206 protein-coding genes, 16 tRNA genes, 3 rRNA genes, 1 other RNA gene, 1 pseudogene and 1 other annotated feature (2 of these 228 cut by a window edge) are annotated in these 230,686 nt (G+C 47.3%); of the genes and pseudogenes, 145 read left to right on the top strand and 82 right to left on the bottom strand.

What is annotated here, in order from left to right:
• The 9 genes from rluD to rrf form a co-directional block, all read left to right on the top strand.
• Positions 1-127, top strand: the 3' end of a protein-coding gene (gene rluD / locus UM402_RS09395; protein ID WP_058577409.1) for a 23S rRNA pseudouridine(1911/1915/1917) synthase RluD. The gene continues 839 nt to the left of window position 1, outside the view; the window shows 127 of its 966 coding nt (coding positions 840-966); the start codon falls outside the window, past its left edge; its stop codon occupies positions 125-127.
• Positions 102-800: a peptidoglycan editing factor PgeF gene (gene pgeF, locus UM402_RS09390; RefSeq protein WP_058577410.1), complete on the top strand. Its 699-nt coding sequence runs from the start codon at positions 102-104 to the stop codon at positions 798-800. The genes rluD and pgeF overlap by 26 nt, the downstream gene beginning before the upstream one ends.
• Before the next feature lie 72 nt (positions 801-872).
• Complete coding sequence (gene clpB, locus UM402_RS09385) at positions 873-3,446, top strand: ATP-dependent chaperone ClpB (RefSeq protein WP_058577411.1); 2,574 nt, start codon at positions 873-875, stop codon at positions 3,444-3,446.
• 88 nt (positions 3,447-3,534) lie between these two features.
• Positions 3,535-4,365 (top strand): CDP-diacylglycerol--serine O-phosphatidyltransferase, encoded by an 831-nt coding sequence (pssA, locus tag UM402_RS09380; protein WP_058577412.1) that lies wholly within the window; start codon positions 3,535-3,537, stop codon positions 4,363-4,365.
• 382 nt (positions 4,366-4,747) lie between these two features.
• A 16S ribosomal RNA gene (locus UM402_RS09375) occupies positions 4,748-6,290 on the top strand.
• Between the two features lie 66 nt (positions 6,291-6,356).
• Positions 6,357-6,433 (top strand) — tRNA-Ile (locus UM402_RS09370).
• Between the two features lie 114 nt (positions 6,434-6,547).
• Positions 6,548-6,623 (top strand) — tRNA-Ala (locus tag UM402_RS09365).
• Positions 6,624-6,841: 218 nt separating this feature from the next.
• Positions 6,842-9,725 (top strand): 23S ribosomal RNA (locus UM402_RS09360).
• 108 nt (positions 9,726-9,833) lie between these two features.
• A 5S ribosomal RNA gene (rrf, locus tag UM402_RS09355) occupies positions 9,834-9,949 on the top strand.
• The 16S, 23S and 5S rRNA genes sit together here with 2 tRNA genes alongside, the layout of an rRNA operon.
• 391 nt (positions 9,950-10,340) lie before the next feature.
• On the opposite strand, the gene UM402_RS09350 is transcribed toward rrf, so the two are convergent.
• Together UM402_RS09350 and UM402_RS09345 are read right to left on the bottom strand one after the other, a co-directional pair.
• Positions 10,341-13,715, bottom strand: a complete 3,375-nt coding sequence (locus UM402_RS09350) for a translocation/assembly module TamB domain-containing protein (protein ID WP_058578704.1) — start codon at positions 13,713-13,715, stop codon at positions 10,341-10,343.
• Entirely contained in the window at positions 13,712-15,439 is a 1,728-nt protein-coding gene (locus UM402_RS09345; protein WP_058578705.1) for an autotransporter assembly complex protein TamA, read from the bottom strand. Before UM402_RS09345 ends, UM402_RS09350 begins: the two co-directional genes overlap by 4 nt.
• A gap of 86 nt (positions 15,440-15,525) precedes the next feature.
• On the opposite strand from UM402_RS09345, the gene UM402_RS09340 reads away from it, so the two are divergent.
• The 7 genes from UM402_RS09340 to UM402_RS09310 all read left to right on the top strand — a co-directional run bounded on the left by UM402_RS09340 (position 15,526) and on the right by UM402_RS09310 (position 20,679).
• Positions 15,526-16,386 (top strand): HDOD domain-containing protein, encoded by an 861-nt coding sequence (locus UM402_RS09340; RefSeq protein ID WP_058578706.1) that lies wholly within the window; start codon positions 15,526-15,528, stop codon positions 16,384-16,386.
• 94 nt (positions 16,387-16,480) lie between these two features.
• Positions 16,481-16,557, top strand: a tRNA-Trp gene (locus UM402_RS09335).
• Between the two features lie 80 nt (positions 16,558-16,637).
• Positions 16,638-16,949 carry a hypothetical protein gene (locus UM402_RS09330; RefSeq protein ID WP_058578707.1) on the top strand — a complete coding sequence of 104 codons (312 nt, stop codon included), beginning with the start codon at positions 16,638-16,640 and terminating at the stop codon, positions 16,947-16,949.
• The gene (gene rimI, locus UM402_RS09325) at positions 16,942-17,388 is read left to right on the top strand and encodes a ribosomal protein S18-alanine N-acetyltransferase (RefSeq protein ID WP_289118271.1); all 447 of its coding nucleotides are present in this window, start codon (positions 16,942-16,944) and stop codon (positions 17,386-17,388) included. The genes UM402_RS09330 and rimI overlap by 8 nt, the downstream gene beginning before the upstream one ends.
• A gap of 9 nt (positions 17,389-17,397) precedes the next feature.
• Entirely contained in the window at positions 17,398-18,144 is a 747-nt protein-coding gene (gene deoC / locus UM402_RS09320; protein WP_322295293.1) for a deoxyribose-phosphate aldolase, read from the top strand.
• Positions 18,145-18,146: 2 nt separating this feature from the next.
• The gene (gene deoA, locus UM402_RS09315) at positions 18,147-19,478 is read left to right on the top strand and encodes a thymidine phosphorylase (protein WP_322295292.1); all 1,332 of its coding nucleotides are present in this window, start codon (positions 18,147-18,149) and stop codon (positions 19,476-19,478) included.
• A 4-nt stretch (positions 19,479-19,482) separates the two neighbouring features.
• The gene (locus UM402_RS09310) at positions 19,483-20,679 is read left to right on the top strand and encodes a phosphopentomutase (protein WP_322295291.1); all 1,197 of its coding nucleotides are present in this window, start codon (positions 19,483-19,485) and stop codon (positions 20,677-20,679) included.
• On the opposite strand, the gene UM402_RS09305 is transcribed toward UM402_RS09310, so the two are convergent.
• On the bottom strand, positions 20,676-22,367 hold the full coding sequence (locus UM402_RS09305; RefSeq protein WP_322295290.1) for a methyl-accepting chemotaxis protein: 1,692 nt from the start codon (positions 22,365-22,367) through the stop codon (positions 20,676-20,678). The two genes, UM402_RS09310 and UM402_RS09305, sit on opposite strands and share 4 nt — an antisense overlap.
• 178 nt (positions 22,368-22,545) lie before the next feature.
• On the opposite strand from UM402_RS09305, the gene prfC reads away from it, so the two are divergent.
• Together prfC and UM402_RS09295 are read left to right on the top strand one after the other, a co-directional pair.
• On the top strand, positions 22,546-24,135 hold the full coding sequence (prfC, locus tag UM402_RS09300) for a peptide chain release factor 3 (RefSeq protein WP_322295289.1): 1,590 nt from the start codon (positions 22,546-22,548) through the stop codon (positions 24,133-24,135).
• 6 nt (positions 24,136-24,141) lie between these two features.
• A complete protein-coding gene (locus UM402_RS09295; protein WP_058578713.1) occupies positions 24,142-24,900 on the top strand; it encodes a TatD family hydrolase in 759 nt (252 codons plus the stop codon).
• A gap of 21 nt (positions 24,901-24,921) precedes the next feature.
• On the opposite strand, the gene UM402_RS09290 is transcribed toward UM402_RS09295, so the two are convergent.
• Positions 24,922-25,545: a YtjB family periplasmic protein gene (locus UM402_RS09290; protein WP_322295288.1), complete on the bottom strand. Its 624-nt coding sequence runs from the start codon at positions 25,543-25,545 to the stop codon at positions 24,922-24,924.
• 26 nt (positions 25,546-25,571) lie between these two features.
• Here UM402_RS09290 and serB point away from each other — a divergent pair, with 26 nt between their 5' ends.
• The gene (serB, locus tag UM402_RS09285) at positions 25,572-26,222 is read left to right on the top strand and encodes a phosphoserine phosphatase SerB (RefSeq protein ID WP_058578714.1); all 651 of its coding nucleotides are present in this window, start codon (positions 25,572-25,574) and stop codon (positions 26,220-26,222) included.
• On the opposite strand, the gene UM402_RS09280 is transcribed toward serB, so the two are convergent.
• Positions 26,208-28,712 carry a PilZ domain-containing protein gene (locus UM402_RS09280; RefSeq protein ID WP_058578715.1) on the bottom strand — a complete coding sequence of 835 codons (2,505 nt, stop codon included), beginning with the start codon at positions 28,710-28,712 and terminating at the stop codon, positions 26,208-26,210. The two genes, serB and UM402_RS09280, sit on opposite strands and share 15 nt — an antisense overlap.
• Positions 28,713-28,774: 62 nt before the next feature.
• Here UM402_RS09280 and radA point away from each other — a divergent pair, with 62 nt between their 5' ends.
• From radA to UM402_RS09260, 4 genes are read left to right on the top strand one after another with little or no spacing between them, the layout of a single operon-like run.
• Positions 28,775-30,139 (top strand): DNA repair protein RadA, encoded by a 1,365-nt coding sequence (radA, locus tag UM402_RS09275; RefSeq protein ID WP_053952619.1) that lies wholly within the window; start codon positions 28,775-28,777, stop codon positions 30,137-30,139.
• Entirely contained in the window at positions 30,129-30,947 is an 819-nt protein-coding gene (locus UM402_RS09270) for an ABC transporter substrate-binding protein (protein ID WP_058578716.1), read from the top strand. The genes radA and UM402_RS09270 overlap by 11 nt, the downstream gene beginning before the upstream one ends.
• Positions 30,940-31,932, top strand: a complete 993-nt coding sequence (locus tag UM402_RS09265) for a FecCD family ABC transporter permease (protein ID WP_053952617.1) — start codon at positions 30,940-30,942, stop codon at positions 31,930-31,932. Before UM402_RS09270 ends, UM402_RS09265 begins: the two co-directional genes overlap by 8 nt.
• A gap of 5 nt (positions 31,933-31,937) precedes the next feature.
• Entirely contained in the window at positions 31,938-32,687 is a 750-nt protein-coding gene (locus UM402_RS09260) for an ABC transporter ATP-binding protein (RefSeq protein WP_058578717.1), read from the top strand.
• Between the two features lie 6 nt (positions 32,688-32,693).
• Here the strand turns inward: UM402_RS09260 and ettA are convergent, their stop codons facing one another.
• Entirely contained in the window at positions 32,694-34,358 is a 1,665-nt protein-coding gene (ettA, locus tag UM402_RS09255) for an energy-dependent translational throttle protein EttA (RefSeq protein WP_053952615.1), read from the bottom strand.
• Positions 34,359-34,517: 159 nt separating this feature from the next.
• Between ettA and glyA the strand changes: the two genes are divergently transcribed.
• Genes glyA through ribBA form a run of 4 tightly spaced genes read left to right on the top strand, consistent with a single transcriptional unit; the run spans position 34,518 to position 38,525 of the window.
• Positions 34,518-35,774 carry a serine hydroxymethyltransferase gene (gene glyA / locus UM402_RS09250; protein WP_053952614.1) on the top strand — a complete coding sequence of 419 codons (1,257 nt, stop codon included), beginning with the start codon at positions 34,518-34,520 and terminating at the stop codon, positions 35,772-35,774.
• 51 nt (positions 35,775-35,825) lie between these two features.
• A complete protein-coding gene (gene nrdR / locus UM402_RS09245; RefSeq protein ID WP_053952613.1) occupies positions 35,826-36,275 on the top strand; it encodes a transcriptional regulator NrdR in 450 nt (149 codons plus the stop codon).
• Complete coding sequence (ribD, locus tag UM402_RS09240) at positions 36,268-37,398, top strand: bifunctional diaminohydroxyphosphoribosylaminopyrimidine deaminase/5-amino-6-(5-phosphoribosylamino)uracil reductase RibD (protein WP_058578718.1); 1,131 nt, start codon at positions 36,268-36,270, stop codon at positions 37,396-37,398. Before nrdR ends, ribD begins: the two co-directional genes overlap by 8 nt.
• A gap of 11 nt (positions 37,399-37,409) precedes the next feature.
• Positions 37,410-38,525 (top strand): bifunctional 3,4-dihydroxy-2-butanone-4-phosphate synthase/GTP cyclohydrolase II, encoded by a 1,116-nt coding sequence (gene ribBA / locus UM402_RS09235; RefSeq protein ID WP_053952611.1) that lies wholly within the window; start codon positions 37,410-37,412, stop codon positions 38,523-38,525.
• Here the strand turns inward: ribBA and UM402_RS09230 are convergent.
• Genes UM402_RS09230 through UM402_RS09215 form a run of 4 tightly spaced genes read right to left on the bottom strand, consistent with a single transcriptional unit; the run spans position 38,506 to position 41,879 of the window.
• Positions 38,506-39,411, bottom strand: coding sequence for a ketopantoate reductase family protein (locus UM402_RS09230; protein ID WP_058578719.1), 906 nt, complete (start codon positions 39,409-39,411; stop codon positions 38,506-38,508). The two genes, ribBA and UM402_RS09230, sit on opposite strands and share 20 nt — an antisense overlap.
• Positions 39,401-40,741 carry an AmpG family muropeptide MFS transporter gene (locus UM402_RS09225; RefSeq protein ID WP_058578720.1) on the bottom strand — a complete coding sequence of 447 codons (1,341 nt, stop codon included), beginning with the start codon at positions 40,739-40,741 and terminating at the stop codon, positions 39,401-39,403. Before UM402_RS09225 ends, UM402_RS09230 begins: the two co-directional genes overlap by 11 nt.
• Complete coding sequence (locus UM402_RS09220; protein ID WP_058578721.1) at positions 40,741-41,331, bottom strand: peptidylprolyl isomerase; 591 nt, start codon at positions 41,329-41,331, stop codon at positions 40,741-40,743. The genes UM402_RS09225 and UM402_RS09220 overlap by 1 nt, the downstream gene beginning before the upstream one ends.
• The gene (locus UM402_RS09215; protein WP_058578722.1) at positions 41,331-41,879 is read right to left on the bottom strand and encodes a YajG family lipoprotein; all 549 of its coding nucleotides are present in this window, start codon (positions 41,877-41,879) and stop codon (positions 41,331-41,333) included. The genes UM402_RS09220 and UM402_RS09215 overlap by 1 nt, the downstream gene beginning before the upstream one ends.
• Before the next feature lie 129 nt (positions 41,880-42,008).
• On the opposite strand from UM402_RS09215, the gene UM402_RS09210 reads away from it, so the two are divergent.
• From UM402_RS09210 to ffs, 3 genes are all read left to right on the top strand, one after another.
• On the top strand, positions 42,009-43,097 hold the full coding sequence (locus UM402_RS09210) for a ketoacyl-ACP synthase III (protein ID WP_058578723.1): 1,089 nt from the start codon (positions 42,009-42,011) through the stop codon (positions 43,095-43,097).
• Positions 43,098-43,110: 13 nt separating this feature from the next.
• On the top strand, positions 43,111-43,857 hold the full coding sequence (locus UM402_RS09205) for an enoyl-CoA hydratase (protein ID WP_286875135.1): 747 nt from the start codon (positions 43,111-43,113) through the stop codon (positions 43,855-43,857).
• Positions 43,858-43,939: 82 nt separating this feature from the next.
• Positions 43,940-44,036, top strand: an RNA gene (ffs, locus tag UM402_RS09200) — signal recognition particle sRNA small type.
• Between the two features lie 21 nt (positions 44,037-44,057).
• Here the strand turns inward: ffs and UM402_RS09195 are convergent.
• From UM402_RS09195 to priC, 3 genes are read right to left on the bottom strand one after another with little or no spacing between them, the layout of a single operon-like run.
• Positions 44,058-44,333, bottom strand: coding sequence for a late competence development ComFB family protein (locus tag UM402_RS09195; protein WP_058578725.1), 276 nt, complete (start codon positions 44,331-44,333; stop codon positions 44,058-44,060).
• On the bottom strand, positions 44,323-45,288 hold the full coding sequence (locus UM402_RS09190; protein WP_058578726.1) for a histone deacetylase: 966 nt from the start codon (positions 45,286-45,288) through the stop codon (positions 44,323-44,325). The genes UM402_RS09195 and UM402_RS09190 overlap by 11 nt, the downstream gene beginning before the upstream one ends.
• Positions 45,275-45,805, bottom strand: a complete 531-nt coding sequence (priC, locus tag UM402_RS09185; protein ID WP_058578727.1) for a primosomal replication protein PriC — start codon at positions 45,803-45,805, stop codon at positions 45,275-45,277. The genes UM402_RS09190 and priC overlap by 14 nt, the downstream gene beginning before the upstream one ends.
• Positions 45,806-46,282: 477 nt before the next feature.
• Between priC and UM402_RS09180 the strand changes: the two genes are divergently transcribed.
• From UM402_RS09180 to UM402_RS09100, 17 genes are all read left to right on the top strand, one after another.
• A complete protein-coding gene (locus tag UM402_RS09180) occupies positions 46,283-47,071 on the top strand; it encodes a DUF3450 domain-containing protein (protein WP_058579558.1) in 789 nt (262 codons plus the stop codon).
• The gene (locus UM402_RS09175; protein WP_058578728.1) at positions 47,068-48,435 is read left to right on the top strand and encodes a MotA/TolQ/ExbB proton channel family protein; all 1,368 of its coding nucleotides are present in this window, start codon (positions 47,068-47,070) and stop codon (positions 48,433-48,435) included. Before UM402_RS09180 ends, UM402_RS09175 begins: the two co-directional genes overlap by 4 nt.
• 3 nt (positions 48,436-48,438) lie before the next feature.
• Positions 48,439-48,963, top strand: coding sequence for a MotA/TolQ/ExbB proton channel family protein (locus UM402_RS09170; protein ID WP_058578729.1), 525 nt, complete (start codon positions 48,439-48,441; stop codon positions 48,961-48,963).
• Between the two features lie 12 nt (positions 48,964-48,975).
• Positions 48,976-49,377, top strand: coding sequence for an ExbD/TolR family protein (locus UM402_RS09165; protein ID WP_058578730.1), 402 nt, complete (start codon positions 48,976-48,978; stop codon positions 49,375-49,377).
• Between the two features lies 1 nt (position 49,378).
• The gene (locus UM402_RS09160) at positions 49,379-49,990 is read left to right on the top strand and encodes an energy transducer TonB (RefSeq protein ID WP_058578731.1); all 612 of its coding nucleotides are present in this window, start codon (positions 49,379-49,381) and stop codon (positions 49,988-49,990) included.
• A 3-nt stretch (positions 49,991-49,993) separates the two neighbouring features.
• Positions 49,994-51,286: a hypothetical protein gene (locus UM402_RS09155; RefSeq protein ID WP_058578732.1), complete on the top strand. Its 1,293-nt coding sequence runs from the start codon at positions 49,994-49,996 to the stop codon at positions 51,284-51,286.
• A gap of 132 nt (positions 51,287-51,418) precedes the next feature.
• Positions 51,419-51,541, top strand: a complete 123-nt coding sequence (locus UM402_RS09150) for a hypothetical protein (protein ID WP_268762555.1) — start codon at positions 51,419-51,421, stop codon at positions 51,539-51,541.
• Between the two features lie 39 nt (positions 51,542-51,580).
• Positions 51,581-51,958, top strand: coding sequence for a response regulator (locus tag UM402_RS09145; protein ID WP_053952596.1), 378 nt, complete (start codon positions 51,581-51,583; stop codon positions 51,956-51,958).
• A gap of 17 nt (positions 51,959-51,975) precedes the next feature.
• Positions 51,976-52,509 (top strand): adenine phosphoribosyltransferase, encoded by a 534-nt coding sequence (locus tag UM402_RS09140; RefSeq protein ID WP_058578733.1) that lies wholly within the window; start codon positions 51,976-51,978, stop codon positions 52,507-52,509.
• Between the two features lie 21 nt (positions 52,510-52,530).
• Entirely contained in the window at positions 52,531-54,618 is a 2,088-nt protein-coding gene (dnaX, locus tag UM402_RS09135) for a DNA polymerase III subunit gamma/tau (protein WP_058578734.1), read from the top strand.
• 29 nt (positions 54,619-54,647) lie between these two features.
• Positions 54,648-54,974 carry a YbaB/EbfC family nucleoid-associated protein gene (locus UM402_RS09130; RefSeq protein WP_058578735.1) on the top strand — a complete coding sequence of 109 codons (327 nt, stop codon included), beginning with the start codon at positions 54,648-54,650 and terminating at the stop codon, positions 54,972-54,974.
• A 15-nt stretch (positions 54,975-54,989) separates the two neighbouring features.
• Positions 54,990-55,595, top strand: coding sequence for a recombination mediator RecR (recR, locus tag UM402_RS09125; RefSeq protein ID WP_058578736.1), 606 nt, complete (start codon positions 54,990-54,992; stop codon positions 55,593-55,595).
• A 76-nt stretch (positions 55,596-55,671) separates the two neighbouring features.
• Positions 55,672-57,585: a molecular chaperone HtpG gene (gene htpG / locus UM402_RS09120; RefSeq protein ID WP_058578737.1), complete on the top strand. Its 1,914-nt coding sequence runs from the start codon at positions 55,672-55,674 to the stop codon at positions 57,583-57,585.
• 112 nt (positions 57,586-57,697) lie between these two features.
• On the top strand, positions 57,698-58,345 hold the full coding sequence (gene adk / locus UM402_RS09115) for an adenylate kinase (protein ID WP_058578738.1): 648 nt from the start codon (positions 57,698-57,700) through the stop codon (positions 58,343-58,345).
• A 48-nt stretch (positions 58,346-58,393) separates the two neighbouring features.
• Positions 58,394-58,795, top strand: coding sequence for an MAPEG family protein (locus UM402_RS09110; protein ID WP_058578739.1), 402 nt, complete (start codon positions 58,394-58,396; stop codon positions 58,793-58,795).
• Between the two features lie 9 nt (positions 58,796-58,804).
• Positions 58,805-59,587 (top strand): alpha/beta fold hydrolase, encoded by a 783-nt coding sequence (locus tag UM402_RS09105; RefSeq protein ID WP_058578740.1) that lies wholly within the window; start codon positions 58,805-58,807, stop codon positions 59,585-59,587.
• Between the two features lie 43 nt (positions 59,588-59,630).
• A complete protein-coding gene (locus tag UM402_RS09100) occupies positions 59,631-61,016 on the top strand; it encodes an MATE family efflux transporter (RefSeq protein ID WP_058578741.1) in 1,386 nt (461 codons plus the stop codon).
• 11 nt (positions 61,017-61,027) lie between these two features.
• On the opposite strand, the gene hisIE is transcribed toward UM402_RS09100, so the two are convergent.
• The 8 genes from hisIE to hisG are packed head-to-tail and all read right to left on the bottom strand — an operon-like array spanning position 61,028 to position 68,089.
• The gene (gene hisIE / locus UM402_RS09095) at positions 61,028-61,636 is read right to left on the bottom strand and encodes a bifunctional phosphoribosyl-AMP cyclohydrolase/phosphoribosyl-ATP diphosphatase HisIE (protein WP_058578742.1); all 609 of its coding nucleotides are present in this window, start codon (positions 61,634-61,636) and stop codon (positions 61,028-61,030) included.
• 9 nt (positions 61,637-61,645) lie between these two features.
• Complete coding sequence (hisF, locus tag UM402_RS09090) at positions 61,646-62,428, bottom strand: imidazole glycerol phosphate synthase subunit HisF (protein WP_058578743.1); 783 nt, start codon at positions 62,426-62,428, stop codon at positions 61,646-61,648.
• Positions 62,410-63,147 carry a 1-(5-phosphoribosyl)-5-[(5-phosphoribosylamino)methylideneamino]imidazole-4-carboxamide isomerase gene (gene hisA / locus UM402_RS09085; RefSeq protein WP_058578744.1) on the bottom strand — a complete coding sequence of 246 codons (738 nt, stop codon included), beginning with the start codon at positions 63,145-63,147 and terminating at the stop codon, positions 62,410-62,412. The genes hisF and hisA overlap by 19 nt, the downstream gene beginning before the upstream one ends.
• A complete protein-coding gene (hisH, locus tag UM402_RS09080; protein ID WP_058578745.1) occupies positions 63,141-63,731 on the bottom strand; it encodes an imidazole glycerol phosphate synthase subunit HisH in 591 nt (196 codons plus the stop codon). Before hisH ends, hisA begins: the two co-directional genes overlap by 7 nt.
• The gene (gene hisB / locus UM402_RS09075) at positions 63,728-64,804 is read right to left on the bottom strand and encodes a bifunctional histidinol-phosphatase/imidazoleglycerol-phosphate dehydratase HisB (protein WP_058578746.1); all 1,077 of its coding nucleotides are present in this window, start codon (positions 64,802-64,804) and stop codon (positions 63,728-63,730) included. The genes hisH and hisB overlap by 4 nt, the downstream gene beginning before the upstream one ends.
• The gene (gene hisC / locus UM402_RS09070; protein ID WP_058578747.1) at positions 64,801-65,883 is read right to left on the bottom strand and encodes a histidinol-phosphate transaminase; all 1,083 of its coding nucleotides are present in this window, start codon (positions 65,881-65,883) and stop codon (positions 64,801-64,803) included. Before hisC ends, hisB begins: the two co-directional genes overlap by 4 nt.
• The gene (hisD, locus tag UM402_RS09065) at positions 65,883-67,193 is read right to left on the bottom strand and encodes a histidinol dehydrogenase (protein ID WP_058578748.1); all 1,311 of its coding nucleotides are present in this window, start codon (positions 67,191-67,193) and stop codon (positions 65,883-65,885) included. The genes hisC and hisD overlap by 1 nt, the downstream gene beginning before the upstream one ends.
• 2 nt (positions 67,194-67,195) lie before the next feature.
• Positions 67,196-68,089 (bottom strand): ATP phosphoribosyltransferase, encoded by an 894-nt coding sequence (gene hisG, locus UM402_RS09060; protein ID WP_058578749.1) that lies wholly within the window; start codon positions 68,087-68,089, stop codon positions 67,196-67,198.
• A 340-nt stretch (positions 68,090-68,429) separates the two neighbouring features.
• On the opposite strand from hisG, the gene UM402_RS09055 reads away from it, so the two are divergent.
• The 11 genes from UM402_RS09055 to UM402_RS09005 all read left to right on the top strand — a co-directional run bounded on the left by UM402_RS09055 (position 68,430) and on the right by UM402_RS09005 (position 77,845).
• On the top strand, positions 68,430-68,711 hold the full coding sequence (locus tag UM402_RS09055; protein ID WP_058578750.1) for a hypothetical protein: 282 nt from the start codon (positions 68,430-68,432) through the stop codon (positions 68,709-68,711).
• A 51-nt stretch (positions 68,712-68,762) separates the two neighbouring features.
• A complete protein-coding gene (locus UM402_RS09050; RefSeq protein ID WP_058578751.1) occupies positions 68,763-70,697 on the top strand; it encodes an ATP-dependent DNA helicase in 1,935 nt (644 codons plus the stop codon).
• Positions 70,694-71,377 (top strand): tRNA (adenosine(37)-N6)-threonylcarbamoyltransferase complex dimerization subunit type 1 TsaB, encoded by a 684-nt coding sequence (tsaB, locus tag UM402_RS09045; RefSeq protein WP_058578752.1) that lies wholly within the window; start codon positions 70,694-70,696, stop codon positions 71,375-71,377. Before UM402_RS09050 ends, tsaB begins: the two co-directional genes overlap by 4 nt.
• A gap of 67 nt (positions 71,378-71,444) precedes the next feature.
• A complete protein-coding gene (locus UM402_RS09040) occupies positions 71,445-71,747 on the top strand; it encodes a hypothetical protein (RefSeq protein ID WP_058578753.1) in 303 nt (100 codons plus the stop codon).
• Between the two features lie 13 nt (positions 71,748-71,760).
• The gene (locus UM402_RS09035; RefSeq protein ID WP_058578754.1) at positions 71,761-72,339 is read left to right on the top strand and encodes a Slp family lipoprotein; all 579 of its coding nucleotides are present in this window, start codon (positions 71,761-71,763) and stop codon (positions 72,337-72,339) included.
• A gap of 5 nt (positions 72,340-72,344) precedes the next feature.
• Entirely contained in the window at positions 72,345-73,214 is an 870-nt protein-coding gene (locus UM402_RS09030; protein WP_058578755.1) for an alpha/beta fold hydrolase, read from the top strand.
• Positions 73,215-73,303: 89 nt separating this feature from the next.
• On the top strand, positions 73,304-74,971 hold the full coding sequence (gene fadD, locus UM402_RS09025; protein WP_058578756.1) for a long-chain-fatty-acid--CoA ligase FadD: 1,668 nt from the start codon (positions 73,304-73,306) through the stop codon (positions 74,969-74,971).
• The gene (gene rnd / locus UM402_RS09020) at positions 74,968-76,137 is read left to right on the top strand and encodes a ribonuclease D (RefSeq protein WP_058578757.1); all 1,170 of its coding nucleotides are present in this window, start codon (positions 74,968-74,970) and stop codon (positions 76,135-76,137) included. The genes fadD and rnd overlap by 4 nt, the downstream gene beginning before the upstream one ends.
• Positions 76,138-76,151: 14 nt before the next feature.
• Entirely contained in the window at positions 76,152-76,400 is a 249-nt protein-coding gene (locus tag UM402_RS09015) for a YcgL domain-containing protein (RefSeq protein WP_053952570.1), read from the top strand.
• Entirely contained in the window at positions 76,394-77,386 is a 993-nt protein-coding gene (locus UM402_RS09010; protein ID WP_082343077.1) for a lytic murein transglycosylase, read from the top strand. Before UM402_RS09015 ends, UM402_RS09010 begins: the two co-directional genes overlap by 7 nt.
• Before the next feature lie 15 nt (positions 77,387-77,401).
• On the top strand, positions 77,402-77,845 hold the full coding sequence (locus UM402_RS09005) for a YcgN family cysteine cluster protein (RefSeq protein WP_289117915.1): 444 nt from the start codon (positions 77,402-77,404) through the stop codon (positions 77,843-77,845).
• A 3-nt stretch (positions 77,846-77,848) separates the two neighbouring features.
• On the opposite strand, the gene dsbB is transcribed toward UM402_RS09005, so the two are convergent.
• Positions 77,849-78,394 (bottom strand): disulfide bond formation protein DsbB, encoded by a 546-nt coding sequence (dsbB, locus tag UM402_RS09000; protein ID WP_058578758.1) that lies wholly within the window; start codon positions 78,392-78,394, stop codon positions 77,849-77,851.
• Positions 78,395-78,537: 143 nt separating this feature from the next.
• Between dsbB and fadR the strand changes: the two genes are divergently transcribed.
• Both fadR and UM402_RS08990 read left to right on the top strand, forming a co-directional pair.
• Entirely contained in the window at positions 78,538-79,248 is a 711-nt protein-coding gene (fadR, locus tag UM402_RS08995) for a fatty acid metabolism transcriptional regulator FadR (protein ID WP_053952568.1), read from the top strand.
• 111 nt (positions 79,249-79,359) lie between these two features.
• Positions 79,360-79,809 carry a TM2 domain-containing protein gene (locus UM402_RS08990; protein ID WP_053952567.1) on the top strand — a complete coding sequence of 150 codons (450 nt, stop codon included), beginning with the start codon at positions 79,360-79,362 and terminating at the stop codon, positions 79,807-79,809.
• Between the two features lie 128 nt (positions 79,810-79,937).
• On the opposite strand, the gene UM402_RS08985 is transcribed toward UM402_RS08990, so the two are convergent.
• Positions 79,938-80,519 (bottom strand): superoxide dismutase, encoded by a 582-nt coding sequence (locus UM402_RS08985; protein ID WP_053952566.1) that lies wholly within the window; start codon positions 80,517-80,519, stop codon positions 79,938-79,940.
• Positions 80,520-80,729: 210 nt separating this feature from the next.
• On the opposite strand from UM402_RS08985, the gene UM402_RS08980 reads away from it, so the two are divergent.
• Positions 80,730-81,068: a Grx4 family monothiol glutaredoxin gene (locus UM402_RS08980; protein WP_053952565.1), complete on the top strand. Its 339-nt coding sequence runs from the start codon at positions 80,730-80,732 to the stop codon at positions 81,066-81,068.
• Between the two features lie 124 nt (positions 81,069-81,192).
• On the top strand, positions 81,193-81,798 hold the full coding sequence (locus UM402_RS08975) for a peroxiredoxin (RefSeq protein WP_053952564.1): 606 nt from the start codon (positions 81,193-81,195) through the stop codon (positions 81,796-81,798).
• Between the two features lie 67 nt (positions 81,799-81,865).
• Here the strand turns inward: UM402_RS08975 and rnt are convergent, their stop codons facing one another.
• Positions 81,866-82,504: a ribonuclease T gene (gene rnt, locus UM402_RS08970; protein WP_058578759.1), complete on the bottom strand. Its 639-nt coding sequence runs from the start codon at positions 82,502-82,504 to the stop codon at positions 81,866-81,868.
• Between the two features lie 140 nt (positions 82,505-82,644).
• On the opposite strand from rnt, the gene UM402_RS08965 reads away from it, so the two are divergent.
• A complete protein-coding gene (locus UM402_RS08965; RefSeq protein ID WP_058578760.1) occupies positions 82,645-83,541 on the top strand; it encodes a flagellar protein MotY in 897 nt (298 codons plus the stop codon).
• Positions 83,542-83,545: 4 nt separating this feature from the next.
• Here the strand turns inward: UM402_RS08965 and nth are convergent, their stop codons facing one another.
• The 7 genes from nth to rsxA are packed head-to-tail and all read right to left on the bottom strand — an operon-like array spanning position 83,546 to position 89,367.
• Complete coding sequence (gene nth / locus UM402_RS08960) at positions 83,546-84,181, bottom strand: endonuclease III (protein WP_058578761.1); 636 nt, start codon at positions 84,179-84,181, stop codon at positions 83,546-83,548.
• 9 nt (positions 84,182-84,190) lie between these two features.
• The gene (locus tag UM402_RS08955; protein ID WP_053952560.1) at positions 84,191-84,877 is read right to left on the bottom strand and encodes an electron transport complex subunit E; all 687 of its coding nucleotides are present in this window, start codon (positions 84,875-84,877) and stop codon (positions 84,191-84,193) included.
• Positions 84,874-85,515, bottom strand: coding sequence for an electron transport complex subunit RsxG (rsxG, locus tag UM402_RS08950; RefSeq protein WP_053952559.1), 642 nt, complete (start codon positions 85,513-85,515; stop codon positions 84,874-84,876). Before rsxG ends, UM402_RS08955 begins: the two co-directional genes overlap by 4 nt.
• A complete protein-coding gene (gene rsxD, locus UM402_RS08945; RefSeq protein ID WP_058578762.1) occupies positions 85,512-86,570 on the bottom strand; it encodes an electron transport complex subunit RsxD in 1,059 nt (352 codons plus the stop codon). The genes rsxG and rsxD overlap by 4 nt, the downstream gene beginning before the upstream one ends.
• Complete coding sequence (gene rsxC / locus UM402_RS08940; protein WP_058578763.1) at positions 86,567-88,207, bottom strand: electron transport complex subunit RsxC; 1,641 nt, start codon at positions 88,205-88,207, stop codon at positions 86,567-86,569. Before rsxC ends, rsxD begins: the two co-directional genes overlap by 4 nt.
• Positions 88,204-88,785, bottom strand: a complete 582-nt coding sequence (gene rsxB, locus UM402_RS08935; protein ID WP_058578764.1) for an electron transport complex subunit RsxB — start codon at positions 88,783-88,785, stop codon at positions 88,204-88,206. Before rsxB ends, rsxC begins: the two co-directional genes overlap by 4 nt.
• Positions 88,786-89,367, bottom strand: coding sequence for an electron transport complex subunit RsxA (rsxA, locus tag UM402_RS08930; protein ID WP_053952646.1), 582 nt, complete (start codon positions 89,365-89,367; stop codon positions 88,786-88,788).
• Positions 89,368-89,559: 192 nt separating this feature from the next.
• On the opposite strand from rsxA, the gene UM402_RS08925 reads away from it, so the two are divergent.
• Entirely contained in the window at positions 89,560-90,069 is a 510-nt protein-coding gene (locus UM402_RS08925) for a phosphatase PAP2 family protein (RefSeq protein ID WP_058578765.1), read from the top strand.
• A complete protein-coding gene (locus tag UM402_RS08920; protein WP_058578766.1) occupies positions 90,066-91,082 on the top strand; it encodes a glycosyltransferase family protein in 1,017 nt (338 codons plus the stop codon). Before UM402_RS08925 ends, UM402_RS08920 begins: the two co-directional genes overlap by 4 nt.
• 14 nt (positions 91,083-91,096) lie before the next feature.
• Here the strand turns inward: UM402_RS08920 and UM402_RS08915 are convergent.
• The 3 genes from UM402_RS08915 to UM402_RS08905 form a co-directional block, all read right to left on the bottom strand.
• A tRNA-Asn gene (locus UM402_RS08915) sits at positions 91,097-91,173 on the bottom strand.
• A gap of 26 nt (positions 91,174-91,199) precedes the next feature.
• Positions 91,200-91,276, bottom strand: a tRNA-Asn gene (locus tag UM402_RS08910).
• 718 nt (positions 91,277-91,994) lie between these two features.
• Positions 91,995-93,182 (bottom strand): pyridoxal phosphate-dependent aminotransferase, encoded by a 1,188-nt coding sequence (locus UM402_RS08905; protein WP_058578767.1) that lies wholly within the window; start codon positions 93,180-93,182, stop codon positions 91,995-91,997.
• A gap of 134 nt (positions 93,183-93,316) precedes the next feature.
• Between UM402_RS08905 and UM402_RS08900 the strand changes: the two genes are divergently transcribed.
• From UM402_RS08900 to UM402_RS08885, 4 genes are all read left to right on the top strand, one after another.
• The gene (locus UM402_RS08900; RefSeq protein WP_058578768.1) at positions 93,317-94,675 is read left to right on the top strand and encodes an MATE family efflux transporter; all 1,359 of its coding nucleotides are present in this window, start codon (positions 93,317-93,319) and stop codon (positions 94,673-94,675) included.
• Positions 94,668-96,701, top strand: a complete 2,034-nt coding sequence (gene uvrB, locus UM402_RS08895) for an excinuclease ABC subunit UvrB (RefSeq protein ID WP_058578769.1) — start codon at positions 94,668-94,670, stop codon at positions 96,699-96,701. Before UM402_RS08900 ends, uvrB begins: the two co-directional genes overlap by 8 nt.
• A gap of 108 nt (positions 96,702-96,809) precedes the next feature.
• On the top strand, positions 96,810-97,028 hold the full coding sequence (locus UM402_RS08890) for a DUF2061 domain-containing protein (protein ID WP_053952550.1): 219 nt from the start codon (positions 96,810-96,812) through the stop codon (positions 97,026-97,028).
• Positions 96,958-97,491, top strand: a complete 534-nt coding sequence (locus UM402_RS08885; protein ID WP_074668856.1) for a DUF2919 family protein — start codon at positions 96,958-96,960, stop codon at positions 97,489-97,491. Before UM402_RS08890 ends, UM402_RS08885 begins: the two co-directional genes overlap by 71 nt.
• Here UM402_RS08885 and UM402_RS08880 read toward each other — a convergent pair.
• Positions 97,488-98,351, bottom strand: a complete 864-nt coding sequence (locus tag UM402_RS08880; RefSeq protein ID WP_058578770.1) for a DMT family transporter — start codon at positions 98,349-98,351, stop codon at positions 97,488-97,490. The two genes, UM402_RS08885 and UM402_RS08880, sit on opposite strands and share 4 nt — an antisense overlap.
• A gap of 102 nt (positions 98,352-98,453) precedes the next feature.
• Between UM402_RS08880 and UM402_RS08875 the strand changes: the two genes are divergently transcribed.
• A complete protein-coding gene (locus UM402_RS08875; RefSeq protein WP_058578771.1) occupies positions 98,454-99,347 on the top strand; it encodes a LysR substrate-binding domain-containing protein in 894 nt (297 codons plus the stop codon).
• Between the two features lie 52 nt (positions 99,348-99,399).
• Here the strand turns inward: UM402_RS08875 and UM402_RS08870 are convergent, their stop codons facing one another.
• The 4 genes from UM402_RS08870 to UM402_RS08855 form a co-directional block, all read right to left on the bottom strand.
• Positions 99,400-99,621 carry a TM2 domain-containing protein gene (locus UM402_RS08870; protein ID WP_053952547.1) on the bottom strand — a complete coding sequence of 74 codons (222 nt, stop codon included), beginning with the start codon at positions 99,619-99,621 and terminating at the stop codon, positions 99,400-99,402.
• 97 nt (positions 99,622-99,718) lie between these two features.
• Positions 99,719-100,339 carry an outer membrane protein gene (locus UM402_RS08865; protein WP_058578772.1) on the bottom strand — a complete coding sequence of 207 codons (621 nt, stop codon included), beginning with the start codon at positions 100,337-100,339 and terminating at the stop codon, positions 99,719-99,721.
• A gap of 77 nt (positions 100,340-100,416) precedes the next feature.
• Positions 100,417-101,109, bottom strand: coding sequence for an aspartate/glutamate racemase family protein (locus UM402_RS08860; RefSeq protein ID WP_058578773.1), 693 nt, complete (start codon positions 101,107-101,109; stop codon positions 100,417-100,419).
• A gap of 81 nt (positions 101,110-101,190) precedes the next feature.
• Positions 101,191-102,471 carry an acetyl-CoA hydrolase/transferase family protein gene (locus UM402_RS08855; protein ID WP_058578774.1) on the bottom strand — a complete coding sequence of 427 codons (1,281 nt, stop codon included), beginning with the start codon at positions 102,469-102,471 and terminating at the stop codon, positions 101,191-101,193.
• Between the two features lie 204 nt (positions 102,472-102,675).
• On the opposite strand from UM402_RS08855, the gene UM402_RS08850 reads away from it, so the two are divergent.
• Entirely contained in the window at positions 102,676-104,514 is a 1,839-nt protein-coding gene (locus UM402_RS08850; protein ID WP_058578775.1) for a methyl-accepting chemotaxis protein, read from the top strand.
• A 9-nt stretch (positions 104,515-104,523) separates the two neighbouring features.
• On the opposite strand, the gene fghA is transcribed toward UM402_RS08850, so the two are convergent.
• Entirely contained in the window at positions 104,524-105,360 is an 837-nt protein-coding gene (gene fghA / locus UM402_RS08845; RefSeq protein ID WP_058578776.1) for an S-formylglutathione hydrolase, read from the bottom strand.
• A gap of 11 nt (positions 105,361-105,371) precedes the next feature.
• Positions 105,372-106,490, bottom strand: a complete 1,119-nt coding sequence (locus UM402_RS08840; RefSeq protein WP_058578777.1) for an S-(hydroxymethyl)glutathione dehydrogenase/class III alcohol dehydrogenase — start codon at positions 106,488-106,490, stop codon at positions 105,372-105,374.
• Positions 106,491-106,621: 131 nt separating this feature from the next.
• Here UM402_RS08840 and UM402_RS08835 point away from each other — a divergent pair, with 131 nt between their 5' ends.
• Positions 106,622-107,491, top strand: coding sequence for a LysR family transcriptional regulator (locus tag UM402_RS08835; RefSeq protein WP_053952541.1), 870 nt, complete (start codon positions 106,622-106,624; stop codon positions 107,489-107,491).
• A gap of 15 nt (positions 107,492-107,506) precedes the next feature.
• Here the strand turns inward: UM402_RS08835 and UM402_RS08830 are convergent.
• Both UM402_RS08830 and UM402_RS08825 read right to left on the bottom strand, forming a co-directional pair.
• Positions 107,507-107,582: transfer RNA gene (locus UM402_RS08830), tRNA-Val, on the bottom strand.
• A gap of 36 nt (positions 107,583-107,618) precedes the next feature.
• Positions 107,619-107,694: transfer RNA gene (locus UM402_RS08825), tRNA-Val, on the bottom strand.
• A 193-nt stretch (positions 107,695-107,887) separates the two neighbouring features.
• Here UM402_RS08825 and gltX point away from each other — a divergent pair.
• The 6 genes from gltX (at position 107,888) to UM402_RS08795 (ending at position 110,539) form a co-directional block, all read left to right on the top strand.
• A complete protein-coding gene (gene gltX / locus UM402_RS08820; protein ID WP_058578778.1) occupies positions 107,888-109,294 on the top strand; it encodes a glutamate--tRNA ligase in 1,407 nt (468 codons plus the stop codon).
• Between the two features lie 30 nt (positions 109,295-109,324).
• On the top strand, positions 109,325-109,981 hold the full coding sequence (gene can / locus UM402_RS08815) for a carbonate dehydratase (RefSeq protein ID WP_053952539.1): 657 nt from the start codon (positions 109,325-109,327) through the stop codon (positions 109,979-109,981).
• 135 nt (positions 109,982-110,116) lie between these two features.
• A tRNA-Ala gene (locus UM402_RS08810) sits at positions 110,117-110,192 on the top strand.
• 47 nt (positions 110,193-110,239) lie between these two features.
• Positions 110,240-110,315: transfer RNA gene (locus UM402_RS08805), tRNA-Glu, on the top strand.
• 31 nt (positions 110,316-110,346) lie between these two features.
• Positions 110,347-110,422: transfer RNA gene (locus tag UM402_RS08800), tRNA-Glu, on the top strand.
• A 41-nt stretch (positions 110,423-110,463) separates the two neighbouring features.
• A tRNA-Glu gene (locus UM402_RS08795) sits at positions 110,464-110,539 on the top strand.
• Between the two features lie 48 nt (positions 110,540-110,587).
• Here UM402_RS08795 and UM402_RS08790 read toward each other — a convergent pair.
• Positions 110,588-111,205, bottom strand: coding sequence for an arylesterase (locus tag UM402_RS08790; RefSeq protein ID WP_053952538.1), 618 nt, complete (start codon positions 111,203-111,205; stop codon positions 110,588-110,590).
• Between the two features lie 3 nt (positions 111,206-111,208).
• Here UM402_RS08790 and UM402_RS08785 point away from each other — a divergent pair, with 3 nt between their 5' ends.
• From UM402_RS08785 to UM402_RS08770, 4 genes are all read left to right on the top strand, one after another.
• Positions 111,209-111,889 carry an ABC transporter ATP-binding protein gene (locus tag UM402_RS08785; protein WP_058578779.1) on the top strand — a complete coding sequence of 227 codons (681 nt, stop codon included), beginning with the start codon at positions 111,209-111,211 and terminating at the stop codon, positions 111,887-111,889.
• Complete coding sequence (locus tag UM402_RS08780; RefSeq protein ID WP_058578780.1) at positions 111,879-114,383, top strand: ABC transporter permease; 2,505 nt, start codon at positions 111,879-111,881, stop codon at positions 114,381-114,383. The genes UM402_RS08785 and UM402_RS08780 overlap by 11 nt, the downstream gene beginning before the upstream one ends.
• A 33-nt stretch (positions 114,384-114,416) precedes the next feature.
• On the top strand, positions 114,417-115,307 hold the full coding sequence (locus tag UM402_RS08775; RefSeq protein ID WP_058578781.1) for a TIGR01777 family oxidoreductase: 891 nt from the start codon (positions 114,417-114,419) through the stop codon (positions 115,305-115,307).
• Between the two features lie 64 nt (positions 115,308-115,371).
• Positions 115,372-115,779: a septal ring lytic transglycosylase RlpA family protein gene (locus tag UM402_RS08770; protein WP_058578782.1), complete on the top strand. Its 408-nt coding sequence runs from the start codon at positions 115,372-115,374 to the stop codon at positions 115,777-115,779.
• Positions 115,780-115,791: 12 nt separating this feature from the next.
• Here UM402_RS08770 and UM402_RS08765 read toward each other — a convergent pair whose 3' ends face one another.
• The 13 genes from UM402_RS08765 to UM402_RS08705 all read right to left on the bottom strand — a co-directional run bounded on the left by UM402_RS08765 (position 115,792) and on the right by UM402_RS08705 (position 129,510).
• A complete protein-coding gene (locus UM402_RS08765; protein ID WP_058578783.1) occupies positions 115,792-116,916 on the bottom strand; it encodes a DSD1 family PLP-dependent enzyme in 1,125 nt (374 codons plus the stop codon).
• A gap of 16 nt (positions 116,917-116,932) precedes the next feature.
• Positions 116,933-117,895: a threo-3-hydroxy-L-aspartate ammonia-lyase gene (locus UM402_RS08760; protein WP_058578784.1), complete on the bottom strand. Its 963-nt coding sequence runs from the start codon at positions 117,893-117,895 to the stop codon at positions 116,933-116,935.
• Between the two features lie 11 nt (positions 117,896-117,906).
• Positions 117,907-119,172, bottom strand: coding sequence for an MgtC/SapB family protein (locus UM402_RS08755; RefSeq protein ID WP_058578785.1), 1,266 nt, complete (start codon positions 119,170-119,172; stop codon positions 117,907-117,909).
• A 41-nt stretch (positions 119,173-119,213) separates the two neighbouring features.
• Positions 119,214-120,062: an alpha/beta fold hydrolase gene (locus UM402_RS08750; protein WP_058578786.1), complete on the bottom strand. Its 849-nt coding sequence runs from the start codon at positions 120,060-120,062 to the stop codon at positions 119,214-119,216.
• A gap of 27 nt (positions 120,063-120,089) precedes the next feature.
• Entirely contained in the window at positions 120,090-120,392 is a 303-nt protein-coding gene (locus UM402_RS08745) for a YciI family protein (RefSeq protein ID WP_058578787.1), read from the bottom strand.
• Positions 120,392-120,934 carry an inner membrane-spanning protein YciB gene (locus UM402_RS08740; protein ID WP_053952529.1) on the bottom strand — a complete coding sequence of 181 codons (543 nt, stop codon included), beginning with the start codon at positions 120,932-120,934 and terminating at the stop codon, positions 120,392-120,394. The genes UM402_RS08745 and UM402_RS08740 overlap by 1 nt, the downstream gene beginning before the upstream one ends.
• Before the next feature lie 26 nt (positions 120,935-120,960).
• Positions 120,961-121,770 (bottom strand): tryptophan synthase subunit alpha, encoded by an 810-nt coding sequence (trpA, locus tag UM402_RS08735; protein ID WP_058578788.1) that lies wholly within the window; start codon positions 121,768-121,770, stop codon positions 120,961-120,963.
• The gene (trpB, locus tag UM402_RS08730) at positions 121,767-122,978 is read right to left on the bottom strand and encodes a tryptophan synthase subunit beta (protein ID WP_058578789.1); all 1,212 of its coding nucleotides are present in this window, start codon (positions 122,976-122,978) and stop codon (positions 121,767-121,769) included. Before trpB ends, trpA begins: the two co-directional genes overlap by 4 nt.
• Positions 122,975-124,426 (bottom strand): bifunctional indole-3-glycerol-phosphate synthase TrpC/phosphoribosylanthranilate isomerase TrpF, encoded by a 1,452-nt coding sequence (gene trpCF / locus UM402_RS08725; RefSeq protein ID WP_058578790.1) that lies wholly within the window; start codon positions 124,424-124,426, stop codon positions 122,975-122,977. Before trpCF ends, trpB begins: the two co-directional genes overlap by 4 nt.
• On the bottom strand, positions 124,419-125,432 hold the full coding sequence (gene trpD, locus UM402_RS08720) for an anthranilate phosphoribosyltransferase (RefSeq protein WP_058578791.1): 1,014 nt from the start codon (positions 125,430-125,432) through the stop codon (positions 124,419-124,421). The genes trpCF and trpD overlap by 8 nt, the downstream gene beginning before the upstream one ends.
• Complete coding sequence (locus UM402_RS08715; protein ID WP_058578792.1) at positions 125,429-126,061, bottom strand: anthranilate synthase component II; 633 nt, start codon at positions 126,059-126,061, stop codon at positions 125,429-125,431. Before UM402_RS08715 ends, trpD begins: the two co-directional genes overlap by 4 nt.
• The gene (locus UM402_RS08710) at positions 126,058-127,701 is read right to left on the bottom strand and encodes an anthranilate synthase component 1 (protein ID WP_058578793.1); all 1,644 of its coding nucleotides are present in this window, start codon (positions 127,699-127,701) and stop codon (positions 126,058-126,060) included. Before UM402_RS08710 ends, UM402_RS08715 begins: the two co-directional genes overlap by 4 nt.
• 52 nt (positions 127,702-127,753) lie before the next feature.
• Positions 127,754-127,858, bottom strand: a sequence feature (Trp leader region).
• A 116-nt stretch (positions 127,859-127,974) separates the two neighbouring features.
• A complete protein-coding gene (locus UM402_RS08705) occupies positions 127,975-129,510 on the bottom strand; it encodes a S10 family peptidase (protein ID WP_058578794.1) in 1,536 nt (511 codons plus the stop codon).
• A 152-nt stretch (positions 129,511-129,662) separates the two neighbouring features.
• Between UM402_RS08705 and UM402_RS08700 the strand changes: the two genes are divergently transcribed.
• The 8 genes from UM402_RS08700 to UM402_RS08665 all read left to right on the top strand — a co-directional run bounded on the left by UM402_RS08700 (position 129,663) and on the right by UM402_RS08665 (position 137,205).
• The gene (locus tag UM402_RS08700) at positions 129,663-130,361 is read left to right on the top strand and encodes a hypothetical protein (protein ID WP_322295287.1); all 699 of its coding nucleotides are present in this window, start codon (positions 129,663-129,665) and stop codon (positions 130,359-130,361) included.
• A 70-nt stretch (positions 130,362-130,431) separates the two neighbouring features.
• Complete coding sequence (locus UM402_RS08695) at positions 130,432-132,453, top strand: NADPH-dependent 2,4-dienoyl-CoA reductase (RefSeq protein WP_058578795.1); 2,022 nt, start codon at positions 130,432-130,434, stop codon at positions 132,451-132,453.
• On the top strand, positions 132,453-133,280 hold the full coding sequence (locus UM402_RS08690) for a PHP domain-containing protein (RefSeq protein WP_058578796.1): 828 nt from the start codon (positions 132,453-132,455) through the stop codon (positions 133,278-133,280). The genes UM402_RS08695 and UM402_RS08690 overlap by 1 nt, the downstream gene beginning before the upstream one ends.
• 19 nt (positions 133,281-133,299) lie before the next feature.
• Entirely contained in the window at positions 133,300-133,923 is a 624-nt protein-coding gene (locus UM402_RS08685) for an L-threonylcarbamoyladenylate synthase (RefSeq protein WP_058578797.1), read from the top strand.
• Between the two features lie 10 nt (positions 133,924-133,933).
• Complete coding sequence (locus UM402_RS08680; protein ID WP_058578798.1) at positions 133,934-134,749, top strand: segregation and condensation protein A; 816 nt, start codon at positions 133,934-133,936, stop codon at positions 134,747-134,749.
• Complete coding sequence (gene scpB, locus UM402_RS08675) at positions 134,730-135,299, top strand: SMC-Scp complex subunit ScpB (protein WP_053952517.1); 570 nt, start codon at positions 134,730-134,732, stop codon at positions 135,297-135,299. The genes UM402_RS08680 and scpB overlap by 20 nt, the downstream gene beginning before the upstream one ends.
• A gap of 2 nt (positions 135,300-135,301) precedes the next feature.
• Positions 135,302-136,159 carry a 23S rRNA pseudouridine(2605) synthase RluB gene (gene rluB, locus UM402_RS08670; RefSeq protein WP_053952516.1) on the top strand — a complete coding sequence of 286 codons (858 nt, stop codon included), beginning with the start codon at positions 135,302-135,304 and terminating at the stop codon, positions 136,157-136,159.
• Complete coding sequence (locus tag UM402_RS08665) at positions 136,159-137,205, top strand: agmatine deiminase family protein (protein ID WP_058578799.1); 1,047 nt, start codon at positions 136,159-136,161, stop codon at positions 137,203-137,205. Before rluB ends, UM402_RS08665 begins: the two co-directional genes overlap by 1 nt.
• Here UM402_RS08665 and UM402_RS08660 read toward each other — a convergent pair.
• Together UM402_RS08660 and UM402_RS08655 are read right to left on the bottom strand one after the other, a co-directional pair.
• Positions 137,191-139,017: a tetratricopeptide repeat-containing diguanylate cyclase gene (locus UM402_RS08660; protein WP_322295286.1), complete on the bottom strand. Its 1,827-nt coding sequence runs from the start codon at positions 139,015-139,017 to the stop codon at positions 137,191-137,193. The two genes, UM402_RS08665 and UM402_RS08660, sit on opposite strands and share 15 nt — an antisense overlap.
• Positions 139,018-139,095: 78 nt before the next feature.
• Complete coding sequence (locus UM402_RS08655) at positions 139,096-139,815, bottom strand: SIMPL domain-containing protein (protein ID WP_053952514.1); 720 nt, start codon at positions 139,813-139,815, stop codon at positions 139,096-139,098.
• A 53-nt stretch (positions 139,816-139,868) separates the two neighbouring features.
• On the opposite strand from UM402_RS08655, the gene UM402_RS08650 reads away from it, so the two are divergent.
• The 9 genes from UM402_RS08650 (at position 139,869) to UM402_RS08610 (ending at position 147,160) form a co-directional block, all read left to right on the top strand.
• The gene (locus tag UM402_RS08650) at positions 139,869-140,339 is read left to right on the top strand and encodes a regulatory protein RecX (RefSeq protein ID WP_058578800.1); all 471 of its coding nucleotides are present in this window, start codon (positions 139,869-139,871) and stop codon (positions 140,337-140,339) included.
• Between the two features lie 108 nt (positions 140,340-140,447).
• Positions 140,448-143,048 carry an alanine--tRNA ligase gene (gene alaS / locus UM402_RS08645; protein WP_058578801.1) on the top strand — a complete coding sequence of 867 codons (2,601 nt, stop codon included), beginning with the start codon at positions 140,448-140,450 and terminating at the stop codon, positions 143,046-143,048.
• A 121-nt stretch (positions 143,049-143,169) separates the two neighbouring features.
• A complete protein-coding gene (csrA, locus tag UM402_RS08640; RefSeq protein WP_053952511.1) occupies positions 143,170-143,361 on the top strand; it encodes a carbon storage regulator CsrA in 192 nt (63 codons plus the stop codon).
• Between the two features lie 157 nt (positions 143,362-143,518).
• Positions 143,519-143,611 (top strand) — tRNA-Ser (locus UM402_RS08635).
• A 19-nt stretch (positions 143,612-143,630) separates the two neighbouring features.
• A tRNA-Arg gene (locus UM402_RS08630) sits at positions 143,631-143,707 on the top strand.
• A 27-nt stretch (positions 143,708-143,734) separates the two neighbouring features.
• Positions 143,735-143,811: transfer RNA gene (locus UM402_RS08625), tRNA-Arg, on the top strand.
• Positions 143,812-144,004: 193 nt separating this feature from the next.
• Positions 144,005-144,235, top strand: coding sequence for an OadG family transporter subunit (locus UM402_RS08620; protein ID WP_058578802.1), 231 nt, complete (start codon positions 144,005-144,007; stop codon positions 144,233-144,235).
• Positions 144,232-146,031: a sodium-extruding oxaloacetate decarboxylase subunit alpha gene (gene oadA / locus UM402_RS08615; RefSeq protein WP_058578803.1), complete on the top strand. Its 1,800-nt coding sequence runs from the start codon at positions 144,232-144,234 to the stop codon at positions 146,029-146,031. Before UM402_RS08620 ends, oadA begins: the two co-directional genes overlap by 4 nt.
• A 1-nt stretch (position 146,032) precedes the next feature.
• Entirely contained in the window at positions 146,033-147,160 is a 1,128-nt protein-coding gene (locus UM402_RS08610; protein ID WP_058578804.1) for a sodium ion-translocating decarboxylase subunit beta, read from the top strand.
• A 194-nt stretch (positions 147,161-147,354) separates the two neighbouring features.
• On the opposite strand, the gene UM402_RS08605 is transcribed toward UM402_RS08610, so the two are convergent.
• Complete coding sequence (locus tag UM402_RS08605; RefSeq protein WP_058578805.1) at positions 147,355-149,961, bottom strand: response regulator; 2,607 nt, start codon at positions 149,959-149,961, stop codon at positions 147,355-147,357.
• A gap of 167 nt (positions 149,962-150,128) precedes the next feature.
• On the opposite strand from UM402_RS08605, the gene gshA reads away from it, so the two are divergent.
• Both gshA and UM402_RS08595 read left to right on the top strand, forming a co-directional pair.
• Positions 150,129-151,730: a glutamate--cysteine ligase gene (gene gshA, locus UM402_RS08600; RefSeq protein ID WP_058578806.1), complete on the top strand. Its 1,602-nt coding sequence runs from the start codon at positions 150,129-150,131 to the stop codon at positions 151,728-151,730.
• Positions 151,731-151,863: 133 nt separating this feature from the next.
• On the top strand, positions 151,864-152,502 hold the full coding sequence (locus tag UM402_RS08595; protein ID WP_053952505.1) for a hypothetical protein: 639 nt from the start codon (positions 151,864-151,866) through the stop codon (positions 152,500-152,502).
• Here the strand turns inward: UM402_RS08595 and UM402_RS08590 are convergent.
• Together UM402_RS08590 and UM402_RS08585 are read right to left on the bottom strand one after the other, a co-directional pair.
• Positions 152,499-153,797, bottom strand: coding sequence for an HlyC/CorC family transporter (locus tag UM402_RS08590; RefSeq protein WP_058578807.1), 1,299 nt, complete (start codon positions 153,795-153,797; stop codon positions 152,499-152,501). The genes UM402_RS08595 and UM402_RS08590 overlap by 4 nt on opposite strands.
• A gap of 68 nt (positions 153,798-153,865) precedes the next feature.
• Positions 153,866-154,660 carry a cytochrome C assembly family protein gene (locus tag UM402_RS08585; RefSeq protein WP_053952503.1) on the bottom strand — a complete coding sequence of 265 codons (795 nt, stop codon included), beginning with the start codon at positions 154,658-154,660 and terminating at the stop codon, positions 153,866-153,868.
• 161 nt (positions 154,661-154,821) lie between these two features.
• Between UM402_RS08585 and ffh the strand changes: the two genes are divergently transcribed.
• The 7 genes from ffh (at position 154,822) to tyrA (ending at position 160,077) form a co-directional block, all read left to right on the top strand.
• On the top strand, positions 154,822-156,186 hold the full coding sequence (gene ffh / locus UM402_RS08580) for a signal recognition particle protein (RefSeq protein ID WP_058578808.1): 1,365 nt from the start codon (positions 154,822-154,824) through the stop codon (positions 156,184-156,186).
• 119 nt (positions 156,187-156,305) lie between these two features.
• Entirely contained in the window at positions 156,306-156,554 is a 249-nt protein-coding gene (gene rpsP / locus UM402_RS08575; RefSeq protein WP_053952501.1) for a 30S ribosomal protein S16, read from the top strand.
• A gap of 26 nt (positions 156,555-156,580) precedes the next feature.
• Complete coding sequence (gene rimM / locus UM402_RS08570) at positions 156,581-157,105, top strand: ribosome maturation factor RimM (protein WP_053952641.1); 525 nt, start codon at positions 156,581-156,583, stop codon at positions 157,103-157,105.
• 11 nt (positions 157,106-157,116) lie between these two features.
• Complete coding sequence (gene trmD, locus UM402_RS08565; RefSeq protein ID WP_058579562.1) at positions 157,117-157,860, top strand: tRNA (guanosine(37)-N1)-methyltransferase TrmD; 744 nt, start codon at positions 157,117-157,119, stop codon at positions 157,858-157,860.
• Positions 157,861-157,898: 38 nt separating this feature from the next.
• The gene (gene rplS, locus UM402_RS08560) at positions 157,899-158,258 is read left to right on the top strand and encodes a 50S ribosomal protein L19 (RefSeq protein ID WP_053952500.1); all 360 of its coding nucleotides are present in this window, start codon (positions 157,899-157,901) and stop codon (positions 158,256-158,258) included.
• A 72-nt stretch (positions 158,259-158,330) separates the two neighbouring features.
• Complete coding sequence (locus UM402_RS08555; RefSeq protein ID WP_058578809.1) at positions 158,331-158,924, top strand: DNA-J related domain-containing protein; 594 nt, start codon at positions 158,331-158,333, stop codon at positions 158,922-158,924.
• A gap of 10 nt (positions 158,925-158,934) precedes the next feature.
• Positions 158,935-160,077 (top strand): bifunctional chorismate mutase/prephenate dehydrogenase, encoded by a 1,143-nt coding sequence (gene tyrA / locus UM402_RS08550; RefSeq protein ID WP_058578810.1) that lies wholly within the window; start codon positions 158,935-158,937, stop codon positions 160,075-160,077.
• On the opposite strand, the gene UM402_RS08545 is transcribed toward tyrA, so the two are convergent.
• Entirely contained in the window at positions 160,074-160,436 is a 363-nt protein-coding gene (locus UM402_RS08545) for a response regulator (RefSeq protein WP_058578811.1), read from the bottom strand. The genes tyrA and UM402_RS08545 overlap by 4 nt on opposite strands.
• 78 nt (positions 160,437-160,514) lie before the next feature.
• Between UM402_RS08545 and UM402_RS08540 the strand changes: the two genes are divergently transcribed.
• Positions 160,515-161,159, top strand: coding sequence for a cytochrome b/b6 domain-containing protein (locus UM402_RS08540; RefSeq protein ID WP_058578812.1), 645 nt, complete (start codon positions 160,515-160,517; stop codon positions 161,157-161,159).
• A 1-nt stretch (position 161,160) separates the two neighbouring features.
• Here UM402_RS08540 and UM402_RS08535 read toward each other — a convergent pair whose 3' ends face one another.
• A complete protein-coding gene (locus UM402_RS08535) occupies positions 161,161-161,625 on the bottom strand; it encodes a c-type cytochrome (protein ID WP_058578813.1) in 465 nt (154 codons plus the stop codon).
• A gap of 139 nt (positions 161,626-161,764) precedes the next feature.
• Between UM402_RS08535 and UM402_RS08530 the strand changes: the two genes are divergently transcribed.
• The gene (locus tag UM402_RS08530) at positions 161,765-164,851 is read left to right on the top strand and encodes an amidohydrolase family protein (protein ID WP_058578814.1); all 3,087 of its coding nucleotides are present in this window, start codon (positions 161,765-161,767) and stop codon (positions 164,849-164,851) included.
• Positions 164,851-166,152 carry an amidohydrolase family protein gene (locus UM402_RS08525; RefSeq protein WP_322295285.1) on the top strand — a complete coding sequence of 434 codons (1,302 nt, stop codon included), beginning with the start codon at positions 164,851-164,853 and terminating at the stop codon, positions 166,150-166,152. Before UM402_RS08530 ends, UM402_RS08525 begins: the two co-directional genes overlap by 1 nt.
• A gap of 69 nt (positions 166,153-166,221) precedes the next feature.
• Here UM402_RS08525 and UM402_RS08520 read toward each other — a convergent pair whose 3' ends face one another.
• Entirely contained in the window at positions 166,222-167,019 is a 798-nt protein-coding gene (locus UM402_RS08520) for a response regulator (protein ID WP_058578816.1), read from the bottom strand.
• Positions 167,020-167,120: 101 nt separating this feature from the next.
• On the opposite strand from UM402_RS08520, the gene UM402_RS08515 reads away from it, so the two are divergent.
• Together UM402_RS08515 and UM402_RS08510 are read left to right on the top strand one after the other, a co-directional pair.
• The gene (locus UM402_RS08515) at positions 167,121-167,426 is read left to right on the top strand and encodes an STAS domain-containing protein (RefSeq protein WP_058578817.1); all 306 of its coding nucleotides are present in this window, start codon (positions 167,121-167,123) and stop codon (positions 167,424-167,426) included.
• The gene (locus UM402_RS08510) at positions 167,426-169,096 is read left to right on the top strand and encodes a PP2C family protein-serine/threonine phosphatase (protein ID WP_058578818.1); all 1,671 of its coding nucleotides are present in this window, start codon (positions 167,426-167,428) and stop codon (positions 169,094-169,096) included. The genes UM402_RS08515 and UM402_RS08510 overlap by 1 nt, the downstream gene beginning before the upstream one ends.
• Here the strand turns inward: UM402_RS08510 and yciH are convergent.
• Genes yciH through UM402_RS08495 form a run of 3 tightly spaced genes read right to left on the bottom strand, consistent with a single transcriptional unit; the run spans position 169,077 to position 170,885 of the window.
• A complete protein-coding gene (yciH, locus tag UM402_RS08505; protein WP_058578819.1) occupies positions 169,077-169,412 on the bottom strand; it encodes a stress response translation initiation inhibitor YciH in 336 nt (111 codons plus the stop codon). The two genes, UM402_RS08510 and yciH, sit on opposite strands and share 20 nt — an antisense overlap.
• Before the next feature lie 3 nt (positions 169,413-169,415).
• On the bottom strand, positions 169,416-170,174 hold the full coding sequence (locus UM402_RS08500) for a hypothetical protein (protein WP_058578820.1): 759 nt from the start codon (positions 170,172-170,174) through the stop codon (positions 169,416-169,418).
• A 27-nt stretch (positions 170,175-170,201) separates the two neighbouring features.
• The gene (locus tag UM402_RS08495; RefSeq protein WP_058578821.1) at positions 170,202-170,885 is read right to left on the bottom strand and encodes a sensor histidine kinase; all 684 of its coding nucleotides are present in this window, start codon (positions 170,883-170,885) and stop codon (positions 170,202-170,204) included.
• 117 nt (positions 170,886-171,002) lie between these two features.
• Between UM402_RS08495 and cysB the strand changes: the two genes are divergently transcribed.
• Positions 171,003-171,977, top strand: coding sequence for an HTH-type transcriptional regulator CysB (gene cysB / locus UM402_RS08490; RefSeq protein ID WP_058578822.1), 975 nt, complete (start codon positions 171,003-171,005; stop codon positions 171,975-171,977).
• Between the two features lie 17 nt (positions 171,978-171,994).
• On the opposite strand, the gene UM402_RS08485 is transcribed toward cysB, so the two are convergent.
• The 3 genes from UM402_RS08485 to pabB all read right to left on the bottom strand — a co-directional run bounded on the left by UM402_RS08485 (position 171,995) and on the right by pabB (position 175,455).
• Entirely contained in the window at positions 171,995-173,368 is a 1,374-nt protein-coding gene (locus UM402_RS08485; protein WP_053952485.1) for an L-serine ammonia-lyase, read from the bottom strand.
• 93 nt (positions 173,369-173,461) lie between these two features.
• Complete coding sequence (locus UM402_RS08480; RefSeq protein WP_053952484.1) at positions 173,462-174,076, bottom strand: CoA pyrophosphatase; 615 nt, start codon at positions 174,074-174,076, stop codon at positions 173,462-173,464.
• The gene (gene pabB / locus UM402_RS08475) at positions 174,073-175,455 is read right to left on the bottom strand and encodes an aminodeoxychorismate synthase component I (RefSeq protein WP_058578823.1); all 1,383 of its coding nucleotides are present in this window, start codon (positions 175,453-175,455) and stop codon (positions 174,073-174,075) included. The genes UM402_RS08480 and pabB overlap by 4 nt, the downstream gene beginning before the upstream one ends.
• Before the next feature lie 178 nt (positions 175,456-175,633).
• On the opposite strand from pabB, the gene UM402_RS08470 reads away from it, so the two are divergent.
• Positions 175,634-177,157 (top strand): fumarate hydratase, encoded by a 1,524-nt coding sequence (locus tag UM402_RS08470; RefSeq protein ID WP_058578824.1) that lies wholly within the window; start codon positions 175,634-175,636, stop codon positions 177,155-177,157.
• Positions 177,157-178,464 (top strand): DNA recombination protein RmuC, encoded by a 1,308-nt coding sequence (gene rmuC, locus UM402_RS08465; protein ID WP_058578825.1) that lies wholly within the window; start codon positions 177,157-177,159, stop codon positions 178,462-178,464. The genes UM402_RS08470 and rmuC overlap by 1 nt, the downstream gene beginning before the upstream one ends.
• Positions 178,465-178,493: 29 nt before the next feature.
• On the opposite strand, the gene cysZ is transcribed toward rmuC, so the two are convergent.
• A complete protein-coding gene (gene cysZ / locus UM402_RS08460; RefSeq protein WP_058578826.1) occupies positions 178,494-179,240 on the bottom strand; it encodes a sulfate transporter CysZ in 747 nt (248 codons plus the stop codon).
• Positions 179,241-179,382: 142 nt separating this feature from the next.
• Here cysZ and smc point away from each other — a divergent pair, with 142 nt between their 5' ends.
• The 3 genes from smc to ligA are packed head-to-tail and all read left to right on the top strand — an operon-like array spanning position 179,383 to position 185,848.
• Positions 179,383-182,835 carry a chromosome segregation protein SMC gene (smc, locus tag UM402_RS08455; protein WP_058578827.1) on the top strand — a complete coding sequence of 1,151 codons (3,453 nt, stop codon included), beginning with the start codon at positions 179,383-179,385 and terminating at the stop codon, positions 182,833-182,835.
• A gap of 26 nt (positions 182,836-182,861) precedes the next feature.
• Positions 182,862-183,824 (top strand): cell division protein ZipA, encoded by a 963-nt coding sequence (gene zipA, locus UM402_RS08450; RefSeq protein ID WP_058578828.1) that lies wholly within the window; start codon positions 182,862-182,864, stop codon positions 183,822-183,824.
• Between the two features lie 11 nt (positions 183,825-183,835).
• Entirely contained in the window at positions 183,836-185,848 is a 2,013-nt protein-coding gene (gene ligA, locus UM402_RS08445; protein WP_058578829.1) for an NAD-dependent DNA ligase LigA, read from the top strand.
• Here the strand turns inward: ligA and UM402_RS08440 are convergent.
• The 3 genes from UM402_RS08440 to gloB are packed head-to-tail and all read right to left on the bottom strand — an operon-like array spanning position 185,845 to position 188,803.
• Entirely contained in the window at positions 185,845-186,351 is a 507-nt protein-coding gene (locus UM402_RS08440; RefSeq protein WP_058578830.1) for a hypothetical protein, read from the bottom strand. The two genes, ligA and UM402_RS08440, sit on opposite strands and share 4 nt — an antisense overlap.
• An 8-nt stretch (positions 186,352-186,359) precedes the next feature.
• On the bottom strand, positions 186,360-187,994 hold the full coding sequence (locus UM402_RS08435; RefSeq protein ID WP_322295284.1) for a lytic transglycosylase: 1,635 nt from the start codon (positions 187,992-187,994) through the stop codon (positions 186,360-186,362).
• Positions 187,995-188,041: 47 nt separating this feature from the next.
• On the bottom strand, positions 188,042-188,803 hold the full coding sequence (gloB, locus tag UM402_RS08430) for a hydroxyacylglutathione hydrolase (protein WP_058578832.1): 762 nt from the start codon (positions 188,801-188,803) through the stop codon (positions 188,042-188,044).
• Positions 188,804-188,877: 74 nt separating this feature from the next.
• Between gloB and UM402_RS08425 the strand changes: the two genes are divergently transcribed.
• Positions 188,878-189,630, top strand: a complete 753-nt coding sequence (locus tag UM402_RS08425) for a class I SAM-dependent methyltransferase (RefSeq protein ID WP_058578833.1) — start codon at positions 188,878-188,880, stop codon at positions 189,628-189,630.
• A gap of 3 nt (positions 189,631-189,633) precedes the next feature.
• Complete coding sequence (locus tag UM402_RS08420; RefSeq protein WP_058578834.1) at positions 189,634-190,023, top strand: rhodanese-like domain-containing protein; 390 nt, start codon at positions 189,634-189,636, stop codon at positions 190,021-190,023.
• Between the two features lie 5 nt (positions 190,024-190,028).
• Here the strand turns inward: UM402_RS08420 and rnhA are convergent, their stop codons facing one another.
• Entirely contained in the window at positions 190,029-190,502 is a 474-nt protein-coding gene (rnhA, locus tag UM402_RS08415) for a ribonuclease HI (RefSeq protein ID WP_058578835.1), read from the bottom strand.
• A 51-nt stretch (positions 190,503-190,553) separates the two neighbouring features.
• Between rnhA and dnaQ the strand changes: the two genes are divergently transcribed.
• The 9 genes from dnaQ to tilS all read left to right on the top strand — a co-directional run bounded on the left by dnaQ (position 190,554) and on the right by tilS (position 202,525).
• Positions 190,554-191,261, top strand: coding sequence for a DNA polymerase III subunit epsilon (gene dnaQ, locus UM402_RS08410; protein ID WP_053952470.1), 708 nt, complete (start codon positions 190,554-190,556; stop codon positions 191,259-191,261).
• Complete coding sequence (locus UM402_RS08405) at positions 191,246-192,550, top strand: TIGR03503 family protein (protein WP_322295283.1); 1,305 nt, start codon at positions 191,246-191,248, stop codon at positions 192,548-192,550. Before dnaQ ends, UM402_RS08405 begins: the two co-directional genes overlap by 16 nt.
• Before the next feature lie 134 nt (positions 192,551-192,684).
• Positions 192,685-192,761 (top strand) — tRNA-Asp (locus UM402_RS08400).
• Positions 192,762-192,786: 25 nt separating this feature from the next.
• Positions 192,787-192,863: transfer RNA gene (locus UM402_RS08395), tRNA-Asp, on the top strand.
• Positions 192,864-193,094: 231 nt separating this feature from the next.
• Complete coding sequence (locus UM402_RS08390) at positions 193,095-195,272, top strand: M3 family metallopeptidase (RefSeq protein WP_058578837.1); 2,178 nt, start codon at positions 193,095-193,097, stop codon at positions 195,270-195,272.
• 92 nt (positions 195,273-195,364) lie between these two features.
• Positions 195,365-196,660, top strand: coding sequence for an NAD(P)/FAD-dependent oxidoreductase (locus tag UM402_RS08385; protein WP_058578838.1), 1,296 nt, complete (start codon positions 195,365-195,367; stop codon positions 196,658-196,660).
• Between the two features lie 76 nt (positions 196,661-196,736).
• Positions 196,737-200,213, top strand: coding sequence for a DNA polymerase III subunit alpha (gene dnaE / locus UM402_RS08380; protein ID WP_058578839.1), 3,477 nt, complete (start codon positions 196,737-196,739; stop codon positions 200,211-200,213).
• Positions 200,214-200,228: 15 nt separating this feature from the next.
• Positions 200,229-201,185, top strand: a complete 957-nt coding sequence (accA, locus tag UM402_RS08375; RefSeq protein WP_058578840.1) for an acetyl-CoA carboxylase carboxyl transferase subunit alpha — start codon at positions 200,229-200,231, stop codon at positions 201,183-201,185.
• 5 nt (positions 201,186-201,190) lie between these two features.
• Positions 201,191-202,525, top strand: a complete 1,335-nt coding sequence (tilS, locus tag UM402_RS08370; RefSeq protein WP_322295282.1) for a tRNA lysidine(34) synthetase TilS — start codon at positions 201,191-201,193, stop codon at positions 202,523-202,525.
• Here the strand turns inward: tilS and UM402_RS08365 are convergent.
• Entirely contained in the window at positions 202,522-203,421 is a 900-nt protein-coding gene (locus tag UM402_RS08365) for a GGDEF domain-containing protein (protein ID WP_058578842.1), read from the bottom strand. The two genes, tilS and UM402_RS08365, sit on opposite strands and share 4 nt — an antisense overlap.
• A gap of 158 nt (positions 203,422-203,579) precedes the next feature.
• Here UM402_RS08365 and UM402_RS08360 point away from each other — a divergent pair, with 158 nt between their 5' ends.
• The 9 genes from UM402_RS08360 to UM402_RS08320 all read left to right on the top strand — a co-directional run bounded on the left by UM402_RS08360 (position 203,580) and on the right by UM402_RS08320 (position 217,359).
• Positions 203,580-205,547 carry a monovalent cation:proton antiporter family protein gene (locus UM402_RS08360; RefSeq protein WP_058578843.1) on the top strand — a complete coding sequence of 656 codons (1,968 nt, stop codon included), beginning with the start codon at positions 203,580-203,582 and terminating at the stop codon, positions 205,545-205,547.
• 140 nt (positions 205,548-205,687) lie between these two features.
• Complete coding sequence (locus UM402_RS08355) at positions 205,688-206,908, top strand: efflux RND transporter periplasmic adaptor subunit (RefSeq protein ID WP_058578844.1); 1,221 nt, start codon at positions 205,688-205,690, stop codon at positions 206,906-206,908.
• A gap of 5 nt (positions 206,909-206,913) precedes the next feature.
• On the top strand, positions 206,914-210,090 hold the full coding sequence (locus UM402_RS08350; protein ID WP_058578845.1) for an efflux RND transporter permease subunit: 3,177 nt from the start codon (positions 206,914-206,916) through the stop codon (positions 210,088-210,090).
• Positions 210,091-210,213: 123 nt separating this feature from the next.
• Positions 210,214-210,927, top strand: a complete 714-nt coding sequence (locus UM402_RS08345; RefSeq protein WP_058578846.1) for a DUF599 domain-containing protein — start codon at positions 210,214-210,216, stop codon at positions 210,925-210,927.
• A 9-nt stretch (positions 210,928-210,936) separates the two neighbouring features.
• Entirely contained in the window at positions 210,937-211,968 is a 1,032-nt protein-coding gene (gene astE / locus UM402_RS08340) for a succinylglutamate desuccinylase (protein WP_053952458.1), read from the top strand.
• A gap of 159 nt (positions 211,969-212,127) precedes the next feature.
• Positions 212,128-213,315, top strand: a complete 1,188-nt coding sequence (locus UM402_RS08335; RefSeq protein ID WP_053952457.1) for a thiamine pyrophosphate-dependent dehydrogenase E1 component subunit alpha — start codon at positions 212,128-212,130, stop codon at positions 213,313-213,315.
• A complete protein-coding gene (locus tag UM402_RS08330) occupies positions 213,315-214,292 on the top strand; it encodes an alpha-ketoacid dehydrogenase subunit beta (RefSeq protein WP_058578847.1) in 978 nt (325 codons plus the stop codon). The genes UM402_RS08335 and UM402_RS08330 overlap by 1 nt, the downstream gene beginning before the upstream one ends.
• Before the next feature lie 12 nt (positions 214,293-214,304).
• Positions 214,305-215,891 carry a dihydrolipoyllysine-residue acetyltransferase gene (locus UM402_RS08325; RefSeq protein WP_058578848.1) on the top strand — a complete coding sequence of 529 codons (1,587 nt, stop codon included), beginning with the start codon at positions 214,305-214,307 and terminating at the stop codon, positions 215,889-215,891.
• A gap of 412 nt (positions 215,892-216,303) precedes the next feature.
• On the top strand, positions 216,304-217,359 hold the full coding sequence (locus tag UM402_RS08320) for an endonuclease/exonuclease/phosphatase family protein (RefSeq protein ID WP_058578849.1): 1,056 nt from the start codon (positions 216,304-216,306) through the stop codon (positions 217,357-217,359).
• Here UM402_RS08320 and UM402_RS08315 read toward each other — a convergent pair.
• Both UM402_RS08315 and UM402_RS08310 read right to left on the bottom strand, forming a co-directional pair.
• Positions 217,349-218,206: a DMT family transporter gene (locus UM402_RS08315; RefSeq protein ID WP_322295480.1), complete on the bottom strand. Its 858-nt coding sequence runs from the start codon at positions 218,204-218,206 to the stop codon at positions 217,349-217,351. The genes UM402_RS08320 and UM402_RS08315 overlap by 11 nt on opposite strands.
• A 63-nt stretch (positions 218,207-218,269) precedes the next feature.
• Entirely contained in the window at positions 218,270-218,683 is a 414-nt protein-coding gene (locus UM402_RS08310) for a DUF3293 domain-containing protein (RefSeq protein ID WP_058578851.1), read from the bottom strand.
• Between the two features lie 63 nt (positions 218,684-218,746).
• Here UM402_RS08310 and UM402_RS08305 point away from each other — a divergent pair, with 63 nt between their 5' ends.
• Positions 218,747-219,160, top strand: a complete 414-nt coding sequence (locus tag UM402_RS08305; RefSeq protein WP_058578852.1) for a VOC family protein — start codon at positions 218,747-218,749, stop codon at positions 219,158-219,160.
• A gap of 138 nt (positions 219,161-219,298) precedes the next feature.
• Positions 219,299-220,591 (top strand): methyl-accepting chemotaxis protein, encoded by a 1,293-nt coding sequence (locus UM402_RS08300; RefSeq protein ID WP_058578853.1) that lies wholly within the window; start codon positions 219,299-219,301, stop codon positions 220,589-220,591.
• Between the two features lie 50 nt (positions 220,592-220,641).
• On the opposite strand, the pseudogene UM402_RS08295 reads toward UM402_RS08300, so the two are convergent.
• Positions 220,642-222,214, bottom strand: a pseudogene (locus UM402_RS08295) (AbgT family transporter).
• A gap of 100 nt (positions 222,215-222,314) precedes the next feature.
• Here UM402_RS08295 and rnhB point away from each other — a divergent pair.
• The 4 genes from rnhB to UM402_RS08275 all read left to right on the top strand — a co-directional run bounded on the left by rnhB (position 222,315) and on the right by UM402_RS08275 (position 226,920).
• Complete coding sequence (gene rnhB / locus UM402_RS08290; protein ID WP_058578854.1) at positions 222,315-222,878, top strand: ribonuclease HII; 564 nt, start codon at positions 222,315-222,317, stop codon at positions 222,876-222,878.
• Between the two features lie 68 nt (positions 222,879-222,946).
• Positions 222,947-223,882, top strand: a complete 936-nt coding sequence (locus UM402_RS08285) for an isopenicillin N synthase family dioxygenase (RefSeq protein WP_058578855.1) — start codon at positions 222,947-222,949, stop codon at positions 223,880-223,882.
• A gap of 27 nt (positions 223,883-223,909) precedes the next feature.
• Positions 223,910-225,718: a bifunctional metallophosphatase/5'-nucleotidase gene (locus UM402_RS08280; protein ID WP_322295281.1), complete on the top strand. Its 1,809-nt coding sequence runs from the start codon at positions 223,910-223,912 to the stop codon at positions 225,716-225,718.
• A complete protein-coding gene (locus UM402_RS08275) occupies positions 225,718-226,920 on the top strand; it encodes a multidrug effflux MFS transporter (RefSeq protein WP_058578857.1) in 1,203 nt (400 codons plus the stop codon). The genes UM402_RS08280 and UM402_RS08275 overlap by 1 nt, the downstream gene beginning before the upstream one ends.
• Before the next feature lie 4 nt (positions 226,921-226,924).
• Here the strand turns inward: UM402_RS08275 and UM402_RS08270 are convergent, their stop codons facing one another.
• Together UM402_RS08270 and fadE are read right to left on the bottom strand one after the other, a co-directional pair.
• Positions 226,925-228,493, bottom strand: coding sequence for an AbgT family transporter (locus UM402_RS08270; protein WP_053952444.1), 1,569 nt, complete (start codon positions 228,491-228,493; stop codon positions 226,925-226,927).
• A gap of 117 nt (positions 228,494-228,610) precedes the next feature.
• A protein-coding gene (fadE, locus tag UM402_RS08265; protein ID WP_058578858.1) for an acyl-CoA dehydrogenase FadE crosses the window boundary here: on the bottom strand, positions 228,611-230,686 show its 3' portion. Its footprint extends 378 nt past the window's final position; 2,076 of the gene's 2,454 nt are visible here — the last part of the coding sequence; the start codon falls outside the window, past its right edge; it ends in the stop codon at positions 228,611-228,613.

Here is a 230,686-nt window from a genome sequence, read left to right as displayed (position 1 = left end):
CGCTGCTTCTCTGGGGTTACATCATCCCATTACGGGTGAATGGTTTGAGTTCCACGTTGACCGTCCGGACGATTTTGAGTATTTAATTGAAGAGTTGAAGCGTGACGCAAAACGTTTTTCATCCTAATTGGACGCTGCCTGACAATGTTGGTGTTGCAATTACAACAAGGGCGTTTGGCAATCTGGCGGTCCATGTTGGAGACGATCCTGCTGCCGTACTGTTGAGACGCCGGCGTTTAGAGCGTGAATTGTCGTTACCCCATTCCGTGGTGTGGCTGCAGCAACAACATACGAGTAATGTGTTGTCATGGCCATTTAAAACAAGCATAGCGGATGCTGCTTATAGTTCGCAGCCGGGCAGTGTATGTGCGGTATTGACCGCAGACTGTCTGCCTATTCTTATTTGCTCCTCCGATGGAAAAGAAATAGCGGCGATTCATGCTGGATGGCGAGGTTTGGCAGATGGCGTGTTGGAAAACGCATTAGAAAAGTTCTCTACGGATCCATCGGGGTTAAGTGTTTGGATAGGCCCAGCGATTGGCCCTGATTCGTTTGAAGTGGGGCAGGATGTTTTTGATGCGTTTGTTTCGATTAACTCTGACGCAAAACCGTTTTTTAAAGCTTACGGCGCAAAGTGGTTAGCGGACTTGTCAGGCATTGCGGAAATGATTTGCCGCCAGTTTGGGATTACCGCCATTACTCAAAGCAATGAATGTACTGTGACCCACTCTGAATTATGGTACTCCTGGCGTAAGGAAAAAGCCGCAGCCCGATTTGCGTCAATTATTTGGCGAAAATAATCGCTAAAAACTTGAAAACGCCCAAAAAGTACCCACATTTAAATCAACGAAAGATTTAAACGAGGGAGTACCATGAGACACGATAAATTTACCAGTAAATTTCAAATGGCGATTGCCGATGCGCAATCTATAGCGCTGGGTCGTGATCACCAATTTATTGAGCCTGTGCACTTAATGCAGGCATTGCTAGACCAGAATGGCGGCTCAGTCCGTCCATTATTTACGATGTTGGGTATCGATATCCCACAATTCAGAGCAAGCTTGTCCAAAGCCTTGGATGCATTGCCGCAAGTGGAAGGTACCGGTGGGGACGTCCAGCTTTCTCAGGCGACTGCACAGTTACTCAATTTGTGCGACAAATACGCACAGAAGCGTAATGATTCTTATATTTCTTCTGAACTCTTTTTGCTAGCCGCAACAGAAGACAAGGGCAAGTTGGGTGAAATATTTAAAGCGCAGGGCATAAAGCGAGATGCGCTGGAAAAAGCGATTAATGATATTCGAGATGGTCAAAAAGTAGATGATCCGAACGCTGAAGAGCAACGCCAGGCTCTCGATAAATATACGATTGATTTAACAGAGCGCGCTGAACAAGGGAAGCTCGATCCCGTGATTGGTCGTGACGAAGAAATCCGCCGGACTATCCAGGTGTTGCAGCGTCGTACCAAGAATAACCCGGTACTGATTGGTGAACCTGGTGTCGGTAAAACGGCAATTGTTGAGGGGTTAGCGCAACGCATTGTTAATGGGGAAGTGCCTGAAGGCTTAAAACATAAGCGAGTGTTATCGCTCGATTTAGGTTCTCTTTTAGCGGGGGCGAAGTTCCGCGGTGAATTTGAAGAACGATTAAAAGCAGTATTGAACGAGCTGTCGAAAGAAGAAGGCCGAATCATCCTCTTTATTGATGAGCTGCATACTATGGTCGGTGCCGGTAAGGCTGAAGGTGCAATGGACGCAGGCAACATGCTGAAACCGGCGCTTGCGCGTGGCGAACTTCATTGCGTCGGTGCAACAACATTAGATGAATACCGCCAATATATTGAGAAAGACGCCGCTTTAGAACGTCGCTTCCAGAAAGTCTTGGTCGATGAGCCAACCGTAGAAGACACCATTGCGATTTTGCGAGGCTTGAAAGAGCGTTATGAGCTGCATCATTCGGTAGAGATAACTGACCCTGCAATAGTTGCAGCAGCATCTTTATCGCATCGTTATATTAGTGATCGCAAGCTGCCCGATAAAGCTATCGATTTAATTGACGAGGCGGCTTCAAGTATCCGTATGCAAATTGACTCTAAACCAGAGGATTTAGATCGGCTAGAGCGTCGCATTATTCAGTTGAAGTTAGAGCGTCAGGCGCTGCAGAAAGAAAAAGATGACGCCAGTAAAAAACGTTTAGATACTCTGCACGAAGAGCTGGACGATCAGGAGCGTAAATACAAAGAGTTGGAAGAAGTATGGAATACCGAGAAAGCAGCGGTTCAGGGCACGCAGCATATTAAAGCTCAGCTTGAGCAGGCACGCACAGACATGGATATCGCCCGTCGAGCGGGAGACTTGAACCGTATGTCGGAGCTTCAGTATGGACGTATTCCGGAACTGGAACGTCAATTAGACTTAGCGTTGCAGGCCGAAATGCAGGACATGAGCTTGCTGAAAAACCGCGTAACCGATGAAGAGATTGCCGATGTACTGTCTCGTTGGACCGGTATTCCTGTTGCAAGAATGCTTGAGGGTGAGCGTGAAAAACTCATTCATATGGAAGATAACCTGCATAATCGTGTTGTCGGACAAAACGAAGCGGTCGAGGCAGTCGCAAATGCCATTCGTCGTTCGCGCGCGGGCTTGGGTGATCCAAACAGACCTATAGGCTCATTTTTATTCCTGGGTCCAACCGGTGTGGGGAAAACTGAGTTGTCCAAAGCGTTGGCGAATTTTATGTTCGATACAGACGAAGCGATGGTTCGAATTGATATGTCTGAGTTTATGGAGAAGCACTCAGTAGCTCGCTTAGTTGGTGCACCTCCGGGTTATGTAGGTTATGAAGAAGGGGGTTATTTAACGGAAGCGGTGCGTCGCAAGCCATATTCTGTCATCTTGCTTGACGAAGTAGAGAAAGCCCATCCGGATGTATTCAACATATTGCTTCAGGTATTGGACGATGGTCGTTTAACAGATGGACAGGGTCGTACGGTCGATTTTAAAAATACCGTGATTATTATGACATCGAACTTGGGCTCTGATCTCATACAAGAGCATGCGAAAGAGCATACGTACGAACAAATGAAAGCGGAAGTCATGGAAGTATTAGGGCGTCATTTCAGACCTGAGTTTATTAACCGGGTTGATGACACCGTGGTATTCCATCCATTGGGTGAAGCTGAGATACGCTCGATTGCTCAATTCCAGTTACAGCTGCTGTTTAAGCGCCTGGAAGAGAAAGACTTTGAGATTGAAGTCGATGATGATGCGTTAGCGCATCTGGCTCGTACAGGGTTTGATCCGGTATTTGGGGCGCGACCTCTGAAAAGAGCGATTCAACATGAACTTGAGAATCCGTTAGCGCAGAAAATCTTATCCGGAGAGATTCAACCTGCTAAACCGATAAAAGTCAGTGTTGAGAATGAAGCGCTAGTGATTAGTCAGTAACAGAGGCAACAAGGCTCGGGGATTTCCTACCCGAAGCCTTGTTGTGATAACCTGTTCACTTTCTATTAATAACTAAGAGTGTTTTTGCATGAGTAACGATAGTTCAAATACTAACGGCAAACGCCGGGGTATTTACTTACTGCCAAACTTATTCACTACGGCAGGTTTGTTTTCTGGTTTCTATGCCATTGTTGCCTCGATGAACGAGCGTTTTGTCGAAGCGGCCGTTGCGATTTTTATTGCGATGATTTTTGATGGGCTTGACGGACGTGTAGCCAGAATGACCAATACCGAAAGTGATTTTGGGGCTGAGTTTGACAGCATGGCGGATATCGTTTCCTTTGGTATGGCTCCGGCGCTTGTGATGTATAACTATGCACTTGCTGACTTAGGTAAGTTAGGTTGGTTGGCTGCATTTATATTTGTTGCTGGTGGAGCGTTACGACTTGCACGATTTAATACGAATTTAGGCTCTTCTGATAAACGTTACTTTCAGGGGTTAGCTATTCCAAGCGCGGCCGCGATAGTCTCCGGCTTAGTTTGGGTGGGCTCTGAATACGGTATTGAAGGTTCTGATATTGGCGGCATTGCAGCCATTATTACTATTTGTGCTGGCTTATTGATGGTAACAAACTTCCGTTACCACTCTTTTAAAGATGTAGACTGGAAGGGAAAAGTCTCCTTCTTAGTTATATTAGTGATTGTATTGGCTTTCGTTGTTGTTGCTACTCAACCATCTTTAGTTTTGTTCTCTATTTTCTTTCTATACGCCCTGTCTGGGCCAGTATTCACCATTAAAAATGTGAAAAAACTGAAGTTAGAGCATGTCGTTGGAGATGACGACGAGGATGATGCTGACTTTAACCAAGACGGCGATGCTGATAAGAAGCAGAAAAAAGAGTCTGATAAAGACGATTAAATCATCAAATTGATTATGATCTAGGCAAGCGATCATTTTTCTTAAAAAAGATCTTGAAAGGCCACAAAAGATCTCTATAATTCGCCGCCGTTGTCACGAGATACTCGCTGAGTTGAGTCGGACAACGGCGGTTTTGTCAGCCGGGCAAAAAGTCCAGAAAAAGAGGTTGACGAAATCATCGGGACGTGTAGAATACGCCTCCCTGCTTCGGAAGAAGCAACGCTCTTTAACAACTATATCAAGCCAAGCAAACTGTGTGGGCACTTGCAGAAGTTACGCAAAACAGAAATATGTATTGCAACTTTTGAATGAGTGTTCAGCAAGGTTTCATTAATGAAGCTAAGCAAAAACGCGTAATTCATTGAGTTGATTGAACTACTTTTAATTGAAGAGTTTGATCATGGCTCAGATTGAACGCTGGCGGCAGGCCTAACACATGCAAGTCGAGCGGTAACAGAGAGAAGCTTGCTTCTCTGCTGACGAGCGGCGGACGGGTGAGTAAGACTTGGGAATTTGCCTTTAGGCGGGGGACAACCACTGGAAACGGTGGCTAATACCGCATAATGTCTACGGACCAAAGTGGGGGACCTTCGGGCCTCACACCTAAAGATGAGCCCAAGCGGGATTAGCTAGTTGGTGGGGTAAAGGCTCACCAAGGCGACGATCCCTAGCTGTTCTGAGAGGATGATCAGCCACACTGGGACTGAGACACGGCCCAGACTCCTACGGGAGGCAGCAGTGGGGAATATTGCACAATGGGGGAAACCCTGATGCAGCCATGCCGCGTGTGTGAAGAAGGCCTTCGGGTTGTAAAGCACTTTCAGTGGTGAGGAAAGGGTGATAGTTAATAGCTATCACAGTTGACGTTAGCCACAGAAGAAGCACCGGCTAACTCCGTGCCAGCAGCCGCGGTAATACGGAGGGTGCAAGCGTTAATCGGAATTACTGGGCGTAAAGCGTACGTAGGCGGTGTGTTAAGCTAGATGTGAAAGCCCCGGGCTCAACCTGGGAATAGCATTTAGAACTGGCACGCTAGAGTCCTGAAGAGGGTGGTAGAATTTCCAGTGTAGCGGTGAAATGCGTAGATATTGGAAGGAATACCGGTGGCGAAGGCGGCCACCTGGTCAGAGACTGACGCTGAGGTACGAAAGCGTGGGGAGCAAACAGGATTAGATACCCTGGTAGTCCACGCCGTAAACGATGTCAACTAGTTGTTCGTGTCATTAAGACGTGAGTAACGCAGCTAACGCACTAAGTTGACCGCCTGGGGAGTACGGCCGCAAGGTTAAAACTCAAATGAATTGACGGGGGCCCGCACAAGCGGTGGAGCATGTGGTTTAATTCGATGCAACGCGAAGAACCTTACCATCCCTTGACATCCAGTGAATTTTCCAGAGATGGATTAGTGCCTTCGGGAACACTGAGACAGGTGCTGCATGGCTGTCGTCAGCTCGTGTTGTGAGATGTTGGGTTAAGTCCCGCAACGAGCGCAACCCTTATCCTTAGTTGCCAGCACATAATGGTGGGAACTCTGGGGAGACTGCCGGTGATAAACCGGAGGAAGGTGGGGACGACGTCAAGTCATCATGGCCCTTACGGGATGGGCTACACACGTGCTACAATGGCGCATACAAAGGGCAGCGAACCTGCGAAGGTAAGCGAATCTCATAAAGTGCGTCGTAGTCCGGATTGGAGTCTGCAACTCGACTCCATGAAGTCGGAATCGCTAGTAATCGTGGATCAGAATGCCACGGTGAATACGTTCCCGGGCCTTGTACACACCGCCCGTCACACCATGGGAGTGGGCTGCACCAGAAGTGGTTAGTTTAACCTTCGGGAGAACGATCACCACGGTGTGGTTCATGACTGGGGTGAAGTCGTAACAAGGTAGCCGTAGGGGAACCTGCGGCTGGATCACCTCCTTACATTATTGCGAACGGACGTGAGTGCTCACACAGTTTGCAGGCTTGATATTAGAAGAGAAGAAAACTGGGTCTGTAGCTCAGCTGGTTAGAGCGCACCCCTGATAAGGGTGAGGTCGGCAGTTCAAGTCTGCCCAGACCCACCATTTCTGCGCGATGGCTGCGTTGGAAACCTCGTCGTGTACTGGTGTACACTTCCTCGGCTTCCGCCTTGCCCTCGCTTGAAACACCCTTATCGGGGGTGGTCGAAAGCCCACAACGGGGCCATAGCTCAGCTGGGAGAGCGCCTGCCTTGCACGCAGGAGGTCAGCGGTTCGATCCCGCTTGGCTCCACCACTTCTTCTCTGGTAACCGTTAGCGTTAAGTGTTCTTGGCTAAGAATATTTACCGGTAACTTCGTGTTACACGCTCTTTAACAACATGGAAAGCTGATTGTAAATAAAGTAAGAAATGCCACTCTACTTGAACAAACCGTAAGGTAGAGGCGTATCGAACTTGTGTACAGCGAGAACAAACAATCTTGGTCATGTAATCCAGACACCTTCGGGTTGTATGGTTAAGTGACTAAGCGTACACGGTGGATGCCTAGGCAGTTGGAGGCGATGAAGGACGTACTAACTTGCGATAAGCCATGACGAGGCAGTAAGAGCCACTTGAGTCATGGATTTCCGAATGGGGCAACCCACTGAGCTTGCTCAGTATCCGGCACTGAATAAAATAGGTGCCAGGAGGCGAACCCGGAGAACTGAAACATCTAAGTACCCGGAGGAAAAGAAATCAACCGAGATTTCCCTAGTAGCGGCGAGCGAACGGGAAGCAGCCCTTAAGCGTTACATGTGCTAACAGAATCTGTTGGGAAGCAGAGCCATAGACGGTGATAGCCCGGTATGTGAAGGCGCATGAAACGTGAAAACGAGTAGGTCGGGACACGTGTTATCTTGACTGAATATGGGGGGACCATCCTCCAAGGCTAAATACTCCCAACTGACCGATAGTGAACCAGTACCGTGAGGGAAAGGCGAAAAGAACCCCGGCGAGGGGAGTGAAATAGAACCTGAAACCGTGTACGTACAAGCAGTAGGAGCGGACGTGTTCCGTGACTGCGTACCTTTTGTATAATGGGTCAGCGACTTATATTTTGTAGCAAGGTTAACCGTATAGGGTAGCCGTAGGGAAACCGAGTCTTAACTGGGCGCTCAGTTGCAAGGTATAGACCCGAAACCGGGCGATCTAACCATGAGCAGGTTGAAGATTGAGTAACATCAATTGGAGGACCGAACCCACTTATGTTGAAAAATGAGGGGATGACTTGTGGCTAGGAGTGAAAGGCTAATCAAGCCCGGAGATAGCTGGTTCTCCCCGAAATCTATTTAGGTAGAGCCTCGGACGAATACCATTGGGGGTAGAGCACTGTTTGGGCTAGGGGGTCATCCCGACTTACCAACCCCATGCAAACTCCGAATACCAATGAGTACTATCCGGGAGACACACGGCGGGTGCTAACGTCCGTCGTGGAGAGGGAAACAACCCAGACCGCCAGCTAAGGTCCCAAAGTTATGGCTCAGTGGGAAACGATGTGGGAAGGCACAGACAGCTAGGAGGTTGGCTTAGAAGCAGCCACCCTTTAAAGAAAGCGTAATAGCTCACTAGTCGAGTCGGCCTGCGCGGAAGATGTAACGGGGCTAAGCCATACACCGAAGCTGCGGCAGCAACTTGTTGCTGGGTAGGGGAGCGTTCTGTAAGCGGATGAAGGTGGTTCGAGAGGACTGCTGGACGTATCAGAAGTGCGAATGCTGACATGAGTAACGATAATGGGAGTGAAAAACTCCCACGCCGGAAGACCAAGGTTTCCTATCCCATGCTAATCAGGGTAGGGTAAGTCGGCCCCTAAGGCGAGGCGGAAACGCGTAGTCGATGGAAAACAGGTTAATATTCCTGTACCGATGTTCATTGCGATGGGGGGACGGAGAAGGCTAGGTGAGCGCGGCGTTGGTAGTCCGCGTGAAAGTGCGTAGGCTGAGGGTTTAGGAAAATCCGGACCCTTAAGGCCGAGACACGAGACGAGCATCTACGGATGCGAAGTCATTGATGCCCTGCTTCCGGGAAAAGCCTCTAAGCTTCAGATGAACATTGACCGTACCCCAAACCGACACAGGTGGTCAGGTAGAGAATACTAAGGCGCTTGAGAGAACTCGGGTGAAGGAACTAGGCAAAATAGTACCGTAACTTCGGGAGAAGGTACGCCGCTGATGGTGATTGACTTCGCGTCATGAGCTGTTGGCGGTCGCAGTGACCAGGTGGCTGGGACTGTTTATTAAAAACACAGCACTGTGCTAACACGAAAGTGGACGTATACGGTGTGACACCTGCCCGGTGCCGGAAGGTTAATTGATGGGGTTAGCGTATGCGAAGCTCTTGATCGAAGCCCCGGTAAACGGCGGCCGTAACTATAACGGTCCTAAGGTAGCGAAATTCCTTGTCGGGTAAGTTCCGACCTGCACGAATGGTGTAACCATGGCCACGCTGTCTCCACCCGAGACTCAGTGAAATTGAAATCGCAGTGAAGATGCTGTGTACCCGCGGCTAGACGGAAAGACCCCGTGAACCTTTACTACAGCTTGGCACTGAACATTGAACCTACATGTGTAGGATAGGTGGGAGGCTTTGAAGCATTGGCGCTAGTTGATGTGGAGCCATCCTTGAAATACCACCCTTGTATGTTTGATGTTCTAACATAGGCCCCTTATCGGGGTTGTGGACAGTGCCTGGTGGGTAGTTTGACTGGGGCGGTCTCCTCCCAAAGAGTAACGGAGGAGCACGAAGGTTGGCTAAGTACGGTCGGACATCGTACGGTTAGTGCAATGGCAGAAGCCAGCTTAACTGCGAGACAGACACGTCGAGCAGATACGAAAGTAGGTCATAGTGATCCGGTGGTTCTGAATGGAAGGGCCATCGCTCAACGGATAAAAGGTACTCCGGGGATAACAGGCTGATACCGCCCAAGAGTTCATATCGACGGCGGTGTTTGGCACCTCGATGTCGGCTCATCACATCCTGGGGCTGAAGTCGGTCCCAAGGGTATGGCTGTTCGCCATTTAAAGTGGTACGCGAGCTGGGTTTAGAACGTCGTGAGACAGTTCGGTCCCTATCTGCCGTGGGCGTTTGAGAGTTGAGAGGAGCTGCTCCTAGTACGAGAGGACCGGAGTGGACGAACCTCTGGTGTTCGGGTTGTCATGCCAATGGCACTGCCCGGTAGCTATGTTCGGAATCGATAACCGCTGAAAGCATCTAAGCGGGAAGCGAGCCTCGAGATAAGCTCTCACTAGCACTTTAAGTGCTCTGAAGGGTTGTTGAAGACGACGACGTTGATAGGCGGGGTGTGGAAGCGTAGTAATGCGTTGAGCTAACCCGTACTAATTGCCCGTGAGACTTAACCATACAACACCGAAGTTGTTTGAGACGTTACGCACAAGCGAGCGACTCTGCTAAGCGGCAAGAAGAGTGGCGATTACTAAGAATCAGTTTTTTATGTTGTGACAGTTTATGTCTGGCGGCCATAGCGGTGTGGCACCACCTGAATCCATCCCGAACTCAGCAGTGAAACACACCAGCGCCGATGGTAGTGTGGGGTCTCCCCATGCGAGAGTAGGTCACCGCCAGACTTCAAATAAAAGAGCCCCAGCCGATTTTGGCTGGGGCTTTTTATTTTGTGTGTTGTGCTACTCGAGCATGGGCATGTGACAAAATCGCCGGGAGCGATTTTGAACGCACGTTAGTGCGGCCCGAAGGGCGGAGAGTAGGGTGAAGCGGGTCCCCGGTAAAGCCAACAATTTGGCTTTACCCCGCTGAACAGGTTGAGCTCTGCGAAACCTTGTCCAGACTTCAAATCGAAGAAGCCCTCAGCTGACGCTGGGGGCTTTTTTTATGCCTGCTCCTCTGCCTCTCGGTAGCCTGAGGCGACACTACGTCACCCGCAATGTTAAGCCAGCCCAATGGCTTGCTCATGCTAAAAATCTTAACCAACTCAATTAATGTAATGGCATTAAACCATAACTATTTCTCGATGGTGTATATCAAGTCTCCACCTTGACCTTCCGCATTAGAAACAGATTCGAAAATCAATTTGTCGGTAAGGCTATAACGTAAGATGAAAGTTGAGGTTGGTTCTATTAAACCGATTCCGTACTTAATATATAAGTCTGGGGATAAATGCTTGCCGATATACAAAGATGTGTCGTTAACATCACTGGTTCGTGAATCGAGAGAGACTTCGTCTAAGTCAAAAGTTTCTTTCAATCCATCGGTTAAAAACTCGGTACTACGGCCGCCTACCAATAAAGCGGCTTGGAGTTCCAGATTGTTCACGTCGCCTTGGCTGCCAGGTGGTTTTCCGAAAAGAAGGTAGGACAGTATTGTGCTATCACTCATTGGTGGTGTAGAAAATAGGCTAAGCTCGGGCTGCTCAATACTGCCAGTAACGCGTGCTCCTATTTTCTCAGGTGGTTTTTGATTACTTGTCGAGGAGCTGATATTTCTAGTAATCCTGAGGTTTAATGAAGGGCTGCTTAAAGGAACGTCGTTAAATAGCAAGTCACCGCGCTCTATCGTTAGTTTTTGTCCATAAATTTCATATTGCCCGGACGTGACACCTATAGTTCCGTTCCCTCTTGCTGGAGAGTTAGGTTGTTGAGTAATGTTAAGGCTTCCTTGAATCTGACCAGCAAAGCCAAGCGCTTTAACTCTTACGTTTTCTCCCAAAGAGACGGTTAAGTCAGTTTGGGTTTTGAATACAGACGTTTTTTTCTCTTCATTTTTCAACCGAACATCAGCAGATTCTGTTGTGGCTTGGTTAAGTTCTATAGGGGTTATGCGGGCTTTAGGGATATTTAATTTTCCATTTAAGCTTATCAGCTTTTTATCTAGGCTTACGGTTAGTTCCGGTGAGGCTTCTATGAGCAAATCCGGCGTATCGATAATAAGCAGGTCGTTTCCATTAATGTCTAACTTGCCGAACTGCTTAAATGCATTCAAGTGGCCAGTAATTTGCAATTTTCCGGAACCCACTTTTCCGTCAGCCTCCACCTTAAACTGACCTGAGTTTGCATCTGCTTGCAGAGTCCCAGTAACGTCGTTTAGCATGGTGCCAGATTGCAGCACCACTATCTGATTCGCATTGAGTTGAACTTTTCCCGATGCTAGAGGGGTATCCACTGTTCCATCTATTACTATGCGAGCAGAAGCCTTTCCTTTACCAATACTGACTTGTGGAAGCAATAGGTTAGCTAACTCCAGGCTGTCTGAGTCAAAGTCTAAAGTGCCGGATAGCTTACTACCTGTTTCCAAGCTGCCTGTCTCGACGTAACCATTTAGGTTTAGTCCAAGCTCATTAGCTTGAGCGATTACATTGGCTTGTAATCCTTGCTCTTTAGTTTTCGCAACGAACTGCAATTTCTCTAAGGTTACGGTTTCTTCTGCAGTCGAAACTTTTGTGTTATTGGCATTTATTGATGCATTTAACTGGTTGAATGTCTTTGTTTCAATATCTACTGAACCTTCGATGTCGAGCTCCAGATCGCCTTGCAGTTTGTACAATGCCGAAGGTATGACTAAAGCTTGCAATGCATTTATAGGAACAGATTGAGCGTTAGCTTTAAAAGACAGCCAGCTTTTATCTTTGTCTAACTGAATACATAAAGGGGAGCTGATCTCCGCATAACCAATGCACAGGTCGTGTAATCTAAAATTAGCGTTTTTAGAACTGAGTGTTAAATCGGTAGGCTGGGTTAAATAAACTTTCTTATAACCTGTTTGCTTTAATTCGGCGGAATCGAGCCCTATCGTAAACTCGGGTTGGTTTAACACACCATTAATGGTTCCGCGCGCTAAAGCAGTTCCTTGTAATTCTGATACCTGGCTTAATTGGTCAGATTGAAGCTCCCAGTTCAATGTTCGTCCTGAGCTCAATGCTCCGTTAATGTTAAACGATTGAGCTCCCCAATTTCCTTCCATGCTTTCGACAAATAGATAGGGGGCGGCGTAGCTCATTGAAACTTTGCTATTGACGTCATGACCTTCGTAAGTACCAGTCACATTGGCATTTAAAGAGATATCACGGCTCCAATCAATAGTTGCCTCTGCAGCTATCATGTTGTTATTTTGACTGAGCTTTAATGTGGTTAGATTGAGCGACTTGGAAGCAAGCTGAGCCTCACTGGTTAGCTTAAATGGTTGTGGTAACAAGCCGTTAATATCGCTCGATAAACGAGCGGATAAATTATCGATAGCTCCACTAACTGTTAATTTACCGCCTTCACTAATAATATCGCTGGGTTTGTATAAAACAGTATCCCATTGCGAAGTGACATCAATAACAGGGACGGAATCAAGGTGAACAATACTTCCGCTAATGAGCAATTCACCACGAATATCATTATCTGAACTCACGTTAAGAGAGTTAATTGTTAATGCATTAGACTCGTACGTTAAGCGTCCAGATATTGCTGCATTTCTTTGGTTTACGGTAACCGATAGGTCCGGACTAAGAATGGCGCTGTTTAAACTCCCTTCCCCTGCAACGGCTCCGTTAAACACAAGGCTCAGGTCTCCTAAGTCAAAAGCCTTTAACCATGGGGTAAGGTTGCTTTCATTCCATTGACTGGTAACAGACCAGCTCAGCGCTTTGGCTGGTTGATGCAGAGTAGCTTCAAGGGAAGCATTCAGACTGTCACTAAGTTTCGTCTCAGTGACGAGCTTTCTTATATCCCCTTTAAATAGGCTGTTGATAGTGAGAGCGGGATAATCCGGCGAATGCAGCTCAATTTTAGTATTCAGTGAGCTTTTAAAAGGATATGACAGTAACGACTGCCCGCGAACGGATGCTGTTACATACTGGTGCGAAATATCTAAGTTTCTCAGAGTGACTCGACCACGCGTGTTTGCTTTAGCGGAAAGATTTACATCAAGCTTTTGAGCTGGAGCCTCAAAGAAAAAGAATAACGTGTCAGACACTGTTAGCTTCTGAATATCAATGGATAAGGGAAGTTCTATTTTTATCTCATTGAGAGCGTTTGCTTGGTTATCGTTGTTGGGTTTAGCCTCTGTAGAGCGTAACCGGACTTCGCCGTGATCACTCTTAATACGCTCTGCCGTAATAGAGCCTGATAATAACGCTAACGGCTGCCAATGGATTTTTAATGCTTCGGTTTGGTAAGCAAATGACTCGGACTCAATACGTAAGTTATTAAAGCTAAACTCGGTTAGTAGCTTGCCTCGAAACTGATCGTAACGAATATCTATTGGGGAGTAATGAATGGCCTTATCGACTACCCAACGGCTGCCCGTTTCGGTACCGAACAATGCGATCGCAACCGATGGTATTACAAAAAAAATGCCCAATATGATGCTTGCCAACCAACGATAAATCGTCATAGATCAGGCCCCAGGGTTAAGTGCAGTCGCCAAGGCTTATCGGGCTCATCAATTGCTTGGGCTAAGTCAAGCCGAATTGAGCCGATAGGCGATATCCAGCGCACACCAAAGCCAATACTTTGCTTTAATGGCTCATTAGGTTCGATCATCGCATTCCCGATGTCCGTAAACAATGCAATCCGCCAGTGTTCCTTAAACCGATAGTCAATTTCAGCGCTAGCTGTTGCTAAGTAACGACCCCCAATAACCGTTCCGGTTTCGTCCTCAGGACCGAGCTGTTCATAGGCATAACCACGAACACTGTGGTCGCCACCCCCGAAAAAGCGCAGTGATGGAGGCAGGGTATCGAAGTTATCAATATAGGTGGCGCCTATATCAGCACGCGTGAGTATTCTGACGCGCTCAGTTAGCGGTACGACGGCTTTGAACCCCAGTTTCAAACTGGCCATGTTCGCGTCTGATAAGAGCGTATCATTTGCCGCTTTAAGCGTAGCATCAAAGCGAAATCCTTTATCAATATTCAAGCGCCCGTCGGCTGTCATGTAGGTCCAGCTCGATCGTGGAATAAGAAATTGACTGGTACCTTCTGTTTCACCAATCTGAAAGTCATCTCTTTGCCAGCTTAAGCCAAACTCATGTTGCCACTGATTCATTGTAACGGTACTGGACGCACCGATGCGGTATAAGCGGTTTTCTTGACCCTCATTATTTTTATCCGATACCTCTGCGTTAAATCGATAGTAGTCAGACTGCGGTTTTTTCCCGGGTACGATGTAGTTAGCACTAACACGGCTTTCAATTTGAGATACTTGAGTCAATCCCCGAAATTGGTGGCCATCTTCGTTGACCCAGCGCCGATTCAGGCTTGCACTAACCCGTGCGCCAGTATCGGTGCCATAACCAACGCCATATTGGTATTGGTTTCTATAGTTTGCCGTCGATTTAACATCAACCGGGACATGGTGTTCTTCAGAGTCATTCCATCTCGGACTTACCTGCACTTGCGAAAAATAGCCACTGTCCAGCAGTGCGACTTGTAAATTGCTCAGTTCCTGGCTGGTATAACCCTCACCCAGCTCGAAAGGCACAAAGCGTTGCAGCAGGCCATCGTTTAGAATGTCTTGCTCGAAGGTTACCGAGCCGAACTTATAACGTTGACCTGATTCAAAAATAACATCGATATTAGCGGTGTTTTTATCAACATCAATTTCTACATCGTGTTTACTGAAATGCGCATCGTGGTAACCGCGATGGCTTGCTAAGGATAAAAAACGAGACTTTAGTGCTTCATACTGGCTGTGAATAAAACGCTGGTTTTCTTTCAGATCACTGTTTTTTAACAAAGCGAGGAATACATCATCATCTGAGGCATCGCCATTTATAATCCAGCTGTTTTTCGTTATACGTACTGGCTCATTCAATACTACCTCATACGAGGCAACCCAACCGCTCTCGACACTTTCTAGTTGAGCATTCACTTCAACCTGATAATATCCATAAGGACGCAATGCTTTTTGAATATCGTCAGGGGCTTGTCGGTGTAGATACCGAACTCGATAGTCTGCGTAGCTCTCGCTATTATTGAGTCGGGCAATTTGTAGTAGCGTCATGACATTGTCATAGGCTTTATCGTCGACACCCGAAACTCTTACTTCTACGGAAGCAAAAGTCAGACAGCTAACGAATAAGCTACAAGCAATAAGAATACAGCGAATGTAAAGCATTGATGTGTTTTACCATAAAAAAGGTGGCAACATAATCTCATTGTTTGAGACTCTGTGTCACTCATCGGGTTCAACTTGGAGACATTATGGCGATAGAAATTACAACAGCAGAGAAACGGTTATTACAAAAAGTGAGTATACCGCCACGACCGCAAACTCTGTTAACTGTTAGTAGTGAAGCCAAAAAAGAAGAGCCTGATGTGTCCGTTATTGCCGATGCCATTGCATCTGATATGGGGATTGCCGCTGCAGTTTTGCAAGTGGTGAATTCTGCTGCTTATCGGCGGGCAAAAGAAATAGACTCTATCCAGCAGGCGGTAATGACGCTGGGCTTTCGACGAGTTTTCCCTATCGTAAAAGCGGTAGCGCTAAAGTCCGCGCTTAAGTCGGACTATGATCTTAATGAGTTTTGGCGTTATAACGAGTGGGTGGCAAGTGCTTGTGTGATGGTTTCCGAAGCCGTTGGTAAGCCTGAGTTGAGGGACCATGCATACATGCTTGGTTTATTTCAAAGCTCTGGTATTCCCGTCATGCTGTCAGAATTCGATGAGGAATACTCTGAGCTATTGAACGCCTCAAGCAGCCAACCATGGCCTGAAATTATTGAACAAGAGCAGCGTAAGTTTAATACGACTCACACAACGATGGGCGCATTACTTGCTCAGCAATGGAAGCTCCCCAAAATTGTCGTCGAAGTTATCTATTACTTGTTTGATGACAGTTCTATTTTTTCAACATCGAGTGAGTTATCCAACATAGCCTTAGACTTACTGGGTATTTTGAAAATATCGCGCTATGCCATTGACCTGCGTACGCGCAGCCTGGCGGGGCAGGAAGAATGGCAGTCTGTACTAGATGGTGTTTTAGAGCACTTTCAAATCGATGAGTTTAAGGTAGAAGAGATTGTTGAATTGGTTCATGAAGAGCTGTTCGACGTAGAGCATTAGTCTTGCTGGTTAAATTATCTGCAAACAACAGGCTAAGAGCCAATAAGTACTTGTACCACGGCTTGTTGTCGGTATAATCCTTCCCTCGAGAGTTAGGGGCGTAGTTCCAACTGGCAGAACAGCGGTCTCCAAAACCGACGGTTGGGGGTTCGAATCCCTCCGCCCCTGCCAACTCTTTACTAGTCTTATTTATCCTGCTCAATTACACTACATTCATCTCTATTCGGTAACTTAGTCAAACGGTAACTCCTATGGATGCTCAGTGGACTTCTCAACAGGTGCAAGCACTGGCTGCTATGAACATTCCTGTTTGGGAAAAAACACCTAAACCCAATCATCATTACTGTTACAAAATGGGCACTTACTATCTGGTGGGAGAGTCGCAATTACCTGTTGAGCTACCTCAGTGGTTTAAGGACTTTTGCTTGTGTGTTGGTGAACGCCCAGTGGCCGTAAAGGCAGCAGAGAATTCTGACAAATGCTTTAATTACGACAGCTGGTTTGATAAAGCACCGACAGCCACATTTAAAAAAGAGCTGTGGCGCAGTTTAAGCCATGCCTGAAATAACGCTTCGAAATTTTACGCCTGATAAGGCGTGCTATGAGATTGAACGGCGAGCTCATGAACACCCCTGGAGCTTTTCAGTTTTCAGCCAAAGTCATGGGCCGGCTTATTACAATCGGCGGCTCACAATTGATGGAGAAACGATAGGCTATATTATCTGTCAGCAGGTACTGGACGAGTTGACGATTTTTAATGTCGCGGTTGATCCAAAGCATCAAGGGCATGGGTTTTCGCATTACTTGATGAAAGATGCCTTAAACTATGCGCACCAGAACAAAATGTCAGTATTTCTTGAAGTACGCGCGTCCAATACAACGGCAATTAATTTATATCGAACGTATGGGTTCAGCGAGCTGGCTAAGCGCTCCGACTATTACAAAACCCATAATGGCTATGAAGATGCTTTAGTCATGAAGTGGCAAAGCGAACAGAATTAGGAGAAGTTTATGCCATCGGAAAATCAAGCTCAGGCTTTGCAGGTACTATCCTATGTTGATTTAACGTCACTGAACAATGACGATGATAAAGCCACTATTGAATCACTCTGCGCGAAGGTGACTATTGGTAGCCAATCAGTTGCGGCTATTTGCGTTTTTCCTGAGTGGGTGGCAACAGCACAAGCCTATTTTGAAAAGCATGACCTGAGTATCCCCATAGCAACAGTCACTAACTTCCCGGACGGCAGTACAAATATTGAAAGAACTGCGGCTGAAACCGAACGAGCTATTGCGGCGGGGGCACACGAAATTGATGTTGTCTTGCCATATCGAGCGCTGTTAAATGGGGACGAGAGTACGCCTGCTGAGTTAGTTCGTGAATGCAAAGATATATGCGGTGACGAAGTGACGCTTAAAGTGATTATTGAATCGGGTGAGCTTAAAACTCAGGATGCTATTGTCGCGGCCAGTGAAATTGCTATTGCTAATGGGGCCGACTTCATTAAAACATCGACTGGCAAAGTGGAAACGAACGCAACCTTATCAGCCGCTCAAACAATGCTGGGTGTCATAAAAGCGAGTGGCAGCGACTGCGGGTTTAAGGCGGCTGGCGGTATTCGTATGGTAGAAGAAGCTATGCAATACATTAACCTGGCCGAGGAAATTCTCGGTAAGGACTGGGTGACTCCTGAGCACTTCCGAATTGGCGCAAGCAGTTTGTTGAAAGACGTACAGAGCATTTTGGATAACCGCTGATTATGTTTTTGGCGCAAGATAGTATTCGCAAAAAGCGTGATGCTCTTCCGTTAACTCAGGAAGAGATTCACCATTTCGTCAATGGTATTTGTGATGAGAGTGTGAGCGAGGGGCAAATCGCAGCCCTCGCAATGGCTATTTATTTTAATGGTATGACTGCCAATGAAACACTTAATCTGACTAAAGCCATGCGCGACTCGGGAGATGTCCTAAGCTGGCCTAAGTCAGAGTTTGATGGCCCCATTTTGGATAAGCATTCGACGGGCGGTGTTGGCGATGTCGTGAGTTTGATGCTTGGACCTATTATTGCAGCCTGTGGTGGTTATGTACCGATGATCTCAGGGCGAGGCTTGGGGCATACCGGCGGGACTCTGGATAAGCTTGATTCTATTCCGGGTTATTGTTCGACACCCGACAATGCAACCTTTAAGAAAGTCGTAAAGCAAGCCGGTGTGGCTATTATAGGCCAAACCAGCAACCTGGCACCGGCCGACAGGCGGTTTTATGCAACGCGGGATATCACGGCAACTGTTGAATCCATTCCGTTAATTACAGCGTCGATTTTATCGAAGAAACTTGCCGAAGGGCTGGATGGCCTGGTTATGGATGTTAAGTCCGGTAATGGCGCCTTTATGCCTTCTCATGAAAAATCACTAGAGCTGGCCCGGAAAATTGTCGAGGTAGGCGTGCAACTCGGTGTGTCGACATCCGCTTTGGTGACCGACATGAATGAGCCGTTAGCTTCAGCGGCCGGTAATGCGCTGGAAGTGACATTGGCGATTGACTACTTAACCGGCAAGCATCGTGATACGCGTCTTCATGAGGTAACTGAGGCGCTAGCTGTTGAATCACTATTGTCCGGGGGCCTTGCGAATGAGCGAGAAGAAGCCAGGCTGCGTGTGAGTAAAGCATTAGACAGTGGCAGCGCTGCCGAGCGATTTGGTGAAATGGTGCGCCTGCTTAATGGACCGGCTGACTTCATTGAAAGGCCAGCGCATTATTTATCCGCAGCAACCATTATTGAGCCTATCTATCCGGCTGACGAGCAATTAGGAATGTATCTTAGTGAATACAATACTCAGTCAATAGGTATGGCGGTTGTGCAGTTGGGCGGTGGTCGCCGCAAAGCTGATGATAAACTGGACTTAAGTGTTGGCTTTAAACATATAAGCCCACTTGGAACTCAGCTGAATAAGCAGCAGCCGGTTGCGTGGGTCTGTGGTAATGACAGAGATAAAGTGGATACGGCACGAGAGATGTTCTTGTCCGCAATAACCTGTGCTGAAGCGGCGCCTATCCTTAATCCTGTGATATACGAACGGTTAGCAAGGTAACGTTATGGCACGAGCAATTGTTATTGTCTTAGACTCTTTAGGTATTGGTGCTGCTCCTGACGCTGATAAATTTGATGACTCAGGAGCCGACACGTTCGGGCATATCGCTGCGGAGCGCAAAAAGTCCGGTAATGCGATAAACATACCGAATCTTCTGACGCTGGGACTGGGCGAAGCTCATAGAGGCGCTGTTGGGCACTATGCTGATGGTATAACAGAGTGTCAGACCGATGGAGCCTATGCCTGGGCTGCGGAGGTATCATCTGGTAAAGATACACCGTCGGGTCATTGGGAACTGATGGGTGTGCCGGTGCACTTCGACTGGGGCTATTTCACCAATAAACAGGACAGCTTTCCGCAGGAGTTACTGGAAAAAATTCAAAAACAGGCGGGTACTCCACCTAGTTTAGGTAACTGTCATGCGTCCGGTACCGAAATTATTCAGCGACTGGGACAAAAGCACATTGAAACCGGGGCGCCAATATTTTACACCTCTGCAGATTCGGTTTTTCAAATAGCGGCTCATGAACAGCATTTTGGGCTTGATAGGCTCTATAAGCTCTGTGAGCAAGTAAGAGAGCTGCTGGACGAATACAACATTGGCCGTGTTATTGCGCGGCCCTTTGTCGGCGAAACACCTGAAGATTTTTTCAGAACAGCTAACCGGAAAGACTATTCGGTACTGCCACCAAAGCCGACCGTATTGAACAAATTAGAAAATGCCGGTGGTCAGGTGATTGGTATTGGCAAAATTTCCGATATCTTTGCGCACAGTGGTATTAGTCAGTCGTTTAAAGGTAAAGATCTTGCTGAGCTAATGGACGAAACCTTAAAGGCAATGAACACCGCCGCAGATAAAAGTCTTGTTTTTACGAACTTGGTCGACTTTGACACGCTATATGGGCATCGACGCAACGCAGAGGGCTACGCCGAAGAGCTTGAGCGTTTTGACCTTTGGTTGCCAAAAGTCATCAGTGCCATGAAAGAAGATGACTTGCTTGTGCTAACGGCTGATCATGGCTGTGACCCAACTTGGCCGGGTAGCGACCATACCCGAGAATATGTTCCATTGTTGCTATCGGGGAACAAGATCGAGCCAAAGAATCATGGCGAACGACAGAGCTTTGCCGATTTAGGTCAAACGCTCTGCCGTTGGTTTCAACTCACGCCAATGGATGAAGGTCAGGCTATCGACATTTAGTCAATGCGATAGCGTTTTACATTGTCTTCGAGTTGGTGAGCTGTGTCCGTAAGCTCGCGCATATGCTCACCCGCTTGCTGAGTGCCGTTGGCAGTTTGCTTAGCGATATCGACAATCTTTGTCATGTTTTCATTAATGGCTTCAGACACAGAGGTTTGTTCTTCCGCCGCCGTCGCAATTTGAGCATTCTGGCTATTGATAGTATTCACCGCTTCCAACACTTGAGCCAGTGCCGTTTCGACTTCTGCAGCTTCAGCAACACTGGTTTCGCTGCCTTCTTTAATAGCAGACATCACCTCTGATACCTGTTTGCTGCCACTTTGTAACTGCTCAATCATGCTTTCAATTTCGTGAGTACTGTCTTGCGTGCGCTTAGCCAGCGTACGAACTTCGTCAGCAACAACTGCGAAGCCGCGTCCCGCTTCACCCGCACGGGCAGACTCAATAGCTGCGTTTAACGCCAATAAGTTTGTTTGTTCGGCAATGGCACGAATAACATCCAGTACTGAGCCAATATCAGCAGAGTGAGCATTCAATCTTTCTACTTCAGACGAGCCATCTTCTACTTTTTCAGCAAGGCCATGAATAACATTAACTGCCTTAGTTAACAGATGGTTAGCCGAGTGCACAAGCTCTTCTGCTTGTTCAGCTGCGCTTGAGGCTTCGCTTGCGCTGCGGGCAACTTCCTGTGACGCTGTCGCAAGCTCATTAATAGCAGTCGCAATTTGCTCGCTTTCTTCCTGCTGCTCGTTAACCCCATTACGCGCTTCGGTAAGTACACCGTCTAAACGCTGAGTCGAGTGAGTAACAGACGTTGCCGATGCTCTTATGTTAGTCACCATATCGGAGACTTGGTCGGCAAAGTTATTAAATGCCTGTCCGAGTTCAGACATTTCGTCATTGCTGTCTGTATCTAAGCGTTGGGTCAGATCGCCATCGCCCTTAGCAATTTGATCCATGGCATCTAATGCACGTTTCAATGGTTTTGTAATTCCTTTTACGACAAACAGGGCGAGGGCGGCTATGATAAGCAGCACAATAATAGATGCGATGATGGTGCTTGCGGCCGACTCTGTCAGGGCATCGTCAACGTTACCTTCGATAACTTGCGTTTGCTCTTGTAAACCCGCTGTCCAAAAGCCGGTACCAACAACCCAGCCCCACTCTGAAAGCATATCAGCGTAACCTAATTTGGGGTTCACCTGGCCTTTGGTATTTTCCCAGTCATACTCAACAAAGCCTCCGCCACTTTCTGCGGCCTCAATAAGCTCACGAATGAGGAGAACGCCGTTTGGATCTTTAAAGTTGTATAAGTTCTTCCCTTCCAGAGATTGGTTAACACCGTGCGCGATGCTATTTCCTTCATCGTCATAAACAAAGACGTAACCGACGTCGCCGGAATCATCGAAGCGAAGCTGGCGCAAAATTTGTTTCGCGCGCTCTTGGCGCTCTTGTAAAGAGCCTAAAGAGTCATCTGCAACCAAATGTTCAATTGAGCTCATGGCCAATTGCAGATAGTTACGGACTTCCTCCCGGGCGTCTGTTTCCATTTGCGACTTAAAGTCTGACACTGCGTTCTGAGCAACTTGTGTCGATTGCGACAAGTTGTACCAAGTAAGGAAAACTGCAATCAGCAGTGGTGGAATGAGTGCCAGAGAGAACACTTTAGCTTTAATGGTCAATCTCATAGTTTCGTAGCCTTGGTCATGACGTTAACTTGTCTATTTTAGTACAAGCTAAACAACTTATCTGTTAGACATTTGTGGAATCTTATTAAGTCGGTGTTAGTCATCCTTAATTTGTGTATCGGCAGCAGATAAGCGAAAATAAGGCCAATTAATTAATAACCGAAATTGAGTGCTGTTAATGTCTGACGCAAAGTTACATGAAGAAGTTGAAAAAAGACGTACATTCGCGATTATCTCTCACCCTGATGCTGGTAAAACGACCATTACTGAAAAAGTGCTTTTACACGGGCACCAAATTCAAAAAGCGGGGACGGTAAAGGGGAAGAAGTCCGGACAGCACGCAAAATCAGATTGGATGGAAATGGAGCAGGAGCGGGGTATTTCCGTCACCACATCGGTTATGCAGTTTCCGTATAACGAGGCGCTGGTCAATCTTCTTGATACCCCGGGGCACGCAGACTTCTCCGAGGATACTTACCGCACGTTAACGGCGGTAGATTCTTGTTTAATGGTTATCGACGGTGCGAAAGGTGTCGAAGACAGAACCATTAAACTGATGGAAGTGACGCGTCTGAGAGACACGCCTATTTTGACGTTTATGAATAAGCTTGACCGCGATATTCGTGACCCACTTGAACTATTGGATGAAGTGGAAGACGTTCTGAAAATAATGTGTGCGCCTATCACCTGGCCAATTGGCTCGGGGAAAAACTTCAAGGGCGTTTACCATTTACTGCGTGACGAAGTCATTCTGTACAAGACCGGGCAAGGGCACCGTATTCAGGAAGAGGATATTATCAAAGGCCTGGACAACCCTGAACTTGATGAGCGTCTTGGCGTGTGGGCTGAAGAGCTGCGTGAGCAAATCGAGTTGGTCGAGGGCGCGTCGAACCCGTTTGACTTAGAGATGTTCCTGGCGGGCGAATTGACGCCTGTCTTTTTCGGAACCGCGTTAGGTAACTTTGGTGTTGACCATATGCTTGATGGCCTTGTTGATTGGGCGCCTAAGCCGCAATCGCGCGAGACAGATGAAGGTAGCTTTGTCGAGGCTGATAATAAAAACTTTTCAGGGTTTATTTTTAAAATCCAGGCGAATATGGACCCTAAACATCGAGACCGGGTGGCGTTTTTGCGAATCGTTTCGGGTAAATATGAAAAAGGCATGAAAATGCGGCAAGTACGCACCGGCAAAGATGTCCGAATTAGCGATGCTCTGACGTTCCTGGCGGGCGACCGATCGCATGTTGAAGAAGCTTACCCGGGCGATATTATTGGTTTGCATAACCACGGGACGATTCAAATAGGCGACACTTTCACCGCCGGTGAAGAGTTTAAGTTTAGCGGTATTCCAAACTTTGCACCTGAACTGTTCCGCCGTATTCGCTTGAAAGATCCGCTTAAACAAAAACAGCTGTTAAAAGGCCTTGTTCAGCTCTCAGAAGAAGGCGCCGTGCAGGTATTCCGACCGCTTATTAGCAACGACCTTATTGTTGGGGCGGTTGGTGTGTTGCAGTTTGATGTGGTGGTACACCGTTTGAAAACGGAATACAAAGTGGAAGCTATTTACGAAAACATCAATGTCGCTACAGCACGTTGGGTTATGTCGAAAGACGAGAAAAAACTGGATGAATTCCGTCGAAAACCAGAATCTAATTTAGCGTTAGATGGCGGTGACAACCTGACCTACATAGCGCCGACTATGGTGAACTTAAGTTTGGCTGAAGAGCGCTACCCCGATATCACCTTTACCCATACGCGCGAGCATTAGCTTATTATGCGGCTCTTTGATACGCACTGTCACCTCGATTTTGATGTCTTTGATAAGGATAGAGAGGCGGTGCTGGAAAGAGCCAATGAGGCCGGCGTAAAGCGATTTATGGTGCCTGGGGTGACACGAAACCAGTGGGAGAAGCTGACATTTTTAGCAAGTAAGAACACGAGTTGGTCTTATGCACTGGGTTTGCATCCCTGGTTTATTGAAGAGCACGACATCAGCGATATCGAAGTGCTGGAGCGGACGCTGGAGCAGAAAAAGGGGCAGGTAAAAGCGGTAGGAGAAATTGGTCTTGATAAAACCTGCCCGGACTATGACAAGCAACATACGCTTTTCATTCGTCAGCTTGAGCTGGCAAAGCAGTTGAAACTACCGGTTATTATTCACCACCGTAAAACGCTCGACCGTACTCATGCCGATATTAAGAAGTACGGGCCTGAGCGAGGTGTTATTCATGCGTTTAGCGGCAGCCATCAACAGGCGATGAAGTTTGTTGAGCAAGGCTATAAGCTCGGTGTTGGGGGAGTGATCACTTATGACCGTGCACAAAAAACAAGGCAGGCTATCCAAGAAGTACCGGTAGAAAGCCTGGTACTCGAAACCGATTCACCCGATATGCCGCTGTCCGGGTATCAAGGACAGAGAAATGAGCCTTATCGAGTGGCTCTTGTGTTAGATGCTTTAGCTGAATTAAAAAGCACTGATAAGGAAGCGCTGGCGTCACAGTTATGGCAGAACAGTGTCGAGCTGTTTAGCTAAAGCTAATATCAAAAGTAGCGCCTATTTCTGCCAGTAACGGTCTCGTATTCGGTTAAAACCCAGCATAATAAATACGCCCGCTAGCATGGCGAGCAACAACAGTACTTTGCCTTGCTGCATTAGCCCGTCGTGCGCTTGTCTGCTTTGGGCTAACAAAGTACTTTTATCAAATACGACCTGGATATAGCCACTGATATTTTGCTCTTCGTTAATTTCTTCAACCAGTATCCACGGCTCGGCTTCTAAACTGGCTGTCGGCCAGTCGATAATCGACGTTGCCGCTCCGGAGGTGACGATATTTTCACCAAAACGATCGCGAATAACCGCAGACAACACATGAGGTTGGCTGGTGACATAGTCGACAAGCTGCTGTAGGTTGTCCGTTTCCTGTTGCTCAACCCAGTAATGCGCTTCATGCTCAACCTGCTGCATCAACAACTCAGTTATTGATTGGGTTTGGTTAAAAAGTTGCTGCTGTGACTGAACACTGGCAATATTCCAGACGTTCATAATAATAAATAACAAGCCTGCCGCAGCACCAAGTCGCAAAGCACGTTTGGTCGCGATGTGCATAAAAGCGCGAGTCTTATCTTGCAGCAACCAACTTTTTAGTGGCTGCCAGAGATTAGTTTGTTGAGTACGCATAAAACAGGTTCAGGAGTTTTTGGTTCATGAAGTGTCCGTCTGGTTTAATCGTTTTCGATATGGATTCTACCTTAATTGGTATTGAGTGTATCGATGAAATTGCTCGACTCAATGACTGTTATACTAAAGTTGCGGAAATAACAAAAGCCGCCATGGAAGGAAAAATCGACTTTAGTGAGTCGCTGCGTCAGCGTGTCGCTTGCCTCCAGGGCGTTAGTGAGTCTTCACTGCAGCGCTTATTTAACCCCATTCCTTTGCATCCTGGCGCGCAAGAATTGTTTGCCGAATTAAAAGAAAAAGGTTGGCGGCGAGCTATAGTATCAGGCGGATTCACCTGGTTTGCTGACAGACTGGCTGCTGAGCTTCAGGCCGATGCTGTGGTGGCTAATCAGTTAGAAGTGAAGGACGGACAGCTAACGGGGCGCGTAGTAGGTGACATTGTTGATGCAAAAATTAAAGCCCAGTCGCTTCAGGATTTAGCCAATCAATGGGGCATTCCTATGTCGAAGACGGTCGCTGTTGGTGACGGCGCTAATGATGCAATGATGCTGGAAAATGCAGCGGTTGGTATTGCTTATTGCGCTAAACCGTCACTTAAGCGTATTGCGGATTATTGCATCGAAGAACCTGACCTGCGTCAGGTTCTTACCTGTTTAAGTCACTCAAAGCTTCTCTAACCATGCGGTTAGTCGTTGCTCTTGCTCGTTAACTGAAGCGGTGTCGGGTAGCACGAAATTGAGTAAACTTGAGGTGATATCGATAGTCTCGGCAACACCGAAAATTTTCCACAGCTCTTCTTCCAGATCTTCTGCTTTATAAGCGGCGTAATAGCTCATATAAGCCAATTCGGCTTGAATAAACTGGATGTCCGGTTTGCCGGCTCTTGATAAATTGACAGTAATGGCACGGAATACCGAATTCGGCAGGCACTGGTCAATAAATCCGTGGATGTCGTCGGAGGCATCTGTTGCGCACCACTGCGTCTGAACAATGTATTCACCATTTTGACGATAGAGCCGGATCAGGAGCAGAAGAGACTCTGGGAAGGCATCTCTCTCCATAGACTTGAGTTTGGGCTCAAGAGTATCAGCTACAGCGTTTCCACGCAGCAGGGGTTGTAAGTTAATAATGGCGTCTCGACTACCCGGTAACTTCTGCAGCATGCGTAACCAACCTGACGTCCATTGAGGCATACCAGCCCGACGCGCAGATAACTGTTTCTGTTTTGAACGGTTAAAGAATATGGGTATTGCTGCTGGCGCTTCACAGTAAAGGTTTCTTAAGCACAGAGGGAGTCCATTAACGGATGTATTCTCGACTTGAAGCTTCAGTACGTCTCGCTGCTCGCGGATAAGAAAACGAATAAAATCTGAGCCTTGGTGTGGCTCTGCCGTTGTATCCGCTTTCAGCCGTAAGGTCGTCCCCGCCCGGTCTGTTGAAGCAACAATGTACGGCAGTTCATTGAGTTTGGCTTTTTTATAGGTTTTCAAGAAGCCCGTCATGGAGATATAAACCGTATCGCCCGCATTGATGCTTGCCGGGTTATCCATTTGTACCTGTAAGCCACTAATGGAAAGGTCGATAACCATTGCGTCCCTGACAAACTTGCCTGCTTTGACGCGGCAGCGGCTGCGATAATTGAAACGTCTTTCTTTGCGCAGATTAAGGAACTCCAGACGGGCTTCTTTGGTTCGTAACGGCACAGCGGGTGGATGTGCGAACGCCTTTATGGACGGCAGCTCAGCTTTATTAAGCTCGACCGTTGCTAAACCGGAAACACTGGATGTGACGTCTGAAACCGCGGCCAAATACTTCAGTGGTTTCACCGCTTGCTTCACTTCTGCTGAAGGCGGATTTATGCGAAACGGCACTTTTATATGCTCAGGAACAGCTTGTGGCTGCCATGCCCGCTCACTGTCACTGCGGCGAATATCAACCTGGAGTACTCGCCAGGAGGCTTTTTGACGGCCAAAGGCAATGTAAGTATCCCAAAGGCCGGAGCGCTTTAATTCATCAGCGGTGGCCGAGTAGTGATAGATTTTGCCGCGAGCTGTTATTGAAAAACTCAGGACGATAATTTGTGCAGTCCCCTGGGTCTCTATTTGCTCGAGAATTTGCTGGCTCCGCCGAACATTAAATATCGAGCCGAAACTAATTTGGTTCAGCTCATTTAACCAGGTGTCTAAAATAAAACGGTTGTTGTCTGTGGTTAATACATAATCCGCAATTAGCCGTTTATTCGCTTCTGAAAAGTAAACCGGTAACTGACGCGTTCTTGGCAAGAAGAATTGCTCATGCCCTTTACTAATGACACTGTCGTAGGTGTTATCAATATTAACGCGGTAGCGTTTTTTGTAGCCGTTGATGAAACGCTGGAAAAAGCTATCAAGTTCGTCGGAGCGAAACTCTGATTCGCGGCTTAAATTAATGTACTGTTTTCCATCAATGTGTTGTACGCCAACAACAATATAAGGAATGCGCATTCCCGGGTCGACGGTAAACTCTTTGGCTAAACCAATAAAAGATAATTCAACCTTGTCTTGTTCGGTTATGTCTCTTGATTCGTCGAGCCTTACGCGCATACCGGTAATGGATATATCGGCGGTTATACCTTTGAATTCCTGCTCTGCGTCATCGGTTAAAAGTACATCTATGGTAAAATTCATGCGCTCTTCTGAGCGGTATGGATAACGACCGAAGTTAAAGGTCTCCACTAGGTAGGAATAAGGCTCATTAGATTCTGTTCTAAAAGGTGACTGGCCGCTCACTGGTTCGGCATTTTGAGAAGCGAGACTTTGTGCGTAAGCGCGCTCTTCTTCCTGAGCCCGGCGGAGTTGGTTATCGGCATCAAGAATTTGCTCAAACGTGTCCTGAGTGAAGACGCCTTTATAGGTGTCTAAGCCTTTCTCAAAAATTTCTATAGCAACGCTGTCGAGCTGATGCCTGCGACCCTGATGCTCATAAGGAAAGCATTCGTCATCGACTTGATTCCGTAAGTCAACCGTTCGACGACAAGGAGCGGCGAGTCGGTTAAGCTCCATTTTTAATTTGAAACGAGTGGGACCATCCAGATCTTTGGTTAAGGCCTGGAAAATAGCGTCGAAATCAGAATCGTAAACAACGGGTTTCAACTGATCAATTAATTGGTCAAAATAAGAATTTGGCATCAAGATCCATTTTTATTCGTTATTCTTGAATATTACCTCATATTAAAACGAGAAGCAGATTAATGGCAAAAGCAAAAATGGCATATGTGTGCAGCGACTGTGGCGCGGACTTCCCGCGCTGGCTAGGACAGTGCACAGAATGTAAAGCATGGAATACCTTAACCGAAGTTCGGCTGGCATCAAAGTCGGCTTCACCTGTCGTTGCCCGCCAGGGGTTTGCCGGTATGACCGAAAGCAAAGTGCAAACGCTCAGCGAGGTTGACCTGCAGGAAGTTCCGCGCTTTAGCTCAGGCTTTAAAGAGTTCGACCGTGTGCTGGGTGGGGGCGTCGTGCCCGGCTCAGCTATTCTAATTGGAGGCTCTCCCGGCGCTGGTAAGAGTACCTTGTTGTTGCAAACGCTTTGTCAATTAGCAGAAAAAATGCCGGCGTTGTACGTGACGGGGGAAGAATCATTACAACAGGTCGCTATGCGAGCGCAACGCCTAAACTTGCCGACAGATAAATTACGGATGCTGTCGGAAACCTCGGTTGAAACGATTTGCCAGCTGGCTGACAAAGAAAAGCCCGCCATTATGGTTATCGATTCAATACAGGTTATGCACTTGGCGGACATTCAGTCGGCGCCAGGTAGCGTGTCTCAAGTGCGGGAAGCGGCAGCTTACTTAACGCGTTACGCAAAGCAAAAGAATGTCGCCATTATTATGGTCGGGCATGTGACCAAAGAAGGCTCTCTGGCAGGCCCTAAAGTACTGGAGCACTGTATTGACTGTTCAGTTATTTTAGATGGCTCTTCAGATTCTCGCTATCGGACCTTGCGCGGCACCAAGAACCGTTTTGGCGCAGTGAATGAGCTTGGGGTTTTTGCCATGACAGGCGGTGGTTTAAAAGAGGTGTCGAATCCATCGGCGATATTCCTGCAACGTGCTGAAGAACAAGGCAACGGCTCTGTCGTCATGGTGGTTTGGGAAGGTACCCGACCTTTACTGGTGGAAATACAGGCGCTAGTCGATTACTCCGCACTGGCGAATCCACGTCGGGTTGCCGTAGGTCTGGAAGCAACTCGCTTGGCGTTATTGCTCGCCGTTTTGCATCGCCATGGCGGCTTACAAGTATCCGATCAAGATGTTTTCGTTAACGTGGTTGGTGGGGTGAAAGTGGCAGAAACCTCAGCCGATTTAGCCTTGTTGCTAGCCATTGTGTCGAGTTTCAAAGGAGACCCGTTGCCGAGAGAGTTAGTTGCTTTCGGCGAAGTTGGTTTAGCCGGCGAAATTCGTCCTGTGCCAAACGGGCTGGAGCGATTAAATGAAGCGGCGAAGCATGGCTTCAAAAAAGCCGTGGTGCCTATTGCCAATAAACCTAAAACGGCGCCGGAAGGCATGGAAATTATTGGTGTTAAAAATCTGCAGCAGGCACTCGATGTCATTTAAACTGACAGCCATAGCTGTACTTTTTGGGGCACTAACAGTTTTGGTACTAACAGCGCCTGTTCAAGCAAAGGAAAGTGCGCGCTGGGTGTCGTTAAATCAATGTATTGATATTGCTCTGGCACGATGGAGTGAACGACAGGAGCTTGTTGGTATCACGCGCCTGCATGACGAAAACGAGTTGACGGGTGTGGCAAGACATAATGGAACGCTGGAGAGCATACTGGCGCTAAAACCGACAAAAGTTTTTGCAACGGAGTTTAACCAGCCCAGACTGGTTAAAGCGCTAAAAGGTTACGTGGATGTTGTGGTGCTGCCGCAACCGAGAAACTGGGAGGCTTATGAGCAGTGGTTGAGTATTATGGCCAACCAAACGGGTTATCCAAGAAAGGTAGAGCAACATAAAGCGGAATTACAGCGTTCTCTCATTGCGCAAGCCGGGAGCCAGTCTGCAATAGTGATTATGCCTAATCAATACAGTTGGGGTCAGGGGAGCTGGACCGACACGCTATTCAAAAAAATGGGCTGGAAAAACTTGGCAGCAACGGCCGGTTATGACTTAGTATCGGTCGATCTCGAGCAGTTAATAACCTGGCGACCTGGCATTGTCATTATGGAAGGATTCACTGAAGATGCGGCGACGGCAGACTTCGCACTGGCTAATATTTGGCGACATCACCCTGTGGTGCGAAAGTGGATATCGGAACAAAACAAAGTTCAGTTTATTCCTCACGAGACATCGTCTTGCCCCGTAGTGAATGCGAATGCTTATGTCGAAGCGCTTGGCCATAGGAGAGAAAACATTGAGTAGTATCGTCAAATGGGTGTTAGCGCTTACTCTCTTGATTATCGCTCTCTCCGCGTGGCATTTGTCGCAAGGCAGTAGTGGCTTAACGCTATGGGACTGGTGGCGAACCGATGCATTATCGGCTTATCAGCAGGCCATATTGGCTGATATTCGTTTACCACGACTGGTTCTTGCAGTAGTCAATGGCGCGGTGCTTGGACTGGCTGGCGCTGCCATGCAGCTTTTGCTCAGAAATCCGCTCGCAGAGCCCGGACTTACTGGCGTCTCATCCGGGGCTGCGTTAACGACGGTCGCTGTGCTTTATTTTGGTTTGTTGCCAACGTTCTCCTGGCTTTTACCCTTTATCGCATTGACCGGCGGCTTAGCCGCTATCGTTGTCGTGGTGGTAATGGCGGGAAATTATGCCGATGTGAACCGGGTCATTTTAGCCGGTGTGGCTATTTCCTCTTTGGCAGGAGCTATTATGGCATTGCTGCTGTACCTGGCGCCCAACCCATTCGCTTTTCAGGAATGGAGCCAGTGGACCCTTGGAAGCCTTGCAAACCGGGGCTGGTCACATGTGAATTTAATGCTGCCTTTTGCTTTAATCGGCGCAGTATTGGTGTTAACTCAGTCTCGCTTTTTGACGGCGTTAACCTTTTCCGAAGAAACCGTCGTTAGCATGGGTTATAGCTATCCGACAAGGCGTAACTTAGTACTTATAGCCGTTGCATTACTGGCAGGTAGTAGCGTAGTCAGCGTTGGAATTATTGGTTTTGTGGGGCTGTTGGCACCGCATCTGGTGAGATTAGTCGGGCTTAATCACCCCAAACAAGTTCTGTCGATGAGCGCCTTGGCTGGAGCTGTACTGGTGCTCTCTATCGATATTTTTGTGCGCCTTATTAGTGTTGGTCGGGAACTGCCATTAGGTGTGGTTGCGGCAGTTATTGGGGCTCCTTTACTTATTGCTTTACTGGTTAGACAGAAATCTCGGCAGGCGGTGAGGTAGACACAATGCTAACAATAGAAAATGGCAGCCTGAAAGGTGTGACTCGGCAGCGCTTAAATAACATTACACTCTCTATCGATAGCGGTAAATTGGTGGGCCTAATAGGCCCTAATGGTGCCGGTAAAAGCTCATTACTTAAAGCCATAGCCGGCATTGAAACAGCATCAGGACGTTTTTCCTGGAATCAGCAGCCGTTATCAGCTATGAAGGACACTGAGCGCGCTAATACACTGTCATACATGGCTCAAGATGACATCCCCCAATGGGATATGACGATGGCGGATATCATCGATATTGGTCTGCTCAAAAGGCGTATATCCCGTTCAGAGCGGCAACGGCGTATCGACAACGTGTGTGCAACGCTTAATCTGTCGGAGTTTAACGGACATTCTATTCAGCGTTTATCGCGTGGTGAGCTGCAAAGGGTGCTACTGGCCAGGGCGTTAGTCGCTGAACCAGAGCTTTTACTCTGCGACGAACCGACCAATGCGCTGGATATTTATCACCAGCTCAATGTTTTACAATTGCTGAAAAAACAAAGCGAGCATGGAAGGTTAGTGATCATGGCTATTCACGATATTCCGCAGGCGGCTGAGTATTGTGATGAATTGATTTTACTGGATAAGGGTGAATTGGTTTGTCACGGACAACCATTTGAAGTGCTGACAAAAGCCAACCTGGCGGAGACCTTTGGGGTGCATGCAGACTGGATTTGCAATAAAAGGGGCGTGGCCTGGCAGCCTCGCCCCTTATAAAGGCTGTTAGCCGATAGGCTTATACTTAATACGGTGTGGCTCCATTGCCTGCTCACCGAATTTTTCTTTCATGTAAGCTTCGTAGTCGCTGTAGTTACCTTCGTAGAAGACCACTTCGCCTTCATCACGGTAATCCAGAATATGGGTAGCGATACGGTCAAGGAACCAACGGTCGTGCGAGATAACCATGACGGATCCCGGGAATTCCAGAATGGCTTCCTCAAGTGCGCGCAAGGTTTCAACGTCTAAGTCGTTGGTTGGCTCATCGAGCAACAGTACGTTGCCGCCGGCTTTTAACAGCTTCGCTAAATGCACCCGATTACGCTCACCACCAGACAATTCGCCAATACGTTTTTGCTGGTCGGTACCACGGAAGTTAAAGCGGCCAACATAGGCGCGACCATTAACCTCGAAGTTACCAATTTTAAGAATGTCATTACCGTCGGTAATTTCTTCAAAAACAGTCTTGCTGTCGTCCATGCTGTCACGGAACTGATCAACACTGGCCAGTTGCACGGTTTCACCTAATTCGATAGAGCCGCTGTCCGGCTTTTCTTCGCCGCTGATCATGCGGAATAAGGTGGATTTACCCGCACCGTTAGGACCAATAATACCGACAATGGCACCTTTAGGAACATTGAAGCTTAGGTTATCGATAAGCTGGCGCTTCTCGTAAGCTTTGCTAATACCATTAACTTCAATGACTTTGTCACCCAAACGAGGACCTGGCGGAATAAACAACTCGTTGGTCTCGTTGCGCTTCTGATAGTCACCACTTTGCAGCTCTTCAAAGCGGTTAAGACGCGCTTTGCTTTTCGCCTGACGGCCTTTCGGATTAGTACGTACCCACTCAAGCTCTTGTTTAATGGTGCGCTGACGAGCTTTTTCTGAACGCTCTTCCTGCTCCAGACGTTTCTCTTTCTGCTCCAGCCAAGAGGAGTAGTTACCTTCCCACGGAATACCATAGCCCCGGTCAAGCTCCAGGATCCAACCAGCAACGTTATCAAGGAAATAACGGTCGTGGGTAATGGCAACGACGGTACCGGTGTAATCGTGCAGGAAGCGCTCTAACCAAGCAACAGATTCAGCGTCTAAATGGTTTGTCGGTTCGTCGAGAAGGAGCATATCGGGCTTCGATAACAGCAAGCGGCAGATAGCCACACGACGGCGTTCACCACCTGACAAGTTGCCTATTTTGGCATCCCACTCTGGTAAGCGTAGTGCATCTGCAGCGCGCTCCAGAATGTTGTCGATGTTGTGACCGTCTTTTGCCTGTAGTAAAGCTTCTAGTTCGCCTTGCTCTTTTGACAGGGCGTCAAAGTCAGCATTTTCGTCAGCGTAAGCCGCGTAAATTTCATCGAGCTTAGCGAAGGCCTCTTTAACGTCCGCCACCGCTTCTTCAACGGTTTCTTTCACCGTTTTATTTTCGTCCAGCTCTGGCTCCTGAGGCAGGTAGCCAATTTGAGTTCCCGATAAAGCGCGAGCTTCACCTTCATACTCTTTATCAACCCCGGCCATAATACGAAGTAAGGTTGACTTACCGGCGCCGTTTAAACCTAAAACGCCAATTTTGGCACCCGGGAAAAATGACAAAGAAATGTCTTTTAATATGGTCTTCTTAGGCGGAACAACTTTGCTCACCTGAGACATTGAATAGATATATTGCGCCATAGCGACGTAAAATCCTTCCTATCAACAAAAAAGTTACTGCATAGTTTACTGTTATTTACGAACATCCCCAAACTTTGTTGCGCTGAACTAGGCACTCATTTGTGTTTTAAGGTAAAATACCCGACAAATTAAGACCATTTAACGATTTGGAGAGCTGTAATGCTGAAATCTGAGATGAACATTGCCGACTTTGATGCGGACTTATGGCAAGCGATGCAAGGCGAAGTTGAGCGTCAGGAACAACACATTGAACTGATAGCATCTGAAAACTACACCAGTCCGCGAGTCATGCAAGCGCAAGGGTCTCAGCTGACAAATAAGTACGCAGAAGGCTATCCGCACAAGCGTTATTATGGTGGCTGTGAGTTTGTCGATAAAGTCGAAGACTTGGCTATTGAGCGTGCAAAAGAGTTATTCGGTGCAAAATACGCAAACGTGCAACCGCATTCTGGTTCACAAGCAAACACTGCGGCTTTTATGGCATTAATGGAAGCGGGCGATACTTTCTTAGGCATGAGCCTGGCTCACGGTGGCCACTTAACTCACGGCTCTGGTGTTAACTTCTCTGGTAAATTGTACAACGCAGTGTCTTACGGTCTGGATGAAAGCACTGGCGAAATAGACTACGCCGAAGTTGAAAAGCTGGCGCAAGAACATAAGCCGAAAGTGATTGTTGCTGGTTTCTCAGCATACTCTGGTATTGTTGACTGGAAAAAATTCCGTGAAATTGCCGATAAAGTAGACGCTTATTTAATGGTCGATATGGCGCATGTAGCGGGCTTAATTGCTGCGGGTGAATATCCAAACCCTGTGCCTTATGCGCATGTTGTTACAACGACCACGCACAAAACTCTTGCGGGTCCGCGTGGTGGCTTGATCATTTCAGGTAGTGACGATGAGAAACTGCACAAGAAGCTGAACAGTGCCGTATTCCCGGGTAACCAGGGTGGCCCTTTATGTCATGTTATTGCTGGTAAAGCGGTCGCATTCCAGGAAGCCTTACAGCCTGAATTTAAAGCGTACCAACAACAAGTGTTAAAAAATGCGAACGTAATGGTCAAAGCAATGCAGTCTCGTGGCTATAAGATTGTTTCTAACGGCACGCAGAACCATTTATTCCTGGTTGACCTAATTGACAAAGACATTACGGGTAAAGACGCCGATGCGGCTTTAGGCGATGCATTTATTACGGTTAATAAGAATGCGGTTCCGAATGATCCACGTTCACCTTTTGTGACATCTGGTTTGCGTTTAGGTACACCTGCAATTACCCGTCGTGGCTTTAAAGAAGCCGAAGCTGAGCAGGTAGCCAACTGGATTTGCGATGTTTTGGACGATATTTCTAACGAAAGCAAAATTGCAGAAGTGCGTGAACAAGTAAAAGCGTTGTGCGCTAACTTTCCGGTATACGGATAATTACGCACTGTCGTTAAACGAGTCGTAAAGCGCACTTAAAGGAGTCAGGCAATGCATTGTCCATTTTGTGGCACACAAGACACCAAGGTTATTGATTCGCGCTTAGTTGCGGATGGCGCCTCGGTGCGTCGCCGGCGTGAGTGTAATCATTGCAAGGAGCGCTTTACGACCTTTGAAACGGCTGAGCTCATTATGCCGCGGGTTATTAAAACCGATGGCTCGAGAGAACCGTTCAATGAAGATAAGCTCCGCAATGGCCTGTTAAGAGCACTCGAAAAGCGCCCAGTCAGTCTGGAGCTTATGGAACAGGCTATCAATAAAATTAAATCGAGTATCAGAGCGACCGGCGAGCGCGAAATTACCAGCAACTTCATTGGTGGGTTAGTTATGGAAAACCTTAAGCAAATCGATAAAGTGGCCTATGTCAGGTTTGCGTCTGTTTACCGTTCGTTCGAAGATATTCGAGAGTTTGGCGAAGAAATCGCTCGTCTGAATGATTAAGCCGTCACAGTTAAAAACTGATCATGAAATGATGCACCGTGCGATAGAACTCGCGCGCCGCGGTATCATGACAACACGTCCGAACCCTGCGGTTGGTTGCGTCATCAGTAAGAACGATACAATTATTGGTGAAGGCTGGCATCAGCAGGCTGGCCAACCTCATGCGGAAATTCATGCCTTAAAGCAAGCAGGTGCCGAAGCGCAAGGTGCAACCGCCTATGTGACTTTAGAGCCCTGCAGCCATATGGGGCGCACTCCGCCCTGTGCAGATGCACTGGTTGATGCGGGCGTTGCCCGAGTTGTTGTTGCCATGCACGATCCTAACCCACGAGTCAGCGGTAACGGTATCAAGCGCTTGCATGAAGCGGATATTGACGTTTTGGTGGGCGTTTTGGAAAAGTCAGCAGAACAGCTGAATCCAGGTTTCTTGTCGAGAATGCGGCATCAACGTCCGTTTGTGACCGTTAAAATGGCGTCGTCACTGGATGGGAAAACAGCGCTGTCCGATGGCCGAAGCCAGTGGATAACCGGTCCTCATGCCCGGTCTGATGTACAGTATTGGCGGGCGCAGTCAGACGCTATTCTTACTGGTGCCGATACTGTTTTGAAAGACAATCCTATGCTGACCGTTCGCGAAAGCCAGTGGCCGAAAACACGGGCCCTGCCTGAACCGTTAAAACAGCCCATACGTATTATTATCGACAGCCAAAACCGAGTGACTGATGATGCTAAAATCTTTGAATCATCCGTACCGGTATGGTTAGTCAGATGCGAGCCGGGAAAACCGAGCCGCCATGCCCATTGCCACGAGGTTATAATTGATAAAGCAGACAGCGGAAAAGTTGATCTGAGCGCTTTGATGACTGAGCTGGCTAAACGGGAAGTGAATCAAGTTTGGACTGAGTGTGGTGCTTCGTTGGCCGCTGCGCTGATAGAAAACGGTTATTGCGATCGCCTTATGATGTACTCTTCGGGGCAGTTATTGGGCGATGCGGCACGTTCGCTATTTGATATTGAAGAACCAAAAAGTTTGGATAAAGCGGTACGTTTTAAGGTAACGGACCGCCGTCAGGTGGGTGATGACCAGCGGGTTATCGCGGTACCGCAACTCATAAAAGGATAAGGTTAAGCGTTATGTCATTGCATAGCACAGAAGAAATTATTGAAGACATCCGTCAGGGCAAAATGGTGATTCTGATGGACGATGAAGATCGCGAGAACGAAGGCGATCTCATTATTGCCGCTGAATGTGCGACACCAGAAGCCATCAACTTTATGGCCCGATACGGCCGTGGACTTATTTGCTTAACCTTAACTGAAGAGCGTTGTCAGCAGCTGAACTTACCGCTGATGGTGGACAAAAATAACGCGCCTTATGCAACCAATTTCACCGTTTCTATTGAAGCGGCAGAGGGCGTTACAACAGGGATTTCGGCAGCCGACCGCGCGAAGACTGTGCTAGATGCTGTGAAAAAGGATGCTAAGCCTGAAGACTTAGTTATGCCGGGACACATATTCCCATTAAAAGCAAAATCGGGCGGTGTATTAAATCGCGCCGGGCATACCGAAGCGGGCTGCGACTTGGCACGCTTAGCAGGGTTTGAGCCTGCTTCTGTTATTGTGGAAGTGCTGAATGAAGACGGTACTATGGCACGCCGCCCAGACTTGGAAGCTTTTGCGAAACAGCATGATATAAAAGTTGGCACAATCGCGGACTTAATCGAGTACCGCTCGACTCAGGAAAAAACGATTAAACGTGTTGCTGAGTGCTCATTACCGACAGCCTTTGGTGAATTTCATCTGGTCACTTATCAGGACACAATCGATAAACAAGTGCATCAGGCACTTGTGCATGGTGACATAGCGGAAGACAAAGTTACGAATGTGCGTGTGCATTTACAGGATACTTTCCATGATACGTTCTTAACGGACAGAGCCGCCAAGCGCAGTTGGCCAATTCAGAAAGCAATGTCTTACATTGCCGAGAATGACGGTGTTTTAGTGATTATTGGCCGCCAGCAAACGCCAGAAGATATTATTGCTCAGGTAAAAGAGTTTGAGGCGCAAGATCACGGTGAACATAAGCCAACGGCGTCGGCTTCAAATGCGTCACGTAATGTCGGCTTAGGATCACAAATATTGGCGGATTTAAATATTCATAAAATGCGCCTGATGAGCTCACCGAAGCGTTACTCTGCGCTGTCCGGCTTTGGCTTAGAGGTGGTCGATTTTATTGAGGATAAAGACTGACAAAGTCTTTCATGAGCTTTTCGTGAGCCGGCACTTGTAAGCCGGCTTTTTTTGCTTTTTTGATAATGTAACCCGTTAGGTAGTTAATTTCAGTACGGCGATTATGACGTATATCTTGTCTCATTGATGACTCATTATTTCGGGTTTCACCAGCGACTCTTAGTATTTCCTCGTAAACACTCTTGGCATCTAAACTGACCTGTTCGACGCGAGCAACACAGACTGCTTCGTTGACCAACGATTGAATAACTTCCTGCCATTCAGCCTTAAGCAGCTCGCCATTGTTACACTGATGAATGGCGGTTAACGGGTTTATTACGCAATTAATTAAAAGCTTTGACCAACGGCGGGCCTGAATATCGCTTTCAAAAAGAATGGGCTTAAAACTCTTTGCTAAAATCGCCTCGAAGTCTGCCTTATTTTCTTTCCTTTGAAGCCAGCTTCGACCTTTCCCACGGTGCTCAATGACAATATGTGTTGGCTCTTGAGCAAACTTCACCGCACCATGGGTGGTCACTAGGTGATAAATATTCAATGAGGTTAGTGAGTTAGGCAGCTCAAGCATACCGTTGTGACTCAGAATTATTGGCATGTCTTTGTGAAAGCCGGGAATCGCGGTGATCTCTTCCAAAGCATTTACGACATCAAAGGCTTTTACAGCAACAATAAACACCGAGTTTTTGACCAACTGACATTCCTGTGTCGGCAAAAAAGGTAATGTATAAGTGCTGCTGATTGCACCTTCTTTCAGAGTTAATTGGCCGTGTTCAGATTCTGTTTTTCGAGTTAAAACCGAGCATTGCTGCTTAGCTTCAAGCAAATGGCAGGCGATGAGTCCGCTAATAGCACCAGGACCTAATACATACCAATGGTAGTCAGTTTGCATCTCGTGCTTCCTCAAGCTTTTTCAGCGGCTTACGAATAAACCAAAGGAAACAAAGGCTGGGAATGACCATTACTGCCGTTAAAACGAAAAATAGCGCCCAGTTACCGTTCATTGAATCGACTAATACACCACTGTAGGAAGCCAATACCGTTTTACCTAAAGTTCCCAGCGATGCCATGAGTGCATACTGCGTTGCCGTGAATGTTCGGTTGCAGAGCAAGCTAATGAATGCAACAAAAGCCACAGTGGACCAGGCACTGGTAAAGCCATCAATAAGAACGGCACTTAAGAACAAATTGGTGTCGGGGCCGACAAGCGCAATCCAGGAAAACATTAGGTTTGAAGCGGACATGGCTAAGCCGCCAATAATCAGTCCTTTCACAATGCCTAGTCTTAGGTTTACGACACTACCTAACACTGCAAAGACAATAGTAACCCACCAGGTTACAAGCTTGGAATAGGTGCCAATTTCTGTGTTGGTAAAGCCAATTTCTTTATAGAACACAATAGACATGCGGCCTAAAAAGGCTTCACCAATTTTGAACAAGAAAATAAATGCTAAAAGTGACAACGCGAGTTTTATGCCGTTTCGCGTGAAAAACTCAGCAATAGGTGAAACAACGGTGTGCTTTATGCGCTCTTTGAAAAAGCTGAACCAATTCGATACAGGTTCGGCTGTCTCTGAAACGGCGGTATAAGTCGTGCGGCGAACAAGCAGTACAACCGCGGCCAAAAAGAGCATAACGCAACCAAGCCCGAAATAGGCGTGCTGCCAACTCCAGCTAACGCCGTCAACAATAAAAAAGGGCAAGGCACCCAGACCACTGTAACCCGTCCACCAACCGGCGGTAGCCATGGCAGCACCAGCGCTTTGTAAACGGCCTTCGGTTTCAGAAAACGATTCGATGCGGTAAGCATCAATAGCAATATCTTGCGTGGCCGAGCTAATAGCAATGGCTAATGCTGTTAAGCCTGCTATGTGCAGGTTATCGGTTATATTGAGGCTTGCTAGCGCAAAGCATCCAACAGCAATCGCTATTTGACATAAGAATATCCAACTACGTCGCTGCCCCAACCATTTGGTGAGTACAGGAAGCTTTACGTTGTCAATAAGTGGTGACCACAGGAAGTTAATGGAGTAGGCTCCGAAAACGGCGCCGAAATAACCAATTACGGAACGCGTTAAGCCTTCTTCCTGCAGCCAGGCTGATAGCGCTGAACCGATCATCACCCATGGAAAGCCACTGGCAATACCGAGTATGAAAATAACCCAGACACGCGACTGCTTATAGACGTCCATGTCCTGCCAAAAGGGGATACGTTTTTCCATTAACTTTGTGGCACTATCTCAATTCGCTTTATGACGGGCGGATTTTCAGGAACATCTCGCCAACCAGTTGCATCATCAAAGGGTTTTGATTCGAGCTTTGCCATTTTTTCCAGCACATCTAAGCCTTCAACAATACGTCCAAATACGGTGTAGCCCCAGTCGCCTTTCTCAGGATTCAGAGATGTGTTGTCGTTGAGGTTAAAGAAGAACTGGCGGGTCGCAGTGTGTGGGCCTCGCTCGCGAGCCATTGCAATAGTACCGTATTCATTTAATAGACCATTGCCTGATTCATTGACGATTTTCTCAAACGTGGGCTTTTCCTGAAAATCTTTATCGTAGCCTCCACCTTGAATCACAAAGCCGGGGACGAGGCGGTGAAAAACCGTTTCATTGTATTGTGCTTTCTTTACATAGCGAAAAAAGTTTTTAATGGTTAACGGCGCCGCTTCACGATTCAATTCGACGGTAATATTCCCCATCGACGTGACCATTTTTACTCGCGGGAATGGGTTGTCTGGCTGTATTTCCGCATTGGCCGGGGTGACGCAAGAAGCGGCCAGTAAGCTTGTTAATAAAATCCAAAACTTCATCAGTAAACCTCTCTCTCACTTAAGCGGAGTTTAGGGTCGTTAGCTATATCGTTCAATACATTATTCAACAGGCTACGAAACTGACGTTCAATAGTTGCCTGAGCTGGCTTCAAAGCACCGCTAGATTGCGCTTTGCCTGTATAAAAGTTGCTGTAACGGCGGTTATCTCTAACCGCTTCTACTCGTATGCGGACATGATGTTCTAATTCATATTTCAACGCACTGGTTTTTGCATCAATTAACGCTTTTTCTATGGACACATACCATTTTAACCCTTGCCCGCTCGGCGCACTGTCGGTTAATGGAGTAAGTGCATCCTGGACAATTTTGGTCAGTGGTTGTTGGGGCGGTGCAAATATCGCCTTGTCGTCATCTTTCTTGTGTCGATATAAGTAGGAGTATGTTCGCGTATCGATGACGTCAAGTTGGTTCACTTTTATCGAAAAAGTGTCATTGATTGGTGCCGTGCTAATAATGAGCGGGTCTGGCTGGCTTGAGCAAGCCGTTATAAATGAAGCTGAAATAATTATAAGAATGAAACGAAGCATAACCGTTGTCCTTTTTCCTCAGATACATTCACCTGACAAATATTCGTGCTATGATACGAGCAAATACTGCCGTCTCGACGTAGCTTAGCACGCAGACAGCATTTACTGACAGAAGTAAAAGGTTTTGCCGTGACAAAATATGCAGAAATCACGGGTTGGGGAAAATGCCTTCCGCCGGCCATTATGACAAACGATGATCTTGCCACTTTCCTGGAAACCTCTGACGAGTGGATTGTTTCGAGAACGGGTATCTCGGAGCGACGCGTGAGTCACGTGGGCACTTCGGAATTAGCCACAGTCGCTGCACGCAACGCATTGGCTGCGGCGGACTTAGATCCGAATGAAATTGATTTGATTATTGTTGGCACCTGTACTGCAGATGAAATTATTCCGAATGTGGCGTCTGCTGTGCAGCAGCGTATTGGCGCTAAAAATGCTGCTGCTTTTGACCTTAACGCGGCTTGTAGTGGCTTTTTATATGCCATGCATTTCGCGACTCAGTCGATAAGAACGGGTGCGCACAGTAAAGTCTTACTGATAGGCGCGGAGTGTCTAACTCGTATTCTAGACTGGACGAAGCGTGAGAGTGCGGTGCTCTTCGGTGACGGAGCCGGTGCTATGGTGTTGGAAGCCTCGGACAATGAAGTTGGATTGTTAGCGAGTCACGTAAGTTGTGATGCCGATGCTCGTGATGTGCTGAGCCTTGATTTTGGCTTTAATTTCGACCGCTTTAACTTCGACGGCATTATGCAGTTTGACTTTGTTGGTCAGGAAATCTTCAAGCGAGCGGTTAAAGGTATGAGCGCCGCTGTGGAAAACGTTTTTGAACAAACTGGCATGACGACGGAAGATATCGATGCACTTATTCCACATCAGGCGAATAAACGCTTAATCGACTTCCTGGGCAAAATGTGTAAAGTGCCGAGTGAGAAAACCGTTATCAATATTCAGAAGTACGGCAATACCTCTTCCGCAACACTTCCTATCGCTTTTGCTGAAGCGGCCGACAACGGCATTATTAAGCCTGGTGATAGCATTATGTCAGCGGTATTCGGCGGCGGCTTGACTTGTGGGGCAGGGCTGATTAAATGGGGTGATCGAGTAACCCCTAAAAAGCCAAACCAAATGGAACTGCCTGCGGGTGATAAAAGTGCATTGGATATTATTGTACCCATGCATGAAGCAACGGCCAAAGCCTGGAAAAAGCGAGAACAATAAAAGGATAGGTTTGATGTCTGAACAACCGGTAATAATAACTAAGGATAATGGCGTTGTTAGAATTCGCCTGAACCGTCCGGAAAAGAAAAACGCTTTTACTCAAGACATGTATACCTTATGTGAAAAAGCGTTGAAGCAAGCCAATGATGATACTTCGATTAATGCCGTTGTTTTTGAAAGCGAAGGTGACAGTTTTTCAGCCGGTAATGATTTAAACGACTTTCTGGCAATTGAAAACCTGGATGAATCAGCACCACCATTTCGTTTTCTGCATACCCTGAATAAAGTGGAAGTGCCGGTCGTTGCAGCCGTTAATGGCTTAGCGATTGGTATAGGAACGACACTGCTATTGCACTGTGACATTGTTATTAGTAGCAATGAGGCTGTTTATGCGTTGCCATTCGTGCAGTTAGGTCTTTTACCTGAAGCCGGCTCAAGCTTATTGCTGCCGCAAATTTGTGGTTATCAAAAAGCTGCTGAGTTGTTGTTATTGGGAGACAACTTTGATGCGCAAACAGCTTTAGATTTGGGGTTCGTGAACCATGTTGTTTCAGTAGAGCAGCTGGCGGGTAAGGTTGAGGAAGTACTCAATAAATTAAGAGCTCAATCTGGCCAGTCTTTGCGGGTGTCGAAGAAGTTACTCAAGCACCCGGTTGAATCAACCGCTGCACGCATAAGCCGTGAAGCTGAATATTTCGCCAAAGCGTTAAGCTCTCCTGAGGCAAAACAGGCCATTGCCCGTAAACTGCAGAAAAAGTAAGCGAAAGGTACTTGTCGGGTTGTGTCCCTAAGGCAAGTGCGTCATAATGCGCCTGCTTTGAATAAAGCATCAATGGTGACTCTGCGGGTCCCCCCGCAACACTAACCAGCGAACCCGGTCAGGCCCGGAAGGGAGCAGCCGTAGTTGGGGATGTGTGTGCCGGGGTGTGGCTGGTAGAGTCGCCACCCAACTTCCTAGCGTTAATCGTTTTCGTCTCTCTTTCTATTTTTCAAAAACTCCAGGGCTTCTGTAATTGCCTTGTGAACCTGCATTTCCATATCAAGTCTTTTTGACGGTGGAAGGAAAAACGCCATGTCCACTTCATGTCGAATATAACGGGGCGGCAGTTGATTCAAGACCAGGCAGCATAAATCAGCCAGGAATTCTTGCTCATACTGTTTATCGAGCTCCAACTCTTCAATGCGATCGACAACTAAACGTTCATAATAATTGTGAATATCATCATCAAACTTCATCTTCTGAACTCCTTACTACGCTTCTTAACTCGAAATTATTTTCAGTATAGACATAATACGCGGCTCTGAGTAATTGAGCGTGTCCACGAACTAAGCGTTCTAAATTTCTCTGATAACCACCACCAATGACAGCTGCTACAGGAATGTCATTTTGTCGACAAAATGAAAGTACCGTCATGTCACGCTGAAACAGGCCGTTTAAACTAATGTGAAAGTGACCCAGCTCATCTTTTGTGTAGATATCCACGCCTGCATCGTAAAGGATGACATCAGGCTTTACGTTCTTCGCAATGAAACTAAGTGCATGTTGCAAGGCTTGAAGGTAACTTTTATCAGCCGTTCCCTTGGGTAACGGAACATCCAAATCCGATAATGATTTTGAGAATGGAAAGTTCTTCTCGCCATGAATTGAGCACGTAAATACCCGTGAGTCATTTTGAAAGAGGGTGGCTGTGCCGTCGCCCTGATGCACATCTGTGTCTAACACCGCTATTTTTAAATGAGGATACTGTAAAAGTAACTGGTGACAGGCAATTGCCAAGTCGTTGATTAAACAGAAGCCACTTCCCCAGTCATGGTGAGCGTGGTGGTACCCACCTGAAAAGTGGATAGCAATGGATGAACTTAACGCCATTTGTAGCGCCCGTACGGTACCTCCGGCAGACGTTAATGACCGAGTCAGTAACTGTTCTGACCAGGGAAACCCTATTCTGCGCCATTCGGCTTTTTCAAAGTTGTTGGTTTTTAATTTTTCTATATAGGAAGAGCAGTGCGTTTGTGCGACTTGTTCCCATGTCAGCGTGACAGGCCTTTGCCACTGGTCTTTCTGAGCGCCGCGACGAACGGCCCAGTCGTGTAGTAAACGGTATTTCTCGATTGGGTAACGGTGTCGCTCCGGTAGTTCAAGCTGACTGTATATCGGCGAATAGATGAAAGGGATATTAACCTTCGTCATGGTGCTGAATTTGTCGCTCTAATTGAACAATAGCCATTTGACAGCGGTTCAAGCGCTTTTGAGCGATTTGAACGGCTTCTTGTGAACCTGTGCTTTGTGCCTGAGAGAGGTTTTCCGTTAAACGGCGCTCGTAGTCCCGGTAAGTGACTAACTTCTCGTGAAGCTGCTGGTAATGGCTGGCTCTAATCTCCCGTTGCTCCTCAGCCTGCTCGGGTAGCTTTCCTGAACGTAGCGCTGTTGCTAAGGCTTCTATTTGTGCGCTGAGTTTTTCTGCCAAAAAGCGTTGAGACTCTTCTCTTTTAGCGGCCAAAAGTTGTGCTAACAAACGCTTTGTTTCTTCGACATAGTCCCGGGCTATGGATGAGCGGGTATGAAATAGTGAAAGGCTGAACCATTGTTCAGTCACTTTTTTTGATTGGCGCCTATTTTGCTCATCAATATGTTGGGCTTGCTCGGTAAACTCATTGAGTAAGCGCTCAATATGTTGAATTGAAGTTAAGTCATTTATCGGTCTCATAGTTCCATAATAAAAGAATTTATTCCTTATGACACGGGAGAATCAGAAAAATAGCTTAAGTCATTACATATAGCCTAAAAAATTACTTGTATAAAAAACGTTGAAATTTATAAGCTAGTGTTGTTCGTGGATCAAAAAGTGATACTATTCAAAACAGGAGTAGTAGCCAAGAATAGGTAGTTTCTGCTGAATGTGAGGCTATGAAATGGTTTGACGACAGGACGTTGTCATAAAATCTGGAGATTGTACGAGTCCAGATCCGTGTTCTACAGTATAGAATTGAAGCGATAGCTATAGCGCGGTTAACTCAGGTTGACTTGGTTGACAGCGTATAGTCATCGTGGGAATATTCTTGGTTATTGTCGCTTTTGTCGACAATACTATAAACCGTAGAACGAGATCTTTTCGTCATTCAAACAACTGGTGTTTCGCGCCTTAGGCGTTGAAGCGGAAGTTAAGTCAAATTGGTTGGGAACTATGACCAAAGTAATCAAAAGAACCAAACTCGCTGCAACCCTGATGGGTGTGATGGCGTTTGCTGGCACCGGCGTTGCCGCTGCACAGCAAGTCGATGTAGCTAAGCTACAAAACGAAGAGAAAAAGATTCTTGAAGCGGACGCTCAATCTCAAGAGAAAGTGAACTCTCTGTTTGAGCAAAGCCAGGATCTTCTTATCGAGTATCGCTCAGTTGTCGCTGAGTACGAGAACTTGAAAGTTTACAACGACCACGTTCAGCGCTTGGTTAATGACCAGGAAGCAACGTTAGCCTCTTTGCAGAAGCAAATTGATGGCATCGAACGTACTAAGCAGGGCGTTGTTCCTCTTATGTACGAAATGATCGATGCGTTAGAGCAATTTGTGAAGTTGGATATTCCAATTCACCGCGAGAAGCGTATGGAACGTGTTGAAGGTCTGCGCGACATTATGGACAGCGCAAACGTTTCAACGTCTGAACAATTCCGTCAAATCATTGAAGCGTACCAGACAGAAATGGATTACGGTTCGGGCTTGATTTCTTACCAAGGCAACTTGGAAGTAGACGGTGAGCAAGTGGCTGTTGACTATTTCCACATGGGTCGTATTGCATTCCTGGCGCAGTCTCTCGATTTGAGAAACGCTTGGATTTACAACAACGAAACTGATGAGTGGACTGCTTTGGAAGACGAGTTTATCCGTCCTCTGACCCAAGCGATTCGTATGTCACGTAAGCAAACAGCTTACGATCTGGTGAAACTTCCAGTATTCGCAGCGGAGAGTGCAGAATGAATAAATTAGTAAAATCGTTAATGATTGCAGCAGCAGTCACCCTTTCTGCCGGTACGACTCTCGCTGCACAAGCTCAGGATACCTCTGAAGCTAAGAACCTTGACGAGCTGTTACAGCTAGTTGAGAAAAACCGTGTATCTTCTCGTGAATTAAATGCTGAGCGTGAGCGCGAATTCACAGCAGCTCGTGCTGACAAGCAAGCAATGCTAAACCGTGCTAAGCAGCAGTTAGAAGACGAGAAAGCACGTGGTAAGCGTTTGCAGAATGAATTTTCTGAAAACGAAGTTAACCTAGCGAACAAAGAACAAGAGCTTGAGAACGCAAAAGGTACTCTGGGCGAAATGTTCGGTGTTGTTCGTGGTGCGGCAACCGAAACTATCGGTCGTATTGCAACTTCAATTATCAGTGCTCAGTATCCAGGCCGTGAAGATGTTCTGGAAAGCTTATCTGAAGCAAAAGAACTTCCAACTCTGGAAGAGTTAGAAGAACTTTGGCAAGCGCTTCTTACTGAAATGGTTCAGTCAGGTAAAGTGGTTAAGTTTGAAACTGACGTAACTTTGCTTGATGGCGGTACTGAAACGCGCGAAGTGGTTCGTTTAGGTACTTTCAACCTGATTTCTGGTGATCAATACCTGGTTTATAACGACACGACTGAGCAAGTTCAGCCGTTAGGTCGCCAACCAGAAGGTGGTGCTACAGGACAAGCGCAAGACTTTGTTAACACTGAAAGTGGTTACGAAGGTGTTTTCCTTGACCCATCTAAAGGTCAGATTCTTGGTTTGTTAACTCAAAAAGCAACACTTTCTGAGCGTTATCACCAAGGTGGTACAGTTGGTTATGTTATTACCGCTGTATTAATCATCGGTCTATTAATTTCTCTGTTCAAGCTGATCACGCTGACTGGCGCTGCAGGCAAAATCCGTTCGCAGCTGAAAAATCCTGACAGCCCGAAAGACAGCAATGCTTTAGGTCGTATCCTGAAAGTGTATCAAGAGAACAAGAGTGCAGATCCTGAAAACCTTGAATTGAAACTGGACGAAGCGATCCTGCGTGAAACTCCGAAAATCGAAAGTGGCGTAAACGTCATCAAGATCTTCGCAGCTATCGCACCATTGCTTGGTCTATTAGGTACAGTTGTTGGTATGATTGGTACGTTCCAGTCAATCACACTGTTTGGTACCGGTGATCCGAAGATCATGGCAGGCGATATCTCAATGGCGTTGGTAACAACAGCTATGGGTCTTATCGCGGCTATTCCATTGATTTTGGCTCACAGTATTGTGGCATCTCGCGCTAAGTCTATCGTTCATATTCTGGACGAACAGGCAGCGGGAATCGTAGCTGCGCACTCGGAGAAGGAGTAACCCATGCTTTACCTGATGGAACTTTGGGAATCTATCAGGGATTTTCTGGCTACCGGTGGCGATGTTCTGTACATCGTCATGGGGGTGCTCTTTCTAATGTGGGTACTGATGATTGAGCGTTATTGGTACCTTACTGGCGCATTCCCTAAGCTTCGCAACGAAATTATTGCGAAGTGGGATGCTCGTAAGGACACTACCTCATGGTATGCCCATAGAATCCGTGAAGCATGGATTTCCGAAGCGAACGATAAACTGAATGCTCGTATTCTGTTAATTAAAACTTGTGTTGCCTTGTGTCCGTTAGTCGGACTGTTGGGGACTGTAACCGGTATGATTACGGTTTTCGAAATCATGGCAGTGCAAGGGACGGGTAACCCTCGTCTAATGGCATCGGGTATTTCGATGGCAACTATCCCAACGATGGCGGGTATGGTTGCAGCTTTATCCGGCATGTTTTTCGCAACTCGACTTGAAAGTAAGGTTCGTCGTGCGAAAGAAGGCCTGGTTGACAGTTTGCCACATCACTAAGAGAGTAAAACTATGGCACGTAATCGTAATCGAGAAGAAGAAGATGCGTCTATCGATATGACGCCGATGCTCGACATCGTCTTCATCATGTTGATCTTCTTTATCGTAACGACTTCATTCGTTAAAGAAGCTGGTATTCAGGTTAATAAACCTGAAGCTAATCAGGCGAACAAGGAGCCTTCAGCAAACATCTTTATCGCAATTCGTGATACTGGTGAAGTCTGGATGGATAAACGCCAAGTCGACGTTGAGCGCGTTGCAGCAAACTTAGAGCGTATGCTAGCAGAGCAGCCTACTGACTTAGTGGTTATTCAAGCGGATAAAGAAGCTGAACATGGTCGCGTCGTTGAAGTCATGGACCAAGTTAAGGAAGCGGGTATCGATAAGATATCCATAGCAGCGGAGAATAACTAATATGGTGCGCTTTTTAGTATCTTTACTACTAGGTGCGGCCGTTACGTTTGCTTTGTTTGCTTTCATGGCTTACTTAATCGGTGGGGGGGCGAAAAGTAATGAAGCTCCGCCCCCAACACCGGTCATTGACATCGTAACGTCGCCACCTGAGTCTGACGTTCAAGAGCGTCGGCGAACTCCGCCGCCGCCACCGCCGCCACCAGAGCAGCCGCCAGAAACACCACAGTCTGAGCCTGATACCTCAGACTCAAGCCTAAACATGAATATGGGCTTTGATGTGGACGTAGGTGGAGCTGACACTGGTCTTTCCGGTCCTGGCGGAGGTCTGAGCGGCGATGGTGATGCAACGCCTATCGTTCGTATCGAACCACGCTACCCACCTCAAGCGGCTCGTAATGGGACTGAAGGTTGGGTTCAACTACGGTTCACTATCGATAAACAAGGTGGTGTGACTGACGTTGAAGTCATTGACTCTGAACCTCGTCGAGTATTTGACCGTGAAGCTCGTCGCGCATTGTTGCGCTGGAAGTACAAGCCGAAAATCATTGACGGCAAGCCTGTTCGTCAGGAAGGTATGACCGTCCAGCTCGACTTTACAATGGATGGGAACTAAGAAATGAAATATTTAGCGAAAACATTTGTTAGTGCCCTGGCTTTTGTTTCGGTTATGTCGATGACCACGGTCCAGGCTTCGGCCCAGGACCTTGGCTTCAACATTCCGGACAAAGAGACCGTTGAGGCGCAGAAAAAAGCTCGCGACAATAAAGCGGCTTCGCAAAGTATTGGTCGCGCTATTATGGATGCGTTCGAGCTTTACGAAGAAGAGCAAATTAAAGAAGCGATAGCGGTACTGGAAGAGCAGGAGCCAGATCCTGGCTACGACTCTGCGTATTTAGGTCGCTTCCTTGGTAACCTCTATGCTGCTGACGAGCGTATGGCGGATGCTTTGAGAGTCTTGAAAAGCTCGGTTGACCAAGATGTTTTAGGCTGGAGTGACCAAGCTGCAGCTATGAAACTTGTTGGCCAAATCAGCCTTCAGGAAGAAAAGTATGACCAGTCTATCGAGTACCTTCGTAAGTGGGTTCAGTTTACTGGCGAGAAAGATCCTAAAGTCTTCTTGTACATGGCGAATGCCTATTACCAGAAGAAGGAATTCGCTCAGATAATCCCATTTGCTGAAGCTGCGCTAGAGTATGGAGAGCCGGACAAAAACGTTTACACGTTAATGATGGCTTCTTACTACGAGCGTAAAATGTACTCGGATGCAATTGGGGTACTTGAGGAAGGCTTGAATAAGCTTCCTGAAGTGACTCAATGGTGGCCGCAGTTAGCGCAGTTCTACATGCTGGAAGAGAACTTAGCGAAAGCGCTTCAAACCATAGAAGTTGCTTATTTAGCAGGATACCTAGATAAAGAAAGCCAATTTAAAATGCTGGTTCAGCTTTATGATAATGAAGGTATTCCGTATAAAGCAGCTACTACTATGGAAAAGCATGTAGAAGCAGGCGATATTGAGCAAACCGCTAAGAATTTCGCGACCATAGCAAACAGCTATCATCGTGCGAAAACGCTAGATAAAGCGGTTGAATGGTACCTTCGTGCAGCGGAAGCTGCAGAAGATGCTGATAACAAAGGTGAGTACTATCGTAAACGCGGTAACATTATGCTGCTAAACGAACAGTATATTGCAGCAGCAGAGCCTTTGAAAAAAGCATTGGATTATTTAGAAGGTCAAGCCGAAGGTCGTGTTTATATGTCGTTAGCTGAAGCGTATTTCTATGGTGGTGACTACCGCCAGGCAATGAGATACGTTAACGAAGCGGCTAAATTCGACGGTCAACGTCGTAGTGCTCGCAGCTGGAAAGGTTATATTCAATCAACCGCGAAACGCAAAGGCATTGAATTATAATTTAACCTGATAGCGTTCGTTATCTTAAAAAAACCCGGCCTAATTAGGTCGGGTTTTTTATTGGCTGATCTGCTTTTATCAACCGGAAGGATCAAGTATGATCTGCCTCGACTTATTTAGGAGGTAGATGGTATGTCATCAGAGTCGTTTAAAGAACCTGCTGGGTTCGGTTATTTGTTGTTCGCTATTGTCTTGTTTGTTATCGCAGGCTGCTTGCCATTAGTACTGCGCCTAATACAAGTGTTATCTGCCTAATAGTCAAGCTGTAAAAGGCTTAAGGTGTAAGTGACAGTTATGTCCATTTCAATGCTTATTGTCGAAGATAAAGACAACACGCTTCAGGCAATTCGTAGAATGTTAGAGCCGTTAAAGCTCGACATTCAAACTGCCCAAGATGGGCTTGACGGTCTTAGTAAGGCCAAAAAAGATTACTACGATATTATTCTCATTGACCACAAAATGCCGGTCATGGACGGTTTCTCGCTGTTGAAAAACTTGAGAGAACTCGAGAACTATAGAAATGCACCGTTACTCTTTATGTCGACTGACTCATTAGTTGAGGTAGAGCCTAAAGCACTGGCCGCCGGTGCAACACAATGTTTATCTAAGCCGTTGGATGCAGAGTATTTAGTAGACTCTGTCCAGAATTGGTCAGCTAAAGCGGTTGCTTAACTGAAGAGCAAGGATTTATGGAAGCAAGTCTAAAGGAAGTGAAGGACTCTATCGGTGCTATCCACGACTACCCAAAACCGGGAATTGTTTTCCGGGATATTACTCCACTATTGCAAAATCACGATGCTTTTAAGAGCAGTATTGACGCACTTAAACAGCGTTATGAAAAAAGTGGAGTGACCCAAATTGCGGCTATTGAAGCTCGGGGTTTCTTATTCGGGTCGGCATTAGCTTACGCACTTGGTTGTGGCATAACCTTACTAAGAAAGCCGGGAAAGCTGCCTGGTAAGGTCGTCAGCCAAAGTTATGCACTTGAGTACGGAGAAGATGAGCTACAAATGCATGAGAACGCTTTAACGAGCAATGATAAGGTTCTCATTATCGATGACTTATTGGCTACCGGTGGAACTGTTTTAGCCGCAGATAAGCTGATTCGTTCGACTGGAGCAGCGGTTGCAGAAGCCGCTTTCGTTGTTTCTTTGCCTGAACTCGGTGGCGAAGATAAATTGCGGCAAGCGGGTGTTGCGTGCTATACCTTGTGTCAATTCTAAAAACTATAACCTGAGTTTCTTATGAGTTATCAAGTTCTGGCAAGAAAGTGGCGACCGTCTCAGTTCTCTGAGGTGGTTGGGCAGCAGCATGTATTGAAACCATTAGAACATGCGTTGCTTAAGCAAAGGCTTCACCATGCTTACCTCTTTTCCGGAACGCGCGGCGTTGGCAAAACCACAATAGCTCGAATTTTGGCTAAGGCTCTGAATTGCGATACGGGAGTGACTTCAACTCCATGCGGGCAATGTTCTGCTTGCCAGGAAATTGACCAGGGACGCTTTGTCGACTTGTTAGAAATTGATGCGGCGTCGAGAACAAAAGTAGAAGATACGCGAGAGCTCCTCGATAACGTGCAATACCGCCCAACTCGGGGGCGTTACAAAGTGTACCTTATTGATGAGGTACACATGCTGTCGCGTCATAGCTTCAATGCACTCCTTAAAACCCTGGAAGAGCCACCGGAGCATGTTAAGTTCTTGCTGGCCACAACTGATCCGCAAAAACTACCGGTGACCGTACTTTCCCGTTGCTTACAATTTAATTTAAAAGCGCTTTCAAAAGAAGATATTGCCGGTCAGCTGCAGCATGTTTTGCAGCAGGAAGGTATTTCTGCGGACTCTACTTCATTTTCTTTACTTGCGAGAGCCGCAAAAGGCAGTATGCGAGATGCACTGAGCCTGACTGACCAAGCTATTGCTCAGGGCCATGGAGAAGTGCTGTTAGACAGTGTTCGGCAAATGCTGGGTAATGTACCTACCGCTGACATAGCTGGCCTGTTAAAAGATGTATTAAATAACGATGCGGCGTCGTTAATGCAACGTGTTGATACCATGGTCGCTGTTGTTCCCGATTTAAGCTCCGTGCTTGTCGAAATGCAGAATATGTTGCACCAGCTGGCACTCATGCAGCAGCTACCTGATGCACAGCAGGCATTTGATGACGCAGAAATAATAAAGCCGCTGTTGCGGCAAATGCCAGCGGAATTAATACAAGTATTTTATCGCATAGTGTTGGAAGGGCGGCGAGAGCAGCCTTATGCAGTGGATGCCAGAAGTGGTCTGGAAATGACCTTGCTTCGTTTATTGGCATTTCGACCTAAGGCAGGCCCTTTAACTGACGAAACAGATGGCGAAGAGACAAACGGCGAAGAAACACCTTTAGCCGCTGAATTGTCGAAACCAAATGAGCCTTCAGGCGGGCCAGAGCCAGAACTAAAATCAGAACTAAAACCAGAATTAAAACCAGAGTATCATGACGACCGGCCTACGCCGGAACAGCCTCCGGAAATCAATGAAGAGCCAGTGAGCTTTGGTAATACCGATGAATTTGCAGATTCATACGAACCAACTCCTGACATGGTGGAGAAATCGGAGCCACATAACCAGGTGGCGCAGCAATCGAACGGCAATGCGCCTGAGCCAGAAGAAGCACCACAAGATCAGCCTGATGCATCGGGTCTTGATGACTTGCTGCAAATGCGGCAAGACTTAATGCAAAAAAAAAAGCCAGATGAAATAGCTTCTAAGGACTTTCGCGAAACCTCGCAGAAACAAGCACCTCGGGCACAGGCACCACAGGCAACTAAGCTTGAAGAGTCTGAGCATGAGTCGGTCGTGTCTTCTGAAATCCCGCAAGGAAGTGCTGACACCTCTGGGCAGCCGCATTCTTCCGATGCAGCGCCGAGCAGCTACGACTACCCTGAAATTACCGATGAAATTAAGGATGCAGCTGACATTGACCGCTGGAGCGCCATGATAGCGGGTATGGATATTTCCGGTTTGGCTCGACAGGTGTTACTGAACTCCGAATTACAGGACAACGAAGGGGATAACTGGACTATTTTAGTCAACAGCGATCAACAGTCCCTTCTTAATAATGCGACAGAGCAGGCTGTGAGAGAGTCTTTACAAGGACTCTTGGGAAGCAGCGCGGTGGTATCATTTGCTGTAGGTACACCGGCAAACCCTACGCCCCTTATGCTGCAACAGCGTATCAATGAATATCGACATAAGCGTGCTTTAGAACGTTTGGAAAAAGATAATGGCGTTATGGAGTTGAAAAAACGCTTCGGCGCACAAATTGATGAAGAATCGGTGCAAGCGCTTTAACGTATTTAATTAATGATGAGGAAGTAAACATGTTTAAAGGCGGAATGGGAAATATGATGAAGCAGGCGCAACAAATGCAAGAGCGCATGCAGCAAGCCCAGGATGAAATCGCAAATATGGAAGTCACCGGCGAAGCTGGTGCAGGCATGGTGAAAGTGACTATGCTGGGCAATCACAACGTGAAACGCGTTAACATTGACCCAAGCCTGATGGACGACGACCAGGAAATGCTGGAAGACTTAGTTGCGGCAGCGACAAACGATGCAGTACGCCGCGTTGAAGAGACCAGCAAAGAGCGTATGTCTGAAATTACTGGCGGTATGGGTTTGCCTCCAGGCTTTAAAATGCCGTTTTAATTCGGAGTCAGTTTAATGAAGTTAAGCCCGGCTATCGAACAACTGGTGGAAAGCTTGAAGCGTTTGCCTGGTGTTGGGCAGAAAAGCGCACAGCGTATGGCTTTCCATTTACTGGAACGGGACAAGCCGGGTGCTTCACGGTTATCTGACTCTTTAAAACATGCCGTTGAAACCGTAGGACACTGTAATAGTTGTCGAACATTAACGGAAAATGACCTTTGCCCAATATGCCTCGATGAAAGACGTCGCGACAGTGGCGTGCTTTGCGTTGTGGAAACGCCGGCCGATGTTTTAGCCATCGAGCAAACATCCCAGTTTAAAGGGCGCTACTTTGTTCTCATGGGGCATTTATCGCCGCTTGATGGTGTTGGACCTTCCGATATTGGCTTAGATAAACTCGAGCAGCAGCTTCAATCGGACAATATCGAAGAAATCATACTTGCCACTAACCCCACCGTAGAAGGTGATGCAACAGCGCATTACATTGCGGATATGGCGGATCAGCACAACATTAACACGACTCGGATTGCTCACGGTGTTCCTGTAGGCGGTGAACTGGGTTACGTTGACCAAACAACTTTAGGTCACGCTTTTAGTGGCCGAAAACAATTCACTCGTTGACTTGAAAAGCCCGGTGTCATCCCCATTTTAAAACGATAGGTATCACTGTACGTTTTAAACAGTAGGAGAAAACACTATGGCGGAAGCCGGTCAAATGGAAAAACACGGATTTCAGACAGAAGTAAAACAGTTACTTCACTTGATGATCCATTCTTTGTATTCCAATAAAGAAATTTTCTTACGCGAATTGGTTTCCAACGCGTCTGACGCGGCGGATAAGCTGCGCTTTAAAGCGCTGAGTGACAACTCTTTATACGGCGACGACAGTGAGTTGTTCGTTCGTATTTCGGTCGATAAAGACGCTAAAACAATCACCATAAGCGATAACGGCATCGGCATGACCCGAGATGATGTCATGAATAACTTGGGGACTATCGCTAAGTCAGGTACTGCAGAGTTCTTTGGGCAGCTGTCAGGTGACCAGGCAAAAGACAGTCAGCTTATTGGTCAGTTTGGTGTTGGTTTCTATTCAGCGTTTATTGTTGCCGATGAGGTCACTGTGCGCACTCGTTCCGCGCTCGACAATAACACTGCTGGTGTTGAATGGCGTTCGCGTGGTGAAGGTGAGTTCGAGATTGCTGACATTGAAAAAGCCCGTCGCGGCACTGATATCATCTTGCACTTGAAAGATGATGCCGAAGAGTTCTTAGACGAGTACCGTCTGCGCGGAATTATTAATAAATATTCAGAGCATTTGAGCATTCCTGTACAAATGTGGAAAGAGCCGGTACCTGAGTCTGAAGATAGCGAAGGTAACAAGGTAGAAGCACAGCCTGGTGAGTGGGAGACGGTAAACTCAGGTAAAGCGCTGTGGACGCGTGACAAGTCAGACATTACTGACGACGAATACAAAGAGTTCTATAAAACCGTTGCGCACGACTTTGATGAGCCACTGCTTTGGACGCACAATAAGGTGGAAGGCACTACAGAATACACTAACTTGTTGTATATTCCGAAAAGAGCGCCCTGGGACTTATGGAACCGTGAACAGCAGCATGGCGTGAAACTGTATGTTAAGCGTGTCTTCATTATGGATGACGCAGAGCAGTTAATGCCAACTTATCTGCGCTTTGTACGCGGTTTGGTGGACTCAAACGACTTGCCGTTGAATGTGTCTCGCGAAATTCTTCAGGACAACAAAATTACCCGTTCCATGCGCAACGGCAGCACCAAAAAAGTGCTACAAATTCTGAAGAAACTGGCGAAGGACAATAAAGAAGAGTACCAGCAGTTCTGGGATACCTTCGGTAATGTCTTAAAAGAAGGCCCGGCGGAAGATCACAGTAATCGTGAGCGCATCGCTGAGTTACTGCGCTTTGCATCGACTCATAACGACAGTGCTGTTCAGTCCGTTAGCCTGGATGACTACATTGAACGCATGAAGGATGGTCAGGATAAGATCTTCTACATTGTGGCAGACAGTTATGAAGCTGCGAAGAATAATCCTGCATTGGAAATTTTCCGTAAGAAAGGCATAGAAGTTCTGCTGTTGTCTGACCGAATCGATGAATGGCTTATGAGCCATTTAACCGAGTTCAAAGAGAAACAATTACAGTCGGTTACTCGTGGCGACCTGGACCTTGGTGAACTGGACGACGAAGAAAATAAGGCTGAGCAAGAAAAAACGGAAGAAGCCTTTAAAGAGAACCTTGAGCGTTTCGAAAAAGCCTTGGGTGACAAAGTGAAGAAAGTGCGCGTGACTCACCGTTTGACAGACTCACCGGCGTGTATCATTACCGACGAGCACGACATGAGTACGCAAATGGCTAAGTTGATGGAAGCTGCGGGTCAGGCTGTTCCTGAAACCAAGTATATCTTTGAGGTAAATCCAGAGCACGCCTTAGTTCAGCGTATGTTGGAAAAAGACGACGACACTTTCAAGGAATGGGCTGAAGTCTTGCTCGATCAAGCCACACTCGCAGAGCGTGGAAACTTAAAAGATCCAGCGTCATTTGTCGCTAAACTGAACAAGTTAATGCTTAACGCATAACCTTCCTGCTGCGGTCATACCATTGGCCGCAGCGCTTCTCTAAGCTTGTAATAGCTTGCCTGTCAGGGTAAAGTTCGTGGCAGACTTTTGAATCACGCAAAGAGGTTTTCTTATGCGCATTATTTTATTGGGCGCTCCGGGAGCAGGTAAGGGCACTCAAGCCCAGTTCCTGATGAATACATTTGGCATTCCTCAAATTTCAACAGGCGATATGCTGCGTTCAGCAATTAAGTCGGGTTCGGAATTAGGGAAAAAAGCCAAGCAGGTAATGGATGCCGGGCAACTTGTTTCGGACGACATCATTATTGAACTGGTGAAAGAGCGTATTGCTGAGCCAGACTGCCAAAACGGCTTTTTGTTAGATGGCTTTCCTCGCACAATTCCGCAAGCTGATGCTATGCGTGAAAACGGTATAGAAATTGACTACGTACTGGAATTTGATGTTCCTGATGAAGTCATTGTTGAGCGTATGAGTGGCCGTCGTGTGCACCCCGGTTCCGGCCGTGTGTATCACATTGAGCATAACCCGCCAAAAGAAGAAGGCAAGGACGATGAAACTGGCGAAGAGCTGGTTATTCGACCGGACGACCAAGAGCAAACGGTCCGTAAACGCCTGGCGGTATATCATGAACAAACTGAACCACTGGTTGAGTATTACCAGAAATTGTCGGAAGAAGGCAAAACTGAGTATTACAAAATCGATGGCACACAACCGGTTGAAAAAGTTAGCGACCAGCTTGGCGAGCTACTGAAAAAATAAACACAAAGGCTCACTTGGTGGGCCTTTTTTGAATAAAGGGACGGCACAATGGATATTCGCATCACCGGTTTTTACGCTGGCTTACTTGCAGTACTTTATTTAATTTTGGCTGTGCGAATTGTTCGCTTACGCTGGAAATACCGTGTTGGTATTGGAACGGGTGGTGAGGACGAACTGAAAGTGGCTGTGCGAGTGCATGGCAACTTTATCGAATATGTTCCTTTTATTCTTATATTATTAGGCATTATTGAAGTTCAGGGTGGTGCGGCTGGGCTTGTCCACGGCATTGGAGTTGCTACATTAATTGCTCGTATAAGCCATGCTATTGGCTTAACCAAAACAATTGGTCCAAGCATTTTCCGCACCATTGGTGTGTTGGGTACCTTCGCTGTTCTGCTATTCAGCGCCGGAATCTGCGTGGGTCAATTTGTCGGCTTTAGTCTGCTGTAGAGAAGTGACATGTCAGAATTAGGTTCCGGAGTATACGTTTTCGGTGAGAAGCACAACCCTCCAGTGCTGTTGTTGCATAGCTCACAAAGTGCAAGTTCTCAGTGGCGAGATTTAATTCAACGCTTAAGCCATTCTCGCTTTGTCATTGCTGTCGACCTGCTTGGTTATGGCAAAGCGCCAGAGCCTGAAGCGGTGGCAAACTTTCGCTTAGCCGATGAAGTCCCGCGAGTGGTAGAGGCTATTTCAGCGTTAAAAATTGATACTGCTATTGATGTTGTTGGTCACTCTTATGGAGGGGCTTTGGCGCTTAAACTCGCCTTGGAGCAACCTTTCGCAATCTCAAAACTGGCGGTGTATGAACCTGTGGCTTTTCATGTGTTAGCTGACGACTCCCCCGGGATGATTGAAATACAGGAAATCAGCCAGGCGATGCATGGTAAAGACGCTGAAGAGTGTACCCGCACCTTTGTCGATTACTGGAACAGTCCGGGCTATTTCGATGCTTTGCCGGCCAAAATACAGGCGTTGATGGTGGAGCAGGCCGCTAAGGTCGCATTGGACTTTGATGCCTTGCTCAACGAGCCTAAACGACTGAATGATTATGCGGCAATTGAGCAACCGGTACTGCTTGTTCAGGGAGAGCATACGCGTCGTAGTGCTAAGGCTGTCGCAGATGCCTTATCGACGGTTATTAGTGACTTAAAACGAGAGTCGATAACAGCGGGGCACATGGGACCATTGACCCACCCGTCAGAAGTCAATGGCAAACTGGTTCAGTTTATAAACGCATAAAGCGACTATCCAAGATAGGTCAAAACGAGCGAGACACTCCAACGTGAAATCCTGGCAAGACAATAAAAGCGAAGTGGTAAAACTTGCTCGACTGACGGGCCCTATACTTATCGCGCAGCTGACGCAAATGCTCATGAGTGTTGTCGATACGGTAATGGCGGGGCGAAAAAGTGCGATTGACCTTGCGGCCGTATCTGTCGGTGGCAGTATTTTTGTGCCGGCAACCTTGCTGGTATTTGGTTTGGCGTTGGCACTTGCGCCTATTATTTCCCATTTCGACGGCTCTGGTGGCCATCGTAAAATGGCGAATATGCTGCAACAGGGCTTCTATGCCTGTGCCATTGTTGGCGCGATAACCTTAGTAGGTATGTCTTCCGCTCCGTGGTTGCTGGACTTAATGGAAGTAGAAGACAAGTTCCGGCAGGTTACGCTCGACTATCTGTTTTACATTGCCTGGGGCATTCCCGGCTTTGTCATTTATGCCGTTCTGAGAAACTTCTGTGAGGGCATGTCGAACACAATGCCATCGCTGATTATTGGTTTTATCGGGCTTATCATCAATATTCCGGCGAACTATATTTTCGTGTATGGCGAGTTTGGAATGCCGGCACTTGGCGGCGCTGGCTGTGGTGTAGCAACGGCTCTCGTGCTTTGGGGAATGGCTATTTCAATGGCTATTTATACCTTTGGCGCCAAGCGCTATAAGAGCCTCCGCTTACTGCGCAGTTGGTACAAACCTAACTGGGATGACGTGACTTATGTCATTCGTCTGGGGTTTCCTATTTCAATGTCGCTGTTTTTCGAGGTGAGCTTATTCGCAGCGGTTGCCCTGTTAATAGCGCCGTTAGGAGCGACGGTGGTCTCAGCTCACCAAATCGCCCTGAACATAAGCTCGTTGGTTTATATGGTCCCGCTCAGTATTTCTATGGCGGTGACGTTGCGTGTGGGCTTTGCGCTTGGTGCCGGAAACCCGGATAACGCAATGCGTAACTTCAGAATTGCACTTTGGTTTGGTGGTGTGTTTGCGGCTGTAAACGGGCTTATTATGTACCTGGGTGGCAGTTTCCTGGCCAGTTTATACACACCGAATACCGAAGTTATTAATTTAGCGGCGACCTTGATGGGCTTAGCAGCTATTTTCACCTTGTCCGACACCTTCCAGGTCGTGGCAATGGGAACACTGAGAGGCTACAAAGATACGACTTACCCTATGGTACTGGCTTTTATATCCTACTGGCCCTTTGGTTTAACTGTGGGGTATGTACTCGGGCGAACCGACTTAGTGGTGCCGGCAATGGGCGCCGCAGGTTTCTGGATAGGCTTTATTAGTGGCCTTAGCGTGGCGGCTGTTTTACTGTCTGTCAGGCTGAAGAAAGTTTCAAAAGCCTACAAACGCCGCCACTTTCAGGAGCAGCTGAATAGCGCTTAATGAGCATTACACTAATTATGGCGCTGTTTCAGTACCTTAAGGACCTCATTCATCGATAAGTCACTGGCGCTCAGCACCACCAATAAGTGATACAGCAGATCAGCACTTTCATTGAGCAGTTCGTCTTTGTCGTTGGTTGCCGCTGCAAGTGCCACTTCGACACCTTCTTCACCGACTTTCTGAGCGCAGCGTTTAATGCCTTTCTGGAAGAGGCTGGCAGTGTAACTTTCACCGGCATCGGCGCCTTTTCTTGAATTAATAACCCCTTCTAAGTGGTGTAAAAAAGAGCCTGACGTGTCAGCGAAGCAGCTTTGGGTGCCTAAGTGGCAGGTTGGCCCATTCGGGGTCGCTTTAATTAACAGAGCGTCACTGTCGCAGTCGGTATGGACCTCTTCCAATTCAAGGACATGGCCAGAACTTTCACCCTTAGTCCATAAACGTTCTTTGCTGCGGCTGTAAAAAGTGACCTGACCTGACTCTAATGTTTTCTCAAGTGCCTTGTCGTTCATGTAGCCCAGCATCAGGACCTCGCCGGTCAGAACGTGCTGGACAACACAGGGAACCAGGTTGTCCATTTTTGCCCAGTCAAGGCTGTTTAAATTTTGTTTGTCGACTCTCACAGTCACTCCTTAGGGTTCAATGGGACGCACGGCAATGCCATTGTTGTACATCGCGCTTTTCACATCGGCAATTGAAAATACGTTTTTATGAAAGACCGAAGCCGCCAGGGCACCATCAACTTTAGCGTCATTAAAGACATCGACAAAGTGCTGTATTTCGCCGGCGCCACCAGAGGCTATTATGGGTACTGAACAGTAGTCGCGTAAAGCCGCCAGTTGCTCAATATCGTATCCTTTGCGTACGCCGTCCTGATTCATGCAGTTCAAGACAATTTCGCCGGCGCCTCGTTTAATCACTTCCTGCAACCAGTCTTTGGTTTGCCATGCCGATTTGCGTGACTTCTTTTCATCGCCGGTAAATTGGTGCACCTCATAGGTACCGGTCTCTTCATTGAAGAAACTGTCAATACCGATAACAACGCACTGTTGACCGAACTCTGCCACCAACGTGTCGATAAGTGACGGATCCAGTAACGCAGGAGAGTTAATAGACAGCTTATCTGCGCCTTTTGACAGTAACTCTTGAGCTTGAGCTACAGAGCGAATACCGCCGGCGACCGTAAACGGGATATTAATTTCTTTGGCAACCCGCTCTACCCACGACTTATCCACCGTACGGCCATCAGACGAAGCGGTAATGTCATAGAAAACCAACTCGTCGGCACCGCTCTCGGCGTAATGGCGAGCCAACGGAATAATGTCACCAATGACTTCGTGGTTACGAAACTTAACGCCTTTAACGACCTGTCCGTCACGAACGTCCAGGCAGGGAATTACTCGCTTTGCCAACATGCCAGTGCATCCTCCAGAGTGAATTGGTTGGTTAGCAGCGATTTACCCAGAATCACAGAATCGCAGTTAATAGCTTTCAGCGCCTTTATATCGTCTAGGCTGCTCACGCCACCTGATGCTTGCCACTGTACGCTGGGGTATTTACTTTTGTATTTTTGGTACAGCTCGACGTTGCTTCCGCTGAGTGTGCCGTCTTTGCTAATGTCGGTGCATAATACGTGCTGGCAGCCTACTTCAAGGTATTGGTCTAAAACATCTTCCAAAGCCTTGCCTGAAGACTCTTGCCAGCCGTGCGTTGCAACTAACGCCTGACCGTTGGGTTGAATGTTGACATCCAGCGCCAGTACGATTTTTTCAGGGCCGTAGGTTTTAAACCATTCGAGTACTTTTTCCGGTGAGCTGACAGCGGTTGAGCCTATCACTACTCGCTTAACACCAACAGCCAGAAGAGCGTCGATATCTTCAGTCGTGCGAATACCACCACCCACCTGACAACTCATACCTGACTCTTTAATCAGCTTTTCCAGCAGCTTTGTTTGACGCTGCTTAGGGTCCTTGGCGCCGTCTAAGTCGACTAAATGAAGCCATTTTGCGCCAGCTTTAGCGTAGCTCTGAGCTTGTTCAACCGGTGAAAACTGATATTCGGTTTTCTGAGAAAAGTCGCCTTGGTACAGTCGTACAACGGCACCATTAATTAAGTCTAACGCAGGTATTAGCACAGCTTAGCCTCCAGAAACTCACGTAAAATTGATTCACCCACTTTGCCTGAGCGCTCAGGGTGAAATTGCGCGCCGAAATAATTGTTATGGCGAATCATTGATGCAAAGCGTTGGCCGTATTCCGCTTCGGCAATGGTATATTCGTCAACGGCAACCGCGTAGCTGTGAACAAAGTAACAGTATTGTTCGGCAGACTTCAGCAGCGGATTATTATTGGTTGGCATCGACGTATTCCAGCCCATGTGTGGCAGCGGCAGTTCGCCAACCTCAAGCCGTTTAGTCAATGACGGAATTAATCCCAGGCACTCGACATCACCTTCTTCCGAATGCGATGTCATGAGTTGCATTCCCAAACAAATGCCGAGCACTGGCTGTTCGAGCGACTTCAGCACGTCAACCAACTGTTTTCTCTGTAGGTTACGCATCGCTGCTGCAGCAGTGCCAACGCCGGGCAAAATGACACGATCAGCAGCGCGAATCGCGTCTGCGTCGTCTGTCACAGTGCATGAGTATCCGAGTCGTTCAATCGCAAAGCGAACCGATGTCAGGTTTGCGCACTCGGTATCGACTATCACTACCTTCATGCCAGCATTCCTTTACTCGATGGCAGTTGTTGGTCTCCGGTTTTAGCGACCGCCTGACGTAACGCGCGACCAAAGACTTTAAACAGGCTTTCTACCTGGTGGTGACTGTTGCCTTCGGTTGTTGAGAGGTGCAGGCTTATGGCCATAGCATCGGTCAACGAGCGGAAGAAATGTTCAACCATTTCTGTCGACAGTTCACCGACTTTGTCACGACTAAAGTCCGCTTGCCACTTCAAGTAAGGACGGCCGGATAAATCAATCAAGCACTCTGCTTTACATTCGTCCATCGGCAGCGCGAAGCCAAAGCGACCAATGCCGCGTTTGTCGCCAAGCGCCGAACGCAAGGCCTGACCCAGTGCTAAAGCTGTATCTTCAATGGTGTGGTGATCATCAATGTGCAAATCGCCCTCTACCACGGCACTCATATAAATGCCCGCATGTGTAGCAATTTGCTCCAGCATGTGGTCGAAAAAGCCAATGCCGGTGCTGAATGTGCCGCGTGCAGAGCTGTCCAGATCAATGGCGATATTAATGTCAGTTTCATGAGTTTTACGAGACACTTTGGCGGTACGGGGGCGGTCAACAATTTCGTGGACAATGTCGTCCCAGCTGTATTCTTCCCGGTTGTAGCGAATACCGCGAATGCCCATGCCTTGTGCCAGTTGTAAGTCAGTTTCTCTGTCGCCAATAACGAAAGAGTTAGCAAAGTCGACTTTCCCTTCCGTTAAATAGGGTTGCACAAGCCCCAGTTTAGGCTTACGACAGGCGCAGTTGTCTTCGTCAAAATGTGGGCAAATTAATACGTCATCAAAACGAAGCCCTTGCGACTTAAATACCGACATCATTAAATTGTGCGGAGCCTCAAAGGTGTCTGTCGGGAAGCTCTCGGTACCCAGCCCGTCTTGGTTAGACACCATGACCAGTCGGTACCCGGCATTTTGAAGCTTTAACAGTGCCGGTATGACATTTGGCTCAAAAACGAGCTTGTCGACACTGTCGAGCTGCTTATCGACGGGCGGCTCTTCAACCAGCGTGCCGTCGCGGTCAATAAAAAGTATGGATTGCTGTGTCATGAAAAATACCCTTTTAATTGTTGTGCCAGCTCGTCATTTTCTTCGCGGCTACCTACCGTTATTCTAATACAACCGTCTAACCCGAGTTGTTTAGATTGGTCCCGAATCAACACACCTTGTTGTTGCAGTGTAGTGACAATGTCGGCCGCATTGGTTTGGGTGGTATCACAACGATACAGTAAAAAATTTGTTACGCTGTCAAACTCCAGCGTTAGTGGTAAGTCACTGAGTAACTCCACAAGCCGTTCACGCTCGCCGATAAGTGTATCGACCTGCTGCTGCATACGCTTAATATTGCCCGGGCTCAGAGCCTGCGTTGCTATATTAATGGTAGGCTCCGGCAGCGGATAGGGCGCGAGTATCTTTTGCATTAGCTCAATAATGTCATTATTGGCGAGTAAAAAGCCGCAGCGAATGCCGGCAAGCGCAAAGGCTTTTGATAATGTCCTCAATACCACCAGGTTAGGGTAAGTCGTCAGCCACGATGCTTTGCTGTCGTCATAACAGAATTCAATATAGGCTTCGTCAACTACAATAACTGTGTTGGGGCAGGCATCCAGTACTTGCTTAATGTCTGCTGTATTTAGCGTGTTACCCAGGGGGTTGGACGGTGAGCACAGAAACGCGACCTTACAATTTTTAGCCTGCGAGATCACCTGCTCAACGTTCAGTTGGCCTTTTCGCTGCCCTGAGTCTATTAGCGGCACCTCAATAGTATTGACGGCATAAGTTTTAGCCGATATCGCATACATGCCGTAAGTCGGCGGGCAAATGAGAATATTGTCCTGTCCCGGCTCGCAAAACGCACGAATCAACAATTCGATACCTTCATCAGAGCCGCGAGTGCTTAACACCTGGTTGGGTTGTATACCAGCATAGTCAGCATAAGCGTTATTCAGAGTCTCTGACTGAAACTGTGGGTACCGGTTCAGAGTGCCATCGTCAAAGCCGTAATCGTTATCAAAAGGTGATTCATTGGCGTTCAGCCACACATTACCACCGCTCATACTGCGTCTGGCCGACGCATAGGGCGTCAGTGTTTTCAGGTGCTGGCGCTGAGACTGTTCCACTAATGACATTATTGGTCCTCCATGCGAATGGTGACAGCTTTAGCGTGTGCATCGAGCCCCTCAACATTCGCCAGGGTTGTAATGGCCTCTGACAAAGTCGCTAAGCCTTCGTAGGACACTTCTTGCACGGTGTAACGGCGATAAAAGTCCAATAGCCCCAAACTACTGTAATTGCGCGAGTAGCCGTAGGTCGGCAGTACATGGTTAGTGCCTGTTGCGTAGTCACCACCAGACTCCGGTGTATAGTGACCCACAAAAACAGAGCCCGCCCGGGTCAATTTCGGCAGCAATGAGCGCGCATTATCCGTTTGTATGGATAAGTGCTCAGGCGCATATCGCTCGCTAATGGCTATTGCTTCATCAATAGTCTCAACAACCAGTAAACGGCTTTCGGCTAACGCCTGGGCGGCAATATCAGCCCGTTGTAACTGCTGACACTGCTCAATGAGTGCTTGTCTTACTTTGTCTGCCAGAGTGCTTGACGGTGTGACCAGAATAACTTGTGAATCAGATCCGTGCTCGGCTTGAGACAACAAGTCGGCCGCAATATACGCCGGGTTAGCTGTGTCATCACCAATAACCAGTAATTCAGAAGGACCCGCGGGTAAGTCGATAGCACAGCCACTCGCGTCATTGCTCACTTGTTGCTTAGCTTCGGTGACAAAACTGTTGCCCGGGCCAAATACTTTATCGACCGGGGCGATGGACTCTGTACCATAAGCTAGGGCGGCAACGGCTTGAGCGCCGCCGCAGGTGTATATTTCTGTAATGCCACAACGGTTTGCGGCGTACAACAGCGCATCTGGTAAGTCACCGCTTTTATCCGGCGGACTGACCAGCACAACGCGTTGACAGCCAGCCAGCTGGGCCGGTACACCAAGCATTAACGCGGTGGAAGGTAAGGTGGCACTGCCTCCGGGAATATAAAGCCCAACGGCATCTAATGGCGCATAGCGAAGTTCACACTGAACACCATTTATGGTTTCAACAGCAAGGTTTTCAGGGACTTGTGCCTGGTGAAAACGCTGAATAGTCCCGTAAGCTGTATCAATCGCCTCTGCCACTTTTTTGTCGAGGCGATTCACGGCTTGCTCTATACGCTGTTGCGATACACGCAGCGAGGTCGCTTCAGGATAGTCAAACTGCCGAGTGTAATTCAGCAGTGCACTGTCACCGTTATCACGAATATCGGCAATAATCTTTTGAACTGTTTGTTGCGTGTTTGTCGCTGTTGCCTGACGGGGACGCGAAAGCCGCTGCTCCTTTTCGTCGGCAGACAAGTCTGCCCAGCGCTCAACCTTGATGTTTAAGCCTTGCATAGTTACCCCATCATTTTTTCAATTGGCAGAACAAGAATAGAGCTGCAACCTTTCGCCTTTAAATCTTCCATGGTTTCCCAGAACAGCTTTTCTGTACTGACCATGTGCACAGCCACTTGTTTGTCAGTGTGACTGAGCGGCAAAATGGTCGGGGTTTCTGCCCCCGGCAACAGTTCAACCACTTCTTCAAGCTTATCTTTGGGCGCGTGGAGCATAATGTATTTGCTTTCCTTCGCCATTTGTACGCCATCGATACGCGGCAGTAACTGGTCGATCATCGCTTGTTTTTCATCAGACAATGTTTCGGAGTTTTGAATAAGCTGTGCCTGTGAACGGAATATCACTTCTTTCTCGACCAGGCCGTTAGCTTCAAGTGTTGCCCCTGTTGAGACCAGGTCACAAATCGCATCGGCTAAGCCTGCTCGTGGGGCTACTTCGACGGAGCCTGTCAGCATGACAACGCGGGCATTGATACCATTGTCCTTAAGGTAACGCTTTAAGAGTTGCGGATAGGTCGTGGCAATTCGCATTCCGTCTAAGTCAGCTTGTGACTGGTAAGAGAGCTCACGAGGTACTGCAATGGACAAACGGCACTGACCGAACTCCAGCGCTCTGAGTGGCTGAAATACGGCTGCTGTATCGCTGGCTATGCGCTCAAGTCGAGCTTCCTCCAGCACGTTTTCGCCGACCAGGCCTAAGTCGACAACACCGTCCATGACTAAGCCGGGAATGTCATCGTCACGCACCCGGAGTAAATCGATAGGATGACTGGTGCTGTGGGCAATGAGGCGGGCTTCATTAATGCTGAATTTTACCCCGCAGGCATTTAATAAAGCCATTGACTCTTTACTCAGGCGGCCAGATTTTTGTATCGCTATCGTTAAACGGTTAGTCATAATTACTCCTAAAAATTAAAAAACCTCCGAAAGTTGCCTTTCGGAGGTTGTATAGTCAATCGAAAGGCTAGCGCTTATGCGGCTAGCCAGAAACTCGCTCTCAGCTAGCCCATAAAATCCAATGATGTGCATGATGGTGATGAACGAATTTCATTTTGTTGACTCCAATAATGTATGCTGTATTTCGCAAAGTTGTATAATACCTTAGCAGGTTGATTTTGTAATGCAAGCGTAAATTTATTCCTTTATGGGTCGATAGTAGGTTAATACTTAACCAGTGGTTGTATAATCAAGACGGTAACGTCGGTGACAAAAAGCAAGGATACAGCGGAGCAAACTCATGGCAAACTTCGATGCAATGGTGCCATTAATACCAAAGGATACCCGGGTACCGGTTGACCACTCTCAGGATCAAATGAGAGTCAATCAAATTGAGAAAACCAAAGAGCTTCAAGCGATTAGCGATGAGGAAAGCACCACTATTGATAATGATCCTAACCGAGAGAAGCAGCGGCAACAGCAGTCTTCTGAACAGCAGCAGTCTGAATCCGAGGTGACTCAGGATGAGTCAACAGAGGACAACTTGGATAGCAATTCGGGTCATATAGACACCTACGCCTGACTCTTTTTCTATGTCATAATGCGCGCTAATTACCATTAACTAGCGCGAATTATGCCGACTGTTTCTTCCATTTTTCAGCCCGATGGTGAGCTGGCCTCAACAATAGACAACTTCCAGCCTCGTCCGTCGCAAACGACAATGGCACAAGCCATTGAAAAAACGCTGAAAAAGAAAAGCCAACTCGTGGTTGAAGCTGAGACCGGCACCGGCAAAACCTTTGCTTACCTTGCGCCCATTCTGCTTTCCAAAGGTAAGGCGATTGTCTCTACCGGCACGAAAAACCTGCAAGAGCAGCTGTTTCACCGGGACTTGCCCGTATTACGCAAAAAGCTGGCGCCGCAAAAAGTGGTGGCCTTGCTAAAAGGGCGCTCGAATTACCTCTGTTTGCATCGCCTGGAACAAGCGAAGCATCAGGCCGGACAGCTCCCTAAAGAGATTCAAGACCAGCTCATTACCGTGACGCGTTGGTCAACGACAACCCGCAGCGGTGATATGGGTGAGCTGAATGTGCTGCCGGAAGGAGCGGCGGTTTTACCTCAGGTGACCAGTACGCAGGATAACTGCCTGGGGCGAGACTGCCCGGTTTATGATGACTGTCATTTAGTACAAGCGCGGAAGCAAGCTTTAGAAGCCGATGTTGTGGTGGTGAACCATCATTTGTTTTTTGCGGACATGGCGTTAAAAGATACAGGGTTTGGCGAGCTCATTCCTGCTGTTGATACTGTGGTATTTGATGAAGCCCACCAAATTCCCGATATTGCCAGTCAGTACTTTGGTGAAACGGTGTCGACGCGTCAATTGAGTGAAATGTGTGAGGAAATTCAGCGCTTGTGCCTGACGGAGTTAAAAGACTTGTCACAGGCTAGTGCGATGGCCAGGACGTTGCTGCAGTCGCTGCGCGACTTTCGGTTGTTGTTTCCTCATGATCCGATGCGCGGCAACTGGCGTGAATGGCGCAATAAAGAAGACATTGTCGAAGTGACCGAGCGTCTCGACGAACGTTTAACCTTGCTTATTGATGTGCTAAAAACTGCGCAGGGGCGGAACAAAGATCTCGACAATTTATTAGAACGGGCAGAGGATTACAGGGTCATTTGGCGTCAGTTAATGGACGTTGAACGCACAGGTTACAGTTTTTGGTTCGAGACTACGCCACGGCAAATTAGCTTGCACCAAACGCCATTAAGTGTGGCTAAAACCTTTGGTGGCTATATTAAGCGCAATAATATGAGTTGGGTGTTCACCTCGGCGACATTAGCCGTTAATGGCAACTTTGAGTTTTTTACACGTCGACTGGGTATTGAAGAAGCCGACACCCTGGTCCTTGAAAGCCCATTTGACTTTAAAAAGCAGGCAACCTTATGCCTGCCTCGTTACTTACCGGACGCCAATGATCGCAATCGCCACGAAATGCTGACGGACATTGCTAAGCAATGTATAACGCATAACGATGGCGGAACCTTTTTATTATTTACTAGCCATCGAATGCTGCAACAAATGGCAGGAATTCTAAGAGAGCACGTCGACAATGAAATTTTGGTGCAGGGCGAGTCAAATAAAGGTGAGTTGTTAGAACGCTTCACCAAAGCCGGCAACGCTGTACTGTTAGGCACCTCGTCGTTCTGGGAAGGTGTGGATGTCAGAGGTAATGCGCTGCGTTGTGTGATTATTGATAAGCTGCCGTTTGCATCACCGGATGATCCTTTATTGAACGCGCGGGTGGAAGACGCACGCCTACGAGGTGTGGATGCCTTTGGCACTATCCAGCTTCCGCAAGCCGTTATTGCCTTAAAGCAGGGCGCAGGGCGGCTTATTCGGGATAAGTACGACTCGGGTATTCTGGTGGTTTGCGATAATCGGCTGGTAACACGTCAGTATGGTAAGCAGTTTTTGGCCAGCCTACCAGCTATGAGTCGCACCCGTAGCTTAGATACCGCGCTTGAATTTCTGGCGCATAAAAGTTCTACAGAAGAGCAAAATGTATGAAGTCGTTATTAGCTATAGATACATCAACTGAAAATTGTTCTGTCGCGCTTGTTCATGATGGCAAGCTGACAACCCGTGACATTGAAAGCCCCCGGGAACACTCACAAAAATTGCTGCCTTTTGTGGAGGAGGTTCTCGACAGTGCTGGCGTGTCTTTAGCCGAGTTGGACGGGCTTGTGGTCGGTGCCGGTCCGGGGAGTTTTACGGGCGTGCGCATTGGCGTGTCTATGGCTCAGGGACTTGCATTTAGCGCTGACTTACCCGTTTACCCCGTGTGCAGTTTACAGGCACTGGCACAGCAAGCGAACCGTAAAAACGATGTTGCCGGTGTGGTGGCTTGTATTGATGCACGCATGGGCGAGGTGTATTACGCTTTGTATGCGAATGAGAACGGAGTTGCTGTGGCTCAGTCAGAGCCGGCTGTAGCAAAACCAGACACGAACATTATTGATACAGGACGCTTGAAGGGCTGGGGTACTGCTGGTACAGGCTGGGACGTCTACGCAGATATTCTGGATGAAAATCATGAGCTACAACATAGCGATAATAGTCGGCTACCGTTGGCGGAGGATATGCTGACAGTAGTGAATGGTGCTGGTGTTGACCCGGTTCAGGCCGAACAGCTTGAGCCACTCTATGTGCGTAATGAAGTGACCTGGAAAAAGTTACCGGGGCGTTAACTTGCTGAACGCTCAGGAACTCGCCATAATAGATCCTGTCTTACATAACAGATGAGCCAATTTTGACGTGCAGATAAATCCGCAAACGGTACAGCCGTTAAGTAATCAGCAGCAGGCATCGCAACAAACGGTGCAGCGTGATAACGAGCAGCAGAAAACTGCCGCCGTGTCTAATGCTGTGGAGTTACCGCAGGTCGTTCCTGATGCGAAACAAAGCCGCCGTCAAGCAGAGCGCTGGCAGTCATTAAACACCATGTATGACGAACCACCTCAACGCTCACAAAAGGCGTTAAGTGCTTATCAAACGGTAGCTTTGAATGAAAAACGTGAAGAAGTGGCGTCAATGTTTGGTGTCGACGTTTATGCCTAAAGAGAGGTCTGTTATGAGATTACTGACATGTTTGTTATTCGCTATTGGCCTAGCTGGCTGTGCGTCTGTTCCGACAGAGTTGGAAACCAGTAATGAAGATGCGCTGGTCGCTTACAAGCAGGCAAAAGCTCAGCAGGATAAAGTGGTTGGTCAACCGGCCCGCTGGGGTGGAGTTATTGCTGACGTTCGCAATACGGAAGATAAAACGGTATTTGAGGTAGTGAGCTTCCCGCTGCAGCGCTGGGGACGCCCCGAAGTGAGTGACGACAGTGATGGCCGTTTCTTAGCGGTTATTGATGGTTTTATTGACCCTGAAGTCTATAAAAAAGGTCGTGCGATAAGCTTCGTTGGTACGATTGGTGAAACTCAGCAGGGCAAAATTGATGAGTACACATACATTTATCCGGTTCTCGAAGCGGATAACCACTATTTGTGGAAGCCTAAAGCACAAAAGAACCACGTAGAAATTGACTACTCACCGCTGTGGTTCCGCCATAACTTCTATTCACCGTACTATCCCTACCGCTATCCGGTACCCGTGCGTGTGCGAGTAGAGGACAATTCAGGTACACCGGCAAAAGAACGTAACTGATTTTAATGAGTTTCCGGACAACGGCTGCGCAAGCGATACCAGTCAGCTATGAATTAGAGTGGGGCGTTGTTCGGGGTTTGTGCTGGGGCGACCCCAATAATGTCACGGCTATTGCAACCCATGGCTGGTTAGACAACTGCCATAGCTTTCTTCCGCTGGCTGAGCACTGGAACTTTGACGACGGTGGTTTAATCGCTCTCGATTGGGCGGGACACGGACACAGTGACCATCGTCCGCCCGGAAGTCATTATCACTTTATCGATTACGCCTACGACCTCTGGCAAATTCTCACGTATCATATTGATTCTCCTGTGACCATACTCGGTCACTCTATGGGAGGCTTTGTCAGCAATGTCGTTGCCTCTATTTGTCCTGAAAAAGTCGACAAACTTATTTTGGTCGAAGCTTTCGGGTTACTGGTTTCTGATGAAATGAATGCTAGAGAGCAGTTAGTAAAGGGCTTTTCGAGTCGTTATAAAAAACGAAGCGGTCGCTGGCGCGGCTATGCAGAGATAGAAGCAGCGATTGATGCGCGCGCTGCTCAGGCTGACTTTTCCAGAGACTTAGTCGCGCTGCTGGTTGATCGAGGCTTGCATAAAGCGTCCGACCATTCATTTTCCTGGCGCGCCGACCCAAGAGTTAAGTCGGTATCGCCTTATCGTTTGCATTCCACCGCTGTCGATGAACTGCTCCAGGGACTGACTATGCCTGTGAAAGTCGTCAGGGGAGACAAAGGCCATGAGAATTTATCACGCGCCATTGAAAAATGGCAGCATCAGGTCATTGATCTAAACTTAATAACACTGAATGGTGGACATCATGTTCATATGGAGCAACCAGAAAAAATAGCTGAGTTGCTAAAATCAAGCGGTTAGCAGCGCTGTATGACTAGGATTAACTGGTCGGATATGCGAAGATAAAGTGTTAACAAAATAAAATTTAAGAGTGAGAGGCAGAGCCTTTTATGGAAAAGATTTGGCTGAAAAACTACCCAGCGGGTGTTCCGGAAACTATTGACCCGGATCATTTTTCTTCGCTGGTTGATATTCTCGAACAGTCCATCGAGAAGTACGGCGAGAAAACCGCATTCGTAAATATGGACTCAGAGATGAGTTTCAAAGAATTGGGACTAAAATCTCGCGAATTCGCCGCCTACTTGCAAAGTCAGGGTTTGAAAAAAGGCGATGCGGTTGCGGTAATGATGCCAAACCTGTTGCAGTACCCTGTTGCTTTATTCGGTATTTTGCGCGCCGGCATGTCGGTGGTGAACGTAAACCCTTTATACACGCCACGCGAGTTAAAGCATCAGCTGACTGATTCTCAGGCAAAAGCGCTGGTTATTTTAGAAAACTTTGCGCACACCTACGCTAAAATAAAAGATGAGGCACCGCTTGATGTGGTTGTGACCACTCAAATTGGTGATCAACTGCCGTTCCCTAAGCGGTTTATCGTCAACTTTGTGGTTAAGCACATTAAACGAATGGTGCCGTCTCACAACCTCAAAAATACCATTAGCCTGAATCAGGCAATGGCAAAAGGTGCCCAGACAGAATATCAGCGTCTTGAAGTGACGGGTGACGACATTGCGTTTTTACAGTACACCGGCGGAACCACCGGGGTCGCTAAAGGTGCTATGTTGTCTCATCGCAATATGGTTGCGAACTTAGAGCAGGTTTCCGCATGCGTCACGCCAATTATGAGCGATGGTGAGGAAGTGATTATTACTGCGCTACCGCTGTACCATATTTTCGCATTAACGGCGAACTGCCTGACCTTCATTAAGCACGGCGGTAAAAACGTGCTAATTACTAATCCGCGCGACATGCCAAATTTTGTGAAAGAGTTGAATAAGTATCCGTTTTCAATGATCTCAGGGGTTAACACATTATTTAATGGTCTGCTAAACACGAAAGGCTTTAAAGATGTTAACTTCTCTAATCTGAAAGTGGCGCTTGGCGGCGGTATGGCGGTACAAAAAGCCGTTGCGGAAGAATGGGAACGGGTGACTAAATCACGCCTTCTGGAAGGCTATGGCCTTACCGAGTGTGCGCCGGTTGTCACGGTTAACCCTTATGATATTGAGCACTACACGGGCAGTATCGGCTTACCGGTTCCTAGTACCGACGTTCGTATTGTTGATCCGGAAACGCGTGAAGAAGTGCCGATGGGCGAGCCAGGTGAGCTGGAAGTAAAAGGTCCTCAGGTTATGGTCGGGTATTTGAACCGCCCTGAAGATACGGCCGAGTCCATTAAAGACGGTTGGTTTGCAACTGGCGATATGGCGACGGTTGACGACCGCGGCTACTTTAAAATTGTAGATCGCAAGAAAGACATGATTCTGGTGTCCGGCTTTAATGTGTACCCTAATGAAATTGAAGACGTATTGGCTGATCATCCGAAGGTGCTTGAGTCAGCAGCGATTGGGGTACCCCATGAGTCATCCGGCGAAGTGGTCAAAGTGTTTATTGTAGCGAAAGATAAGTCGCTAACAGAAAGAGAGATTATCGACTTTTCGCGCGAAAACATGACCGCTTATAAAGTGCCAAAACTTGTCGAATTCCGGGATGAACTGCCTAAATCGAATGTCGGCAAAATTCTACGTAAAGAGCTTCGTGACGAGGAAAACTCTTGACGCAGCTTGAACTTCCAGAGTCGGTGCGTCAGTACCGGCTCATCTCTTCTACCGATGAGTTAGCCGACTTCTGCTCTAAAGCTCGTCAGGCGGGTTGGTTTGCGATCGACTCTGAGTTTGTGCGAGAACGGACGTTTTACGCGAATCTTGGACTGTTACAGATGCATGCGGGCGGTGACACGGTTATCGTGGATCCGCTGGCTGATATTAATTTAGATCCAGTATGGTCGCTTATTTCTTCGGATAGCATTGAAACCGTTCTGCACGCCGGTGGCGAAGACATTGAACTGTTTTTCCATGAAAGTGGCGGTGCTCAACCAAGCCGTGTGTTTGATAGCCAAATAGCTGCCGGGTTTTGTGGCATTGGCGAGTCCATGGGCTACGCACGCTTAGTCAGTGAGCTCTTTGATAATGTGGAGCTCGACAAAAGCCTGTCCCGGACCAACTGGTTAAAACGACCTTTAAGCCCTGAACAACTGGATTACGCTGCCGCTGATGCCAGCTATCTGGCTGTTATGTATCCTTATTTGAAAGCACTTTGCGAAGAAAAGGGCTGTTTAGATATCGTCTACGAAGAGTCTGTACTTCAGGTTCGCAAGCGAACGACTCGTATTCCTGACGACCTTTTATATTTACAAGTTGGTAATGCCTGGCAACTCAATGATGAGCAGTTAGCGATTTTACAAGAGCTGGCGAGTTGGCGGTTGAACAAGGCTAGAAAGAAAAACATTCCTCTAGGATTTATCGCTAAAGACGGTGCATTGTTAGAACTGGCCAGACACAAACCCAAATCACAAAGCGATTTAAATCACATTCGTGACTTACCGCCGTTATCAAAAAAGTATTCCGGCAATGAAATGATTACTGTCATTAAAAAAGCTGAAGAGCAAGCAGTTTCTAAATCGCTGAAGCCCTTAAGCCGATTAGACGATATGCCTGGCTACAAGGAAACGTTTAAAGCAATAAAGCAAAAAGTGACCGAGCTCGCTGAGTCACTTGATGTGCCTGTCTCATTAGTGGCATCACGCAAACAAATAAACGAGCTGATTAATTTTTTCTGGCAGTACTCGCCGCAGCAACAGGAACGTTTGCCGCAACCAGACTTACTGACGGGTTGGCGAAATGAGTCAATTGGGGCAGAATTAAAGGCTATTGTAACGTCATAGCGTCGGAGACACTTATGTTGTGCGATGTGTATCGCAGTTCCCGCAAAGCGGATACCTATGTTTACCTTCCTCATGGTGAAGACTTCAGTGAATTACCGGATGCCCTTGTGCAAAGTTTCGGTAAAGCAGAGAAAATACTGACCATAAATTTAACAACCCGTGAACAACTGGCTCGTTTGAGCGTCAAAGAATTAACTGAGCACTTGGCCAGTGACGGTTTTTATTTACAGCTTCCACCTAAGCAAGAGGACATTTCATGTTAATCAAATTCGTGAGTAGTGCGTTAATTGGGGCGTTGGCACTTGTCAGTGTGAGTGCCTCTGCACAAGAGAAGAGTGTTGAAGAAAAGTTTTCTGACTATGTTGAAGCGTTAAAAGACGAAGCCAGAGGCAATGATTACAGCGAGGAAACACTGGAAAAGGCCTTTGCGAAAGTAAAGTATTACGAGCGAGCCGTTGAACTTGATAAGAACCAGCCGGAATTTAAATTGACGCTGGACACTTATCTGCCTCGCGCAGTACCTGAATGGAAAGCAGAAAAGGCATTAGAGAAATACGAAGAGCATAAAGAGTTGCTGGAAAAAGTAGGTAAAGAGTTTGGTGTTCAGCCACGCTTTATCGTCGCTTTGTGGGGAATTGAAACAAACTTTGGCTCTTATACGGGCGGCTTTGACGTGATTTCCGCATTGACCACACTGGCATTTGACGGTCGTCGTGAAGCTTTCTTTAAGAAGCAGCTTTGGCACGCATTAACCATCATTCAGGACGGGCATATTGCGCCAGAAAAAATGCAAGGTTCCTGGGCAGGCGCTATGGGGCAAACTCAGTTTATGCCCAGCTCCTTTATGAATTACGCGGTGGATTATGACGGCGATGGACGTAAGGATATTTGGGGCAGCTACCCGGACGTGTTTGCTTCTGCCGCTAACTATTTGAGCTCGGTCGGCTGGCGTGACGACGTCACCTGGGGACGTCAGGTGCAGCTACCAGAAGGGTTTGATACCTCTTTGTCTGGGCTGGACACGAAGAAAAAGCTCAGTGAGTGGGGCGACTTAGGTGTTACTCGATACGATGGTTCAGAACTGCCTCAACGAGACGACATTGAAGCGTCAGTCGTCATTCCTGATGATAAAGAAGGCCGTGTTTACCTGGCTTATGCGAATTATGACGCACTGATGCACTGGAACCGTTCACATTACTTTGTTGCCGCTGTTGGTTACTTGTCTGACCGTATCCGCTTCCCCCGGTAATCGCCGGAACTGAGTATGGGACGTTTGATGGCTTGGTATGAAAAGCCTTTGCAAGAGCTGACCACTGCTGAGTGGGAGGCTCTCTGTGACGGTTGTGGACAGTGCTGCGTCAACCAGTTGATCGACGAAGAAGATAACCTTTACTCGACCGACGTAGCCTGTAAATTACTCGATACTGAAACAGCCCGTTGCAGTGACTATGCAAATCGTAGCCGCCGTGTTCCTGCTTGTGTGACGTTAACGCCGAACAACATTGAAGATGTTTACTTCATGCCGGCGACCTGTGCGTATCGGCTAAGGGCACAGGGACAGCCACTACCCAAATGGCATCCGGTAAGGCATGACGGAAGTAAAGAAGCAATGAAAAAGGCCGGCTATTGCGTTGCCGGCCATTGTATAAGCGAGTCAGAGTACCACGGGGACTTAGAGGACAGAATAGTCACCTGGCCCCTTAGTTAAGGGTTATTTATGATAAAGAACTAAACCGTCACGTTTTTTAAATAAGCTAATAAAGTGGGCGATAGTGACAATAACCGCGATAACGAGTAACCCGCCGAATATAAATGTCATCCAGCCAGGCATACCCATTCCAAGCCACTGCCAGTCGATATCACCGCATAACCCCGGTGCGGCGAAAAGGCCCGGAAGCCACTCGTGTAGAGGTGCCCAACCTGGAAAGTTCGGCGCGCTTTCGCAGACGGCGAAAAAAGCGTTTTTAGAAGTTTGTAAGTCCCAGTGGTCATAGGCAATACGGAGGCCTTCAAAGCTGCTGTAAAGCCATCCCAACAGGCCGGCCCAGCGCAGTAAGGCGAAACCGGATCCTATGAGTCCCACAATGGCTGATAGCGCAATGCCGACAACAGCCATGCGTTGATAGACACATTTAACACAAGGCTCAAGCCCTAATACAGCCTGAAAGTACAAGGCAGCCCCTAACAGTGCAGCGCACCCCAGAAAAAGAAGAAGCCAGGCAAACGGTTTGGTCGGCCATTGACCTATAGACAGCATCACTCTATTCCTTAAGAAAGTGTAAAAACGATGAAACCATACCCAAATGCTTTGGGAATGTCGATATAAAGGCTGAAGTTATCTTGTCCGACCTCGTATAAGGCTGCTAGAATCACTCTATCATTCAGCATTTGGGCGGGAAAATGATTATAAAAGCCAAAAGTCCGGCGGGATTTGCCGAAGAGTATATCGTTAAGTCTATTTGGAACGGGCATTTTGCGCCAGGAACCATTTTACCCGCAGAACGTGAATTATCGGAGCTAATTGGCGTTACTAGAACGACGTTACGCGAAGTTCTGCAACGCTTAGCTCGTGATGGTTGGTTGACCATTCAACATGGCAAACCGACTAAGGTGAATAACTTCTGGGAAACCTCCGGGTTAAATATACTGGAAACCTTAGCTCGTCTTGACGAAGATGGCATGCCTGAGCTAGTGGATCAGCTGTTGTCTGCGCGTACAAACATTAGCGCAATTTATATTCGAGCTGCGATCCGCCATAACCCAGCCCGTGTTATTGAGCTGATAGAAGCGGCCAAAGAGCTTGAGGATGACGAAAAGAGCTTTGCTGAATTTGATTACCAGTTAAACCATGATTTAGCGATGGCGTCTGGAAATCCTATTTATGTACTCGTCTTAAACGGATTCAAAGGTCTGTATTCTCGTATTGGGCAGTACTACTTCTCCTCGCCCGAGGCTCGTCAGCTGGCTCGAGACTATTATGAAAACTTAGTGAACTGCGCCGAAGAAGGCGACTATAACGAGTCGGTAAACCTTGTACGCCGCTATGGTTATGAGTCTGCGGAAATATGGCACAGTCTGCGCGGCGACATGCCCAATAACCTAGTCGAATAAAGCGCCTGAAAGGCGCTTTATTTATGGCTAAAAATTTTGCGTTGCTTAGCTATTTACAATTCTATAACCTAGTAGTTGATACCTACCTAATAGCGAAAAGGAAAATAAAAAATGAAGGGATCAGTACTAGATTTTGACGAAGGCAACCGTAGCGGCATTATCTCTGGTGAAGACGGTAATCGTTATACTCTCGATATTTCAGAATGGAAAGGAAACCAGCTGCCGAAAGCGGGTGCAAAAGTTGATTTTGCAGTCACTGGTGATAAAGCGGAAGGGGTTTACCCTGACTCTGCGGCTTCAAATACCAGCACATCGTCGAAGAAAATTGCCGCCGCTGTCTTGGCCTTTTTCTTAGGCGCTTTTGGTGCCCATAAATTCTATCTGGGATACACCAAAGAAGGCGTTATTATGCTGTTGGTGTTCTTGTTTGGTTTTATCCTACTGGGAATCCCATCATTCATCATTGGTATTATCGCGTTTATTGAATTCATTATTTATATCGTTAAGCCCGACGATGAATTCGAGGAAACCTATGTTCAGGGACATCGTCCTTGGTTCTAAAAGGGCATCGTCCTTGGTTCTAAAAGGGCATCGTCCTTGGTTCTAAAAGGGCATCGTCCTTGGTTTTAAGAGCTAGGCAATAAAAAAGGCGCCATTGGCGCCTTTTTTATGATTAAAACTCAGTACTATTAGCCTAAGTTTTTGTTCACAAAGTCCCAGTTCACTAACTTCCAGAACGCTTCTAAGTAGTTAGGACGAGAATTGCGATAGTCGATGTAGTAGGCGTGTTCCCATACGTCGACAGTTAACAGTGCTTCAACACCGTCGTGTGCAACTGGAGTATCTGCGTCATCCGTATTCAGGATATCAACAGAGCCGTCAGATTTTTTCACTAACCAAGTCCAGCCTGAGCCGAAGTTGCCTGCAGCGCTTGCGTTGAACTCTTCCTGGAACTTCTCGAAAGAGCCCCATTTGTCGTTGATAGCATCAGCAACTGCACCTGTTGGAGCGCCGCCACCGTTAGGGCTTAAGCAATTCCAGTAAAACGTATGGTTCCAGACTTGAGCTGCGTTGTTAAACAAACCACCTTTCTCAGACTTAATGATGTCTTCTAACGATTTGTTTTCAAGGTCAGTCCCTTTTACCGCGTCGTTCAGCTTGTTGACGTAAGTCGCGTGGTGTTTGCCGTAGTGATATTCTAAAGTCTCTTCTGAGATATGAGGCGCTAAAGCGTTTTTCTCATAAGGAAGAGCGGGTAGTTCAAATGCCATAGTCTCTCTCCGTAGTTTTTCTTTTAGGGCAAATTAGTATCCGGTGGCCATTTACTGAGCCACCAGAAGACGAATTGTGTTCTTTGTATCTACGTTATATAGGGTTGGTTAGATTGCTTTTCAAGGAAATCTTTCAATTTAGGCAAATCTTTTCTGCTGTGCTAGAATACTTGAGTGTTTTAATCAACCATTATTTAGAGCAGAGGTGTTATGGAAACGGTTGACAGAATTAAGCAGCAAATCGAAGAAAATCCTATTTTGTTATACATGAAAGGCTCGCCGAAACTGCCAAGCTGTGGCTTTTCGTCACAGGCATCACAAGCATTAATGGGCTGTGGTCAGCCATTTGCTTATGTTGATATTCTGCAGAACCCAGACATTCGTGCGGAACTGCCAAAGTACGCAAACTGGCCAACCTTCCCACAGCTTTGGGTTGAAGGTGAATTAGTCGGTGGTTGTGATATTATCATTGAGATGTTCCAAAACGGTGAGTTGCAGCAACTGATCACAGAAGTTGCAGAGCGCCATCCGGAACCTTCAGCAGAGTAAAATAGCTGAACGAATATTAAGCAATCGGTCAAAAGTTTTGACGGACCCCCTTGTTTTTGACTTGGGGTATCCCCATTACCGATTGTGAAGGTTTCATTTACTTTAACTGAAATGGAGAGAATCAATGTCTGTATTAGTAGGTCGTAAAGCACCTGATTTTACTGCAGCAGCGGTACTTGGCTCAGGTGAAATTGTTGAAGATTTCAAACTGTCTGACCATATCAAAGGCAAAAAAGCAGTTATTTTCTTCTACCCACTGGACTTCACTTTCGTATGTCCTTCTGAGCTAATCGCTTTTGACAAGCGTTTAGAAGAATTCAACAAGCGTGGCGTAGAAGTTATCGGTGTTTCTATCGATTCTCAATTTACGCACAACGCATGGCGTAACACGTCAACTGACGACGGTGGTATCGGTCAGGTGAAATACCCACTGGTTGCTGACGTACGTCACAGCATCTGTAAAGCGTATGACGTTGAACACCCAGAAGCAGGCGTTGCGTTCCGTGGCTCATTCCTGATCGACGAAGACGGTATGGTTCGTCACCAGGTTGTTAACGACTTACCATTAGGTCGTAACATCGACGAAATGCTGCGTATGGTTGACGCATTGAACTTCCACCAGAAGCACGGTGAAGTTTGCCCAGCAGGTTGGGAAGAAGGTAAAGAAGGCATGAAAGAAAACGCAGAAGGCGTTGCTTCTTACCTGTCTAAAAACGCTGACAAACTATAAGCGTTTAATGATATTAAAAAAGTCGCTCTTCGGAGCGACTTTTTTGTTTTCCCTTTGTGTTTTTGAGCTAGTCATTAGAAGCCAGTGGCCAGCCACCTAAATCTTTCCAGCGGTTGACCATCCAACAGAATAATTCAGCTGTGCGCTCAGTGTCATAGAGAGCGGAATGCGCCTGTTTACCATCAAACTCAATTCCCGCAGCCTGACAAGCTTTTATAAGCACCGTTTGTCCTAGTGTCAGAGCAGCCAAAGACGTGGTGTCAAAGCTTACAAAGGGGTGAAACGGATTACGTTTTAAATTGGCCCGTTCAGCCGCAGCCATGACAAAACTATGGTCAAAGTTCGAGTTATGACCGACCAGAACTGAGCGTTGACAGCCCGCTGCTTTTTGCGCTTTTCTAATGGGCTTAAACATTTCTCGTAGTGCCTCTGACTCCGGGACTGCGCCGCGCAGGGGGCTGTCTGGGTCAATACCGTTAAAATCGATAGCTGCTTGCTCTATGTTAGCGCCTTCAAAAGGTTCAACGTTATAATGCACCGAGTCAACCGGCTTTAAAGTGCCGTCGCTATCGAAGTCCAGCAGTACCGCCGCTATTTCTAAAAGGGCATCTGTTTTTGCGTTAAAACCCGCGGTTTCAACGTCCACAACGACAGGCATATAGCCACGAAACCGTTTCTTCATTAGCGACTCAGAAGTGTCAGACATAAAGACCCTTTAGTTATTTAGCTGGTTATTTCAATTTGCGCCTATTATGCCAAAGATATATCGATAATGCTGAGAGAAACTCTAAAGCGCAGCGAATAAATGCCGATAAAAGCGTATTAGAATTTTAAACCGGAGTGCCTATGAAAAACTGGCCGATGTTAACTGCGGCTGCAGCGTCTGTATTGCTGGCAACGAGCCAGGCAAACGCCAATGCAGTTAGGCATTACAGTGCTGACCTTGATAGCTCGTCGTGGCAACTTAGCGAGGCCAGTCGGTTGGAGTGTGCGTTAGAGCATGAAATTCCGCGCTACGGTAAAGTTCGTTTTCAAAGCGAAGCCAGTAAAGAACTGAACTTACGCATGAAAATGGACATGAAAAAGTTGCCTGACAGCTATGATGTTTCAGCCATTGAGTCTGTGCCACCTCGCTGGCGGCCGGGGCAAGCGAGCTATCAAATTGGCTCTATGCAGCTCTATAAACAGTTTAATGGCGAGTTACAAAAGCAACTGGCCTGGACACTGTTGAGTGAATTGGAAAAAGGGCGCTATCCAACGTTTTTCTACGACGACTGGTACAACAATCGTGATCAGGTTGCTGTGTCATTGTCCTCGGTGAACTTTCGCAGCAAATACGACGACTTTTTAAGTTGTGTCAATGCACTGTTGCCGTTTAGCTTTGAAGACATTGCTTACACGGTATTGAATCATGAAGATGGCAGTGAAAAGCTGACGATATCGTCACAGCGCAAGCTCAAGCAAATTAGCGACTATCTGAAAGTTGATAATGATCTTGAGTTGGTGCTTGTCGATGCTTACACCGACTCACTCGGAGCGCGGGGGCCAAACCAAGAGTTAACCGAAGAGCGAGCTAAAGAAATACAGGCGTTTTTTGTTGAGCGTGGGATAACGGCTGATCGCATAAAAACCGTTGGGCACGGTGAGGACCGACCGATTAAATCGAATGAAAACGAAATTAATCGTCAGTTAAACCGCCGGGTCATTGTGCAGCTGGCAAAACCGTCAGGGATTGAGCTTTAATCGCTCAATCGCTGGTTTTGTCTTTAAATTCGCACAAGTCTTCAATAATACACGAGCCACAGCGAGGTTTTCGGGCAATACAGGTGTAACGTCCGTGCAGAATTAACCAGTGGTGCACATCGACTTTAAACTCCGCCGGCACCACTTTTATCAGTTTTTCTTCCACTTCTTTAACGTTTTTTCCCGGTGCCAGTTTGGTGCGGTTAGACACGCGGAAAATATGGGTATCCACAGCAATGGTCGGCCAGCCGAACGCGGTATTTAAAACGACATTAGCCGTTTTACGTCCGACCCCTGGCAGAGCTTCCAAGGCGGCTCTGTCTTCCGGTACTTCACCACCGTATTGCTCAACCAGAATTTTACAGGTCTTGTAGGCGTTTTCGGCTTTGGAATTAAACAGGCCGATGGTTTTTATGTATTCTTTTATGCCATCCACACCCAGAGCCAGCATTTTTTCTGCGGTAGGCGCTGCGGGAAAGAGTTTACGAGTGGCTTTATTAACCCCAACGTCGGTAGCCTGTGCGGATAACAAAACCGCAATCAATAACTGAAAAGGGGAGTCGTATTCCAGCTCCGTGGTTGGGTTTGGGTTATTGTCGCGAAGACGGCTTAAAATTTCGTAGCGCTTAGTTTTATTCATAATTAATTATTACTGTTGTGCGGTTACACGGGCGCGGGTGACGGTTTTCTTCTCTGCGCGCTCGGCTTTTATGGCATCAATTCGGTTTTTCAGGGCAATAATAAAGCCCATACCAATAAAGGCGCCTGGCGGCAATATGGCTAGCAGAAGCGGGTAGTCAACGGTGAATAACTCAATTCTTAATTGAGCGGCCCAGTCGCCAAGTAAGAGCTCTGCTCCATCGAACAAAGTACCATTACCAATAATTTCACGTATGGCGCCCAGCAGCATAAGAACCAGAGCAAAGCCAACACCCATCATCAAGCCGTCAAATGCCGCTTTCTGCCACGGGTTCTTAGACGCATAAGCTTCGGCACGGCCGATAATGGCACAGTTTGTGACTATCAATGGAATGAAAATGCCGAGCGATTGGTACAGCTCGAACACATAGGCATTCATGAGCAATTGAATAACAGTAACAAAGGTGGCAATGACCATTACAAAGACCGGAATGCGTATTTCCTGAGGCACAAAACTGCGCACGAGTGACACGGTTACATTAGAGCCGATAAGCACAAACAGTGTCGCCAAGCCGAGTCCTAAAGCGTTAGTGACAGACGCCGTGACAGCCAAGAGAGGGCATAAGCCAAGTAGCTGCACTAAAGCCGGGTTGTTATCCCAGAGTCCTTGCCAGGTTAGTTCTTTGTACTCGTTCATTGTGCGGCCTCCTCACAGCGCTGAAGCTCAGCATTGAATAATGTGTCCGCGTTTTCTTCTAGATAAAGTGTCGCTCGTTTGACTGCGCCAACCACCGCTCGCGGTGTAATGGTTGCGCCTGTGAATTGATCAAACATGCCACCGTCGCGCTTTACTGCCCAACGGTCATCGTCTTCGGATTTAACTCGCTTGCCTGAAAACGACGTGATCCAGTCGTTTTTCTCTATTTCTATTTTATCACCCAGGCCTGGTGTTTCCTGGTGGCGCAAGGTCCTGACACCCAGTAACTCACCTGAAGGTTTCACCGCCAGTAATAAACGAATGGCACCTGAGTAGCCATCGGGAGCGACAATTTCGGCAGCCAACGCGGTGGGTTCATCGTTAACCCAGGCTCGATACATTGGGTGCGGTTCGTTGCTACCCAGTGCGTTATGAGTCACCAAACGACATGACTGGTAAAGGTCATTGTCGTGCATTGCCGGAGGAATGAGTTGATTAAGCGTGCGCAGTACCTGAGCTTGCTGTTGTTGCGCTATTTTATCTTTGGTCAGCACTTGTACGCCCACCACTAAAGCCGTAGCAATAACCGCAAAGGCGGCCAGTATAAGGCCGTTTTTCTGCATACTATTAATGGTCATTTGCGTTCTCCGTGACCATAAACGGTTGGTCTTGTATAACGATCAATAATAGGAACACACATATTGGCTAACAGCACCGCGAACGCAACACCGTCGGGATACCCACCCCAGCTACGGATAATAAACACTAATAAACCGATTAACACGCCAAAAATAAAGCGGCCCCGATTCGAGGTCGCCGCAGAGACCGGGTCGGTCGCAATGAAAAATGCGCCAAGCATTGTTGCGCCGCTCAGTGCGTGAACCACAGGCCCTGCCATAAGGTCGGGGGCGAACAGATAAGCAAAGAAGGCCGGAACACACAATCCCGCGATGAGTCCGACAGGAATGTGCCAGCTGATAATACGTTGCTGTATGAGTAACAAACCACCAATGAGAAAGCCGAGGTTAACCCATTGCCAGCCAGCGCCCGCTAAAAAGCTAAACTGAGGTTTGGCATATACTTCGGTCAGTGTGAAGCCCTGTGTTAAACCTGTTTTTATGGCATCTAATGGGGTTGCCATAGTGACACCGTCAATACCGGCACGTAGCTGTTCGACGCTGTAACCTGCCGGTGTATATTCAAACAGTATGGTGTGTAGCGTCTGCCAAAGCGTGAGTGAATGCTCACCTATTGTTGATGGTGGTAGCCAGTTGGTCATTTGTACCGGAAAAGATATTAGTAATAAAACGTAACCCGCCATCGCCGGATTAAACAGGTTTTGTCCCATGCCACCGTAAACATGCTTAACGACGACAATGGCAAACAACGTACCAATAACAATGATCCACCAGGGGGCTAAAGGCGGAATACTAATGGCCAACAAAATGGCAGTGACCAAGGCTGTATTGTCTCGCAGGGCCGACATAGCGGGGCGATCACGAGCAATAATACAGGCTGACTCAGCAATTAAAGCGGTAATTACAGCCAGGATTATTTGAAACCAAACACCGAAGCCGAAGAAATAGCTTTGTATCAACACACCGGGCACCAGCGCGTAGCAAACCCAGCGCATCATGCTGCTGGTACTGTGTTGGCTGTGCCCATGAGGTGACGACGCTATTTTAAAACTCATGACTCATTTCCTTTCGCTGAGTTATTTTCTTCATCGGCTTTTTGCGCCTGGGCGGCTTTTTTGGCTTTTGCACGCGCAATTGCAGCAGCAACGGCAGCAGACTTGCCGCCTGACTCGGTTTTTTCTTTGTTGTCTGTCGTTGCGGTTTCCGCTTTTTCAGCCTGGGCTTTCTTGCGGGCTTCGGCTGCTTTTCTATGGCGCTCTAAGCGCTCCTGCTTCTCACGCTCTAAACGCTCTTGTCGAGCTTCAAAGCGCTGGCGCGCATGTTCCGCTTTAGCTTTTTCACGAGCAATGTTGCGAATCTCTGCTTTCGCTTTCCGATAATAGTGCACTAAGGGAATTTCGCTAGGGCAGACATAGGCGCACGCGCCGCACTCTATGCAGTCAAACAGGTTTTGCTCGTCCAGCGCGTCATAGTCTTTGGCTTTAGCCAGTAATTGCAGTTGCTGTGGCTGCAAGCTGGCCGGACAGGCGTCGGCGCAGGCACCGCAACGTATACAGGCTAATTCAGGCCCCGGTGCCGGCAGCTCTGCTTCTGTCGGAGCCAAAATACAGTTGGTGGTTTTTATGACCGGAACATCAATGCTAGGTAGCGTAAATCCCATCATAGGGCCACCCATAATGACGCGTTGTTTATTTTCAGGAGTAAACCCAGATTCCTTTAGCAAATGTTCAATAGGGGTTCCCAACAGCGCCCAAAGGTTACGCTTTTCTTTTATGGCATCGCCGGTGACTGTCACAACACGTTCAAGTAGTGGCTCACCATGAATAATAGCGCGCTTAATGGCGTATGCGGTTCCGACATTTTGCATCAAATAACCAATATCCATTGGCAGTTTGCCGCTGGGGACCTGCTCACCGGTCAGTAGCTCAATGAGTTGCTTCTCGCCGCCGGAAGGGTATTTTGTTGGTACGACCTTTAGTGCTATTTGCGAGTCGTCCCCAATGGCGGTGCGAATAGCTTCAATAGCCTTAGGCTTATTGTTTTCTATGGCGAACAGCACGGAATCACAATGAGTAATGTACTGAAGAATTTTCACACCCGCGATTATGTCTTCAGCGTACTCCTGCATTAACCCATCGTCTGCGGCAATATAAGGTTCGCACTCAACGCCATTAATAATGAGATGACGCAAAGGCTTTTGCTGGGCCAGTTTTTGCGCGGTTGGGAAACCCGCTCCACCTAAACCGGCAATACCGGCTTGTTGAATCAGCTCTAGCAAGCGGGAGACTTCAACTTCCCGATAATCCGGAATGGCGTGCTTATTGCCCCAGCGGTCTTCGCCGTCGGGTCTTATTACAATGGCTAGTTCGGGCAAACCTGAAGCATGTGCCGTTGGGCGTTCTTCAATAGCGTGAATAACACCGGACGTCGGGGCGTGTAGTGGCAGCCCCAGACTCAAACTGGCCTCGGTGAGTTGCTGACCTTTATCAACCGTCTGACCCGGCTCAACTAACATATTGCCCGATGGGCCAATATGCTGACGTACCGGCAAAATTAACTCGTTAGGTAAAGGCAGCGAGCGTATTGGTTTGTTACACGCAGGTGCTTTTCTCTCTGGCGGATGTATACCACCAGGGAAATGCCCAGATACATTGCTTGACACATAAATGGTGTTGTTATCTGGACGACTCATTCAACCACCTTCACCGGAATACTGTTCTTTTTGATGTTTTCTTTAACCGTATCGAGATCCCATTGCCAGGTTTCAGGGCTTGCTTTGACAGAGACCATATCGATGCAGTCGACCGGGCAAGGCTCAACACATAAGTCGCAACCGGTACATTCGTGTTCAATAACGGTGTGCATTTGCTTGGCCGCGCCTAAAATAGCGTCGACAGGGCAGGCCTGAATACATTTAGTACAGCCTATGCATTCGTCTTCCCGAATAACGGCGACTTTTTTGACGTCTTCTTCACCGTGCGCGGAGTCTAAAGGTTTTGCCTCAACACCCATTAAGTCGGCCAATTGCTTGATAGTTGCTTCGCCGCCTGGAGGACACTTATTGATATCGTCACCGTTTGCGATGGCTTCGGCATAAGGACGACAGCCTGGATAGCCGCATTGCCCACACTGGGTTTGTGGCAGAATTTCATCGATTTGGTCAACAATAGGGTCGCTTTCAACTTTAAACTTAACCGCAGCAAAGCCTAGAATAACGCCGAATATCAGCGCTAAAATGCCAAGTGTAATAACTGCTCCTAATACACTCATTTAACTGCTCACTAATCCGCTGAAGCCCATAAAGGCAAGAGACATAAGACCGGCTGTTATCATTGCTACCGCTGAACCTTTAAAGGTTACTGGCACATCGGCGGCAGCCAGACGTTCGCGTAACGCTGAGAAAAGAATAAGAACCAGCGAGAAACCAATGGCAGCGCCAAGTCCATAAACAATAGACTGAACGAAGTTGTGCTGCTCATTAATGTTCAATAAAGCCACACCCAGTACCGCACAATTGGTTGTAATTAGCGGTAAAAATATGCCCAGTAAGCGATATAAGGTAGGGCTGGTTTTATGCACGACCATTTCGGTGAACTGAACAACCACCGCAATAACCAGAATAAAGCTCAGTGTTTGCAGCGACATAAGTCCTAACGGCTCGAGTAAGTATTCATTCACTAAATAGCTGCAAACAGACGCTAATGTCAGTACGAAGGTCGTTGCTGCGGACATACCAATAGCTGTGTCGAGTTTATTGGATACCCCCATAAATGGGCACAAGCCAAGAAACTTAACGAGCACAAAGTTATTTACCAATACTGTGCCAATTAATAGCAGCAAATAGTCGGTCATTGAGCATTCCGCAACAGTGAAAAATAAAGAGCGCATATTATCGGTGTTTTGAGGCTTATAAACAACCGCCTTTGGGTAGGGTTTCTCGGCGAAATCCGGCAAATTGTCACTTTATTGTCATGCTAGCGCATTAAAACTGTCATAAGTGGTAGGCAAAGTGGCTGCAACTGGTGCTAAAACGGTATAAAAGCCATGGTACTGCTCAGTTATTTACAGCGTTTTGATACCTACTGTTACTGCCTGTGCTCAGGGATACGAGCTCGTCCGGTTGCCGGGCGGTTAGCGGTTTGGGTTTCCCGTTCCGGAGACGGTTACGCCTACTTTGCGATTGCACTAGCGAGTGTTCTGTTGAATGACTCTGGTACCGCCTACTTTAAGCATCTATTACTTGCCTTCCTAATTGAACTGCCCATTTACTGGCTCTTAAAAAGCAGCTTCAAACGCCGACGCCCCAGTGACTTAGGGGTGTCGCTGGCAGCGCTGATTGTCGCGTCTGACAAGTTCAGCTTTCCCTCCGGACACACTGCAGCCGCTTTTATCTTTGCAGGAATAACCCACGTCCACTTTCCCGAACTTGGTTTTATTTGCTACCTGTGGGCGTCTGCCATTGGTGCTTCTCGAGTTATTGTTGGCGTGCACTTCCCGTCAGACATATTAGCTGGCGTATTGTTAGCAGTACTTATTTGGGAGCTTATGCTATGAGAGTTCTATATGGTATTCAGGGCACCGGAAATGGTCACCTTTCCAGAAGCCACACTTTGGCTACTTACTTAAGTCAGCAGCCGATTCACGTTGACTATCTGATTTCCGGACGCAGGAACTCTGGCTTGTTTGATATGGACGTTTTTGGTGCCTATCAAAGCCGCGAGGGACTGTCTTTTGTCACTGAAAATGGCGCCTTGAAACGCCGAAAAACGCTCATCTCAAATAACTGGAGACAGTTTTACAACGACGTAAAAGCGTTAGATGTAACGCAATATGATCTGGTCATTACGGACTACGAGCCAGTGAGTGCCTGGGCAGCTAAACGAACTGGAGTGCGTTCTATTGGTTTGGGGCGGCAATACGCATTCTGGGAGCCCGAGCTTTATAAAACGCTGAGCCTCTGGCAGCGTCAAATGATTAAGCAATTTGCTCCCTGTTCAACGCCTGTTGGCATGCACTGGTTAGAGTGTGGTAATGCCATACCTCCGGTTGTTAGAGAGCCTGATAATGGCTGTAAGGGCGGCTTAGCCCAACGAGTGATCGTTTACCTGCCGTTTGAGGATCCTAAAGTTATTATTAACGCGCTTTATCCTCTCGATGATTATGAATTCTCGGTCTTTCATCCCAAATTAACGCGGTGCAGCTATGGGCACATTGAATGCTTCGCACCGTCAAGACAGCAGTTTTCAGAGCAGTTTAGTCGAGCGTCAGCGGTAATTTCTAATGCAGGTTTTGAAACCAGTTGTGAGGCATTGAGAGAAGGGAAGTCACTGATCATAAAGCCTTTGACAGGCCAGTTTGAACAACAGAAAAATGCGGAAATACTAGAGCGTAAGGGGCTTGCAACAGTAATGAAAAATGTGAGTTGTGCCTCTATTGAACGGGCTCTGCAGGAACGACAAAGCGCTTATATGCAATGGCCTAACGTTGCAAAACACTTAGCGAATTGGATTGCTGATGGCGCAAAAGAGTCAGTTCGGGATTTGAGTAAAAGACTTTGGGGGCTTTAAAGGGACTTGGAACTTGGCTCCCCAGGTTGGATTCGAACCAACGACACATGGATTAACAGTCCACCGCTCTAACCAACTGAGCTACTGGGGAATAGATAAGTTTCGTTAACGTTGTATTGGCTCCCCAGGTTGGATTCGAACCAACGACACATGGATTAACAGTCCACCGCTCTAACCAACTGAGCTACTGGGGAACAACGTTCAACGGCTGCGAATATTAAAGCTACTGCCTGAGACTGTCAACTGTTCCATTAAGGTTTTTTAGGGAAACATGACCGTCTGCTGAAAAACTCAACAATTTAGGAAAACACGATACTTTTTGTGAAAATATCGTCTATACCTCACGGAAAACAATGTCAAGCTTTGGTCATAATCTCTGCTATAACATAAGTCATAAGTTGATCGCTGAAGTGATTATCCACAGATCACTGAGTTGCCCAGTAGATAACGGCTACAGGATCTTATCCACGGAATCTGTGGATAACCCTGTGCTTAACTCTGTTAAATAATACGGTTTATGCGGTGTCGAGCGCAATTTCAGCGATGGTTAAAAATTACCTAGATAAATATATATCCTTTAAAATTAATGGCTTATATAAATTCGGTGAACAACTGTTCAGTTTGGTGGTTTGTTCATCAGGCAATGCTTGCAGAATCAGCAACTTGTGTATTTCTTGGTTAAATTGATTGAAATTTGGTCCCGTTTAACATCAAATTTCTGCGTTTTTTCTCTTGACTTCTTGTAAGTCATTTAACTAAAAGGCACGCAAAGGATCGCAGTAAATTTTGTTAATTTGTAATAAAAGCGTCAAACGAAAAGAAGTAGGAAATTGAGGAGATACGTATTACTGGGCGGAAAAAGCAAAAGGGTTTTGGCGCTTACATTGCTGTTTAGCACCAAAACCCTATTTTTTATAAGTTTTCTGCAAAAGATTTAATGCGTTTGACCGCTTCTTTTAGCGTGTTGAGGTCAGTTGCAAAAGACAGACGGCAATAGCCTTCAGCGCCAAAGGCCGAGCCTGGCACTAACGCGACATTAGCATCAGAGAGTAATTTCTCACAAAACGAGACGTCGTCCTTCGTTCCTGCTTTTTCCATCAGTTTTTCAATGTGTGCAAACGCATAGAAAGTACCATCTCCGGGCACACAGTTTATGCCATCAATTGCATTTAAGGCGTCGACTAAATAATCGTGACGTTCTTTGAATGCCGTTACCATTGTCTTTATACAGCTTTGATCGCCATCGAGAGCCGCAGCGGCAGCATATTGGCTGATACTGGCCGGGTTAGATGTGCTTTGCGACTGCATTTTTTTCATGGCGGCAATAATAGGTGCAGGACCAGCAGCATATCCAATTCGCCAGCCTGTCATCGCATAGGCTTTGGAAACGCCGGTAAGAATAACCGTGCGATCTTTTAGATCGGGAGCAACCATAGGCAGGTTAGCAAATGGCGAATCGGACCATAAAATGTGCTCGTACATATCGTCTGTGGCAATTAGCACATTCGGATAGTCTCTTAATACGTCTGCTAACGCTTTCAATTCTTCCGCAGTGTAGGCAGTCCCCGCCGGGTTTGACGGACTATTAATGAACATTAAGCGAGTTTTATCGGTTAATGCACCACGCAGCTGCTCTGCGGTAATTTTAAAACGTTGATCAATACCGGCTTGTACGATAACCGGGGTGGCACCTACCAGTTTTGTCATATCTGGATACGATACCCAGTAAGGCGCAGGAATAACGACTTCGTCGCCTGGGTTTAGCCAAGCACTAAGTAAGTTATAGATGCTGTGCTTACCACCCGATGAAACAATAATTTCGTTACGTTGGTAGCTTAACTGATTGTCTCGCTCTAACTTTCTAATAACGGCATCTTTTAGCTCAACAATACCATCGACCGCGGTATATTTTGTCTTACCTTCTTTAATGGCTTGAATAGCTGCTTCTTTAACAAATTCTGGCGTATCAAAATCAGGTTCACCCACACCCAGACCAATAACGTCTTTGCCTTGCTGGCGAAGTTCATTTGCCTTTTGAGTTACCGCTAATGTGGGTGATGGTTGAATCGAATTAATACGGTCGGAGAGTTGATAATCCACGTTCAGATCCTGTTTTTCAGATAGAGGAGAATTGCCCAATACTATACGGATTAGGGCGGTTAAAGTCTATTCTCCGTAGCCACAAACAGCGGTCTGAGTTACACTACTGGGCTACTTAACTAAGGAGGATTAGAATGGCAGCTGCCGACGCATCACGAAGTCTTATCAGCGCGCCGGTAGGACAGAAGCTTTGGGAAATGACCTGGCCTGTTATTTTCGGTGTGGCCACCCTTATCAGCTTCAATGTTGTCGACACCTTCTTTATCAGTTTATTGGGCACAGACCCTTTAGCGGCTGTTAGTTTTACCTTTCCCGTTACCTTTACAGTCGTCAGCCTGGCCATTGGCCTGGGGATAGGCACTTCCGCTGTCATTGCCAGAAAGTACGGCTCTGACAGACCCGATGAAGCCCACTTTGACGGTTTCTCTGCACTGTCTGTATCAGCCATACTCGTTGCTGTATTAGCCGTTATTGGCTATGTCCTCATGGAACCTATTTTTAGCCTGTTGCAAGCCCAGCCGAGGCTGATGCCTTTAATTCGCGAATATATGAGCCTGTGGTTCTTTGGCTGTGTCATGTTGGTGACACCAATGGTGGGAAACGCGGTTTTACGAGCGGCAGGAGATACCCGGACACCGTCATTAATAATGGCGTCCGGCGGCCTTGCGAATGCTATTTTTGACCCTATTTTAATCTTCGGCTGGGGACCTATACCCGCTATGGGTGTTGAAGGCGCGGCCTTAGCTAGCGTTATTTCATGGTTTAGCGGTGTGTTACTGGTGTTTTGGCTACTCAGTCGAAATAAGCTGGTGTCTTTTACGCCAGCCAACGGGCTGAACTTCTTGGCGGCTTGGGTGAAATCCGCAAGAGAGGTTTTAAAAATTGGTATGCCCGCAGCCGGCGCGAATATGCTGACTCCTTTGGCAATGTCGGTGATGACAGCCATAGTTGCGGCTTATGGCGCCCCTGCCGTTGCTGCGTTTGGTGTGGGTTCGCGTTTAGAGTCATTGGCAAGCGTTATTATATTGGCTTTATCGATGTCACTACCGCCGTTAATCAGCCAAAACTATGGAGCCGACAGAATTGATCGTGTTCAGCAGGCGTATCGTACTGCATTGAAATCAGTGCTGATTATCCAGGCTGTCATTTACCTACTGATGTTGGCGACAGCGCATTGGATAGCAATGGCTTTTGCCGAAGAAAAGGCGGTGGCCGACATTGTTAAGCTCTTTATTTATATTATGCCGTTGGGTTATGGGCTACAGGGCGTCATTATTCTGACAAATTCAAGCTTTAATGCGGTGCATAAACCGATGAACGCATTATGGCTGAGCATTGTCCGTTTATTTATATTGTTCGTGCCTTTGTCGTACTTAGGCAGTTTACTGGCGGATTTAACCGGTCTCTTTATTGGTGGTGTTGTGGCAAATCTGCTAACGGCGACCATTGCCTACGTGTGGTTTTCAAAAGAACTCAGGAGGGAGCATGGCTAAGTCATTTCAGTTGGTTTCAAAATACAAGCCAGCCGGCGACCAGCCGAAAGCCATTGAAAGTTTGCTCGACAATTTGGATGCAGGCTTAGCTCATCAAGTCTTACTGGGGGTTACTGGCTCAGGTAAAACCTTCACTATGGCCAATGTCATTGAACGTTCTCAGCGCCCAACATTAATATTGGCGCACAATAAAACGCTCGCCGCACAGCTTTACGGTGAAATGAAAGAATACTTCCCGAACAACGCGGTGGAGTATTTTGTTTCTTACTATGACTATTATCAGCCAGAAGCTTATGTGCCAACGACCGATACCTTTATTGAGAAAGATGCTTCCATTAATGACCATATAGAACAGATGCGTTTGTCGGCGACGAAAGCACTGATGGAGCGTCGGGATGTTGTGCTGGTGGCGTCAGTGTCGGCGATTTATGGTTTGGGTGACCCTGAGTCGTACATGAAAATGATGCTGCATTTACGTCGCGGTGACATTATTGACCAGCGCGATATTTTGCGTCGTTTAGCCCAACTGCAATACAAACGTAACGACGCCGCTTTTGAGCGTGGTACGTATCGCGTTCGTGGTGAGGTCATTGATATTTTTCCGGCTGAGTCGGAGGAAATGGCGGTACGCGTTGAGTTGTTTGACAACGAAGTTGATAGAATCAGTTTCTTCGAGCCACTGACAGGGCAAGTCACAGAAAAAGACGTTGCCCGCGCAACGATTTACCCTAAGACGCACTATGTGACGCCTCGGGAAGTATTGGTCAAAGCCATTGATAAAATTAAAGACGAGCTGAAAGACCGTCGCGATATATTACTGAAGCAAAATAAGCTGATAGAAGAGCAGCGCATCAACCAGCGTACTCAGTTCGATATTGAAATGATGTTAGAGCTTGGCTACTGCTCGGGCATTGAAAACTACTCCCGTTACTTGTCCGGGCGCGCACCGGGCGAGCCGCCCCCGACATTGATGGATTATCTGCCGGACAATGCCTTACTTATTATTGACGAGTCTCACGTAACAGTGTCGCAAGTTGGCGCTATGTACAAAGGCGACCGTTCACGTAAAGAAAACCTGGTGGAATATGGGTTCCGGTTACCGTCTGCGCTGGATAACCGTCCGTTAAAGTTTGACGAGTTTGAGGCCATAGCGCCTCAGACCATCTACGTATCCGCAACGCCCGGTAAATACGAGCTCGAGCGAAGCAGTAACGAGGTGGTTGAGCAGGTTGTTAGACCGACTGGTTTGATCGATCCAACCATTGAAGTGCGCCCGGTCGCGACGCAGGTTGACGACTTGATGTCGGAAATTCGTTTGCGCACAGAGCAGGGCGAACGGGTATTAGCAACCACTCTGACCAAGAAAATGGCGGAAGATTTATCCGATTACTTGGATGAGCATGGAATCAAGGTTCGTTATTTACACTCGGATATCGATACTGTGGAGCGCATGGAAATTATTCGTGACTTACGATTAGGCGAGTTTGATGTTCTGGTCGGCATTAACTTGTTGCGTGAAGGTTTGGATATGCCGGAAGTGTCGTTGGTGGCTATTTTAGACGCAGACAAAGAAGGTTTCTTGCGTTCAGATCGCTCATTAATTCAAACCATAGGCCGGGCGGCGCGTAACGTGAATGGTAAGGCCATTTTATATGGCGATCGCATTACCGGATCTATGCAACGTGCTATTGAAGAGACCGAGCGCCGCCGTGAAAAGCAGATTGCGTTTAACAAAGAGCATGGCATAACGCCGAAAGGCTTGAATAAGAAAATTACCGATGTCATGGATTTGGGGCAGGGCAGTGCGCCTGCTCGTAAGAGTAAAGCGGACAAAGCTCTGGCGGAAGTCGCCTCAGGCTATGATGCCCGCACGGTGGTGATTAAAGACACCAAATCGTTATTAAAAGAAATTGAGAACAAAGAAAAGCAAATGTATCAAGCAGCGCAGGATCTCGAGTTTGAGAAAGCTGGACAGTTGCGAGATGACATTGCACAGTTGCGAGAACAGCTAAAACGCGCCGTATAATTTGCCCGTAAGCGCATTGATGGTAGCGAACAGCTTTATCGGTTTTATCTGTTAGATATAAACCTCCCAATCGACCAGAATAGAATAAAGGTCATGCGGGAGGAATTTATGAAAGACGCAGCGAAAACAGTTTCATTTGGTATTATGCACTTTGCTATCGCATTTAGTGTGGTGTGGTTGATGACAGGCGACGTGGTTCTTGGAGGCGCAGTTGCGCTTATAGAGCCGCTAGTAAATACAGTAGGTTATTATTTTCATGAGAAAATCTGGCAGCGCACAGACAAGCGCCGGACAACAACTGTACGAGAAAGCACGTTACTTGGATAAAGAGGGCAGAGCGAGCTTCCCGCTCTCGCTCCTGCTTGTCATTCTGTTTCAAATGCGAGGCTATGTCGCCGGCATAATTTCTATCACCTTCGCGGAAGACCGCACTCGACTTCTTAAACTCTTCTATACCAACACCGAGCAGTTCGGTGTCATGTTATTGGTGGGCTTACCTGCTTTAGTTGTGCTCTTAGCAACGGCTTTTGCGGCTGAGGACGACCGTAACTGGGCAAATGCTGTTATGCGATTCGCCCAGCCTTTACTGATGCTTTCTTTGCTGGTTGATGCGGTACTTATCGGTTGGCTTTTTGTCGAAAGCTATGGCGCGTTCTCGTTTGGACGTGCCGCCATTGTCTTTGGTTGGTTTATTTGTTTTTGGTATTTATTAAACTCTCGCCGCTGGCGCTTTTACCGAACACATTTGGCCAGCAGAGAGCCTGCTGACCCAACAGCAGAAAAGAGTTAGGCTTCATTACTCGGTGTTTTCGAGCGAGAGTTCATTGTGGTTAGCACCGTTAATGGCACCACAATCAACATAGAGCCGATGTAAAAGCGCATATCGGGTTGCTCCGCAAAGAAAACAACGCCGAAGAATACCGCTCCGAGTAGCCCTGTATACTCCGCGCTGGTTACCTGGTTACTGTCCGCTGCACGGTAGGCATAAACGCAGGTTGCCGCATAAATCATTGAGAATAAACTCGAGCCCACCGCAATGAGCAGAACATTCCAGTCGAACGGGACAAACTCAATCAGCGCCAGTATGAGGGCGGTTGGAATACCCAGCAAGTTTGTCAGATATAAGGTGTCAATAATGCCGTGTTGCGTTGGTAGCTTCTTAATAAGCAGGTTGTTAAGAGCCAGCGTCGTCGCTACCACCAGCGCCGCTAACGCAAAGATATTGGCGCCGGTTGGGTTCAAGATAACCATGACACCCACCATTCCTAACGCAGCTGTGACTAATGAGATAATGGTTACTCTTTCTTTAAATAACAGGCGTGCAAAAACGACCGTGATTAATGGCGCTGCGTAAAAAATAGCGTTAGCGGTTGCCAGCGGTAGCGTCGTTAAAGACACCACCATAAAGACTGTACCAATTAAAAATATGTGCGCTCGAGTTGCGTGCCAGCGCAGGTTTTTAGGCAATAGGGGTCTGCGAAAGTAAAGAATGACCGGCAACAAAATAAGCGTTGCGCTGAGCTGACGGAACAGGACAAATTGAAATGGCGCTTCAAAACCGTCAAGCAGCTTAATCAGAGAGTCAGACAGAATGACCACATTATTGCCAAGAACCAAAAGCAATACCGCTAATATCAGGGAACGATCCATACCAACACCTCCGTTAAACTGCTTGAAAGTGTGAGCATTGTACGAAAAGCCTTTTATAAAATATAATGATATTAAATAATCAACTTATGAGTAATATAGATAATGGGTGTTCCGTTCCGAGCGATACATTACTTTGTGGAAGTGGCCCGCTTGCAGAGTTTTTCTCGTGCGGCTGAACAGTTACATGTCTCTCAAAGTGCGGTCAGTCATCAGGTTAAATTATTAGAGTCTTATCTAGATAAACCACTGTTTGTCCGCAAAGGCCGTACAGTCATGCTTACCGCGGTTGGGCAGAGCTATTTTCAGGAAGTGGTTGGAGCTCTGGAGCTGGTTGAAAGCGCAACGCGCAATGTGAAAGAAAATGACACGCGTCAGGTACGTTTGGCCATTCACGGTTCATTGGCTGTTAAATGGTTAATCCCTGCACTTGATGACTTTAGAGAGCGGTATCCAAATATTGATTTAACCTTGCAAATGCTGACTCAGGACGGTCAGTTTGACAGTCAGTGGGCGGACTGTTTCATTACGACACAACCGCCGGGTACTGGGTATCAGCGCTATCATTTGTACGATGAAACATTGAAACCTTATTGCTCAAAAGCGGTTTGGGCGGAAGCGCATCGCATTACTGATCCTGCTGAGTTGGCTCGTTTTCCTTTGCTTTCAGCAATTTCTGCTTTCGCAAACGGTAAGCCGGGTACCGACTGGCAGCGTTGGTTCGAAAAGGTGTCATTACGACTCCCTAAAACCGCAAAAGTGCATCATTTCAGTCATTTGTTGTTAGCGGCGGAGGCGGCTAAATACGGGCAAGGTATTGCGCTTTTAAATGAATTTATGACCACCGAAGAAGAGCGGAAGAATAGTCTCTTTGAATTGCCTTTTCACAGTATTCGCACAGACGACAGCTTCTATTTTGTCTATCCGTCATCAACCGCAAAAAGTCCGGGTTTAGAAGCATTGGGCGACTGGTTAGTGACGCTGTGCAGAAATCGGTAAGAAGAGAAGCGTGCGCGGGGCACGCTTTATGTCGGCTTTATTGCTTAGCTGCTTATTGCTTAACCAGGCGACCTTGCTTATCGCGGAAGCCACCAACCAAAATAACGATAAAGTCGATAAGCGTCCAAAGACCAAGGAAACCCAGGGTTACCAGCATTAAAATGCCTGTGCCTACCTTGCCAACGACAAAGCGGTGAATACCTAAACTACCCAGAAAAAAGCAAACAATCGCTAAAACAACGCGACTATGCGGACTGACTTCTGCAGGATCCATAAAAAGCTCCAATTGTTGTTGTTATATCCTAAGGTGTTAATTAACGACGAATTAACACCTTAATAATATGCAGATAAAGTTCGCTGATGCAAGCTACTTAGAAAGAATAGCGAACCGAAGCTCTGATACTGTCGATATCAGCGTAATCAAGTTCTTTATAAGTCTCGTACGCGAGTCCAAAAGATAAGCTATTGGTTAGGTGGTAAAAGGCGGAAATATCTAGACGAACAGTTGCTTCATCAAAAGCGATGTAATCGATTTTAGCGTTTGTTTCAATATTAGGCGTGACCATTGATCTAAGACCAATTCCGACACCGACGGCTTTTTCGGAGTCTGATGTAGGCTCAGTGAGTATGCTCGATGTTGCGACTTCTATACGTTCAAACGATGCAGTCGCATACAAGTCAGTGCTGTCAGATAAAGATTTAAATGAACCAATACCCGCTGATAAGTAGTCCAAGTCAATGCTGGCGCTATTGTCTTCTTCTGAGACTGAGCTGAAATTAGCAAATGCGAAGATATTTTTTAAGACTACAAAATCTTGATCAATTGCGACAGAGCCGCCGGCACGAAAACCGTCTAGAGATAGTTCGCCAACATTATCAACACCAAGATCAGTGTCTAGGTAGGACGCTTCAACTTTATTCCAGTTTGGGGAATCGGCTAATGCTGCTGATGGCAGGGTAAGTATGGCTAAGGCTATAGCTGCTTTTCTCATGAGTCTCTCCTTGGTTGAGAAAAGAGTTTACTATACCCTTTAACATATTAAATTTTAAGAATTTTATTACTTTACATTCAAGATTTTAGCATCCAATCAGCGATGGCTTGGCAGTGAACTTCAGTGGTGTCAAACAGCGGCATGTCTGAGTGTTCCTGCTGGACGAGCAAGCCGATTTCGGTGCAGCCTAAAATAACGCCTTGGGCGCCTTTGTCAGATAGATCATTGATAGCTTCCAGGTATTGTTTCCGAGCACTATCGGTAAATTGACCGTGGCAGAGCTCTTTAAAAATGATGCTGTCTATTGCTTTGCTGTCACTTTCATTGGGTATCAGGACTTGAATACCTTGCTGCTCAAGGCGCTCTTTATAAAAAGACTGTTGCATAGTGAAACGAGTGCCTAAAAGCCCTGCACGTTCAACCCCGTTCTTTTTAAGATGGTTGGCCAGAGCATCAACAATATGGATAAGCGGAATGGAAACGGCTGCCTCAATTTCAGGGGCGACTTTATGCATTGTATTGGTTGCGATAACAATACATTCGGCCCCGGCCTTTTCCAGTTGTCTGGCTTTAGTCACAAGCGCACTTGCGGCGGCATTCCAGTCGCCCTTGCTTTGCATATTTTCAATAGGCGCAAAGTCGACACTGGCAAGTAAGAGCTCCGCGCTGTGTAGGCCGCCTAACCGCTCATTAATCAATTGATTTAAACGGCGATAATAAGTACTGGTGGATTCCCAGCTCATACCGCCAATAATGCCGACTGTTTTCATCACCGCCTCCGCTAATGTGCATTAAAAGTAGCTTACAGTAGCTAAGGTGTGAAGTTAATTCGCGATTTAGACAGAATTTATCTAGGTTATATTCAACCCCCAGTCTTCATAAGCCGCTTTTGCAAGCTCCTCTCGGAATTTCGGGTCGGCAATATGAATCAGCTCGCGCGCTCGTTCGCTCATGCTCTTGGCGCGTAAGTTAGCGACTCCGTGTTCGGTGACAATGTAATGCACATGGGCGCGAGTGGTGACTACGCCAGCGCCAGGAGCAAGCAGAGAGCTAATGCGCGACACCGTTTCGCCACAGGCCGTTGAAGGCAAAGCAATAACCGAACGACCGCCTTCCGACAAGCTGGCACCGCGCACAAAGTCCATTTGACCACCGACGCCGGAGTATATTCTAGTGCCAATAGAGTCGGCACAGACTTGCCCACTCAGGTCGACCTGAAGGGCGCTGTTTATGGACATAACTTGCTTATTTTGGCGAATAACCGAGGTGTCATTGGTGTACTCAACATCGAGGAAAAACACTTCCTGGTTGTCATCAACAAAGTCATAAAGTGCCTGAGAGCCCATGGCAAAAGTGGTGACAATGCGCCCACGATGCTTACGTTTGCGGCTGTTGTTTATGACGCCACGTTCAACCAATGGTAATACGCCGTCAGAGAACATTTCGGTGTGAATGCCTAAGTCTTTATGGTGATGCAGGCAAGCCAATGTTGCATCTGGTATGGCGCCAATACCCATTTGCAAACAGTCGCCGTCATCAATAAGACCCGCAACGCGCTCTCCAATTTTTTGTGTAATGGGGTTTTGTGGTGGTTGCTGGTGCAGTGGGATAGGAGCTGCTTCCTCGTAATAACGGTCAAACCGCTTTAACGAGATTAACGCGTCGCCATGCGTCCGAGGCATATTAGGGTTTATCCAGGCAACCACTTTTTTTGCCACTTGCAGCGCGGCCCGGGTTGCTTCAACCGAAATACCTAAACTGCAATTACCGTGTTTATCCGGTGGTGATACTTGAACGATAGCCGCATCCAGTGGCTGTTCACCAGAGCGAAACAGCTTGGGAATTTCAGAGAGAAAAATGGGCACATAGTCGGCTAGCCCTTGGTTCACTGCCTGCCGAGTGGAAGCACCAACAAAGAAAGCCCGTTGGCGAAGATGTCCTTTAAGCTCAGGGTCACAGAGTATTTCGCTGTACTCCGTATGCAACTGTAACAACGTCAGGTCTTTACGTTGTGTTGCGATCTCTTTCAGACCTTCCAGAAGTTTATAAGGGGTGGCAGCCATCGACTGGCACCAGATGACATCGCCATCATCGAGAATTGACAGGGCTTCTACCGCTGAGTTTACCTTCATTACTGCTTCCTTTTTAAGCGAGAAGTATTGAGCGAGATCATAAGTATAACCGCTTTACGTGTGAGGGTACTTACCCAGTAAGTGATACTTATTTTGCAAGTCATGCGATGGTAATAAAAGGTTCATATCATTAACAAAATTGATCATTGCGGAACTGTTGACCACTGTCTATTATTCCACCACTTTTATTGTTGGGTGTTTGCTATGTCAATTCGTAATAAGCTTCTTTCTGTCGGTTTTATCGCCACAGCGGCCTTTATTTTGTTGCTTGCCTTAATGATGCTTTTCCAGTCACAAATGAGTGACTTACATCGTGCGAGTGAGCTTCGAGAGTCCGTACACAATAGCTTGCTGCAATTGCGCCGTGCGGAAAAAGACTTTCTGTTACGAATGGATAAAAGCTACGCGGAGAAGTTAGATCAGCAGGCAGATGTAACCAAAAAACGGCTTGAGCAGCTTAACGCTCTGGTTGATGATAAAACTTCCTCTCAACTTATTGCACAGTTAGAAAGCCAGGTAGAAGGTTATAGCAAAAACTTTGAGCGCTTAGTCAACGCATTTGAGCAGCGGGGGTTAAATGAAAATAGTGGTGCTTATGGCGCGCTACGCTCAGCAACTCATGAGTTAGAAGAAGCGATTGATACCGCCGGACGTACTGAGCTTTTGGTTACTTTGCTGCAGGTTCGTCGCAGTGAAAAGGACTTTATGTTGCGCTTTGACGATAAGTATCTCGGCAGGGTAGAGGGATTGCTGGATGAACTGAAAAAGGAGTTGTCTGCAACACCTGAGCTCGCGTCAAAGGTTGATGCGTATCGCCGTGATTTTGATCGTTATGCAACGCGCTCAAAAGAGATAGGACTTGATGAAGAGTCAGGAATTAAAGGCGAAATGAGAGATGTTGCGAGCAATATGGAAGCCTCGCTTGATCAGTTAGATAAACAGCTAAGTGACTTGCTGCAGTCACGTCAGGCAACCATGAAGTGGGTACCTGTCGTTGTATTTGCTGTTATCGCACTCATTGTTATTGCTATGTTGGTCTGGGTGATACGTTCTATTAATAAGCCGCTGAATCAATTACGTAAAGATATGCACAAAGTTCAGCGAAGCAATGACTTAACGCTGTCCTCGGAGAAGTTCCGTGATGACGAACTCGGTGATTTAGTTGATAGCTTTAATGAGTTGCTCACGTACTTCCGTGGTGTTATCCAACAAATAAATCAGTCTGTCGAAACGGTAAATAGTCTCACACAGCAAGTATCTAATACAGTGACTCATACCTCACAAAACCTGGATATGCAGTCGCATGAGGTTGATCAGGTTGCTGCTGCTATTAATGAGATGGGCAGCACGGCTCACACTATTGCTAATGACGCAGAAGATACCGCCGAGCAGGTAAACAGTCTGTCTGAACAGGCGAAACATGGTAGTACCTCGGTGCAGGCTGGTGTTGAGAAAGTGCGTTACCTGGCAGAACGATTGAACAGTAGCGTAACCGAAGCGAATACCTTGGCAGAGCGCAGTGGCTCTATTACACAAATTGTGACGGTGATTAACGGCATTGCTGAACAGACGAATTTGTTGGCGCTGAATGCGGCAATTGAAGCGGCAAGGGCTGGAGAGCAGGGGCGTGGCTTTGCCGTAGTGGCAGATGAAGTTCGTACACTGGCCTCCCGCACGCAGCAGTCTATTGGTGAGATAGAGTCAATTACTAGTCAACTGAACCAGCAAACGCAGGTTATTGTGAATACCCTGCAAGAGTGTAATGAGCTGGGTGAAGAAAGTGCACAACACTCAACTGAATCCGATGAGCTCTTCAACCGCATTCACGCTGAGTTAGTGAAAATTAATGACCGTTCGGCTTCTATTGCTACGGCTGTCGAAGAGCAGTCTGCGGTTGTGGATGAAACGGCTAGAAATATTACCCGAGTACGCGACGCTGGCGTGGAAGCGGCAAATGATGCACAGTCAAATGCTGACGCAGTCACTCAGGTTCGTCAACAAACTGAGCAGCTGCGCCAGGCGGTCATCAAATTCACCGTATGACCTGATTTATCATGCCGTTAAGTACTTCGCATGGAAGCGAAGTTGAGCTTCGATAAATGACGAGATGAAGTAATAGCTGTGGTCATAACCATCGTGTAAATGAACCGTACCGCCACCGTTAACTTCGTTAATGGCGTCTTTTAAGTTCTCCGGTTTTAACTGCTCTTCTAAAAACCCGTCAGCTAATCCCTGATCAACTCGAATTGGAAGTGTCTGACCTTTAGATTTGATGATCTCAACAGCGTCGTATTGCTTCCATTGTTCGCGATCATCGCCCAAATACGCGCTAAAGGCTTTTTCACCCCAGGGGCATTGTGTTGGGTTGGTAATCGGCGAGAATGCAGAAATGCTGGTGTAGCGGTCGCTGTTACGTAAGCCAATAACTAAAGCCCCGTGTCCGCCCATGGAATGACCGGCAATAGCGCGCTTGTTATTAACAGGTAGCTCCGCTTCGACCAACTCCGGCAGCTCTTTCACAATGTAGTCGTACATTTGATAATTCGACTTCCACGGCTCTTCAGTTGCGTTGACGTAAAAGCCTGCACCTAAACCTAAGTCATAAGCACCGTCTGCATCGTCGGCTACATTGTCTCCACGCGGGCTGGTATCGGGAATAATTAAGGCAATACCCAGCTCTGTGGCTACCCGCTGTGCGCCGGCTTTGGTGGAAAAATTTTCATCAGTGCAGGTTAAGCCCGATAGAAAATAAACCGCCGGAACCTCTGTTTTCTCTGCGCGTAATGGCAAAAAGACACTGAACTGCATAGTGCAGTTCAGTACTTCAGAGTCATGTTCAAAACGCAGCTGACGACCGCCAAAACAGCGAGTTTCGCTAATTTGTTTCATCACTGGCTCCATTAATAATGAATGACCGAGCGAATCGACTTGCCTTCGTGCATTAGGTCGAACGCTTTATTAATGTCTTCTAACGGCATGGTATGGGTAATAAAGGTATCTAAATCAAACTTACCGTCCATGTATTGTTTAACATAGTCAGGCAGTTCGGTACGGCCTTTAACGCCACCAAAGGCGCTGCCACGCCATACACGGCCTGTAACCAGCTGGAACGGACGGGTAGAAATTTCTTCACCGGCTCCGGCAACACCAATAATGACAGACTCACCCCAGCCTTTGTGGCAGCACTCTAACGCAGCGCGCATAACGTCCACGTTACCAATGCACTCAAATGAGAAGTCGACACCACCGTCGGTCATATCAACAATGACTTCCTGAATGGGTTTGTCATATTCGGTTGGGTTCACAAAGTCGGTCGCGCCTAGCTCTTTGGCAATTTTTTGTTTGTCGTCGTTCACATCAATGGCAATAATGCGGGAAGCTTTAGCTTGCACGGCACCAATGATAACCGCCAGACCAATACCACCAAGGCCAAATACCGCAACCGTGTCGCCTTCCTGCACTTTGGCGGTGTTTTTAACCGCGCCCATTCCGGTGGTGACACCACAGCCAAGCAGGCACACTTTTTCAAGCGGTGCTTCTTTTGGGATTTTCGCCAGTGAAATCTCTGGTAGAACGGTGTATTCAGAGAAAGTCGACGTACCCATGTAGTGATAAATAGTCTCGCCGTCTTTTGAAAAGCGGCTGGTACCGTCCGGCATTAAACCTTTGCCCTGAGTGGCACGAACCGCCTGACACAGGTTGGTTTTACCAGAGGTGCAGAACTTACATTCACCACATTCTGCGGTGTATAAAGGAATAACATGGTCACCGACTTCAACTGAGGTAACGCCTTCGCCGACAGACTCAACAATACCGCCGCCTTCGTGGCCTAATACGGAAGGAAAAATGCCTTCAGGGTCTTTACCTGACAAGGTGTAAGCGTCGGTGTGGCAGACACCAGTGGCAATAATACGAACGCGAACTTCGCCTTTTTTCGGTGGTGCAACGTCAATTGTTTCTTCTTTCAGTGGTTCGCCCGGACCCCAGGCGACCATAGCGCGTGACTTAATTGTTTCCATGATGCTTCCTTTTCCTCTTAGACAGTTAATTTAATTACGTAAAAGCATAGCTTAAGTTTAACTTTTTCTCATAAGCAGGTAATCTTCTGTTTATACAAATTACTTTTTCATAAGTGCAATAATAGGTTGATATGAAAGCTTGGCAGGGAATTAGTGAGTTTGCCGCTGTCGCTGAACGGCAGAGCTTTACCGCAGCAGCGCAAGAGTTAGGGCTGTCTGTCGCACAGGTCAGTCGGAATATAGCTGCGCTGGAGAGTCGACTGCATATGCAACTGCTTTACCGGTCGACCCGCAGTGTCAGCTTAACAGAAGAAGGGAAGCTATACCTACCGCATTGCCAGCATTTAGTCGCCAGCCTGAGAGATGCCGATCAGGCCATTCAGCAGCGCACACAGCAACCTCAGGGGCTTATTAGAATTACTGCGCCTGTCTATTATGGTGAACGTTTTATAGCCCCGATTTTAAATGATTTTCTGCAAGTTTATGAAGACTGTCGCCTCGATTTGCAACTCACGAATGATCAGGTTGACCTGATTGAAGGCAGTTATGACGTGGCTATTCGACTTGGACAGTTAGGCAACCCAAGGCTAAGAGCGCGCAAGCTTGGTAGCCGACGTCATTATGTCGTAGGCTCTCCGAGCTACTTTGAGCGTGTTGGTGAGCCTAGCAGCATTAATGATCTTGATGCGCATAAGTGCTTTACCGGTACCGTCAAACAATGGCGGTTTGAGGTGGACGGGCGCTCAGAAACTTACCGGCCAGAGCTTTATTTGCATTGTAACAACGGCTTGGCGCTTAGAGATGCCGCGATAAAAGGCTTAGGCCTGGCGATGTTACCGGATTATTACGTCACAGATGCCTTGGCAAGTGGTCAGCTTAAAGAAGTATTAGCCGATTATAGGCAAGCGGATGACGGTATTTGGGCATTGTACCCGGAAAACAGACAGGTTATTCCCAAAGTTAGGGTGCTTTTAGATTATTTACTGGAAAATTTGAAGTAACTGGGAGTAAAAAAATGGTGGTTGCTACTGGGCTCGAACCAGTGACCCTCGCCTTGTAAGGGCGATGCTCTCCCAACTGAGCTAAGCAACCATCCTGAAGGTCTGCAACTAAGGGGAAGAAGAGAAGTGGTGGTTGCTACTGGGCTTGAACCAGTGACCCTCGCCTTGTAAGGGCGATGCTCTCCCAACTGAGCTAAGCAACCATTCTCACTGTGACACTTCTGCGTCGTTGCGATGAGGCATTATAGGGATCAGATACAAACTGTCAAATAAAAATTGCGAACTTTGTATCGTTTGCTGACATTTTAATCATTTCGATTAGCAGATGCGCTGAGCGCTCAGTCTTGATAAACTTGCCGCCATTATTTTTGACCGGTTTAACAGAAAGGAAGAAACATGAGTGTGGTAACGCGTTTTGCTCCCAGTCCTACAGGTTATTTGCATGTCGGCGGTGCTCGTACCGCTTTATATTCTTGGTTAGTTGCAAAAGCGCAAGGCGGCGAGTTCGTATTACGTATTGAAGACACAGACCGTGAACGCTCAACACAGCCTGCCATTGACGCAATTTTAGAAGGTATGGAATGGCTTGGCTTAAACTGGGACCGTGGTCCGTATTACCAGACTCAACGTTTTGACCGCTATAAAGAGCTTATTGATAAGCTTCTGGAAGAAGACAAAGCCTATAAATGCTATTGCTCGGCTGAGCGTTTAGAGAAAATGCGTGAAGAGCAAATGGCAGCGGGAGAAAAGCCTCGTTACGACGGACATTGCCGTGACAACCCGAATGTTGGCGGTGATAAATACGTTATTCGCTTTCGTAACCCGCAAGAGGGCAGTGTGGTTTTCGATGATCACATTCGTGGCCGTATTGAATTCGCTAATACCGAGCTGGATGATTTGATCATTGCCCGTACTGACGGTACACCGACCTATAACTTCTGTGTGGTGGTTGATGACTGGGACATGGACATTACGCATGTTGTCCGAGGTGAAGACCACATTAACAACACACCGCGCCAGATTAATATCTTAAAGGCCTTAGGAGCGCCGGTACCTCAGTACGCTCATGTGTCGATGATTCTTGGTGACGATGGTAAGAAGTTATCGAAGCGTCACGGTGCAGTCAGTGTTATGCAGTATCGCGATGACGGTTACGTACCTGAGGCGGTGGTTAACTATTTGGCGCGTTTAGGCTGGTCTCATGGCGATCAGGAAATTTTCAGCGTTGATGAGCTTATCAAGTACTTCAAGTTGGATGACGTTAATAAAGCCGCGTCAGCCTTTAATACCGAAAAACTTAACTGGCTAAATCAGCACTACATGAAAACGTTACCGGCGGAAAAAGTTGCTCCACAGTTGCAATGGCAGTTTGACCAAATAGGTGTGGACACAAGCAATGGTCCAGCGCTAGAGCAAGTTGTGTCGTTGCAGGCTGATAGGGTAAAAACTTTAAAAGAAATGGCTGCCATTAGCCGTTACTTCTTTGAGTCGGTTGAAGAGTTTGATGAGAAAGCAGCGAAAAAGCATTTACGTCCGGTAGCGAAAGAGCCTTTATTAAAGGCAAAAGAACTGCTTGGAGCAGTGAGCGACTGGAATGCTGATAATATTCAAGCCGCTATTAATCAAACCGCTGCTGACCTGGATGTGGGTATGGGCAAAGTAGGTATGCCTTTAAGGGTAGCTGCTACCGGTGGAGGTAACTCTCCTTCGTTAGGTGAAACCCTTGAATTAATACCCCAAAAAACCGTTTTGGCGCGAATTGACCTTGCTTTAGAATTTATAGCTAAGCGTGAGAGCGCGTAATAGAGCGTTAAAACGACCTTAGGATACATCATGCCAGACATTAAGCACTTGATTGAGAACAACAAAGCGTGGGCGGAAGAGCAGGTTCAGAAAGATCCTGACTTTTTTAAGCGCTTAGTAGGGCAGCAGGCGCCGGAGTATTTGTGGATAGGCTGCTCCGATAGTCGAGTGCCTGCCAACCAGATTGTTGGTATGGACCCTGGTGAGTTATTCGTACACAGAAATGTGGCAAACCAAGTCATTCAGACAGATTTTAACTGTTTGTCTGTGATTCAGTTTGCGATAGAAACTCTCAAAGTACGTCATGTATTGGTAGTGGGTCATTATGGCTGTGGTGGCGTCAAAGCCGCCATGGAGTCAAAACCTCATGGTTTGGTTGACCACTGGTTGTATCCTATCCGCGACGTTTATCGTGAGCATGTCGATGAAATTGCGGCTCTGGAAGAGTCGCAAAAAGTTGATCGTCTGTGTGAACTCAACGTTATTGAACAAGTGAAAAACCTCGCCAAGACAAACGTGGTTCAGGAAGCGTGGGACCGCGGTCAACCGCTGACTTTACACGGTTGGGTGTATCGTTTGGATAATGGTTTAGTGAATGACATGAATGTTTCTGTTTCCAGTCGGGAAGGGTTGGAGCAGGTGTATCATGTTTATCACCAAAAACTGCCGGACGGCCTGAAAAAATAGTTTTTGATGAATAACTGAGCGAATTGCCATAAAAATCGTCAAACGGTCGCATTTTTTCAAAAAATAGTTGACACATTAGCTCAGGTCGAAATAGAATGCGCCCCGCTGTCAAGGCAGTCTGTGATTGCCAGGTGCGGGGCTATAGCTCAGCTGGGAGAGCGCTTGCATGGCATGCAAGAGGTCAGCGGTTCGATCCCGCTTAGCTCCACCAAGTTGTTTTCGGTAGAGCGCCGACAGTAGTTAAAAGTATTTGGTTGCGTCCCCTTCGTCTAGAGGCCTAGGACACCGCCCTTTCACGGCGGTAACAGGGGTTCGAATCCCCTAGGGGACGCCATTCAAATACAGTGATGCAAAGTGATTATTGCGTCCCCTTCGTCTAGAGGCCTAGGACACCGCCCTTTCACGGCGGTAACAGGGGTTCGAATCCCCTAGGGGACGCCATCTCTTTTAAGAGAATCACAGCTCACACCAAACAGTCCAGGGTCCCCTTCGTCTAGAGGCCTAGGACACCGCCCTTTCACGGCGGTAACAGGGGTTCGAATCCCCTAGGGGACGCCATTTTTAAGGACAACACACCAACCGCCCGCAGGCGGTTTTTTTGTGCCTTTATTTTGCTAATTCCAATAAGTAGGGCTCTAAAAAGTCAGCAATTTTGGGCTGCGCTTCAGCGGTTGGGTGAATGCCATCGTTCTGCACATTATCTGGATTGGTCGCTATCTGCTCCATAAAAAAGGGCACTAATTTAACCCCTTCTTCTTCTGCAACCTCTTTAAATACCTGGCGAAACTGTTCAGCAAACCTCTGGCCATAATTCGGTGGCACCATAACCTGACTCAATGCCACTTTAACGCCTTGTTGCTGCGCTTTATCGATCATTTGTTTTAAGTTTGAACGAACTGTGTTGAGGTCAAAGCCTCTAAGTCCGTCGTTACCACCTAATTCAATAAATAATGCATCGGGTTGGTGACGCTCTAAAACGCTTTCTAAGCGGCTTAAGCCACCACGAGTGGTTTCGCCACTAATACTGGCGTTTATGATGTTAATATCGGGGTGAGAGCTGTTCCACCGGCGGTCGAGTTCGGCCACCCAGGTTTGCTCCTGTGAAAGGCCGTAACCAGCGCTTAGGCTGTCACCTAAAACGACAAGTGAGACATTTGCGGAAACACTGCGTATAACTAACAACAGTGATAAAAATAGACACGTTTTCAAAAGGAAGTTTTTCATTTTATGCTCATTCAAGCTCAACAACTGGAAAAAACCGTAGACACCTCTGAGGGTCCATTACAGATTTTGCAGCCAATTAACGTCAGTATCAATGCTGGCGAGACTGTTGCCATTGTCGGCGCGTCAGGCTCCGGTAAATCGACGTTATTGTCGCTACTTGCGGGGTTAGACCTCGCATCCTCCGGAGAGGTTCTTATAGAGAACGAAAAACTGAGCGAATTGGATGAAGAGCAGCGCGCGAAAGTTCGTGCTGACAAAGTTGGATTTATTTTTCAGTCGTTCCTATTGGTGCCAAGCTTAAGTGCTCTGGAAAACGTCATGCTACCGGCTGAACTGGCCGGTCATAAAGGCGCAGAGAAGGAAGCCCGCGAACTATTAGCCAAAGTTGGGCTGGAAGATCGCTGGCACCATTACCCGAACCAGCTGTCAGGTGGTGAGCAGCAACGTGTTGCCATTGCGCGGGCATTTGTCGGCCAGCCGAAAATTCTGTTTGCAGATGAACCTACCGGTAACCTTGATGCAAAAACCGGTGGTAAGGTCGAAGAATTATTATTCGACCTCAACAAAGACTACGGCACAACGCTGATTATGGTGACGCACGACCAGCAGCTAGCCAAGCGTTGTCAGCGCGTGTTGCAAATGGAAGCAGGGCAGTTATCGGAGGCAGCACAGGATGTGGCATAAAATTTCGTTTCGTTTGCTAAAGCAGGAGCTGAAACGAGGTGAGCTGACAATTATGGCGCTGGCAATTATTTTGTCGGTGACCGCTGTATTGTCTCTTTCTATATTCAGTGATCGCTTACAAGCCGGGCTCACCGAGCGTAGCAGTGAATTTTTAGCGGCTGATCGTGTATTGAGCTCACGCCGTGATATACCTCAGGAATGGCTGGACAAAGCCGGACAAATGGAGCTGCAAACGGCCTGGAAAGTCGTTTTTAACTCCATGGCGTTTTCTGGCGAAAACATGACCTTGGTCGATGTCAAAGCTGTCAGCGACGGTTACCCGTTACGGGGTGAGCTCGAAATCGCAGACCAGCCGTTTGGACAAGGTTACGTGGCTGAAGGACTGCCTGCTGCAGGCGAGGCTTGGGTGGCATCACAGCTGTTTCAGGCTTTACAGCTCGATATTGGTGACTCCATTGAAGTGGGTAACAGCAGTTTTAAAGTGACTAAAGTCGTCACTTACGAGCCTGATGTCGGTTTCTCGGTCTTTACTGACAGCCCAAATGTCATTATTCGCCATTCTCAACTAGAAGAAACGGGGCTCATTCAACCGGGTAGCCGTGTGCGTTTTAACGTATTAATGGCTGGGGAACCAGGCGCTATTGATGCGTACGAAGACTGGCTGCTACCTCGACTTAATGACGACACGCACAGCTGGCGTAGTATTGAAGATGGTGATAGCCCGTTGTCACGTTCATTAAACCGTGCTGAGCGCTTTATGATGCTGGCAAGCCTGCTCGGTGTGGTACTGGCCGCAACAGCGGTGGCAGTAGCAGCGCAGCGTTATTGCCAGCGAAACTACGATGTCGTTGCCATTTTTAAAACGCTGGGCGCGGACAAAAAGCAGATTCGTCGTATCTTTTTACTTCATTTGCTACTACTTACAGCTGCGAGTGTGGCGGTAGGTATGGCGCTTGGCTGGGCTATTCAATATGTGGTTATTGAATGGGTTGCACAGAAACTGGATGCGACCTTACCTCAAGCCGGATGGCAGCCTTACGCATTAGCCGGAGCGACAGGTGTTATCAGTGCGGTTATGTTTACCCTGTACCCATTGTTTAGGCTGGTCTCGATTCCTCCTTTGCGTGTATTGCATCGTCAGCTAACAGCGGGTAACGCCATTCGTTGGCTGCAGTGGGTATTAAGCGGAGGCACCATTTATGCCTTGTTGGTAATTTACAGTCAGCAATGGTGGCTATCGACCGCCTTGTTTGCCGGTGGTGCCGTTGCCGCTGTTATTTTACTGGGGCTGGGTCGTTTGTTTATTTCAGCCAGCCGCAAAGCGGGTATGCAAGCAGGCAGCAGCTGGCGCCTCGCAATGGCTGGTCTGCAACGTCGGGCAGCGCAAAATAGTGTACAAATGCTGAGCTTTTCAACGGCCATTATGTTGCTGTTATTAGTGATTGTTTTGCGCAACGATTTACTGGAAGACTGGAAACGACAGTTACCAGCAGATGCTCCGAACTACTTTGCCATTAATATTGCCCAGGACAATGTGGATGATCTGCAGGCAATGTTCGAGCGCGAAAATATTCCGTCGACTGATTTGTACCCAATAGTTCCCGGCCGTTTAACTCACATTAATGGTGAAAAGCTGCGTGATGAAGTCACCAAGGAAGAGCGTGATGAAGACGAAGCAGAAGGACGTGAAGGTATTGGTCGGGAGCTGTCGTTGACATGGCGCGAGACCCTACCTCCTAACAACGAGTTAACCGCCGGTCAGTGGTGGGGCGATGACGCCAAACCTCAGGTCTCTGTCGAATTGAATGTATCAGAGCGACTGGATATTAAAGTGGGTGATGAACTACGCTTTAACTTAGGTGGCGAAGTCTTCACGGTGCCGGTAACCAGTTTGCGAAAAGCCGACTGGAATACCTTACAGCCTAACTTTTACATGATATTCAATACGTCGACACTAGAAGACTTTCCGGCGACTTATATCACCAGCTTCAGACTTGGTGAGGAACGTAAAAGCGAACTCTATGAGCTCTTTAAACCTTTCCCACAAACGTCGTTGATTGATCTGGACGCTATGATTGATCAGATACGAGAAGTCATTGGGCAGGTGAGCTTAGCCATTGTGTTCGTACTGGTGCTTGTAATTATTGCTGGTGCGTTAGTGCTAGTGGCGCAAGTACAGGCCAGCATGGAAGAGCGCCAGAAAGAGCTAGTGATTCTGCGCACGTTAGGCGCGCCTGGTAAGTTATTAAGTCGCAGTATTACCTATGAATTCCTGGTGTTAGGGGCTATTAGTGGGTTAATAGCCACGTTGGCGATGGAAATATCCTTGTTCATATTGCAAAACCAGGTGTTTAACATGACGCCGGTAATTCATTGGAAACTATGGCTTGTAGGGCCACTTTGCGGTGCTTTGGTAGTGGCTATTTTAGGTCGTTTGTCATGTTATCGCCTAATTAAACGCAATACAGCGCAACTTATTCGCAAGCTCGCGTAAGTTTGCGCCAGTGATCGACTCAGGAGGTGACCGATGAATATTTTGATGACGGGAGGTACTGGCCTAATTGGCTCCGCGTTTATTCGCACGTACCGAAGTGAGCACAAGTTTACGGTCACCACGCGCAACAAAGAGCGTGCCCGAAAATTATTGGGCGACGATGTCACTTTATTGTCCTCGGTCGACGAGGTGACGGATATTGGTCAATTTGACGCTGTTATTAACTTGCAGGGGGAAGGCATTGCCGATAAGCGATGGAGTGACTCTCGCAAGCAAGCGTTGAAGGACAGCCGCTGGCAAGTCACCGAAAAACTTGCAGCCTTAATTAATGGTTCAGAGACACCACCTCCAGTATTTTTGAGTGGCTCTGCTATTGGTTATTATGGCCCGCGAGACTCTTCGCCGGTAAACGAAGAGGGCGAGCCTGAGCATACGGATTTTGCAGTGACGCTGTGTCAGGAGTGGGAGCGCAGGGCTTTAGCCGCAGAAAAGGCCACTCGCGTTGTGTTACTTCGTACGGGCGTCGTGCTGGCAAAAGGTGAAGGTGCGTTAGCGAAAATGCTGCCGCCTTATAAATTCGGTTTAGGCGGACCTTTAGGTGAAGGTAAGCAAATGATGTCCTGGATACAGCTTGAGGACATGATTCGGGCAATACAGTACTTGTTGGAACACGATAATTTATCAGGTCCCGTGAACATGACCGCTCCGGGCCCTGTTGCCAATGAAGCTTTTAGTCGTACTTTGGCGTCGGTACTGAATAAACCGCACTTTATGAGAGTGCCTGCATTTGTGCTTAAACTTGGCTTGGGGGAAATGTCTTCGATGCTACTTGAGGGGCAAGCTGTGGTACCGGACAAACTGCGCAATCATGGTTTTGAGTTTAAGTACCCGACCGTGCGCGAAGCTTTTCAGGTGAGTGTATAAATCTTTACGGCGTCTTTTTATTCCCTTAACAGACAGGGTTTTCGGAACTCAGTAAGATTAAGGAATGAAAACTAAACACACACACTCCGTAAAAAAGTTCATGCTTGGCGCCGGTTTATTGATGCTGGTGCTGAGTGGCTGTAGCTCCATTCCGGCGAAGAGTCCCAATAACTTAATTGGCAAACAAGAGTCCGGAAAGGCGTCGTATTACGCCATGAAATACCAATTCAGAACCACAGCCAGTGGTGAGCGGTATAACCACTTCGCAGACACCGCCGCTCACAGAACCTTGCCATTTGGCACCAAAGTTCGAGTCACCAATATCGCTAACAATAAAAGCGTCGTGGTTAAAATTAATGATCGAGGCCCCTTCATTGACGGCAGAATCATCGACTTATCCCGTTCCGCGTTTGGCGAAATCGCTGACTTGGATCTTGGGGTTATTGAAGTGACTACTGAAGTAATTCGATAAGGTTTACGATATTTACCAACCCATAATCCGTTGCCAAGTGTTATGTGAACCATCACTCATCAGTATATGGTAAAGCGGATGCATGGCGGCGGTTGCACAGGCGTGGTTGGGCAATATGCGCAATTGCGAGCCAACGGGAAAGTCTTCTAATTGGTAAGCGTCATTTAATTCAATAACGCCGTGCTCTTGAGAAGTACTGTTAACGCATAAGCCAGTTAAAACAGAACCATCTGTTTTACAGACTTGTCCGTAGCCAAAATCTTGACTTTGACTGGCAGTACCGCGATCTCGGGAAAGAGCCATCCAGCCGCTGTCTGTCAGTACCCAGCCTTTCTCTTTATTGTACCCGATAACGGTTGTCACTACCGACATGGCGATGTCAGAAAAGTCACACACACCGATGTTTTTCATGACCAAATCGAACGTCGTGTAAACGCCGGCACGCACTTCGGTAATTTCACTAAAGTCTTCGCCATAATGCGCAGTTGGTGTTGAACCGACGCTGGTTATTGAACAATGAATGTTAGACGCTTCCAATCGGCTTTTAGCGCTGAGAACCGCATCACACTCTCGCTTAGCGAATGCTTTTAAAGCGTCTGCGGTATTACAACCGTATGAGCCACCGGCATGGGTCATAAGTCCGGTAAAATGTCGACCAAGTTGCTGTGCAATATCAATAAGCTCAGGCGCTTCGGGCTTAATACCGCCACGGTGATCATCACTGTCTATTTCAATGAAAACGGAGAAGTCCTGTTGGTGTTTTCGTGCAAAGTCACTCACTGCTTTTGCCTGCACCATATTATCGAGCAGTATATGAAGGTTAATACCGTGCTTACGTAGTTGAGCGACGCGTTCCAATTTTGCCGGTGCAATGCCTACGGCGTAAAGCAAGTCGGTGTAGCCAGCGTTTGCGTAGGCTTCAGCTTCTGCCAGTGTTGACACTGTGGCTGGCCTGGTTTTATCCGCGAGTAAGTAATCGGCGGCCTCTAACGTGCGCAATGTCTTCAGATGAGGGCGTAAGTGACTTCCCAGTGATTCAACCCGGTTTTTCAAGTGCGCGATATTGCGCTTTAGAATGGCTTCATCAATCAGCAAATATGGCGTATCAAGGGTATCTATCCACTGAGGTACTGTCATTTAATCCTCCTACTTTTTAAGAGCTTAATAGTTCTGCATAGCGGCTTATGTCGACATTGCCACCGCTAATGATAACGCCAACTCGTTTGCCTCGCAGCTCATCTTTAAGCTGCTCCACAGCGGCGAAGCCGAGACATCCCGTCGGCTCAACAACCATCTTCATTCGCTCGGCGAAAAAGCGCATTGATTCAACTAAGCTTGAATCGCTGACGGTGAGAATATCATCGACATTATTTTGAATAATAGGGAAGGTATACTCGCCCAAATACTGTGTTTGAGCGCCATCAGCAATGGTTTTGGGCGTTTCAATACGGACAATTTCCCCTTTACGGAACGACTGTTGGCCGTCGTTTCCGGCTTCGGGCTCGACACCGTAAACCTTGCAGTCAGGTGCGAAGTGGCGCGCCGCTAAAGCGCAGCCAGAGAGCAATCCGCCGCCACCTAGACACACGAATAGCGCGTTAAGCTCTCCGACTTCCTCAAACAGCTCTTTTGCGGCAGTGCCTTGCCCTGACAAAATGTGCGGATGGTCGTAAGGCGGTATGAGCGTATAACCGTGCTTCTCAGCAAGCGCCCTGCCTATTTCTTCGCGATTTTCGGTATAGCGGTCATAGTGAATAACGTCGGCACCATACCCGCGGGTCGCGTTCACTTTCGCGACGGGGGCGTCTTCGGGCATGATAATGGTCGCTTTAATACCAAGCAACTGAGCCGCTAAGGCTATCGCTTGTGCGTGATTCCCCGAGGAAAATGCAATGACACCGGCTTTCTTCTGAGCGTCATTAAACTGCAGCAGTGCATTCATGGCGCCGCGAAACTTAAACGCGCCCATGCGTTGGAAGTTTTCACATTTAAAGAAAAGCTCAGCGCCCAACTTTTCGTTCGCTGTGCGCGACGTTAGCACCGGCGTCTTATGAGCGTATGGACGGATGCGTTCAGCGGCAGCAGCCACTTCTTCATAACTGGGTAGTGACAGCAAAACTCCTCCTTTTAAAGTACGTTCCAGAAGGCATAAAGCAAGCCGGGAACAACCGCTAAAATCATGTAAGCGGCGTATTTATAATGCAGTTTTATGCCGGCCACAGACGCGAACATAATGCCTTTCAGTAAGGTGTTACTGGCGCAGGCTAGAATAATGCCCATAACCGCAACCTCCGGCGACAGTTCATTCTGAGCTGACCGGGACAACGATAAGGTAATAGCGTCGACGTCCATTAACCCTGACACAATAGCCAGGCTGTAGATACCGGCGTCTCCAAACCATTGCTTCATGGCTTCAGACAGTAATAAAATAACGGCAAGCAGTAGCCCGAACTGTATGGCGGTGCCTAGCTGTAGCGGGTTATTAATGGTGATATCGGAAGCGCTTGAGTGCGTTTGTTGCTTTTGCTGTCGATACATAATTACCATAACCACTAGTAATCCGACGAACATTAAGGCAATCGATGGCCACAGCATTCCAAGAAGCGCACGGTTTACAACAAAGACTTCTATCAGCACTCGTGGAAACATAATGCTGCAGGCCAGCAGCATACCACTCACATAAATAGCGGTGTGTGAGTTCTTTTTAGCAAAACGGGCCATGGTGAGAGTAACGGCGGTGGACGATGCAAAACCGCCGGCAATCGCGGTAATGAGCGTGCCTCTCTTTTCGCCGAGCAATTGCGTAAATAAGTAGCCAATAAATGACAGCCCGGAAATTAACACCACCATCCACCATAGCCAGTATGGGTTTAGCGCTTGCCATGGGCCGTACCCTTCGTCGGGCAGCAGCGGTAGCACCACCACGGAAATAAGCAGTAAGGTAATGCCAGAATAAAAGGCCTTAGGAGAAATACGTTTGAGTAATTTATGTAAGTTTTTCTTATGGCCCAAAAGCGCAACGACGACAGCTCCGCAGCTTAGAGCCGGCAGTGGATCGCCAGAGGCGCCCCAAATAGCTAATGCGAAGGTCAGTAGCATGGAAAATTCGGTGGTAATACCGGCATCGTCTGAAAGCTTGCTGTGGCTGATGTATGACGCAGCAATAAGAATGGCGACAACAACAAAGCCGGTAATAATGAGCCATACACCCCATTGTTGGGCGAGTATGGCGAAAACACCCCCACTTAAACCAATAAGGCTAAACGTGCGCACCCCGGCAACGCGAGCTCCTTCTTCGCTGTCACGACCCGACCAACCTCGCTCAATGCCTATCATCAAACCTAAAGCAAGCGCTGCCAGTAATGAAAGTGCCATTTCCATTTGATAATGCACGGCTTAAGTGTCCTTATTTATATGTCCTTAATACAAAGACTTTAATTGACCTGTAGGGCGTCTAGCAAGCTTTTACGCCAAAGCGACTCTTTAAATTGACTGCGGAAGAAGTTGAAGTGACCAATACCCTTACTGTTTGCCATGTCAGGGGTTAAGTCTGTTAATGACTTTTCGGTGTTCGGGTAATGACTCAACAACGCCTCAATATTTGATCGCTGAAGTAACTCATCGTCGGTAATATGGAACGCACGAATGGGCGCGCTGAAGTCATCGTAGCGCGCTTTTTGTTCGTCAGTAATGTTATCGAACAAGTAGTTTTTGCTACGGCACCAACGACTCCACTGCTTCATGGCTGGTGCCGGCATATCTCCCACCATGTTCAGGCGCTTACCCGGAAAATAACCTGCTATGGGGGTACTGATTGGAGCCGCAAAATACCACAGTAGCCAGGATGTCCAGCGAACTTGTTTGCTGGCTTTTAACCAATAACCGGTTCCGCTGGCAATAGTCACCATTTGGTCGATGCTGTCACTGTTAGGTGCCAGGGCAACTATCTGACCCCCCAGGCTGTGAGCCAGCCAAATGAGCGGTTCATTTTGCTGGCAAGACTTGGCGTAGTCGAGTACGGTTTTAATATCCAGCTCGGCCCATTGGATAATATCGGACTTTATTTGTTTCAGCGGTTTATCAACCGACTGGCCAATACCGTAGTAGTCGAAAGTGATAACCCGATAACCTTGTTCGCTCAGCCAGCGTGCTATGGGTTGGTAAAAACGTTGCTTCACACCCAAAGCGGCGGCAATAACAATGGTTGCTTTAGCACTGGCTTGTGGTTCGAACGTTACACAGTGTATGTAGCGGTTATTGTCCGTGAGCTCGATACTCTTCATATGTTTCGACATAACAACAATAGGGGGTTAGTTTGGGAGAGCAGCGATAAAAGGTTTTACCGAAGCTTGTTTATAGACACCGGCTTCCCAGTAAGGGTCCTCGTCTGCCCACTGCTTTGCGTCTTGCAATGTATCGAATTCAGCAATGACTACCGAGCCAGTATAACCGAGTACGCCGGGGTCAAGCTCTGCGATAGCAGGGCAGGGGCCAGCGACCAGTAAACGGCCGTCGTTTTGCAGCGCTTTTAGACGCTCAAGATGAGCAGGGCGGGCTCGCTTGCGCGCTTCCAGTGAGTCCGGGTGATCTTCTGCAAAAATAACGAACCACATTATTGAGTGTTCTCCTCATCTTCTGCGTATTTGTTTATATAAATTTCAGTACCTAAAATAAACAAAAATGTTGCAATCAGAATCCCGAAGACTTTGAAGTTCACCCATACTTCCTGACTCAAAAATTCAGCAATGTAGAGGTTAATAGCTGCAAGGAAAAGGCAGTAAACAATCCAGGAATAGGTTAACCGAATCCATACAAAATTTGGTAATTCGATGTTCTGCCCTCTAATTGACTGGATAGGGTTTTTCTTTTTCAGTAGTAAGCTGCCTGCCAGAAAAAGTGCTATAGCAGCGTAAATAACTGATACTTTCATTTTTATGAACCAGTCATCATGCAGAAGCAGAGTCAGTGAACCGAAACCAATTACGACTAGGGGTAAAACCCAATGTCGGGTTGTCATAGGATGCTTAATTAGTTTCAACCCAATAAACTGGACCACAGTCCCTGCCATTAAAACACCGGTTGCGACATAAATGTCCGCCATTTTGTAGAACACAAAAAAGGCGATAATCGGTATATATTCTAATAACAGGGCCATCTACTACTCCGGTGTTTCGTTTTTCTTTATTTCAGCGATGTAGCGGCTTTCATGCTTTGGGTAAAAGCTTTTAAGTCCGCAAGTTGTTGCGCGTTATTGTCGAGGTTTTTCTCAATAAGCGCAACCACAGCTGAGCCGCTAATGGCACCGTTCGCTCCTGCAGCCAAAGCCTTTTGCACATGCTCAGGTTGCGATATGCCAAAGCCGAGCAAAATGGGGGGTGCCCCGGCGTTTTTTAGTTTGTTGATAAGCTCTGAGGCGGGCGCCTGCATTTGTGTCTCTGCGCCGGTAACTCCTGAGCGACTCAATAAATACACATAGCCCGAGCATTCCGTTGCAATGGTTTGTAGTAGGGCATCGCTGGCGTCAGGCGGTGCAATAAACACGGCGTCTATACCAACGTCTTTTGCAATTTCCGCAAATCGCTTGGCTTCTTTGGTGGGAACATCGGCAATAAGCACTGAATCGACGCCAACATCTTTCATTTGCTGATAAAACTCATGAACGCCTTTAGCGTAAATTAAGTTCGCATAAACCAGTAAACCTATGGGTATTTGCGGTGAATAGTCGCGAACAGCTTTTAAAAGTTTCAAAATATCACTAAAGTTAGTGCCTGCATCCAGCGCGCGTAAGTTGGCACGCTGAATCACTGGTCCGTCGGCGACGGGATCAGAAAACGGCAAACCTAACTCCAGTGCGTCGGCGCCGCCGTCAATAAGTGCCTTTATAACTTCAAGGCTTTGCTCAGGTGTCGGGTCACCAAGCGTAACAAAAGGAACAAAAGCGCCTTGATTATCGGCTTTTAATCGTGCAAAACAAGTTTCATATCGGCTCATTGCTGTCCCTCCGCGGCTTTTTCCTGGGCATTAAAAATACGACGAACATGATCAATGTCTTTGTCACCACGCCCCGATAAATTAATAAGCAGAATTTCAGGAGCGTCTGGCTCTGCGGCTCTTTTCAGTGCGTAAGCCAGCGCATGCGCTGACTCCAGTGCCGGAATAATGCCTTCATGACGCGATAATAGCTTAAATGCCTCTAGCGCTTCTTCGTCAGTGACAGACTCGTAGCGCGCGCGACCAATAGCTTTTAAGTGTGCGTGCTGCGGACCAACTCCCGGGTAGTCGAGGCCGGCTGAAACGGAATAGGATTCTTCAATTTGCCCTTCGGTGTCCTGCATTAAGAACGACAGGCAACCGTGTAAAATACCTGGTTTGCCGGCAGTAAGCGTCGCACCGTGATGAGAGGTTTCGACCCCTTTACCAGCAGGCTCGACACCGACTAAATCAACACCTTCCTCGTCAATGAAGTCCGCGAACATTCCAATAGCATTGGAACCGCCGCCAACGCAGGCAATGACTTCGTCGGGTAAACGTCCTGCCTGCTCCTTAATTTGAGCTTTAGCCTCTTCACCAATCATGCGATGGAACTCGCGCACAATGGTTGGGAAAGGGTGTGCACCCGCCGCTGTTCCTAACAAATAATGAGTATTAGGGTAGCTGGCCGTCCAGTCGCGCAAGGCTTCGTTAACTGCATCTTTTAGCGTGCCGCTGCCGGTATCGACGGGAATAACCGTTGCCCCCATCAGCTCCATGCGAAAGACATTGGGTTGCTGGCGCTCGGCGTCCTTTTTACCCATGTAAATAATGCATTCTAAGTCGAGCAGGGCGCAGGCAAGGGCCGTTGCCGTACCGTGCTGACCGGCACCGGTTTCCGCAATAATACGTGTTTTACCCATGCGCTTAGCCAGCAGTGCTTGTCCTAACACTTGGTTTGTTTTGTGGGCGCCGCCGTGAAGCAAGTCTTCACGTTTTAAATAAATTTTGGTGTTGTTTGGGCTCTCCAGCGGCAAGTTACGGCATAGGCTAAGCGGTGTTGGTCTGCCAAGGTAGTTTTTCAGTAACCCCCGAAACTCTGCTTGAAACTCTTCATCTTGCTGGGCGTCAATAAAAGCTTGCTCGAGCTGTTCAAGCGCCGGTAATAAGATTTCAGGAACAAACTGGCCGCCGAAATCGCCAAAATAAGCGGGTAATGACTGACTCATACAGCCTCCTGTTGAATGCGTTTAGAAACTTGTTGCTCTGAAAATCGCCCATACTGGCGAATTTTCATGAATGTTTGCGATACTTTCTGGCTATTTTTAATGCCCGGCGTCCATTCCACGCGAGAGTTCATATCGACACCTGCAAAACCAAGTGTTATTGCTTGATCAATACTTTCAGGACCAATACCGCCTGCCAGTAGGCAACGCTGGCGCTGCCGGGGCGTTAAATTTTCTAGTAATGACCAGTCAAATACCTGGCCACTACCGCCTTTGCGATTATCCAGGACAAAGGCATCGACGGGTAAGTCGGGTAACTGAGCGGGTGTTTCGATAGCCATAGCTTTCCATATTTTCACAGCGCTAAGACCTTGCTCACGCAGTTGCTGGCGCAGCTGCACGATGTAATCGATGTCTTCGTGCCCATGCAGTTGAACCACTGATAAACCTACCTCAGAAACAGCTTCAACCACTTTCTGCAAGGCGGTGTCGGCAAATACACCAACATAATTTAGGCCGTTGACTTCAGTGGTTATTTGTTGTGCTTGCTCGATATTAATGCAACGAGCCGAGTGCTCGACAAATATCAAACCGCCGTAGGCTGCACCTTGTGAGCGTGCGTTAATGGCATCTTCTGCGCGCGTTAAACCACAAACTTTGTTTTGCCCAAAAAGCAGCTCGCGACAGGCTAAATCGACATTGGGTTTTGCGCTCAAGGCGCTGCCGACTAAAAAACCATTAACGTAAGGAGCAACCCGACGAATGTCTGCATGTGTTGAAAAACCTGATTCCGCGACTAGCAAAGCACCCTGCGGTGCTAACGGCGTTAACTCCGCGCTGCGGTTCGGGTCAATGCTTAAGTCGGTTAAATCGCGGTGGTTAATGCCAATGATACGGGCATCTAATTTAACCGCTCGCTGCATTTCTTCTTCGTTAGCCACTTCAGTCAGAACATCCATACTAAGCGAATCAGCAATATTGCGAAGCGCGGTGTATTGTTCGTCATTAAGCACTGACAGCATCAGCAAAATGGCATCCGCGCCAAAGTAGCGAGCACGGTAAACCTGCTCTTCGTCAATGAAGAAGTCTTTGCACAGTACTGGCTGAGTCACTTGCTGGCGAACGGCTGTCAGGTAGTCCAAGCGACCCTGGAAAAACTCCGGCTCTGTGAGAACCGAAATAGCAGCTGCGTAGGGTGCGTAGCTCTTAGCCAACTCAGGAGCGTCAAAATCGGCACGAATGAGACCTTTTGACGGAGACGCCTTTTTGCACTCCAGAATAAAGCCCGCCTGCTCACCGTTCAATGCTTCATATAAGCTTCTGTCGCTGCGGCTTAGTTGAGGCTTTATCTCACTCACTGGCATAAGCTCAGAATGGATTTTGTTTTGCTCAACTTTGCGTTCAACAATGGTTTTCAGTACGTTTTTTTGCAGTGATATTGTATTAGACATGATACGTCTCCTGAGCGTCCTGAACACGGCGTAAGTGCAAGAGTGCCTGGCCTGTGTCTAAGTGTTCAAGGGTTGCCGCAGTGGCTGCTTTCATATTGTCGTATTGTCCGCTTAAATACAGCAAGGCTGCAACATTCATAGCAACAGAATGGCGCTGTGCAGGGCTGCCTCCACCGGCCAAAATATCTTCGAGTATGCGTGCATTAAAGTCAGCGTCCCCACCTTTTAACTCACTAAGCGGGGCCGATGGGACACCAAAATCAGCGGGCTCGACCTGATACTCGTTAAGCTCACCATCACGTAGTTCAATGACTCGGGTGGGTCCATGCAGAGCTAGCTCGTCCAAACCACTGCCGTGGACAACCATAGCACGCTTCACGCCTAATCTTTGCAGGGTTTCAGCCATTGGTTGTACCCATTCTTCGCTGTACACGCCCAGAAGCTGTGCGTCAGGGCGCGCTGGGTTAACCAGTGGCCCAATTAAATTAAACAGAGTCCGTGTTTTTAAGGTTTGTCTTACCGGCATCGCGTGTTTAATACCCGGGTGATAGTGTGGCGCAAACAGAAAGCAAAAACCGTTATCTGCCAGTTGCGAAGAAGCGTCAGACGGGTCTAAGTTGACGCGCAGTTTTAACGACTCTAAAACGTCTGCCGACCCTGACCGCGAGGACACACTGCGATTACCGTGTTTAGCAACCGTCAGTCCCATGCTGGCTGCTACCAAAGCGGCGGTGGTTGAGATATTTATAGTGTTACTGCCGTCGCCGCCGGTACCGCAGCTGTCGATAACCGTTGAATCCGGACGAATAAAAGACTTCGCCGCTGACAAAATAGCTTCAGCGGCACCGGCCAACTCAGCCGGTGTTTCGCCACGCATTTTCATTGCAATCAGTGCGGCTGTGACTTGAGTATCGTTGAGCTCGCCTTTAATCAAGCGCTGGAAAAACTCACGGGTTTGATCTTGTGCCAGAGACTCACCGGACATCAGAGTTTGTAGGGCCTTCATGGCTGTGCTCCTTCCAATAAATAATGAATGCTGTTACTGAGTAATTGTTTTCCCTTTGGCGTTAGCAACGACTCGGGGTGGAATTGAAAACCAATAGCGTCGCTATGGTCGTGACTATCAAGAAACTCTGCCGCCATGGGAATATTGCCTTCGGGACCGTTAATTTGCCCAATGACCTTTACGGTGTCCGGCAGGTCGTAACCACTTAACGAATGATAACGAGCGACAACGCATTGGTTGTTGTCAGTCGCATTAGTAAATACGGCGTGTTGCAGGGTGGTGATAGTAGCCGTCTTGCCATGAACGATTTCGCCACAGGTATCCACACGACCACCTGCGTATTCAACCAGTGCCTGAAAGCCCAGACAAATGCCCAGCATTGGAATACGACCGCTGCAAAAGCGAATAATTTCCATTAAGTTACCGGCATTAGCGGGGTGCCCCGGTCCCGGAGACAGACACACCAGTTGCTGTCCCTGATAATTATCTAGTTGTCTTATGACATCTTCAGCAGCCAGCTGATTACGATAGACCACCAGAGGGTAACCCAGTTGTCGCAGTTCATCGACCAGGTTGTAAGAAAACGAGTCGACGTTATCAATGAGTACAATACGAGTTGGTTGCGTCATGATTGCACTCCTTGTTGAACCGTGCTGTGTTGAACCGTACTTGCCTGAACTGAATGCGCCTGTTGAATCGCTAAAATAACGGCTTTGGCTTTACTTTCGGTTTCTGCAACTTCGCTGTCAGGGTTTGAATCGTGAACGACGCCGGCTCCGGCCTGGACTATGGCTTCGCCGTTTTTAACGAACGCCGAGCGAATGACAATGCAGGTATCCATGTCGCCATTTCCGGCAAGATAACCAACGGCTCCGCCGTAACTACCGCGACGCTGCTTTTCGACCTGACGAATTAATGTCGCGGCGCTGACTTTGGGAGCGCCAACTAATGTGCCCATATTCATGCAAGCCCGGTAAGCGTGCAAAGCGTCGCAGTCGTCTCTTAATTTGGCTACCACGCGTGACACTAGGTGCATGACTTGCGAATAACGGTCCACTTGCAGCAAGTCGGCGACATAACGGCTGCCGGTTTCACTAATACGTGCGAGGTCGTTGCGGGCTAAGTCCACCAGCATTAGATGTTCTGCCAATTCTTTTTGGTCGAGTCTTAACTCCAGTTCCATACGGCTGTCTAAGTCGAGGTTAATACTGCCGTCCGCATTTTTGCCGCGTGGGCGCGTACCGGCGATAGGGTATAGCTCGACTTGGTTCGAACCTTTTTGATACTTGAGTGCGGACTCAGGTGAAGCGCCAAACAGGCAGAAATCCGGGTGACTCATAAAAAACATATAGGGCGACGGATTGTTCTTCTTTAACTGATTATAGGCAGCCAGAGGCTCCGGGCAGGGCATTTTAAACCGACGCGACGGCACTACCTGGAAAATATCTCCAGCGACGATGTTCTTTTTCAGTTGGGTAACAATGGAAGCAAATTCGTCGGCCGAGGGGGTTGCGGTTACTGAGACATCAACCGGCAGTGGTTCTGGTGTTATTGCCGGTAACTGGCAGCGCGCCGCTAGTTCACCAACGCGCTGACTCATGGCCTGGTAACGCTTATCATGGTCTTTGCCCCCAAACACACTGCCAAGCAGTTCGGTGGTTTGCGCTTGATGATCAATAATGAGCAGTGTTTCAGCTAAGTAAAAAACGTAATCAGGGCAGTCGTTCTCACCTTCTTCAACTTGTGGTAACGGTTCGTAGCTGGCGACAAAGTCATAGGCAAAGGCACCGCCAAGAAACACTGAAAATGGGTGCTGCTGTGCTGTGTCGTTTGCTTTCATTAATTGCTGCTGAAGAATGCGTAATGGCTCCATATTGCTTATTTGGCGCAAGCGGGAGTCTTCATCTACCGGCACATCCCCTTGAGAGGGGGTTGTAAGGGTGAAATCGGCGACTAAGCCATTACCGAGGGCAGTAATGCTTGCACAGCTTTCCAGCTTTTTCTGAATCCATGGAAGCAGGGCGTTACCATTATCTGTCAGCGCCTGAATGGTCACTTGTTGCTCGTTACAGGTAAGCTGCAACGCGGCATCAATCAGCAATAAGCTTTTGACTTGTTGTTTGGTACCAATGTCAGCCGAATCAAGCAATAAATTAGCACCATTGGTTTGGCAGGTATTTTGATAAACCTGCAGCGGCTCCGCTTGATAAGGCAGTGACACTCTTAATGTCTCTAAATTGCCGTCTTGTTCAGTTGTCAGGTTGTCCACCTCAGACCTCGTTTTCTCTTGTTGATTTTTAAACCTGCTCCAGTGAAACGGCAATAAAAAACCCGCTCAAAGGAGCGGGTTTCTCAAAGTGAAGCTATTTACGTTACACGCACAACTACACCACCCGCTCGTTCGGGAAGTGCCACCACCAATGTTGGGTTGTTGTACGTAAAAACATAAGTTGTCTAGCTCTCTTAATTTGCGTTAATGCTGACAAACTAACGCTTGTGCGGAAGTCTGTCAACAGTTGTTTTGACTTGTGTATGCAAATAGTTACTTATATTCAGCCGGTTGACCTTTAGAGTCAGACTGACGAATAAACTCACGTAAGTCGTCATTGGCTTTTTCCAGGTCGGCACGACGTAAATACATCATGTGACCACTGCGGTAGCCTTTAAAGCCGATACGATCGCTCATTTGCGTACTCGGATCTAAGTGCCACATGTTGTACTTCGCATCGAAATAGTTAGTAGCGCCGTCAAAGTAGCCTGACTGAATCAGTACATTCAGGTAAGGGTTCTGAGCCATCGCCTGACGTAACTGCTTGCCGGTGTTGTTGTTTGAGCGATCCCACGGGTGAACGGGACCAAACATGTTGTATTTAATGTCAGTTTCAAAGTTGAGTTCTTCACGCAGGTAATAGTTAATGGCTGGCGTGAACGAGTGCAACCACGATGTTAATTCAGCGTTGTAGTCAGGGCGGTCGCCAGCGCGTTTTTCATCCAAACCTAAATAGCGCGAGTCAAGGCGGCCAATAGTGCGGTCACGGTCACGCAGGAGTTCTTTCCAGAAATACCAGGTGCTCGGCGCCAGGTTGTTATCTAATACCGCTTGCTTAGATAACCCGGAGTAATAGGCCACACGCTCAGCCATTTGCTCGCGGGCGTCACCGGTCAGCATAGCGCCTTTCGCTAATGCTGGCAGGTATTGCTCAAGTGCGAAACGCTCAACTTCTGGTAGCATTTCTTCCAGATCTTTGTTTTGCAAAGCGTCTGGAAGTGCATCGTGATACCAGGCGGCTGCAGCAAAATAAGGCAGCTGGTTAGCTTGTTTTACCGGGCCGTCGCGGTCAATACCAATATCAGTTGGTGACACTAGAATAACGCCGTTTAGGTACATCCACTGACTGTTTTGCAGCTCTAAAGCAAGGCCAGATACACGAGTTGTACCATAGCTTTCGCCAATTAAGTACTTAGGTGACTGCCAGCGGTTCATGCGTGAAGTAAAGGTGTTCATCCACTCGGCAAGATATTTAACGTCGGCATTAACACCGAAGAACTTTTCTTTTTGCTCTGCACGCGAAGGCATTTTGCCGTCTTCATTTGGCAGAACGCGCGAGTAACCGGTATTCACCGGGTTAATGAAAACAATGTCAGCGACATCGAGAATAGAGTGCGGGTTGTCCTGCACGCCATAAGGCTGAACTGGATAACCTTCGTCGCTCAGGTTTAATACTTTTGGACCTGTGTAGGCAATGTGCATCCAAACCGATGCCGAGCCCGGACCACCATTGAATGAGTATACAATAGGGCGTGACTCACGGTTATCGACGTCCTGACGCTCGTAATAGGTATAGAACAGCGAAGCGGTTGGGTTGCCCTCGTCGTCCCATACCGGTTGAGTGCCGGCTGTGGCTGTGTAGTCGACAGTTTCGCCATTAATTTCTACGCTGTGCTCGGTAACCACCTCGGTGTCTACCGGCAACATGCGTTTATGATTCGTTGAACTTTCTTCGGCAACAACAGGTGCAGATACTACAGAGCAACCCATTAGTGACAAAGAAGCAATTAAAGCGAGACTCTTTCGCATGAGATTGTTCTCCGTTTTTTATAATGTCGCTTCAGATTAACAAATAATTACTTTAAAGAGTCAAAGGTTATGCGATTATTGGTTTTATTCCTGCGACTGGACTCTCGTATTGAGTCTCGTTTTCTAAAAGAGTGGGTTTTTAGAGGTTAACAATGATGAAAAACAAACTAGTGGCTGCGGGGTGTGGCCTTTTATTGTCACTGAGCAGCACTGCGGTGTTTGCTCAAAGCTTGTCCGACGCCATGAAAGATGGCTTACAAACTATGGCGTCAGAGCAGCTAAACGCAGATTTAGAGGTTAGCGAGCTACAGGTAAACTCACTGACCAACGGCTTAACAGCAAATAAAGTTCGCCTTGCGACCCGTGTTGACGAATTATCAGAGCCAGAGAATCAGTTATTGCTGGCGAAACAGCTTGTTTTGACCGGGGACTGGCAGGCGTTAGGCAGTAGTCGTGTCGATATCTCTAAAATAGCGGTGTCAGATGCTCAGCTTACGGTTTCCTATTACGGAACAGGGCGCTCAAATTTGCATGAGTTTTTAAAGCAAATGAGTGACATGAAAGTGCAAAAAGTAAACTCGGTACCGCTTCGCTGGCAGGTCGATGAATGGGTGATGGACAATGTCACTATTAATTTGTTTGATAAAGGCGAACCGATTCTCAGTGTTCACGTGGATGAGCTGGCTTTAACCGACTTACAGTCAATGCAAGACCCTGATGCTCAGGTGAAAGAATTACTCTGGCCGATTTTAGATCAGGTTGTTGAGCAGGTACGAAGCGGTAATTCGAGCCTGCAAGTGGACAGCATGGCGCTCTCACGGCTTTTATTGCGTGAAGCTATGGCGTTCTGATCTTGAGTTAAACGGGTTTACGCAGTACAGTTAGGAAAAATTAAACACCCGTTTAAAATAAGAGGTTGGCGTGGCAAATTCATACCCAAATTTACTAAAACCCCTGGATCTTGGCTTTACAACGTTAAAGAACCGAGTGCTGATGGGGTCAATGCATACTGGCCTGGAAGAAGAAAAAAATGGTTTTAGTAAATTAGCCAGCTTTTATGAAGAACGCGCTAAAGGTGGTGTCGGGCTTATTGTTACCGGCGGCATTAGCCCTAATTTCCGTGGTCGTCTGGCGCCTTTTGGCAGCGAGATGTCCAAGCCCTGGCATGTGGGTAAACACCGTCAGGTGACCGATGCCGTTCACAAGTATGGCAGTAAAATCTGTCTGCAACTTCTGCACGCCGGTCGTTACAGCTATCATCCGTTTTCGTTAGCGCCGAGCGCAGTCAAAGCGCCTATAAACCCGTTCAAGCCTAAAGCCATGTCTGAACGGCAAATTCTCAAGACCATTAAACACTATGCCCGTGGCGCTAAGTTAGCGCAGAAAGCCGGCTATGATGGTGTTGAGATCATGGGGTCAGAAGGTTATCTGATTAACCAGTTTTTGTGCCCAAGAGCCAATAAGCGCAATGACGACTGGGGCGGTAGCTTTGAAAACCGTATGCGTTTTCCGTTAGAAATTGTTAAAGCCGTGCGAGCCGCTTTGGGTGAAAAATCGATTATTATTTTCCGCTTGTCGATGCTGGATTTGGTGGAAGACGGACATCAGCTGGACGAAGTGCTGCAGCTGGGTAAGCTACTGGAGCAGGCGGGCGTGACCATTATTAATACCGGCATTGGCTGGCACGAAGCACGGGTTCCGACCATTGTGACCTCGGTGCCACGTGGTGCCTTCAGCTGGATAACTGAACGCGTACGCCGTGAGTTGTCGGTGCCAGTTGTTGCGGTTAACCGTATTAATACCCCGGAAATTGCCGAGCATATTTTAGAAAGCAACCAGGCTGACATGGTGTCTATGGCACGACCGTTATTGGCGGACCCTGACTTTGTGAATAAAGCAGAGCAAGGTCAGTCTGAGCGCATTAATACCTGCATTGCCTGTAATCAGGCCTGTCTGGACCATGTGTTTGAAAACAAACGAGCTTCTTGTCTGGTGAACCCAAGAGCCTGCTATGAACAAGAGTTGGTTATGAAGCCCGCTGATAAGAAAAAGCGTCTGGCCGTTATTGGCGCAGGGCCTGCGGGCTTAGCTTTTGCCTGCAATGCGGCAGAGAGGGGGCACCAAGTTGACTTATATGACAAAGCTGCGGAAATTGGCGGTCAGTTTAACTACGCGAAACAAATTCCGGGCAAAGAAGAATTCTATGAAACGCTGCGTTACTTCAAACACCGTATTGAAGAAACTGGTGTGCAGCTTAAGTTAGGTCAGGAGCAAAGTTGTGAAGGCCTGCTGGCAGAAAAATACGATGATGTGGTTCTGGCAACCGGCGTCAGTCCTCGCAAGGTCGACATTCCTGGTGTCGATTTACCGCATGTTCTGGGCTACTTAGATGTTTTACGCGACCACAAAGCTGTGGGTAAGAAAGTGGCTGTGATTGGTGCCGGTGGTATTGGTTTTGATGTCTCTGAATACTTAACGACCGAAAAATCACTGACGCTGGATGAAAAAGAGTGGTCCGAGCGCTGGGGTATAGACAAAGACTACAGCGATCGTGGCGGCTTGAAACCCCAGCAACCAGAGCCAAGCCCGCGTCAGGTATGGCTGTTGCAACGTAAAGAGAGCAAAGTCGGCAAAGGCTTGGGTAAAACATCCGGCTGGGTGCACCGCAACGAGCTGAAAAGTAAGTCGGTTAATATGTGGAACGGTGTCACCTACCACCGTATTGTGCCGGAAGGTATTGAAATTGAGCGCAACGGTGAAAAACAGTTGCTGGAAGTTGATAATATCGTTATTTGTGCCGGTCAGGTGCCTCAGCGTGAACTTCACGACGCTCTGGAAGCGGCCGGTCAGTCAGTACATTTAATTGGTGGCGCTGATGTTGCGGCCGAGCTGGATGCGAAGCGCGCTATTCGTCAGGGAACCGAGTTGGCAGCAAGGATTTAATGACTTTATACGACCTGCATTGTCACAGCACGCATTCAGATGGCTCCTTGTCTGTCGAGGAGCTTTTGCGCCGTGCCTGCGAGCACAACGTCGATGTACTGGCGTTAACCGACCACGACAGCGTTGAAGGGATAGCTGAAGCAAGAGCGTTGGTCGAAAAAGAGCAGCTGCCGCTTCAGTTTATTAACGGCGTGGAAATTAGCTGCCGCTGGGAAAGTTTTGAAATTCATATTGTTGGTTTGAACTTTGACCCTGACAACGAACATTTAAAAGGTTTGTTGGCACAACAACAGCAACGGCGCTATGACCGCTTTGCAGCCATTTTAGAAAAGCTGGAAAAGCGTGGTGTCATGTTGTCTGCTGAGGAATGTCAGGTCGATGGCATGCCAACCCGCAAACACATAGCCGATACCCTGGTCGAAAAAGGCATTGTCAGCCATCCGCAAAAAGCGTTCGATCATTACATTGGAAAGGGCAACAGCGCTTATGTTACGCCGCAGTGGTGCGACATTCCTGAGGCCATTGAAGCTATTCATAGGGCCGGCGGCCAGGCTGTACTGGCACATCCTCATGCCTACAAAATGTCGAATAAGTGGCTGCGTCGATTATTGGTCGAGGGGAAGGAGTGGGGTCTTGATGGCATGGAAGTCAGTTTAAGCCAGCAGTCACCGGGACACCGTGATGCGCTCGCTAAAATGAGTCAGGAATATGGCTTAAAAGCATCTCAGGGCTCTGACTTTCATTACCCCGGCAATTGGCGTGAGCTCGGTAAAAACCTTTGTCTGCCAGCCGACTGTGTGCCAATATGGGAGCATTGGTCACAGTAGAAAAAGGTTGGGGGAGGTTATGAGTCAATTTTTTGAAATTCATCCGGAAAATCCTCAGGCGCGTTTAATTCAGCAGGCCGTACAAATTATTCGCCAAAGCGGGGTTGTGGTTTACCCAACCGACTCAGGGTATGCCATTGGCTGTCAAATAGGCGATAAAGCGGCTGCAGACCGTATTTGCCGTATTCGCGACATCGATAAAGAACACAACTTTACGTTGATGTGCCGTGATCTCTCGGAATTATCAACTTATGCCCGCGTGGACAATGATGCATTCCGGTTACTGAAAAACAACACACCGGGGCCTTACACCTTCATTTTAAAAGGCACGAAAGAGGTGCCAAAGCGTCTGTTGAACCCAAAACGCAAAACTATCGGCATTCGTGTACCAACCAACCGTATTGCAATGGCGCTTTTAGAAGAGCTTAATGAGCCGTTAATGTCGACCAGTCTTATTCTCGGAGATGGCGAACTGGCTGAGTCAGACCCTGAAGAAATTCGCGACAAACTTGAGAAATTAGTCGACTTAATTGTTGATGGCGGTCACTTAGGCGAACAACCGACTACGGTTGTTGATCTGTCAGAAGGAGCGCCGGTGATACGTCGTGAAGGCTCTGGTGAGACGGAACCTTTTGATTTTTAAGGCGACTTAAATGGCTGAACAACAGTCGTTACCACTGGGATTTGTTCGTGGAGAGCCGGTTATTGAAAAACCGGAAGACCTCTACATTCCGCCCGACGCACTGGAAGTTATATTAGATACTTTCAGTGGTCCTATGGACTTGCTTTTATACCTTATTCGCAAGCAAAAGCTCGATATCGTCGATATGCCGATTCTCACCATTACCCGACAGTACGTCGAATACGTGGAAATGATGAAAGAGCTGAAGCTTGAGCTAGCGGCTGACTATTTGGTAATGGCGGCTATATTAGCGGAAATAAAAAGCCGCTTGCTGCTTCCGAAGCCACCGCAGGAAGACGACGAGGAAGAAGACCCAAGAGCAGAACTGGTGCGGCGCTTGAAAGAGTATGAGGCGATACGCGAGGGTGCCGAGCATATTGATTCACAACCACAGGTTGGCCGGGATATTTTATTAAGCGAAGTGGCAACCGATGCGCGCGAGCATGTGACGACACCACCACCGGAAGTGACCATTGAAGACTTAACGCTCGCGTTTAGCCGGGTGCTGCAGCAGGTTGAACTCAATGCCCATCATCATATTCAACGTGAGCAGCTGTCGACCCGTCAACGTATGAGTCAGGTTATTGAATTGTTGTCTGAGAAAAAATACGTTGCTTTCAGTCAGTTGTTTAAACGCACAGAGGGGCGCGCAGGCGCAGTGGTCAGTTTTTTAGCAATTTTAGAACTTGTGAAGGAATCAATGATAGAATTGTCGCAAGTTGAACCCATGAGTGATATTCGCATCAGTTTGAGAAACCGTCAGCAGGATGAATCAGTTACAGCTTAAACAGCTAATAGAGGCGGCATTGTTTGCCCATCCACAGCCGTTATCGGCAGAGCAGCTTCATCAACTGTTGTTGAGCGAAGGTGAAGCCTCTTTGACTATGGTTAAAGGCTTACTGAAAGAACTGCAAACCGATTACCAGGAGCGTGGTATTGAATTAGTGAAGGTGGCTTCTGGTTACCGGTTTCAAACACGGGCGGAACTTGGGCAGCGCCTCGCTTCGTTATGGCAGGAAAAGCCTCAGAAGTATTCTCAAGCCCTGTTGGAAACTCTGGCTTTGATTGTTTACAGACAGCCTATTACCCGGGGTGAAATCGAACAAATACGGGGTGTGAGTGTCAGTAGTAATATTATTAAGACACTACAGGAAAGAAACTGGATAAAGGTGGTGGGCCATAAAGAAGTACCGGGGCGACCGCAACTGTACGCCAGCACCAAAGAGTTTTTAGATGACTTTAACTTAAGTGACTTGTCCGAATTGCCGGATATCGACACGCTTGATGAAGACGATGAACGTACCGCTGAGACAGCGATTAACGAGAGAGAACAGTAAGAATGACCGAAAAGTTACAAAAGGTATTAGCCCGCTCAGGACATGGCTCAAGACGAGAAATTGAAGCCAAAATTGCTGCTGGACGCATTCGTGTAAATGGAAAAGTGGCGCAGCTGGGCGAGCGAGTTGATGCAGACGCAAAAGTTCGCATTGATGGTCATGAAGTTGAAATAAAGCCTGAAAAAGAAGTTATCTGCCGGGTCTTGATGTACCACAAGCCTGAAGGCGAGTTGTGTACACGCAAAGATCCTGAAGGACGTCCAACGGTGTACGACCGTTTACCGCGCATGAGCGGAGCGCGTTGGGTCGCTGTTGGTCGACTTGATGTAAATACCTCAGGATTGTTGTTATTTACCACCGACGGGGAATTAGCCAACCGGTTAATGCATCCGAGCCAGCAGGTTGAGCGCGAATACGCAGTGCGTGTTTTCGGTGAAGTCGACGATAAAATGATGAGTCGTCTTAAAAAGGGTGTGCAGCTGGAAGACGGCCCCGCGCATTTTAATTCGATAAAGCCGGCTGGTGGTGACGGCATGAACCGTTGGTATCACGTAACCATCAGTGAAGGCCGTAACCGTGAAGTGCGCCGCTTGTGGGAGTCACAGGAAGTGCAGGTGAGCCGACTGATTCGTGTGCGTTACGGTGACATTCCTCTTGAGCAAGGCTTGCCGCAAGGTGGCTGGTCGGAAATGCCGCTGGAGCAAGTGAATGCGTTGAGAAAGCAGGTGAAACTGCCACCTGAAGAGCGTTCGTTTATTGACCCTCGGAATCAAGAGTCCAGGCAGCGTAAGTTCGCTAAAATACGCCGAGCGACGGCAAAGCACCGCGAATACAAAAAGACAGATAAGCGTCGCAGATAATGAAAGGCTCTACCAAGCGCTGGTTAGCAGATTTTTCTGATAACCAGCGTTTACTCTTAGCCTGGCCTTACCGCCGGGACGTTTGGCGAGATAATGCATTGCCTGCTCGCGAAGTCATTGCTGAGCTGGCGCGTCAGGTCAGTCACTATACCCCCGTTACTTTACTGGTTCATCCAGACTACCAGGGTTCTGTGCCAAAGAAGCTGTATGACTGCTGCTCTGTTATCGTCGAGCGATACGATGATATTTGGCTACGAGACACCTTGCCGTTATGGTTTTCAAAGAAGAGGCAGACGTCTGGTATCGTGTTCCAATTTGATGGTTGGGGCGGCGTTCAGTCAGCGGTGGAGTGTGATAGAGCCTTAGCTTCAGAACTGTCGTTAAAGTTGGAACGCTCGTTATCAGTCTGTGATTTGGTCACAGAAGGGGGCACCTTTACTCATAATGGTCAAGGTACATGGCTTGTTGGCTTATCCAGCATTATTCAGCGTAATCCCTCGTTATCGAAAGAAGTTATTAAGAATAAGCTAAACGACTGCTTTTCGGGTGAGTCGTTGTTTTTCTTTGAAGGCGCTCTGACTGCTGATGAGACTCAGGGACATATGGACAATATGGCGCTATTTCTTAATGAAAATACTCTTATCTATGCGCTAACTAAAGACGAAAACCACCCCGACTATAAAACCTGTAAGCGGTTAGCGGAGTTTATTGAACTGCTGCCTGATTCAATTCAGAAAGTAGCCGTTCCATTACCTAAGCCATTGCGACCGACACGGATTGAACGAGAAAGTCTGGAACAGCTTCAGACGAGTTTAAACAGAACGGAAGAGCTTCCGTTGCTGTGCAGCTATATTAATGTGTTACAGACTGACGCTCTTGTGGTTGTGCCGGAATTTGGCTTGCCGGAAGACACTATTGCCTTGTCGATAATACGAGAAGTGCTCCCGGATAAAACCGTATTAAGTGTACCTGCGCGGGAATTGGTATTAGGCGGCGGTGGACTGCATTGTATAAGTCATAACCTAGCAGAATTAAGCGATAACTAAACGCTGGCGCCCTGAGTTTTTAGCGTCGTAAAGCACGTCATCGGCACGTTTGTAGAGTTCATCAAAGGAGTCATCGGGCAGAGCTTCGGTAAAGCCCATACTAAAAGTAATTTGATAGTCTGCAGGAATGCCTTCTATCGGTTGGCTGTTCAAACCTTCCTGAAGTCGCTTGAAAAGCTGCTCGGCATCTTCTTTTGAGGCATCTAAGAACAGCAGCAACCACTCCTCACCGCCTAAACGGCCGTAACTGTCTTGTTCCCGCAGGGACTCATTGGCGACCTTCGCAAACCTTTGCAATACGCGGTCGCCGGCGTCATGTCCGAATTCGTCGTTGATACTTTTGAAGTAATCGAAGTCGACCACTGCTAAGGCAAGGCTGCGGTTTTGTTCCTGAGCTTGTTCTAACTCTTTTTTGCACCGTTGCACAATGGCTCGGCGGTTAGGAGCCTGGGTTAAATCGTCTTTAAGAGCGAGCTCGGCAAAGTTTTTACGCGCTCGCCATTGTTGGAGCAGGAAACCAGAAATAATAACAACCAGCAAAGCAACCGTGATGATTGCCAAGACGAGCAAATAATAAGAGTTTTGCTGCTCTTGTAACGCTAGTTGCTGTATCTGGTTTTCTTTTTTGAGAAGCTCGTTCGTTGTTTCCTGCTCTTTAATCTCCAGGCGAACCATAACTTCCTGAACTTGCTTGTCCTGAAGGTTCTCTTGCACGGCTTTCATTTTCTCAACCGAGCTTTTGTAATGTGTTAGCGCCTTTTCAAACTGTTGGTTTTTTTCGTAATAGCGAGACCACTTGCTTTCAAGGCGTTGTTTCAGGCCGTCATCGTTAAGTGTATTAATTAATGAGGTAGCGGCTTCAAGCTCTTGTTGAGCGACCTCTACTTGCTGAGTTGCCAAGTAAACTTCAACCTGGCTGAGTCGTGTTTCGGCCTCCATGGGATGTGCCCCGGCAGACCGAAACTGAGGCAAGGCTTGCTCAAAGTTAGATAAAGCAGCTTGGTAATTCTCATTATCCAGCTCTAATGTCCCCAAGCGGAACATGGCATAAGCGACGCCGAGTTCGTCTTCTATTTCGCGGCTTATTTCCAGAGCTGTTTCAAAGTGCTGTCGCGCTTTATTGGGCTGACCCGCCTGGTGATAAATTCTGGCAAGGTTATACTCTAGAACCGAGGTGTCCCACTGGCCAAGATGCTCCTTGCTAATCTCCAGGGCTTCAAGTGTGTGTTCAATAGCGATATCAAAGGCACCGACATCGGTGTAGATAATGCCGATAAGACCATGAAACTCAACTTGAAGTTTGGGTATAGCGCTGTATGCGTCTCGGTTTAAGCCTTCTAAAATCTCCAGAGCTTCGGCAATATCTCCGGCATGTTGCATGACTTGAGCGTGAAGTATCTCCGCTTCAATAAATAAGTCTTCACTACCCGACGCTTTGGCGTTTTCAATAGCATAAATGACACTGGCGTTAGCTTGCTGTAGTTGACCACGCTGAAGTTGATACCAGGTTTGATTGATACGAAGCAGGGCGGAAGCGACTTCAGAATCTGCTAATTTAGCGAATCTCAGTCCTTCTTTAACGGTTTCAATAAGCTTGGTTTCATTGCCGGAATAGCGGTAGGCCTCAGATTGCAGGGCATAAGCGAGTGCGAGCTTTTCGAACTCGCGACCTTCATCGTATTGGCTTATCCATTGATTGGTTTTGGTTATCCATTCGTCCGGATTGCTGCTTGCGTCAATACGCTGCTGCTGCCACTCTTGTGCAAAGAGCGGCAACGACAGTAACAGCAATACGATGTAAATGAATCGCAACTTAAAAACCAATTGCTACTTTTCTGTTAATAAAATGTTGCTAATTATTCTACCTGACTCGCGTCCCGACGCAATCAATTAATTGCCTTTGTTTTGTATGTTTTCGACACTAAATACGGCTTCAACGGAGGCTTCGATGGTTTGTTGACCCGGCAGCGACACCTTGTCAGAACGTACACTGGCTTCTGCCATTTGCATCATAAATGGGCGCGAGATTGAGCGCTCAGTAATACTTAAGGTACCGGTGAGATCAAGGCCGGCTGTACTCGCCAACTGTTCGGCTTTTTGCCGGGCTTGTTTGTAGGCATTAATTAATGCTTGTTGATAAAGCGCCTGTTGGTCACCAATTTCGAACTGAATTTGTCCAACCCGGGTCACACCTCTAGATAAAGCTAAATCAATCACATTGTCATAATTTTCAGGGTTGCGTAGAGTCACTTTTATCTCTCGTCTGACAATAAAGCCGCTCTGCTTGGTTTTACCGTCGGAGTCTTGTTCGTACTGCGGGTAAATTTGCAACTGGTAAGACTGAATGTCTTTTTCTGCAACGTCTTCTTTAAGTAAGTCGTTTAGTAAGCGTTCAGTCGTATTGTCGACCACGGTCTTTTGCGAACTGAGTTTATTGCCGCGCTCTTCTATCCAGAAGGTAATTCGCATTAAATCCGGCACGGCACTGACGCTGCCGTTGCCTGTCGCCGTAATGCGCTGCTCCGTTGCTTGTGAGACTTGGTGGAAGCCTGCTGTAAGAACTAACAGACAAACCGAAAGAATGCTTGATTTTAAGTAACTCTTGGTCATGATTAGTGTCCCTGTATAGAATTCCCATAACTCTTAGCTATGGAGTATAGGTCATGGGTGAAAGTTCAGAAGAATATGATGAAAGCGCATTGAGAGACTCGGTGTTTCGCCTGTTAGGGCGTCGTGAGCAAAGCTATCAGGAGTTGCGCCGAAAATTGATTCAAAAGCGTTGGCCGAACGACATGGTTGACGCAGTGTTAAAAGACTTCAAAGAAAAAGGCTGGCAAAGCGACGAGCGGTTTGCCGAAATTTTCATACGTGAAAAGGTATCGCAAAAGCAAGGTCGGCTGAAAATTTTAGCTCAGGCTACCCAGCAAAAAGGATTATCGGTAGAGCTTGTCGAGCGATTACTGGATGAAATGGACATAGACTGGTTTAGCTTATGTGCCGATTTAAAGGAACGACGCTTTGGTGAAGAGCCGCCGGCAGATCAAAAGCAGTGGATGAAACAAGTACGCTTTCTGCAACAGCGTGGTTTTAATTCGGAACAAATATTCGCTTGTGTCAATCGACCAGAAAGCTAGGCTGAGCAACGACTTCGTGATAATCTAACAGTATACTAAGTAATTACACCCATAGGCTTTTGGCAAAGCAAGCAGGACAAACTAGACAAACTAAAAGTAGGACAAACTATGAGCATGAACAGTGCCCAAATTCGTGAAACATTTCTCAGTTATTTTGCGAAACGAGGACACGAAAGAGTGCCTTCGGCATCAATGATACCGGGTAATGATCCAACGTTATTATTTACTAATGCCGGTATGGTGCCGTTTAAAGATGTTTTTTTGGGGAGCGATAAGCGTCGTTACGACAAGGCAACTTCTGCTCAGCGTTGCCTGCGCGCTGGCGGCAAACATAATGACCTGGAAAACGTGGGGTATACGGCTAGACACCATACATTTTTTGAAATGATGGGTAACTTCAGCTTTGGTGACTACTTTAAAAAGCAAGCTATTGAATACGCCTGGGACTTTCTCACCAACGAATTGAAATTACCGGCTGAAAAGCTGTGGGTGACTGTCTTTACAGAAGACGACGAAGCTTACGATATCTGGGCAAAAGATATTGGTGTACCGGAAGATCGTATTTCACGTATTGGCGAAAAAGATAACTTCTGGTCGATGGGTGATACAGGGCCTTGTGGCCCATGCTCAGAAGTGTTTTACGACCATGGCCCTGAAGTATGGGGTGGTCCTCCGGGCACGCCGGAAGAAGACGGTGACCGTTATATTGAAATTTGGAATTTGGTCTTCATGCAATATAACCGTCAGGCTGACGGTACGCTTGAGCCATTGCCAAACCCTTCAATAGATACAGGCATGGGGTTAGAGCGTATTTCGGCCATCATGCAGAATGTCCACAGTAACTACGAGATTGACTTATTCCAGGCACTGATTCAGTCAGCGGCTAAAATCATTGGTACTGACGACCTTAACAATAAGTCATTGCGTGTTATTGCTGACCATATCCGTTCATGCTCTTTCTTAATTGCTGATGGCGTAATGCCATCGAATGAAGGGCGCGGTTATGTGTTGCGCCGTATTATCCGCCGTGCGGTTCGACATGGTCACTTACTGGGTGCTAAAGAAACATTTTTCTTCCAGCTGGTTGATGAACTTGTTAACCAGATGGGCGAAGCGTATCCGGAACTGGTAGAAAAACAGTCGATTATAAAAGATGCGTTAGAGCGTGAAGAACAGCAGTTTGCGCGTACGCTTGAACGAGGCTTGGCAATTCTCTCCGATGAGATCAAGCAGCTTGATGGCACTGTTATTCCTGGTGATGTCGTCTTTAAGCTTTATGACACATACGGTTTCCCGGTTGATTTAACCGCTGACATAGCTCGCGAACAAGAGCTAACGGTTGATGAACCCGGCTTTGAAAAGGCAATGGCTGAACAGCGCAAGCGAGCTCAGCAAGCCTCTCAGTTCGGTATGGACTATAACGAACAAATTAAGTCAGAGCAGAAAACGGCATTTACTGGTTACGAGCAGGTTAATGGTGACGCTAAAGTCGTAGAGCTTTTCAAGGAAGGTAAAGCGGTTGAACGTTTAGAAGCGGGCGAAAGCGGCATTATTGTCTTGTCCGAAACACCTTTTTACGCAGAAAGCGGCGGTCAGACTGGTGATACCGGTAAATTAGTAGCGAATAGCGGCGTCTTTGAGGTCACCGATACTCAATATATTGGTAAAGCGATTGGGCATCACGGTAAGGCGTCGGCGACTATTCAGCTAGGTGATTCAGTGAAAGCTGAGATTGATGCTGAACGCCGGGAAAATATTAAACGGAATCACTCTGCGACACACTTGGTGCACGCTGCATTACGTAATCTGTTAGGTGAGCACGTTACTCAGAAAGGCTCGCTGGTAGAAGCGGACAAAATGCGTTTTGACTTTTCACACTTTGAACCTGTTTCCGCTGAACAAATCGCTCAAATTGAGCGTGAAGTGAATGCGCAAATTCGAGCGAACTTGTCGCTAGAAACACAGTTAATGGACATTGAAGAAGCAAAAGCTGCTGGCGCAATGGCCTTATTTGGTGAAAAGTATGACGAGCAGGTCCGTGTGGTACGTATGGGTGACTTCTCTATGGAGTTATGTGGCGGTACTCACGTTCGTTCAACCGGTGACATTGGTTTATTCCGTATTACTTCTGAAGGTGGTATTGCCTCGGGCGTGCGCCGTATTGAAGTGGTTACCGGTGAAGCGGCTATTCGCTATACACAAGGCCAGCAAGCTATGCTTAATCAGGTGGCGGCCGAGATTAAAGCGAAACCTGATAATTTAATTGAGAAGATTCAGCAGGTGTTGCAGAAGCAGCGTGAGCTAGAGCGCCAAAATGAGCAGCTTCAGAAAAAACTGGCGTCTCAAGCGGGGGGCGGTTTGGTTTCACAAGCGGCTGAAATTGCAGGCGTTAAAGCTATTATTGCTGAGTTAGATCAAGCCGATCCTAAATCACTGCGAGAATTAGTTGATGATCTGAAGAACCAAATTGGCTCTGGTGTCGTATTACTTGGAACTGCCAATGGCTCCAAAGTGAGTTTAATCGCTGGCGTTACTGGCGATTTAACCGCTAAAGTCAAAGCAGGAGATGTAGTCAACCAGGCCGCTAATGTAGTCGGCGGCAAGGGTGGTGGTCGTCCCGATATGGCGCAAGCCGGGGGCTCACTGCCTGAACATTTAAATGAAGCCTTGGCTACGGCAACAACTTGGTTAGAGCAGCAGCTATCATAACTTAGGGTTATGAGTTTCGTTATAGTGTAATCATTGCCATTATTGGTAGACTGCTTACATCACATTTAGGGAAATGTTCGATTGTTGCGGTAACATCGGGACAGTATTGAAGGAGCAATTTATGCTAATTTTGACTCGCCGTGTAGGTGAAACACTGATGATAGGTGATGATGTTTCGGTCACTGTCCTTGGCGTAAAAGGGAACCAGGTACGTATTGGTGTAAATGCCCCGAAGGATGTTTCCGTCCATCGAGAAGAAATTTACATGCGCATTCAGTCTGAAAAAGACGATGAACATGACGAAAAAGAATAGTTAGAAAAAACCGGCATTCGCCGGTTTTTTTATGCGTAACGCATAATTTGCGGAAAAATCCAACGAGATGGTCAATTATCCCACACTTGAACCATTGTTTTTAAAAAACCGATTGACATTATTGCCAACATCGCTAGAATTCACGCCACAACGATTTGGAGAGGTGGCCGAGTGGCTGAAGGCGCTCCCCTGCTAAGGGAGTATAGGGTTTGTAGCCCTATCGAGGGTTCGAATCCCTCCCTCTCCGCCATTCGTTAAGTGAAAAATTTGCGCCCGTAGCTCAACTGGATAGAGTACCTGGCTACGAACCAGGCGGTTAGAGGTTCGACTCCTCTCGGGCGCGCCATTTTCACTTCAAAACACTTCAGGCAATGCGCCCGTAGCTCAACTGGATAGAGTACCTGGCTACGAACCAGGCGGTTAGAGGTTCGACTCCTCTCGGGCGCGCCATTTCTTTGTTTTTCCATACATCCTATTTTCGCTATTTATTCTCATATTTCCCTTATTTAGCTGTTGAATACCGACTATTTGACGCTGCAAATTCTTGCGCGACTTGCTACCATAGTATTTAATAAATTTATAACAATTTGCAGTCGTTCCGAGGTGTCTTTTGCAAGAACTACTTACCCAAGCAGCACAGCTCATGCTCGTTGGTATGGGCGCTGTCATTGTCTTTTTGTGTATATTGGTTGTGTGTATGGCCGTTATGAAGCGGTTAATACCGACACCGACTCCAGCACCAGAGGCACCCAGTCAAACCCGTTCTGACGCTCCCGCCGGGAAGTCCCCAAAAGTGATTGCAGCAATAACTGCTGCTGTGCACCAGTACCGTCAGAGCCATTCGGCTGCAGAAAATAAGGAGATGTCTAAATGAGTAAGCCTTTGTTGTTAACTGAGCTTGTTTTAAGAGATGCTCATCAGTCTTTACTAGCGACCAGAATGCGCTTAGACGATATGTTACCTATTGCCGAAAAGCTGGACAAAGTTGGCTATTGGTCAATGGAGTCCTGGGGTGGCGCCACTTTTGATTCTTGTATTCGTTATCTGGGCGAAGACCCATGGGAGCGCATTCGAGAGTTGAGCAAGGCAATGCCAAATACCCGTCAGCAAATGCTGTTGCGAGGACAGAATTTGTTGGGCTACCGTCATTACGCCGATGACGTTGTTCGCCGTTTTGTCGAACGAGCAAAAGAAAATGGTGTGGATGTATTCCGTATTTTTGATGCTATGAACGACGTTCGCAACTTAAAAACTGCAATAAAGGCGGCTAAAGATGTTGAAGGGCACGCTCAGGGAACCTTGTCATACACCGTAAGTCCGGTACATACATTGGATAAATGGGTCGAGATGGCGCAAGAACTTGAAGACTTGGGTTGTGACTCATTATTTATTAAAGACATGGCTGGCCTGTTGCGTCCGAATGACGCTTATGAATTAGTCAGTGCGCTCAAAGAAAAGACCGACTTACCTATTTCTATGCAGTGCCACGCAACCACAGGCCTAAGTGTCGCAACCTACCAAAAAGCAATTGATGCGGGCATTGATATGCTCGATACAGCGATTTCTTCGATGAGTATGACTTACGGTCATTCGCCAACAGAAACACTGGTTGCAATGACGGAAGGTACTGACAGAGATACCGGGTTGTCTTTACCTGATTTAGCGGAAATTGCTTCATACTTCCGCGACGTTCGTAAGAAGTATGCTCAGTTCGAGGGCTCGCTGAAAGGCGTGGATGCCAGAATTCTGTTAGCTCAGGTGCCTGGCGGTATGCTGACGAACATGGAAAGCCAGCTAAAAGAGCAGGGCGCTATCGATAAGTTTGATGAAGTGCTGGAAGAAATTCCAAAGGTTCGGGAAGATCTCGGCTTTATTCCACTGGTAACACCGACTTCGCAAATTGTAGGTACACAGGCGGTACTTAATGTATTGAGTGGAGAACGATATGCCAACATTTCTAAAGAAACCGCTGCTGTTCTTAAAGGTGAGTACGGGTCGACTGCTGCAGAAGTGAATAAAGAGCTGCAAAAGCGCGTGCTCGATGGCGCAGAGCCAATTACCTGTCGTCCGGCTGACTTAATCGATGATGAAATGGATGCTCTTACCGATGAGTTGAAGAAGACAGCGAAAGAGCAGGACATTCGTCTGGCTGACAATATTGAAGATGATGTTCTGACTTATGCTCTATTCCCGCAAATTGGTTTGAAATTCCTGAAAAATAGAGACAATCCGGATGCCTTTGAACCGGCGCCTGAAGAGCCAAGCGAAAGCTCTGGTCAGACACCAGGAAAAGAATCTACTGCGGCCTCGTCTAGCGGTGGTGTTGAGCTTTATGATGTGGAAGTTGACGGTCAAAAGTTCAGTGTGAAAGTGGGGCCTTCTGGTCAAATTGATTCAGTCCAAGCGCAAAGCTCAAGTAACGATCAGCAGGCATCTAAACCCGCCAGTAATGGTGAAGGGACAACGATAAAAGCGCCATTAGCAGGGAATATTTTCAAAGTCGTTGCAAAAGAAGGCAGCCAGGTTAAAGCCGGAGATGTTGTTTTGGTTATGGAAGCCATGAAAATGGAAACCGATATCAAGGCGGAAAGTGACGGTACCGTCAATGCTATTCATGTAAAAGAAGGCGATGCGGTAACAGTTGGCGATAGCTTAGTAACGGTGGGCTAACATGGATAAGTTAATGACTTTGTGGGAAACCACCGGTATTTCCGCAATGACGCTGGGTCAGTTTAGTATGATACTGGTCGGCGGGTTATTGTTGTACTTAGCTATTGCGAAAAAGTTTGAACCACTACTGCTTTTACCTATAGGTTTTGGCGCGATACTGGCTAATATTCCCCTGGCCGGCTTTACCGAGCCGGGTGGTGTGCTGTATTACGTGTACTCTGTGGGAATAGACACGGGTGTATTTCCGTTACTTATTTTTATGGGGGTAGGTGCATTAACCGACTTTGGTCCGTTATTGGCTAACCCGAAAATGTTGTTCTTAGGTGGCGCTGCGCAATTTGGTATTTTTGCGACTTTGTTTGGTGCTATTGCTTTGAACATTGTGCCAGGTATTGAGTTTTCAATGTCAGATGCGGCTGCCATTTCCATTATTGGCGGCGCAGATGGACCGACAGCGATATTTTTGGCATCAAAGTTAGCGCCGGATTTACTGGGAGCAATTGCTGTTGCAGCTTATTCTTACATGGCGTTGGTGCCAATTATTCAGCCGCCAATTATGAGGCTGCTTACAACAGAAAAAGAGCGTCAGGTTAAAATGGAGCAGCTGCGACCTGTAGCGCGTCGCGAAAAGCTGTTTTTCCCGCTTATTGCTATTACCTTAACGCTACTGTTTTTACCGTCGGCAACGCCGTTGGTTGGCATGTTTTGTTTAGGTAACCTAATGCGTGAGTCTGGAGTCGTTGAACGTTTAACCAAAACGACTCAGAACGAGCTTATTAATATTGTCACTATTTTCCTTGGCCTTGCGGTAGGTTCAAAACTTCAGGCTGATCAGTTCTTAAGTTTCCAGACGTTGGGTATTTTGCTGCTTGGCGCTGTAGCATTCTCTATAGGTACGGCAAGCGGTGTACTTATGGCGAAATTAATGGCTAAGTTTAGTAAGGATCCAATCAACCCGCTTATTGGTGCCGCAGGTGTTTCGGCTGTTCCTATGGCAGCGCGAGTGGTTAATAAGGTTGGGTTAGACTCTAATCAGCAGAACTTCCTGCTGATGCATGCAATGGGGCCAAACGTTGCCGGGGTCCTGGGCTCAGCAGTTGCTGCAGGTGTCTTGCTGGCTCTTGTTTAACAGTTAAGACACTATCTCCCCGTAATAAACATCATCGCCGTGTAAAAAGCGGCGATGACTGCACTTATCACCGCAATATAAACAAACCCTTTGTATCCCTGCTTTATCGTCCAGCCGTTGGTCTTAAGGTAAAGCAACCAAAGCAGGCTTAGCAGCAATGGAATTAAAAAGAAATAACGTATCATAATTGGCCTTTAAGATTGGTGCTGCTGAATGGTTTCTAAATCTTGTGCCGCCTGATGAGCGAAACGCAAACGCTTTTCCAGTTCGGTAATTTGGTCGGCAACCTTATCAATTTCGCCTTCTGCCATGAATGCCTCTAAGTCAGCGGCTTTATTTCTAAGCTGAGTAAAACCTAAGTTAGCCGCAGCGCCTTTTAATGAATGGAAATAACGCTTAGCACTATCATGCTGGCCACGAGTAATAAAGTCAGAGACTTTGGTTGCGCTGCCTTGGTAGCTCTCATAAAGCTGTTCTACCAGCTTCAGGTACAATTCAACATTGTATTGCAGACGGCCAAGGGCAGATTCAAAGTCGATACCTTTCACCTGGGGGATTTTTATTGGCGCTTTCTGTGCAGGCTCTGACTGCTGTTCGGCTGAGTCAACGTAATTATTGGTGTCATCGGCTGAGTAGTCCCCTGGGACCGCCCAATTAGCAATGGCCTTAAGTAACACTTTTTCATCGATAGGCTTAGGTATATGACCTTGCATGCCGGCGGCTAAAGAGCGCTCTTTGTCACCACTCATGGCGTTAGCCGTCATAGCTAGAATCGGCAGTTGCTGGTAGGTAAACTCAGTGCGAATATGTTGAGCAGCTTTCAGCCCATCCATTACCGGCATTTGAATGTCCATAAGCACTATGGCGTATTTTTTCTCGCGAACAGCATCAACCGCCAGTTGGCCATTCTCGGCAATGTCCACCTGAAACTTATGGCTGCTCAATATCTCTCGGGCAACTTGCTGATTTATTTCGTTGTCTTCAACGACTAACACCGGTGCACCGGTGAGGTTATCAGGAACGCCTTCAGTTGACTCAGAGCTCATGTCTTCATCAATGTCGCGATGGAGCAGTGTTGACGTTAAACTGCGCCCAAGCGTCGAGGCGGTAAACGGTTTCGATAAAATATCGTTTACGCCGGCACGCTTGGCTTTTTCTGAGAGCTCCTCAGTGTAGTAACCCGTTGCTAGTGTTAGCTTAGGTCGTACGTCAGCCTCGTAGGTCTGTGTTATTTTCTCACACAAAGTCAGCCCGTCCATTCCCGGTAACCGCCAGTCGACTAACAATAACTCGTAAGGGTTTCCTTCATGAACGGACTCGTCAAACACTTTAAGAGCTTGCTCGGCAGTACGGCATACTTTGACATCGACCTGATAGCTTCTAAGCATTTCATAAAGCATTTCACGGGTGCTGAGATTGTCATCGACCGCCAAAATGCGTTTGCCGGTTAAGTGCTTCAATAAATACTCGTGATGCGTATTGTCCTGCTCTCGTTGAACCGGCAACTTTATTTCTATATAGAATGTAGAGCCTTGCTCGACCGCACTGGTTACGCCAATATCCCCTCCCATTAAGAGAATTAACCGACGAGATATAGCCAGCCCCAGGCCAGTGCCGCCGTATTTTCGCGTGGTTGATGTGTCGGCTTGAGTAAACTCTTTGAAGAGGTTCGCGCGTTGTTCTTCGTCCATGCCAATGCCGGTATCGGTAACGGAAATACGCAGTAGAACGTCTTCATCAGAGCTGTCTAATAAGTTCACTGCAACATTAATTTCGCCGTCTTCAGTGAATTTGATGGCGTTACTAATTAAGTTAACAAGGACCTGATTTAAGCGTAGCGGGTCACCAATTAGCTTGGTGGGGATATTAGCCGGCAAATTGATAATAAACTCGAGATCTTTGTCGTAGGCGCGATACGCAAACATGTCAGCTAATGATGTAAGAACATCCTGTAAATCAAACGGAATTTCTTCAACAGTAAGCTTGCCGGCATCAATTTTTGAAAAATCGAGAATATCGTTAATAACACCTAATAACGCCTGCGAAGAGGAGTCGATAACTTTTATATAGCGTTTTTGTTTTTGGTTTAACTCTGTCTTGAGGCACAGGTTAGCCATACCGACAATGGCATTAATTGGCGTACGAATTTCATGACTCATATTAGCGAGAAACTCGCCCTTAGAGCGGTTAGCATTTTCCGCAGTTTCTTTTGCTTTCTCCATTTCCTCGGCAACTGACTTAATGCCGGAAATGTCGTAATAGCTGCCTAAAATACCAATAATATTGCCGTCGTCATCGTGCAGAGGAACGCTGGAGTGCTCAACCCAACGACTGCCTTGCGCAAGAGACAGTTCTAGCTCGTCGTTAGTAGACGGCTTTTGCGTTGCGAAGGTTGTTTGATCTTTCTCTCGTAAAATAAGGTTGTTCGCGAGCACCGGGATATCATTGTCAGACTTCCCGGTTACTTCTTCCGGATTAAGACCTAAATCTTTGGCGAAGGCTTCATTGCCGCCTAGTAACTTAAGTTCAGAGTCACGCCAGTAAACGCGCGTCGGCAAGTCGTTAAACACTTGTTCAAAAAGCTGCATTGAATCTGACGATAAAAACGGCTGACGGAAGGGCGCCGTTAACGCGTTGCGGCGCGACCACCACCAAATGGCAATACCAATAATTAAGCTGAACGTTATCATTGCGACCAGAACCGTGTCGCTCCATGGAGAGGGGAGCAGGGCGTAAAGCACGAGGCTCGATACCTGCAGAACAACGAAAATTAGCTGTAAAAACGTCCAGAATGAGCTCATGGTAGTCCGTAACCGAAAGGGGTTGTATACGTGCGTTAGTCTGCCATGTCGGCGGCGAATCGCCAAGCAATATCAGGAAAATTAGTGTCTCTATCATGGACGTTTAAAGTAATTACCAGTAAGCTTAGCAACAGAAAATAATCCGTTTTGGTCAATGGAGTAGTCTTTTGCAAGCCACATTTCAATCAGTTGTAGAAACGCTTAAGCAAAGTGATAAGCCAGATGTTTGGCAGGGAATAAAACGCGGTATCGAGCGCGAGGCCTTGCGAATAAATGAAAATGGCACTTTAGCAACAACCGACCATCCCAGTGAATTGGGTCGTACGTTGACTCACCCGACTATCACGACAGACTACTCTGAGAACCTTTTAGAGTTTATTACGCCTGTTGCGACGGATATAAATACTACGTTAAAGCAGCTTAGAGATATTCACCGAGTGACTTATAACGCCATTGGTGAAGAGCTACTGTGGCCAATGAGTATGCCGTGCTATTTGGGGTCAGACAAAGATATCCGTATAGCGAAATACGGTGACTCTCATTCCGGACGAATGAAAAGCCTTTATCGTCGTGGGTTGACCTATCGCTATGGTGCAACGATGCAGGTAATTGCCGGTGTGCACTACAACTTCTCTGTGTCTGATGACATGTGGGAACAGTTGGCGCAGGTGGACGGCGAAGTGAACGATAGTGCTTATCGCAGTAAAAGGTACTTCGGGTTAATTCGAAACTTTAAACGTATTGCCTGGGTTATCCCTTATCTTTTTGGTGCCTCACCGGCACTTTGCAAGTCGTTTTTTACACAAACAAACAACGAAGAGCTGCTGAAAAAGTGGGACTTTGACACCATAGGAAAAGGGACAGTTTTCTTGCCGTACGGTACGTCGTTGCGTATGAGCGACTTGGGTTATACCAATAAAGAGCAAGCCACTTTACAAATTACTTATAATTCTCTGGAAGAGTATGTAGCGGGTTTGCGCAAGGCAATAACTACGCAGTCTCAGCAATTTTCGAAAATTGGTGTAAAAGTCGACGACGACTACCGTCAACTAAACGATAATATTCTGCAGATTGAGAACGAATTTTACTCACCGATTCGCCCTAAGCAGATTGCTCAGGATGGTGAAACTCCTAGCCAGGCACTCGAGCGTGGTGGGGTTGAGTATATTGAAATACGCGCACTCGATGTTAACCCATACAGTGATGTTGGTATTACCGCTCAGCAAATGCGCTTTCTCGATTTGTTATTGTTGTACTGTCTGTTGCAGCCGAGTGAAGAAATGACTTGGGAACAGCAGCAGCAAGCGGATAAAAACTTTACCAAAGTTGTTATGGAAGGGCGTAACCCGCGCTTAAGCTTAGCGCAAAACGGTATTGATCGGCTTATGGCCGACTGGCTGGAAGAGTTGTTTGCCGACCTTTCTGTACTAGCGAAGACGCTGGACAATTCAGCCGATACAAAGGATTATCAAAATGATTTGGCGGACTTGTATGAATGGGTGCTGAATCCAGAGCGCACATTGTCCGGGCAAATTATGCATCAGTTGCAGTCGGAGAACTGGGACAACAGCCGTATCGGTATGCTGTTGGCTAAAAAGTACAGACAGGAAATGACAGACTCTGCGTTAGAGTTTTACGATAAAAGTGACTTTAGCGAGTGGGCGCAAGCGTCTGAAAAAGCGTTTAGTGATCGTTACGAGCAAGACAATACCGTCGATTTCGATACGTTTTTAGCCAATTATTTTGAAAACGCAAAACAGCCTGGATAACTACGCTAGGCTCGAATGCATAAAAAAACGCAGCCAATGTTGGCTGCGTCAAATAAAACGTTCAGGGGATGAACAAATACGTTAACTCTCAATGTGTTCATATACTCAGAGTGGCCTATTTGAAGAAAGTTCAATGAAAACGATTTTTTTTAAACCTATACACCGAACAACCTTATCAGCAGCGGCTTTCGCTATTCTGTTAAGTGGCTGTGCCACACCTCCACCTGAGAACCCTGAAAATATTTGTGCGATTTTTGAAGAGCACCGTGACTGGTACGATGCGGCGGAAGACGCTCGTGAACGCTGGGGCGTGCCGATTCATGTCCCCATGGCAATGATGTATCAGGAAAGCTCCTTTAAACACGATGCACTGCCGCCAAGAGATTATTTATTAGGTTTTATCCCCTGGGGAAGAGTTAGTTCTGCGTATGGCTATTCGCAAGCCAAAACCATGACTTGGGAAGACTACCAGCGTGAGACCGGAAATAGCTGGGCGAGTCGCTCCTCATTCGAAGATGCTATCGATTTTATGGGTTGGTTTATTTATAAAACCTATCAAGTTAACGGCGTATCTAAATGGGATGCTTACGGACAGTATCTGAATTATCACGAAGGGTGGGGAGGCTACCAACGTAAAACCTACCTGAAAAAACCGTGGTTGGTGCGTGTGTCTAGAATCGTTAAGCGTCGCTCGTTAACTTACGCGACGCAATTGAAAACCTGTGAAGAGGACTTACAAAAAGGGTGGTTGTGGCGCCTCTTCTTTGGTTAGTCGTTATTGGTTTCTGTCGGTGCTTTATAAAGTGCCGGCAGAACCCGAGCTTGTTTTATCATCGTATCTCCGACTTCTACCAGCTCAACCGGGTAACCACCAAGGCGTAAGCATAAGCGTGAGTCAGGAATATCACCAAACTGTTCTATAATAAGACCACTAAGTGTCTTAGGACCGTCAATTGGGAAGTCCCAGTCCATTTCTTTATTCAACTCGCGTAGGTTGGCAGAGCCGTCAACGACATAGACTCCGTCACTTTCCTGAGTAACCGATTCGCTCGGTGCTGGTGCCATGGTTGTCGTGAAGTCTCCAACAATTTCTTCCAGTATGTCTTCCAGTGTTACTAGCCCCTGGATGTCACCGTACTCATCGACCACCAGCCCTATACGTTCTTTACTGCGCTGAAACTTTAATAGCTGAACATTCAGTGGTGTGCCTTCTGGAATAAAATAAATATCTCGCGCCGCCCTGACCAAAATGGACTTATCGGCATTAAACTGATTCTTTGTCATTAACCGCATGACATCGCGAGCATGCAGGAAACCGACAACGTCATCAATTTCGTTGCGGTACAACAAAACTCGAGTGTGCTGACCGTTAGACAGCTGCTTAACTATGGACTTCCACTCGTCGTTAATATCAATACCGATAATTTCATTTCGCGGAATCATGACATCTTCGACCGTCACTTTTTCTAAGTCGAGTATGCTGACCAGCATTTCCTGGTGAGACGACGGAATTAAATTGCCGGCTTCGTTAACCACTGTTCGTAACTCTTCCGAACTCAACGCATCGGCCATTTGCGACTGTTTGGGGTTGACGCCCAGAATGCGCATAAAAGTGTTAGTAATTGCATTGACGCCAATAACAACAGGGTACATGACTTTAAGCAAAGGCAAGAGAATCAATGAGCTTGGAAAGGAAACCCGCTCTGGATGCAAAGCCGCGATGGTTTTCGGGGTGACTTCCGAAAAGATCAAAATGATTAAGGTTAACCCGAAGGTTGCTATGACAATACCGGCGTCACCGAACCAACGTAAGCAAATGATGGTGGCTATGGCTGACGCGCCAATGTTGACCAGATTGTTGCCAATGAGAATAAGGCCGATAAGCCTGTCAGGGCGGTCTAATAAATGCTGGACACGCTTAGCTCCACGGTGATTGCTTTGCACCAGATGTCTTAGGCGATATCGGTTAATCGACATCATCCCGGTTTCAGAGCCTGAAAAGTAAGCGGATAAAAATATCAGTACGGCTAAAATAACGAGCAACAAGCTCGTCGATATCTCGTCCAACGGTTATTTCCTTACGTTAACTTAGAATGTGACAATTTAGAGTGCTGAGCCATGAAGTCAAGGGTTGATTAGCCCAAAAGGAAGTCTTTAACAAAACGGCTGCCAAAATACCCGAGTGTCAGAAGTGTGCTGGCTATAAGCGTCAGCAATACGATAATGCGTCCGCGCAAGCCGGAAATCCGGTGCAGAATAAGTGCTATCAGATAAATAACTGCCGCCAGGCTGGTTAAAATTGTTTTATGAGCCTGGTTCTGAGCAAACATATCTTCCAGAAACAAAAAGCCACTGCCTAAGGCGACAAATAGAGCAATGGTTCCTAACGCCAATAAGTTAAAGAAGTTTCTTTCAATGCTCATTAGTGGTGGCAGTTTGCTGAGTAGAGAATGATTTTTGCGCTGCTTTAAAATGCGGCTGAGATAACTGGTTTGTATTGCGTATAAAGTTGCTAAAGCCAGAATGCCGTACGCAATTAATGACAGAGCAATATGAATAAACAACGCGTGTTTCGAGCTGATGTCAGCTCCCAGGTGAACCGGAGTAAAGACTAACAAAACGCAGGTTAATGCTGAAAACAGATAAATGACCGGTTTCAGAAAAAGGTTATTAAAACGCTGGAATCGAACAAATGAAGTAATAGTTACAAACAGGGCAACAATACTCAGGCTTGACGATAAATTAATGTGGTCGAAGTCATCGAGGGCGAGCTGCTGAACGATAAGCCAGCCATGCGCAATAATGGCAGTGCCTGCGGGAATAATCTGTAACGCTGGTTTATGCGCTTTGCCATTAAATACCGTCTGTAAAATAATGAAAGCACTTGCCGTATAACCTACGACACTAATTAGCAGCAATATAAAGAGCATCACGCGCTCACGTTCCCTGATGTTTGTTGTTCTTGATGTTGAGTATACGTTGTCAAACGGGTAAACCCAATACTTCGGGGGCGAAACTTTCTTGCAATTCAGATATACTGCCCCCATTAACTTTCTACGCCAGAATTCCAGAATTAGAAGAGACGACCGATATGTTTGAGAATCTATCAGAACGCTTATCGCAGACCATGCGTTCTATCGGTGGCCGGGGTCGGCTAACAGAAGATAATATAAAGGAAACGTTACGCGAAGTGCGTATGGCGTTACTTGAGGCCGACGTTGCGTTGCCCGTGGTTAAAGACTTTATTGCTAAGGTCAAAGAGCGAGCAGTTGGTACGGAGGTCAATAAAAGCCTGACACCGGGTCAGGTGTTCGTGAAAATTGTCCAGTCAGAGCTGGAAGCGGCAATGGGCGAAGCCAATGCGCCTTTGCAGTTAAATACACAGCCACCAGCTGTTATCTTAATGGCGGGTTTGCAAGGTGCGGGTAAAACCACCAGTGTCGGTAAACTTGCTAAGTTCCTGACAGAGCGCCAGAAAAAGAAAGTGATGGTGGTCAGTGCCGACGTTTATCGTCCGGCGGCCATTAAGCAGTTGGAAACTATTGCTGAGCAGGTTGGTGTCGAGTTTTTCCCATCATCTACTGAACAAAAACCGGTGGATATTGCAAATGCAGCCATAGCTGCAGCGCGTAAGCAATTTGTTGATGTCGTCCTAGTGGATACTGCCGGTCGTCTTGCCGTCGACGAAGATATGATGGCCGAAATTCAACAGCTGCATTCAAGCATTAACCCTATTGAAACGCTGTTTGTTGTTGATGCCATGACCGGTCAGGATGCGGCAAACACAGCTAAAGCATTCAGTGACGCTCTGCCGTTAACTGGTGTTATTTTGACGAAAACCGACGGTGATGCACGCGGTGGTGCTGCGTTGTCAATTCGTCACATTACCGGTAAGCCTATTAAGTTCCTCGGGGTTGGCGAGAAAACCGATGCCCTGGAAGCCTTCCACCCAGACCGTGTCGCGTCACGTATTCTTGGTATGGGTGACGTACTGTCACTGATAGAAGAAGTCGAACAAAAAGTCGACAAAGAAAAAGCCGAGAAAGTTGCCAAGAAAGTCATGAAAAAAGGCCAGTTCTCATTGGAGGACTTCCGTGACCAACTTGTGCAAATGCGTGAAATGGGCGGGATGATGGGGCTGATGGATAAAATGCCCGGCATGGGAAAGATGACCGACCAAATTAAAGGTCAGATGGATGATAAGATGACCGTCCGTATGGAAGCTATTATTAATTCAATGACCCCTCAGGAACGACGCCACCCAGACGTCATTAAAGGTTCTCGTAAACGCCGTATAGCAACGGGTTCAGGCACACAAGTGCAGGACGTGAATAAGTTGCTGAAGCAGTTTATGCAGATGCAAAAAATGATGAAAAAAATGAAAGGCGGCGGCCTTCAAAAAATGATGCGTGGTATGGGCGGCAAACTCCCTCCGGGAATGTTTCCAGGCCGTTAGGAAAAAGCGCGTCAAGCTTGCATTTCAACGAAAAATCAGTAGAATTGCCGAGCCTTCCGACTCAGTCGGAGGGCTTTGCTATTTTTTACATTTAAACAACAGTTATATTGAGGAACGCAATGGTAACCATTCGTTTACAACGTGGCGGTGCGAAAAAGCGCCCCTTCTACCAAATGGTAGTTGCTGACAGTCGCCGTTCACGCGACGGTCGTTTCATCGAGAAAGTAGGATTTTTTAACCCACAGGCTCGTGGTCAGGAAGAGAAACTTCGTGTTGATGTTGACCGCATTGAGCACTGGGTAGGCAAAGGCGCACAATTATCTGAGCGCGTTGCTAAATTAGTTAAAGATGCAAGCGCTGCGGCGTAAGCATTAATTGTTCAGGATAGTTAATGATGTCTCAGTCAGAACATATCGTTATAGGTCGCTTAGGTGCGGTATATGGCGTCAAGGGTTGGCTGAAAGTGCAATCATTCACGGAAGATCCTGAATCAATATTTGAATACAGCCCTTGGCTGCTCAAACAAAAAGGTGAGCAAACTATCGAAGTCGCTGAGTGGCGTCGCCACAATAAGGGACTGATTGCTCGACTGGAAGGTGTGTCCGACCGTGATCAAGCTGCGCGCCTGACTGGAGCGGATATCTGCATTACTGCAGATGAGCTGCCTGAATTAGCCGACGACGAGTTCTACTGGCATGACTTAATTGGTCTGCAAGTAGTGAACCTTCAAGGCTATGACATGGGGGTGGTTGAACAGATAATGCCAACCGCATCGAATGATGTGTTGGTGGTGAAAGCGAATAGCAACGATGCGTTTGGAAAGTCTGAGCGTCTCATTCCGTTTATTCAAAGTGAATATATCACTGAGATAAACCGGAAAGAGAAGCGTATTCAGGTTGACTGGCCATCTGACTTCTAATGGAAGTCCCATTGAAAATTGGTGTTATTAGCTTATTTCCTGAAATGTTTTCTGCGGTTACCGGTTTCGGTGTTACCGGCAGGGCTATAAAGGAAGGTTTGCTTGAGGTCAGTGTCTGGAATCCTCGCGATTTCACTCACGATCGCCATCGCACGGTCGACGACAGACCATACGGTGGAGGACCTGGCATGCTGATGATGGTACAACCACTGGTTGATGCTATTGAAGCAGCTAAAAGCGACCTTGGTCAGGACACCCCAGTAATTTATCTGTCACCTCAAGGGCAAAAGTTGGATCATAAAGGAGTGCAGTTGCTCTCTGGTAATGATCGAATGATACTAATTGCTGGCCGTTATGAAGGCATTGACGAGCGCGTTATTGAAAAATATGTCGATGCACAATGGTCAATTGGGGACTACGTGTTAAGCGGTGGTGAGTTACCAGCAATGGTACTTATTGACGCAGTTTCACGGTTAGTACCTGGCGTATTGGGTCACCAGGACTCAGCAGAAGAAGACTCTTTTGCGAACGGATTACTGGATTGCCCGCATTATACGAGACCGGAAGTTTATAACGAGCAGCAGGTTCCCTCAGTACTACTGAGCGGTAACCATGAAAAAATACGTCGCTGGCGGTTGCAGCAGTCCTTAGGGCGAACATGGCTGCAACGTCCGGAGTTAATTAAAGACCTAGCTCTGACTGACGAGCAGGAAGCCTTGTTGAACGAATTTATCGAACAACGGTCATCCAGCTAAATAAAGCGGACAGTTTATCTAGGATAGGAGATATAAAAATGGCAAAAGTTAGCCAAAATATCATCAAGGCTCTTGAAGAAGAGCAAATGAAAAAAGATTTACCTGAGTTTGCACCAGGTGACACTGTTGTTGTAAATGTAAAAGTTAAGGAAGGCAACCGTGAACGTCTGCAGGCGTTCGAAGGTGTTGTTATCCGTATTCGTAACCGTGGTCTTCACTCTGCATTTACGGTACGTAAAGTATCGAATGGTGAAGGTGTTGAGCGTACTTTCCAAACGCACAGCCCATTGGTAGATAGCATTAAAGTTAAGCGTCGCGGTGCAGTTCGTCGTGCGAAACTTTACTACTTGCGTGAGCGTTCAGGTAAGTCTGCACGTATTCGCGAGAAGCTTTCTTAAGAACGCGATTAAAAACCGAAATAGCAAAGAAAAACCCAGCCTTGTGCTGGGTTTTTTGTTAGCCTAATTGCTATGGAAGAAGACATTGAAATACTTATCCAAATTTTGGCTGAATGTTTGGACTCCCAGCATCACTGGACAGAGCATCAACTCATTGAGGCCTTGCAAGCCGAGCCATATCAATTCTTTGATAAGGCGGCGCTGCGCGACCCACTGAACTTATTTCAAACCCACTTCATTTTATTCCATAGTTTATACAAACTACGAGAGCGTTGGCGTTTGCAAAAGAAGTATGAGTTATTCATTCATACGCTGAATATAGAATGTCAGCCCTGGCGCCAGGGTGAAGAAATGCTAGCCGAAAATGACTCTCTGGCGGAGTATTATTTAGATTTGAGTCAATTAAGCAGTACTTCGGAAACCGATGTCGAGTCGATGCTTAATGACTTTTGGGAAAGAATGGGGCAAGATTTTTCGACTAAGCAACTTATGCCGACCGACGAAGCTTGTGAAGTGATGGAATTAACACCGCCGTTGACCGAAAAACAAGTGAAAAAACAGTATCGTCGCCTGGTACATAAATACCACCCCGATAAAGGGGGAAGTGTTGCCAAGATGCAAAATGTCCAAAAAGCGTACCGCGCTATTCTAGTCAGCCTTAATTAAAGCGAAGCCCATGAATAAAACACCGCAAGAAAAATTAGACGAGCTACGACAGTCGATAGACAGCACCGACGAAGAACTCATCCGCTTACTGGCGAAGCGTGAGGCATTAACCGCCGAAGTCGGAGACGTCAAAAAAGCATTGCGGCAGCCGCTCTATGTGCCTGAGCGCGAAAATAAAATGATACAGTCACGCAAGCAAAAAGCGAGAGAGCTTGGGGTTTCAGAAGACTTTGTAGAAGATATCTTACGCCGGGTTATTCGCAACTCTTACCAAACTCAAACAGGGCAAGCCAGCCAGACATCGAATGCACCGCAAAGGCCGGTCATGATTGTGGGTGGTAAAGGCGCATTAGGGGCTAAGTTTGCGGAGTTTTTTCAACAAACGGGTTATGACACTATTATTATCGACAAAGGCGATGTCTGGCCAAATGCCGAAACCCTTAAAAGCTTACAGTTAGTGCTTATTAGTGTCCCTATTAACAATACAGAGGCAGTGATAAAGGCATTGCCGGAACTTTCAAGCGACTGCGTTTTAGCCGACGTGACAAGCACTAAATCGGGTCCTCTTCGCGCAATGATGAGCTCCCATAAAGGTTCGGTGGTGGGGTTACACCCAATGTTTGGCCCTACGATTAAAACATTTGCCAAGCAGCTTATTGTGGTGACGCCCGGACGGGATCCGGATAAATACGAGTGGTTGATAGATCAACTCTCGAACTGGGGAGCACACCTTTATCAAACCGACGCTGACTCACACGATGAAGCAATGGGCTGGGTTCAGGCCTTCAGGCATTTAAGCACCTTTGTGTATGGCCTGCATATGGCGAGAGAAAATGTCGATATTGATAACCTACTGAATGTCAGCTCGCCTATTTACCGTATGGAGTTGATGATGGTAGGTCGTCTATTTGCGCAGAATCCGGAGCTCTACGCTGACATCATGCTGTCTCATGGTGAACGCACCGAGTCTATCAGTCGTTATCTTGATCTATTTTCCGAGTTGCTGGAAACCCTTAAGAAAGGCAACAAGCAAGAGCTTATTGCGTTATATGCAGAAGCTCAGAGCTATTTTGGGGACTTTTCCCAGCAGTTTATGAAGGAAAGTGAAGCCTTAGTCCAGCTGGCTGACGACCAACGCTTTAAGGAGCGTTAAGACTTCACGTACTCTTTAAAAAGCTCTTCTAAAGCCTCAGGTGATACCGGCTTATGTAGCGTGGCATCCATGCCGGCCTCTCTGCAGGCCGTCATTTCACTGGCACTTTGGTGGCTAGTAATCGCAATAATCGGCGTATTTTCAAATTCTGGTTTGCCGCGCAGTGTTTTACAAACCTCAGCACCAGACATATCAGGCATTTCGTAATCGAGGAAAATTAGGTTAGGCATTTCTTTGGCTTGAGTCAGTGCTTCCTGGCCGGTTGTAGCGGTAAGAATCTCGACGTCGTATTGGCCGAGCATCGCTTTTAAAACTTCCAGACTGATAAAGTCATCGTCAGCAATTAAAACTTTCGTCATGCCTACTACCTTTTTCATTGAATTAACTATACCCTAGCACCTGGTACCGGTTTTTCCTAGTGTTTTGGAGTTAACACGATGATTCAGAAAGAAAATTCTGTAAAAGTCTGGGACAGTTTTGTACGTCTTTTCCATTTGCTGATTATTCTGTTGGTTGCCGGCTTGTGGTGGACAGCCGATAACGGCCGTATGGATTTGCACAAAGACTTTGGTATCGCCATTTTATCGCTTTTAGTCATGCGTGTTGCCTGGGGCATCTTCGGCAGTGACAACGCACGTTTTAAAACATTCGTTCGCTCTCCTTTGCAAATTCCTTCTCATTTGAAAAAGCTTTTTAATGGCCAGTATCAGTCGGAAACAACGCATAGCACAGCCGGCGGCTGGGCGGTTATTGTTATGTTGGCTCTGTTAATTGCTCAGGCGGTGACTGGTTTGTTTTCTAGTGACGGAATTTTATTTTCGGGACCATTGGCAAGCTGGGTTTCTTCTGACGCGCAAGAGCTCCTGACTGATTGGCACAAAACTCAATTTGATGCGATTTTAATTGTTATTGGGCTGCACATAGTTGCTGTGCTTATGTATCGTCTGAAAGGGGTGAAGCTAATAGGTGCCATGGTTCATGGATACAAAAAGACCACACAACCGGCCCCGCAATTAAAGCCCGGGTGGCAAGGTTTGCTGCTGGCGATAGCTGTGTGGCTGCTTTTTATGTTACTGCTTTAAATTAGTCTTTGTATTCGTCGTGGCAACCTTTGCAGGTTTGCGCTGTGTCCATAAATACGGGTTTAATGTTATCCATTGAACCCGACTCTGCGGCGCTGGCAAGCTTTGCAGCGTATTGTTGTAAGTCATTTGAACGCTCTTGAAAGTCTTCCCAGTTGTCCCAAATTGCGGTTAATGCATCGCTGTTATCGCCGGGCATAGCACCTTCGACAGCGAAACCACTCCAGGGGATGCCAGCTAGTTTCTCAAAATCATTTGCACGGTTTGCAAAAACCTGCGCGTCATAGTCCACTTCGCCTTTAACCATTTCTGCCATAGCAGCAAAGTTTTGTTGCATCACCGACAGGGCCTTTTGACGGTACTCAACAGCTTTGTCGCCGTCGTTAAACGCATTCTCGTCTGCTACGGCACTTGTCGATAAGCCTAAAGCAACCGCTGTAAAAAGTACGGATAGTGATTTTTTCATTGGATATTCTCCTTTTTATCGTGCACTTACCGTTAATAATACACGATTTATCGGTTAGTGCTTGTTTCTAGCATGATAAACGCTTTAACTTGTATACGAAATAATAAAAGAAAAGCTCATTATAGTGGGGAACACATTCATGAAGACAATGCATAAGCTCAGTGCGGCAGCGTTAGCGGTTACCTCCGTGCTAGCGTTACCGACGAGCGCTGATCAAACCTCTCGAACGAATGGTATGCGGGACAACACGCCCAGCTTAACCGCCATTCAAAATGCCACGGTTGTGACCGAGCCTGGCGAAGTCGTCACCAACGCAACGCTGGTTATTGAAAATGGTAAAGTAAAAAGCGTTGAAAGCGGTAACCGCGCACCGGCAGGGGCACGCGTTATCGATGGCACCGGCTACACCATTTACCCGGGCTTTATCGACCCTTATGCCAGCTATGGTATTGACGTGACTTACGAGAAAGCCGATACCGACAAGCCTATTTATAACAATGAACGTGAAGGTGGAAACGCGGCAAATGACGCCATTCACGCTGAAAAAGACTGGTACAGTGTCTTTAAAACCAACTCTGACGATGCCAAAAAGTGGGTTTCTGAAGGTTTTACCAGCGTTCAGACGGCTAAGCTAGACGGTATTTTTCAGGGGCAGGCAGCGACAGTTTCGCTGGCCGATAAAATTGCCAACGATGTTATTTATCGCAGCGAGTCCAAACACTTTGGCTCTTTTGACAAAGGAACCTCGCAGCAGCAGTACCCGTCGTCCTTGATGGGTAGCATCGCTTTGGTCAGACAAACCCTGTCTGACGCGAACTGGTACGAAAATGCTTACGGTAAGCAGTCACATAATCAGCCGGCGGAGTTTAATGCTGCGTTGGATTCACTTAAAAATATTGAATCTGAAGGCATCGTGTTCAAGGTTTCTGATGAGAAAACCTTGCTACGTGCCGATGACGTGTTGGATCAGTTTAACGTACCCAGTGTGTATGTTGGCTCAGGTTATGAGTACGCTCGTCTGAACTCAATAAAAAATACGGGAAGTGATTTAATTTTACCTCTTAATTTCCCGGCAGCGCCTAATGTCAGTGGTGTTGATGCCCATCTTGATGTTGATTTAGCTAAGTTACGCCATTGGGAGCGCGCTCCGTCAAATCCGGCTATGTTAGCGAATGCCGGCGTTGATTTTGCCTTGACCCTGAATGAGCTTGAGAAGTCAGGCGACTTCTGGCCAAACCTGCGTAAAGCCGTAAAGCACGGTTTAAGTAAAGAGAAAGCGCTTGCTGCATTAACGACAACCGCCGCTAAAATTGCCGGTGTTGATGACAAAGTGGGACGCTTAGCCAGTGGCTATATGGCCGACTTTGTCATGGTGAAAGGCGATATCTTTGAAGACGGTGAAATACAGTCAGTTTGGTTACAAGGTGAAGAGAACGAGCTGGTTTCTCGAGAATTGGTGGACTTTGCTGGTAACTACACCATTGACTGGAATGGTCAGAGTGTGGCGCTCACTTTGAAGCCGGGCGCTAAGTTAAGCGGCGAACTAACGCTTGGTGATAACACTCAGTCTCTTCGTAATGTAGAGCGCACGGAAGATACCCTGTCTTTTGTGGCCGATATGGATGTCCAGCCAGCGGGCACATGGCGCTTTAAACTGACTCCTGCGTCTCAACAAAACTTCACACTGGAAACGGTTTCTCCAGAAGGTAAGTCACAAGCTCTGACAGCTGAAGTTAGCGACGCTAATGAAACGAGTGAAGAAGCTCAGAGCGATAGCAACAATCAGGTTGACTATGTCAGCCAGCTTACGTTCCCGAACGTTGCCTATGGTCTAGATGGCCTGCCGGAGCGACAAGATGTGCTAATTCGTAACGCGACGGTCTGGACTGCCAGCGATGACGGTATTCTTGAAGAAACCGACGTATTAGTTAGAGATGGCGAATTTGCCGAAGTCGGTAAAAACTTAAGCGCACCGTCAGGCGCAACGGTTATTGATGCAGCGGGTATGCATTTAACACCGGGCATTATCGATGAACACTCACACATCGCAATTGATGGTGGTGTGAACGAAGGCTCTGAAGCCATCACCTCAGAAGTTCGTATTGGTGACGTTGTAAACCCGGACGATATTCATATTTATCGCTCATTAGCGGGTGGTACGACAATGGCTCAGCTACTGCACGGCTCTGCTAACCCGGTTGGCGGCCAGGCGCAGGTTATTAAACTGCGCTGGGGGACTGATGCTAATATTATGAAGTTTGATGCGGCACCTGAGTCTATCAAGTTCGCATTAGGTGAAAACGTGAAGCAAAGTAACTGGGGCGACAACATGACCGTTCGTTACCCTCAGACTCGCTTAGGCGTTGAAACCATTGTTCGTGACGGCTTTCAGGCGGCGTTGGAATACCAGCAGCGTAAACAAGCGTATGACCGCATGAGTCGTTCTGAGAAGAACCGGATTGCACCACCAAGACCAGACTATCGTTTAGAGACGTTAATAGAAATTCTAAACAGCGAGCGCTTTGTTCATGCGCACTCGTATGTCGCGTCTGAAATTCTTATGCTGATGGAAGTGGCTGAAGATTATGGTTTCACGCTGGATACTTTCACTCATATTCTGGAAGGTTACAAAGTCGCAGACGAAATGGCGGAGCACGGTGCCAGCGGGTCAACGTTCGCTGACTGGTGGGCATACAAATTCGAAGTGTATGACGCAATCCCTCAAAACGCGTGCTTAATGCATGACAGAGGTGTATTAACCAGCATTAACTCGGACAGTAATGACTTGCAGCGTCGTCTGAATACCGAAGCGGCTAAGTCGGTTCGCTATTGTGGTATGGACCCACATGAAGCGTTCAAAATGGTCACTATTAACCCTGCTAAACAATTAAAAGTTGATAAGTACGTTGGGTCAATTGAAGAGGGCAAACATGCTGACTTTGTGCTTTGGAGTCACTATCCGTTAAGCGCTTACGCGCGAGCAGAGCAGACCTGGATTAATGGTCGTAAGTTCTTTGACCGCGAACAAGATAAACAGCGTCAGCAAGCGGTAAAACAAGAGAAGAATGCTCTCATTCAGAAAGTCTTAGCAGCCGGTGATGAAGCTCTGAAAGGCGACACCGACGGTTATAAAGACGCACAGCCGACCTGGCACTGTGATACCGAGCATGACTTCTGGCTGGATCACTTCACTACGCAAGCGCATCAGCATGGAGGACAACACTAATGAAGACTTTACTATCCACATTGAGTGCTGCGCTGATTGGTGCAGTGACCGTATCGACCGCCGTTGCTCATGACGAAGTGCCTGGCGATGCACAGCAACAACCTATAGTTTTGCAGGGTGGTACTTTGCACACGGTGACTAACGGCGTTTTAACCGACTCTGATTTGGTTTTTGAAGACGGCAAGATTACAGCCATTGGAAAAGATCTTAAGGTTCCTGGTAACGCGCAAGTCATAGACGTGTCCGGTAAGCATGTTTATCCGGGTGTTATCGCGATGGACACCACTTTGGGTTTGAACGAAATTGAAGCGGTGCGAGCGACGCGAGACGCACGCGAAGTGGGTCCGGTACACCCGGAAGTGGCTGGGCACATCGCTTTTAATGCGGACTCAGACGTTATTCCTACGGTACGCTATAACGGCATTACCCATGCGCAAGTGGTTCCGGAAGGCTCATTGATCATGGGGCAGTCGTCGCTCATGCACCTTGATGGCTGGAATTATCAAGACGCACTGGTTTCTGGTGAAATGGGTGTGCATGTGAGCTGGCCGCGAACCTATGTTATCAACACATGGTGGGAGCGCCGTTCTCCTGAAGAGCAACGCAAGGCTAACGAAGAGGCTCGTAAAGAGTTGATGAAGGTGTTTGCTGATGCGAAAGCGTACTTTGATGCGAAAAAAGCAGACAGAGACATCGATATGGATCAGCGTTGGGAAGCAATGCTCGGGCTGTTTGACGGTAGCAAAACTCTGTATGTGCACGCCAACGACAAACGCCAAATGGAGCAAGCCATTGATGTGAGTCGTGAGTATGGCTTTAAGTTGGTACTTATGGGGGCAAGAGACGCCTGGCGCATTGCTGATAAACTGGCTGAACTTGAGGTTCCGGTTGTTTTCGGTTCACCGTTCGGGTTACCGGGCCGTGACGACGAAGGTTATGACCAGGACTTTTCTACGCCAGCTAAATTGGCGGATGCCGGTGTTAACTTTGCTATCTCCTACCCAGGTTATTGGGATGTTCGGAACCTGCCTTTCGCGGCCGGACACTCGGTTGCCTTTGGCTTGGATCAGCAAAAAGCACTGGAAGCTATTACGCTTCAGCCAGCCAAGTTTATGGGCGTTTCAGACAAGCTCGGTTCGCTTGATGTTGGCAAGAGCGCTTCCTTGATAGTTTCAGAAGGGGACTTGCTGGACCCTATTGGACAGAGCCTAACGCACATGTTTATTGATGGTCGCAATGTGAGCTTAGAAAGCCGTCACACTGAGCTTTACAACAAGTATCAGGAAAAGCCGGCTAATTAAAATGAGTTAACGGCTAAATAGAAAAAGGCCCCTGGCGTGATAAAGCGTCAGGGGCCTTCTTTTTATGGGTTACTGTTGGTCAAGTAAACGTGAGATTAAGCCGCGTATGGCTGCCGGCTCAAAGGGTTTGTCGGTCAGAGCATCGACGCCGCTTTGTTTTACGTTTGCCAGTTGTGGCTCATTGGCGCGCGCTGTCACCATCAGTACAGGAGTGTGTGCATGTGCTGAACTGTTGCGAATATATTGTGTTAATTCACGACCATTCATTTCCGGCATATTGAAGTCGGTGACAATTAAATCGAACTGATGCTCTTCCAATATATCGATGGCTTGTTGACCGTTTTCGGCTTCAACAAATATTTCAACGCCCAGGTTTTCAAACACGCGACGTAATACATGACGCGAAGTTAAGCTATCATCGACAATAAGCACTCGCAGGTCTTCTATGTCGTAGAGCTCCAGAGTTAGGGGCTCCGGCTCCATTAAGTCCATAGTAGCGGTGATAGCCCGCTGTAATTGCCCTGGAGTAAAAGGCTTCGGTAAAATAGCGATAATACCGGCCTGCTTAAACTGTTCGAGCTGGTCGGCTCGGTGTTCAGAGGATACCAGCATAAAATGCAAGGTGTCATGAAGATCGTTTCGGTTAATGAACTGAATAAGCTCATGCGCCGTACCATCTTCGAAGTACATGGCGCTCGTTACAATATCAGGCTGCCAACGCAGGATTTCTTCTTTGGCTTCCGCTATAGTAGAAGCACCTCGGGTATGTTGGATACCTGCCTGATTAAGATGTTGAGTAATGACTTTACGCTGTACATCGGAAGGTTCGATGAGCAAAATTCGGAGTTCGTCGAAGGCTATCGCCATAATCGGTCAAAATGAGTTTATGATGTAGCAAAGATTAGGGTATTCAGGCAATAAACTCAATCATAAAATTGTGTTAGGCTCATGAAAAAAGAGGGGTACCTATGAGCGTCAGTCGCGAGTTTTCAAATGATGGCAAACAACTGATTATTGCCATCCAGGGGAAGTTTGATTTCAGTTTGGTACAAGAGTTTCGTCAGGCTTATAGCCATATTGGTGACTCTCAGCCAACGGTGATCATAGATTTGAGAGAGACCGAGTATCTGGACAGTTCAGCGCTGGGTATGCTGTTGAATATGCGTAAGTCTTTAGGCAGCAGTGTTAAAGGCATTCAACTTATTAATGCCAAGCCGGATGTTCGTCGTATTCTGGATATTTCCCGTTTCGATAAGATGTTTACTATAGCCTGATGCACATACTCATCGTTGATGATCAGGCCGCCAATAGGGTCATGCTTAAGGGGCTTATTGAGCGTTTTGGACACAATGTGAGCAGCGCGGCAAACGGTATGCAAGCGCTGGAGCTTTTCAGTCATAAGGGCGCTGACATTGTATTGCTTGATGTCATGATGCCGGTCATGGACGGCCTTACAACCGCAAAACACTTAAAACAGTTAAGTGGTGAAATTCATCTTCCTGTGCTGTTTATTACTGCACTTGATGATCAGAAAACTCTTTTAGAATGCCTTGATGCGGGCGGCGATGACTTTATCAGTACGCCGCCAGAGCCTATTGTTTTACAGGCTAAGCTAAATGCTCACGCACGCGTGCGAGAATTGAGCTTTAAGCTGAAAGAAAAGAATGAAGTACTGGCTTATCACTCGAACCGCATGGAGCGTGAGCAAAATGTGGTGAGCCACATGCTAAGCAACGCACTGTTAGAAAATGAACTGAGGTTCGATTTTCTGCAAACCTATTTATCGCCGGCAACCGAATTTAATGGTGACTTGGTCCTGTCAAAAGGGGGCCCCTTAGGAAACTACTATATTTTTGTCGGTGACTTTACCGGTCATGGCTTGGCGCCGGCAACGGGAGCACTGCCGGTTGCGCAGACGTTTTTCGATTTGGCTGAGAGAGGGTTGTCGGTTGCGACTATGGTCAAAGAGTTTAATCGGCGCCTGGTAAAATTGTTACCTGACGACATGTTTTGTGCAGCATTTGTCGCAGAGCTATCAGCAGGGGGCGACCGCCTCAGCTATTGGAACGGAGGCATTCCGGACGCTCTTTTCATTGATAATAACGGAGAAGTAACCAATCGCTTACCGTCTGAGCATCTCGCACTGGGAATTTTACCGCCCGACGAGTTTAACAGCTCTCTGAGCCATTGTTTTATCGAGCGTGGACAACGGCTGGTGGCATACACAGATGGTGTGATTGAAATGGCGAATACTGACGGTAACCGACTGAAAGAAAGTGGGTTTGAAAACAAGCTCAAGCAGTTTGGTCATCAAGACCAGTTCGATGACTTGGTGAGTTCTCTTGAAAGCTTTCAGCAGGGAACAGAACAAAGCGATGATATTTCATTAGTCGTTGTGAACTGCGTGCCAACCGGTTTACCGGTAAAGCAGGATGATCACTCAATAATCCACCTGCCATTTGAACTAAAAGTGAGCTTAACCGAACACAATATCAAAGGGGAAGATCCGGTCACTCGGCTAGTGGACTCTTTGTCGCACCTCGAAGGGATAAAAGCTCATAAAACGACGCTTTATTTGTTGTTAGCTGAAGCGTTCAATAACATTTTAGAGCATAATCTATTGCGTCTAAACTCCGACATAAAAGAAGAAGACGAGGGCTTTGAGCGTTACTATTCTGAGCGTGAGCGCCGCTTGGAAAGTCTTGAAGACATAGAAGTAGCAATTGATGTTAACTACCAGCCTGTTGATAGTGTGATTTGTTTCGGTATTCGCTCTAACGGAGAGAATGGCTATCCGGCAGACGAATTTTCGCCAGTGCTGGATGAAGAAAAAATGCACGGGCGCGGAATGCAGTTGATTAAAAATTTCTCTCGTTATTATGAGTGGAAGGACGAAGGGCAGTGCCTATATATAGAGTATGACCTTAACCTCCCGAGCGTTTAACCTTATAGCCTTGCGCTTTTAAATAGTTTTCAATACTGTCTCGCTGGTCACCCTGAAGTTCAATATCGTAGTCTTTGACAGAGCCGCCCACACCACATTGTTGTTTTAGCTTTTTCGCAAATGCCTTCAGTTCGTCTTTTGGCAGCGCCAGACCAGTGACAATAGTAACGCCTTTTCCTTTTCGGCCTTTGGTTTCTCTTCTAAGGCGTACAATGCCGTCGCTTTCTGGTATCTGCTCAGGCTCTTTCTCGGGTTCAATGCGGCCTGAATCCGTCGAATACACCATTTGGCTGAGTTGATTTTTCCAGTCAGACATAAACTACCATTTCTTTTTCGGTTGAAAGAGTTCTTCCAGGTCGTCTTCTTTTTTGTTCTTTGCTTGATCACGAGCATGTGCGTCGGTCAGCTCTTGCGCAATTTGTTCCAGAGCTTTTTTAATGGACTCCTCACGAGACGTTGTGTAATCGTCAGAAAAGCTCTGCTCTTCGATAGTGCGCAACGCTTTCTCGTAGTATTGACGCGCTGACCCTAACATATGGCTTTCATAGGCGTGACGACCGCGACGGATGAGCGTTTCAATACTAATTTTCAGCTGTAACTTGCTTAAACGCTGGTCTTCTACACTAAACACATTACTGTCAACGCGGCCACGAGCGTGCTCGCTTCTTAGCGTTGCTTTCAAGCGCTTGAGCGCATTGATCATGGCAATAATTTGCTTGTTGTTTTGCGGAATTTCAAATTCTTCGCTAATTAGGGAAGTGTCTTTAGGGTCAACCCTTTCCATTCTTTCTTTGTAGTCTTCAATGCGAGCCTGAAAGTCTTTTGTCGGTGATACAGCATACATGTGTTGCAGAACTTCGTAGGCACGCATATTCAGGACAGCCAACATCGACTTACCAATAGGGAAGAAGCTGGACATGTGAATAAGGTCTTCAATCTGCTCCAGAGCGCTTCTGTATCGGGCAAGTTTTTTGCGTCGCTCAAGCTCCTGACGCTGCTTATGTTGTTGCACTGAACCGACGACAATCGCCAGTATTATCAAAAGTATAATCAGTGCTATAACAATGGTGTAAATCATATAACGCTCATTAGGTTGTTATTATTTTTAAGGTAATGTCAGAGAAAAAACACCACCACCTAAGTGTCCATTATTTTTCAGTTCGATAAAACCTTTTTTATCGTTTCTTTGGTGGGCTTCAGCGATTAGGTGGGCAAAATAAAGCCCTAAACCGGTACGGCCTTTTTTCATATCCAGTTGCTGCATGGGCATTTGCGCTTGTTTTAGCATGTCTTTTGGAAAACCATCGCCATTATCGTGCACTGAAATCTGACACCCTTTATTCTCGTCGACTGTCACTGTAATAAAGAGTTTATCGGCGGTATAGCGCATAGCATTAATAATAACGTCGTTCAGTAAGTGGCTAATGAGGTCTTTGTCAAAATAGCCCGCCGCTGACTCGTCGATATCGGTTGTTACGCTGATACCACGTTGCTCAAGGTACACTTCATTGTTAAGTAGCAGTTCCTCAAGCACCTCGTCCCAATGATGTTCGTCAACATTCAGCGGCAACGCCCCCTGCTGGTCTCGGTATAAGGTCAGCAGTTGTATAAGCCCTGAGTTAATTCGTTGCGCTTCGTAATGGACTTTTGCCATGTTTTCTGTTGCACTGCCTTGTGGTACTTGCTCGGAAACCTCTTCAATTAGCTGAATAAGCAAGCAAAGCGAATTTTTCATGTCGTGAGCAGAGGAGGCGAGTATCGCAGAAAAGTCGAATGTGGGCTGTGTCATAGTTGAATTCCGGTTCCAGCTGCTTATACCTACCAGCTTTTCTATTTGTCATAGTTATTAAGATTATTATACTATTTTTTTATATCACAATTCGCAAACTGAGTGGCATGTCCTGCTATGAAATTACAGCAATTAAAGTACATTGTTGAAGTGATGAACCATAACTTAAACGTTTCTGCCACCGCGGAAAGTTTGTTTACGTCACAACCTGGTATTAGTAAGCAAATACGAATGCTGGAGGATGAATTAGGAGTTCAGATTTTCGGCCGGACCGGCAAGCACCTTACCCATATTACGCCAGCAGGGCAGGATATCATTCGAGTGGCAAAACAGGTGCTCGATAACGTTAATTCGATAAAAACGGTGGCGGCGGAGCACACGCAGCCCGATCAAGGCAAATTAACGATAGCGACCACTCACACTCAGGCTCGTTATGCGCTGCCCAGTGTGATTAAGCGGTTTATTGGTCAGTACCCGCGAGTGTCGTTGCACATGCATCAGGGCTCTCCGCAGCAAATTAGTGAGGCGGCGGCAAAGGGACGTACCGACTTCGCGATAGCGACTGAAGCATTGCATCTTTATCAGGATTTAATCATGCTGCCGTGCTACCACTGGAATCGCTCAATTGTGGTGCCTAAGTCACACCCGCTGGCACAATTAAAAGATATCTCTATTGAAGATGTTGCCCAGTATCCAATTGTCACTTATGTGCATGGATTTACCGGTCGTTCTGAGCTCGACAGAGCCTTCGCTCAGGCAGGTAAAGAGCCGCAAATTGTTTTTACGGCGACAGACGCAGACGTAATAAAGACCTATGTGCGCATGGAGCTGGGAATTGGGGTCTTGGCTTCAATGGCATACAAAGAAGATGAAGATCGCGATTTAGTGGCAATTCCAGCCAGTCACTTATTCGAAGCAAGCACCACTAAAATTGGCTTCCGTCGCGGAACATTTTTAAGAACTTACATGTATGACTTTATTGAAAGCTTTGCCCCGCATCTGACGCGTGAACGAGTGCAGCAAGCGGCGCAGCTTAAAACTCAAGAAGAAATTGATGCGTTATTTGAAGGGTGTGAGTTGCCGGTGCTGTAATACACCGGCTTCGTTTTTCAGCACTCGATAATATTAACCGCTAAGCCGCCCCGGGCGGTCTCTTTGTATTTAGTCTTCATATCGTTACCGGTATCCCACATGGTCTTAATGACCTTATCCAGAGACACCTTATGGTCGCCGTTGCCACGCATTGCCAGACGGGCTGCGTTAATGGCTTTGACGGAGCCCATTGCATTACGCTCAATACACGGAACCTGAACCAGGCCACCGACAGGGTCACAGGTTAAGCCAAGGTTGTGCTCCATACCAATTTCGGCAGCATTCTCAACGGTTTCAGGGCCTCCGCCCATGAACTCAGCCAGTGCGCCGGCGGCCATGGAGCAGGCAACACCCACTTCACCCTGACAACCGACTTCAGCGCCGGAAATAGAGGCATTTTTCTTGTACAAGATGCCAATAGCGGCCGACGTTAGTAGAAAGCGAACCGCAGAGTCTTCGTCCAGTGTTTCAATGAACTTATCGGCATAACTCATGACCGCCGGAACGATACCTGCTGCACCGTTAGTTGGCGCGGTGACAATACGACCGCCCGCAGCGTTTTCTTCGTTTACTGCCAAAGCGAATAAATCGACCCAGTCCATAACTTGCATGGCATCGCTCGACTTTTCTTTTTTCAGCCGCTGATACAATGAAGACGCTCTGCGACGCACTTTTAAGCCACCGGGTAAAATACCCTCGGTGGTAATACCGTTGGTGATACTTTGCTGCATGGTGCGCCAAATTTTCATTAAGCCTTCGCGAATCTCATCTTCGCTACGGAACACTTTTTCATTCGCCATCATTAATGAGCTAATGCGCAGTCCGTGCTCCTTGCAATGACCTAATAATTCAGCGGCACTGTCGAACGGATAGGGAATAGGTTTAGATGATTGCTCAATGGCTTCTTCTAAGGTTTCATCAAAGTCTTCGTCACGAACAATAAAGCCGCCGCCAATAGAGTAGTATAGGTCGCTATAGATAATATCGTCGCCTTTGAGGAGCTTAAGCTCCATAGCGTTGGCATGCTTTGGCATGGTTTTACGACGATGGAATGTAATAGCGCCTTCTGCCGGGAATGCGACTTCGTGCTCACCTAATAAAGCCAGTTTCTCGGTTTTGCGAGTCTGTTCAAGGAAGTTGTCAACGTTGTCGGTGTCTACTGTCTCCGGCAGTTCGCCCGCCAAACCTAAAATAACCGCTTTGCCGGTACCGTGACCTTTGCCGGTTTGCCCTAAAGAGCCAAACAACTCTACTTTGACACCATCTGCCTGAGTTAAGTGGCCAGCTTCTTTAGCGGCTTTCAGGAAATCGAAGGCCGCTTTCATAGGACCCACTGTGTGGGAACTCGAAGGACCGATACCAATTTTGTAAATATCAAAAACGCTGATCATACTTATCCTTACCTGTCGCGTTCGTTACTATTAATTATAGTATTGTCGCATGAATTGTGTGGGGGCTGGCAAGCTTTATAGCGAAATAACTGGTCAGTTGAGTGGCTTAAAGTGACTTTTCCGCTCTGGTTGAAGCTGCTCAGCCAATTCTCGCAAAATTCCTGCGGTTGCTCCCCAGATATTGCGGTGTTGCCAGGGGATAAAATAAACCCGGTCATAAATGAACTTGCGAATGCGGTAAACGTAATGATTGCTCGGATCAAGAATGTCCGCCAGAGGTACTTCGAATATCTCGGCGACTTCACTCTCTTCGGCAACCAGCTCCTGCTGCGGCGACACAAAGGCCACATAAGGACGTATCATAAAGTAAGACAATACGGGATAATCATGTAAGCGACCAATGACTTCAACCTGTGACCGAGGCAAACCAATTTCTTCCTCGGTTTCTCTTAATGCTGTATCCAGCAAGTCATTGTCGGTTCTGTCGTAGCGACCACCGGGAAAGCTAATTTGTCCGGCGTGTTTTCTTAATGAAGCGGAACGACGTGTCAGTATCAATGACAGCCCATGCGGGCGCTCAATGATAGGAATAAGCACGGCTGCTGGTCGCAAGCGTTTACGCAAAGGCTCGTCAAGTTTTCGGTCAACTGACGGCGATGGCGTGAGGCTGAAACGTCGAACAAACTCGGCGCGGTTTTTGATGGTCATGAGGTTAACACCGGCAAAATACGAGACACTTTGTCCTTGGTTTCCTGATATTCCTCATCGGCTTTAGAGTCGGCAACCAGGCCGCCCCCGGCCCAGCAATAAAGCTGACCGTTTTCTGCTAATAACGTGCGAATGGTAATACTAGAGTCGCTTTGGCCGTGCTGTGAGAAGTAGCCTATGCTGCCGCAATAAATGCCGCGGCGATTCGGCTCGAGCTCTTCAATAATTTGCATAGCCCGAATTTTAGGAGCACCGGTAATCGAGCCACCGGGGAAAGCTCCTTTAAACAGACGTAAAGCAGAGCCGCCCATTTTTAATTGCCCGGTAATGGTTGATACTAAATGATGCACAGCCGGAAAGCTCTCTATGGCAAACAGCTTCGGCGTTTTTACCGAACCGGGCTCGCAGTTTTTACTGAGGTCATTACGCAGTAAATCGACAATCATCAGGTTTTCGGCACGATCTTTCTCTGAATTCAGCAAGGCCTGTTTACTGGCGGAATCCCTGCTGCTGTCTTCATAACGTGGCCGGGTGCCTTTTATCGGCTTAGTTTGCACCTCTCCCGCACCAGTAGTGCTTAGGAAGCGCTCAGGAGAAACGCTGAGAATGGCGCTTTCAGGGGTGCGCATGAAGGCTGAAAACGGCGCGTTATTAGAAGCCCTTAACTTTTTATAAGCTGCCCACTCACAGCCCTGATAACTCGCCTGATAACGTTGCGCTAAGTTAATTTGATAGGCGTCACCGCTAAGTAAGTAGGCTTGTACCGCATTAAATTTAGTATGGTACTCTGCCTCTGACATATTGCTTCGCCAGGCGCTGGCCAGCTTGAAAGGAGTGTTTGAGTCTGACTGCGGTGACTGCTCCCAATAAGCTTTCTGCGTTTTAAGCGCCTGTTCAGGAGCGACCAGCCAAACTTCGTTGCGCTTTTTATCAAAAATAACCGCTTCGCAATAGTACGCAAGTACTGCATCACTGGAGTTGTATTCGTCACGGTTAAACTCAGGAATGACTTCCAGGCAACGGCCGAAATCGTACCCCACTGCGCCGGCAAAACCGCCCTGGAAAGGCAAGTGTTCGGGGCCGTTATAATGGCCTGTCAGCGCCATTAATTGCTCAGCGTAATCGAACATCTGGGCAGCGTGAGTTGGGGCTTTCGGGAGTTGGGCTATGCTATTGGCGGAGACAGTGAGTTGCTCGTTTTTACTGCGGATGACGCATTCAGGCGCTCTGAAGATAAAGTCATAATGAGCGTCTTCGTGTGTTGTCGAGGCTGAGTCAAGGAAAAGTGCATAAGGTTCGCTTTGGCAGCGCTCAAATAGCTCAAGCGCTGTTAGGGTGGTTTCCAGTTTTACGGCACACAAGTTAGGAAAAATGCTCACACTTAGCCCTTTGATTTACTTAATAACAGCCACGAATTAAGGATAAGAATCATTCTATCACAGTGACACTAACTCGGTTAGTTACACTGGTCAGTTGTTAGTGAAAACGCTATTATAGCGCCACGTTTATCAGAACCAATATCGGAACCATTCGATATAAAAATGAAGAGGTAGAGCCATGACCACCATTCGTCAGGCGGATTTTATTGACAGTATTGCCGATGCCCTGCAGTACATATCTTATTATCACCCATTAGACTTTATTAAAGCGTTGGACGAGGCGTATCAACGTGAAGAGAGCGAAGCAGCAAAGAATGCCATTGCTCAGGTGTTGACGAACTCGCGTATGTCGGCGCAAGGCCACCGTCCAATTTGTCAGGACACCGGTATTGTCACCTGCTTTGTGAAGGTTGGTATGGGTGTGCAATGGGATAAGACCGACCTGACAGTTCAACAAATGGTAGACGAAGGAACTCGCCGAGCTTACAAAAATCCGGATAATCCATTACGAGCGTCAATTGTCGCAGACCCGGCAGGTGCGCGTAAAAACACGGGTGATAACACTCCTGCTGTTGTTCACATCGATATGGTGCCGGGCGACGAAATTGAAGTCATGATTGCCGCAAAAGGCGGTGGCTCTGAGAATAAGTCGAAAATGGCTATGCTAAACCCTAGTGACTCGATTGCTGACTGGGTTGTAGAAACTCTGCCGAAGATGGGTGCCGGTTGGTGTCCACCGGGTATGCTGGGTATTGGTGTTGGTGGTACTGCTGAGAAGTCAGCCGTATTGGCGAAAGAGTCGTTGATGGAGTCTGTGGACATCCATGAACTGATTGAGCGTGGTCCGCAAAACGCGGAAGAAGAATTACGCTTGGAAATTTTTAACCGCGTTAACGCACTAGGTATTGGCGCCCAGGGCTTAGGTGGCTTAACAACGGTGCTGGATGTGAAGATTAAATCACTACCGACACACGCCGCTTCTAAGCCAGTCACCTTAATTCCAAACTGTGCGGCGACTCGTCACGTTCACTTTACGTTAGACGGCAGTGGTGCCGCAGACTTAGCGCCACCGAAGCTGGAAGATTGGCCCGATGTCACTTTTGAGCTGGGTGACGACGCTCGTCGTGTGAACCTGGATGAAGTGACGAAAGAAGACATTCAAGACTGGAAAATGGGTGAAACAGTGTTGTTGTCCGGTAAGTTACTTACTGGTCGCGATGCCGCTCACAAGCGCATTAAAGGCATGCTGGATAACGGTGAAGAGTTGCCGGTTGATTTCAACAACCGCTTTATTTATTACGTGGGACCTGTCGACCCGGTGGGTGATGAAGTGGTAGGCCCTGCTGGCCCGACAACCTCGACACGTATGGACAAATTTACCGACCAGATGCTGGAAGAAGCCGGTATTATCGGTATGGTTGGTAAAGCTGAACGCGGGCCAGAAGCCGTCGAGAGTATTCGCAAGCACAAAGCCGTCTACCTGATGGCTGTGGGCGGTGCGGCGTACCTGGTTGCTAAAGCGATCAAGAAAGCCCGGGTTGTTGCCTTTGAAGATTTAGGTATGGAAGCCATATACGAATTTGAAGTGGAAGACATGCCGGTCACTGTGGCTGTGGATAGCGACGGTCAAAATGCACATACTCAAGGTCCTGCTATTTGGAAAGCGAAAATTGCTGACCTCAATGAAAAACTAGGAGCTTAATGATGTCGCTGGCACTGTGGCAATGGATGGCAATAATTGGAGTGCCGGTTGTGACTGTCGTTACGGCGTTGTTGTTGCTTTGGCAACAGCAGCGCCGTTTGCGTTTACAGGCAGAACAACAAAATACGGCACTGGAACAAGATGCAGAAATTCTTCGCGAGCGTATCGATGAACTGCAGCACGAAGTCTATGAAAAAGACAGTCGTCTGCGCGAGACGTTAGCCCGGGCTGATCATGAGCAAAAAACCGCAGAAGAAAAGCTGAACTTGTTAAAAGCCAGCGAGGAGCGCCTGACGCAGCAATTCGAGAACCTGGCTAACCGTATTTTTGAAGAGAAGTCGAAAGGGTTGCAGCAACATCATCAGCAGTCTTTGCAGGCAACATTAGAGCCTTTTAAACAACAAATCGATGCGTTTAAAAAGCAAATTACTCAGCAGTATACAGACGAAACAAAAGAGCGTTCAGCGCTTAAAAACGAGCTGTTGTCACTGAAAGACTTAAACCGTCGTATGGCCTCTGAAGCTGAGGCGCTGACTAAAGCATTGAAAGGCGATACCAAGCAGCAGGGTAACTGGGGTGAGGTTGTACTAGAACGTATTCTCGAACAGTCGGGGCTGCGTGAAGGGCACGAATATCAAACCCAGGCACACCATCGCGATGAAGACGGCAAGTCATTCAAACCAGATGTCATTGTGCATTTGCCGAATAAAAAAGACGTGGTTATCGACTCGAAAGTCAGTTTGTCCGCTTATGAGCGTTACTTTAACTCTGACGATGACCTTGAGCGCGAACGAGCATTAAATGAACACGTTCAGTCACTTAAACAACACATAAAACAGCTTGGGAAAAAGAGCTACCACCAATTGGAAGGCTTGCGAACGCTCGATTATGTGTTGATGTTTATTCCAATTGAACCGGCATTTTTATTGGCAGTTGACCGTGACCCAGAGCTTATCCGGCTGGCGCTGGATAATCAGATTATGCTGGTGAGCCCAACTAACTTGCTGGTTGCGCTGCGTACGGTTCACAATATCTGGCAGTATGAATATCAGAATCAAAACGCTGAGAAAATTGCCACCGACGCTGCGCGCTTGTACGACAAGTTTGTCGGGTTTGTAGAAGACCTAGAGAAAATTGGTAACGGCTTACAAACACTGGATAACCGTTATCAGGAAGCGATGAAAAAGCTGAGTACTGGTCGCGGGAACCTTATTGGTCGAGTCGACAAGTTCCGCCAGATGGGTGTACAAACGAATAAACGGTTAAGTTCAGACTACTTAGAAAATGACTCAGAAAGCGACGACTGAGCAATGCGCTCAGTCGTCTTCTAAGTCCTTTAGCGCTGCTCTAATGCACTGCGACGGTAATGGTCGACCCACAATGCTGTCGCACCCGATACAGCCAGCGGCATAATAATTAGGTTCACAAAAGGAATCATGGTTAATAGCGTGATTCCCAAGCCAAACGAGAAAGTCCGACTCCGCTGTAACCCCAACTCAGAGCGCATACGCTTAAATGAAATTTTGTGATTATCGAACGGATAATCCAAATACTGAATAGACATCATCCAGCAAACAAAAACGTACCAGAGAATTTGCCCAAATACCGGGATAATTAAAGACAGCAAGAAAAAGCCGATGGCCCGTGGCAGGTAATACATGAGTTTTTGAAATTCACGGCCAACCGTTCGGGGTATGTCCTTAACGAGTCCCATAAACCCCTCATCCCCTAAAGTTTCGCCACTTTCATAACGCTCGACTTTTTCCGCCAGTAAGCCATTAAAAGGTGCGGCGAAAAAGTTCATGATGCTGGTAAAAATAAAGGAGAAAAAGGCGACCATCACAATGACCACCAGTGGCCATAAGATAAATTCCAACCATTGGAAAAAGTCGGGTAGCCAAGCCATGAATTTATTAAGCCAGTAGTCGGCTTCGCCGTACAGCCAGCTGAAGGCAATGGTGAAGAGAATCAGGTTGGCCAAAATAGGGACAATAACGTAGCGGCGTAGCCCTTTGGTGCGGATGAGCTGTAAACCCCTTCCTATATAGGATATTCCCGACTCACTGTAGATCGGTTTGTGCATGCGAACTCCTGCTGTCACTTTTGTTGCTCATAATAGGGCAAAACCACCCTTATGTGTGGTTGAAATTGTTACAAATGACTACGGGATCTGCTAGAGTCTTTGGATTATAAATAACGTCAGTAATAACTATAAAAACAGCCGAATGCGACTGAAACACATCAAACTTGTGGGCTTCAAGTCATTTGTTGACCCGACTAAAGTTCCTTTTCCCGATCAAATGACCTGCGTAGTGGGTCCGAACGGCTGTGGCAAGTCGAATGTCATCGACGCTGTGCGCTGGGTTCTGGGTGAAAGCTCAGCGAAAAACCTTCGCGGCGATGCCATGACTGACGTGATTTTTAATGGCTCTAACGCCCGTAAACCTGTGTCTCAAGCCAGTGTTGAACTGGTATTTGATAATAGCGCAGGGCGTATTCAGGGTGAGTATGCCGCGTTTAACGAAATCTCCGTCAAACGCTTAGTTACCCGAGACGGCCAGTCGAATTATTTTCTGAACGGCAGTCGTTGCCGACGCCGCGATATTACTGATTTATTCCTCGGGACCGGCCTCGGCCCCCGAAGCTACGCCATTATTGAACAAGGCATGATCTCCCGCTTAATTGAGTCAAAACCTCAAGAGTTGCGGGTGTTTATTGAAGAAGCGGCGGGTATTTCTAAATACAAAGAGCGTCGCCGCGAAACAGAAAATCGGATGAATCACACGCGCGAAAATTTGGAGCGCCTGAGTGATGTGCGTGAAGAACTGGGTCAGCAGCTGGATAAGCTAGAGCGTCAGGCGGCCGCGGCAATTCGCTATAAAGAACTGAAAAAACAAGAGCGCCAGTTGAAAGGCGAACTGCAGGCATTGCGTTGGTTAAAATTAGATAACCAGCGGCAGCAACTTGATGCCCAATACTCTGAGCAGCAGGCCGAACTTGAAAAGTGGCAAGCGCAGCAAAGCGGCGACGAACGTGGAGCTATAGAGCTGAAAGAAAGGGCTGAAGAGTTACGCTCTCAAGTTGAACAATCGCAAGAGAAAATGTTCACCTTGGGTAATGAAGTGACTCGTATTGAGCAAACTCTAAAGCATCAGCATGAAATTAAAGCGCAGCGTGAAGAGCGTTTGCAGCGAATTCAAAGCGAACTGACACAACTTGAGTCGCAACTTGACGAGGATAAGCTGCAAAAAGAGCAGTTGGCTGAGCAGGAAATGATGCTTGAACCGCAGCTTGAAGAGCTGGCCGAACAGGTTGAAGAGATGTCTGAGCAAGCGCAACAGGCTGATGAAAACTACCGAAGCTGGCAACAGCAGCAACGCTCACAGCAGCAAAAAGTGCGCGATATTGAACAACAGCATCAGCAGGCGCAGCTGAAAGAACAACAGCTTCAGCAAAGCCGTGATTACACTAAGCAACAGTTAGAGCAAGTTAACGATCAGCAACAGGACGTTAAAAATCAGCTTAGTGACGTATCGTTAGACAGCCTGCAACGCGAATTTGATGAGGCTAGTGAGCGATTAAACAGCGCTATTGAGCGGCTTCAAACAACAAAGCAACGGTTAGCGGACAGTCGCGAGCAGGTTGAGCAGGCACAGGAAGCGAAGCGCAGTGTTGAATTAGAACAAAATAAAGTACAGGCGAACCTGCAAGCCATTGAGCAGTTACTCATCAAGCATCAGTCAGGCGATGACAGCGCGGATGAGTGGCTTGAAACGCATTATCCAAATACCCCGAGAGTCCGTGACGTTCTGAAAGCAGAGCCTGGCTGGGAATTGGCTGTTGAGCAGTTTTTGTATGAGTGGCTGGATGCCGCGGTTCTTGAAAGCGCACCTGAACGAACTGAGTCAGTAGCAGGTCTGAAACTGATATGGTCAAGCGCCGCAGAGCCTAACCCCGGTACTTTGGCGAGCAAAGTCTCTGGTGCATTAAGATATTGGCCGCCGCTGCAACTGTGTGCTGTGGCTGACAGTGATGAGCAAGCACAAAAGCAGGTATTAGGCGATGAGGCTGAGTTTGCTGTGTCAAAACAGGGTAACTGGCACTGGCCTAACGGGTTTATGTCATCGCGAATTGATAGCAACACCAGCCAACTGCAGTTGCAGAGTCAGTGTGACAGCCTGAAACGTGAGCAAGAAGAGTTAGAAAACTCGCTAGAAACAGCGACACAAAAATTGGAACAGGCACGCGCTTCTCAGAAAGAGATTGAGCAGGAACTTGAGCGCGAGCAAGAGCAGCAACAGGCCGCGCAGAATGACACAAATAAAGCGGAGCAGCAGTTAAACTGGGCTAAGCAACAGCAACAACAGTATACGCAACAACTGGAGAGGCTTAGCGAGCAACAATCAGAGCTTGAGCAAAAAGCAGAAGAGCTTAATGAGCGTATTGAGGAAGCTGCATTACAAAGAGAAGAGCTGAACGAACGGTTATTGGAGAGCGACGCAGCGGATGATGATTCAGGTGATGAGTTAGAACGGCTGGCCAGCGACAAGAAAGAGCAGCTGCAGGCACTAAAGTCTAAACAACAGCAGCTGTCTATGCAGCAACAAAACATTACTGTTCAGGTACAGCAGCTCGACACGGTCTTACAACGCAGTGAACAGCGTTACCAGCAGTTAGTGGATGAAAAGACCACGCAACAAAGCTCTGACGGCGAAGAAAATAAGCAGGAATTGGAAGAGCGACTGACAGAGCTTCTTGACCAGCGTCAGGAGCAGGAAGCCATTTTGCAGGAGCAGCGTGCGCAACTGTCTGAGTTAGAACATGAATTGTCAGAGCTTAATCAAGGTCAGTCGGCTGTTCAAATGCGTATTGCGCAAGCCAAAGAAGCACAGCAAAGCACTGAGATTGAAAAGGCCAAGTTGCAAGAGCGCAGCCAGGGGGTGCTTGAGGGACTGGCAGAAACCGGCATGACCTTGAAAACCTTACTGCAGGAGTTGCCACAGGAAGCTGAGGAGCAGCCGTGGCAGACTAACCTGGAGAACGTGCAGAACAAAATTAAGCGCCTGGGAGCCATTAACCTGGCGGCGATTGAAGAAGCTGAAGCGCAAAGAGAGCGTAAACAGTATCTGGATCAGCAAGTGGATGACCTATCATCGTCTTTAGAAACGCTGGAAACCGCCATACGAAAAATAGATAAAGAAACCCGGCATCGTTTTAAAACGACTTTTGATGCGGTGAACAGTGACTTACAGGTATTGTTTCCAAAAGTGTTTGGCGGCGGTAGTGCCAGTTTAGAACTCACTGACGACGACTTGCTGGAAACAGGCGTCACTATTATGGCAAGGCCACCGGGTAAAAAGAATAGTACGACTCACCTGCTAAGTGGTGGAGAAAAAGCATTGACCGCATTATCATTGGTGTTTGCCATTTTCCGGTTGAACCCAGCACCATTTTGCTTGTTAGATGAGGTTGATGCGCCACTCGATGATGCGAACGTAGGCCGCTTTTGCCGCTTAGTGAGTGAAATGTCAGAATCGGTACAGTTTATTTATATCAGTCACAACAAAGTGGCTATGGAAATGGCGTCACACCTTGCCGGGGTGACAATGCAGGAAGCAGGTGTGTCGCGCCTGGTTGCCGTTGATGTAGAGCAAGCCGTCGCTATGACGGAAGCCTGACAATAATAAGAAGGTTGATAGAGCACATGGGCAATTTACAATTGACGCTCGGAATTTTAGGGGTACTGGCCATTGCCGGTATTATCGCGCACGGATTATGGAAAATTCGTAAAGGGAACCAGCAGCAACGCCAACAAGAACAACGTGTTGCTGAAAAGCGCCAGAAACAAAATAGTGGCTTTGATGATGATGGTATAGGGGAAGTCAGGGTGGTTCGTCAGGCTTCGTCTGAAGCACCGGATACCACGGATTCAGTGCCAACTGACGATGAAGACACGAGTACCAGAGACCCTAGTGCTGAGCCGAAGCCGTCAATGCGTGAAGAAAAGCTTCAAGAAAAAGCTCAGGAGAAACCGAGTCAGCCTCTTTCTGCGGCCGAGCAAATGGCTATGGACCTGGACGTCGACGACGAAGTCGATACGCCGCTACCTTCTATGCGTGTGGATAAAAATGAGGAAGTAGAGCAATCTGAGTTGGCGTTAGAGCCTTCAGACGAGAAACCACTGAAACAGCCTGAAGCGTCAACTGAGCAACCTGAAGAGCCCGAAGAACAGGGGGAGACAGACATTGGCGAGCCAGAAGAAGTTATTGCATTGCATGTAAAAGGCTCAGTGCAGGGCGCATTATTGTTACAAATGATGACCGAACTCGGCTGTAAGTTTGGCGACTTAGGTATCTTTCACCGTTATGAAAATACGGCGGGTACGGGCGAGTTAATTTTTAGTGTCGCCAATATGTTTAATCCGGGAACCTTTGATCTCGACAACCTGGAAAACTTTGAAACAGAAGGCGTTGCGTTTTTTATGGCCTTGCCGATGAAGTTCGACGGCCAGCAGGCCTTTAATATGATGCTTAACGCAGCCAAAAAGCTGGCGACTGAAATACCTCAAGGGCAGGTTTTAGATGGCCAGCGACAATTGCTAACCCGTCAGTCTATTCACGAAGCACGACAAACTATCCGTGAGTTTGAACGTCAACATTCAGCATAGAATTAGGTGTTATGAGTCAATCTACTGCCCAGCGAATGCAAGAGCTGGAACAATTACTGAATCGCTACAACAAAGAATATTACGAAAATGATGAGCCGTCGGTTCCTGATGCTGAGTACGACAAACTATTTCGTGAATTGCAGACGCTGGAAAAGCAAAATCCAGGCCTAAAAAGCAAAACCTCACCAACGGCTAAAGTGGGTGGTAAACCGCTAGCCAAATTCAACACGGTAAAACACGAAGTACCTATGTTGTCTTTGGATAATGCGTTTTCTGCGGAAGAATTCGCAGCGTTTTCTAAGCGTATTGGGCAAAAGCTGGATGAGGGGACTCAGGTCACGTTCTGCTGTGAGCCCAAGCTTGATGGTGCGGCCGTAAGTTTATTGTATGAGTCGGGAGTGCTGGTACGCGGTGCCACTCGAGGTGACGGCGAAAGTGGTGAGGATATTACTGAAAACGTCAAAACCATACGCAACATCCCCCTCAAGTTAAAAGGCGATGTCCCTGACCGACTGGAAGTGAGAGGCGAAGTGGTGATGCCAATCGGCGCTTTTGACCGCTTTAATGAAAAGGCTCGTCAACAGGGCGAAAAGGTTTTCGCTAACCCAAGAAATGCCGCTGCCGGGAGTTTGCGTCAACTGGACTCCCGAATAACGGCAAAGCGTCCATTGCATTTTTACGCTTATAGCCTGGGGTTAGTGTCTGAGCATACGGTATTGCCCGACAGCCATTATGAACGTCTGCAGCAGCTAGCCGAATGGGGGCTTCCCGTTAACAGTGAAATTGAACGGGTAGACTCTGTTGAAGGTTGTGACAGTTATTATGAAAAAATTCTTGAGCGCAGAGACTCGCTGAATTACGACATTGATGGTGTTGTCTTTAAGGTTGATACCATAGCTCTTCAGGAAGAACTTGGCTTTGTTGCCAGAGCGCCGCGTTGGGCTATTGCCCGCAAGTTCCCGGCACAAGAGCAACTGACGACTATCACCGGCGTCGACTTTCAGGTAGGACGTACCGGGGCTATTACTCCGGTTGCCCGGCTAAAGCCTGTCAGCGTTGGAGGAGTAACCGTATCGAACGCGACTTTGCATAACGCCGATGAAATTGAGCGTTTGGGTGTGCGCATAGGTGATACAGTAAGTATTCGCCGCGCCGGGGATGTTATTCCTCAGGTTGTTAGTGTTTTAAAAGACAAGCGCCCTGAGAATACCCGGGAAATTACTTTTCCAAAACGCTGCCCGGTTTGTGACTCTGACGTAGAGCGCATTGAGGGAGAGGCCGTAGCTCGTTGTAGTGGAGGACTCTACTGCGCGGCTCAGCGAAAAGAGGCGATAAAACATTTTGCCTCGCGTAAAGCTATGGATATTGATGGTTTAGGCGACAAGCTGGTTGATGTGCTGGTTGAAAAGGACTGGGTAAAATCTCCTGCTGACTTATATCGTCTGAGTAAAGCTGAATTGGCAACGCTGCCAAGAATGGCCGCAAAATCTGCTGAGAATTTAAAGAACGCTATAACAGCGACTAGGGAGACTACACTCGCGCGTTTTCTTTATGCGTTAGGCATTAGAGAGGTCGGAGAAGCCACAGCAAAAGCCCTGGCCAGACATTTTAAAACCTTTGACGCCGTTCAGTCCGCCAGCAGTGAACAATTGCAGGAAGTCCCTGATGTTGGCACGGTCGTGGCTGAACACATTGTGCGCTTTTTCCGTGAATCGCATAACGAAAACGTTGTGAAAGAGCTACGTGAGTTTGTCCATTGGCCGGAAGGGGAAGAGGCAGGCGACATACAAAGCGATCGTTTAGCTGGAAATACTTACGTGATTACCGGTACTTTGTCGACAATGACTCGTGATGAAGCCAAACAGGCGTTAGAAGCGTTAGGAGCAAAGGTCAGTGGCAGTGTGTCTAAGAAAACGACAGCGTTAATTGCCGGAGAAAATGCGGGTTCAAAACTGACGAAAGCCCAATCCCTCGGGCTTTCGATACTGTCTGAAGACGAATTAAAAGAGCTTTTGGGCGCTTAGCGGCCGCGTGTGCTCAGGTCTTTTAAAAGGCCTGAGCCGCTAATATCAGCTATGCCTTTTTCTTCATCGAACTCGAACTTAATGGTTGGGTGTGTGCTATCTAACAAATAGCTTCTGTCGTTAATTCTGACGCGCAAGTGCTTCAACGGCTCTTCGTCATCAAATTCCCGGCGATGCTCAACAACGATGTTGTGCTCACCAATGGCCAGTTCGAAGCCTTTAAAAAAGCCTTCTGCAAACTCGGCAACATAGACCTGACCTTTGTCATTCACAAACATATTGAGAATGTAATTAGGCGGCATTTCAGAAGTGCGCATTTGCGACTTGCCCGCGGTGAATATCACCGTGTCATAGACTTTTTTATACTCAAACCCGAAGTTAAGAGGTTCAGTCCTACCTGAAGGGTAAATAACTTTACCTTCGCCTTTGGCTTCCCAGTCAGCCAAACTCTGGGTACTGAATAACAAAGCAATACAAGTAATAGCGTATTTCAAAATCTTCATAACGGGCCTCAACTACTCACCTCGGTTACATCTACTTTCAGTCTCAGCATCTGTCCAGGCTGCAGGTAACGGTTGCGTTGAATATTATTCCATTGCTCAATTTGGCGAATGGTCACGTTAAACTTATTAGCTATCCTTGCAAGAGAGTCTCCTGAACGTACTCGGTAATTAACCGTTCGAATAATGCTGTTAACACTACTGCGTACGACGGAAGAGGCCTCAGCTTCAGTCCAAACAACAAGCTCTTGCCCAGGTCTTAAGTAGTCTCCGGGCGCCATTGAATTCCATCGAGCTAGATCTCGTAGGTTGACGTCATAAGCACGACTGATATCCCAGAGAGTGTCACCCGACTGAACAATATAATCAATACGTTTGCCGTCGCGTTTTTGATCTTGACGGTTTTCACGGCGCTGATCTTGCGACAAGGTGTAATTTTCAAGACCTAAGGTGGCAACAGGAACCAGTAAGTGCTCACCGGCGCGAATAATATGGCTGCTAATGTCGTTAAGTTGTTGAATGACATCGACAGAAGTATTGTATTTTTTTGATATCGTTAGCAGGCTTTCTCCTGACTTCACCTTGTGGCGTGTCCAGGAAAGCCAGTCTTTAGGCTCGGTCTCTTGCAATGCCAGGCTGAACCGCTCTGCATTTTCAGCCGGTAACAAAAAGCGGTGAGGGCCGTCAGGTGCTGTGGCCCAGCGGTTATAGCCCGAGTTAAATTGGTGCAGTTCTTCCAATGACAAATCAGCCATATCGGCCGCGAGGGCTAAGTCGATTTGCGCTGGAGCTTCTACTACTTCCAGCATTGGCTGATTCTCAATGGGGTACCAGGTAATACCGTACTTCTCGCTATTGGCTAAAATATCAGCCAAGGCTAATAATTTAGGAACATAAGCGCGAGTTTCACGCGGTAAGTCCAGGTTCCAGAAGTCGGTTGGTTTGCCGGCACGCTTGTTTCTTCGAATTGCATTGCCAACGCGCCCCTCACCTGAGTTATAAGCGGCCAAAGCATGCATCCAGTTGCCGTCGAAATAACGGTAGAGGGCTTCTAAATAATCCAGCGCAGCATGGGTCGCGGCAAATACGTCCCGGCGACCGTCGTACCACCAGTTAATATCTAAACCATATTGACGGGCTGTGCCCGGAATAAATTGCCAAACACCGGATGCACTGCCATGAGAATAGGCGAACGGGTCAAACGCACTTTCGACAATAGGCAACAGCGCCAGATCTATAGGCATTTCACGGCGCTCTAATTCTTCAACGATAAGATGTAAATAAGGCTCTGCACGTTTAGCAACCCGGTCTAAATATTCAGGATGACTGGCGTACCAGTTTCGTTGACTTTGGACTCGTTGCACATTCGGCACGTCAAACACCAATTGTTGACGAATACGCTGCCACAGGTCGTCTTGTTCCTGCGGTGTCAACTGAACCCGCTCGGGCTCTTTTTTTGTTGTCGCTTCTGCAGTAACAATCGTTTCTTCAGGAACCGGTATCAGCTCTAAAGAGGTTTTTTCATGGTTAGTTTCTTGCTTTTTCTCAGCAAAGAAAAGGCCAGTGCTTTGGCATCCTGAAAGAGCGATAGCGCTTGTCAGTACACTTAATTTTAGCCAAGTTGTGCGGCTTCTTGTTATAACCATGAATTTTAAAACCCTGAATATGTTAAAACTTGGTGAAGTTTAAAGAATCAGCCGTTATCTTTCCACTGTCTAATAGTGTAAAAAACGTCCTCAGGGGCATTTTTTACACTTCCGGCATGTTCCGAAGCCGCTTTCATCACACTTTTCTGATCAAACCGTAAGAATGGGTTTATCGCTAACTCAAGGTTTAACGTACTTGGTAGAGTAATTTCATTTTGTTCGCGTAGCATTTTGACCTTTTCGGCATAACTTTTCAGTATCGGGTTGTCAGGTTCCAGTTTTTGGGCGAAAGTTAAGTTAGCTTGTGTGTATTCATGTGCGCAAAAGACCCGAGTATCCCCCGGAAGCTGACGAAGCTTAAGTAACGACTGACTAAATTGCTCAGGCGTTCCCTCAAACATACGCCCACAGCCGCCGGAAAATAACGTGTCTCCACAAAACAGAAAGCCGGGCGTGTAAAAACTAATGTGATCAAGTGTGTGCCCCGGAGTTTCCATCACTTCCCAGTCAACGCCAGCCATTGAAAAACGCTCACCTTCTTGAACTGCCTGGGTAATTGTTTTTATCTCTGGGTTGTGCGGACCAATAACCGGACATGAGTATTCTTTAGTCAAGTCAGCAATGCCGCCGGTATGGTCATAGTGATGGTGCGTGACGAAAATAGCGGTAATGGTTTTATTGTTTTCTTTCAGCCATTCAAAAACCGGAGTGGCTTCGCCGGGGTCAACAATAATGACGCCATCGTTTGTGTTTGTCTCAATAGCCCAAATGTAATTGTCGTCAAACGCACAAATAGGGTGAACTCGCATAGAAACCTCGATAACGCTAAGCTATGATGAGTTAGCGATAGTGACAGAATGCTCCCATAATACAGGATGACGCAGTGTTTATTAAACCGGCATATTCTAAGGTTCCGTTGAAGACACCAACGCAGTGGAGCAGTCTGGCCTGCGGAGAGTTCATTAAGTCGCAAACCCGTGAGGTTATGCACCGTTATGAGCGCAAGATGAAGCCAGGCTGTCAGGTCATTGTCGGCAATTTGGGGGCAGAACTTCAGCAACAAGAGCATATAGACAGGGTTTCAGTGGCGCCATCAGGGCAGGCTGACATGTTAGGCATATTGACCGAGCTGCCAATAAAAACCGACAGTGTCGACACGTTAATTAGCCCCTTTACCCTTGAATTCCACCAACATCCCCACCAACTTTTAAGAGAGTACACGAGAGTACTGGACGATGACGGCGTGCTAGTTTTAATGGGCTTTAACCCGGTCAGTCCGGCGGTAGCCAGTGGCTTTTTTGTGCGTCATGTAAAACCATTTCCCTGGTGTGGACGTTATTTTTCAATAGCAAGAATGAAAGACTGGCTGGCGCTTTTGGGATTCGACGTAAAATACAGTGAATACTTCGTTCCTCATTTATTGCATAAAGCGGAGTTCCAGGGGTTGGATTGGTCAAGCTCGCTGTGTGAAAAAGTCAGGGTGTTTAATGCGGCTTATGTATTGGTCGCAACCAAACAAACATTGATTGGTCGAATTAATACGGTTTCGACACGCAGAAAAGTGCGTTTATCAGGGCAGCAGCCCGCCACTGCCATGACATCGGACAGTTTTAAATTAGATAAGTCAAAGAGGTAAATTATGATTACGGCAAAAGAACTGTGTGGAAAGGCGAAAGCAAACGTAAAGGAAGCGAATACGGAAGAGCTTCAAAAAGCGATAGAACAAGGCGCCAGAGTGATTGATGTGCGCGAGCCTGCCGAATACAGCCAGGGACATATTCGTGAAGCTGTGAATATGCCACGTGGGGTTTTGGAAATGCAACTGAACCAACACCCTGATGTTGCTGGGTATGATGACGCATTAGAGCGTATATCGGAAAAGCCCCTGTATCTTATCTGTAAAACGGGTGGGCGTTCAGCGTTAGCTGCTGAGAGCCTTGAGCGCATGGGCTTTAATAACGTTTATAGCGTTGACGGCGGCATGACCGCATGGCAAGAAGAGAAACGTCCAGTCGTGGCGGGTGAGTAACTCACCTAATCGGGTTTAAACCCTGCATCCTCGAGCAAAGGCTCGCGACTGGCGGCGTCGCGGGCCAGCTCATCACAACGTTCGTTTTGAGGGTGCCCTGAATGGCCCTTTACCCATTGCCACTTTATTTTATGGTTTCGAACCTGTTCGTCTAACTGAACCCAGAGATCCTGGTTTTTAACCGGTTTTTTTGCCGCTGTTTTCCAACCGTTTTTTCGCCACTTGGTCATCCACTGTTCAATGCCTTGTTTGACGTACTGGCTGTCAGTCGACAAAACAATATCGCAAGAGCGTTTCAGTGCTTTTAAGGCTACAATAGTGGCCATCATTTCCATGCGATTATTGGTCGTTAACTTATAACCTTGGCTCATTTCCTTATGATGGGAGCCATATTCCATAACAATGCCGTAACCGCCGGGCCCCGGGTTGCCAAGACATGAGCCGTCAGTATAAATGTGAACAGTTTTTGAGTTGGGCATGTTAATTGGTACTATATTGAATGATTTCAGCCAGTATATCAGGAATTTTAAATGCGTCAGGTCGTTTTAGATACGGAAACCACGGGTATAGACCCTCAGAAAGGGCACAGAATTATCGAAATAGGCTGTGTTGAGCTTATTGACCGAAAGCTCACGGGGAATCATTTTCATGTGTACATCAACCCTGAGCGAGTGGTGGAAGAAGAAGCCATAAAAATTCATGGTATTACCAACGATTTCTTAATCGATAAGCCGGTGTTTGCTCAGGTTTGTGACGACTTTATTGAGTTTATTAAAGGCGCCCAGCTGGTTATTCACAATGCACCGTTTGACGTCGGGCATATGGACGCTGAGTTTTCGAGAATTAAGCCTTTCCCGGGCTTGACCAGCGACTTCAGTACGGTATTGGATACTTTGCAGCTCGCCCGGGAAATGCGGCCGGGTCAAAAGAACAACCTAGACGCTTTGTGCCGTGCTTATGATGTCGACAACTCGTCGCGTGAGCTGCACGGAGCCTTACTCGATGCGGAAATACTGGCTGACGTTTACTTAATGATGACTGGCGGGCAAAGAGCCCTTAATTTGTCAGAAAACAAAAAGTCAGCTTCAGGTGTAGCCGGTGAAATTCAGCATCAGGCCATTGAAAACCGTCCTCCACTAAAGGTTTTGCGTGCATCAGCCGATGAAGAAGTATTGCATCAACAACGGCTTGATAAAGTTAAAGAAGAGGGTGGACGCTGTTTGTGGCTAGATTCGTAACTCAGTTTGGTTGGGCTGCACTGGTTCTGTTTTTGTTTAGCTGCTCGGTGACAGCGGTTCAGCAAACATCTGGCGCGTCAGACAAAGAGGAGGTTCTTAAAAAAGCGATGTCGCTGATTGAAGGCGATATGAGCAATAAACTTCCTATCGACGGTCAGCGCTTTCGAATTGATGAAAATGTTGATGAAATTACCCTGCTATTTTTCCGGGAGCCCGGCAGTAAGCCCTTAATATTAATTAAGCCTGACGGCAGCAAGTGGTATGACAGTCGTTATCCTACCGACCAAGTAACTTGGTATACCGATCCAAACTTCGACATTATTCGCATTAAAAATCCGCAGCCTGGTCCCTGGCAAGCGGCAGGGCGCATCGACGAAGAAAACAAAGCATTGGTTGTTTCCGATATTCGTTTCGAGGCCGACCCGTTGCCGGAACCGCTTTACCAAAATGAAGAGCTGAAGGTCGAGGGGCGACTATATAACGGTAAAGAAATTGTAGAAACCGCACGCTTTCGGCAAACAGTGACGCTCGACGTGCTTTTTATCAGCACCAATAATGCTGATTTTGATAACTTTGGGGCAACACCGGTACGAGTTGCGCAGTTCCTGGATAATGGGCGAGGTCATGACGAGCGTGTTGGTGACGGTGTGTTTACCGGCTTTTTCAACCTAGATGTTGAGCCCGGTCAGTGGATGGCAACCTATGAAATGACCACACCGCTTTATGAGCGAGTCTTTGAGTTTGGTCCTTTGGTGGTAAAGCCACTGCCGGTGAATTTTGAGGTGATTGAGTCTGAAGCTGTCGAAGATGATCACCAGTTAAAAGTCACCGTTAATGATGAAGAAATAGATCCAAAAAGTTTGGTGGTTAATGGTGAAACGCAATTCCCCAATGGCGAAGTGCGTAAGTTTACCTTTAGTCAAGTTGATGAATTTCCTTATCAGGTGCCCATTGCGAATCTGGCTTTCGGGAAACACTTAATTGACATTGATATTTTTGCGACGACGTTGAACGGACGTGAATTTGAAGCAAGGCTTGATGATTTTAGTTTTATTGCCACAGAGCCACCACCGCCCGAACCAACAGCGGCCGAAATAGCTGAGCAGAGACGTATTGAAGCAGAGCGTCAGCGGGAAATTAAACGGCAAGAGCGTGAAGCGAAGGAAAAACAGGCTATGATGAACTTATTTATCATTGTCATAGTGAATGTAGTGATAATTGCTATCGTGCTTTTTGGGCTGTGGTGGTTTAAGTTCAGAAAGAAGAAAACTGATAAAAATGACGCTTAGTGGTCAAAAAACCGCAAAACTGAATATAAATCAGACAAACAGAAAAAATCTTAAAAAAAAGTGTTGACTCATTTGTCCCTCACTCGTAATATGCACGCCGCGTTGAGGGACATACTTCAACGCAGTACTGATGCGGAGTGGTAGTTCAGTTGGTTAGAATACCGGCCTGTCACGCCGGGGGTCGCGGGTTCGAGTCCCGTCCACTCCGCCATTTAGTACATCCCCCGAATTTTTGCGGAGTGGTAGTTCAGTTGGTTAGAATACCGGCCTGTCACGCCGGGGGTCGCGGGTTCGAGTCCCGTCCACTCCGCCATTTTTCTTAAGCGCAAACCTGTGCAGTGTCAGCATAATTTCTTACATAGCTATACTTCTAGTTTTGCGGTAACTGTTTTGTCGTAGCAGTTTTCTGTGTTTCCGTTTTCTACCATCCGCTTTCCACCTCTTAGAATAGGCTTTTTGACGCTTACCCCTTGAGCAAGCGCTCATACAGGGCTAGAGTAATGGCACTAAAATCACAATGACAAGAAAACAGTGGGAGAAATCCATGCGTAAAACATTATTAGCCGTCGCAATTGGTGCAGCGGTATCACTCGGCGCTTGCAGCGATGCGAGCAAGCCATCAAATACTGAAAACGGTTCTGCACAAGCTGAAAGTAGCCAGGAAGCAACGGCAATGAACCCATTCTTCGAAGCCAGCTCACTGCTTTATCAAGCGCCTGACTTCAATGCCATTGAGTTTAAACACTTCAAGCCTGCTTTTGAGCGTGGCATGAAAGAGCATATGGAAGAAATTGAAGCCATTGCGACCAACTCTGAAGAACCAACGTTTGAAAACACTATTGTTGCGATGGAAAAGTCTGGCGCAATTCTTGGTCGTGTAAGCTCTGTATTCTATAACTTGTCTTCGTCACACTCGAATGACCAAATTCGCGAACTACAAGCTGAACTTGCACCCAAAATGGCGGCTCATGGTGACAACATTAGCTTAAACCCAGACTTGTTTGCTCGAATCAAAACCTTATACGAACAGCGCGATGAGCTGGAATTAAATGGTGAAGAAAAGCGCCTTCTGGAAGAAACCTATAAAGACTTCGTTCGTTCAGGTGCACTCCTAAACGAAGATGAGAAAGCGCAAATTCGTGAAATCAATGAGCAGCTTTCAAGCCTGACTAACGAATTCCGCGATGGTTTAATGTCGCTGACCCAAGAAACCGTTGTGTTTGTTGACGACAAAGAAAAGTTGGCAGGCTTAAGTGATAGCCGTATTGAGAGTCTGGCGAATGCAGCGAAAAGCCGCGATAAAGAAGGCCAATATGCCATTGTTCTGACGAACACTACACGCCAGTCTATCTTAGCGGAGCTGGAAAACCGTGAATTGCGCCAACAAGTTTGGGAAGCGTCAGCGAACCGTGGTACTGGCAACACGGAAACCGATCAAAACCCATTGGTTAAACAGTTAGTTAAGCTGCGTGCTGATAAAGCGCAACTTTTGGGCTACAACTCTTGGGGTGACTATGTTCTGGAAACGAACATGGCAGGTAACCCTGATGCGGCGAAGAAAATGCTGCGCGACTTAGTGCCTGCGGTAGTTTCAAATGTAGAGCGTGAAGCGGCGGAAATTCAGGCCGCGATTGAAGCCGACGGTAAAGATTTCGAACTGAAGCCTTGGGACTGGTTCTACTACGCTGAGAAAGTGCGTGCTGAGAAGTATTCACTCGATTCTGATGAAGTGAAAAAATACTTCGAGTTTAATCGTGTATTAGAAGACGGTGTTTTCTATGCGATGGGTGAACTATTTGGTATTACGTTTGAAGAACGTAACGACATCCCTGTGTATCAGGAAGATGTCAAAGTTTATGAAGTGTTTGATGTTGACGGTAGCAGCTTAGGTCTTTTCTATGCCGACTACTTCGCTCGTGACAGCAAGCGCGGTGGCGCCTGGATGAGTTCATTCCGTACTCAGTCTGAGCTGATGAACCAAAAGCCTGTTATTCTAAACAACATGAACATTACCAAAGCTCCTGAGGGCGAACCTACGTTCCTGAGCTTTGATGAAGTATCGACTATGTTCCACGAAATGGGACACGCACTTCATGGTATGTTCTCAGATGTTACTTATCCTTCATTAGCGGGTACATCTGTATCTCGTGACTATGTAGAGTTTCCTTCAACTTTCCAGGAAGACTGGATGTTGAATGAAAAAGTGATTAATAACTTTGCAAAGCACTACGAAACGGGCGAACAAATTCCACAAGAGTTGCTGGACAAAGTATTAGCTGCACGTAACTTTAACCAAGGCTTTGATACTTTAGAGTACGTAGCGGCTGCTTTACTCGACCTTGAATACCATACGGTTGAGCCGGGTACTGAAATTAAGGACGTGCAAGCGTTTGAGAAAGAAGCACTGGAGCGTAATGGTGTATTGGTTGAAGCGGTTCCACCACGTTACCGTTCAACTTACTTTGCACACGTTTTCGCAGGCGGTTACTCTGCTGGCTACTATGCTTACATGTGGAGTGAAGTACTAGCAGCCGATGCGTTCAAACACATGAACAATAACGGTGGTTTAACGCTGGAAAATGGTCAAGCATTCCGAAAAGAGATTTTGTCTCAGGGGAACAGCAAAGACCCAATGCAGCAGTACATCGACTGGCGTGGTCAAGAGCCAACGGTTGAAGCACTGTTGGAACGTCGCGGTTTGACAGATCCAAGCATTGATTAATCTGCCATAATTACGATTGAATAGTCGCTATAAAAAGCCACTGGCGTTATCATCGTCAGTGGCTTTTTTGTATCTACAAGGCGAGGCAAGCAATGAAAGAGCGTATCGTGATAGTTGGAGGTGGTGCAGGGGGACTTGAGTTAGCAACGCAGTTAGGTCGCAAATTGGGTCGTAAAGGCAAGGCTCAAATTACTCTGATAGACCGCAACACAACGCATCTTTGGAAGCCACTACTTCATGAAGTGGCTTCAGGGGCTTTGGACTCCCGACTTGCCGAAGTTGATTACCGGGGGCAAAGTGCCCGCGAAGGGTTTCAGTTTTTAATTGGTACTCTGGAGTATGTGGATAAAGAAGCGAAGACTGTCACGCTTGCTGCAATTAATAATAACGAGGGCGAAGAAGTTTTAAGTTCACGAAGCGTGCCTTACGACCGTTTAATTTTAGCCCTTGGCAGTGTCACTGCAGACTTTGGTACCGCCGGTGTGCAAGACAACTGTTACTTTCTGGACTCACTAAAGCAAGCCGATGCTTTTCATGGTGAGTTATTAAATGAGTTTTTAAAAGTTAACCAAGCATTAGAAGACGGGAAAGACGCTGATTTGTCGCTGGCTATTGTTGGCGGCGGCGCAACAGGCGTTGAATTGGCCGCCGAGCTTATTCATTCGGTCTCACTCCTGTCTATTTATGGTCTTAAACATCTGGATAAAACCCATTTTAAAGTTCGTTTGATTGAAGCCGGTGAACGGCTATTACCCGCATTGCCAGAGCGGTTATCGAACTCGGTTCTGAAAAAGCTTCGTAAGCTGGGCGTGGAAGTCATTTTGAGTAACCCGGTAAAAGAAGTAACGAAAAACGAGCTTTGCTTATCCGAAGGCGAACCTGTAAGAGCCGATATGATGGTTTGGGCAGCGGGTGTCAGAGCACCTGATATTACTCAATCGTGGAACCTAAACACCAGAAAGAATAATCAAATTGAGGTAAACGAGTACCTTCAGTCGATTTCTGATAGCGCAATATACGCAATTGGCGACTGTGCGGCTTGCCGAATTGATAACGAACGCTGGGTACCGCCACGCGCTCAATCAGCCCACCAAATGGCAGAGTGCTTATACAAAAATATCTTACGAGAGTACGGTGGGCGTGAGCCTAAGCCGTTTCGCTATAAAGACCGGGGCTCGTTAGTTTCACTGAGTCGTTTTTCTGCCGTTGGTAATTTAATGCAAAGTAAAAGTGTGTCGATGTCGATTGAAGGCACGCTGGCACGTTGGGCTTACGCGAGCTTGTACCGCATGCATCAGCGGGCATTGCACGGTTGGTGGAAAATGTTTTTGATATTGCTGGTGGACAAGTTAAATCATGCGGTGAAACCACGCTTGAAGTTGCATTGACGATATACTTCAGTAGTCGCATCAGGCACAATATGGCGTCTGATATTAGAATAAAAACGTAAACTGAAACGGCGAAATGACAGCACCAAATTTTATCCATTTACGCATTCATAGCGACTTCTCCATGGTTGACGGCTTAGCAAAAGTTGGCCCTATCTGTGAAGCGGTAGCTGACGCAGGTATGCCGGCATTGGCCATGACCGACCAAATGAACTTTTGTGGCTTGGTTCGCTACTACGGTACGGCTCATAAGCTGGGGTTAAAACCTATTATAGGTTGTGACCTGTGGGTGCAACACAGCTACCCGGATGGGGAAATTTTTCGTCTGACGGCGCTGGCAATGGATAACGAAGGGTATCAACAAATTACGCAGTTGATGTCTAAAGCGTACCTGAGAGGGCACATTGCAGACAAACCGGTTATCGATAAAGACTGGCTAAAAGAGCATAACCAGGGCGTTATTCTGCTCTCCGGCGCTCGGGAAGGCGACATTGGTCATGCTTTACTTAAAAATAACGACAAAGAGCTCGACGCCGCACTGGACTTCTATCAGGAATATTTTCCCGACCGTTTTTACCTTGAGCTGATTAGAACAGGCCGACCAAAAGAGGAAGACTACCTCCATAAAGCGGTGAAGCTGGCGGGCGAGACTCAGTTACCGGTGGTGGCAACAAACGAAGTGGTCTTTTTAAAAGAAGAAAACTTTGACGCGCACGAAATTCGAGTCGCTATTCATGACGGGTATCAGTTAGAAGACCGCCGTCGTCCGAAAAAGTATTCGCCGCAACAATATTTAAGAACGCCGGAAGAAATGGCAGAGCTATTCTCTGACATTCCCGAGGCACTTGAGAACACTGTTGAAATTGCAAAGCGTTGTAATGTGACGGTTCGCCTGGGTGAATACTTCCTGCCGAAATTCCCGACAGGCGATATGACTACTGAAGACTATCTGGTTAAGGTGTCTGAAGAAGGGCTTGAAGACCGACTTGAGTTTTTATTTCCCGACCCGGAAGAGCGGGCCGCTAAACGACCTGAATATGACGAGCGTCTGAAAGAAGAGCTTAACGTCATTAATGGTATGGGCTTTCCAGGTTACTTCCTTATCGTTATGGAATTTATTCAGTGGAGTAAAGACCACGGCATACCCGTTGGTCCCGGACGGGGCTCTGGTGCTGGCTCATTAGTTGCTTATGCATTGAAAATTACCGACCTGGACCCGCTGGAATTTGACCTGCTTTTCGAACGATTCCTAAACCCTGAACGGGTTTCCATGCCTGACTTTGACGTCGATTTTTGTATGGATCGCCGCGATGAGGTTATTGACCACGTTGCCGATTTGTACGGCCGCGAAGCGGTTTCGCAAATTATTACCTTCGGTACTATGGCCGCAAAGGCAGCAATTCGAGACGTAGGGCGTGTTCTGGGGCATCCGTACGGCTTTGTCGATCGCATATCAAAGTTAGTGCCCGGCGATCCGGGAATGACACTGGAAAAAGCGTTTGAGATAGAGCCTCAGCTTGGTGAAGCGTACGACCAGGACGGTGAGGTTAAAGCCATTATTGATATGGCGCGGATTTTAGAGGGTGTTACCCGTAATGCCGGTAAACACGCCGGTGGTGTGGTTATTTCGCCAACGACTATCACTGACTTTTCGCCGCTGTATTGCGACGATGAAGGTAAAAACCCGGTCACTCAGTTTGATAAAAACGATGTCGAGTCGGCTGGTTTGGTTAAGTTTGACTTCCTAGGCTTAAGAACACTGACCATTATTCAGTGGGCTGTCGATATGGTGAACGTTCGCAAAGAAAAAGCGGGTGAAGAGCTTATCGATATAACGGCCATTGATTTGACCGACCCGGCGTGTTTCAAACTACTGAAAAAAGCCGAAACAACAGCCGTCTTCCAGCTGGAATCCCGCGGTATGAAAGAGCTGATTAAGAAGCTGCTGCCGGATTCTTTTGAAGATATTATCGCATTGGTTGCTTTGTTCCGACCGGGCCCTTTGCAGTCGGGCATGGTCGATAACTTCATTGACCGTAAGCATGGTCGGGAAGAAATCTCTTATCCTGATGTTAAGTATCAGCACGACAGCCTTCAGCCAATTCTTGAGCCGACGTACGGTGTCATTTTGTACCAAGAACAGGTCATGCAAATTGCTCAGGTTTTAGCTGGTTATACACTCGGCGGCGCTGACCTTTTACGTCGAGCTATGGGTAAGAAAAAGCCCGAAGAAATGGCGAAACAGCGAGAGATATTCCGAGAGGGCGCGGCCAAGAACAATATTGATCCAGAGTTGGCCATGAAGATCTTCGACTTGGTAGAGAAGTTCGCAGGCTACGGGTTTAACAAATCGCACTCTGCTGCTTATGCGTTAGTCTCTTACCAAACGCTGTGGATGAAAACGCACTATCCGGCTGAGTTTATGGCTGCGGTTATGTCAGCGGATATGGACAATACCGACAAAATTGTCACGCTGGCTGACGAATGTGAGCGAATGGGGCTTGAGTTACTGCCGCCAGACGTGAACAAGGGCGAATACAAGTTCACGGTCGACGAACAGCAGCGAGTGGTTTACGGCATTGGTGCTATTAAAGGTGTTGGGGAAGCTCCCATTGAGTCAATCATTCAGGCCAGAAATGAAGGTGGTCCGTTCAAAGACTTATTCGATTTCTGTTGTCGGGTGAACTTGAAGAAAATGAATAAACGGGTGCTGGAGCGCTTAATTCGGGCAGGGGCCATGGACAATTTAGGTCCTCACCGAGCGGCGCTTATGGCGACGCTGGAAAAAGCCATTCGCCAGGCAGAGCAGCATTTGCAGGCAGAGCAAATTGGTCAGTCAGATATGTTTGGTGTGCTGACTACCGAGCCTGAAGCGGTCGAGCAGGAGTTTGTGCAGGTACGCCAATGGCCAGAAGCAGTGTGGCTGGAAGGCGAACGGGAAACCCTTGGGCTTTACCTGACAGGCCACCCAATTAATCGCTTTAGAAGTGAGTTGAAACACTATGTGTCAAATACTCTGTCCAATGTCGGCCCGACACCGAAAGAGCAAAGCGTTGCTATTGCCGGACTCGTTATAGATATTCGCGTGCTGACAAATAAACGAGGTCAGCGTTTTGCTATAGTGACCTTAGATGACAAAACGGCGCGCATGGATGTACGATTATTCAGCAATGAATACGAAAGTTATCAAGAATTGCTCGAAAAAGACCGAATTTTGTGGGTAAAAGGTGAGGTCAGATTTGATAACTTTAGTAATAGCAATACAATGACCGCTAGAGAAGTGATGGGTATCGAGCAAGCGCGTGAGAGTTATTTGCGTAGTTTGTCGATAACGCTGACGGAAGATGCACTTGAAAATGGTGTGGCAGGCAAGCTGGAAACAGTGCTAGAGCCTTACGCAAAAGGAACCTGTCCAATAAAGCTTCGTTATAACTCGTCTTACGCGAGAGCGGAATTGTCAGTGGAAGCGAATTGGTATGTCACGCCATCGGATGAATTAATAGACGAATTACAAAACTTGCTGGGAAATCAGCAGGTTTCACTCGAATTTTAAAGGAAATGACAGCGAATGAGCCTTAATTTTCTGGATTTTGAACAGCCAATAGCAGAGCTCGAAGCGCAGATTGAAGAGTTAAAGTCAGTCGGCAAGCGCGGCGAGCTTGATATTAATATTGAAGAAGAAGTTCAGCGTTTAACCAAGAAGAGTCAGGAACTCACCGAGAAAATCTTTTCTGATTTAGGTGCCTGGCAGGTTGCGCAACTTGCTCGCCACCCCCTGCGTCCGTACACACTGGACTACATTCGGATGATTTTTACCGAGTTTGATGAGCTTGCGGGCGACCGAACTTTTGCAAATGATGAAGCTATTGTCGGTGGCATGGCTCGTCTTGATGGCAAACCTGTTATGGTCATTGGCCAGCAAAAAGGTCGTGAAACAAAAGAGAAAATTCGTCGTAACTTCGGTATGCCAAAGCCTGAAGGCTATCGAAAAGCGCTGCGTTTAATGGAAACCGCTGAACGTTTCAATTTACCGATTATTACTTTTATTGATACGCCAGGAGCCTACCCAGGTATTGGCGCGGAAGAACGCGGCCAGAGCGAGGCTATTGCCCGTAACTTAAAAGTTATGTCGCGACTAAATGTACCTATTATTTGCACTGTTATTGGTGAAGGTGGATCGGGTGGCGCTTTAGCTATTGGTGTTGGCGACAAAGTAAATATGTTGCAATACAGCACTTACTCAGTTATTTCACCGGAAGGTTGCGCATCCATTTTGTGGAAAAGTGCCAGTAAAGCACCTTTGGCGGCAGAAGCTATGGGCGTTACGGCGCAGCGCAGTAAAGAGCTCGGACTTATCGATGCCGTTATACCTGAACCGTTAGGTGGAGCGCACCGTCATGCTGAAGAAATGGCGATTCGCTTGAAGAAACAGCTTCTGTCAGACGTTAAGTCTCTGGAAGGGCTAAGTAAGTCTGAACGCTTAGATCAGCGTTACAAAAAGCTGATGTCGTTTGGGTACTGCTAAGTATAATGATGAATGATGCGCTTTATGAGCGTTTCTTAGCAGCTATTAATAAACTCTCTCTGCAGCCAGGGCAGCAACTTGTTGCTGCTTTAGGTGGCGGGGCTGACTCACAGACTATCCTCGACTTATTGATGCGCTTTCGGCGCGACAACCCACAGTACCGATATTTAGCAATTCATCTGGACCATAGCTTTCATCCCGACTCAGGCCAGTGGTCTGACACTATTCATGAAGCGGTAAAAGCTTATGGAATTGATACCATTTTCGAGCCCCTTGAAGTGCCGATGAAAACTCGCGTGAGCAAGGAAGCTATTGGTCGCGAACTTCGCTATAAAAGACTGGCTGAACTGACAGAGCCAAACGCCGTGCTGCTGGTAGGTCAGCATAAGAATGATCAAATAGAAACATTCTTGTTGCAGTTAAAGCGAGGCAGTGGTCCTAAAGGCTTGGCGTCTATGGCCCAGGTTCAGCCCTGGGAGGGCGAGCGCACACTCTGTCGACCGTTACTGACAACCAGTAAGGACGAAATTTTAGAGTACGCAGCGCACCACCAGCTTACCTGGATAGAAGACGACACCAACTACGATACGACAATAGAGCGTAACTTCTTACGACATGAGGTTATTCCAACGCTTGAAAACCGCTGGCCACACTTTGGTATGAGTGTTCTACGCTCTGCCAGACTTTGTGCGGAACAACAGGATGTCATGGAAGAGCTACTTCTGGAAAAGCTTCATGCAGCACAGCAGCAAAGTTCAGATAGTTTCCCGTTGTCGTTACTTGAAAATACATCGGCGGCAATGCAACGAGCACTATTACGTACCTGGCTGCAGCAATTAGGCAAAAGTTTGCCAAGTTACGAGCAACTTGAACAAATTCGCCGGCAAAGCTTGAATGTTCGGTTAGATACGCAGCTGGCAATTAATTGCCAGGGCTATTCGGTTCGTTATTTTAAAAGTGCGCTCTGGGTTGATGATGGTGTTCCTGAGCTGTTCTCTGACGTGGCGATCTCGGAGCCAATAACGCACTTCGGCCAGTGGGGTATACTGCAGATTGCGGAAGATGTAATAACAGAATCAGAGATTCTTACAGTGAGCTTAACTCACCCAAAAGGTAAATTCGGCCAACCCGGCAGAGAAGGACGAAAAAAACTGACAGACTGGTTTAAAGAATGCGGCTTAGCGCCTTGGTTAAGACAACGCGTACCTGTTTTGCAGGTCAACGAGCATGACGTTTGGACCCCTGTTACCGGCTGGTTAACTCCAGCGCCCGAAAGTCATAATGTACCCACAGTAAGTCCAAGCTGGCAAACCACTTTAGAATGGCTTAGCAACTCTTAGTTAGCTATAGAGCGCAGCGATTTAGCCTCGTATAAGCGTTTATCGACTTCATCAAGGACATCATCGGCTGTGTGAAAGCTTTCCATCTGCAAAGAGCCTGAACTAAAAGCAACATTCAAAGACATTAACTTTGAGTCGTGACTAATCGCTTTTTCCAAACGTTCAATAATATCAGTTACCTGGCTTTTGGGTGTGTCTTCCAATACCAACACAAACTCATCACCACCGTAACGGAACACACGGTCAGTGTCTCGAAGCTGATGTTTTATGAGCTGCGCAAATTGTTGTAAGACTTCGTCGCCAAGTTGGTGACCGAAGTTATCATTAACCTGCTTAAAGTTGTCCATATCGATAAGTACGATACTGATATCTTTTTGAGGGTCACGCTTAAGCTTGGCGGTTATGTGTGCCAAAGTTTCATCGAGCAGAGAACGGTTACCAACACCAGTTAGATGATCTTTTACTGCGGCTTGCCGCACTTTTGAATAGGTCATCGCATTACGCAGAGGAAAGGTTAGCTGCTTATGCATTTGTTCCAGGCGAAGCTTAACCGCGTAAGATGCAGGTTGTTTGAACTGATAAAGCATTTGACCCAGGTATTGGTCATCGGCATAAAGCATGACAGCATATTCAAAATGGCTTTCGTCATATTGGCCGTGTAGGTTAATGACTTGGTCATCGGAGACAAACTGCATGGCTTTTACAGGCAGGCGCTCTAATACGGCATGACTGTATATTGACAGTAAAGACGTAATATCCAGCGTTGTTTGTAATTTTTCTGTCAATGATGACGAGTTCGCTTTGATGTCCTCACTCGAGGTGAGTTGGCTGACCAACGCCTGAGTTTTGTTGATAGCAGAGTTTAAGCGATCTCTAATTACAGCTTTACCTAACATGTGCTTTTCGACTCCAATGAATTTTGTCTGTTTTGAAGTAAGCAAAATTCAAGCCAAAAAATTAAAAGTTATTTAAAACAATGATTTATAAAATCAATTTTTCTGAAACAAAAGAGTGTTAATATTTTGACAGCCATATTTAGAAAACGAGGGACCGAATGAACGGAACATTTTCCAGTCTACTGATGCTGCTTGCTATAGCGGTCGTGCTTGTATGGTTATTTCGGCGCATAAAGCTACCAGCCATACTGGCTTACCTTGTCGCCGGTATTATTGCCGGACCGGAGGTTATGGAGTGGATTAAAGATCCTGATGATTACCACTTGGTTGCTGAGCTGGGTATTGTTTTCCTGCTGTTCTCACTTGGCCTGGAGTTTTCGTTACCTAAAATGGTGGCAATGCGGCGTTGGGTATTTGGTCTAGGCGCTGCGCAAGTTATTGGTTCGTTGCTTGTCTTCATGCTCATCGGTTTTTTGTGGCTGGGTGAGTGGGCGGCTTCGCTGGCTATTGCCGGAGCTTTGGCGTTGTCGTCAACTGCCGTGGTTATTAAGCAGTTGAAAGAAAGCGCGCAAACGGCCACCCGTCGAGGCCAAATGACAGTAGCCATTCTACTATTCCAGGATATTGCTGTTGTCCCCTTACTGATTATTATTCCGTTGTTAGCTTCAGATTCCGGCAGTATTGGATACACCTTACTAATTGCGTTGGCTAAAGGCACCGCGGTTATTGCTGTACTGATGGCTGTTGGTAAGTGGGTATTACCTTATCTGTTTAAAGAAATCGCCAAGCAAAGAACCGACGAGCTTTTTGTGTTGGCAACGCTGCTGGTTGCGCTGGTTGCCGGTGGTATGACGCATTTATTCGGTCTGTCTATGGCGCTTGGAGCGTTTTTAGCCGGAATGATGCTGGGTGAAAGCCAATATAAGCACCAGCTGGAAGCTGATATTCGTCCGTTTCGTGACATTTTAATGGGGCTGTTTTTCACCACCATAGGTATGCAGCTGCAATTAACGGGGTTTGTAAACAATCTGCACTGGATTTTACTCGCAGTGTTGGTCATGTCGATTGTTAAAATAGCCATTATCAGCTCTGTAGCAAGGCTTATGGGCGAGCGCGACACTGACGCTTGGGGCAGTGCAATATCGCTCTTCCAAATGGGGGAGTTCGGCTTTGTTATTGTAGCTTTGGCAAATAATCATAATTTGCTGTCTCCGGAAATTGTCACCAGCATGATAGGTATTGGTGTTTTCAGTATGGCGATAACACCTATCATTATTCACCGACTGAAACCTTTGGTCGACGCTATTATTCGCACGCCCGACCCCATTGAGCAAATTGAAAGCCAGCGCACCCCGCAAGGCGATGGCCTTGAAAACCAAGTGTTAATTTGTGGCTTTGGGCGCACCGGGCAGACGATTAGTCGCTTCCTGGACGCTGAGGGGATTACGCACATTGCGGTTGATAACGACCCTTTACGTGTTCAGGAAGCGGTGGCCGGCGGTGCGCGTGTTTATTTTGGTGACAGCGCCCGAAAAGATATATTACGTGCGGTTGGTGCTGAAAAAGTTGATTTGGTTATTATCAGCTTTGCGGACGATGCGCGTGCGGTGGAAGTTTTAAAAGAGCTGCGGCTATTAAACCCGAATGCCTATGTCATTGTGCGCAGTAGAGACGACCAAAACTTAAATGCTTTGCAAAACGCCGGCGCTTCTCAGGTGGTACCCGACACACTTGAAGCGAGTTTGATGTTGATATCTCATGTATTAAGCCACAGCGGCATTCCTATTCGCCGTATTTTGGCAAGACTGGATAAAGAACGTCGTAACCACTATGGTGAAATGCATGGCTTTTTCCAAGGCTCAGAAACCGATATGGGCCCTGAAATGGTCGATAAACTGGAGTTTTTGCGTGCTGTGACTTTACCGGAAGGCGCGTGGGCGAACGGCAAAACCGTAGCGTCTCTCGACTGGGAGCAACACAACGTTCAGCTTAAAGCGATACGCCGAGAAGACGAAGAATATCCAAACCCTGATGATGCCACCGAATTTGAACCGCAAGATGTGGTCCTGTTAGTTGGCAAGCCGCGCTATGTAGAGGCGGCGGAACGTTGGTTACTGGAAGGATAACCGGGTTTTGTAATAGTCCGTTACAACTTATTAGGGAAAAATCACAGTTCGCAACAGTTAAGGTCTAACAATTTACATTTGTTAGGCGGATAATAACGCTATAAGAAATTTTAAAATTAACTAAAGCTGAGCGAACTGTGATGAAACTGAAAAAACGCGCTTTTATACCACCTCTCATTATTCTTGTGGCTATTCTGCTAGCTGTGTTAGCGAGTATGACTGCTAAGCCCCCTGAAAAGAAACAGCAACAAAAGCCCGCCGTAATGGTTGAGGTTAAGGAAATGGTAGCCCGCGACATGACCTTCCTGGTCGACTCGCAAGGCTCCGCCACCCCTAAATACTCAACGACATTGCTGGCGGAAGTCAGTGGGCAAATTGTTGATGTTGCAGATAAATATAATGCCGGTGGCTTTTTCAAAAAAGGTGAGACATTACTGCAAATTGACTCATCCGATTACAAGGTTGCCGTTCAACAAGCTCGCGCTCAGTTGCTGCAAGCACAAGCTGCGTTGGAAGAAGAAAAAGCCCGGGCTCGGGTGGCGGAAGAAGAATGGTCTCAGTTTACCGAAGGAGAAGCGCCTGCTCTGGGCTTACGTAAACCTCAGTTGGCCAGCGCATTAGCTGCGCTAGAGTCAGCGGAGGCTAATCTGGCTATGGCAGAACGCAACCTAGAGCGCACGACCATTAAAGCCCCTTACGACAGTGTGCTGCGCAGCAAACAGGCTGATTTAGGTCAGTTTGTCGGAGCAGGGACGCAGATTGCTACGTTGTTTGGCACAGAAGTGGCTGAAATTCGTTTGCCACTCAGTGACCTGGACGTTACTTACCTTAACCTTCCGGAAGAGTCGCAGACAGAGCCTAAAGTGTTACTAGAGTCACAGGTATCTGGTGTTGATACTCAGTGGCTAGGAAAGCTGGTTAGAACGGAAGGTGTGCTGGATGAAGCAAGCCGGGTTATTTATGGCGTAGTCCAGGTTGAAGACCCTTATAACCTTAATGGTCAAACACACGAAGAGCCTTTACGCTTCGGTCGCTTTGTGCAGGCGCAAGTGGAAGGGCAACAAGTGACCGGGGTTATGGAAGTTCCGACTTACGCGATTAACCCTGATGGAACGGTTTGGACCGTTGCCGATGAGCGCAAACTCCGGAAGAAAGAAATTGAAGTCATTCGTACGCAAGCCAACACCAGCATTGTCAGTGAAGGCCTTAAAGAGGGTGACTTAGTTGTTCTTACACAGCTGAAAAACGCGCTGAATGGCATGAAAGTTCGTTTGGAAGGCGACCCGCTGCCAGAGCAAATGGAAACCTCCGCTAAAAATGAAGATACAGTTGCCGCAAACGACAACGAGCAAGGTGAGTAAGCGTCATGGAAAACGAAAAGCAAAAAGGTATTATCGCTTGGTTCGCGAATAATCCGGTCGCTGCGAACCTGTTAATGATAGTCATTTTGGTTGCGGGCACGCTGTCGGTCTTTACTGTTCGCAAACAGATGTTCCCTGAAATTGAACTTAATATTATCAGTATTCAAGTGCCTTTCCCTGGTGCTGCGCCACAGGAAGTTGAGCAGGGCGTTATCATGCTCATTGAGGACGCCATTGAAGATGTTGATGGTATTGAGGAAATGACCTCACAATCTCGTGAGGGAATTGGTAGTGTCACGCTGGAGGTTGAGCCTGACTATGACGTTCAGGTGGTCATGGACGAGGTTAAAATGCTTGTCGATGCCATACCCAACTTTCCGCAACAAATCGAAAAACCGAATATTTATCGAGTACGACCAAATCGCGACGTTATTTGGATGACGGTATTTGGTGACGCCAACGAACGAACCCGCAAAGAGCTGGCGAAAAGCATTCGGGATGAGCTCAAAAGCGTTGGCGGCATAACCAAAGTGTCAGTGGTTGGTGCACGCGACTACGAAATTGCTGTTGAAATTTCGCAGGAAGATCTCGAACGTTACGGTTTAACCTTCCAGCAAATAGTGAATGCGGTTCGGGGCACCTCGATAGATGTTGCCGGCGGCTCTATAAAAACCCCCAACGGTGACATTCTTTTGCGTGCCAATAACCAAGCGTACTATGGCAGTGAATTTGAGAAAATTGTCCTCATTAGTCGCCCCGACGGTACCCGTTTAACCCTTGGGGACATTGCAACGGTGGAAGACGGCTTCGTCGAAACTGAGGCATTCACGCGCTTTGATGGTAAGCCAGCCACATTTATTCGTGTCAATTCGGTCGGTGACCAAAACGACCTGAAAATAGCTGAGTACGTGAATAACTATGTCGATCGCAAACAACAGGAGCTACCGGATGAAATTCAGTTAGCAGCCTGGGGGGACTCTTCTTATTACTTGCAGGGCCGACTGGACCTCATGTTAAACAACATGTGGATTGGTGGCTTGTTGGTATTCTTAATGCTGTCTCTCTTCCTTCAGTTGCGCTTGGCATTCTGGGTCATGATTGGTATTCCGGTATGCTTTCTGGGAACCATCGCGTTACTGCCACTACCGATGGTTGATGTGTCTATCAACATGATTTCCTTATTCGGCTTTATATTGGTCCTCGGGATAGTGGTCGATGACGCTATTGTCATAGGGGAAAGTGCCTATACCGAAATAGAAGAGAAGGGAAAGAGTGTCGACAACGTTGTTGCTGGCGCCAAGCGTGTCGCGATTCCTGCGACCTTCGGGGTACTGACGACAATGGTGGCCTTTATTCCGATGCTGATGGTCGAAGGCGGAATGGGGGCTATTTGGGAGTCGATAGCCTACGTCGTTATTATTGCGCTGGCTTTCTCTTTAATTGAGTCAAAGTGGATTTTGCCGGCTCACATTGCGCAAATGAAATATTCAAAAGACGGTAGTGAGAAACCGAATGGCTTCCAGCGTTTTCGTAATAAGTTTGCCGAGGCAATTCAGCGTTTCGTCTATAAGTATTACCGCCCGTTTTTGAAAAAGTGTCTGCATTATCGTTATGCGACATTGGCAAGCTTCGTTGGCATGATGATTCTGATGATAGGCCTTATGAGCGGCGGTATTGTTCGCTGGGTCTTTTTCCCGGATATTCCAAGCGACTTTATTCAGGCCAATGTTGAAATGCAGCCGGGCACCTCGGAAGAGCGGACTATTGAAGTTCTGGAAAGTGTATCTAAAGGTCTGGCTCAGGTTGATGAGAAAACCGAAGCGGCTGAAGGTGACGGTGTGGTGCGTCATACCAACATTTGGATGAATGGCACTGAAGCCGGTACTGTTTTCGCAGAGCTTAAGAAAGGTGAAGACCGTAATATCGACGGCTATGAGATTGTTAATCAGTGGCGAGAGTCGGTGCCTGAGCTAGCTGGTGTTCGTACTATTAACTTTCAGGGCGGCATAGGCGGCGGTGGCGGCTTCGACATTGAGTTTCAGTTAGTGGGTGATGACCTTGATGAACTGAAAGCGGCTGCCGACGAGCTGAAAGCCGTGCTAGGCGAGTACGACGGTGTTTTTGACATTGAAGATACTTTTGGTGACGGTAAAGACGAAGTTCTGTTAACGACCAAGCCGTTAGCTGAAGCAATGGGCATTAACTTGGCGGAATTGGCGACTCAGGTACGCTATGCGTTTTACGGTGCTGAAGCTCAGCGTATACAACGTGGTGACGAAGAAGTGAAAGTCATGGTTCGTTATCCGGAAGAGCAGCGACAGTCTGTGGGTAACCTACAAGACATGAAGTTACGCATGGCTGACGGGTCTGAAATTCCGTTCACTGAATTGGCTGATATTGAGTTTGCAGAAGGCTATTCAACCATTACGCGTATTGACCGTGAGCGTTCGGTGAATGTGCGCGCTCGAGTTAACAAAGACCGGGTTGAGCCATTCCGTGTGGTTAATGAAGTGCGAGAGCAGAAGTTACCTGACATTCTTGACCAGTACTCCAGTGTGGGCTTTAAACTGCAAGGCGCTACACAGGACGAAGCGGAAGCGACAGACTCTTTAGCTTTAGGTGGCTTGTTGGCAATGCTGGCAGTGTATGCACTAATGGCGATTCCACTGAAGTCATACAGTCAGCCGCTTATTATCATGTCAGTTATTCCTTTCGGTATTATCGGTGCGGTTATTGGACACTGGATATTGGGTATGCCGGTCAGCATTTTAAGTCTGTTTGGTATTATCGCGCTGTCTGGTGTTGTGGTTAACGACAGTCTGGTTATGGTCGACTACGTCAATAAGGCGAAAGAAGCGGGTACCGACTTGCGACATGCGGTCTTAGATGCAGGTTGCCGTCGCTTCCGAGCCATTACCTTAACCTCGTTGACAACCTTCTTCGGGCTGCTACCCATTGTGCTTGAAAAGAGTATGCAGGCGAAGCTGGTTATTCCAATGGCAATATCATTAGCGTTCGGTATTATTTTTGCGACGATCATTACGCTGTTATTAATACCATGTCTGTATTTGATATTAGCGGACGCAAAACGCAATACGCAGTCGTTTTTATCCTGGTATGGACTGGCGAAGCCACCGGAGCCAAAAGACATGACGACAGAAGAAGCATTAAAAGACTATTAGCTTTAAGTCAGAAGAATACAAAGCCGGGGCAAAATGCGCCGGCTTTGTCGTATGTGCTGTCATAAACTGGTAAACTTGATGTTATAAATTTTAAGACACTATTTGAGGCTTCGGGTCATTTACATGCTGCTGTCATTCCTTGATATTTTTGCGTTGGCCTTGTTCTTCTTTTGCTGGGTAGGCTACTCTCTTTTTGCCCGAAAGCGCGCTAAGACCACCCACTGTCTATCGAGTATTTTATGTTCTTTGCGAATTGACTGGTTTAACACCGTGGTTCATAAAGAAAACCAGGTTGCTGATGCGTCACTTATCGGTAATGTTGAGCGCACGGTGACCTTCTTTGCATCGTCTACCATTCTTGTACTGGCGGGGGTTATAACGGTACTGGCACATGCCGAAGAAGTTGTGACAGTTTTAAATGAGATTCCGTTAAGCCCGGACACGAATGCGTTGCTGGTACAGTTTAAACTGGCAGTGCTGGCGCTCATATTTGTGTATGCGTTTTTCAAATTCACCTGGTCGATACGCCAATTTGGCTTTGTTTCTGTGTTACTCGGCGCATCGGTTGAGTTTCATCAGGAAAACAAGACAGAAGAAGAGCGCGACCGCTTTGCCCGCCACGCTGCAAAAGTGTTGGATCAGTCTGGACATGAATACAACAAAGGGCTGCGGACTTACTATTTTGCATTAGCGTACTTATCGTGGTTCTTGCATCCGGCAATGTTAGTCGTTTCAAGTCTCATTGTTGTTGCTGTTCTCTATCGTCGTGAGTATCGCTCTCGAGTATTGCGTGAGTTGCTGGCAACAAAAGGTTTCGTACCTGGTAAAAAATCATAGGAGTTTGGTTTGAATAAGGCATTTGAGGACTTTTTAGCTTGGACATGCGCCAATGAGTGGGGCAGTGAAGAGACTCAGAAAAAGACACTGAATAACGGTGTAACCCTGTCAATATGGGACAGCGGTGTATTGGAAGTCTCGCCGCCAAAACCTGGTAAAAAAGATATCGTCTTGTCTTGTGCTGTGCACGGTAATGAAACTGCTCCTATTGAAATATGCCGCGATATTATTAATGACATTATCACTGAAAAGCAGACAGTCATTCATAGAACCTTATTTTTGATAGCGAACCCGGCGTCTATCAATAAAGGCGAACGCTTCGTTGAAGAAAACATGAACCGGTTGTTCAGCGGTGCGCACAGTAATGGTAAAGCGCACAACAAAGAGCGTGAGCGTGCGGCGAAAATAGAACAGTATGTGAAACGCTTTTATGAAACGTCGCCAGAAGGCGAGCGAGAGCGACTGCACTATGATTTGCACACGGCTATACGTGACTCAAAGCGAGAGAAGTTCGCTGTCTACCCATTTACTCATGGCAAGCCTTATAACAAACACCAGCTTCAGTTTTTACTAGCCTGCGGCGTGGACACGGTGTTGCTGAATCAAGCACCGACAACCACGTTCTCATACTTCAGCGTGAATGAATTTAACGCGCACGCGTTTACTGTTGAGTTGGGTAAAGTACGCCCGTTTGGCGAGAATGACCGTTCGAAGTTCGCTGCTGCAGAGCAAACGCTACGCCGGTTAATTAGCGAAGACTCGCTCGACTTTGGCTCGTTCGAGCCTAATAAACACTTTATCTTTAAAGAAGCTCAGACAATTAATCGCATGAACGAAGATTTTGAGCTTAACTTTGCAGACGATGTGGCTAACTTTACGTCTTTTGACAAGGGCGACTTATTGGCGCGAGACGGCGATGAAAACCTTTACGCACAGCATGACGGCGAACATATTATTTTTCCGAACGCCAAGGTTGCTTTGGGACAAAGAGCCTTACTGACTGTCGTGAGAGTACCGACAGAATCACTCGAATTGGAGTAGACTAAACTGGTCTAAGTAGTCAGGCTTTATTGTTAATCCTGTTCGTTTCTATTTACACTTACTGCGTTAACTTTTCGTTAGTTTGTGGTTTGCATGTCACTTTACGTAAAGGTAAAGTAGCGGCAAATTTCACCCAGCTTGCAACCGAAAGAGAAGGTTATGGCAAAGGATAAAAAACACAACACAGAGATTGTGACTAAGCCGCAATGGTTTGACGGTGAGTCGGTTACAATTCCGATGCTACAGATCCTCAAAGAGGACGGTAGCTTCCATAAAGGCGCTGACATGCCTGAGTACGATAAAGACCTTATCGTTAAAATTCACGACACAATGCAATTTATTCGTACGCTCGATGAGCGCATGATTGCCGCGCAGCGTCAGGGGCGTATTAGCTTCTATCTGGCTTCGCGCGGTGAAGAGGCAGAAAGTGTCGCTTCTGCGGCCGCCTTAGATGACGGCGATATGATCATGGGACAGTATCGCGAGCAGGGTGCCTTGGCGTACCGCGGCTTTACCGTGGAACAGTTCATGAACCAGTTGTTCTCGAACGAAAAAGACTTAGGTAAAGGTCGTCAAATGCCAGTTCACTATGGCTGTGCTGACTTAAACTTTATGACTATTTCTTCGCCGTTGGGTACACAAATACCACAAGCGACCGGTTATGCGTTCGGGCAGAAGATGGATAAAACCGGCAAGTGCACAATTTGCTATTTTGGCGAAGGTGCCGCTTCTGAAGGTGACTTCCACGCTGCCCTAAACATGGCATCGGTTTATAAAGTACCGGTTATTTTCTTCTGTCGTAACAACGGTTACGCCATTTCAACGCCGTCGCAAGGCGAGCAGTATGGCGGTGATGGCATTGCGCCACGCGGTATTGGCTATGGCATGAAAACCATCCGTATCGATGGTAACGACGTGTTTGCCGTACTAAGAGCGACTCAGGAAGCACGTCGCTTAGCGGTGGAAGAGAACGAGCCTGTACTGATTGAAGCCATGTCTTATCGTATGTCGGGTCACTCGACGTCGGACGACCCAACGGGCTACCGTACGCGCGAAGAAGAAGACGACTGGAAAGTAAAAGATCCGCTTGATCGTCTGCAAAAATGGATGATGAACGAAGGCTGGTTGGATAAAGACCATGTTGAAGAGCATCATGCAGAAGTAAAAGCGAAGGTTCTGGCGGCATTAAAAGAAGCCGAAAAAGTACCTGCGCCACATATCGATGAACTGATTAATGATGTATATGACGAACCGACGCCATTGCTGAAAGAGCAATTGGAAGAGTTGAAAGAGCATATCCGTAAGTATCCGGATGCGTATCCGAAAACGTCAGGGAGAATCGACTAATGGCTAAAATGAATTTATTACAAGCCATCAACAGCGCACTCGACCTGGCGATGGCCAAACACGACAATGTATACAGTTTTGGTGAAGACACCGGTGGCTTTGGCGGCGTATTCCGTGCAACTTCTGGTTTGACCGAGAAATACGGCAAGCACCGCAACTTTAATACACCACTGGTTGAACAGGGCATCATTGGCTTCGCTAACGGCCTGGCTTCACAAGGTAGCTATGCGGTTGCGGAAATTCAGTTTGGTGACTACATATTCCCGGCGTTTGACCAAATCGTTAACGAATCGGCTAAGTTCCGTTACCGCTCAGGCAACGAGTTTGATGTAGGCGGTTTAACCATTCGTACGCCATACGGTGGTGGTATTGCTGGTGGTCACTATCACTCGCAGTCGCCGGAAGCGTATTTTGCTCATACCCCGGGTATGAAAATTGTAACTCCGCGTAACCCATACGAAGCTAAGGGTCTATTGCTGAGCGCCATTTTTGATAAAAACCCGGTGTTATTTATGGAGCCGAAGCGCCTGTATCGTGCATCGACGGGTGAGGTTCCTGAAGAAGAATACACCATTCCATTAGGCAAAGCTGACGTCGTTAAAGAAGGCACGGATATTACCGTACTGGGCTGGGGCGCGCAGATGGAAGTGACCGAAAAAGCAGTCGAAAAAGCCGAAGAAGACGGTGTGTCTTGTGAAGTGATCGACTTACGGACTATTTTGCCGTGGGACGTTGAAACAGTCACTCAGTCGGTACTGAAAACCGGACGTTTGGTCATTTCTCAGGAAGCCCCAATTACCGGTGGCTTTGCCAGCGAGATTGCAGCAACGGTGCAGGATAAGTGCTTCTTATACCTTGAGTCGCCAATCGCGCGCGTATCAGGTATTGATGTGCCATATCCGTTGTGTCACGAGAAAGAGTACATGGCTGATCACTTGAAGATCTACGAAGCCATCAAACGCTCAATGAACTACTAAGGACCCATCGACATGAGTAAAGATTTTATTCTGCCCGATATCGGCGAAGGGATCGTAGAGTGCGAAATCGTTGAGTGGCTGGTAGCCGAAGGCGACGAAGTTAAAGAAGATCAGCCCGTTGTTGAGGTCATGACTGACAAAGCCATGGTTGAGATACCGGCAAAAGACGACGGCGTGGTTGAAAAGCTGTATTACCAAAAAGGTGATATTGCTAAAGTCCATGAGCCTTTATTCCGCATTAATGCTGACGGTGATGCTGGCGAGTCAGCAGAAGACAAGCCTGCTGAAAAAGAGCCTTCAAAATCTGAGAGCAAGCCAGAAAATAATCAAACGGCGGGCGGTGAAACAACTGACTTTATTTTACCGGATATCGGTGAAGGTATTGTTGAGTGTGAGATTGTCGAATGGTTGGTTTCTGAAGGCGACGAAGTGAAAGAAGATCAGCCAGTGGTTGAGGTGATGACCGACAAAGCCACGGTTGAGATTCCAGCGAAAGATGACGGTAAAGTCGTTAAGCTGTATCACAAAAAAGGCGATATCGCCGAAGTACATAAGCCTTTATTTGCCCTGCAGCCAGCCGGTGGCGCTCAGGCTTCAGTCTCCGGCGAGACTGCTTCAGGCAGCGCTTCGCAAAACAGTGCAGAGTCTAAGTCTCAGGCAGCTACAAAAGCAGAAGCGGAACCGCCAGTGAAAGCACGTCAGGGCAAAGCTATTGCCAGTCCGGCAGTGCGTCGCTTAGCTCGCGAGAATGATATTAATATCGCTGACGTTCCTGGCTCTGGTAAGAAAGGTCGTGTCTTGAAGAAAGACATTGAAGCCTTCAAGTCGGGTGGTCAAAGTGCAGCAGCCAGTACGGACAGCAAACCGGTTCAGCAGCCAGCAGCGACTAGCGGCGGTACGCGTACCGAAGCTATTCGTGGTGTCAAAGCGGCTATGGCTAAGCAGATGATGAATTCCGTCAGCACGATTCCGCACTTCACTTATGCCGATGAGTTTGACGTTACGAACCTGATTGCGCTGCGTGAAAAGCTGAAAGAGCAATACAAAGAGAAAGGCGTACGCTTAACTGTCATGCCGTTCTTTATTAAAGCTCTGTCGCTGGCGTTAAAAGAGTTCCCGGTAATGAATGCGCAGGTGAACGAAGACTGCACTGAAATTACCTACTTCGATGATCACAATATCGGTATGGCAGTCGATACCAAAATTGGTTTGTTAGTACCTAACGTAAAGCAGGTACAGAACAAGAGTATTATCGATGTGGCCAACGAAGTGACTCGTCTGACTCAAGCTGCTCGAGAAGGCAAAGTGCCTCAGGCTGATATGAAAGGCGGCACCATTAGTATTTCGAACATTGGTGTTATCGGCGGTACGGTGGCAACACCTATCATTAATAAGCCGGAAGCAGCTATTGTTGCCTTAGGCAAAGTGCAGGAATTACCGCGTTTTGACGAAAACGGCAACGTGGTAGCTCGTAAGATAATGACGGTAAGCTGGTCAGGCGACCATCGTATTATCGACGGCGGCACCATTGCTCGCTTCAACAAGCTCTGGCAGGAATACCTCGAAGACCCAACCAGCATGCTGGTTAACATGGTCTGAGATAACGGAAGAGCCAGAAACTAAGAGTTAGGAAAGTTAAGAAACACGCCGTGAACCCTTCCTTGGGGGCTTGAGTGACGCCATCCTTGGCGTCACACAGTTTCTTAACTTATCCCTAACTCTTTTTTTGTTTCTGGCTATCTACATCTGCGTTCAGTAAGCTAGATAAAGCTAGCAGATCCTACGGATAGTGGGCGTAGCGCCTAGAGTTAAAACCCTCTGATACAGGAGTGTCGAAGGCCATGGATGGCCTTCGTCAAGCCCTCATGGATGAGCTTGTTGCGTCTCCTGTATCAGAGGGTTTTAACTCCAAGCGGAGCGCTCTATCCGTAGGAAGCCTTAACACTTCCTTTCCCCTTCTTTTCTGTAGCTGTGCTATGGTTTTCTTATCTGAGAAGCATAGAGAGCCAAGATGTTTGAAATTATTTACCTTTCTTTAGCGATATTACTGGCTGTGCTGACGTTAGCGCCGTTGTCGTGGTCGCAAGTTTGGTGGATTCGCGGGTTGGATTTTCCGCGTTTGCAGCTTTCGGTGCTGCTAAGTGTGCTGTTGATAGTTGGCTTTGTGGTTATACGTGACTGGACGTCGGTCACTGCGGTGGCTATGGGGCTGATTATTGGTTGTCTTGTTTGTCAGCTGTGGTGGGTGGTGCCTTATACGGCTTTATTCCCGAAAGAAGTGAAAGCGGTTGATGTAGGCGAGGCAGGGGCTCGGCTTAGAATTATGACGGCGAATGTGCTGATGCCTAACCGTAACAGTGATGGTCTTATTCAGCTAGTGAGGGACTATACGCCGGATGTTCTGGTAACGCTTGAGTCTGATGGATGGTGGGGGGAGCAGTTAGAGGCTATTGAATCGAACTACCCTCATACGGTTAAGGTGCCTCTGGATAATCTCTATGGTATGCATCTCTATTCTCGGCTGCCGTTATCTGACGTTAGCGTTGAGTACTTAATTGAGGACGATAAGCCGTCGATACATTGCTTTATTGAGTTACCGACCGGGCAAAAAGTGAAAGCGCACTTTGTGCATCCGGCGCCGCCGAGTCCAACGGAAAATGAGGAGTCGGAGGAGCGTGATGGTGAACTCCTGTTAGTTGCGAAACACGTAGAGCCCCAGAAGCATCCGACTATAGTCACTGGCGACTTGAACGATGTGGCCTGGTCGAGAACCACTTTGCTCTTCCGTAAAATCAGTGGATTGTTAGACCCGCGGGTGGGGCGGGGTATGTTCAACACTTTTCACGCGGACTATTGGTTTGCTCGCTGGCCGCTTGATCATATTTTTCATAGCCACCATTTTGCACTGGTTTCAATGACGCGACTGCCTGGCTTTGGGTCTGATCATTTTCCTCTGCTAACGGAACTGGCTCTCTCGCCTGGTGAAAATAGTATTAATGATGGCCCTTCGCCTGACGAAGAGGACAAAGAAGCGGCGGATGAAATCGTTAAAAAGGCTATGGCTTAAGCTTTTTCTTAAAGTGAAGCCGCTGCACTAATAAACCGGTAATAATAAGTGCCAAGCCCACAATAGTGCTGACATAAATGGTCTCGCCAATAATTGCTGACAGTAGCAGCAGTGAAATAAACGGCGATATAAATATCAGGTTGCTAATAAGTGCGGTGTTGGTGGCTGTTTTCATAGCTTTTAGCCAAAATAAAAAGGTAATACCCATTTCAAATAATCCGACATAACTGACAGCTGCCCAGCCTTGCCAGGGTATGTTCGACCAGTCGCTCCAGACAAAGCTGGCAATAATTAAAATTGGCAATGCTAAGCCAAAGGACAAGACTAGGCTAACGACTGAGTCCGCATTACGTCGGGTGTTGAGTATCCAGTAACCGGCCCACAGGAAGGTTGATATCAAGGCTAATAAAACACCCCAGGGATTACTAAAGCTAAGCCCGAATAGGTCACCGCGGGTCGCTATAATTAACACACCGAAATAACCCAGTGCGCAGGCGACCCAGTCGCGGCGACGAATATGCTGCTTTAGAAACAGGGCGGCCATAATACTGAGTGCTATTGCCCATGTGTAATTCAGGGGCTGAGCTTCGGAGGCGGGTAGCAGTTTATAAGCTTGAAAGAGCACTAAATAGTAGATAAGAGGGTTAATAAGCCCCATTAGTACGTAGTACAAAGGCATTTTCCGCAGCTCAAGTAGCAACAAGTGAGATTTTCTCTGAATCACACAGACTAGGCTTAGAATAGCAAAGGAAACGACACTGGCGGCTGTTACCATTTGTAATGGCGTCATGTACTCTAGTGTGATTTTAAACGCCGTAGCGACCGTCGACCATAATAAAACGGCAATAAGGGCGTAGATAAAGGCGAGTTTATCAGCGGCTATGGTGTGATGGCATGGCGTCCCCTTAACTCATACGTCGATGAGCACTGCAGCTTGTTGGTGTTCAATCCAGAGAAAGGCATTCTGCTGATATCGGCGGGCAAGGTCAATGACTGTTTGTTGACTCAACCCTAAAACCATAAAGCTTTCTTCGGCGGGCCATTGATTGTCGCGATCTTCTCCAGCGCCGTAAAAGTAACGAATGCCTTTTAAATTGCTAATATCTGCTTCTAAAAGTTGATTACGGTCTCGATTTTCGCTAATGCTTAAAAGCGAACTATGTGGGTTAAAGGCAGTGATAAAGGCTCCGGTTTTACAATTAACGTCACGACATAGCAAGTCAAAATCGCTATTGGTGCTACCTACCGATAAAGTAATTTTTTGGCCATTCACAACAAACCAGTAGTCGGTATTTTTATAATGTTCCAGCAATGTTGCGTCCATACTTTGACCATCACTTAAGCGTTAATTAAAGTAAGAGTTTAACTTTTGAGGCAGTGAGATTCTATGAACCCAAGTATTAGTGTTATTACGCTGGGAGTCGATGACTTAAAGCGCGCACTTGCTTTTTATCAGGACGGTTTAGGCTGGGAAACGAAGGGCATTGTCGGTGAGGACTTTGAAAATGGCGCTGTTGCCTTCTTTAAGCTGCCTAGTGGTTTGAGGTTGGCTTTGTGGCCGCGTAAAAGCATTGCTGCTGAAATGGGTGTTGATGTCGCTAAAAATGCCAATGAGGTGCTGCTGAGCCACAATGTCAGTTACCGCTCTGAAGTTGATGCCGTTATGAATGAAGCGAAATTGGCAGGAGCAACCATTCTTCGTGAGGCTAAAGACTTATTTTGGGGTGGCTACGGCGGTTTCTTCAAAGATCCGGACGGTCATATTTGGGAAATTACCTGGAACCCGGCATGGAGTTCTTAATGCCGGCTTCAGCAAGTTTGATATAGACCAAGTATTGGTGAGTATTTACTCTAAAATAGATCTTTTTTTGATCTGATACATGTGAGGGAGCGTAAACTACTGCATTCAAATGTCCTTATTTGCAGTAGGAACGCCCAAATGCTTTGCGCTAAAACGAAACACCAGCTCGCTAAAACCACTGAAGAACTGTCGCAATATAAACAGTTAATGGATGCCATTGACAGTAATGTTGCGCGTATTGACTTTACCCCTCAGGGCTATGTTTTAAATGCCAATAATCAGTTTCTGGAAACCATGGGATATGGTCTCGATGATGTTATCTCTAAACATCACAAAATGTTTTGTGAACCGAGTCATTCGTCTTCTCAGGCGTATCGAACTTTTTGGCAGCAGCTGGCAGAGGGTAAGTCGCAGCATGATCGATTTAAGCGCATTCGCAGTAATGGCGACATTATTTGGTTAGAAGCGACGTACTTTCCTGTTAAAAACGAGAAAGGCGAAGTTGTTTTCATTACGAAAATTGCCAGTGATGTCACTGACGAAGTCACCGCCTTAGAGCAGCAAACCGCCATTAATACGGCAATTAATAAGTCAATGGCGACTATCGAGTTTTCACCTGACGGAGTCATTACCTGGGCAAATGATAACTTTCTGAATACCGTGGGTTATTCGCTTAGCGATATTACTGGCAAGCACCATAAGCTGTTTTGTGAGCAAAGCTTTTACGATGAAAACCCGAGCTTTTGGCGTGAACTTGGCAAAGGTGAGTTCAAAACCGGGCGTTTTAAGCGTGTTAGTAAGCACGGGCAACCGGTTTGGCTGGAAGCCAGTTATAACCCAATTTTTGACAGTAATGGTCGAGTTGTAAAAGTCATTAAGTTTGCCAGCGATATTACCGAACGGGTGTTAAAAGCCCAACAGACCACAGAAGCTGCAGAAATTGCGTATTCGACGTCTCAGCAAACAGCCATGATAGTGAAAGACGGTAAAGCGTCTATTGATGTTTCTGTGGAAACCTCTAACGAAATACTCACTAAAAGTCAGCAAACCGACGCTATTATTGAGCAGTTACAAGAGCAGGCCATTAGTATTGAAGACATTGTTAAAACCATTAATGCACTAGCTGAACAAACAAATCTTCTGGCATTAAATGCGGCGATTGAAGCTGCCAGAGCAGGAGAGCATGGTCGCGGGTTTGCTGTCGTTGCTGACGAAGTAAGAAATTTGGCAACCAGAACGACGCAGGCAACAAGCGAGATATCGGGCGTTATGCAGCGTAGCTCAGAAGTTTCGGAAGCTATCTCGTTGTCTATTGACGATATTCAGGAAATGGCAAAGCGCGGAAAAGAGCAAATTGAAAAAGTGAAAGCCATAATGGATGAAATAGACGAAGGCGCAACCAATGTGGTTAACGCCGTCAGCCATTTATAAAAAAGCCAGTGCGCAAGGCACTGGCTTTATGTTCATTTGCAACAAGACTTTTAACCTGCCGGGTAGGTATAACTAGCCTGGAAACCCAGAGGAATGCCTAGAGTCCAGTATAGAATCAGGAAGGCAGACCAAAGCACCAGCAGTGAGACTGTGTATGGCAGCATCATGGAAACTAGCGTGCCTATACCGGTCTTCTTAACGTAGCGCTGGCAGTAAACCACAACCAGGGGGAAGTACGGCAGTAACGGCGTAATAATGTTACTGGACGAGTCGCCCACACGGTAAGCCGCTTGCGTTAAGTCTGGCGAGTAACCCAGTTGCATCAGCATAGGCACGAAAATGGGTGAAATAAGTGCCCATTTAGCCGACGCTGAACCCACAAACAAGTTGATAAACGCGACCAGGAAGACAATACCCACCATGGTAACGCCGCCTGATAGCTCTAAGCTGGCAAGGAAATTAGCGCCTTTTACTGAAATAAGTGTTCCCAGCTGCGAGTCACCAAAAGCCTTTATAAACAGCGCACAGAAGAATGCCATGACCATATAGTAAGCCATACCTTCCATCGACTTGCTCATGGCGCCAATAACGTCTTGTGAGTTCGTAAAGTTACCTGATACGTACCCGTGAACAATGCCCGGAATAATAAACAGTAGGAAAATTAACGGGACAATCATGCCCATTAACGGTGCGCCCAGAGAGGCTAATTCACCCGTTTGTGGATCGGCCAGCGGAGAATTTTCTGCTGTTGCTGAAAAATACAGTAATACAATACCAGCAAGCATGGTGAGAGAAGCCGCGTAAAATGCTTTGCGATCACGCGGAGATACATCATCAACCGCCGGCATATCGTCAGGATGGCCGTCGATTTCAGCACCGCGCAGACGCGGTTCAACCACTTTGTCGGTCAGGAACCAACCAATAGCTACTACCACAATGGAAGACGCCGCCGTAAAGAAGTAGTTATTCAACGGGTTTAGCTGAATATCAGAATCAATAATTTGCGCCGCGCTTTGGGTAAAACCATTGCAGCAATGGGTCAATAGCGGAAGGTACAAAGTTCGCGCTGAAACCACCGGAAACCCCAGCGAATGCCGCTGCAATACCTGCCAGTGGATGACGACCTGCGGCATAGAAAATAACGCCACCCAGTGGAATAACCAGCACGTAACCAGCGTCGACTGCCGTGTGACTGACAATTGCCACCAAAATAAGCATTGGTGTGAGTAAGGTTTTTGGCGTTACGTTCAGCATAAGCTTAATGGCTACGTCGATATAACCTGAGCGTTCAGCTACACCGACACCCAGCATAGCCAGCAATACAACACCTAACGGCGCAAAGCCCATAAAAGTATCGACCATGTTGGCCAAAAACGCGGTGATTTCAGGGCCGCTGAGCAAGTTAGTAACGCTAATAGCCTCACCGGTTAGTGGGTGAGTTTCGTCAAAGCTAACGCCTGACATCGCCCAGGACATTACCCAAACAATAATGAGCAAGCCGAAGAACATAACGGCCGGATCAGGAAGCTTATTGCCGACTTTTTCTACGCCGTCGAGCATGCGGTTGAGCAGACTGTTCGGCTTTTCCTTTTGCGAACGGTCCGGTTGTGGAGATTGAGCCATGATGTATTCCCGATTGTTATTTTATTGGTCTAATTATTATGCGCAGGTATCATAACCATTATTTGGCGTATGAACAAAGCAACAAGGTGAAAATTTCCTCATGATTTGTGGTGTCGATGAAGCGGGCAGAGGTCCTATTGCAGGACCCGTTGTTGCCGCTGCGGTTATTCTTGATCCTGAACGTCCTATTGAGGGGCTTAATGACTCAAAGAAGCTGAGTGAGAAGAAGCGCGAGAAGCTCAGCATCGAGATAAAGGAAAAGGCGCTGTATTGGGCAATAGCGCAGTCAGACCCTGACGAGATTGAACAAATAAATATACTCTGGGCAACCATGAAAGCTATGCAACGCTCAGTAGAAGCGTTACCCGTATTACCCAGCAAAGTGCTGATTGACGGTAACCGAGTGCCCGAATTGACGGTACCCGCCGAAGCCATTGTGGGCGGTGACGCCAGTGAAGCTTGTATTGCCGCCGCCTCTATTTTGGCGAAAGTGGAGCGTGACAGACAGATGCTGGAATGGCACGAACGTTACCCGCAGTATGAGTTTAATAAACACAAGGCATACGGAACAGCACGGCACATTGAACTACTGAAGAAATACGGACCTTGCCCCATTCACCGACGTGACTACAAGCCGGTTCGAGAGGCGCTGGCTAACTTGTGATTTTGTTGCCTAAGCCCTAAAATACAGGGCTTTCCTGTTTTCCTAAATTAATAAGTTGGAACGCCACCATGCAGTCTATTCCTCACGTCGATATGCGACGTTATCACGATAATTTTGATGCATTTACTCAGGATGTTGGCCAAGGCTATGAAAAGTATGGCTTTATTGCGTTAACGCAACACGGTGTTGATACAGCGCTTATAGAACGCGCGCTAGACACTTGTCGTGAGTTATTCGCATTGCCGGATGAGGTTAAAAAGCAATATCACCGTCCCGGAGAAGGTGGCGCACGCGGTTATACACCCTTTGGCACTGAAATCGCCAAGGACGCAGAGCATGTGGACTTAAAAGAATTTTGGCATGTTGGCCGCGAAGTGGAAGGTACGCCGGCTTATCCGCAGTTGTTACCGAATGTTTGGCCAGAAGAGTTACCAAAGTTTAAAGACGACATGCTGGCCATCTATGAAGCACTGGATAAGCTGGGCAACCAGGTGTTAGACGCGCTGGCAGTTTACTTAGGTCAGCCAAAAGACTTTTTCCGCGACAAGGTGAATAACGGCAACTCAATTTTGCGCCCACTGCATTACCCGCCTATTATTGATGAAGATACACCGTCTGTACGAGCGGGTGCGCATGAAGATATCAACGTTCTGACCTTATTAGTTGGCTCAAGAGAGCCGGGCCTGGAAGTTCTGGCGAAAGACGGGAGCTGGGTGCCGGTAACCATTATTGAAGGCGCCATTATTTGTAACGTGGGTGATATGCTACAGCGTTTAACCAACCATGTGTTGCCTTCGACTACGCATCGTGTGGTTAATCCGCCTGCGCCTTACAATGAGAAGTCGCGTTACTCTATTCCGTTCTTCTTACACTTTAACCCGGACGTAATGATAACCCCGTTGGAAAGCTGTATAACTGAACAAAACCCGCAGCGTGACGAACCCATTACGGCGGATGATTATTTAATGCAGCGTTTGCGTGAAATTGGTCTTATTAAAGACTAATAGCAACCGACACTAAGGAGTATGCAGGTGAATAAGAACAAGCGTCTTTTGAGTCAGTTAGTGCGCGGTGCTGCTATTGCGTTCGGCTCTGTTGCATTACTGAGCTGTGCATCAACACCAGAGCAAGCGCCCCAAAATGAGAGTTTTGAGCTGACAGTGCTGCACGTTAATGATCACCACTCAACCTTAGACGGCAAACAGCAAACGCTGGTATGGGCTGAGCAGGAGTGGCAGGTAGAAGCTGGTGGCTTTCCACGCGTTGGCGCGCAGATAAAAGCGCTGCGAGCGGCTAATGATAATGTTCTTACCCTGCATGCCGGTGATGCGGTGACAGGTAGTTTGTATTTCACGCTGTTTGGCAGTGAAGCCGATGCCCGCATGATGAATAACGTTTGTTTTGATGCCTTCACTATTGGTAACCATGAGTTTGATAACGGTGATGCAGGCCTTGCTAAGTTCTTACAGCAGTTAGGTACCGAGCAGTGCCAAACCGCCAAATTAAGTGCCAATATTAAGCCTGAGGTGGGTGAGTCGCCACTGACACCAGACAACGAGTGGCATATGTTTAAGCCTTACACCATTGTTGAGCGTGGCGGTGAAGAGGTGGCAATTATTGGTTTAACCATTGCCAGTAAAACAAAAAAGTCTTCCCAGCCAGACCGAAGCACCGAGTTTTTAGACGAACTTGAGACGGCGCAAAAATACATTGCCGAAGTTCAGCGCCAGGGCGTTGAGAAAATTGTTTTGCTCACTCACATTCAATATGAGCGTGACAGGGAACTGGTTAAACAATTACCTGGCGTTGATGTGATTATTGGTGGTGACTCGCATACTTTACTCGGTGATTTTAGTGAGTTTGGTATGAAGTCTGCCGGATCGTATCCGACAGAATTAACCAATGCGGATGGTGACAAAGTGTGTATTGCCCACGCCTATCAGTACTCGCTGGTTGTCGGTGAACTAAAAGCTGAGTTTGATGGCGATAAAATCGCAGCTTGTGGTGGGCGACCTCACTACTTATTGGGTAAAGACATTCAGGTGTCTGACGGTATTGTGACGACCTATGAACCGATTACCACCGCATTAAAAGAGAGCGGTGTTTATAGCTTCGTTGAACCCGATACCGAGCTTCAGTCCATATTAGAAGACTATCGAAGTAAAGTTGACGATTTTTCAGCAGAGGTTATTGCGGACGTACCTCAGCAAATTTGTTCTCAACAAGTTGATAGAAACCGCCGGGCCGGCTGTGCGCAGGTAATCAGCTCAGGCGCTCACCGAGTGGTTGCGGAAGCCTTTCTGCACTCAGTACCCGAAGCCGACTTTGCTATTCAAAATGGTGGTGGCGTGCGAGCGGATATTCCTGAAGGTGACTTTACGGTGGGTGATGCCTTTACCGTATTACCGTTCGCAAATACCTTAGTGAAACTAGAGCTGACCGGCTCTGAGTTTAAACAGGCAATGGAAGAGGCTTTGGCCTACGCTGTGTCAGACGGCGGTTCACAGGGCGCTTACCCCTATGGGGCGGGCATTCGTTATTCAGTCGATTTAACCGAAGAAACCGGCTCCCGCGTGTCTGACCTAGAAGTGTGGGATAAAGGCAGCCAGAGCTGGCAGCCAATGTCGGCCAGAGCGACTTATATTTTGGTAACGAACAGCTTCATTGCTGGCGGCCAGGACGGTTGGAATACATTCTACCGTATTAGTGAGCGGGGGCGTGCCCGCAATACCGGTATTGACTATGCTGAGTCACTAGTGAATTACGCCAGAGCTCAAGAGGTTCTGCAACGACCTGAAGAGTTTGCAACTCAGTCATATACGCCTGTAGAGGATAAATAATGGCTCACTCGTTTGAGCCAAGACCGGTCTCCGATAACGCCAGATTCGACTTTATTGTTGTCATTCTGGCGTTACTTACCGCGTTTGCGCCGCTGTCTATTGATATGTATTTGCCGGCGTTTAGCGCAATTGCCAGTGACTACGCCACCGACACTCATCACGTAGAATTATCACTGACTGCGTTTTTCTTTGGCTTATTCATAGGGCAGTTGCTGTATGGTACGGCAACCGATAAGTTTGGTCGTAAGAACCCACTGTATATCGGTTTGGCAATTTATGTGGTGACTTCCGTTGCCTGTGCTTATGCACCGGACATTCAGTGGCTGATTGTGCTGCGATTTTTTCAGGCTATTGGAGCCTGCGCGGGGATTGTTATAGCCCGTGCCGTAGTGCGTGATCTCTATACGCCGCAAGCATCAGCGCGAGTCTTTTCGTTTCTAATATTGGTTATGGGCGTTGCGCCTATTTTGGCGCCGTTGTTCGGGGCATATATTACCGAATGGATGGGCTGGCGAGCACTCTTTCTTATTGTCGCGGCTTTGGGGGTTGCTTCCGCAGTGACTATTCACTTTGTGCTGCCGGAAACACGAGGGCGACGTTACGACGTACGTATGCGCCATACCGGAACAACCTATTGGGCGGTATTTCGGGACCCTTCCTTTTTACGCTATTCACTAACAGGTGCTATTGCTCAGTCTGGGTTGTTTGCTTACATTACCGGTTCGCCGAAAATGTTTATTGAAATTTTCGGATTGGATCCAACGCACTACAGCTGGTTATTTGGTGTGAATGCTATTGGCATTATCGGTTTTTCTCAGCTTAATGGCTGGTTACTGAAGTACCATTCCTCACGAAAAATACTGAATGTCTCTTTGCCGATACTGGCCATTGTTTCGACTATTATGTGCGTGATGGCGTATATTCATGCCAGTTTCTGGGGCATTTTGCTGCCTTTATTTGCTTATATATCAACGCTTGGCTTAGTCTTTCCTAATGCTATGGCGGGGGCGTTGGCAGAGCAACAGGAGCGCGCAGGTTCGGCGTCCGCCGTTACTGGTAGCTTACAGTTTTTAATTGCAGGGTTGGTATCAGCCGGCGTAAGTCAGGCAGGGAGTTTTACCGATTACGCAATGGCGTGGGTGATAGGTGTGGCCGGCTTATTAGCGGTTATTGCATACCGCGTAATGCGCCGGCCAGAATAAGAGTTTATCCGTAATAAGTTGGGGCTGCCGGACCAACTGGTAGCCCAAAGCCGAATACCCAAATAAAGAACAATATTGTCCAACCGATGAAAAACATCATTGAGTAAGGCAGCATCATCGCGACCAATGTGCCAATACCTAAATCTTTCTTGTAACGGGCTGCAACAGCCAGTATCAAGCCAAAGTAACTCATCATCGGTGTTATGACGTTAGTCACCGAATCGCCTATACGGTAAGCCGCCTGAATCACTTCTGGTGAGTAGCCAATAAGCATCAGCATAGGGACGAAAATTGGCGCAGTGATAGCCCATTGTGCCGACGCTGAGCCCAGCATAAGGTTTACAAACCCACAGACCATAATGAAGAACACAAAAATGAGTGGGCCGGTCATACCAATATTGGTAAGAAACTCTGCGCCGTTAATAGCGAAGATGGTGCCAAAGTTGGTCCATTTAAAGAAGTTAACGAACTGCGCGGCGAAGAAAACCAACACAATGTACATACCCATGGTGCCCATGCTGTGCGACATTGCGTCAATGACGTCACGGTCGTTTTTCATGGTGTTTACGACACGGCCGTAAACAAAACCCGGAATGGCAAAGAAGAAGAAAATGTAAACCACGACACCTTTTAAGAATGGAGAGCCTTTCACTAAGCCGGTTTCCGGGTGTCGGAGAATGCCCCATTCGGGTACCACAGTGAGAGCGAGAATACCTGACAGTACTAACACACTTAGTCCGGCTAACTTTAAACCACGCTTTTCCAGAGCACTTAGCGGCTCCATAGAAGACTGATCGGACAAATCAATGGACGCTTCGTCTTTATTGTACTTGCCAAGTTTGGGCTCCACGATTTTGTCCGTAATGACTGCACCCAAAATGGCGATGAGGAAGGTGCTTATCATCATGAAGTACCAATTGGCTTCAGCGCCAACGGTATAATTTTCGTCGACAATCTTTGCAGCTTCCTGGGTTATCCCTGACAGTAACGGGTCAACGGTACCAATTAACAAATTGGCACTGTAACCTGCAGAAACCCCGGCGAATGCAGCTGCCAAACCAGCCAGTGGGTGGCGGCCTAAGCCGTAGAAGATCATAGCGGCGAGCGGAACCAACACCACGTAGCCGAGCTCCGACGCCGTGTTAGAGATAACACCGGCAAAAACGACCGTTACGGTAATTAACTTAGGTGGCGCTTTCATAACCAAGCCACGCATAGCCGCAGAAATGAGACCTGAACGCTCAGCCACACCAACACCTAATAAAGCGACAAGCACCGTCCCCAATGGCGTAAAGCCAGTAAAGTTCGTCACCAGGTTGGTCACAATTTTTTGTATACCTTCGGCGTTTAATAAGCTGACTGCCTGGATAACAGTCTCGCCATCGCGAGGGTCGATAGCGCTGACACCAAAATAAGCAGCAATGCCACTAGCGACAATAACCAGCAGACAAAAAATTGCGAATAGCGTTATAGGGTGAGGAAGTAAATTACCCAACCACTCGACCATGTCGAGGAAGCGAGTAAACCAGCCGCGCTTGCTGGTCTCTGAGTAACCATTATTGGAAGACTGCATACCTTTCGCCTTTATTATTTTAAAGTCAGAATGTTTAAAACAGCGCAGAATTCTAGCATAAAAAAAAGGCGACCCTGCAAAACAGAGTCGCCTTATTTGCGTTAAGACGCTTAGCGTTTAAGCTGCATCACTTTCTTTTAGGTTTTTCAGCGCGTAATCAAACGCCGCTTTACCTGCCAATAAGTCTTCCGGTGCGAAGTCGTCAACATTGATAGTACGCAAACGACCTTCTTCCGTTTTTTCCAGAAGGGCGACTTCGTCATCGCTTAGTACGCCCAGCTCTTTACCTTTGGCACCAATTTGGTCCAACTGAGTAAAGCTAAAGCGTTTACCGGCGGCTTTACAAACTTTGTCGTACAGAGGCTCGGCCGCAATAACGTTCTTCAGAGTTTCTTCTAAGAAACCAAAGTGACCTTCCGGGCTTAAGAACTGACCCTGACCTAAGCGAGTACGAACATCATTCGGAGACATCAGCATACGCGCAATTTTATGGTCGTTCTTGTCGCTTGGACGCTTAGCAATGCGGCCTAACGGGAACATGATGGCGCGCATAACAGAGCCAACACCACCAAAGTTATCCAACATAGACAGTTGAGCTTCCTGAAGCTTGTGCAAGGTATCCTGCATAGCCCAGTGCAATAGCGGTAAGTCTTCTTTACGCTGACCTTCGTCGTGGAAGCGTTTCAGAGTCGCAGAGCCAATGTATAAGTAGCTAAGCATGTCGCCAAGGCGCGCAGAAACACGCTCTTTACGCTTCAGGCTGCCGCCAAGCACGCCCATAGCTACGTCAGACAATAACGCCATATTGGCACTGAAGCGGTTCATTTGTTGGTAATACTTACGTGCAGGACCACTGACTGGTACTGAACTTAAGCGGTGACCACCAAAGCCGTAAAACACCGAGCGCATGAAGTTGCTTGCCGCAAAACCAATATGGCCAAACAGGGCGTTATCGAACTTCTTAAGTGCTTCAGGACCCTGCTCTGCTGACGCTTCCATTTCCTTAAGAACGTAAGGATGGCAGCGAATGGCGCCTTGACCGTAAATCATCATGTTACGAGTCAGAATGTTCGCACCTTCTACGGTAATAGCCACTGGCACGCCCTGATAACCACGACCTAAGTAGTTGTTTGGACCTAAACAAATACCTTTACCACCATGAACATCCATTGCGTCATCCATGCAGGCACGCAATTTTTCGGTCATGTGGTATTTTGCAATAGCACCGATAACGCTAGGCTTTTCACCCAAGTCGATGCCTTTTGTTGAAAGGGTAGTGACTGCGTCCATTAAGTACGCATTACCAGCCAGGCGAGCCATTGGCTCTTCAACACCTTCCATTTTACCAATTGGTAATTTGAACTGACGACGAATGCGTGAATACGCACCGGTCGCCAGAGCAAGAGATTTAATACCACCAGCACTGTTTGACGGTAGGGTAATTGAGCGACCAACCGACAAACACTCAACCAGCATACGCCAGCCTTTACCGGCATTTTTCTGACCACCGATAATGTAATCAAGTGGTACAAATACGTCGTTACCGCGAATAGGACCGTTTTGGAACGGAACGTTAAGCGGGAAGTGACGACGACCAATTTCAACGCCTTTCGTGTCACGCGGAATAAGCGCACAGGTAATACCCAGCTCTTCTTCTTCACCGATTAAACCGTCAGGGTCGTACATTTTGAATGCCAGACCTAATACCGTCGCAACCGGTGCAAGCGTGATGTAACGCTTGTTGAAGTTAAGTTTAATACCAACAATTTCTTCGCCGTTCCATTCGCCTTTACAGACAACACCTGAGTCAGGAATAGCCCCTGCGTCAGAGCCTGCTTCCGGGCTGGTTAGTGCGAAACATGGAATTTCGTCACCACTTGCCAGGCGTGGCAGGTAATGATCTTGCTGCTCTTTGGTACCATAGTGCTGCAGCAATTCGCCCGGACCTAATGAGTTAGGTACACCGACAGTGGATGCTAATACCGTACTAACGCCAGCAAGCTTTTGCAGCACGCGAGACTGAGCGTACGCTGAAAACTCAAGACCACCGTATTCTTTTTTGATGATCATCGCGAAGAACTTATTGTCCTTCAGATACTGCCATACGTGTTCAGGCATGTCTGTTAGTTCATGCGTAACTTCCCAGTCGTCCAGCATTTTGCAGACTTCTTCACACGGGCCGTCTAAGAACTC

The organism is Idiomarina sp. OXR-189 (assembly GCF_034373425.1).
Classification (GTDB): Bacteria; Pseudomonadota; Gammaproteobacteria; order Enterobacterales; family Alteromonadaceae; genus Idiomarina; species Idiomarina zobellii.
This window is presented reverse-complemented; position numbering and strand designations above follow the sequence as displayed.

Excerpts from the sequence above, each read along its gene's own strand:
- tilS (WP_322295282.1), top strand. The coding sequence starts at position 201,191 with ATGATGAATGATGCGCTTTATGAGCGTTTCTTAGCAGCTATTAATAAA.
- rnhB (WP_058578854.1), top strand. The coding sequence starts at position 222,315 with ATGATTTGTGGTGTCGATGAAGCGGGCAGAGGTCCTATTGCAGGACCC.
- UM402_RS08555 (WP_058578809.1), top strand. The coding sequence starts at position 158,331 with ATGGAAGAAGACATTGAAATACTTATCCAAATTTTGGCTGAATGTTTG.
- UM402_RS09055 (WP_058578750.1), top strand. The coding sequence starts at position 68,430 with ATGGCAAACTTCGATGCAATGGTGCCATTAATACCAAAGGATACCCGG.
- deoC (WP_322295293.1), top strand. The coding sequence starts at position 17,398 with ATGCCATCGGAAAATCAAGCTCAGGCTTTGCAGGTACTATCCTATGTT.
- rsxB (WP_058578764.1), bottom strand. The coding sequence starts at position 88,785 with ATGAGTGTATTAGGAGCAGTTATTACACTTGGCATTTTAGCGCTGATA.
- UM402_RS08275 (WP_058578857.1), top strand. The coding sequence starts at position 225,718 with ATGGCTCACTCGTTTGAGCCAAGACCGGTCTCCGATAACGCCAGATTC.
- UM402_RS08665 (WP_058578799.1), top strand. The coding sequence starts at position 136,159 with ATGAAAGGCTCTACCAAGCGCTGGTTAGCAGATTTTTCTGATAACCAG.
- UM402_RS09280 (WP_058578715.1), bottom strand. The coding sequence starts at position 28,712 with ATGCCAAATTCTTATTTTGACCAATTAATTGATCAGTTGAAACCCGTT.
- ettA (WP_053952615.1), bottom strand. The coding sequence starts at position 34,358 with ATGGCGCAATATATCTATTCAATGTCTCAGGTGAGCAAAGTTGTTCCG.
- UM402_RS08435 (WP_322295284.1), bottom strand. The coding sequence starts at position 187,994 with ATGGTTATAACAAGAAGCCGCACAACTTGGCTAAAATTAAGTGTACTG.
- UM402_RS09030 (WP_058578755.1), top strand. The coding sequence starts at position 72,345 with ATGAGTTTCCGGACAACGGCTGCGCAAGCGATACCAGTCAGCTATGAA.
- UM402_RS08345 (WP_058578846.1), top strand. The coding sequence starts at position 210,214 with ATGCTGCTGTCATTCCTTGATATTTTTGCGTTGGCCTTGTTCTTCTTT.
- pssA (WP_058577412.1), top strand. The coding sequence starts at position 3,535 with ATGAGTAACGATAGTTCAAATACTAACGGCAAACGCCGGGGTATTTAC.
- UM402_RS08680 (WP_058578798.1), top strand. The coding sequence starts at position 133,934 with ATGGCTGAACAACAGTCGTTACCACTGGGATTTGTTCGTGGAGAGCCG.
- UM402_RS08870 (WP_053952547.1), bottom strand. The coding sequence starts at position 99,621 with ATGGATCCTGCAGAAGTCAGTCCGCATAGTCGCGTTGTTTTAGCGATT.
- UM402_RS08850 (WP_058578775.1), top strand. The coding sequence starts at position 102,676 with ATGTCAATTCGTAATAAGCTTCTTTCTGTCGGTTTTATCGCCACAGCG.
- UM402_RS08300 (WP_058578853.1), top strand. The coding sequence starts at position 219,299 with ATGCTTTGCGCTAAAACGAAACACCAGCTCGCTAAAACCACTGAAGAA.
- UM402_RS08285 (WP_058578855.1), top strand. The coding sequence starts at position 222,947 with ATGCAGTCTATTCCTCACGTCGATATGCGACGTTATCACGATAATTTT.
- UM402_RS08840 (WP_058578777.1), bottom strand. The coding sequence starts at position 106,490 with ATGGAAACAATTAAGTCACGCGCTATGGTCGCCTGGGGTCCGGGCGAA.
- rmuC (WP_058578825.1), top strand. The coding sequence starts at position 177,157 with ATGATGTCGCTGGCACTGTGGCAATGGATGGCAATAATTGGAGTGCCG.
- UM402_RS09330 (WP_058578707.1), top strand. The coding sequence starts at position 16,638 with ATGGATGCTCAGTGGACTTCTCAACAGGTGCAAGCACTGGCTGCTATG.
- UM402_RS08775 (WP_058578781.1), top strand. The coding sequence starts at position 114,417 with ATGAATATTTTGATGACGGGAGGTACTGGCCTAATTGGCTCCGCGTTT.
- UM402_RS08520 (WP_058578816.1), bottom strand. The coding sequence starts at position 167,019 with ATGGCGATAGCCTTCGACGAACTCCGAATTTTGCTCATCGAACCTTCC.
- UM402_RS09345 (WP_058578705.1), bottom strand. The coding sequence starts at position 15,439 with ATGCTTTACATTCGCTGTATTCTTATTGCTTGTAGCTTATTCGTTAGC.
- UM402_RS08860 (WP_058578773.1), bottom strand. The coding sequence starts at position 101,109 with ATGAAAACAGTCGGCATTATTGGCGGTATGAGCTGGGAATCCACCAGT.
- UM402_RS08545 (WP_058578811.1), bottom strand. The coding sequence starts at position 160,436 with ATGACGAAAGTTTTAATTGCTGACGATGACTTTATCAGTCTGGAAGTT.
- UM402_RS09005 (WP_289117915.1), top strand. The coding sequence starts at position 77,402 with ATGGGACGTTTGATGGCTTGGTATGAAAAGCCTTTGCAAGAGCTGACC.
- UM402_RS08610 (WP_058578804.1), top strand. The coding sequence starts at position 146,033 with ATGGATAAGTTAATGACTTTGTGGGAAACCACCGGTATTTCCGCAATG.
- gltX (WP_058578778.1), top strand. The coding sequence starts at position 107,888 with ATGAGTGTGGTAACGCGTTTTGCTCCCAGTCCTACAGGTTATTTGCAT.
- UM402_RS08875 (WP_058578771.1), top strand. The coding sequence starts at position 98,454 with ATGGGTGTTCCGTTCCGAGCGATACATTACTTTGTGGAAGTGGCCCGC.
- UM402_RS08480 (WP_053952484.1), bottom strand. The coding sequence starts at position 174,076 with ATGACCATCAAAAACCGCGCCGAGTTTGTTCGACGTTTCAGCCTCACG.
- UM402_RS08270 (WP_053952444.1), bottom strand. The coding sequence starts at position 228,493 with ATGCAGTCTTCCAATAATGGTTACTCAGAGACCAGCAAGCGCGGCTGG.
- dnaQ (WP_053952470.1), top strand. The coding sequence starts at position 190,554 with ATGCGTCAGGTCGTTTTAGATACGGAAACCACGGGTATAGACCCTCAG.
- UM402_RS08900 (WP_058578768.1), top strand. The coding sequence starts at position 93,317 with ATGGCAGCTGCCGACGCATCACGAAGTCTTATCAGCGCGCCGGTAGGA.
- UM402_RS08525 (WP_322295285.1), top strand. The coding sequence starts at position 164,851 with ATGAAGACTTTACTATCCACATTGAGTGCTGCGCTGATTGGTGCAGTG.
- rnhA (WP_058578835.1), bottom strand. The coding sequence starts at position 190,502 with ATGCCCAACTCAAAAACTGTTCACATTTATACTGACGGCTCATGTCTT.
- rsxC (WP_058578763.1), bottom strand. The coding sequence starts at position 88,207 with ATGAGTCGTCCAGATAACAACACCATTTATGTGTCAAGCAATGTATCT.
- glyA (WP_053952614.1), top strand. The coding sequence starts at position 34,518 with ATGCTGAAATCTGAGATGAACATTGCCGACTTTGATGCGGACTTATGG.
- UM402_RS08650 (WP_058578800.1), top strand. The coding sequence starts at position 139,869 with ATGGGTGAAAGTTCAGAAGAATATGATGAAAGCGCATTGAGAGACTCG.
- UM402_RS08360 (WP_058578843.1), top strand. The coding sequence starts at position 203,580 with ATGAACGGAACATTTTCCAGTCTACTGATGCTGCTTGCTATAGCGGTC.
- can (WP_053952539.1), top strand. The coding sequence starts at position 109,325 with ATGCCAGACATTAAGCACTTGATTGAGAACAACAAAGCGTGGGCGGAA.
- UM402_RS08780 (WP_058578780.1), top strand. The coding sequence starts at position 111,879 with ATGTGGCATAAAATTTCGTTTCGTTTGCTAAAGCAGGAGCTGAAACGA.
- alaS (WP_058578801.1), top strand. The coding sequence starts at position 140,448 with ATGAGCATGAACAGTGCCCAAATTCGTGAAACATTTCTCAGTTATTTT.
- UM402_RS09105 (WP_058578740.1), top strand. The coding sequence starts at position 58,805 with ATGTCAGAATTAGGTTCCGGAGTATACGTTTTCGGTGAGAAGCACAAC.
- htpG (WP_058578737.1), top strand. The coding sequence starts at position 55,672 with ATGGCGGAAGCCGGTCAAATGGAAAAACACGGATTTCAGACAGAAGTA.
- clpB (WP_058577411.1), top strand. The coding sequence starts at position 873 with ATGAGACACGATAAATTTACCAGTAAATTTCAAATGGCGATTGCCGAT.
- UM402_RS08880 (WP_058578770.1), bottom strand. The coding sequence starts at position 98,351 with ATGGATCGTTCCCTGATATTAGCGGTATTGCTTTTGGTTCTTGGCAAT.
- UM402_RS08685 (WP_058578797.1), top strand. The coding sequence starts at position 133,300 with ATGAGTCAATTTTTTGAAATTCATCCGGAAAATCCTCAGGCGCGTTTA.
- ribBA (WP_053952611.1), top strand. The coding sequence starts at position 37,410 with ATGTCATTGCATAGCACAGAAGAAATTATTGAAGACATCCGTCAGGGC.
- hisD (WP_058578748.1), bottom strand. The coding sequence starts at position 67,193 with ATGCAAGGCTTAAACATCAAGGTTGAGCGCTGGGCAGACTTGTCTGCC.
- UM402_RS09180 (WP_058579558.1), top strand. The coding sequence starts at position 46,283 with ATGACCAAAGTAATCAAAAGAACCAAACTCGCTGCAACCCTGATGGGT.
- UM402_RS08980 (WP_053952565.1), top strand. The coding sequence starts at position 80,730 with ATGGAAACGGTTGACAGAATTAAGCAGCAAATCGAAGAAAATCCTATT.
- UM402_RS08320 (WP_058578849.1), top strand. The coding sequence starts at position 216,304 with ATGTTTGAAATTATTTACCTTTCTTTAGCGATATTACTGGCTGTGCTG.
- UM402_RS09225 (WP_058578720.1), bottom strand. The coding sequence starts at position 40,741 with ATGGAAAAACGTATCCCCTTTTGGCAGGACATGGACGTCTATAAGCAG.
- csrA (WP_053952511.1), top strand. The coding sequence starts at position 143,170 with ATGCTAATTTTGACTCGCCGTGTAGGTGAAACACTGATGATAGGTGAT.
- UM402_RS09150 (WP_268762555.1), top strand. The coding sequence starts at position 51,419 with ATGTCATCAGAGTCGTTTAAAGAACCTGCTGGGTTCGGTTATTTGTTG.
- rplS (WP_053952500.1), top strand. The coding sequence starts at position 157,899 with ATGGCAAAAGTTAGCCAAAATATCATCAAGGCTCTTGAAGAAGAGCAA.
- trpA (WP_058578788.1), bottom strand. The coding sequence starts at position 121,770 with ATGAGCCGATATGAAACTTGTTTTGCACGATTAAAAGCCGATAATCAA.
- UM402_RS08595 (WP_053952505.1), top strand. The coding sequence starts at position 151,864 with ATGAAAACGATTTTTTTTAAACCTATACACCGAACAACCTTATCAGCA.
- rsxA (WP_053952646.1), bottom strand. The coding sequence starts at position 89,367 with ATGACCGACTATTTGCTGCTATTAATTGGCACAGTATTGGTAAATAAC.
- ligA (WP_058578829.1), top strand. The coding sequence starts at position 183,836 with ATGAGTCAATCTACTGCCCAGCGAATGCAAGAGCTGGAACAATTACTG.
- hisH (WP_058578745.1), bottom strand. The coding sequence starts at position 63,731 with ATGAAGGTAGTGATAGTCGATACCGAGTGCGCAAACCTGACATCGGTT.
- fadD (WP_058578756.1), top strand. The coding sequence starts at position 73,304 with ATGGAAAAGATTTGGCTGAAAAACTACCCAGCGGGTGTTCCGGAAACT.
- dsbB (WP_058578758.1), bottom strand. The coding sequence starts at position 78,394 with ATGCTGTCTATAGGTCAATGGCCGACCAAACCGTTTGCCTGGCTTCTT.
- accA (WP_058578840.1), top strand. The coding sequence starts at position 200,229 with ATGAGCCTTAATTTTCTGGATTTTGAACAGCCAATAGCAGAGCTCGAA.
- trpCF (WP_058578790.1), bottom strand. The coding sequence starts at position 124,426 with ATGTCTAATACAATATCACTGCAAAAAAACGTACTGAAAACCATTGTT.
- prfC (WP_322295289.1), top strand. The coding sequence starts at position 22,546 with ATGTCTGACGCAAAGTTACATGAAGAAGTTGAAAAAAGACGTACATTC.
- tsaB (WP_058578752.1), top strand. The coding sequence starts at position 70,694 with ATGAAGTCGTTATTAGCTATAGATACATCAACTGAAAATTGTTCTGTC.
- rsxD (WP_058578762.1), bottom strand. The coding sequence starts at position 86,570 with ATGAGTTTTAAAATAGCGTCGTCACCTCATGGGCACAGCCAACACAGT.
- hisG (WP_058578749.1), bottom strand. The coding sequence starts at position 68,089 with ATGACTAACCGTTTAACGATAGCGATACAAAAATCTGGCCGCCTGAGT.
- UM402_RS08785 (WP_058578779.1), top strand. The coding sequence starts at position 111,209 with ATGCTCATTCAAGCTCAACAACTGGAAAAAACCGTAGACACCTCTGAG.
- serB (WP_058578714.1), top strand. The coding sequence starts at position 25,572 with ATGAAGTGTCCGTCTGGTTTAATCGTTTTCGATATGGATTCTACCTTA.
- scpB (WP_053952517.1), top strand. The coding sequence starts at position 134,730 with ATGAATCAGTTACAGCTTAAACAGCTAATAGAGGCGGCATTGTTTGCC.
- UM402_RS08335 (WP_053952457.1), top strand. The coding sequence starts at position 212,128 with ATGGCAAAGGATAAAAAACACAACACAGAGATTGTGACTAAGCCGCAA.
- UM402_RS08705 (WP_058578794.1), bottom strand. The coding sequence starts at position 129,510 with ATGCGAAAGAGTCTCGCTTTAATTGCTTCTTTGTCACTAATGGGTTGC.
- UM402_RS09260 (WP_058578717.1), top strand. The coding sequence starts at position 31,938 with ATGCTAACAATAGAAAATGGCAGCCTGAAAGGTGTGACTCGGCAGCGC.
- UM402_RS08855 (WP_058578774.1), bottom strand. The coding sequence starts at position 102,471 with ATGAAGGTAAACTCAGCGGTAGAAGCCCTGTCAATTCTCGATGATGGC.
- UM402_RS08965 (WP_058578760.1), top strand. The coding sequence starts at position 82,645 with ATGAAAAACTGGCCGATGTTAACTGCGGCTGCAGCGTCTGTATTGCTG.
- UM402_RS08510 (WP_058578818.1), top strand. The coding sequence starts at position 167,426 with ATGCACATACTCATCGTTGATGATCAGGCCGCCAATAGGGTCATGCTT.
- UM402_RS08890 (WP_053952550.1), top strand. The coding sequence starts at position 96,810 with ATGAAAGACGCAGCGAAAACAGTTTCATTTGGTATTATGCACTTTGCT.
- radA (WP_053952619.1), top strand. The coding sequence starts at position 28,775 with ATGGCAAAAGCAAAAATGGCATATGTGTGCAGCGACTGTGGCGCGGAC.
- UM402_RS08985 (WP_053952566.1), bottom strand. The coding sequence starts at position 80,519 with ATGGCATTTGAACTACCCGCTCTTCCTTATGAGAAAAACGCTTTAGCG.
- rpsP (WP_053952501.1), top strand. The coding sequence starts at position 156,306 with ATGGTAACCATTCGTTTACAACGTGGCGGTGCGAAAAAGCGCCCCTTC.
- trpB (WP_058578789.1), bottom strand. The coding sequence starts at position 122,978 with ATGAGTCAGTCATTACCCGCTTATTTTGGCGATTTCGGCGGCCAGTTT.
- uvrB (WP_058578769.1), top strand. The coding sequence starts at position 94,668 with ATGGCTAAGTCATTTCAGTTGGTTTCAAAATACAAGCCAGCCGGCGAC.
- rimM (WP_053952641.1), top strand. The coding sequence starts at position 156,581 with ATGTCTCAGTCAGAACATATCGTTATAGGTCGCTTAGGTGCGGTATAT.
- rluB (WP_053952516.1), top strand. The coding sequence starts at position 135,302 with ATGACCGAAAAGTTACAAAAGGTATTAGCCCGCTCAGGACATGGCTCA.
- rsxG (WP_053952559.1), bottom strand. The coding sequence starts at position 85,515 with ATGACCATTAATAGTATGCAGAAAAACGGCCTTATACTGGCCGCCTTT.
- UM402_RS09295 (WP_058578713.1), top strand. The coding sequence starts at position 24,142 with ATGCGGCTCTTTGATACGCACTGTCACCTCGATTTTGATGTCTTTGAT.
- UM402_RS08975 (WP_053952564.1), top strand. The coding sequence starts at position 81,193 with ATGTCTGTATTAGTAGGTCGTAAAGCACCTGATTTTACTGCAGCAGCG.
- UM402_RS08470 (WP_058578824.1), top strand. The coding sequence starts at position 175,634 with ATGACCACCATTCGTCAGGCGGATTTTATTGACAGTATTGCCGATGCC.
- UM402_RS08790 (WP_053952538.1), bottom strand. The coding sequence starts at position 111,205 with ATGAAAAACTTCCTTTTGAAAACGTGTCTATTTTTATCACTGTTGTTA.
- UM402_RS08690 (WP_058578796.1), top strand. The coding sequence starts at position 132,453 with ATGACTTTATACGACCTGCATTGTCACAGCACGCATTCAGATGGCTCC.
- tyrA (WP_058578810.1), top strand. The coding sequence starts at position 158,935 with ATGAATAAAACACCGCAAGAAAAATTAGACGAGCTACGACAGTCGATA.
- UM402_RS08745 (WP_058578787.1), bottom strand. The coding sequence starts at position 120,392 with ATGTGGTTCGTTATTTTTGCAGAAGATCACCCGGACTCACTGGAAGCG.
- UM402_RS09205 (WP_286875135.1), top strand. The coding sequence starts at position 43,111 with ATGTCTGAACAACCGGTAATAATAACTAAGGATAATGGCGTTGTTAGA.
- UM402_RS08605 (WP_058578805.1), bottom strand. The coding sequence starts at position 149,961 with ATGAGCTCATTCTGGACGTTTTTACAGCTAATTTTCGTTGTTCTGCAG.
- UM402_RS08925 (WP_058578765.1), top strand. The coding sequence starts at position 89,560 with ATGGTACTGCTCAGTTATTTACAGCGTTTTGATACCTACTGTTACTGC.
- fadR (WP_053952568.1), top strand. The coding sequence starts at position 78,538 with ATGATTATAAAAGCCAAAAGTCCGGCGGGATTTGCCGAAGAGTATATC.
- UM402_RS08955 (WP_053952560.1), bottom strand. The coding sequence starts at position 84,877 with ATGAACGAGTACAAAGAACTAACCTGGCAAGGACTCTGGGATAACAAC.
- UM402_RS09230 (WP_058578719.1), bottom strand. The coding sequence starts at position 39,411 with ATGCAAACTGACTACCATTGGTATGTATTAGGTCCTGGTGCTATTAGC.
- UM402_RS09050 (WP_058578751.1), top strand. The coding sequence starts at position 68,763 with ATGCCGACTGTTTCTTCCATTTTTCAGCCCGATGGTGAGCTGGCCTCA.
- UM402_RS08770 (WP_058578782.1), top strand. The coding sequence starts at position 115,372 with ATGAAAACTAAACACACACACTCCGTAAAAAAGTTCATGCTTGGCGCC.
- adk (WP_058578738.1), top strand. The coding sequence starts at position 57,698 with ATGCGCATTATTTTATTGGGCGCTCCGGGAGCAGGTAAGGGCACTCAA.
- UM402_RS08305 (WP_058578852.1), top strand. The coding sequence starts at position 218,747 with ATGAACCCAAGTATTAGTGTTATTACGCTGGGAGTCGATGACTTAAAG.
- UM402_RS08355 (WP_058578844.1), top strand. The coding sequence starts at position 205,688 with ATGAAACTGAAAAAACGCGCTTTTATACCACCTCTCATTATTCTTGTG.
- UM402_RS09155 (WP_058578732.1), top strand. The coding sequence starts at position 49,994 with ATGAAATATTTAGCGAAAACATTTGTTAGTGCCCTGGCTTTTGTTTCG.
- UM402_RS08350 (WP_058578845.1), top strand. The coding sequence starts at position 206,914 with ATGGAAAACGAAAAGCAAAAAGGTATTATCGCTTGGTTCGCGAATAAT.
- UM402_RS09195 (WP_058578725.1), bottom strand. The coding sequence starts at position 44,333 with ATGAAGTTTGATGATGATATTCACAATTATTATGAACGTTTAGTTGTC.
- dnaX (WP_058578734.1), top strand. The coding sequence starts at position 52,531 with ATGAGTTATCAAGTTCTGGCAAGAAAGTGGCGACCGTCTCAGTTCTCT.
- UM402_RS09215 (WP_058578722.1), bottom strand. The coding sequence starts at position 41,879 with ATGCTTCGTTTCATTCTTATAATTATTTCAGCTTCATTTATAACGGCT.
- UM402_RS09140 (WP_058578733.1), top strand. The coding sequence starts at position 51,976 with ATGGAAGCAAGTCTAAAGGAAGTGAAGGACTCTATCGGTGCTATCCAC.
- cysB (WP_058578822.1), top strand. The coding sequence starts at position 171,003 with ATGAAATTACAGCAATTAAAGTACATTGTTGAAGTGATGAACCATAAC.
- UM402_RS09035 (WP_058578754.1), top strand. The coding sequence starts at position 71,761 with ATGAGATTACTGACATGTTTGTTATTCGCTATTGGCCTAGCTGGCTGT.
- rimI (WP_289118271.1), top strand. The coding sequence starts at position 16,942 with ATGCCTGAAATAACGCTTCGAAATTTTACGCCTGATAAGGCGTGCTAT.
- priC (WP_058578727.1), bottom strand. The coding sequence starts at position 45,805 with ATGAGACCGATAAATGACTTAACTTCAATTCAACATATTGAGCGCTTA.
- trpD (WP_058578791.1), bottom strand. The coding sequence starts at position 125,432 with ATGAAGGCCCTACAAACTCTGATGTCCGGTGAGTCTCTGGCACAAGAT.
- UM402_RS08515 (WP_058578817.1), top strand. The coding sequence starts at position 167,121 with ATGAGCGTCAGTCGCGAGTTTTCAAATGATGGCAAACAACTGATTATT.
- ribD (WP_058578718.1), top strand. The coding sequence starts at position 36,268 with ATGATTAAGCCGTCACAGTTAAAAACTGATCATGAAATGATGCACCGT.
- UM402_RS08585 (WP_053952503.1), bottom strand. The coding sequence starts at position 154,660 with ATGCTCTTTATATTGCTGCTAATTAGTGTCGTAGGTTATACGGCAAGT.
- UM402_RS08495 (WP_058578821.1), bottom strand. The coding sequence starts at position 170,885 with ATGACACAGCCCACATTCGACTTTTCTGCGATACTCGCCTCCTCTGCT.
- UM402_RS09350 (WP_058578704.1), bottom strand. The coding sequence starts at position 13,715 with ATGACGATTTATCGTTGGTTGGCAAGCATCATATTGGGCATTTTTTTT.
- UM402_RS08530 (WP_058578814.1), top strand. The coding sequence starts at position 161,765 with ATGAAGACAATGCATAAGCTCAGTGCGGCAGCGTTAGCGGTTACCTCC.
- UM402_RS08835 (WP_053952541.1), top strand. The coding sequence starts at position 106,622 with ATGAAAGCTTGGCAGGGAATTAGTGAGTTTGCCGCTGTCGCTGAACGG.
- UM402_RS09015 (WP_053952570.1), top strand. The coding sequence starts at position 76,152 with ATGTTGTGCGATGTGTATCGCAGTTCCCGCAAAGCGGATACCTATGTT.
- fghA (WP_058578776.1), bottom strand. The coding sequence starts at position 105,360 with ATGAAACAAATTAGCGAAACTCGCTGTTTTGGCGGTCGTCAGCTGCGT.
- nrdR (WP_053952613.1), top strand. The coding sequence starts at position 35,826 with ATGCATTGTCCATTTTGTGGCACACAAGACACCAAGGTTATTGATTCG.
- deoA (WP_322295292.1), top strand. The coding sequence starts at position 18,147 with ATGTTTTTGGCGCAAGATAGTATTCGCAAAAAGCGTGATGCTCTTCCG.
- UM402_RS08715 (WP_058578792.1), bottom strand. The coding sequence starts at position 126,061 with ATGACGCAACCAACTCGTATTGTACTCATTGATAACGTCGACTCGTTT.
- UM402_RS09010 (WP_082343077.1), top strand. The coding sequence starts at position 76,394 with ATGTTAATCAAATTCGTGAGTAGTGCGTTAATTGGGGCGTTGGCACTT.
- UM402_RS09220 (WP_058578721.1), bottom strand. The coding sequence starts at position 41,331 with ATGAAGTTTTGGATTTTATTAACAAGCTTACTGGCCGCTTCTTGCGTC.
- UM402_RS08885 (WP_074668856.1), top strand. The coding sequence starts at position 96,958 with ATGAGAAAATCTGGCAGCGCACAGACAAGCGCCGGACAACAACTGTAC.
- UM402_RS09190 (WP_058578726.1), bottom strand. The coding sequence starts at position 45,288 with ATGACGAAGGTTAATATCCCTTTCATCTATTCGCCGATATACAGTCAG.
- UM402_RS09290 (WP_322295288.1), bottom strand. The coding sequence starts at position 25,545 with ATGCGTACTCAACAAACTAATCTCTGGCAGCCACTAAAAAGTTGGTTG.
- oadA (WP_058578803.1), top strand. The coding sequence starts at position 144,232 with ATGAGTAAGCCTTTGTTGTTAACTGAGCTTGTTTTAAGAGATGCTCAT.
- UM402_RS08385 (WP_058578838.1), top strand. The coding sequence starts at position 195,365 with ATGAAAGAGCGTATCGTGATAGTTGGAGGTGGTGCAGGGGGACTTGAG.
- UM402_RS08325 (WP_058578848.1), top strand. The coding sequence starts at position 214,305 with ATGAGTAAAGATTTTATTCTGCCCGATATCGGCGAAGGGATCGTAGAG.
- dnaE (WP_058578839.1), top strand. The coding sequence starts at position 196,737 with ATGACAGCACCAAATTTTATCCATTTACGCATTCATAGCGACTTCTCC.
- UM402_RS08740 (WP_053952529.1), bottom strand. The coding sequence starts at position 120,934 with ATGGCCCTGTTATTAGAATATATACCGATTATCGCCTTTTTTGTGTTC.
- yciH (WP_058578819.1), bottom strand. The coding sequence starts at position 169,412 with ATGTCTGACTGGAAAAATCAACTCAGCCAAATGGTGTATTCGACGGAT.
- UM402_RS08540 (WP_058578812.1), top strand. The coding sequence starts at position 160,515 with ATGATTCAGAAAGAAAATTCTGTAAAAGTCTGGGACAGTTTTGTACGT.
- UM402_RS09310 (WP_322295291.1), top strand. The coding sequence starts at position 19,483 with ATGGCACGAGCAATTGTTATTGTCTTAGACTCTTTAGGTATTGGTGCT.
- UM402_RS08390 (WP_058578837.1), top strand. The coding sequence starts at position 193,095 with ATGCGTAAAACATTATTAGCCGTCGCAATTGGTGCAGCGGTATCACTC.
- hisF (WP_058578743.1), bottom strand. The coding sequence starts at position 62,428 with ATGTTGGCAAAGCGAGTAATTCCCTGCCTGGACGTTCGTGACGGACAG.
- UM402_RS08330 (WP_058578847.1), top strand. The coding sequence starts at position 213,315 with ATGGCTAAAATGAATTTATTACAAGCCATCAACAGCGCACTCGACCTG.
- recR (WP_058578736.1), top strand. The coding sequence starts at position 54,990 with ATGAAGTTAAGCCCGGCTATCGAACAACTGGTGGAAAGCTTGAAGCGT.
- gloB (WP_058578832.1), bottom strand. The coding sequence starts at position 188,803 with ATGCGAGTTCACCCTATTTGTGCGTTTGACGACAATTACATTTGGGCT.
- UM402_RS08420 (WP_058578834.1), top strand. The coding sequence starts at position 189,634 with ATGATTACGGCAAAAGAACTGTGTGGAAAGGCGAAAGCAAACGTAAAG.
- UM402_RS08620 (WP_058578802.1), top strand. The coding sequence starts at position 144,005 with ATGCTCGTTGGTATGGGCGCTGTCATTGTCTTTTTGTGTATATTGGTT.
- UM402_RS08765 (WP_058578783.1), bottom strand. The coding sequence starts at position 116,916 with ATGACAGTACCTCAGTGGATAGATACCCTTGATACGCCATATTTGCTG.
- UM402_RS09165 (WP_058578730.1), top strand. The coding sequence starts at position 48,976 with ATGGCACGTAATCGTAATCGAGAAGAAGAAGATGCGTCTATCGATATG.
- UM402_RS08750 (WP_058578786.1), bottom strand. The coding sequence starts at position 120,062 with ATGAAGAGTATCGAGCTCACGGACAATAACCGCTACATACACTGTGTA.
- UM402_RS09145 (WP_053952596.1), top strand. The coding sequence starts at position 51,581 with ATGTCCATTTCAATGCTTATTGTCGAAGATAAAGACAACACGCTTCAG.
- UM402_RS09340 (WP_058578706.1), top strand. The coding sequence starts at position 15,526 with ATGGCGATAGAAATTACAACAGCAGAGAAACGGTTATTACAAAAAGTG.
- UM402_RS09270 (WP_058578716.1), top strand. The coding sequence starts at position 30,129 with ATGTCATTTAAACTGACAGCCATAGCTGTACTTTTTGGGGCACTAACA.
- UM402_RS09175 (WP_058578728.1), top strand. The coding sequence starts at position 47,068 with ATGAATAAATTAGTAAAATCGTTAATGATTGCAGCAGCAGTCACCCTT.
- rnt (WP_058578759.1), bottom strand. The coding sequence starts at position 82,504 with ATGTCTGACACTTCTGAGTCGCTAATGAAGAAACGGTTTCGTGGCTAT.
- UM402_RS08655 (WP_053952514.1), bottom strand. The coding sequence starts at position 139,815 with ATGACCAAGAGTTACTTAAAATCAAGCATTCTTTCGGTTTGTCTGTTA.
- UM402_RS08920 (WP_058578766.1), top strand. The coding sequence starts at position 90,066 with ATGAGAGTTCTATATGGTATTCAGGGCACCGGAAATGGTCACCTTTCC.
- UM402_RS08440 (WP_058578830.1), bottom strand. The coding sequence starts at position 186,351 with ATGAAGATTTTGAAATACGCTATTACTTGTATTGCTTTGTTATTCAGT.
- UM402_RS08485 (WP_053952485.1), bottom strand. The coding sequence starts at position 173,368 with ATGATCAGCGTTTTTGATATTTACAAAATTGGTATCGGTCCTTCGAGT.
- zipA (WP_058578828.1), top strand. The coding sequence starts at position 182,862 with ATGGGCAATTTACAATTGACGCTCGGAATTTTAGGGGTACTGGCCATT.
- nth (WP_058578761.1), bottom strand. The coding sequence starts at position 84,181 with ATGAATAAAACTAAGCGCTACGAAATTTTAAGCCGTCTTCGCGACAAT.
- UM402_RS09305 (WP_322295290.1), bottom strand. The coding sequence starts at position 22,367 with ATGAGATTGACCATTAAAGCTAAAGTGTTCTCTCTGGCACTCATTCCA.
- UM402_RS09110 (WP_058578739.1), top strand. The coding sequence starts at position 58,394 with ATGGATATTCGCATCACCGGTTTTTACGCTGGCTTACTTGCAGTACTT.
- UM402_RS08865 (WP_058578772.1), bottom strand. The coding sequence starts at position 100,339 with ATGAGAAAAGCAGCTATAGCCTTAGCCATACTTACCCTGCCATCAGCA.
- UM402_RS08500 (WP_058578820.1), bottom strand. The coding sequence starts at position 170,174 with ATGATTTACACCATTGTTATAGCACTGATTATACTTTTGATAATACTG.
- smc (WP_058578827.1), top strand. The coding sequence starts at position 179,383 with ATGCGACTGAAACACATCAAACTTGTGGGCTTCAAGTCATTTGTTGAC.
- UM402_RS08535 (WP_058578813.1), bottom strand. The coding sequence starts at position 161,625 with ATGAAAAAATCACTATCCGTACTTTTTACAGCGGTTGCTTTAGGCTTA.
- UM402_RS08700 (WP_322295287.1), top strand. The coding sequence starts at position 129,663 with ATGATGAAAAACAAACTAGTGGCTGCGGGGTGTGGCCTTTTATTGTCA.
- ffh (WP_058578808.1), top strand. The coding sequence starts at position 154,822 with ATGTTTGAGAATCTATCAGAACGCTTATCGCAGACCATGCGTTCTATC.
- hisC (WP_058578747.1), bottom strand. The coding sequence starts at position 65,883 with ATGTCATTAGTGGAACAGTCTCAGCGCCAGCACCTGAAAACACTGACG.
- UM402_RS08310 (WP_058578851.1), bottom strand. The coding sequence starts at position 218,683 with ATGGACGCAACATTGCTGGAACATTATAAAAATACCGACTACTGGTTT.
- UM402_RS08365 (WP_058578842.1), bottom strand. The coding sequence starts at position 203,421 with ATGTTAGGTAAAGCTGTAATTAGAGATCGCTTAAACTCTGCTATCAAC.
- UM402_RS09160 (WP_058578731.1), top strand. The coding sequence starts at position 49,379 with ATGGTGCGCTTTTTAGTATCTTTACTACTAGGTGCGGCCGTTACGTTT.
- hisB (WP_058578746.1), bottom strand. The coding sequence starts at position 64,804 with ATGACACAGCAATCCATACTTTTTATTGACCGCGACGGCACGCTGGTT.
- cysZ (WP_058578826.1), bottom strand. The coding sequence starts at position 179,240 with ATGCACAAACCGATCTACAGTGAGTCGGGAATATCCTATATAGGAAGG.
- UM402_RS09170 (WP_058578729.1), top strand. The coding sequence starts at position 48,439 with ATGCTTTACCTGATGGAACTTTGGGAATCTATCAGGGATTTTCTGGCT.
- UM402_RS08990 (WP_053952567.1), top strand. The coding sequence starts at position 79,360 with ATGAAGGGATCAGTACTAGATTTTGACGAAGGCAACCGTAGCGGCATT.
- UM402_RS09130 (WP_058578735.1), top strand. The coding sequence starts at position 54,648 with ATGTTTAAAGGCGGAATGGGAAATATGATGAAGCAGGCGCAACAAATG.